The organism is Flagellimonas sp. CMM7 (assembly GCF_021390195.1).
Classification (GTDB): Bacteria; Bacteroidota; Bacteroidia; order Flavobacteriales; family Flavobacteriaceae; genus Flagellimonas.
In genome coordinates, this window is record NZ_CP090003.1 from 417,672 (window position 1) to 648,357 (window position 230,686).

The following is a 230,686-nucleotide window of genomic DNA, read 5'->3' on the forward strand; positions in this document are numbered from 1 at the left end:
CGTGGCAAGTGCCATATTTATTTTCCATATTTTTTCACTGGTAACCCTCTCTACTTTTTGCCTATATCATTTTTATGAAAATGGTTTGGGGATTATAACTGCAAACTTTGATAGGCCGATTCAGGGAGATAGCGTGGTCACCGCTTTATTTTTAGGGTTTTCCGCAGCCATGTTGGGAATAAGCGGTTTTGAGAGTTCAGCGAATTATGTGGAAGAACAGGAAAAAGGGGTCTTTAGAAAAACGCTGCGCAATATGTGGATTGTGGTAAGCGTGTTCAACCCATTGATGGCGTTTTTGGCCTTGTCCCTCATCCCCATTCCAGAGGTTGCAACACACAAGGAAACACTGTTGTCCTATATGGGCGAACTTTCAGGGGGCAATGGGCTGTCCATCCTTATTTCGGTTGATGCTGCCCTGGTATTGAGCGGTGCGGTGCTTACATCTTTTGTAGGGGTCAAAGGACTAGTGGAGCGAATGACTCTGGATCGGATTTTGCCCAAATTGCTGCTCAAGAAAAACAAGCGTGGCAGTTATTATCGGATCCCCATTTTGTTCTTTTTCATGTGCTTATCAATATTGTTGATCACCAAGGGAGATCTAAGTGCTTTGGCCGGGGTCTATACCATTGCATTTTTATCGGTCATGGCACTTTTCGGATTCGGAAATTTTTTATTGAAAATACGTCGTAAACGACTGCCCAGACCAGAAAAATCATCTTGGTCGGGGTTGTTTCTGGCCGTGATTGCCGTAATAGCGGCATTGGTTGGTAATATGGTAATGAACCCCAGCTATTTTGAGGTGTTTTTAGAGTATTTGGGACCCTCATTTCTAATAGTGTTCTTTATGCTCAATAGAAACGCTATCCTTACCTTTCTGCTGACCATCACAAAACATTGTTTTAAGCCATTGGATAGGTATATTGGCCAAATCAATAAAAAAATATATAAAACCATAATTGATATAAATTCGCAAGAGTTTGTGTTCTTTACCCATGGCGATGACATAGCAACGCTTAACAAGGTCATGCTCTATATTTCTAAAAACGAGCCAACTAAAAAGATTAAAGTTGTTACCACTTATATGGACGAGGTATATCTTTCTGAACAACTGGAAAAAGATATTGAGGTGCTGGATCGGGAATACCCCAAGATTGATATAGAATACCTTAAGCTCAAAGGTGTTTTTGGACCAGAAATGGTTCAAAAACTCTCTGCGGATTGGAATATCCCTGTCAATTTTATGTTCATTGGATCCCCTGATGATAGGTTCCCCTATAAAGTATCTGAACTTGGTGGTGTAAGACTGGTCATATAATCCAATTTTTTATGGAATAAACATATAGTCTATAAAAGTAAATCTTTCCAAAAAAAATTAAGTTCATACGGTTTTTAATGATTTACGTACTTCGCCGTTTCAAAGTGAGCATTGTTACCTTTTTTTAAGTGAGCCGCTTTTGATTGATTTCTACTTTGCTAAATTTCCTTTGCTCTAAATAAGGTCATTCACAATTGGCACATTAACAAACCAAGATAATATCATTCATAAAGTGTAATACATATTTTCCAAAATAATTGAGATTCAACTCAATGTTTATATTTGCACTTTGATTTCCTTAAGTGATACAACCCTACATGGGCTAGAAAGAACTTTTTGTTGAATTTTGTGTTGTCTTCGCTATAACCAACGAGCCAATTAAAAGAATCAAATACTATTCTTTCTATCTTGTTAAGTCACTGATTTCGATTCAAACATTAGTGAAGTATGGTGTTACCAAAAAACCTGTATTGAAGTAATATAATTCGAAGCATTCCCAATTTCCATTTAAGCTTTCAATTGATTTGCCAATACGCAATACTGACCAAGAATTCTTTCGACGCATTGAATGCCATAGAAAGTTGCAATCTCTAGACCAATACAATGGATAAGCAGCAATCAATAATAATATTAATGGCGATACCATGTGCTCTTTCAAATAATTGGAATAAGTCAATTTATTTCCAGTAGGATCTGGACCATACTATACCGGAACTAGCAAATGTGGCCTAACGTCCTGAGAACTTCGTCCATTACAGTGTAGTTATTTGGAATTACTTCAAAAAAGTTGGAAATGAGAGCATTAATGTTGTCTAATTAAAAACTCCATATAACATAAAATATATCTCAATTGAAATTATTCAATCAAATCTTATTAAATGTCGTTTTTATGACACTTTCTTGAAATTTTAAAAATTAATTTCACAACTGTAACGGTTTAATTTATGGTTCGACTTCAACCGGAAAATTGGGTAAAACTCTACTATAGTTCGCTAACCGAATATGCGAGAAGTAGAGTTCCTGGCAAAGTGGTCAAAGATTTGGTGCAAGACACATTTTATGCAGGCTTGAAATCCTCTGACACTTTTAGATCAGAATCAAAAGAGTTGACATGGTTGATCGCTATTTTGAGACACAAGATATATGACTATTACAGGAGGTTGGGGTCACAGAAAAGTTTGGTTTCTGAACGCTTAACCCTTCAATCTGACTATGATAATAAGTATGCAAATGAATTGTTCAATAAAAGGCTCAACGATAGCACTGCTGAGTCTAATTATTTGACACAAGAGTTAAATTCGATTATATGTCAAGGACTTCTTACTTTGACAATCAAAGAAAGACTCGTTTTTAAACTTAGACATAATGGCTATGAGACCTCAGAGATTTGCCAAAAACTGAGCCTCAAGGAGGCCTACTGCTGGGTACTAATGTCTAGAGCGAGAAAAAAAATGAAGAATTTCTTATACCAACATTGGTTAGATTAGCTAGACTAAAATAGATAGCTAATTCCACAAACCTTTAAATACTACTTCATTTCAAAGACAAGATATTCTTCTAGTAAATTTTACAGTTTCCAAGTTGGTACAATCAATTATATTTACTTCCGTCAACATAATTCCTTGTGGTCTAATTATCAGACCCTAACACGATGGATACTACAAATCTGTTGAAAATAAGAGCATAGAAAATTGAAATTCAAAGTTTAGCATTTGGGGAATTATAACCTCACTCAAAAACAGGGAAGCTACGATTAGATTACAGAAACAAGGAGTTCGTTAAGGGTAAGTCTCATATCAATGGAATCGAAGGGTTCTGGGATTTGTAAAGACAAGTCGTCAAGATTCAAGGGAGAGCACAAAAGTAGCTTTTACCCACATCCGAAAGAAATCGAGTTCAGGTATAATTATATAGATACGAAAATTTATATAAATTCATCATACATCATCTAAATCACAATCCCCTTATGTTGTCGTGAACCATGATTTAATAATCAGTCAAAATAACATATAAAATTGCAAAAGCTTTATCTACTTCAATCAAAGCTTTCATTTACTAGTGGATTCTTAACAGAACTGTTCTTTCTTAATCGGTTTTGAATTGTTCTTGATGTATATTCACAGATCTATAGGAATAACTGATTAAGCAAACTATCCCTAGCAAAAACACAACAATACCAATTATAGTTATATAAATCATTATCTTTTCTCTAAGATTGACCGTTAGACCAATACCACCAAGCAATCCCGAAATGACCAAAAAAGCTATGGAAACATAAAATAGCACCATTGTAGTGTTCAACAGTTTCAATTGTGCCAACTTTCTGGTTATGATCTTATCATTTATTGGTTTACTCCCCACATAGTCATTGATCTCATTGTTCAACGCCACCATAAGATTGGAAGTTGACAAGAGCATTAAGGCAATTCCAGGAAGCAATGTAATAGGCAAGTACCAATTTTCCATGTATTATGGTTTATGTCGTTTATAGCGATCAACTAAAGGCCTATTCATCATTAATTGGATAATTGAAGCCTTGTCCCTAAAATTAGTGATAACCAAACAAAATCTACAACAATCCTTTACTTTACCCTCAATTTATTATTTACATATTGCCCTTATAATTCTTGTGAAGAGAGCCTATTTGAAAAAAGGCATAGAAAAGCAATGCTAGTAATTGGTTGAAATATATTTAAAAAAGCTAGATCAAATATCAAACGGACTAAGCCAATGTCGAATAAAGATTTTTTGCTATTAAATTTTTGATCTTATCTTTTGCCAAAGTACGTTCGGGTTTGTACCTGATGCTAAACCAATTTGAATTTACATGTAATGCTTTTGCCTTTGCCTCATTATTTTCAACCAAATGGTTGAGCATGAAAGGAATCGTTATCTTTTTGTCCGTTGGTCTAACTCCTCCTAATCTGGGATTGTCCATCTTTTCATAAGCTTTAAAAAAGTGCTGGTTAAGGCAGAATATATCCGTAGTAGCCAACATTTGCTCTGACAAAGCTAGATTTTTGATTTCCGCATGGTTAATAATCCCGTTCACCTTTCTGATTTTTTCCAACTTGACTATTTTTTTTAGCCGATCGCTCCCCTTCTCTAAAATACAAATGGTCCTATCTACGCAGCCATAGGGCGAAAGCGTTTTCCCCAAAGGAAAATTTAAGATGGCAAAATCGTTGTCGTACTGATTTAAAAGTTTTATAGCCTGTCTATAAATGCTCTTACCATAAAAATAGCGTGCGTTTATGACCAAGAAAGGGGTATTGAGGTGTTTTTTTGCCTTCCATAGTGCATAAGCGTTGTTTGTAAACTTTTCATTTGGAATGCCCTTCCTCAAATTAAATATGGGGGGTTCTGTTCCAAGCCAACGCATGTTTATCAATCTTCCAAATCTATTTTTAATAGGCGGTTTGATTATTTTTTGGATATCACTCGTTGTAATAAAGACAATTTGGTCAAAACCAGCCTCAATTGCATCATAAACGGAGTACTCCAGTAACATTTCACCGGATGGGCCTATGCCCTCAAAGTATTTGTCGCAAAAAGCTTCATCTTGCTCAGTTGCAAGTACTACTAAAGACTTTTTCATAATCAAAGCATATCATAGTGAGTTTAAAACAATCTTACCACATCTGAATACCTAAAGATGTTCGATGGGTTTAATCCAAGTGTTCTTTCTTGGTAGAGTTCATTGGGTACGCTGATGTCACCCAGGTACAGTTCGCCTATCATGTTTTTTGTTTCGTGGGCAAACAATCCTATTTTGGGCATTGCCAAGGTGAGTGTGGCAGATGCTCTTATTGTTGGTTCATATAGGATACCGCTTGTCAGGTCAAGACCTGAGGGGGTATCCAAAGAGATTACAGGGGCGTGTTGGGAATTTGCCCACAGAATCATTCCTGCAGCAAATCCATTTGGGTTTCCTTTGAGGCTATAGCCAATGATTCCATCAAGAACGGCATCAACCTTTTCCAGCCCATCCAGCATGTCGGCCAATTGAATGGAAATCCCCATTCGTTTTAAAATTTTGTATTGATGTTGGGGTATTGGGGTAAACTTTTCCTCTTCTGCTGTTACGAATACTTTTACATTAGCCCCCCAATTGTGCAATCTTCTTGCCGCTACCAAAGCTCCTCCTCCATTGCCCCCTGTACCGGCCATCACAGCGATGCGCTTCCCCTCTACATCACCACTAAAAAACCTTTCCTTGGTCAGTATGGCCAAACAACGTCCGGCATTTTCCATCATTTGGATAAGATCAATGTGATATTCTTCCATCATCAATCGATCCACCTCAATCATCTGCGGAGTATCGATTTTCAAATAATCCGTATGGATAGGTTTAAGATAGTTGCCCATGCCCTTCTTTTTTGGTTTTTGTAAATATTAAAAAGGTAATCAGTGTACCGAGTACTAACGCATAAATCGTGGAGAATTGGAACAAGCTGGACAACGTATAATTTTCGTTGAGCATACCAATGATATTGGAACTAAAACCGGTACCCAATTGTATGGCAGCCACCAAACTACCTGAAATAAGGGCAGCATACTTTGGAAACCCTTCCGTTGCCGAACTGATGGAATTTGGGAAAAGAATTGAACATCCCAACCCGCCCAATGCCATACAGGCCAATAAAAAAGGTTCACTGTGCGCCGATGGTAACAAAAAAAAGACAATAGCAACCAAAAATGGCGCGATACCATAGAGCCATTCGCTGGAAAACCTTAGGGCGATAAAGGTAAAAAGAAGACGTCCTACGGTGATGCCCCCCAAAACAGGGATAGGCCAAGAGCAGCTTTAGCTGTAGAGAGTCCTCCTTCCTTTTCTAGAAATACCGCTCCAAAATTACCGAAGGTAGCCTCACAGGTACCGTACAAGAACACCACAAGAATATATAAGATAATCCGCCCTGGAATCTTTCTTTTAGTTTTATTTTCCTGTTTGTCATCTGCATCGGGTAAACTCAAGGTCAGTGGCAGGGTAAAGATCCAAATGATAAAGACCACCGCAGCTACGACCAATGGTGCCCCCCACCAGAATCCCGCTTCTAAAAAGGCATTAAGGAACAATGCCGCACTGGCCGTTCCCAACCCCAGCATAATATGCATGGCGGTGACGGCCGAAGTTTCCTTTCCTGGGAATAGGTTGTAGGCAAAAGGGTTAAGTGCCGTAATGGTAAAACCAAATCCGATGCCTAAAAACCCTGTGGCAAAAAGTATTGCCCAATAGTCCACATTACCCTCCATAAGCCAATTACTGGCCATAAGCAGTAACATGGAGAGCAGTATGGAAAATTGCCCATAGCGCATAACGGTTTTCATCCCTTTCTTTTGGGCTATCTTGGGCGCGCTTAACGAAGATACAATCGCAAACACGATTTGGGGTATAAAGATGGAACCGTATTGGGCACTGCTAAAGCCATGATACTGTGGGTCAACAAAGAGATTGCCAGCTGCAGGAAAAAGTACCAGAGCTATCCCCACAAGGAATCCGCTTACATAAATCGATATTATTTTTTTTGTTTTCACTCCTTGTATAGATTAAAGAGTTCATGTTCCGCAAATAATTTTACCATCGCAGCAACCGACCATGCCTGATTAACACAACCTCTTCCCGTCTCTGGGTTTTCCCCATCAAATATTTCGGAGATGCCATGGATACAATCAGAATGGTAAAAGTGACTTTGGAGACTCATCGTAGAAACCAGTACCTTTCTTTTTGCTGCGGCCGAAAAGTTGTTTACCTTAAGAAAAGCTTGCCAATACTCCATTAAAAGAAATGGCCATACCGTTCCCTGGTGATAGGCAGTATCCCTTTCCCATTGATCACCCCTGTAATTCCCGATAAATTGAGGGTTTTGGGTATCCAAAGTCCGGAGCCCGTAAGGGGTCAGCAATTTTTTTTCGACCAGTTTTACGATCTTCTTTTCTTTTTCTTTGCTTAAAATAGAAAAGGGAAGGCTAACTGCGTAGATTTGATTGGGTCGAAAACATTCATCACGAGATTTTTCACTCACAACATCAAGTAAGTACCCATCCTTGGTCATAAAAGATTTTTCGAAATTTTTGAGAAAAGTTTCTTTTGTGCTTTTGATTTGTTTATGGATTTTGACATCGCACCCTGAGCAAAAGTGTTCATATATGCACATGGCGTTGTACCATAGTGCATTGATTTCCACTGGGCAGCCTATTCTCGGTGTCACCACATAATCTCCTACTTTTGCATCCATCCACGTAAGTTGCCAGTTTTCCTGACCACCAGAGATAAAACCTTTATCGGTAAGATGAATGTTGTACAGCGTTCCCTTGATATGGTAAAGCAGAATTTCTTCCAGTATCTTGATGTTGTCTTGAATGAATTTGGTGTCATTGAACCGTTGTTCATATTCATAGAGCGCAACAAACAACCACAAGGTGGCATCAATGGTATTATATTCCACCTCTTGACCATCATAATCGGGAAAGCGGTTGGGCAACATCCCTTTATCGACGTACTTCAAAAAAGTGGATAGAATCGACTTTGAAGTCACTTGGTCACCAATAGCTATGGAAAGTCCGCGCATGGCTATCATGGTATCACGCCCCCAATCGGTAAACCAGTGGTAACCTGCTATTATCGATTTGGAGTTGGTGGATGCCCTATTAACCACAAACTGATTGCCCGATACCAAAAGATCATTGTAAAAATCGTTTTTGATCCTGCCCATCCTTAAAGAAGCCAGCGATTTCTCCACTTTTTTTTCCAGGTCGGAGGTTCTTTTGCCCACCATATTCTCCTCGGTAGTAAAGGTCAGCGAAACTTTTTGGCCAGCTTTCAGATTTGCCTTGACCATACCTATGCGGTAATAATCTTCTGTGGATTCTTGACCACGATAGGCCTCTTTGTAGAGTTGGATGTTGTTGTACCATGCCCTTTCTTCAATAAAATCTCCCCGGCTCCAACCTATATAAAAGGGGCTACTGTCCGGATAGGGGTAAATTTTCATTCCTCCCTTTATCGTTTCATAGTAAAAGTCAAAATTGTTTTGGTGCATGGTCCAATGGTAATCTTTATGCTCCAACAAGGGGTGAACTTCCATATCAAATACGTTTTTTCCCAAGTTTTCATAAATGACCACTGTTGTGTTGCTATGGGGTACCATGAACACTTTTTTGCTTAGTTTCCAACCCTTTCCTTTGTAAATCCAAGTTGCAATGGGTCTTCTTTCGAAAGATTGCAAATGGGCATACCCTTTAGGGTGTATGGCTTCCGGGTATTGGTTCACTGATAAATCATCAATGGTATCCCCATCACCATTAAAGATGCGTTCTTCCACTTTGGCCACCAAAACAGTACGTTCTGTGGGCGGATTCATGGATGCAACCAAAAGACCGTGATATTTTCTGGTATTGGCACCCACGATCGACGAAGAAGCATAGCTGCCAAGACCATTGGTCTCCAACCATTCCATTGAAAGCAACTCATCGATTTTCTTATCCTTTAAATTCATTTATAATAGTAATTAGTTGATTTTTATGTATGTAACTTTACACGCAACAGATAAGAATCTGCTGTGATATAGAGTTCACTATAATCATTGTTAAATGCGCAATTGGAAACCCATTCCCCTGGTTTTATTTTTCCGATGAGCTTGTATTCCGGACTAAAAATCCAAAGGCCTCCCGGACCTGCCGTGAATATGTTTCCACGATTGTCTACTTTGACCCCATCAGGAAAACCTACTTCTTTTCCTATAAGATCGGTTACATTCAATATTTCTTCCATTGTGCCCAAAGTACCATCTTCCAAAACATCAAACGCCAACCATGCGGCATTGTCACCATCTGTATTGGCAACATAAAGTGTTTTTTCATCTGGGGAAAAGGCAAGACCATTGGGTCGGCTTACTTTATCGGTCAACAAAATGAGTTTCCCCTCTTTATCCAATCGATATACCCCTTGAAAAGGGAGTTCTTTGTTGGGGTCATTCATCATCTTTTCACTTAGACCGTAAGGTGGATCCGTAAAATACAGGTCGCCTTTAGAATTGAAGACAAGATCATTGGGACTGTTCAACCGCCATCCATCATAATTACCGGACAAGACTTCAAAATCTGGTTTTGGAGATTCCAAGGAGGCCTTCATACGAGCCACTTGCCTATTCCCGTGCTGGCAAAGGACCAAGTTTCCATTTTTATCAAGAGCCAAACCATTTGACCCGCGCTCTCTACTATCTGTCTCTTTACCCGTAAAGCCTGAATGTTCAAGATAAACCTGGACCCCCTCTTCTTCAGACCATTTAAGGATACGGTTTTCTTTGACATCAGAACAAAGCACCCATTCCTTTTCTGGAATCCACAAAGGGCCTTCGGCCCAGACCAGACCTTCACCCAATACTTCTATAATTGCATTTTTAGGGATAATTGCATCTATTTCTGACGAAATACGTTCGATCTTCCCTATGGTCTTGTATACCTTTGGAACTTTTGGTACGCTTACGATACTCGCTGTTTCCTCTGGTGTGTTTCCCGGCCTGCAAGCTGAAAAAGCTATTAGATAAAGCCCAATCAGTATTCCTTTAAGGAGTATACATTTTGCAAGGTGAACTTTATATGTTATAATGAATGCTTTCATCTATTACCAACAAGATTCATCAATGAGGTGTGCCACACAGCCAGTCCATCCGGTCTGATGAGTAGCACCCACGCCACGACCGTTATCACCATGAAAGTATTCATAGAACAATATCAGATCTTTAAAATGCTCATCACGGTACACTTCTTTATGTAGGGCATGTACGGGACGGTCGCCATTTTCATCTTTTCTGAACATGTTCACCAAACGGTTGTTCAAATCATGACTCAATTCCTTTAAGTTGAATTTTTGATCAACACCTGCCGGACACGATACTTTGAAATCATCACCATAATATTTGTGGTATTCCAGCAGTGACTGTACAAAGAGGAAGTTCATAGGCATCCAAATAGGTCCCCTCCAGTTTGAATTGCCCCCAAACAAATGCGTCGATGATTCGGCAGGATCATACTTGACATCAAATATTTGCCCTTCAAGCATGATCTGATATGGGTTTTCATGTATTTTGGACAGTGCCCTGATTCCGTAAGGGCTCAAAAATTCCTTCTCATCCAGCAGTGCCTTTAAAAGTTTTTCCATCCGTTTTTTGGGCACCAAGGACAGAAGGATATCCTCGCCTTCTTTAAATTCTTCGACAACAAGGTATTTACCGTGCTTTTTGCGGTTATTTCTAAACCATTTGACCCCTGCGTAAAAATTTTTTACTTTTTTCAATTTTTCATAAGGAAGCACCAATACGGAGTTCAACGTCATCAAACCCACCAAAGACCTGACCTTGATCGGGATGTAATTATCTCCGGGCAAGACAAGGATGTCATAGAAGAACCCATCATTTTCATCCCAACTGCCGGACCAGTTGTCCCCTATCCGGTTCAATGAGGATGCGATGTACACAAAATGTTCAAAGAACTTGGTGCACATATCTTCATACGAATCATCCTCCATCGAAATTTCAAGTGCCATCTGCAGCATGTTCAAGGAGAACATGGCCATCCATGCAGTACCGTCGGCCTGCTCTAAATGCCCTCCACCGGGAATTTGACTGCTTCTGTCAAAAACACCGATGTTATCAAGCCCTAAAAAGCCACCTTGAAATACGTTGTTGTTATTTCGGTCTTTCCGGTTCACCCACCAGGTAAAATTGAGGGACAGTTTGTTGAACACCCTTTTGAGGAATTCAATATCGCCCTTACCCGTTTTTTTCTTGTCGATTTCATAGACCTTAAAGGCCGCCCATGCATGTACCGGAGGATTCACATCAGAAAAGGCCCATTCATAAGCTGGTATTTGCCCATTGGGTGCCATGTACCATTCCCGAAGAATGAGAACCAATTGGTCTTTGGCAAATTCAGGGTCGATCATTGCCAAGGGAACGGTATGAAAAGCCAAATCCCAAACGGCATACCAGGGGTACTCCCATTTATCAGGCATTGAAATGATGTCCTCATTGTTCAGGGTCATCCAATTGTTGTTGCGCCCGTATTTCCGTTGTTGTGGGGGCTCTGGTTGCCCAGGGTCGCCATTCATCCATGTTTCCATGTCAATATTGAAATATTGCTTGGACCAAAGCATGCCCGCAAATGCCTGCCGTTGGATATTGGCGGTGTCTTTACAGGATCCCTTCTCAAATTGCCCGTAAAACTCGTCCGCTTCCCTTTGCCTAGACTCAAAAATGGCATCGTACTTATCTGTCAGCGGATTGCCTGATAATTCTTCTTTGGAAAAGCGCAGCCTAAACTCAACACTTTTTCCACTAGGTACCTTTTTTTGGTACATGGGGGCAAATTTGGTACCTTCGGTCACGGCATCTGTCAGTTCAAAATCATTGTTTACAATGGCATCGTTGAACAAATCTTTTACATAGGGCGACGCATTTTCCATACCATAGAGACGCTCATGGTTTGTTTCATTGTTCGTGAACAGCCATTTGGCAGGTTTTTCAAAATATAGATTGTACTTGCCCAACTTGGGGTGTGTCAATTCAACAGCACCGTACTTTGCGGTGTTTTTCTTCTTTTTGATATTATGCACACCTTCGGCCTGCCCAAAACTCCATAGATTCCGCAACCATAAAGTAGGGGCCACCGTAATTTCTGAGGCTTTGGGACCTCTATTGTGTATCGTAACCTTTACCAAAATGTCTTCATCATCGCCTTTTGCATACTCGGTATATACATCAAAATACCTGTTCTCATTGAAAAGACCCGTATCCAACAATTCATATTCCAGATCGTATTTTCCACGGCTTCTGTTGGTATGGGACAAATCTGCATAGGGATACTCATTCTGTGGATATTTGTACAGGTGCTTCATGTAAGAATGCGTCGGCGTACTGTCTAAATAATAATACAGCTCTTTACAATCTTCACCGTGGTTTCCCTCGGGGCCGGTCAAGCCATACATTCTTTCTTTGAGTATGGGGTCTTTTCCATTCCACAAGGTGACAGCAAAACAAACGGCACAATGCCTATCGGTAATTCCCGCGATACCGTCTTCCCCCCATCTATATACCCTACTTCGTGCGTGGTCATGGGGAAAATAATCCCATGCTTCTCCATGCTCACTATAGTCTTCACGAACCGTTCCCCACTGGCGTTCGCTCAAATAGGGTCCCCATTCCAACCACTTTTTTTTGCCCGAATAGTTTTCTTTTAATCTTAACTCTTCAGCATTATTTTTCTTTGCCATATTCTTATTTTAATTCCTTTGATACATTCTATCATTTAGAGCCGTAGTAGTTACGCTAAGGCCTTGTCAAGGTTATATGCAGCGCTTATAAGGGCCAAGTGTGTAAATGCCTGGGGATAATTCCCCAAGGCCTCTCCCGTCGCTCCCGTCTCCTCCGAATAAAGTCCCAAATGGTTCGCATAACCCAACATTTGTTCAAATAAAAGTCGCGCCTCTTCCAGCCTACCGGCCCGGGTAAGTGCCTCTACCATCCAAAACGTGCAGATGTTGAACGTTCCCTCTTCGCCCACCAAACCATCCTCGGTCAGGGAAACGTCATAGCGGAATACCAATCCGTCCGATACCAACCCTCCTTTATTGGGAGGTCGGTTCATGGCGTCAAGGGTCTTGAGCATGCGTTCATCTTTTGGCGATACAAAAAACACCAAGGGCATCATCAAATTTGCCGCATCAAGGGTATCACTGCCATAACTTTGGACAAAAGCCTGTAATTCTTCGTTCCATCCTTTCTCCATGATCTCCTCATAGATATCGTCCCTTACTTTGAGCCATTTATCACGATCGGCAGGAAAGGAGCGTTTATCCGCCAGCCGAATGGCCCGATCCAATGCCACCCAACTCATCAATTTTGAATAGACAAAATGATTCTGTCCCCCTCTTACCTCCCATATACCTTCATCTTTCCGCTGCCAATTATCCGCAACCCAGTTGACGAGTTTTCTTAAATTCTTCCAGAAATCATAGGAAATGAGCTCACCATGTTTGTTGTAGAGGTACACAGCGTCCAAGAGTTCCCCATAAATATCGAGCTGTAACTGGTCATAAGCGCCATTGCCAATTCGGACGGGTGCTGATTGGCGATAGCCTTCAAGATGATCAAGATGTTCCTCAATAAGCTGATGCCTACCATCAATACCATACATGATTTGTAAGGATCCATCAGCATTCAGCTCTTCACAACGGTCTTGTATCCACTGCATAAATTCTTTTGCTTCCTGATGAAATCCTATTCGCATAAAGGCATAGACCGTAAAGGAGGCATCCCTTATCCAAGTGTAGCGGTAGTCCCAATTTCTTTCACCCCCTATCCCTTCAGGCAGCGAACAAGTTGGTGCCGCCACAATGGCACCCGTAGGGGCATAGGTGAGCAGTTTCAGCGTAAGGGCAGATCTATGCACCATCTCACGCCATCTACCCGTATAACTGCATTGTTTGAGCCAGTCCCGCCAGAAGTGCACCGTGGTCGTAAAGTCAGTATAGATATCATCTTTTGAACGACAACTTGTACAGCTTGATCCTGATTGAATTTCAGTTATGGAGAAGTTGACCGACTCTTCCTCTTCCAACATTATCTCTGCGAAGATGGCACCTTTCTTCTCCTTCAGCGGCACTTGGGTAGAAAGTGCCAAGCTCAGATCATCAGAATGAAAAGCGGCCCCAAATTCACTTAAAACGGTTTGATGCGCTTGCCGGCCATAATCAAAGGCTGGCCTACATTCAACCCGAAGCTTCACTTTACCCCTAATAACATTAACCTTTCGCACCAAATAATTGTCATCCTTTGTAGGTAAATCATGGCCCACGGGCATGTAATCCACAATTTGAAACACCGAGTCATCAGTAAGAAATCGGGTAACGAGGACATTGGTGTCCGGCCAATAAAACTGTTTGCACTTATATTCCGTTTCAATAGGCGTAATAGTGAACCACCCCCCTTTTTTGCTGTCCAAGACTTTGGCAAATACACTGGGGGAGTCAAACCTTGGAAAACAAAACCAATCGATGGAACCGTTGTTTCCGACCAATGCAACGGTCTGCATATTTCCAACAATACCATAATTTTCTATTGGCACGTAGTTCATTCTCAATTATTTATTGGACCATTCAATATTTGCCTAAACTTTTTTAACAGATGGCATCAATTTTTTCCTAACCATTAGTTGTAAAACCTGGATAGCAGGTCATGGCACCATCAACAAAAATGGTAGTACCGTTCACATAGTCAGACTCATCAGAAGCCAACCAAGCTGCCGCTGCACCTATATCAGAGGGTTTTCCTATGCGTTTGTATGGAATCAGCTCGTTCAATTTGTTGAGTGCCTCTGGGGTCTCCCAAGCTTCTCTGTTAATTGGGGTCTGTATGGCTCCAGGCGCAATGCTATTCGCCCTCACTTTTTGGGGACCATATTCTTGGGCGATCGATTTCATCAGCATAATAATGGCACCCTTCGTGGCCGCATAGTTGGCATGACCCGCCCATGGAATGACCTCGTGCACAGAACTCATGTGAATAATCTTTCCCAATGCAGCTGATATTTCAGGTCGCATACCTCTTCTAAGAAACTCTTGTATAGCAGCCCTGGAGCATAGGAATTGTCCGGTAAGATTGACATCCAACACAAATTGCCATTCCTTCAAAGGCATTTCATGAAGAGCATAATCCCGTTGGAGCCCAGCATTTGGAACGCAAATGTCAACCGTACCAAAATGATCAATGGTCTGTTTGAACATATGCTCCACCTGATCTTCTTTGCTGACATCCGCTTTTATGGCGATGGCTTCCCCACAAATGGAGTCGTTGCTAAGTTTTTGGGCAAGCTCCTCAGCTGCCTCCGGGTTTGAGATATAGTTGATGACCACATTGGCACCATCCTTTCCCAAGGCCATTGCCACAGCTTCACCAATACCTGAATTTGCCCCGGTTACAATAGCAGTCTGACCTGCCAACCTTTCATTCGGTTTTTGATACATATATTGTTTTGATTACTAATTTTTAAATCCGGGCATTTTACCCCCTATTTTTGTTCTTATTTTATACAAACTACTGTGCGCCGCTAAATAAAGGGTCTTGCCATCATCACCCCAGGCCAAATTTGCTGGTCTTTCAGGACCAATGATCTTGCCCAATAGTTTTCCTTTTGGGGAAATGATCCAAATTCCACCAGGTGCCGAAACATAAATATTTCCCTTGAGGTCAATTTTCATTCCGTCCAGAGCTTCCGCTCCATTGGTCTGGTCCATTTCATAAAATAGCTCAATTTCCCCAAGTGACCCGTCCGCCTTCACGGGGAATCGATATAACGTTTTGGAATTCATAATATCGCGAATGTCCCAATTGCTTACATAGAGGTATTTCTCGTCTGGGGAGAAAGCAATTCCGTTAGGTCCGCCAATTTTATCGGACAACAGTTCTACCTTACCATTTTTAACACGGTAAACACCCTGATAGGGGGTTTCCTTTTTAGGGTCATCATACGCTTTTTCCAAGCCATAGGGTGGATCTGTAAAATAGAGCGTCCCATCTGATTTCAATACCAGGTCATTGGGACTGTTCAAACGTTTACCCCTATGATTATCGGCAATTACGGTTATTGGGCCTTTACGCTCATGTTTAATGATCCTACGGTTACCGTGCTGTGCGACAAACAACCTGCCATTTTGATCTAGTGTCAGGCCATTGGAACCGGGCTGGTGTATTTTCCCTATATCGGTACCTGTATAACCTGATTTGGTAATATAGACCTCAACATTTTTTGTCTTTGGACTGTACCTATAAATGACATTGGCATTGGGATCACTGAACAAAAGGTATCCGCCCGGATGCCAGACAGGCCCTTCGGTAAATTGAAACCCTTCCGCCACTTTTTCAATCTTTTCGTCAAGGTCAATGACATCGGCCAGCTCAGGCTGAGAGACTACAAGTTCACCCAAACCTTTCCAGTCTTTATTGACCTTATACTCTTTATGAAAATCAACGGTTGCAGAACGAATCCAGATATAATTATCAGGAATATCCGCCAGTGGCCCGTTGATACCAAAGACCGCCAATTGAAAGGTCTCACCGGGTTTGGCATCGTCCGTTAAAATAACGCGGTTTCTGGCATTGAACCCTTTGACGATACCGTTACCGGATTGCCCAAAGGTCTTGTTCAGTTCGCCGTTGATCCAAATCTCAGAATAATCGTCAATGACAATTTCAAAGAATACGGTAGATCCCGTAGGATCAAAACCATCAATATCATTGGGAATCGTAATCTTTAGCCTGTACCAGTTGAAACACAGTCTGCCAGGGCAACGCCGTTCTTCCAGTGTGGTCGCTCCTAATTTTTCCCAAGCTGTATCATCATAATCTTTTCCACCAGCCTTGGGTTCAATGTTCCATGTGGGCATAGGTTTACCTGTTGGATAAAGGTAAAGAGGATCGTTTTTTGATGGGCCTGGGGCACCAAAGGTATCATCCACAATTTTGGCATCGCTGTACCGCCATTCCGTTTTCAACATGGCAACACCTTTATTAGTACGTAAATCAACGATAACGTCTGGATTATCGACCACAATTTCTCTGCTCTCCTGGGCTAGAAGTGCCCAGGAAAACAAAGAAAAACAACAAACTAACAAAGGGAAATTAATTAACTTCATCACTATCAATCAAATTTTGCTGCAGCACCTGCTTTTGCGATTTCAACATCTTGGTCTGCACTAGCAGCACCACTTACACCTATTGCACCTACAACTTGTCCTTTATACTTCAGGGGAATGCCACCACGCAACATATTGTGCCCAACGGTAATCAATGAGGTTCTTCCCCCTATGATGGCGTCTTCCAGCTTTTTTGATTCAAATGTGAATGTGGCCGCGGTTCTTGCCTTGCCTATAGAAACTTCTGATGCTGCGGGAAAAGTGCCTGTCAACCTTTCCAATAAGATAACATGCCCACCTTCATCTGTAATAGCTATGGCTCCACCAGGAGAATTATTCGCCTTGGCATAATCGGTAGCTGCCTTCATCACTTTTTTTGCCCCCTCCAATGTCAGGGTGTAAGACTGTTCAACTTGTGCATTTACTACTCCAGCTATGGACAGAACCGCTGCTAATGTCATTGTTTTTAAAATTTTCATTGTAATTATGTTTAAGGTTGATTGTTTACTTGATACTAGCTGGCTCGACATAGGGTTCGTTAATGTCCAATCCCAATTCTACAACAAGGCAGTTCCAGTTTTTATCAGCTCTTTTGATTATTTTTTCTGGCTTTTTCTTTACCCAAACGGCATGCGCCTTTTCATTTTTATTGAAATAGAGTTTACCATCCACCACTTGATAAATGGAATAGGTCTGTAATTCCTCAACCTTATTGAAATAAGCCGCAACAGCACAAAAACCACCATATTGTGGCAAATATCTTGTTGGGGCGTCATCGAATTTACTTTTGTTTTCAGCCGAAGAAAACAGATAATTTATTCCTTCATAATTGCTTGAAAAATCCGGACTTCCCTTTTTCGGGTCATTATCAAAAAAAGTAAGGATGTCATAACTTTCCATGGCAATGTTATTCCCTGCCTCGTCGGTGTTTACCAAATGTTTTCCAACTGGATAGGGTTGCTTGCATTTTTGGGCATGTAGCCCCAAGGTGCCCATTAGAATGGTTATGACCAGTATAGTTGTTTTTCTCATTCTCATTTTACAGTATTGTTATGTCCAATTAGTTATTCTGTGATCAAAATTGCATGGCCATCAACATCACGGACCATAAATTGTTCAGTTCCGTTTAAATTGACAATACCATTGGAAACAAATGTGGCATTGGCCTGTTGTAGTTTCAGAAAAGCATCCTTTAGATTACCCACCTTAATAATGGTATGCCAATGCCATAAATCTGTAGGCGCACTGTCCTTAGGATAAGGCCTCCCACCAGGCGGGGCTATATAATCCAAGAACTCCACACCAATACCTTTTTTTGCACGGAGGCCTGTAATCCATAATCGGGCACCAAAAACCTGATTGAGGTGTTCTTGCTCAGGCCCATAGTTTTCACTGTGACCTTTGGCCTCCAATCCCAATATGTTTTCGTAGAATTCCAAACTTGGTTCGGTCTTTTCAATACCAATGGCCGTATGGTCTATGCCCATAAAGAGCCCTTTATCGCCCTGCTGCCATTTTGGATCGCCCTTACCATTTGGGAAATAGATAATCTCAATATTATGCCTATCGGGATCCTGAAAATAGAAGGCTTTTATTCCTGCTGCCTCGGTGATATATGCCGGTAGGGTCTGTGGGGCGGTTGACACATGTGGTACCCCTGCATCCCATAGTTTTTTATAGGCCTTGTCCATATCGCTCACCGCAATGGCCATGTGCTGAAACCAATGATCATTGCTTTTAGAGTCAAATGGAACTGGTCTATCCTGCAGTTCATTGTCAAATTCCTGCAAAGCAATGGTTTCACTGCCCAACTGCAGCTCAACGATGGTTACGGACAGATTTTTATTTCGAATACCCAACAGTTGCTCCAATTCCTTTCCTTTTATGGTGAAGGACTGATTTTTTTTGAAACCCAGTACTTCTTCATAAAATGGTACGGAAACATCCAAATCGGAAACGGTAATGACCACTTTATCCACAGCAATTGCCGATTGACCCATTACAATTTGCGAGAGCAGGACAACAGTCGAAAAAATTATGCCTCGAAACATATTACAGTACATTTTTGATTAAATGATCCCCAACGCGCAATGCTTGGGCCATAATGGTCAAGCCCGGATTCACTGCAGAACTTGATGGAAAAAAGCTACCGTCAACAACATAGAGATTCTCCACTTCATGAGCCTTACAATAAGTATCTAGTGCAGAAGTCTCAGGGTCTTTACCAAAACGTACCGTACCACATTGGTGGGCCGTACCCGCCAACGGTATTTTCTTGCCCAAATACACATTATTGGGCAAGAAGTGGGTCTGGCACCCTACGTGTTCCAATATCCATTTTAGCTTCTTCTGCAACTTTTTATGACCTTCCAGGTTATTTTCTTTGTACAGCAGCTGAACATTGCCATCTTCCGTTAGTACTACCCGATTATCAGGATCTGGTAGATCTTCTGAGGTCATCCAAAAGTCAAGGGCGTGCTCGGCCATCATTTCTAGGGTAAAGTTGGGAGCAAGCTTGGGGGCATCTCCCTTGAACATCAAGGCATCCGACTTACCCAGCATTTGAATATGGCCCATAGGGCGCTTAAAGTCTTCGTCTCCTTTAAAATAGAAATCGTTTAGCGCGAATGTTTTTCCAAATTTCGTTGGATTGGGCTTCTTGGACAGTGCCACCATTGCCGAATTGTTGTGACACATATAATTTCTGCCCACAACCCCTGAACCATTGGCAAGACCATCTGGATGGGCTTTGTTCTTTGATTTCAACAATAGTGCGGCAGAGTTAATGGCACCACAGGCAACTACTACCGTGTCTGCAGTGAACTGTTCTTCAATCCCATTGACCTCGGTTACCACTTCGGTGATTTTACTTCCCTGTTCATTTGTCAAGAGCTTTTTGACCTCAGCATTGACCAATAAGGTAACATTAGGATGTTCCAATGCTTTTTTGATGCCCATTACGTGGGAATCGGCCTTGGATTCCGTGGGGTCTGGAAAACCATCAAAACGATCCAATACAAAAGGGGATTCTCCCTCACCCTTTGGTATTTTTACCCCAATGGGCAAAGGGAAAGGGTTCAAGCCCAATTCTTTGATATCATTGAACAGTTCTTGAATTCTTGGCTCATGAGGTAAAGGGGGTTCTGGGTACGGTCCATGTTCCAATGGTTCCGTGGGATCGCTACCACGCTCACCATGCACATGATACATTTTTTCTGCCTCCATATAATATGGCTGTAAGTCTTGGTAAGAAATGGGCCATGCCGGCGACACACCACCGTGGTGCAAGACTTCACGGAAATCTTTTTCCCGCATGCGCAAAAGGGCTGCGCCATAGAACTTGGTGTTTCCTCCCACACAATAATGAATACCTGGATGGAACTCCTCACCCTTGGAATCGATCCACGGTTCTTTGGCCTTGTACCTTGCTTTAACAAAAACTTCTTCGGTATCCCAATTTTCCTTTTCACGAGGCACATAATCCCCTCGCTCAAGAATCAATATTTTTTTACCCGTAGGGGCCAACTTTGCAGCCAAAGTACCGCCTCCGGCACCGGTCCCTATGATTATCACATCGTAACTATTCATGTACATTATTTAGTGGGTTCATAGCGACATTTCCATTTACCATTTATGTTACCTAAAATTTTGTTTAACTTTTTTGTTCCTTAACATCCTTGCAAAACTTCTTGTTTTACCCTTTTAGACCAGATTGCCTCCTTTTGATTTGTTAAAAAATTCCTGTGCAATTACATCTAAAAAAACCATAAATCTCTTTGCTTCCCCAAGGTGCCAAAACTCCATGAAGGACTATAAAATATATCAAAAAAAATGCTTTTACAGTTTGTGATTTCGAGGGGACCAGTAGTTGCCTTGGAATCATTTGAATAGATGTTGAATTAAATCGCAATCCAATTTACCTCATTGAAAAGACAGTCTCTGTCGCAAAAAAGACACTTTTTAAAAATTAAACAAAAATTAATGAAAAGTTAAAAACGGAAGCAAATCATGAGGACTGTCATTGATTTTTTCTGTTTTTCTACAATTTTCACAATAAAATTTTTTCAAACCTTAATTTGCTGCTCTGACCCAAAGATTTCCAAGGGAATGGCAACGCATTTTAGGGCTGTTTAAAAGAACGATTTGAGAAGTTAGTCCCCAGAAAAGCACTTTTTTCAGGTTACGATATTCCCATGCCATACCAGTTCATTGTTATTTTGTTGAACTGGGGCAAAATCCAGAGTTTTTTTGTTTTAGGATGGATTGGGATCTTTAACCATTAAGACAACAGTAATAGCAAAAATGATATGTCCCATGATACCACCAATGACCATTGGAAGCATGGAGCCTTCTGGTCCCGGCGTTTCACCACCACCAAATATGGCATCCAGGACACCAAAGCCTATCTGCGCCAAAATGAAAATAACAATCCCATAAACAACCCCTCTGAGAATTCTATTGCCTATTTTGATCTTGGGCTGAAACAAGAACATATATAGAGCGGCAAAAACCACACCGATAACAAAGTGCATGACCCATCCCACGGCAAGGGGCGCTCCAACAATGTTGGAAACCATTTTGGGCGGGCTCATTTTTGGCATCCCAAACATTGCGGTAATCATCATTACGAGGCTCATAATTATTGTTGCCGTAATTCCTACAGTAATGGATTTTTTGATTTTCGTGTTCATTTTTGTTGATTTTTGATGGTTTTAATTCACTTTTATTTACATAGGAAACCTAATATCCTTTTGGCAAGGAACCAACTGTACCAGAATTGACTTTTGGGAAAAAAGCATGATTTCTACTTACCCTTGCTTTCAGTTCTCTCCTGCTTTGATTCAATTTGACCTACGGTTTTTTGTTCTCTTCTGCATAGAGACAATTTTATTGTCAAAATAAATGCCCCCCTCTTTTTTCATTTGGTTCAATACCTTGTTGACGGTCTGCCTAGAAGTAGAGGTAAGCTTGCCGATGTCACTGTCCGATAAAAGCTTTTTTGTGATGATTGTACCATCTTTCTCTTCTCCAAACTCGTAAATATGTTCAATGATGAATTCCTTGATTCTGGTTTCAGAGTCCTTATAAAGCAACGATTCCAGTTTCCTTTCCAATTTTTTGATATGCAGACCTGCCAGCTTAAAAATATAATTGTTCAGGTTTTCATTTTCCCCCATCATATTTTGGAGAGTTGATGCATCTATGACGCATACCATTGTATCCTCTATCGCAATTGCGTAATCATCTATTTTATCGACATTCAATAACCCATGAATACCAAAAATATCCCCAGTCTTAATGATATCCTTTACGATTTCATCACCATTATCCCATAATTGCACTATTTTGATGGTACCTTTTTTTAGAAAAAAAACGTCCTTCGGTGTCTTGCGATTAAATCTAATTTGATCGCCCTTTTTATAATATTCCATAACCAAGGAGCTACACAGATGAATCATCTCTTTTTTACTTAACCTATTTGACATTTTAAATTGTAACAGATGCCAGAATTTTGTGCTTAAATCCACTGGTTTTATTAATTATTTTCAACGAATTTAACTTTTCTTCCGAACTGGATATGTCGCAAAACCGACAGCAATAGAAATTGAATATTCAATTGTTGTAACCCTATTCCAAATTACCCCCGATTACCGTAAACAAACCCATCCAAAATTCGTACTGAACATGAAGAACCCCATACATCTATAGCAAACAAAAACCTGCAGATTGGTTGATTTGGCGTTAAATCATTGACCGTACATCATATTGCCAAAAACAGTCTATACAACCTCCCTAGCCAATGCCAGCATTATATTCCTTCATGTTACGGAACACCCATTTATTATTTTTAAATCACTTTTATTTTTCGTGCCAACAGACGATACTTTTTAACATCCTGACAATTGTTTCAAAAAAATAATCATCTAGGTACAAAAGTGTTGGCCCTACCCTTATGAAACGGAAAGAGATTATGATAGCGCTTACAGGGAATGTATCAACTTAAAAAACACCATGTGATATAAGTCCCCGCAATTTGATATCAGGGATGTTTTAAGCTTTTACCTTCGTTTTTATTATGCGTTGGCCCACTCCATTAAAGAAACCCGCCACCTTCAAAATCTCTTCACAAGACTTCAAAAAGATATGGACCTATATGCCTCACATGCACTTCCAGAACACAAAGAGTATCTTCCCTTTATATGGTTGAGAAGAGAGCTGAAATAAAAATACCAGCTGTTTTTTGCCCTTCCCACATGGTGAAATTAATGCCGTACAAGACGTTTGGGCGACAGTTAAAAATCTTGGATTTCATATTTTGTAGGATGAAAACAGATGCAATAGATTTGTTACGGCAAAGATTGGATGCCGCAATAGCCCAAAGTGAGTTCAAAAGAATCAAATTGTTCATTATTGCTTTGTTTTTAGGGCTTGCGATTATATCGTTCGATTTTTTTCTGGTTTCCGGTACGACAAGCTTTTTTAACGACAAAAACACCAAGTTTTACATTGTACTTTGGTTTCTTGCTTTTTTGGCTTATGAAGTCATGGGGTATTTTATCGCCAAATCATATTTAAAAAAGAAGATTGTTGTTCCTGACATTCTGAAAATAGGCAATGTTGCATTTGAGGCTGCAATGCCAGGTCTGTTGCTTTTTTTCCTTTGCTATGTTGAAAAAAGCGATATATTCTTAGATTCCCCATTAATGTTGTTCTACTTTATTTTAATAGGGGTCTCTGCACTTAACCTTGACCTCAGGCTTAGTTTAGTGACCGGTCTAGTAGCGGCGGGAGGGTATCTCTTTGTAACCGTCTGGGCCATACAGACCTTTGATAAAAACGGTGAAGTATTGTATTTCCCCCCTATTCTTTACATGGCACGCAGTCTTTTTATGTTCATGGCCGCATTGGGGGCCGTTTTTCTGACCAGGGAAATCAAGAATACGGTCCAAGAACTCGTGGTCACCACCACCAAAAAAGAGGAAATCCAATCACTTTTTGGGCAGCAAGTCTCCAAAGAAGTAGTAGAGGCCTTAATGGCCAACAACAACACTTCTGAGAAAAGGGAAGTGTCCGTTTTGTTTATGGACATTAGAAAGTTCAGTGTGTTTGCAGAACAGAACAAACCTGCTGATGTGATCCGCTACCAAAATGATATATTTAGTCCGCTGATCGGAATTATAAATAAGCACAAAGGAGTTACAAACCAAATATTGGGAGATGGATTAATGGCCACTTTTGGGGCACCCGTAGAGAATAAGAACCATGCCAATAGAGCACTAAGGGCAGGGCTTGAGATTCTTGAGGAAGTGGAAAGGTTGTCTTCTTCTGGAGCAATCCCTGAAACCCGGATCGGCATTGGGCTTCATACCGGAAAAGTAGTCATGGGAAATATTGGCAACGATATGCGAAAACAATTTTCCATAAGCGGTACCGCCGTAATCATTGCGGCAAGACTCGAAGAATTGAACAAAAAATATGGCTCCCAGTTTCTGGTTTCCCAAGAGTTTTATAATGAATTGAATATGGACAAGTACGCTTTTGAGATGATCGACCAACTAAAGTTGAGGAACATCGATCATGAGGTCAAGGTTTATAAAGTCAGCTAAAATGCTCCCCGTTTGGAGAGCACTATAAACGGCCAGCATAAACTTGGCACAAATGCTTCCGGTCTGAAAAAAAACATCAAATTCAAATTTAACTCAAAATTTTAGGGTCGCTCCAAATTGAATCCTACTTCCGTTGGCATCGCACCATCAATATTTTCTCTTCTACCGTACAAATACTCCACTCCGTACAACATCCATGATAGTGGTTCGTAGAACAAATTCACGGAAGCATAATCGCCTGACTTGAAATCGTCCTGGGCAAAGAGGTCATTATCATCCAAACGGGTGGTCCCCACAACAATGGAGGAATTCCAGTGATCGCTCCAGTGGTGTTGATAGGCCAAAAACCCACCATAGATGTCCAAGGTCTCCAAACTGTTGGAATCCTCATCCAAAATACCATCGTATCCCAATCCCCTGACTCCTTCAATATATCGCGCTATACCACTGCCTCCTAAAATCTGGAATTTGATGTTGTCTTTGCCGAAGGTGTTTATCTTGCCCGTGAAGAGACCTCCCCATCCCAGTTTTGAGTCTATATCGCCGTTAGCGGGCGAATACCTTAACTGACGGAGCAGAGCCGCAAACTTCACAAAGTCCTTTTTGTTGTTCCAGCGCAATTTGTAAGAACTTAATATATCAGGAATATTCTGATTTTCCACAACCGCATCGCCGGTAAGGGTAATCTGTTCCGTTGGGTTTTCCACGGCAATGGAAAAGGTATCATCGCCCACAGAAAGATCATACCTGATAAGTGGTGCCCTATTTAAGGTGGAACTGTTTGCGCCCTCAAAGTCAATAATGTGGGGACGCGCCGCAATATCATAGAACGTGCTCCATGTCTGTCCTATGGTAAGTCCCTTCCATTGAAGGTATGCGTGCCTAAGGCGCGCCAAACCCAAAATCTGGTCACTTGTATCATGGAAGTCTATCTCCACTACCGCACGCACGGGACCCACTTCGGTATCTTTATTGAATTCCACTCCCAGTCTAGATTGTTTTACACTCATAAAGTATTCAGAATTGCGGGGGCTTTCCTTGGGCACCGAAATTGCGGAAGGCCTAAAAAGGTCGCTTCTCCCCAAATCCTGAAAATCATATGTGGCATTGAACCTTACAAAGCCATAGAACCTAAGCAAAGGTTCGGTATCTTCTTTGGAGTTTTGTTGGGCATTGAATTGAATACAGAAAAAAAGTGCGAATAGTAATGATAAGGGAGTTTTCATTAAGCTACATATTAAAAGGCACTTGTCCATGTTCAGCAAATGCCCCTTGGTTTGATTTTATTGTTCCAATACCTTTCGTCCGTATAGTGCCTGCACGTGCCTTGCATTGTTGCCCTCCAGTTTATTGAAGCGTTGGATCTGATCAGGGGAGGCCTCAAAAATATGCTTTGCCAACAACCATGTTACCGTTTCGGTGTAGGGTGGGGTGGTCAGTGAACCTTGATAGTTGTAGTATTCCAATGCTCCTGCCTGTGTTAAAAGGTTATTCACATTTACTGCCTTGCCATCTGGTGCGCTCTCCTCTCCTTCGGTATCAGGTATGGCGGCCATAAATTCATTTAAGAACGGATTTTCGGCACCTTCCCTAAAAAGGAGGCCTATCACAAGATATACGGGCGTATCGCCATCTTTTTGCCCTTGAAGTGTATGGACCATATGCATTTCCATTGGAAAGGTCATTCCATCGATCAAGTGTTCAGATGGTGTATGAAAGTGGAACTGCTTAAAATCAAAAATCTTATCGTCAAATGAAATAGTGTTTCCAGGATCATAATTTACCTGAACCGTATGCCCAAGGTTTTTTACCACCTCCTTGGAAGACTCATAGTTCAGTGCCACTTTGTGCGTGGATACATCGTTCACATTATTGGTGATGATGTTGACAGGGGATTGGGCGAATCCATGTTCAAGACCGTCCAAAGCGTATCCTTGTTGCTTTTCCACTACTGCATCGGGCGCGGTGGCCTCAACTGTGTTTCCGGTATCTTCTTCCTTTTCTGTCTTTGTTTTCTCCTTACAACCTGTAGTGTTCAGCAAAGCAAATGTGAAAAGGCCAAGTATAATTGATTTTTTTAAGATTTTCATTTTCTTTTAGTTTTTAGTGTTTAACAACATATATGTCCCCCAATTAGATCAGTTAAATTTTCACAGAATGCCCATCTGAATTTTTTTGGACACAATGGAAAACAGCCGTTCAATGCCTTCACGGAAAAAGTTCAAACCATTTGAACAAGCAGTAACTGTTCTGTAATTTTAAAATGCCAAGCTCAGAAGAATATTGAGCCGTCCTCCATCATCTGAATCGAAATAACCAACATTGGCCGTTGTAAACCCGGCAAGGTTGAAGTACAGTCCCGCACCTGGGGTATTGTGCCACTTGCCAGAGTTATCATCTTCTACCCAGACCCTACCATAATCAAAGGCACCGTATGCCCCAAATGAAATTGGAAATATGGAGTTCTTTATCCTGCCCAACGATAATCGTAGATCGGAGTTCTGGTAATATGATTTTTTACCGCTAAAACGTTCATGTCTAAATCCTCTTAAGCCCCCTCCCCGGCCATTTCCATCGCCCAAGGTTGCCGCCTGATAAAATTCAAATTCATCACTTAAGTTGAACTGTGCCTTGAACTTGGTCGCATAGACCAATATGCCCCTATTGTCAAGTTTTGTAGTGAACCTTAGTTCCGGAATGATGTATCCAAAACTTCTGTCTTCTTCAAAGTTGGCCTTGTACCCAGCGGTCAGGTTAAAGCCGATTCCTCCCTTGGGCAATTTGGCATTGTCAAAGTTTTCATATCCATAAGAAAACTCGGCACCATAGAAATTCTGGGCTTGAAAAACATTGGGGTTCACATTGGCCGTTTCTATAAATCTACCAGGTGTACGCTGGGCCTCTATATTCTCATAGCTCACGGAAAGTTTTACCTTGCTTCCCTGATAGCCCCTGAAGATGAGTGAAGGTGAAAAGCGTAAGGTTTGCAGACGCACCCGATTGAAGTCAAAACCCATGTCATCGTCCATATTTGTGGTCTCATTCCCAAAACCAAAGAAATTGATGGTGTAATTGGGGCTGGAATAGCCCAAATCGATACCAAGGTTCACCTTATTGAACAGGTTTGCGAACTCTCCCTGGTACGAGGCAACAACACCAGAGGTTTCAGTGATGTAGGCCACACTTAAATTATGGTTGGCCGTAAACGGATTGCGGCGCAATGAATTTTTGGTGTAGTTGTAAACTGCACCTATCAACAATCCCAAATCGGGGTTGGATGTTATGATTGGCAATGCAGTGGGCAAATCCCTCCTATTTTTCATATAATGATAGGTATTCAGATCATAATCATCTGTAAGCACCTTATTTGCAGAAGTTTCAAAGGTATTTGGCTGGGATCGCTGATCGAATATCCTTACCTTATTCTTAGTGTTGATGCGGTAAGTATCATTATTTCTACCTCCAATTATTTTTACCTTGATCATGTGATTTCCATCCCCGTTCACTTCAAAAGTATCTTCACCATCCAAACCATATATCCAAAGCTCCTTGGTCTCTGAACGATCATAATCCACATTCCAGTACTTATCCCCATTTTTTCCTTTTGAGATACTGACATTGGTAATACCACCAGGCTTTCGGGTGATTACAAAATGATCCTTTTTATCACTACCTGTGATAAGTACAGTAGAACGAATGTATTCATAAAGTTCAACAGCCAGTTTGTCCAGGTTTTCAACCCTTCCCCTCAAAGCCTTTTTTGTCCGTTCCACTTTGGACTGGTCAATTTCCTTTGGAAATTTGGAAAAGGCTTTCTCAATGGCTTCATCCGTCAGATTTTCTTTGATATACTTGGCCTCTTTAAGCCAATCTTCACGATTATGGTCTACAAGCACGGCTAAGTCAATATCATCACCGGCATCGTTGAACCATCTTACGGAGTTATATGTTTCATCATAGTGCTGCATAAAACGCAGCATAGGGTTCAGTATCCTCACCAAGCCCAATATTGCTCCGTCAAAGTCCGAATATACTTGATCCCTGTCCCTTGGTATGGGCTGATAGATTTCTTCACCTGAACTATTCTTTTTGACTCCCCATCGCCATTGATCGGCATGTCTGTCCCAATCACCTAGAACATTATCGAACAAGCGGCTTCTTATATACCTTGATTTATTGACCGCACCATGCTCTTTTTTCCTTAATTCATCCAGCATGTCCGCGGTACTGATTATTTGCTTTGCATTACCAAAACTGGCCACATCCTCATGGCCATCGGCAACACGCTCTTCAATAAGGTACGACTTGTCACCATAGTCATCATTGTAAATGCCCAATGCTTTTTGTTTGGGGATGTAATACAGCTTTGTGTTGGCATGGTAGACATTGATCGCATCTGCCAAGTCTCCTACTGTAAGCGCACCATACGGATTTTCGGTGGTCCAATAGTCTTGCAATAGCTTAACCATGAAGGTATTCTCTACGTCCGGGCCCAAATATTGCGTCTTGAAAATGAAATACTGTATAAAGCGCAAAGCACTTTTTCTGGTAGAACGCATTACATATTGACTGCCGTTTTTGTCTTCAAGCCTAAGGGAATTGGTTTGGTGCCCTCCACCTTTTCTAACAACGGAAAGCCCTCCATAAAGCGTGTCCAAAAGTGCCGTTTCCATTTTTATGGGAGTTGTATAATCATCCCTAAAATGTTCACCCCAGAGCATCCTATAGAAACCGGACCGTTTTAACTCTTCTGGTTGAAATATAGATCTTGAGACCGTTTGCGGTGTATTTTTTTCATTAAAATCTGGAACTGTTTTGACCTCGTGCGGACCAACAATTTCTGCACTGAACAAGGGTACTGTAAAGTTATCGGATACTCCGTAGAACGCCATCCACATGGAACCATCTGTGTATTCCACAATCTTGGAAAAACCATTTTCATTAAAACTGCACACACTTTTTCTACCATTCTTTGCATTCTTGATCGTACCTGCAGCACCACTTATGATTATGGGTACATTCTTATCGAGAATAAACTGCATGTTCTGTTCATGGCCCGATACAAAAACCAAATTTTTATTTTGCTGCGCAATGGTCAACAGACGGTCACTGAACTCTTTATAATATTTATTGTTGATATTTTGGGAATTGAGGCCCAGTGATAACGCGGCACCGTACTTTCCGTAGCTGTTCAACGGATGGTAAACGGCAACCAGCACGGTTTTCCCCTGACTTTTGACAACTTCATGTTCAATTTCAACATAAAAATCAACCTTGGTCTTTATATCACAACCATCGTTGATATTGGGAACTGTGTCCCAATTGGACAATGCCCATTGCGAGTCTATGACCAACAAATCAATATCTTCATTAATCTTGATTTTCTTTAGGGGGCATCCATTCTTGGGCTGAAAGACGTTTTTGTCATCGAAAATATCCCTTAAATATTTTTCTTGGCTTTTCAATGCATCAAGACCATTGCTCCAATCTCTATGTCCGGGAATAAAAACAACACGATCGGAAAAGGGTTTGAGTAGGTCCAAATATCCAATCTTGTTGGCTCCGCCTTTTTCTAAAAATAGTTTAGAGTTTGCATTGTTGCCAAGCAATAGCAGTGTTGAGTTTGCATCTTTGCCCATTTCTTTTGCTATGGCAGAGAGCACCTTACTTTCTTTATGGCTTTGCGCCGTGACCAGATTACCGGTCGCATAAAAAACATGGGATTTTTCCTTATCTGGTAGTTTTCCCGTGTTCTGTGCATAGCCATATGAGACTAAAAGTAGCAGGAATAAAAAAATGGTTGCTTTGGTCCTCATAGTCTCTTTCATTTGGTTAAGACTCGCCTTTTGAATTTTTATCGATTTTGCCATTTTCAAGGTGTTATCTAGAACTTAGAGCACAATCAAATTGCATTTGTTCAATGTTCTTTACATTTAAGTGGTGATTTGATTACTCCAATTCTTTCTTCGACACCCTGCTGTTGGCAGGGCAACTGGAGAAAAAATGTCTGCCCCTTAGGCAAGTTAGGTTTAATCTTGCCAACGAAACTAACACTTAATTTATAGTCTTTATGTCGTTAAAACGACAATAAAGAAAACCTCTCCTTTGTCCAGTAAAGAAATCTTTTAAACAAAATTGTTCTTAGTTCACCCTTGAATATTGGCCTACCTCATTCGTCCATTTAAGCCGTTTTGAGTTTTAAAATTCGGCTGAAATAGTCTAGTTAAATTGTAAGCAAACTATGATCAGGGCTTATTTTAAAGAAAAAGTGAAACCTTCTAAATTCCTTAAAAATCCTTCTATAAGACAATGATCTATCTATATCCAATATGTTCAGGAATCTTATCTGGTGCGGAACTCACTCTTGCCAAAAGGGTTACATACCATGCACAATAACTTTGCGAACAAGGATAAGGTTCACCATAGACTACTTTTCTCTGATTGTCATGACAGTATTTCTTAAAACAACTTACTCATCATTTATAAAGTAGTTCATAGGTTTTGGGTCAATGCGCATATAATCACTACCCCAGAAAGTTGCTTGCAATAGTATATAATTCATAGCTGCTTAGCGGAAGCTGTTTTACACTCGTCATTTTATCAAGGTTATTTTGTTTACTTTTTTCCAAGAAAATTACCTCTAGAAAATTCTCTTTATCCCTGGCGACAGTAATTAATTTTCAAAAAAGAGCGTTATCTTTTTATGAACAGTTACCTATCTAAAAGCTTTTGCGTAGGCCAAAGGGGTGTGCCCCGTTATTTTTTTGAACTTTCGGTTAAAGTTGGAAAGGTTTTTAAATCCAGCTTCTTCAGCGATGGTTTTTACATTGTAGATATCTTTTTTCAAAAGGCTGCATGCATAACCAACACGCATTTCGGTAATAATTTGCACAAAAGTCTTCAAGGTCCTTTTTTTTAAAAATCGACAAAATGCGGTCTCGCTCATATTTGCTACCTCAGCTGCATCGCCAAGCGAGATATCTTCCCTGAAATTTTTTACGATATAATCATAAACGACGTTCAACCTATGAAAGTCGGGAGCATGGTATTCTTTGATAAAACCTTTGCTGCTCAAAAGGCGGTAGTCCTTTGTTTTTGAAAGCTCATGTAAAATGTCCAAAATAATCAGTAGAGATGGAATTTCTGATGATTCCAATAGGGCCGTCATTTTATCGGCTATCCTTTTTTTTGTTTCACCACCGATCCACATGCCGTGTTTCCCTTTTTCCAAAAGTAAATGGAGTATGTCCATCTCCGGAAGTTGCAAAAATGCATCTCCGAACATTTCAAAATTGAATTGTAATACAATGGATGATGCCTTTTTAATTTCTTGCGAATGTTCAAATTCTGTATCACTTATAAAGGCATGGGGCAGGTTGGGGCCTATAAAGACCAAATCAAAATCATCAAGTCGTTCAACACTGTTGCCAATAAAACGTTTTCCGTGGTTGCCAACATTCAAGGTAAGCTCTAATTCTGGGTGGTAATGGAAGGGCATGGTCATAAAAGGCGCATGTTTTTCCCTTAGGTAATATGATCGGTTGGTCAATGGTCGTACCTGTTCAAAAAAAGGCTTCATTGTTTTTATAGAGATTTGCTGAATTCTGATACTATTTTAGCGAATTTTATCAAGTTTGACAACTATAGGGGTATTTTTAAGGGCCATTTTTTAAATCCAAGTATAGATGACAAATAAAAATTTACAAGCTTTTGCAGTAATGGATTATATGAAGGTGGTCAACCGCTTTCAAGATAATTATGTGAAAGCTGAAAAGGCATGGAAGCCGGTCCACCAAGCTAGGATTGATCAGAATATCATTACCGGATGGTATTTGTACAAAGTACACTTTGCTTATGACGATAACCCGTACAACTTTGCTACGATCAATACTTATGACGATTTTGTGAAATTGGAAGACCCTTATCCACGTCAAATCATTGAGAATGTGCATCCAGATTTGGGGTACGATTGTTTTGAAGACGAGACCGAGGCCTCAAGGACCAAAATGCGTTCCGAAATGAGCGTTCTGGCCTCAAGTGCCATAGGCACTGCGAGAATGGATAAGCCTTCAAAGTATTTAAAAGTGGCTTTTATTCAAGTTGATGAAAAGGACAAAGATGCCTATATTAAAATGGAATCAGAGGTTTGGAAAGACGCGCACCAGAACCTAAATGATGCCGGGGTTCAAGATTGGTGGGCATTGTACCAATTGGAGTTTCCACATGGATCAAGTGTCAACTATCAGTTTATCACCATAAGTGCGGTGTCCGAATATAAAAATTTGGAAGACCTTGATTACTTGGGCGCCTATAAAAAGGCACACCCCAACAGGGATTTTGATTCCGATATGGAAAAGACCTTACAGTTGCGGTCGGCTTACAGGGCAGAATTATGGGAACTTGTGGACCACCTTGAGAAGTAGGTGCCCTGTATGAACATTCAAGCTAAGAAGAAAATGATGAAGTACTTTTTGATGGTATTAACAGCTTTTATGAGTGCAACAACCTTTGCGAAAGGCCTTCCCGAACAAGTGGTTGTCACGGACTTTATGAAAGTAGAAGCCGTTGACGTAATCACCTTTTTGGAAAAAGAAAAGGCGTTAAAAAAAATACATCAACAAAGAATTGATCAAGGTATCATAACAGGTTGGTATCTGTATAAAGTGCGTTTTGCAGGAGATGAGTACAATTATGTAACCATTACTACCCACGCCGATTTCGATTCCATTGAACACTTATACGATAAAAATATAATTGACGAACCATCAAAGACTGTAAAATCAGAAATGTCAAAATTGATGGCTTTTACAGGGAAGAACAAACCATCCCAATATATGTTGATGGCATTTATTATTGTGGATGAGAAAAATAAAGATACTTATATAAAAGGGGAAAAAACTATATGGAAGCCTGCACATCAAGAACTGATCAAAACCAGCTCATAAGACTGGTGGGCGGTATATCAACTCCAGTTTCCGCATGGTTTGGATGTAAATTATCAGTTTATTACTATTAGTGCCGTTTCGGACTTTTCAGACATCGATAATTTGGATTATTTGGGAGCATATAGTAAAGCCCATAAAGACCATGGCGATAGGGATTTCGAAACAGATGTTGCTAATACCCTGAATATAAGAACGGCACATAGAGCGGAGCTTTGGGAACTTGTTGATTTTTTGGAAAAATAAAATATAATCTCACATGAAATATAAAAAATACACTCGGTTAAATAATGAAGCTTTGCCAGCCATTGGTTTTGGTTGCTGGTCCATAGGAGGGGAATGGAACAATATTGAGGATTCCAAGTCCATTAGGGCCATACATACTGCATTGGACCTAGGGGTGAATTTTTTTGATACCGCTCCTGTATATGGCAAGGGCCATTCTGAAACCGTGTTGGGAAAAGCACTTAAGGGTAGTGATCGGTCCAAATTGTTCATTGCCTCAAAATGTGGTTTGGTATGGGGAGAAGATCTGCATGTGGATGTGAACTTGACCAGAGAGAGCCTCTTGAAAGAAATTGACCGTAGTCTTACCCGATTGGGGGTGGATTATTTGGATGTGTGGCAATGTCATTGGCCCGATAAAGATACCGATCTAAAAGAAACCATTGAAGCGATGGAAGAAATCAAGGAGATGGGCAAGATTCGCTATATAGGCCTTTCAAACTATAGCTTGGAACAATTGAAGTATGCCGATTCTTGTGGAGAGGTAGCCTCTTTTCAAGGCTTGTACAATATGTTTGAGCATAACCCCGATACGTACCACGGCATACCGCTGACATATAAGACCAAAGACGAAATACTTCCCTACTGTCGTGAAAATGGCTTGATGTATTTGCCCTATAGCCCATTGTTTCAGGGATTGTTGACAGGGTCATTTAAAGCGGAAGGGAATTTTGATGAAAATGACAAGCGTTCAGAAAATCCAAAATTGCTCGGCGAAACCTTGCTTTCCTATTTGAAAATTGTTGATGACCTAAAAGTGTTTGCAAAAGAGATCGATAGGCCATTATCACAGATTACGATCAATTGGCTGGTGGCCCAGAAAGAGGTGGGGCCCATTATTGCGGGATTGGACCATGAAAAATACGCAAAAGACACCGTTGCCTCTTTAGAGTGGGAGCTAACGGCCGAAATGCAACAACAAATAGCGGAAATTCTGGGCAAATATGACCTAGATAAATTATAAAGCAGTTGCTTAACCAATGATAAAAATCGAAATAGACCAAGATTGGAAGTTTAAACAGGTTGATAAACAAGAATGGTTGCCAGCGACAGTACCGGGTTGCGTTCATACTGACCTACTTAACAATGGGCAGATTGAAGACCCCTTTTTTGGCGCCAATGAAAACAAATGTCAGTGGATCGAGTACAAGAACTGGGAGTATAGAACGGTCTTTACCGTAGATGCCTATGTTTTAAAAGAAGATGAGATCGAGCTTGTCTTTGAAGGTCTGGATACCTATGCCTCCATTTACCTCAACGATACTGAACTGTTGGTGACCTATAATATGTTCAGCACTTGGCGGGCTTCGGTGAAAGATATAATCAAGTTTGGTGAAAACGTATTGCATATCCGTTTTGAATCACCGACCAATAAAGTATTGCCAGAGATGGCAAAGCTGGATTTTCGCTACCATGCGCTACAAGATAATGCGGTTGAGGCTTCTGCATTGACCCGAAAAGCACCCTACCATTACGGATGGGATTGGGGACCACGATTTGTAACTTCGGGCATTTGGAAACCGATTATCCTTGAGGCAAGATCACATGCTAAAACAGATACGATCTTTATCAAGCAAGAAACATTGAACAAGCAGTTGGCACAATTGTCTTTGCAGACAGAATTTTATAGCTCGAAGAACACCAGTGGCACCTTGCGTCTGATACACAAAGGAACGGGTACGGTTTTAGTCGATACCGAAGTGGAAATCAAAAATGGCGGCAATACCACAACACATGATTTTGAATTGGCTGATCCCAAACTATGGTACCCCAATGGTTATGGGGAGCAGCATCTCTATGCCTTCAAAGTCGAATGGATTGAAGATGGTCAAGTAGTTCATGAAAAGAACTTAAAAATAGGATTGAGAAACCTTGAACTCCGCAGAGAAAAAGACGAGTGGGGCGAAAGCTTTGAGTTTGTCGTCAATGGTGTCAAAATCTTTGCCAAAGGTGCGAATTGGATTCCTGCGGATAACTTTCTTGATAGGGTCGATAAACGGCGATACGAAGAACTCATATTGGCCTCCAAAAAAGTCCATTTTAATATGTTGCGTGTTTGGGGCGGCGGCATTTATGAGAGTGATGAATTCTACGAACTATGTGATGAGCATGGTATTTTGGTCTGGCAAGATTTTATGTTCGCCTGCTCACTGTTTCCGGCCGATGACGGTTTTTTGGAGAGTGTAAAGAATGAGGTGGTTGACAATATCAAAAGACTTAGAAACCATGCTTCTTTGGCCTTGTGGTGTGGTAATAATGAAAATGAATGGATCTACGACTTTGATGGCGACGGAATGAAAAACCGCTTCGGCCTCAAAGAAGAAGAGATCAAGGTCTTCAAGCAAGACTACGAAAAACTCAACAACCAATTGCTAAAGAGCCTTGTGGCCGAACATAACCCAAATCTGGTGTATTGGCCAAGCTCGCCAAGCAGCGATTATAAAGCACCTGCAAATGATGACAACTATGGCGATATTCACCATTGGGATGTTTGGCACATGGGCTATCCCGTGGAGAACTATAAAAAATTGAAGCCCCGGTTCATTAGTGAGTTTGGTTTTCAATCTATGCCAGATCCACGAACCATAGATAGGTATTTAGAAGAAGAGCAGCGATTTTTGGGTTCCCCGGCCATGGAAACCCATCAAAAGCACCACAGGGGGTATTCCCTTATCAAAACGTATATGGAGCGGGCTTATCCGTACCCCAAAGATTTTGATGGATTTGCTTATTTAAGCCAGGTGCAGCAGGCCGATTATATGAAGTATGCCATCGAGTATTTTCGGAGCTTAATGCCCAAGTGCATGGGTATTTTGTATTGGCAATTAAACGACTGCTGGCCGGTATGTTCTTGGGCAAGTATAGATTATGATCTAAGGTGGAAAGCGTTCCATTACTATGCAAAAAAGTTTTACAATCCAGTTTTGATCTATGCCGAAAATAAAACTGAAAATGTAAAGGTAAAATTGATATCTGATAGTAAAAGGATCAACAACGGCCACCTAAAATGGCAGTTATTGAATTTTAGTGGAGCTGTTTTACATAATGAAATTATACCCGTATCTGGACAAGATGTCAATACGGTGAACACTGTGCTTGAATTGCCCAAAGAATTATTGTTGAAAAATCGTGCTTCAGATGAAACATACCTTCTTTTTGAATTGATGGAAGACAAGAAAGTGATTGCGGACAACCGCTTGTTTTTTGAAGAACCAAAAAAGTTGAAGTTACAGGAAGCCACCATTGATGCTACAATTGAAGATGCTTCGGATGTGGTTTACATCCATTTGTCGGCCAGTGCCTATGCTAAAAATGTTTTTTTAATTTTTGAAAGTGACAATGGTTTCTTTGAAGACAACTATTTTGATATGGATGCAAACCAGACCGTCACCATAAAATACCATCCCGAAAACATGGATTTCAAGCATGATATAAAAATTGTTTCAATGAAGGATATGATAGAACAGTTTTAAAAAGACATCATACATGAAAAAGCAACTTTTAATTTTGGTACTTTCAATAGTATTGGCCAATTGTAACGACAAACAGCATCATATAGCAGAACATGGCGATGCGGAGAAGATTGCGGTGAGCAAAAAAACCAAAACAGGCTTGCTCCCTTTGCACCAAGCCATAGTTGAAGGCGATGAAGTAAAAGTGATAAGGTTGATCGAAAATGGTGCAGATGTAAATCAATTGGACGCACTTATGGGAAACAGTCCTTTGCATATAGCCTGCGAGCAAGACAATGCTAAAATTGTTGAAATTTTGTTGCAAAACGGCGCTTTCGTAAACCTTATTACACCAAGGTCGGGCTTTACACCGCTCATGGTAGCCGTTTGGCATAACCAACCGGGGAACGTAAAGGCACTGTTAAAACAAGAGGACATCAATATCTATATCAAATCCCCTACCGGGGGCTCTACGGTAAGGGACATCGTAGGCGGATGGCATAAAAATCCAAATGAAAATGATGCAAAACGCTACCAAGAACTATCCGATATTCTCGATGCCTATGAAACAGCATTGGAAAAGAAGGTTGCTGAACAAAAGATTTTTCAGGCCATTGTGGACCGAAATCTAACAGAATCCGAAAGGGAAAAAAAGGTTAAAGCCCTAATAGCTTCCGGTGAACCTGTAAATACCGAATCCTATGTAATGGGGAAAGGATATCCGCGTCATTCGCCTCTTTTGTTGGCCGCTAGGGACAATAAAATTGGCATTGTCAAATTGCTTTTGGATGCCGGGGCGGATATTGGGCAAAAAGGTTATCAGATGAATGCGATCGCCTTTCATAAAAGTGCGTATAGCGGCAATACCGAAATCGTGAAACTACTGTTAAGTCATAAAGATGCCCAAAAATACATCAATGACCAAGGACCGAACAATGGCTACACCCCACTGCATGATGCCATTTGGCATGGGCATACAGAAGCTGCAAAATTATTGATCGAAGCCGGTGCACGTTTGGACCTGACCGCTTATGATGGATTCACATCATTGGAATTTGCGAAACGGTACCAGTATAATGATATCGTAGCCTTAATTGAGAAAAGAGTAAACAATTAGTTATGGGTACACTGCAAGATTTTCAGAAGTTGGTGATTGCAAATGCCAAGGATGCAAAAGGGTTAAAAGTTGGGGAAAAAGCCCCTGATTTTGTTTTGCCGAACGCATTGGGCGATTCAATTTCCTTGTCCGAAAGCTTAAAATCGGGTCCTGTTATCCTAAAATTTTACAGGGGCGAATGGTGCCCCTTGTGCAATCTCGATCTGCGGGAAGTCCAACAGTATATGGGCCAGATTAAGAAATTCAATGCAACGGTAATGGCTATAAGTCCACAAAAACCGGATGATGCCCTGAGTATGACGCAAAAAAACGAACTTGAATTTGAAGTGTTGAGCGATAGCGACCAAAAGGTGATCCAAGCGTATCATTTACAATTCGATCCCGGTGAGGATTACCATCAAAGACGAGATTTATTACTTCTTAATGGAGATGGCTCCAAAACACTTCCGGTACCGGCTACGTTTATAATAGGCCAAAATCGTACCATAATTGCAGCCCATGTCGAGGCCAATTATACGGAGCGAATGTCACCGGAGGACATAATTACCTTTTTGGAACGAACGATATGAATGTGAAAAATTTAAAACATCCCTTTTAAAAAACGATGAAGGCATATATACTAAGAGATAAAAACATAGCATTGGAAGACGTTGCTGTCCCCGAGATAGGAGATAACGACGTTTTGATAAAAACCAAGGCATTTAGCCTAAACCCGGTGGACTATAAAGTGACCCAAGGTGCATTTGGTCTGGAAACCCCAAGGATAATCGGTCATGATATAGCGGGCGAAGTGGCCGCAATTGGTAAAAACGTGTCCCATATCGCTGTGGGCGACCGTATATTTGGCATGGTCAATATTTTTAAGACAGGCGCTTTTGCAGAGTATGTTGTAATGCACAGTGCCATTGTGAGCCGCATCCCAGAAGGATTAAGCTATAAAGATGCCGCGGCCATATCCTGTGCCGGTTTGACCGCCTGGCAAGCCATTGACCAAAAAATCAACCTGCAACCGGGACAAACGGTCTTTATTACTGCAGGTGGTGGTGGAGTTGGTGGGTATGCCATTCAATTTGCCAAATTAAAGGGTGCAAACGTCATCACTACGGCAAGTAAGGATTTTGAAAGGATACGTAATCTTGGTGCCGATTTTATCATCAACTATAAAGAAAATGCCATTGCCAATGAGGTGATGCGTATCACCAAAGATGGCGGTGTCGATTATATCATCAATTGTATTTCTGGAAAGGATATAGAACAATACGCTTCATTACTGCGCTATAATGGAATTATAGTTGGTATTGCCGGCATCCCAAAAACATATCCATATGCGCCATTTACAAAAGCTGCCGGAATCATTGAAGTGGCACTGGGTGCCGTGTATACCTCAGGGGATACGCAGCAGTTTCAGGAAATTGCACGAACAGGAGAGCACATTGCAAACCTTATCAAAGAAGGAAAGATAAAGACCAATAGTACCCAGGAAATCACGTTTGAAGAAATCAAGGAAGGCTTGCAATGGTTTTCTGAAGGAAAATCAAGCGGTAAAATTGTGGTCACCAAATAGGTCATAAAGAAAATTATTGTCAATACTATAAAAATCAATACAATGAAAGCATCAAAATATCCAAGATCGTTCTCTCACATCGGAATCACTGTTCCAGATATAGAAAAAGCTGTAAGCTTTTATACAGAAGTTATGGGTTGGTACCATATTATGGGACCTGCAAAAGTGGCCAAAGAAAAAGGCACCGCCATAGGGCAAATGTGCATAGATGTTCTGGGCGAAGATTGGGAAAGCTTTGAGATCGTGCACCTATCCACATCAGATGGCATTGGTGTTGAGCTGTTCTCGTTTCCGCATGGTAAAAAAGAAGCGCCAGAATTCAACCCTTTTAACACGGGCCTGTTCCACTTTTGTGTTCAAGATCCGGACATAGAAGGGCTGACCCAGAAAATTGTGGAACACGGAGGGAAACAGCGCATGCCCATCCGGGAATATTACCCAGGTGAAAAGCCCTATAAAATGGTGTATGTTGAAGACCCGTTCGGCATTGTTTTCGAAATATACACCCATAGTTATGAATTGACCTATTCTTCTGGGGCGTATCAAAACGAAGAATAATTGAAAGCACCGCAAAAATGAAATTCAACCTCTTGAAATCCATTGGTTTTTATATCAATATTTTGTTGTAAAGAAAATGGTAAAAAGAATGAAGTAGCAAACGATGGAGCTGAACCTATCAACGGTCAGTTCAAATGAACAGTCAATAATGAAAATCAAATAATTATGGAGGCACTAGGTGTTTCGTTAAGCTGGGTCGATCTATTGGTAATGGCGGTTTATGTCATTGGCATCATTTGGTGGGGGCTCAAAAAAGGATCCAGCAAGACCAGTGAAGGGTATTTTTTGGCAGGTCGTTCCATGACCTGGCCAATTATTGGTATTTCACTTTTTGCGGCCAATGTCTCCAGTTCTTCGCTATTGAGCTGGTCCGGTGATGCCTACAGTAGCGGAATAGCCGTTTTTAACTATGGATGGGTCGCAGTAATCCCCTTATTGTTCTTCTTGGTGTTCATATTGCCCGTTTATTTAAAGAAGAATGTATTTACAATGCCCGAGTGGTTGGGAAAACGTTTTGACAGTCGTTCAAGATATTACTTGGCATCGATGAACATGGTAGGGTACGTGTTTTTGGACATTGCACAAGCGTTGTACGCAGGGGCATTGGTAGTCAAATTGATATTTCCACAGTTGGAAATTTGGCAGATTGTTTGGATTTTGGCCATTGCAGTGGCCACTTACACCATACCTGGGGGGTTGTCTTCAGTAATTCATACCGAAGTTTTACAGGCGATAATTTTGCTATTGGGTTCCACATTGGTGACCGTTTTCGCATTGAACGAAGCGGGCGGCTGGGCTGAGGTGGTAAAACAGACCGACCCAGAGATGCTAAGTTTGATAAGGCCCATTGATGATGAATCCGTGCCTTGGCTCGGCATTGTGCTGGGCATTCCATTGTTGGGCTTTTATTATTGGTGTACCAATCAATCCATTGTACAAAGAACCTTATCGGCAAAGTCCATCAACGAAGGAAGAAAAGGGGCCTTATTGGCATCGTTATTGAATTTTCCCATTCTTTTTATCATGGTATTGCCGGGCATATTTGGTCTGCTGATCTATCCAGAGATCGAACGCCCTGATTTGATACTTCCGCACTTGATATTTGGTTTGCTGCCCATAGGCATAAAGGGGTTGATGGTGACCGCATTATTGGCTGCCATGGCCTCAACACTGAGTGCTGTATTGAATTCGGCATCAACGGTGTTTTCTTATGATTTCATGCCCTTGGTCAAGTCAAACCTATCTAACAAAGCCATGGTGCGCAGTGGCAAGATTTCGGCCCTGGTGATGATTATAATAGCATCTTTTTGGGCACCTTATATTGGACAGTTTGATTCCATCGTAAAATATTTTCAAAGCGTGTTGGCCTATATGGCCCCGCCAATAGTAGCCGTTTTTCTTTTTGGTATGTTCTGGAAACGGGTCAAAGGTACGGCAGCTTTTGCCGGTTTGATGGCAGGGTTGGTCGGGGCCGTATTTTTGGTGTTCTTTAAAGATGACACCATCATGGCCGACTGGCACTTTTTGTTGGTAGCCCCCGTAATTTTTACACTATCCTGCATTACAATTGTACTTTTTACCTTGGCACTTACCAAACCTGATAACCGAATTGAAGAATGGATGTGGAATAAATCCTATTTGGAGGATGATGTTTTGGATGGGGTGGCATGGTACAAAAATTATCGGGTACTGTCCGTACTATTACTTATTTTCACTTTATTCTTTGTGTACTTATGGCGTTAAAAAATAAATGTTGTCTAGTCGCAATAAGCATGGTTTTATTGGGATGTAAATTTGAAGAAAAAAAGAAAATGGATACAGATGATTTGCATGAAGCTCCCCTAGAGTTCGATCTGGTAGAGAATTCCATCCAGTTCTTTGATAAAAATGCTTTTGACCAAGCGCATGGCGTTTATTTTTCAGAAGTTGATTCTAAAGGTAAAGTAACCTCGGATAAAGTGCATTTGGTGGCCTTGAGCCGATTGCTGTATGCCTTGGAGTACGCCTCAAGATTTGATTCAAAATACGAAAAACAAGCATTGGAAGCCAGTGATTTTTTTATTAAAAATTTTATGTCTAAAGATACTTTGGGTACCTATTTTTTTGAAACAGTTGAAATCAATGGCGAGCCAACTATGCCAGATAACTTAGGGATATGGCAACAGTCTTATGGATTGGGTGGGCTGGCGGTCATCCACCGTTTGAAAAAAGATAAAGCGACCCTGAAATTGCTCCATGATGCCTTTGAAGGGTATCGGGCCCATTTTCATGATGCAAGGTCAAAAGGTTTTGTAGGATCTTATGCTATGGATGAAGGTATTCAACATGATGATAAGACCCTGCAGTCCATTTTATATCCCATGTCAGCAGCACTATTTTATATGTGGGAGCAAGATTTGGAAAACAGGGCGAAATATGAACCTTTTTTAAAAGAGAACATTGCCTTGCTTTTGGAATATGGCTGGAATGCCAAGTTGGGCTGGGTAAATTTAAAGTTTGATAGGGAATGGAGGTTGTGTGGAAAAGAGAACAATGTTGAACCCTGTTTTAATGTGGTGCCAGGCCATAATTTTCAATTGGGATGGGTGTTGTTGCAATCATCAACTTTTCCGTTTTTAAATCCTGATGTACAAATGCAATGCAAGAAACTAGGCACAGCTGTTATTGAAAACACCATGAAAAAACCCATTTGGGACGGTTCGGTTTCCAATGGCTTTTATAGTGAAGTAAATCCTGCTACCGGTAAGATCCTTTCAAAGAGAAAAACTTGGTGGCAGCATACGGAAGCCATCACTGCGCTATCCTTTATGAAAGTATCTTTCCCTAATGAATTCAAGAGTCTGTTGAACTTCTTCAGGGACAACTTCGTAGATTTTAAGGGAGGGAATGAATTTTTTTTCCTAACAGAAGACAATAGCCCTATCTTAACCGAGCCTAAGGGAAGTATGGGCAAATCATCATACCATGTGACCGAAATGGTGCTGTATATCAATCAGAATAAGTGATGAGGTTCATTCATGTACGGGTTGATTTTAACATCTTATAAGTGGTAAAAATTCCAATCTATGGCACATCTATTTTCTAAATATTCCTTTTTGATCAGTGCATTGGTTGCATTGGCGGTCATTGTGATGCTGCTCATGGGAAAAGGAGGTGAAACAGGGTTTTTGGTCATTTCTTTTTTCTTGTCCTTAGCCCTTGCTTTTCAAACCTCAACAAAACTAAAGGGTCTGGCCTTTACCATCTTGATTTTGGCGGCCATAGCGGCCTCTTTGTTCTATCCAGGTTTTTTTGTGGAGTTGGGCGGGTTTCTACTCAAGCGATTGATCGTTCCGCTTTTGATCATTATTATGTTCGGTATGGGAACCTCTATGAGCATAAATGATTTTGTAGGGGTTTTAAAGATGCCCAAAGGGGTCTTGATTGGGCTTTTGGCACAATTTACCATTATGCCGTTCATTGGTTTTGGGTTGACGTATGTGTCAGGTTTGCCGCCAGAAATCGCTGCAGGCGTGATTTTGGTGGGCTGCTCCCCAAGTGGTCTGGCCTCAAATGTAATGGCCTATATCTCAGGGGCCAATTTGGCCTTGTCCCTGACCCTAACAGCTTGTGCCACCTTATTGGCACCATTGATGACCCCTTTTCTTATGAAATTATTGGCCGATCAATTGGTGCCCATAGATTTTTTGGGAATGCTATGGAGCATTATGAAAATTGTAATCTTCCCTATAATTGCCGGTTTGCTGTTCCATAAACTGGCGCACGGGCGTTTTAAGTGGTTGGATCGCGCCATGCCCATAGTATCCATGATGGGCATCGCTATTATTATCACCATCATCACTGCTGCGGGCAGGGATTCTTTATTGGCCATGGGCATGGTACTTATTGCAGTGGTCGTGGCACATAATTGCTGTGGGTATCTTTTGGGATATGCAGGCGGACGTCTATTCGGGCTCGATAAAAAATCCGCTCGGACCATTGCATTTGAAGTTGGCATGCAAAATGCAGGTCTGGCCTCAGGCATTGCCCTTGAAATGGGAAAATTGGCGACCATGGGACTGGCTCCCGCCGTATTTGGGCCTTGGATGAATATTTCAGGATCCTCATTGGCTTCTTTTTGGAAAGGGAGAAATCCCCATTAACAAATTTTAATCTTTCAAAGATGGTATTAAATTGCGATAGCGCTTTAAAAGCATTAACTTAATAGGTTATGGAGATTAAGAAATATGACCTTATATGTGTGGGCGGCGGAATTATGAGCGCTACCCTGTCCGTTTTATTGAAAACACTCGACCCTAGCCTAAAAGTCCTGGTATTGGAGCGTTTAGATAACGTGGCCCAAGAGAGTTCCGCCGCTTGGAACAATGCAGGTACTGGGCATTCGGCTTTGTGCGAATTAAACTACACCCCAAAAGATAAAAACGGAAACGTTGATATAAGCAAGGCCATCAAGATTTGTGAGCAATTTGAAATATCAAAGCAGTTTTGGTCTTTTCTCGTCAATGAAAACCTGGTCAAAGACCCTTCTTCCTTCATCACAAAAGTGCCCCACCATAGTTGGGTCTATGGTAAGGAAAATGCCGATTATCTTGAAAAAAGGTACGAGGTGATGAAAGAACATTACATGTTCGATACCATAGAGTTCACCAAGGATATCAAAAAAATGAAGGAGTGGTTTCCTTTGATTATGGAGAAAAGGGATGGGAACGAGCCTATGGCCGCATCCAGGATTGAAAGGGGTACCGAGGTGAATTTTGAGGCATTGACCAAACACTTTTTCAATATCTTGAAAACGCAGTATAATACCAAAGTACAGTTCGGAAAAGAAGTGGTCGATGTAGATGTGAACAGTAGTGCCGACTGGTGCGTAAAAGTAAAAAATGTAAGTACCGAAGCGATAAGTCGCTTGCAAGCGGAACATGTTTTTATCGGAGCGGGAGGCGGAAGTCTATTGTTGTTGGAAAAGATTGAAATTCCCGAAAAAGATGGCTATGGTGGCTTTCCAATCAGCGGCGAATGGTTGGTCTGCAAAAATGAAGAAGTCATACAACAGCACAATGCCAAGGTATACAGTCTTGCCGGTGTAGGAGACCCACCCATGTCCGTGCCACATCTAGATACGCGTTATATTAACGGAAAACGGGAATTGTTGTTTGGGCCTTTTGCAGGGTTTACAACAAAATTCCTGAAGCAGGGCAGCAGTTTAGACTTGATACATTCAATCAAACGCAAAAATTTACGTTCAATGTGGGGGGTGTTTTGGCATAATTTACCGCTTACACGATACCTTATTGAACAGGTGGCCATGTCTTTTGAAGACCGGATGAATGCCTTACGCATATTTGTGAAGGATGCCAGAAATGAAGATTGGGAGATTTTGGTGGCCGGAAAAAGGGTACAGACGATTAAAAAGGATGAATTTGAAGGGGGGCAGTTGGAATTTGGAACAGAAATTGTCAGTAGCACATGCGGCAAGATAACCTGTTTATTGGGTGCGTCTCCCGGTGCATCAACCTCCGTCCCAATAATGATGAAGGTTATTGAGAAGGCCTTCCCAAGAGTTTTAGCTTCAGAAAAAGGACAGGAAGTTATGGGACGTATGATACCTTCCTGGGGCAAGCCTCTTTCCAAAGAATCTTTTAACACTCATCTGAAAAACTCAGAAAAGGTATTACAGCTTTAAACGTTCAGTGGTGTTCCAATTTCTGGCAATACTATTTTGAGTCGACGGGACCTGCAAGCATATTATGTTTCTATTTGGTTAACATAGGATGAAGAAATTTTAGGGCTGCCCAATATCCAGACGATAGAGATTTCCCCCTTGGTGATTGGACCGCTCATCGGAGAGCAGTAAGGTGGAACCGTCCAAAAAGCAGACAGATTCGAGTTGGCTATGTATCCCCAGGTCAATTTTTTGGATATTCCCCTTGAAAAATCATCGAACTCAAAATCGGTGATCAACCAAAGAAGTCCATAGCCCAATACGGCAATGGTCTTGCCGTCCGAAGAAATATCCGCAGAGGTAATCGAACATGTGTCCCCATCGCTGCAAGTAAACCATTCCGATATCAGCTCGGCCTTGTATTTCCCCTTTTTGTCCGGTACTTTATAAATCATGGCCTTGCCATCATAAGGTCGGGTCCGGTTTTTTGTTATGATGTACAGGGAGTTTCCCCAGTGAAAAAAGGCCTCGGTGTCATAGTACCGTTTTGATTTTTTGGGAGGGAATTTTTTTTGCTGCGGATATTCAAACTCAATTTTGGCAGAAGTTATTTTATCACCTTTTTCAACTTCGGGATTGGGTAATTTAAAAATGACCAGGTTCTTGCGGCCATTGAGATTGTTGCCAAAATCACCTATATAGAGATTTTCCTTCTTGTCCTTTGCCAAATCCTCCCAGTCATGGTTTTTGGCATCTTTCACCGTAAGCTCCTTGACAATCTTTCCTTTGAAGTCGACTTTGTAGATTTTGTTGTGGTTGCCACTGTCCTCGACCATCCAGGCTGATTTTTGGTCAAAGATTGTTATGCCGGAGCTTTCTTTCAAACTGGAGGGGATATCGGTGACCACCCGCAACTTTCCGAAATTTTGGGAATGGGCGTATAGACCCATAAATATTACCACCAAAAAACAAATCACCTGTTTTGACATACGCTGAAATTTATCCTAATAGTTAAGAAAATAGCATGAAATGCCTCTATTTTAAAACATAATCCAATATAGTCAACAGTTCTGTCAGTTCAGCCATAGGGTGTTGATTATTTTTTCTTTTTTGCGATGGTTGACATTATTTGTTAATCGGTCGGCAGTAAAACTGATAAAAACCAAGAAGGTTACCTTTTAGAGGTAAAGGTGCTTAGGTTTAGGTTGGTAAACTACCTCGGGGCAAGCCAACGAGCCATTCGTTGGAAACAAATTTTCAATTTCGAGGCAAGCCTCAGGGTATTATTCCCTTTGACGGTGCCAATCAAAATAATGGAAGGTTTCGAAATGACATCCAACTCAAAAACAATTTCACTCTTTTGAGAAAACTATAGGTTTGAAATTCATGTTGGTTTTTTTATCAATTGCTATTAATATAAGACAAATCTAAACTTAACTAATCGCTATAACTTCTATCTCTATCAAACATCCAAAATGCAACTCTCGGGTTGGAACAATGGAGCGTACGGCTTGTGTGCACCGAAAAAGGCACTGTACTTTTGGTTTACCTTATCCCATAAATCAATATTGGAGATGTAGATACGGGCTTGCAATACGTCATTTTTGGTACTGCCCGCCGCGTTTAAAATAGTCTCAACATGGTTTAAGGCCAAATCGGTCTGTGCTTCTATGGTGTCAGGGATTTCTCGGGTCTTGGGGTCAATGGGCAATTGGCCCGATAGGTACAGCAACCCATTATGTTCGATGCATTGGCTGTAGTGTCCGTTACTTTTGAGAAGGTCTTTATGGGCAATGATATGCATACCGTTTAGAGCTTTTTTTGTGTTTTTAGTTGTTGGAATCTTGCGTTTAGGGCTTCGTGCCGTTCAAAAGCATCTTTTCCCAACTTTTGGGGTACGCTTACAATCATTCTATATAAATATGCAATATGGTTTTCCAATTTTGGTTGGTCGTAGCGTTCCTTGCCCTTAATCAAAAACGCCAATTTCTTTTTCAGTTGTTCTTTTTTTCGTTTGGAAGTTTCGGTCTTCAGTGCCTCTTCCAATTGCATGCGCTCGGTCTGTACTGCAATGAGCAATTGTGCGGTTTTTACCGATAGGGATTCTTGCTCCTTCAGGTCGGCAATTGTAGTTCCAATTTCCTGTAATTCGGGATGCAACAGTACTTCAATCTGTTTTTTAAATGTACTGCCACCTATGGTTATTTCTGCGGTGTAGTTGCCAGGCGCAACCCGTGGGCCCTTAAAATCTTTTTCACCTTTTCTTTTGAGGTAGTGTCTTAAATCCCAAGTGGTTTTTTGAACTCCCCAAGTATTCGTCTTGAAATTTTTCAGGGTATCTATTTTTTGATGGATAAGGGTGTTTTCATCATTCTTAAAAATAAATTCAATAGTGGTATTTTTAGTTGTTTTTCCCGATGTAAAATACAGATTGACGTTCTCTCCAATGGTTTTTGAAGGTTGAAAAACATGGAGTTTTGTGGTATCGGCAGGTTGAAATTCCCGCAATACGGACATATCTTCCATTATCCAAAAGGAACGCCCCAAAGTAGATAGGTTAAGGTTGTCCCTAAAAATCGCCATATCGGTAATAGGTACTATGGGAAGGTTTTCTTGAAAGGGTTGCCATGAGGCTCCATCATCAAAGGATAAGAACATGCCAAATTCGGTACCGGCAAACAAGAGGCCTTCGCGTTCGCTGTCTTCCCTGACCACACGCACGGGATAATCATCCGGGATGCCTTTGGTGGCCAGCACCCAGTTCTCCCCATAATCGGATGTGGTATAGAGATACGGGGCATCGTCCCCCAGATAATCCCTATACACGACGAGGTAGGCTTTACCTGCATTGTGGTTGGAGGCGTGTATTTTAGAAACCCGGCCATCTTCGGGAAGGTTTTTGGGCGTTACGTTTTTCCAGATTTGGCCACCATCTTGTGTGATATGTACCAAGCCGTCATTGGAACCGGCCCATATCGTATGTTCTTCTAAGGGCGATGGTGCAATGGCATAGAGTACATTATAATATTCCTCGCCCGAAATATCTTCGTCTATGGGGCCACCACTGCGCATGCGGTATGCCGGTTTGTTGGCCGTAAGGTCTGGCGAAATGGTCTGCCACGTTACCCCGCCATCGCTGGTTTTATGCACAAATTGCGACCCATAATACACGGTGTTGGGGTCAAAGGGTGAGACTGCCATGGGCACCACGCGTTGAAACCTGTAAGTGATATCATCGGGATGGTTGCCATACAGGCTCTCTGCGCCCACGTAATAGTTTTGCTGAAATCCGGTAAGGTGGTGATACACCCCAAATTGCCCTTTGCAATTGGCATAAACGGTATTGGGGTCTCCGGGTTTGGGTATCACGGGCCCTGTTTCGCAACCGCCCACCGATTCCCAATACTGCAATTGAGATAGCCCATGGCCATCGTTGGAAGACAGCACATCACCACGGGGCTGGCGACTGGGCACCCGAATGGTAGAATTATCTTGTTGCCCTGAATACAGATAGTAAGGGTATTGGTCATCCACATAACAGGAATAGAGTTCTGCCGTGCTTTGGTTGAACAGGTTTGTCCAATTCTTACCGCCATCCATACTTACCGAAGCACCGCCATCATTACCGGCCACCATTAATTGGGGGTTGTTAGGATTTATCCACATATCATGATGGTCTGCATGCGAATAGGCGGGTAATTTATTCCAAGTCTTGCCCCCATCTTTGGTGGTCCAGAACAGTTTGGTGCCGGACCAGAGTTGGTTGGCATCTTTAGGGTTGGCATCCAGATTGGTAAAGTAAAAGGGACGGTACATGATGGATTCCTGTACTTTTTCCGGCATAGTAATGTGTTGCCAAGTTTCGCCATAATCCTCACTTTTATAGAGCCCTTCCTTTTCGGTTGGTGCTTGTACCAATGCCCAGACCCACGAGGGTTGGGCCTCGCTTACGGCAAAATCTATTTTACCGATAAGCCCTTGTGGTAGCCCTTTGCTGATTCTTTTCCAGCTTTCACCGCCATCTTTCGATTTAAAAATACCGCCCGTAGTGTCACCACTAATGATGGTCCATGGTTTGCGCTCACCACGCCAGATGGCCGCATATACGATGTTTGGGTTTTTAGGGGCGAATTCAATATCCACAGCACCCACACTATCGGATAGGAAGAGTTTTTGCTCCCAGGTTTTTCCACCATCGATGGATTTATAAACGCCCCTTTCTTTCGATGTTCTAAAAGGTTGCCCAATAACAGCCGAAAGTAGGGTTTGGTTGTTGGACGGGTCTATCTCGATGGCACCTATTTGTCCTGCATTTTCCAATCCTGAAAATTGCCATGTTTTTCCGGCATCGATGGATTTATAAATGCCCTTGCCCACAATAACGTTGCTACGTAGGCCATCGGACCCAGTACCTGCATAAACGGTATTGGGGTCGCTTTGGTCCACGGCAATGGCCCCAATGGAAGGACTCTTGAAATAACCGTCCGAAATATTTTTCCAATGGTGGCCGGCATCGGTGGTTTTCCAAAGTCCGCCGCCCGTAGCTCCCATATAATACACCTGTGTGCTATCGGTAACGCCACAGACCGCAGTTACCCTGCCGCCTCTTGAAGGACCTATGTTTTTGTATTGCAAGGGCTTTTGTTGTGCCAATGATAAAAGGCTTGTACAGGTGAACAGGAGGAGGAAATGGTATCGCATAGCATAAAGTATTCAAGACCTGTCAGGTTTCAGAAACCTGACAGGTCTGATTATTAGTTAGGCTTCTTTTTAAGATGGGCTTCTGCTTTTTGCAACAATTGGGCTTTGTACTCCAAATAATTGTCACAGGTCACGGGAATGTACTCATCTACCATGGCGGGATTTCCCTCGGCAATTTGTCCGTTGGGGCGAATGGTATGCCCCATATCCCACATAAAACTGGTGACGGGTTTTCCCGTGGTTGGAAACTTCAATACCTCTGTCCATTCCCAAGTATTGCTGTACCCACCATCGGGCATGCCCATGGTATGGCCCAAATTGTTATCGTGTATCATGGCGGCAAACTGGGTTAAATGCGAACCGCCCCAAGGCCCAAAAAACACCACCATATTGCCCGTAAAATGTTTTTCGGCGGGCTGCATTATCCAATCGGAATAATAGGGCAAGTGCGCACATTTAAAAGGGGTGTTGTTGCTGTAGGCTTGGTTGGCCGCCAGTCCTTTTAAAACGGGACCGTTCAACCATTCGATGACCCAAGTGCCATCGTCTTCAGTTTCCCGGCTGTCATGGTCCATCAAGGCTTTTCTGCTCAAATACCGGTTGGTGTAGCCTGAAACAAACTGATAGGTGATATCGCTCAGTTTTAAGTTACCTCCCGTGGTTTTAAACGGTTTTGGACTTAATCTTGCCAAGGCATAAGCGCCTTGACTTCCGCCACGACTGTCTATGGCATCGATAATCAAATCATAATCCAAGGCATTGTTTTTCTCTGCCCAGGCAATAAGGGCATCGGTGGCTTCGGGCAAATCGCCCCGAAATCCGTACCACCACAGTACCAAGGTCTTGTTGCCGGCATTGGTAGGTTTGTAGAGTTTAAAGCTTTCGTATTCAAAATCGGTTACCTGTTCGTATCCCGCATAGGTATCGAACACCCTACCGTACTGCCATGAGACATCTTCCAGATAGGGCAAGATAAGGGTGTAGGTTCTTCCTCTTTTTGGTTTTAGGGTAAGTGTCAGGTCTTCTTTAAAAAAAGATGGGGGCAGATTATTGTTTTTACGGGTAAGGTCATACCCTGCCCTGATGATGAAATTTTCGTTGGTGGAATATCTGGAATACTGCCTTACCCGTTTTAGGTAATCGGCAATAGCTTCTCCATTTACCGAGATAAGCTGGTCGCCAATCTTTGGTGTTCTTTTTGCGTGTTCACCAATGGTTTTTCCCAAATCGGAAACAAATAAAAAGGGCTTGTTCTTATCACTAAAATCCGGAAAGAAGCGCACGGGTGCCGTGCCCCTGTTTATCTCAGGCAATACCAGTCCATCATCAACAGGTCTTACACCAAGGTGTTTGTCCCTTCTGGCGGCACTTATTTTTTGTATGGCATAAAATAGTTTTTCATCGGTATCGGCATTGATGAATTCCTCTTTTAAGGCCAGCATATCCGCTAGAGGGTCAAAATTCAGTTTTTCATTTTTTATGGGCGACCATGCTTCCCTGATTTTTGTTTTTTCAATGATGTAATCAAAAAGAGCCTCACGGTCTTCCTTGGTGCCCGCATTATTGGTTTCTTGTGCCAAAAGCAAGGTTGGGATCAGTAATAATAGGACTACGATGTATTTCATGACAGTTATTTTTTAATTTGATGTTTCAGGTTTCCAGTTGGTTTCAAATTTGGATACGATGGTGGTGGCCACCATATCGCCCATACAGTTCACAGTGGTGTTGCCCATATCTATCAAGCGATAGATGCCGCCAACAATGGCCACAATTTCCAACGGTAGGTTAAAGGCCTTGGCAAAAAGCATGGCCGTGACCAGACCGCCACCGGGGATGCCCGATGAGCCTTCGACCACCAACAGGCCAATGAGTACTACTTGTACCAATTCTGCAAAGCTAAAATTTAGGCCTGCTGCCTGTGCAGTAAAAATCAGTATTCCTGCTAGCATTATGGAGGTGCCGTCCTTATTGAACTGTGCACCCATGGGCAGCGTAAAGGAATAGACTTTTTTGGGCAGTTGCATTCTGGTTTCGGCAATATCAAGTGCAACGGCCAAGCTTGCCAGACTGCTACAGGTGGCCACGGTAGTGGCATAAAGCTCCTTTGTTTTTTTCAAAAACCATGTTATGGACACTCTGCCAATGGTTTTGAGCAATACCATATAAATAATGACCATCAGCACTTGGGCCACGTAAATGGTGGCGATAAATTTACTAAGCGCCCCAATGATTTGGGCTCCAAATTCGCCAAAGGTGGCCGCCATTAATGCCCCGAGACAAAGTGGGGAAAGCAATAAAATGTACTCCACCAGTTTTCGCATGAGGTTGGCCAGAGTATCATAACCTTTGGCAATGGGCTGTTTTTGGGCAATGGGCAGTTTTAGGGTGACAATGCCCAACAATACGGCAAAGACCACAATTTGAATAAGGTTGCCCTCGGCAAAGGATTTAAAGATGTTGGTGGGGACCATGCTCAACAGTAAATCACCAATATTAGGGATTTCACCAATGTTGTTGTTCACCTCGCTCGTTAGGGTCATGCCTTCACCCGCTTTTGAAATTTTCATGGCCATTATACCGATGACTATCGCCATCAGGGTAGAAAAAGCGTACCATATCAAGACCTTGCCACCAATCTTTCCGAAGGATTTGACATCGCCCAATGCTGTGATTCCTGATAGAAGATTGAAAAATACCAGTGGAATGGCCGCCATGATGAGCAGGTTCAAAAAACCAATGCCCAAGGGTTTTATAAATAGGATGCTTTCGCCCAAAAAAAGACCCAGTATAGATCCAGCGAGCATCCAAATCAAGACCCTGGTGGCAAACGGAATTTTAAAATATCTTTTTATCATAGGATCAAGGTAATGATTCTACGAAATTGGTAAGTCCTTTTAAGCCACCTTCAATTTCTTCCCAAGATTTTACGCAATTGATGCGGACATAGTTTTCACCCATTTGTCCAAAGGATGCCCCTGGGATAATGGCCACTTGTTGTTCTTCCAGCAGTCTGTCGCAGAACTCATCTGATGAAATGCCGGTAGCAGAAATATCTACCCAAGCATAAAAACCACCCTCCGGAGTATAGCAACTAAGGCCTTCAATTTTATCGATTTCTTCTGTGAAATAGACCACCTTTTTTTCCCATTCAAGCCAATAGTCCAATACTTCATCTTTTGGAGGTTGCGAATAGGCGGCTATGCCACCGGCCTGCGCAAAAGAATTCACACAGGTTATCAGGTGTTGCTGTAATTTGGACATCTGTCTTATCTTTTCAGGATTGGCATAGGCAAAACCCAATCGCCAACCGCCCATGGAGAAGCTTTTGGTGAGGCTCATCAAGGTGATGGTGTGTTTGTCCATACCTTGAAGGGTGGCAAGGTTGAGGTGTTTTTTACCTCCCCATACGGTCCTTTCATAGGGTTCGTCGGTAATGACCACCAAATTGTGTTTTTTGGCGACATACGCTATTTCTTCCAAATCTTCCAAGGTATGTACCACCCCTGTCGGATTGTGAGGAGTGCAGAAAATAATGGCCTTGGTTTTGGACGTGATGGCCTTTTCAAGCTGTTCGCGCTTCCATCGAAACTTGTTTTCAGGCAAGAGCGGTACGGCGACCGGTACACCACCCAGATAGTTGATGGTCTGTTGGTAACTTACAAAACAGGGGTCTTCCACAATGACCTCGTCACCTGGATTGAGAATAGTCAACAATGAGACCGTAAGACCTTGTTTGCAGCCCATAGTCGCCACAATCTCTGTTTCCGGGTTGGCCTCAATGGCGTTTTCCCTTTTTAACTTTATAGCACAGGCTGCCCGATAAGCGGTCGTGCCCTTGGCCATAGTTTGGTGGGTTTCTCCATTTCGCATTGCCTCAATGGCAGCATCGAGCACATATTTTGGGGTGTGCTCAAAGGCCCTTCCTGCTGAAAAATCAAAAACTTTATCACCATTTTCTCGAATAGACTGGGCTTTGTCCGCTATGCGAACTGTAGCTGACGTTGCTGAATTTAAAACTCTTTTTGATAAGACCATATTCTTCTTTTAAAGACAAACGGTGGATGATGGCCACCGTTTGTCCTCTTAAAATAACTAACTCAAATAATTGCTAATCGTTCTATTTTATTCCTATTTCTATGGCATCTATAAATGCTAATTCGGAACCACTATTTGTCCCGATTTGAATGACAAGACTACCAGTTTTAATATTGGAAACAAAAGCATCAAAAGTAAACCAGTCATCAATAATGATATTGCCCGTGCCATCAGGTGCGTCTGTCATTAACTCATCAACTTCATTAGATCTGAAGGACAGAAGGAGCTCGTCACCATCCGCTGTTCTCCAGAACACATCGAACTCATCACTTGTTTCCCAACTGGCATCAACAAAGTATGTTGAAAGTCTTATTTTTAAAAACTCGACCCCAGCAGGAATGGTAACTTCGTCAAATACAATTTCTGCAAGCCCATCGGCATCAGAGGTTACATACGCTTGTGCGCTATCTTTAAAAAATCCAATATTCCATTCATCAGGTTCATTCACGACATTGGTCACACCAAAAAACAGACCATCGTCTTCACCACCCTCTTCTCCAGGTATATAAGACATGTCAAAACCCATTTCTCCGCCTACTGAAACATAATCTACTGCGTTTAATCTATTCCCTTCACCATCATCCAATACATTTATTTGTTCAACACCGTCTTGTGCAGCGTAATTATTGATGGTTCCTGCTAAGGGTTCTTCAAAACTTGTGTATGCGATGGTTTCCAGATTTAAGGTTTGGTCTGCTATGGTAAGCGTGTAGGGAACTGTTTCTGTGCCCAACAATAACCCACCAGAAGCTTCTGTTAAATTGAGCGTAACGGTTTTGGTATCGACAGCTTCTGTCTTTAATGGAATGATCTGTAACGAGACCGTGTTTTGGCCGGTACTGACCGATACTTCGATGGAACCTGAGGAACCATCTGGCACTGTGGTATAATCTTGTCCATATACGGCACCAGAGGATATTTCGAATGTTAATGTACCTGATTCCGTTAGTGTGTTTCCAATGGATACGGGGACAAAGACCCCATCGGATTCATCTTCAAAAATCTCGACAGTACTTGCACTCAAAGGTATGGCCGCAAAAAATTGGTTTTTAGGAAATACCTCGTTTACATCGTCATTATCACATGATATAAATACTACCAAAAAGAGTAGAACGGCTACAAGCAACCCAAGATGGTCATATTTTGATTTGGCTATTTTAATAGTGTCCATTGTAGTAAATTTTAAATACGTTGTTTTAATATCCCTCATTTTGATTCAGATTAGGATTGCCATTGAGTTCTGCTTGCGGTATGGGCCACGCATATAGGTCTGAAGGATAGGTGATGGTACAGATTTCTGCAGAACAATCGTTTCTGGTAAAACCTCTTTGCAATCTTTTAAGGTCAAATAATCTATTGCCTTCATAAGCAAGCTCTTTTCTTCTTTCGGTTATGATATCTTCTATCAATTGATCTCCCGAAGAAACTATGGCAGAGGCATTTGCCCTTGCCGTAATTTGATTGACCAGGTTGCGTGCCAATGTTTCCTGCCCGTTTCTTGCCTCGATTTCGGCTTTCATCAAAACCAATTCGGTAAGCCGTATGACGGAGAAAGGAGTGTCGTCGGGTGCGGCACCAAACTCTCCGGGATACTTAAAGACATGTTGGTCGGTATTTTCAATTTTATACCAGTTAAGCCTGATATCCCCTGCTTCATATAGATTAAAAAGATCGTTCGGAATGGCATGGGCAGCATTACCGTTGTTAGAAGTGTAGATGTCAATGATGGATCTGTTCGTAGTGGTAGCCGCACCAGCTTCATTGACATAAACCTGAAAAATACTCTCTTGCTGAACTATTGCCGGACCTGCCCATTCATTGATGAACTCCAATTGCCCAAGTCCTGCAGATTCGTAAAAGCCGGTGGTATAATTTTCAATAAGGCTATAACCTCCTTGGTTGATAACGGTATTGGCATCTGAGAGGGCAGCAGCGTAATCGGTGACATAGAAATGCATTTTGGCACGTAGGCTCAAGCTCGAAAAATAATCCAAAAAATAAAAGCGTTCGCCTTCTCTGGAAATTACGTTTCCATTTTGCAAGATAGCTATGGCCTCATCCATTTCAGAAAAAATGAAATCGAATACTTCACCTACTGAATTACGGGTCGGTTTGTTATCGATACCTGTTTCTGTCACTATTGGAACGCCAGGGTGCGACTGATCACTGGTTGCATTAAAATCTTGTGCAAACAGCTGAACCAGACAGAAATGGGCATACGCCCTTATAACTTTGGCCTCTGCCATTACTTGTGCTTTTACATCATCGGTGATATCAGAAGGCTTGTCTATATTTTCTAAAATGGCGTTCACATTATTGATCAAAATATAGGCGTCTTGCCAAAGCAGCGTAGTGGTACTTGCGTTGAGGTTCAATAAATAGGCATGTGGAAGCCTATCTGAATTTGCCCCTGCCGATTCCCTATCCGATGGAATCTTTCCATTATCAGAAGCGGCATCACCTATTACTGCAAAATCAGTTCCATAGATCCCTTTTAGTTTTAGGAAAGTGTATGCGCCGTTCAATGCTATGAGAATACCTTCTTGGGTCTCAAAAACACTTGATGAGGCTACGGCGGTTTCTGGCTCTACATCTAAATAGTCATCACAGCCCAATAGTACTAGAGCTGATATTAAGAATATAGCTTTGTATTTAAATATCGTTTTCATTGTTCTGCAATTTAAAATGATAGGTTAGCACTAAAAGTTATGGTACGAGGTACAGGATATTGTACGGAATCCGAGTCTGTAAACCTTGGATCAAAACCTGGGAAATCACTATGTGTCCACAAATTTTGTCCAGTAAGTCTAAATGAGATATTGCTCATGCCCAAGTTAGCGACCACTTTTTGGGGTAAAGTATAACCCAAACTTATGTTTTGTAATCGTATATATGAATTGTCATATAGGTATCGGGTGCTTTGAAATCCTCCGTTGGGATTGTTAATGATGGCTCTAGGTACATCGGTAATGTCACCTGGCTGCTGCCACCGGTTCAGGGCAATGGCCCATTGGTTTGCCGAAAAATTGGCACCGTCGGTGTTCAGTTCTTCACCAAGGTCAAAATACCCATCGGAGCCATAACTGTAAAAGAACATAAACGATAGTAAAATGCCGTTATAGTCGAAAGTATTGGTGATACTGCCATAGGTGTCAGGAGTTCTCTGCCCAACAACAACCCTGCTTTCATCACTATCATAGTCGGGAGTGGAATTGCCGTCTGCATCCAAATAAAGGGCATCACCCGTTGCGGGGTCCACACCATTATAGCGCTGTAGGTACCAGTTGTCAGACCTACCGCCCTCTTGCCAAATACTTGTATTAAATATTACCTCGTCAGGAATACTTGTGATTTCTTGATCATAAAAAGCGACATTGGCATCTGTCCTCCAATAAAAATCATCGTTCCTTAAAATGTAGGCATTCAACGAAACTTCGTAACCGGTATTCAATAGTTCTGCATCTGAATTTACCGTTTGTGAACCAAATCCGGAAGTCAATGAAAGGGGGATATTAAAGAGAAGGTCCAAGGAGTTTCTTCGAAAATAATCTACGCTACCGCTCAACCTATTGTTGAATAGGCCAAAGTCAAGACCTACATCTAATTGTTCGTTCTTTTCCCATTGCAATAAGGGGTTTGCAGGGCTTCTTACAGCGGCACCACCCAGTACATCGGACGGGCCAATGGCATTATCGACTCCCAATCGGTATAGATCTCTCCAAAGAAAATTATCGATATTTCCGTCATCATTAAGAAGCGTATAGTTGCCTGAGGTGCCATAACTGGCTCTAAGCTTTAGGTTGTTTACGATTTCTGAATTTTTGAAAAGATCATCCGTTAAAACGTAACTGAGCCCTACGGCACCAAATGTCCCCCATCTATTGGCCTCACCAAAATTTGAAGCCCCATCGGTACGTAACGAGCCTTCAATAAACAGTTTGTCTTTGTATGCATATTTTAACCTTCCAAAAAAGCCAGCTAGATTAAGACCATCAAAGCCCGAATTTATGTCGTCAGGAGTAATGTCTCCTATGGCAAGTCCTACATCATTCAAATTGGCAAAAACAAAGTCACGTGTTGCTATGGATAGGGAACTAAATCGTTCTCGAGTAGTTTCAAATCCGGATTTCAGTTCAAATTCGTGGTCATCGCCAATAGTGGTGTTGTATGCCAAAGACCCGATAAAATTGAATGTGTTACCACTAGCTCTATTCTCAAAAGCATTGCCTCCTTCGGTCTCTGCCAAATACAGTTTTCCAATTTTATCTTTGTTGATAGTTGAGAAATAGTAATAGTTGGCCAATATTTCTCCCCTAAGTTTGGGGGTGAAGTTGTAACCCAAATCTAAGTTGGTGTTGAAGCTCCATATTTCTGAAGAGTTTTCATTTAAAACCGCAGTTGCTACGGAATTGTGCTGTGCATTACTGGGAATATCAAAATTGTAACCGGCACCTACAAGGGCTGGATTGGTGTCTTCTGTTGCAAAAATAGGCTCTATGGGCGCAGTATTATATGCTCCTGATAATTGACCGCTTCTACCAGTATCTGAAATCAGATCATTTGAATTTCTGTAGTTGACCTGTATTTTTCCACCAAAGTCAAATTTTTCGTTGGCCTTGTGTTTTAAGTTAAGGGTACCCGTGATTCGTTCAAAATCGGTTCCGACGATACTCCCCGTTTGATCGGTATAACCCAAGGATGAAAAGAACGATGTTTTTTCATTGCCACCACGAACGGAAAAGTCATATTTTTTGTAGGATCCGGCTCTAAAAGCTTCATTGACCCAATCGGTATCAAAAGTCTGGTCAATGGGTAGATAAAATCCTGTTGTTGGGTCATCGGGGTCTATACCGCTGTTGATCATAGCTTCTCGATAATACTCTACATATTCGGTAGCGTTCATGACCCTAAAATCATTTGGGTTGGTATTTTGGGTAAAACCTACCTCAGTATTTATTGTATAGACGGTTTTCTGATTTTTCCCAGTTTTAGTGGTGATCAAAACCACCCCATTGGCAGCCCTTGATCCATAAATGGAGGCTGAACTGGCATCTTTTAACACATTTACACTTTCAATATCACTTGGGTTGAGTTGGGACAGTCCTCCGTTGAACACAGCTCCGTCCACCACAATGAGCGGTTGAACACCGGCCGAAAGCGAACCAATGCCCCTAATCAATAAACCAGCCCCCTCGCCTGGTTGGCCAGAACCTTGCAAAACCTGAAGCCCAGGAGCCAAACCCTGAAGCGAATTGGTCAAATTTGCCTGAGGCTGTTCAGTAATTTTCTCACTTTTTACGGAGACCAATGCTCCGGTCAGTGCTTTTTTGGTAGAAGTACCGTAGGCGACTACGACCACTTCGTCAAGTTCGTTCAAATCTTCTTGTAATGTTACGTTTAGAACACTGGCATTGACCACAATGGTACGGGTGGTGTATCCTAGGTAGCTAAAGGTCAGGGTGTCTCCTTGATTTGCGCTGATGGAATATTTGCCATCAAAATCTGTAGTGGTGCCTGCAGTAGAACCCTCTAGTAATACTGTTACACCAAATAAAGGTATTTGATCTTCGTCGGTAACTGTGCCTTGCACTAATTGGGCTTGCACAGCCAACGAAAACAAACCCAATAATAACAGGGATAGTTTTAATTTCATGATTGATTTTAAGTTGTTGTTAGAGTTGATGGCAAATATTTGAAAATCTGTACGATATCAATCTTAAATTTTGAAAAAAGAAAATTATTTCAGAAATTTTCAGAAAAATGTAAAATGGATTATACCAATAAACAAGCGGCAGATCTTATAGCACAGAGCATTCTGCTTTTAAAATCCCTTAAAATCACACAGCAAGAAATAGAGTTGCGCTTAAATTACACTTCGCTGAGTAAGGCTAAAAACTTTGACCGATATCCTCAAGTAATTATTGAAAAGAAAACAAGGGTTGAATTGCTCCAGAATCTTTTTGCAGAGTTTGGTTTACAATTTAACGAGGAGTTCAACAGGGTTGAGGTGATCAATGGCGAACCTGCGGAGACCACCCTTTCCGATGTCCAATACTACATCATGCACTATTATGCTTTTGCAAGGGGTATAGTTGATAGGGCATTGGTCCAAATAGTAAATCGCAGAAAAGTAATTATGGATTATAGAATTCCAGAACATTGGGAGGGTACTTATAATGTCATCGAGAACTATACCTTTATTGAAATGACAAAAATGGGATATACCACACCAGTAAAAAAATTATTGTCATTATTCTCAGGGACGATGAAGTATGGCCACAAATATTTGCTTGGCACATATTCTACGGTAAAAAAAGATGGTTTCCCTGCTGCAGGTCGTGTGATTTTAGAAAAAGTTAGTGATGAAGGTCAAGCCAATAAAGCATTGGCTCAAGATAGCGATTATAGAATTGTAAGTTATCTCAAAGACAACGTATATATTACAAAGCTGTTCACTCCTAACAATCTTAATGAAATTGTGTCCACACATCACAATCATTACCTAAAACTTGTGGGGAGCTATAAGTTTATCATGCCAGCAAAGAATGACACATGGAATATCAATGACCTTATCATAAGCCGCGATTTCACCGCTCAATTTGAATTTAACGATGTGATATTCAATGGGTATGTGAATTTTATCAACATCAATGTATTAAACATCATATTTACGAGAAAGAATCAAGACAGTGCATCTATTCGAAAACAAGTATTGACATTGGATGTCAACGTACGTAAAACATCTACTAAGCATATCTTCACCTGTACTGCCTCTAGCCCAATAATACATGGGGTGCCCAGTTCTTTTTCAGCATATATTATACTGTCCGAAAATTTCAAGAAAAGCTATGTAAATAGCTTAGAACGGAATCTGTTCTTGGGGGAACCGCTTGATTAATCTCATCATAAACTGCAAAATGGTAAGATTTTAAAATAGTCTTCTAAAGTGTTTTGTCAATTTATTTCACAATCAATCTATTAACGTATCATTTTTTTACTTTCTATAAAGTGATTTAAACCTTCCCTTTTTTGTTTTTCAACCTTTTTGATTCCTATCACAATGAAAGAGAAGCAATGGTAACACTTAAAAATGCTTTACCAGTGTTAATATCAATCCTCCTTGGTGAATCAAAAGACAATATCATGGACCTAAATCAGCTTCCTATAGTATTCATTTGCGCTTTCAGCCCCTTATTCATAGGACCTCAAAGATTCATTATATGTTTAAAAAGATATTTAACTATGTAAAGGAGGGAAGAATAGACAAAATGATTTAAAGTTACAGCAAAAAATGTTTGACCACCCCTTAAAAAGGGATTAAGTAACCCAATACTGTTTTAATTTGAAAGCTAATCTAAAGGTGTTTGAGACCTACAATTCGAAACATTATTTCCTTCACTTTTGGTAAAATTAATATCAAAGAATCCAAATTTGTTACTGCATCCAGCTGCTTTTTGTCATAAATAAAAACAGTCTATTAAGGGATCGATTACACAAAACACTTAAAAAGACCAGAAATTGGACTCTTAAAAAGTTAAATATGTATTGTTATCAGTTAGAGCTTAAAACACCTCTTTCACAGAACTCCTTGCACTTTTTCACCTTAAGAAACTTATAATTTTCTAATTCATTCAGTTTAATACATATATGTAAACGAGAGTTATGATTACAATTTTACCACTTATTATATAACTAAAAGGTTATTCACCAAATATTTTGCACATCCCAATTTCTAGTTTGACATAATGCCCCACTCTGCATCTGTGGTGAGATAATGGATGTCAACCGCCAGCCGATAGTTCTGGTCATAATTGGGTACAGTAAAATGGCCGAAACAAATCCTTATAATACCCTTGAACAAAAGTCAATTGTACAATTTTAATAATATCCCGATGACTGAAACCAATCGATATCGTAAGTCCTGTAAACGGTTTGTTATGATTTAAAATGTTAAAAATCTAGAAAAGTCAACCTAAGTTTATTGTTTAATCCAGGTTTTTTGACCCTTAGCGGAACCATATTGTGAATTGCTTATCGGATTTCAATAAATTGAAGATAATCAGAGTTTTTGGATACCACAATATACTCTTTGTCAACAATTTTAATCCTGGACATATCTTTTACATCTCCCGAAGCATAAAAACCACTGTTTATTGCTAATACGGGAAGAAAATCACCTTTGCCATCTCCTTTTAACAAAAGGCCGTTGCTAGCATCATTTCTGGGTGTTTCCACTTCAGAATTGTACAGATTGCCAACTATAAGGGCGTCCAAATTATCATCTTGGTCAAAATCATCAATAAGAATCTGGTTAATAGAAGAAATTTGCGCAAGATTTGGCAATTTATTTTTTACAAATTTTCCTTTTTTGTTTTCCAAATAAATGCTTGAAAATGATTTTACTTGGTAATGTAATGAGTTTTCCAAAACTTCCTCGGTGTAAATATCCTCCAAGGTTGCTTGTGAATAGGATTCATAATTCTTGAACTTTTTCTTTATTGCTGGTATCTGTTGGGATGAACATTCTCTTCCGCGAACTGGAAATTGCTCCCCCTCACTGAAATAACTCAGCACTATATCATTGGTATTGTTATTGTCAAAATCATTGAAGTAAATGTCAAAGGTTTCTTCTTCATTAGCTTTATACTTAAAGTTTTTGCCTAAGTTTCCGATAATATAATCCATATCGCCATCCCTGTCAAAATCACCATCTTTAATACTGAACCACCATCCATTTGTATCATCTAACCCCAATGCTGGGGAAATATTTGAGAAATAACCCCCATTATTTTTAAGAATGGTTATCGGCATCCATTCCCCAACAACAATAAGGTCCGTCCATCCATCATTGTCAAAATCTGTCCAAAGACCATCTGTGACCATCCCTAACTTTTTAAGTTCAGGAGCCAGTTTTTCCGTTGCATCGACAAATTGAATCTTATCACCTTTACTTATGTTCTCCAATAGATAACTATTTGCAGGAGATGGATAATTTCCAGGAATAAGACGACCACCAACAAAAAGGTCTAAATCTCCATCCTTGTCAAAGTCAAAACTATGAACTCTTGAACTGCTTGTGGTCATTTCTGGAAGCGCAAAAACTTCCTTTTGAAAATTACCACTGCCATCGTTAATGTAAAGCCTATCCTGAAGTTGTTTGGAGTTTGGTAAAAATTCATTCCCCCCACTAGAGATATAGATATCCTTATCACCATCATTTTCAACATCAAAAATATGGATTCCAATATCTTCCGAACCACTATCCAAAGCAAAAACTTCTGTGTCAGATTTAACGAAACCACCATCTTTGTTTTGGAAAAACAGAACTGTGGTATTTTGTGCCGCAGCTGCTATTACTAAATCATCTGTACCATCATTATTTAAATCACCAATGCCAATGCCAGGTCCCAATTTTGAAGTTTGATGTGGTAAAAGGATTTCTTTATTAAAATCATCATAATAATTTTCAACATGTTTGTGGAGTATTGAAATGCTTGAATCTTGTACAGTAGAAAAAATCCTATTTGATTTTTCATTTTCTCTTTTGTTCAATGCAATTGCCTCATTGTATCTAACTTCCTTGAAAGAATTGATTCTGGGTGCTATAATGGATTGTATTTTTTCATCGGGCCAAACTATTCTTATCGAATCTATCTTTTCTTTCTTGCCCAATCCAAAATGCAATCTTGGAGCTATGGAAGATTGAAATCCCCTTGTTAATGTCATCTCTTCCAACTGCGTTGACCCATCAGTATATACATACGCTTTCACCCCAATACCAAAGTGGTTATCAGTTATGCCTCTAAAATGCAATGTAATGTGGTTATTGGTTTCCGAGCTCTTATTTTCAAAAATCGAGGCATAATCATCAATATTGTTGGTCACAATTTCTAAATCACCATCGTTATCCAAATCTACATAGACGCTACCATTGGAGAAGCCTTTGTATTGAATGCCCCAATCTTTGTTTTTTCTTTCAAATGTGAGATCGCCATTATTTTTGAAAACAAAATTGTCAATTTTTTCAGAAGGAAAGGCGAGGTTCCACTTTAGCAAACTATCATTGTTATTAATCTTTTTTTCGAGCGTTTTCAAGTAGTCTTTATTGTTGATTTCCCTTCGTGTGCCATTGGTGATAAAAACGTCTTTAAAACCGTCATTGTCTAAATCTGCCAACAACGGTCCCCAACTCCAATCTGTGGAAGAAATGCCTGCCAACCTCGAGACATTGCTAAAATCAGGAGTATTCCCATTGATCACCCCATTGTTCAACTGTAGGGTATTGTGCATGTATTGATATTGGAAACCTGCGTTCACGTTCACCCAAAACAAGTTTGGGTTCATACTTGCCATATTAGCCTTTGCACGCCTATTATCAGCAGCATCCATATCGACTTGAAGAATGTCCAAAAAACCATCATTGTTGAAATCAGCAATATCGACCCCCATACCAAAATGTGATGTGTGTTTTGTGGCTTTTTTGATGATGTTTGAAAATGTTCCGTCCTTATTGTTTTGATATAGAAAGTCGGGAGAACTAAAATCGTTGGAAACATATAGGTCGGGCCAACCATCATTGTTCAAGTCACCAACTGTGGCACTGAGTGATAAGCCAAAAGATTTCAGACCTGCCTCTTTGGTAACATCTGAAAAAGTGTTGTCCCCATTGTTTCGAAGTAGTTTATCCGTTTCAATGTTTTTTGGAGCGTTCATCTTGAACAAATAGTAATTGGTAGGGGCATTGAACGATGTTGAAGGATAATTGGCTATATAGACATCTAAATCACCATCTTTATCATAATCAAAAAAAGTACTTTGAATACTATTTCCATTTTCCGCCAAACCAAATTCTTTGGCACTTTCAATAAACGTATTATCGCCTTTATTGATAAAAAGTTGGTTTTCTTTGGGCTCGAATTTGCCCGCAACGGAACAATAAATATCTAAATAACCGTCATTATTTACATCTGCCATGGTGCTGCCAGTGTACCATCGCGAGTCTCCAGTGACATGGGCTGAAATGGTAATATCCTCAAACCGTAAATTACCTTTGTTAAGGTAGAGTTTGTTTTCCACCATATTGCCAGTAAAATACAAATCAATCAAACCATCATTGTTGATATCACCTGCGGAAACCCCTCCACCCAAGTAGAGATATGGATAGGTAAAGTAATTAAGGGAATCATTTTCAACGAGAGAATTGGAAAACTTGATATTGGTATGTCTTTCACTTAAAGGTTCAAATATTTTTTTTGACCAGTCAGTTTTGGTACAAGCATAAAAACATACAACTAGTATAATGCACAAAAGGCTTTTTATCAATCTTTCCATCCTTAATTTGTTTTACATAAAAGTAAAAAACAGGGATGAAAATCCCTGTTTTTATCAACTCAAACTAGAACTAAACTTAAAAAAACTAATATGTGTTTTGCGTTAAAGCACCAAATGACAAATCTATCGCTTCTTGCGGTAACGGGTAGATTCCTCTAGTTGCTGGAAAAGTAACGCCGTTTAGGTATGATCTAAACTGTGGACGTGATGTGTAACCATCTAAAACTTCTTTGGCAATACCTCTTCGCACTAAATCAAAAAATCGACGTCCTTCCATGGCAGTTTCCAAGCGATATTCCATTATTACAGCATTCATGGCGAACGTTGCATCTGGGAAGCCTCCGTTGTCTGCATATAGACCTATGGCATAATTAGCAGCATTGGTAACTCCATCATTTTCCTTTACCCAGGTATCAGGATCCATGTTTCTTTGCCTTACTTGGTCAACCAATGTAACGGCTGTGTTTAAATCACTTTCTGAAACGGCTATTTCAGCTCTCCATAACAATATTTCGGAATAACGGATAAGGTTTGTCTGAATAACACTGATATTCTGTCCCCACGCACCGGCTACTCTTGCCAAACCATCTTCTGATTCTGCCCATAACAATTTTTTACTGTAGTATGGGCCCCCAGCAGCTGGGTCGCGTGACCAAGCCAGCATGAAATCTCCACGATCAAACAATGGAATACCTGGTCTGGCTACCGTCCAATCCAATCTAGGATCGAGATTTCTGGTTTCTTCAGCAAAAACGGATGTACCGGCATCCCCATCTTCAACAGGTGTTTCGCTATTTGGATTGCTAGGATCAACATTGGCCACATAATTCGCTGGGTCCGATGGGGGTATAGTCAATGGCAAGCCATTGGCATCCGTTAAATATGCATTGACGAGATCATGCGTTGGCTGATAGAAGCCACAACACCCGAAAGGGCTCTGGTCATGGGGGTAGTTCAATTCGTCACCTTGGTTTCCATTATCTTGACTGGCACCTGAACCATCATTCACTGCATATTGTACTGCAAAAACAGTCTCACTATTGTTATTGAATGCAAAGTTAAAATTTTGATGGAAACTGGGCATTAAACTATAAGGTCCGTTGTCAATGATATCTTGTAAAAGTGGTTTTGCGGCGGCATAATCCAATTGGTACATATGCACTTTTGCTAAATATGCTTTGGCATTCCATTGATTCGCGCCACCAAAACGTGTACTTTCCACATCAAGGTTGTCTATGGCAAATTGAAAGTCAGCCTCAATATTTGGATAGATGTCCGTATTATTAGTAGGAGTTTCGGTTATGGTTTCGTCAATGTAAGGTACATTGCCAAAAGTCATTCTTAATTGAAAATGATAGAACCCCCTTAAAAACCGTAACTCTGCCAAAAATGCATTGGCAGCCATTGGAGTAAGAGCTTCAGATTCCAATCCTTCAGCTACTACCCCTATAGCAGCATTGGAACGCGCTATTCCTTCATAAAGACCTCTCCATCTTAGTCTTACATATTCATTATTAGCAGCGACATCATAAATTTCCATTTGGGTAATTTCTGACTGGTCTCCTGGGGTACTTCCTTTAAAAGCGTCATCCGAGCCACAACCTCCAAATGTCCAGTTAGAAGCTGCCGATTCTCTTCTCATTTCAAGTCCTGCATAAGCGCCCACTGTCAATTGTTCCGCCAATGCTGCAGTAGCAACAATTTCGTCTGCAGAAGTTGCCGAAAGGGGAACGTCAAGTTCATCTTTACATGATCCTATGCTTAATACTAAAGCAAAGAACAATAATTGTTTCAATAGATTTTTCATAATTTTTTTTTTAAAATGAAGCGTTAATTCCAAAAATAATTGACCTGTTTATTGGGTAGACACCAGTATCTACACCTAAGGTTAAGTTGGTCCCTGGATTTGTTCTGTCTGGAGCGCTAAGCTCTGGAGCACCAACTGATCCTTCAAAATTCCTTAAACTTATCTCTGGATCTAAACCTGTGTAGTCGGTCAATGTAATTAGGTTCTTACCTTGTAAGTATAACCTGAACTTACTAAGCCCTAGTTTTTCAGCCACAGCTTCTGGCAATGAATAACCCACAACAATATTCTTCATTCTCAAATAAGAACCATCTTCTACATAATAAGTTGAGGCCTGGGCCTCACGGTTAATTATTGCAGCATCAGAAGTGACAGCAGGCAACCCTATTTCGTTTACATAGTTTACACTACGTCCTCCAGCAAATTTGTTGAAATCCGTAAAGAACTTATTAAAGTTATAGATATCATTACCCTGCGACCCTTGTAACAGCATTGAAAAATCAAAATCCTTGAACGTGCCGTTGAAGGTAAGTCCATAAGTGAAATCTGGATGAGGGTTACCTATAACTCCTCTAGCAGGGTCTCCATTTTCATCTTCAAGAAAAGTGACCCTTCCGTTTTCAATACCAGTCCAAGTAACCCCAAAAAAGGATGATAAGGGATGCCCTGCTAATGTTCTTGTAGGGTTTTGATCTCTTATACGGTCTCCATCAATGAAACTGTCTGGGTTTTCAGGATCCAAAAATGACACTTCATTTTTATAGGCCGAAACATTAAGCCCAATATTAAACTGGAACGGATTATCTGATCGGTAGTTATCATAAGCTACAGAAGCATCAAACCCATTATTGGTCATTTCACCTAAATTTGCAGGCACTGAATTTATTTCACCAAGCACAGTCGGATCTCCAGGCACATTTAATAGCATATCTTTTGTCGTAGCACTGTAATAATCAAAATTGAAATTAACAGCATTCGCCAATCGTGATGTTATACCAATATTCAAACTTTCGGTAGTTTCCCAAGTAATATCTGGATTTCCCCTTAGAGAGATTCCTAAACCGGTAGCTGATGATGTGGTTCCTGTGGCATAATTATAATTGCCAACATCAGGGCCTAATGTAGTTGATCTGGCATCCGTTCTAATGTTACCATTATTAGCTACCTCACCATAACCCACTTTCAACAACAAATCTGTAAAAACACCTGAGTCTTGCAGAAAATCTTCATTGCTGATTCTCCACCCAACACTTCCTGAGGGAAAAACACCACTGTTAACACCATCATTAAACAAAGAAGTTTCATCTCGTCTTACGGTAGCTGTCAATAAATACTTGTCCTTTATCTTGACATCTGCTTTTCCGAACACAGAAAAATAAGTTGCCGTACCACCAATACCAAATCCACCAAAATTTCCACTTGCATTATCTAAAAATCTTAATTCTGGAGCAAATGCTGCAAAATCGGTTCTATTGACAGTGGCACTTCTGAAAATATTCTTGTTAAATTCCGTTCCGGCCAATACATTCAATTCAATGTCATCACTGATAGATTTAGAATAGTTCAGTGTATTGAACCATGTATAGGTGTTGGAAGAATCATTGCGTTCTGATAAGAAAGTGGAAGTATCAAATATTTCTCCTTCAAGCTGTGGTGGTTGAAAATAAATTTGATTAAAGGATAATATGTCAAAACCTAGGTTGCTCTTAAAAGTCAGTCCCTCAATTATGTCAAATTCCCCATACACGTTACCAAGTGCTCTAAAACTTTGATTGTTATTATCTTTATTTCTATCTGCAATAGCTATTGGATTATTACCATTCCCCAATCCACCGACTCCAGACCCAGCAAAATTGCCTCCAACGTCCCTTACCGGAATTAATGGATTCATTCTAAATAAACTGACAATAGTACCATTGTTCACATCTGATCCTGGAGGTGTAATCTGATCTGAAAAAGAAACGGTAATATTTTCGCCCATTCTAAACCTATCAGTAACATCAAAAGTTGAATTTGCACGTAATGTATATCTGGTGAAACGCGATTCAATCCCAACACCATCTTGATCTAATACACTCATTGATGCAAAAAAGTTGGAATTTTCCGTTCCTGCAGAAGCACTTATATTATAGCTCTGCGTAATGGCGGCATCAAAATATTCATCAAACCAATCGGTACCCTGTGGGTTAGCTCTGGTAAAAGAGGTTGATCTTGAGCTAGCATCATACAAGCTTTCATCAACTGAAGCTGCTGCTTGAGGAATTAAAAAGTTTGGCAAAACAGGAGAAGTCCCCGCACCAAACTGAGGGTTACTGGGCGCCCCACCCGAATTTGTAAATTCTCTAAAAACACTTTCTGCCACCTGTTGCGGACTTGCCAATTCAGGAAATGCAGAGCTGGGAATAAAATCCACCCCTACATATGCATTAGAGCTAAATGTCAATTTTGAATTCTTCCTTCCGCCTTTGGTAGTAACAATGATAACCCCGTTTGCCGCTCTGTTTCCGTAAATCGCAGCTGAGGAGGCATCCTTTAGAATCTGAATGGATTTAATGTCATTAGGGTTAATGTCGTTAAGTCCAGCACCAGTAGGTGTACCATCTATAATATATAAAGGATCATTACCGTTTATGGTACCAAACCCTCTAATTCTTACGGCAGCAGATCCACCAGGACCACCCTGACTTCCAACTACAACACCTGACGCTTGACCTTGCAAGGCTTGTTCTAAACCAGTAGGTGCCGTTGCTTCCAAGTTTTCAGATTGGATTGTGGAAACCGAACCAGTAATATCCCGAGTACTTTGTGCGGAATAACCGGTAATTACGACTTCATCCAATTGATTGGCATCCTCTTGAAGGACAACATTAATTATGCTACTGTTGCCAACTGCTATTTCTTGAGAGAGAAAACCCACATAGCTTATTACAAGTGTAGCATTAGAGCTTACATTTATAGAATAATTTCCATCAAAGTCCGATTGAGTCCCATTTGAAGTTCCTTTTTCAACAATACTTGCACCAGGAAGGACTGCTCCCGAGGCATCTGAAACAGTTCCACTAACCGTCGCTTGAAACACTGTTTTCAAAATTGACATTTTTGCTGTTTTGTGATTACCCCAAGATGTCTGAGCAAACAAGACCATAGCAATCGTTAAAAAAACCACATTTAGGGATATCCTAAGAATTTGAGGTTTTTTCAACGATTTACTCGTGAATTTTCGATTCATAATTTAAATATTAGTTAGTTAATAGTTTTCAATGCAGATTACACAATTGGAATTTTGATAAGTTGTAATCTTTAATTGTTAAACAAATATATTGGAATGTCATCCATAAGGATTATCTTATTTTATCATATAGTGATCAAATTTATAATTTAATGTTAAAAAATAATTGATCTCTTAAAATTGCATATCAATAAATATTGATTTCTAACTTTTGGCCGTATTGAGTGCTGAGATAAATCCAATATTATAAGAAGTGACCCGGTCAAGATAATTAATTCACAAAGCAATGATTTAATTTTGTCGCAGTATTTGTAGTATTTCTATAAGCGCCCTGCTATTATGGTATGGACATTTCCATGGGCCAATTTTATTTTCCTCTAGGTAAGGTTTCCCATTTCGATCTATTCTAAAAAACCATTCACCATGTTCTTGGTCAATGATATGCTGCGATATGAATGTCCAAATTTGTTTGCATATATTTAAACAACTTGGGTCATTGGTAATTCTCCAATTATATAGTAACCCCACCATTGCTTCTGCTTGTGGCCACCAATGCCTATCCGTATCTATTTCTAGCGTTTCAGGATCTTTTGAGTTAATGACACCAAATTCAGCATCAAGAGCTTCGTTAATAAAAGTTTTGGTGACTTTTACCATCAACTCCTTAGTTTGTTCTACAAGTTCCGTATTCTCCAGTATTTTTGACCCATGCAGCATTAGCCAAACAGCCTCAATATCATGACCAAAGGATATTTCCATTGACAGTTTTTTCCACTCTCTTGTAAAAAATAATTTCATGTGGTTGTTGTGCTCAAAAATTCTTCCATGAAAAAGTTTTAGCAAATTGATGAGAGCGTTTTCCACTTCTAAATTCCCTGTCATTTCAAACAGAACAGTATATGCTTCAAGGATGTGTAAATGTGTATTTGTTGTTTTGGGTGCATTTAAATCCTTTTCACTTAACCTCATATCTGCGACAGAGCCCCATTGACGGTCAAAAGCTTCGATATATCCGCCGTTAACCTTGTCATATGCCTTGTCTTCTATAAGTCTAAACAATTCCAGAGCCCAAAGTAGGGCTTTAGGGTTTTTAGAGTATCTATAATATTCGGAAAGAGCGTAAATACAGAATGCCTGTGCATAAACCTGCTTCCTAGTTTCTATTGGGCTCCCTAAATGATCTAACTCCCAAAATACCCCCCCAAATTCATAATCTTTAAAATTATTAAGTAAATAATCAAATGCACGTTCACATTCACCATCATAGCGTGAATCTTTGTAAAAGTTGCAAGCTCTTGAAAAGGTCCAAAGTATTCTTGTGTTTAGAATGACACTTTTGGGAGCTTTGCTTACCCTATTGTTGAAACTATCGACTTTCCCTATAAAACCACCGTAAAGGTCATCTTTAGAATGTTTTTGCCAATAGTTCAAAATAGATCGAAGCTCTTCACTTATTTCGTTTTGAAACAAAAGCAATTCTTTGTTTTGAACTATTTCATCCATTTATGATCGTTGATAATACCCTTGGTTCCTGTCAATTAGATTCAGAATGTTTTGGACAGAACCAGCAGAGGTCTCACCATCAGGAGGTGTGTTTTTGCAATAATCCAAAAGGGTGTCCAAACTTGTTTTAGCGACATGGGTTCGCGTATCTGAAGACGCATAGTATATAAAAATATCTTCATTCTCATCCATTACCCATCCATTGGCGAAAAGTACATTTCCTACATCACCAATTATTTCATCATCGCTTGGCGCCATGAGATAGCCTCCAGGTTGAAATGTAATTTTCGAAATATCGTTTAAATCTGTGACGAACATATACAATACATACCGTAGTCCAGCTGCTGTGTTACGGACACCATGTGCCAAATGCAGCCATCCTTCAGAAGTTTTTAAAGGAGATGGGCCTTGACCGTTTTTTAATTCATATACGGTATGATACTTTTTAGGGTTTAAAATCAACTCGTCTTTGACAACAGGATTTGTAATATCATCAATATACCCAAGGCCTATTCCACCACCAGATCCAGTGTCAATAAAACCGTCTTGAGGTCTGGTATAAACAACATATCTTCCGTTTACCAATTCAGGGTGAATGGTTACGTTGCGTTGTTGACTGGAACTGGAAATTAAGTCTGGAAGTCTTTCCCAGGTAATTAAGTCTTTACTCCTAATGATTCCGGCATTGGCAACTGCAGCCGAAGTATCTCCATCGGGTGCATTTAGGTCTTTTCTTTCGGTGCAGAAAAACCCATAAACATAACCATCTTCATGCAGGGTTAGACGCATGTCGTAGACATTTGTATCCGGCTTTCTGTTTTGTGGAAGTACCATAGGCCTATCCCAAAATTTGAAGTTATCAATTCCTGTATCGCTTTCAGCGAATGCGAAAAAAGATTTTCTATCTTTTCCCTCCACTCTTACGCACAAAACATATTTGTTGTTCCATTTTATGGCACCAGCATTAAAAGCGGCATTTATTCCAATACGTTCCATTACTTTTGGGTTGGTATGGGAGGATAAATCATAACGCCAATGCAGAGGGGTATGATCCGCGGTAATTATAGGATGTTTAAATTTTGTATATATTCCATTAGAATCGGTATCTGGAAGATTCTTTCTGGATATCAATCTATCGTATTTTTCAAATAGTTTTGAAAATAGGTCTGATTTTTTGGAAATGGTGTTGGTTTTCATTTTCTATGATATACTGTTACTGTTATTTTTCCTTGTTGTCAAATCTCTATTGATATCCAGCATGAGTTTGTCATCTAGTCGATAAAAAATTAAAAAAAATGCGGATAGCAACGCTCCTGCTGCGGGCAAGAAGCTCATCATTAATCGAATCCCTGTTTTTGTGGCCTCAGTTTGGATCGTATTTGCCTCAAAGCCATAAAATGCAAGTATCCAACCGGTAAGAGCTCCCCCGAGCGTCCAACCCATTTTTTGGGACATAGACGACGATGAGAAAATCAATCCGGTTGCCCTTCTACCAGTTTCCCATTCAGAAAAGTCAGCGATATCAGCATACATGGACCAAAGCAACGGGAAGATAATCCCCGCGCAGATACTTATCAAAATTTGAAAAGCAAAGATTAAAATCGTATCCGATTCCCCCAAAAAGAAAAAAATACAGCTAAGAAAAGACGCAAGTAGCATCGCACCAATAAAAGTATTTTTCTTTCCGATTTTATCTGAAACGGGTTTTGCCAAAATAACCCCTAAAATATTAGCCGCCTGTCCCAACACAAGATATAAAGTGCTAAATGTTATTGCTATTTCTAAAACCGGGAGCAGGAACGCATCCTGATTTTCAAAATAATATTTGAAATAATAAATAGCCGACCCGTCTCGGATAGAATTAAAAATCAAAGAACAGACACCAGCTGCTAATAAGACAAACCAAGGTTTGTTTTTTGCGAGGTTTTTCAAATCTTTTTTTATCGCCGTTTTTTGATCTCTTGGAGGTCGAATTCTCTCTTTTGTAAGATAAAAAGTACCTAAAAAGAACCCCGTTGCGATAAGAGCATAAACAATCATGGTGTATTGCCATGCTTGCTGTTTATCATTGGAATCACTTATAGTGGTAAAATAATCTATCAATGGTTCTGCAGTGGCCAAAACTAAGATGCTACCAGCAAAAGCAAAGATGAACCGGTATGATGCCAAAGAGGTTCTGTCCTTTAAATTAGAGGTCATAACACCCATTAACGAAGCGTAAGGGACGTTGATTGCGGTATAAACAATCATCATTAAACAATAGGTGACGTATGCATAAATGATCTTGCCAGAGGTTGAAAATTGAGGAGTAGTGAATGTAAGTACCCCAAAAATTCCAAAAGGTATAGCAACCCATAGTAAGTATGGTCTAAATTTTCCCCAAACTGTATTTGTTTTATCCGCTATGATTCCCATTATGGGGTCATTGATTCCGTCAAAAATTCTAGTGACCAAAAACATAGTCCCCACTGCAGCTGCGGATATGCCAAAAATATCGGTATAAAAGAAAAGAAGGTATACTCCGAACATCTTCCAAAACATGGAAGATGCAAAATCGCCAAATCCATATCCAATTTTTTCCTTAAGCTTCAGTTTTTCCATTCTCTCTAAATATCGGTTATCTTATTTTATTCATTTCCTGTAAAAAAAAGACGTGGGGCAACCTTTTAAATTTTACAAAATCCTCACTGCTTAATTGCCCGATAAAAGGAGCAAAATAATGATCCACTGAAGCATTCCTCCATACCAAAACCCATGACAGACCCTTATTTGAAACATTTTTATCCAAAACCTCTGTCCACCAATCTGCAATGTTTACGCCCTCCAAGCCACTTTCTGTAAGCGCAAAAGGCATTTTTTTTTCTTTCGCAATCACCCCAAGCATCCCTAGATTATCATTTAGAAGTTCAATATAATCCTCAGTTGCTTTCTTGTGGTATAAGTCTATCCCAAGCATATCAACATAGTCATCTCCAGGATAGTACTTCAAGTATTCGGATTTGTTCTCCACGGCATCGGTAGAATAACAATAAATAAGATTATGCACACCATAATTTTTAGTAAGAATATCAAATGTTTCTCTCCACAGTTGTCTAAACTCATTGGGAGTGCAACTCTTGCTGCCCCACCAAAACCAGGTGCCGTTCATTTCATGATACGGCCTAAACACAAGGGGTATGGGCTTTCCTGATTTTGTTTTTAAGGAGTTTAAGAAACTAGCAAGTTTATTTAGCCAACCTTTGTATTTTGGGCTTAATATCCCTTCTTCTAAGATATTGTGAACTGTGGTTGTGGGATCCCAAGCACTGTCCAGAGTTGTTGGATTATTAGGGTGCCAACTGATTGTTACTATTCCGCCTTTTTCATATGAAACCCTTATTAAATTAGCCATTAACTCGAAATTGACCGTGTCAAGATTTTGAGTGTGCCCTAACTCAAGATGCCCTAGTTCAAAACCATAAACACCAGGAAAATCTCCTGCAACTTCATTAACATCGCTTTTTTCTTGAGCACCATCATTTTTCCATCCAATTCCGTAAGCTGTTGCATCTTGATGACCAAAAGCATATCCGGTTTTGGAAACTTCCTTAATTCGCGCCATAAGATATCCCACCTCCTTATCCGCATTTTTATCAGAAAGTTCAATATGTTCGGAAGATGACCTAAGCGCACTTTTACATGACATAAAAGTATACAGTAGTAATACTATATAAACATATGATTGAAAAATAGATGCTTTAAGCTGATAGTTCTTAAGGCCAATTTTATTCATAAATGTATATAATTGATAAAATAATTGATTAAATATTACTTTTTATTAAAAAATTTGCTTCTCTTATTAAAAATAAAGAATGTTCAAAAATAGATTACATTTACATTTATTCTCAATACTATTTTATCATTTAATCATATGATTGCTACTATGTCACATGTCTTTCAAAAACCGCATCGAGAAATAATTCAAATGTCCCCCAAAGACAGTTTTCTAGTTTTTGATCGTACCAAGGAACTCTTTGACTATCCCATGCACTATCACCCAGAATATGAGTTAAACTTTATTAGTGATGCACCTGGTGTAAGAAGAGCGGTTGGGGACAGCCTAGAAGAGATAACCGATAAAGATCTAGTATTGATAGGGCCTAATCTTTACCATGTATGGGAGCAACACAAATGCAAGAGCAAAAAAATACGTGAAATTACCATTCAATTTCACAATCACCTATTTCAAACAGAATTTTTGAATAGAGGAATTATGAAACCCCTAAAGGAAATGTTTGAAAGAGCCAACCACGGCATCATATTTTCTAGAAATACTTCTTTGGCCTTGGAGTCCAGAATAAAAAAAGTATCAAAACTGGATAGTATGGATTATTTTTTGGAAATTTTTTCCATTTTATATGATCTTTCTATTTCTAGGAACCAACGTATGCTATCTACTACGTCGGTAGAGCCAGAAAATTATGAACATAGTGAAAAACTAAAACGATTGCACCAATTTATAGAAAATAATTATGCATCTAAAATTTCACTTTCTGGTATATCTGACTTATTGAATATGAGCACAGTTTCATTTAATAGATTTATTAAAAAGAGAACTGGAAAAACTTTTGTGGAATATCTAAATGATATAAGAATTGGTCACGCCTCGCGACAACTCATAGAAAAAGATAAAAGTATATCTGAGATAGCCTATAGCTGCGGGTTTAACAGTATTGCTAATTTCAATCGAATTTTTAAAAAAAATAAGGGATGTACGCCAACCAAGTATCGTGAGGATTTTCTTGGAATTCAACGGGTCTTATAAAACTTTAGTATTATCATTTAATTTCAATTTCAGGTCGCTTTTTGTCAAAATCTTAGCGTTTCCCCAAGGGGGTTTCCAAATTTTATATTTTTATGGAAGTATTTCAAAACTATAATCAAAATGATTTTTTTTCAAACGAATACTAAATATAGGTTTTCAATCTTATTATTGTTGCTTTCAACAATGGGTACCACCCAAAGTAGAGCTCAAGAAATTGGAGTTCAGCTCTATAGCCTAAGAAATCAGTTCGCAGAAAGTGTTCCTCAAACGCTGAAATTAATTAAAAAGTGGGGAATAACCACTATTGAAGGTGGTGAAAACACGTATGGGCTAGAACAGCAGTATTTCATTGAATTGCTTAAAAAAAACAATTTAAAGACCATTAGCGTGGGCACCAATCAAGAAGAGCTAGATGATAACCCTCATGCTGTAGTCCTTAGAGCCAAAGCTTTTGGTGCAAAATATGCGATGTGCCCTTGGATTAAGCACAAAAGAAATGACTTTACCATTAAGGATGTAAAAAAAGCTGTAGCTATTTTTAACATTGCTGGAAAATTGTTAAAAGAGAATGGCATCAACTTGGTTTACCATATTCACGGTTACGAGTTTCAACCATATAATAATGGAACCTTATTTGATTATATGGTAGAAAACTCCAAAAATTTCGATTTCGAAATGGATGTTTTTTGGGTACAACATGGAGGTGAAAATCCATTGAAATTATTGCGGAAATATCCTACAAAATTTAAATTAATACATTTAAAGGATATGAAAAAAGGCACCGTTGGCGACAATACGGGTGGTGCACCTGATCACACCAACGTCGCTCTGGGGACTGGTTTAATTGACATAAAGGCCATAGTCTTGAAAGCACAGGAATTGGGTATTAAGCACATGTTCATTGAAGATGAATCTAAAAATGTAAAAAAACAGATTCCAGAAAGTCTGGAATACGTAAAAGCAATTCTAAAATAATTTTTAGATAGCTGGCTCAAATACTTTAAACTACCCGTATTAACCGGCAATACTGCAGAGATTGTCAATTTCATGGTCACTATCGGCAATGTGAGTAACCGCGGTTTAAGAACAAAAACATCATCAAAGGTTTTGGAGAAGGTCCAGTGGCGGAAAATACTTCCATAACTTTTTCGTTAATGGTATACATATCTGGTGAAAACCTGGAAAGAAAATGAATATCAAGACTCCTGGAAATTTGGTCGTAAGGTGGTTGAATTCCGTTACGCCATTTATACCATAGGCGGCTGTTGAATACCCCACACTTTTGAATACCTCGGCTATTGTGGCAATCTCCAGATTAATTTTCTCGCCACCTGCTGAAATAGGAAAGACCCCTAATCTAGGATGATATTGTCGTGGTGGCTTAAATTGGTTCACAATATTAAATTACCTCAGCTTATTTTTTAAAACCATTAGGTCAACATTTGTTTCTGACCAGTGTTTTAACAAATCTTCTGGTGTTGGTGAAAAAGTATACGTTAGTGAACTTAAGACAATATCCTCATCTCCATCATCATCGATATCCTCAGCATCCATCAAAAACCATCGTCCCGCATCCGGATTTTTTAAGATCTTGGTTTTAAAATCAAATTTTTTAGAGTTTATGTTTTCAAGGTATACAAAGGATGCTTGTGGAGCTCTTTCATAATCTGGAAAGGAGCCGATCAATCCAAAATCCATATCCCCATCTTGATCAAAGTCGGCCGCTGCCAGACGCGTTGCTCCGTTCAGGGCATAGAAATAAGATTCCTCGTAATTACCCTTTCCATCATTAAGATGAATTCGCATACCATGATACGGTTTTTGCACATATGATTTGTCTGCATTGTCCCCATTTACCGTTACAATATCTATAAAACCATCATTGTTGTAATCAATAAGTTCAAACCAGCTACTCCCATATACAGGGCTAAATTTCAATATATTTTTTGCCTCAAACTCAAATCCTCTCTTTTGGTATAAAATCGTAATTCCTTCTCTACCTTGTGAGGTTAGAACAACCAAATCAAGCATACCATCATGATTCATATCCTTAGCGACAGTTCTAATACAGCCCGATTGATTTAAAAGTACAGTTTTTTCAAAATTGGACTTATCATTCTCCACTAACATAGATAATCTCCCTGTTTCATTTCCAAATTCACTGATCACCAACTCATTTTTTCCATCATTGTTTAAGTCTTGAACAAGGGTATGTACAGGGCGATGGAATTTTTCGAATATTTTTTGAGTATTCTTTTTTCTTATTTTACTAATGACTCCCTGTTCTAATTCTGAAGGGGCAAACAACCCAATTTCCGTTACGTAGCTGATGGTGTCCCCTTGGTTAAACCATGTAATTGGTGTTTCTCCCTGAAATTCAATGTTTACTTCCTTACTCTCGAAATCATAAGTACCCAACTCTCCTGAAACAGTTCCAAAATATAGTTTCGAAATATCACGGCTATAATCCAAATATGTAATGGCAGAACCATTTTTGTAATCGAGCGCTATGGGAATCTGCTCAAAACTCTCCAATTGCTCCATTTTTGGAATTTGGTTTACTTCCAGCTTATCTGGTGCCGTAGAAAGAATAAATTGTTCAAGTAATAAAACGTCGTTTACACTGATCTTAGGTTTAAAATCAGTTGTTTCGGATTTAAATGGCCCCTGATACTTATCCTTATTTATATTCTCAATTTCCATACGAGAAAACATATCTGGAAGAATTGAATTTTTCCAAATAGTCTTCGGTAATTCATTAATTTTTGGGGCAACATGACAAGTTGCACAATGTTTGTTATACACTGCTATTTCTTTTTCATGTTTTTCTGTCTTACAAGAACTTAAAACCAATAAGAACAACCAAGCAAGAATAACATACAAGAATGAACTCGGGATGGTTTCATATTTTAATATTGTCATGTTGAGAAGTAAAATGTATAATTCCAAATATAGTTATTTGGCCTTATACAGTTTAACCGTAGAAGTTATTTACAGTTAATCTGAAAATTTACAAGTAGATAATGATAAAATAGGAGAAGAATAAAGTAGAAGATTTAGTATCCGGCATAGAAGCCTGGAAGTACTAAACCAATATTCTCCACTCTTCATATTAACACACACTCTAAATTGTAACAAAATGCCAAATTTACTTTTGTGCTTTTTAATAAATGATTTTTGCATTTATGTAATCAATTGAGCCAAATCCAATACATTAAATACAAATAATCAGCCTGAGCAGACAAATCCTCAACGTTATCACCATGCTGCTTAAATACATGCATACTCCGAGACTCAACCAGCACTTTATTCTTACCTTTCAAAACCCGAAAGCGATATTTTGAATTCAAAACTGTATGATAGATAGGCTATATACATAATTCTTAGGCTTTCCGTGTTTTTGGGATACGCCAAAATTATAAAACGTTGTCAAGCTATGGAGGGCAGACATTCATCTGAGGTGGAAGTTTTACAGTATCGCAATACACTGTCAGCACAAAATAGTTATGTAAGTGGGGGGCTCCTAAATGGAAAGCACCGATAGCTATTTGATAAGATCTACAACAAAAATAAAAAATTACTCAGTGATTCTGAAGTTTGGTTTTAGTACCGAATTCAAGCAACATAAAGACCTCTAACCTTACATTTTTACTTCTTAAAAATTTCATAATTGTTATCCCTGAATTGTTATCCCTGAATTGTTATCACTTTGTGAATATTTCATGATAGCTAAAAGCTTGCTTTGTCAAATAATCTAAAAATAAAAAAATGAGGAAATTAAATTTATTATTTATGGCTGTCTTGTCGCTAACTGTGTTTCTCACAAGTTGTGAAGACGGTGAAGACGGAATTGATGGCATTAATGGTGCCGATGGTGCCGATGGTGTTAGTCCAATGATGGTAGATGCAGCAGCGTTATTATTGGGTAGTATAGAGACTGATGGAGGAATCCCTTATGATGCAAATAATCCTGTGCTTACTTTTACAACTGAGCAGAATGTATTTATCCCAAGCGTTTTGGGTATCGATTATCGTACGGATAGATCGGTAGTTCCAGCCGGTCCTACAGCAAGATTTCCAATGTTTCAAGGTTGGGAAATAGTGAATGGAGCACCAAGAGAACTTTACTATGTAATTACTGAAGCTTCAGACAGAGGCTTGGCAAGACTGTTAGGAGTTATTTATGCACCTAGAATGGCAGACGCAATAGGATCTGGAGGTGAGTCAAACTCGCAATGGTCAGACGATGGCAGACTTGTTTTTGAAGGTACTATTGATTTTTCTCCTACAAGGGATTTGACTGCAGGTGGAGCTGATGGTCAATTATTGGGATTCCCTCCTGCAGCAGTTACTCCTGGTGCCAAGGCAGATGAAAATTGGTCATCTTATGTTGTATTGCCAGGTACAGATGTTGTAATTAATGCACAACCTGTGGCAAACAGTACAGGTATCCATGATAGAATTCCTAATCCAAATGGGAATACACAGGCTGATGAAGATGATTTAAATAATCCAAATTTAGCTATTGATCAAGCTTCTGTTGTAATGCAGCTTTTAGACGGGTGGCAAGATGGTAAACCATACTATTTTCATATTGTAACTGATACTTCTGATCCAGGACCAGCTACAATTGAGTTAGGAGTATATGCACCAAAATTAGCAAAACTACCAACATTTGGTCTATTCCCAGGAGGTTCAATGTTGCCTTTTAGCCCTACGGCTAATGGTAGAACTTTTGATAATGGCGATGGTTTTGGAGTACAAGGCTTAAATTCAGCATCTTTAAGTGAAAGACAAGTGCAAGATCCAACAAACACCTTCCCAATAGATCCTAGAGATCCTGATTATGCACCAATGTGGGATGCACATATTACAGAATTTACTGTACCTGAGGCAGACCGACCTATCCTAACAAGTTTTGATCAAATAAATGAGCTTTTGGCGGATGGAACCTTGATTCCTTTTAGAGGAAATGCAAATACAAGCCCTTTAGCTAACTCATTATCTGATTTGTTAACTGCCACCGGAGCAATCATTAACTGTCCTGTCATTACACAACCAGAAGCCAGTGTAATAGGAACACAAATTGGAATACCGCGTAATTAATACCGCTACCGGTAGTGTATAAAGTTTAAGTCGTTTGTTTTTTTGTAAAGGGTCAGTTTAGATAAATCGTTGACTGGCCCTTTTTTAAAATACAACTTTTAATTTTTCAATGCGAATGAGACATAAAATTGCATACTCATTGAATATTTTAATTTGTTATGAACTGATCTTGAGTTTATATTTTCGCCTACCAATTTCTAGTTTTACATCCTTATTTTTGTTTTATGGGCAAAGACAATTTCTCAACCTTGCCCTACCAAGTCCCTTTAGCTCCATGCAGTGATACCAAAACCCATTCGCCCGTTAAAATATTATAGCGTATCTGAGTTTTCGTTTAGCAATCTCTTCATTATCTTAGTCGCTGGTAATGTAGAGTCTGTTGCTGGACAATATTTCAAAGGAATCTAGTTCGATGTTAAGTTTTTTATGTTTTTTTTGAAACCAGTTCAACATAATTCGACATTCCATCCTTTATACATAAAGTTTATGCACAACCAACGAATCCACCACCCATCATTCTGGATTGGATGACCGTTTCTTTATCTCTTGAATAGTCCACAGAAAATTAAGCTCTTCTCAACTCACCTGTTAATCAGAGGGTCCTTGGTTCGAGCTCAAGAGGGGGAGCAAAATGGAAGGCCTTTCGAAAAATCGAGAGGCTTTTCTTTTTTGGCAGGAGTGAAATAAGGATGAAACAAAAATTCTTTGCATATATCTTCTTATCTTCATAATCGGCTCTCATGCGGTCATGAAATCGTTCTTTAAAAATACGATTATTTTGCTTTTCCAACGAATCGATAAAGTGGTTTTCGATTTACATCGAACAGGCAGGTCATAGAAAATCAGAAAAGTGCCATATTGGCTTGTTTTAGTCTTGGAACTTGGAAATGCCCATATCACAATGGAAGGGATTTAATGGAGGTTCTAGGCATAATGAGTTTCAATAATGTCATGGCTGCTAATTAGAAGATTGCAGTAGCTAATAAATAACAAAAGAAAGAAAGTCAAAGAGTTCAAAATACCATTGGTTTAGTTCATGAATGCTGAGGGTAAACAAATTGTTGATGCCGCTTCCGCAAGGATTTGACAGCAAAGTGATACAAACATTAAAGTATTGATGGTTTAGATGAAGAATTGTCCATTTCTTACGAAAATGTATTGTTTTAATCCAAGCCAATGTTGAACATCAATTGTGAATAAGGCAACAAAAAAGCATGAAACTATATCCGTTCAAATTTCCACCTCTATTCCTGTATAGAATTTGGGGAGGTGAAAAACTAAAAACAGTCCTTAACAAAGATTATGTTGAAAATAGCATTGGTGAGTCCTGGGAGTTATCTACAATACCAAATAATGAAACTCAAGTTGTACATGGAAATTTAAAGGGGAAGACAATAAATGAATTAATCGGAAAATACAAACGTGAAGGTACTATAGCAGATGTAAGTTGTGGTAGTTGGTGGACAGGGCCGTATGATGATGAAGGTATTCCTGTGGCAACCAGCATGGACGGTGCGCCAAAAGGGTGTTTTGTTTTTGAATTTTCGGGAGCAGATTACAAATACGTGTTTATACCAGAAAAGCATCCTGAAGATTATCAGATTAGAATTAATTTGACTTCAAAAAGAAGAGGTACAGTATATTATAGCAAACTGATTTATTGGAAAACCTCACGAAAATGTAATGATGTTCATTGATAATGAACCATCTATTCTTATGGAAAATTATGCAGGGTTTGACCCCTTTATGGCACGTTCCTTAAAAGATAGCAAGAATAAAGACGATTGGACTCCAAGACTATCTGAAACCAATCATTTATGGAGAATTCAGTTGCCTAAAGATATGGCCAAAGGCATGCATAAAATTGAAATTACCGCTGAAACAGATTCAGGGAAACAATATAAAGGCTATAAAATATTTGAAATTGAATAAATACAACAACATACCACTAAAAAATACTATTACAATGAAACGAACAAAGATGGTTTTTACGCTAACGTTATTATTCATCGCAAACTTGATGAATGCGCAAGGTTTTGAAAACTTTGTGAGTGTTGATGGCAATAAACTAATGGACGGTAAAAATGAATACCGTTTCATCTCTTTTAACGTGCCCACACTTAATTTTCAAGAAGATGAAATGAACTATAAGGAAACCAATCCTTATGGGTTGCCCACAGAATTTGAAATGCGAGATGTGTTTGCTACCGTAAAGGAAATGGGCGGACAGGTGATTCGTATTTACACCATTCCGGTAAGAAATACGGGGTTTCCTAAAAATGCACCAACCTATGTGGAAGGTCCAGGGCAGTTTAATGAAGAGGCTTTTAAGGTTACAGATAAAATGTTGCAATTGGCAAACGAGTATAATGTACGCATCATTTTTTCATTGTTGAACAACAGACAGTGGATGGGTGGTCGCCCAAACTATGCAGCCTTTAGAGGAAAGACTGCTGATGATTTTTGGACAGACCCACAACTTATTGAAGATTTTAAGGCGACTTTGGATTTTGTCATCAACAGAAAAAACACCTACACAGGTGTAAAGTACAAAGATGATAAATCTATTTTATGTTGGGAAACAGGTAACGAATTAACAAGCCCGATAGACTGGACAGTCAATATCACCAGATACATAAAAAGTTTGGATAAAAACCATTTGGTTATGGACGGTTGGTATAGTGACGATTTAGACTTTCCGTTTGTGCGAGAAGCTTCGTTAAACGAGTGGTCAATAGATATGGTGTCTTCGCATCATTATGAACGCAATGCGATAGACGTTCCAAAAAACATCAAGAAGAATATAGAACTGATCAATAAAAGAAAGCCTTATTTGGTAGGCGAATTTGGATTTATAAGCACCTCAGGAACCCAATCGGTTTTGGACTATGTGATCAATAATAAAAATGTTTCTGGTGCCTTGATTTGGAGTTTACGTCATCATAGAAAAGATGGTGGTTTCTATTGGCACTCCGAGCCATTGGGAGCAGGGGTGTTTAAAGCCTACCATTGGCCCGGTTTTGCTTCAGGAGAAAAATATGATGAAAGTAATTTGATGACCATGTACAGAAACAAGGCTTTTGAAATTCAAGGTAAAGAAACACCTGCTGTTTCTGCTCCATTGGCTCCAGAGTTGTTACCTATTAAAAATGTACATTCCATAAGTTGGCAAGGGGCTATGGGAGCAACGGGTTATAATGTATATCGTTCAACATCCAAAGATGGACCTTGGAAAATTGTAGGTTATAATATTTCTGATGCCGATGTGCCTTATTTTGCATTATTTCATGATAAAACCGCTGAATTGGGTAAATCTTACTATTACAGTGTTGCCGCTATGAATGGCTCTGGAACGTCTGAAAAATCGAATGTAGTAGGTCCTGTTGAAGTAAACGAACTGGCCAAAATCGATACCATGAAAAACCTTGGCTTTGTGGAAGATAGCAAAGCTGTAGTGCCTGTTGTTGGTGATGATAGGAATTTTAAGGAAATACGCAACCGACTATATGGTGATTATGGTTCAGAATTGACCTATAGCGTTCCTGGAAAGTTAGAGGAATTTAAATTATTTGCATTTGAGAAAAAACGTTTTAGATATTTAGCCATTCATGGCTCAAATGATGGTGAAACCTGGGTGGATCTAGATATTTTTCCAGACAGCTTCACGAATAGGGATTCAAGCTATGGCTATTGGAAACCAAAGATTTATAGCTATTCAGGCGATAAAGATTACAAGTACATCAAGATAGTGTTTAAAGGTGGTATAGCACAATTGGCAAGAGTGGAAATTACTTATAAATAGAGTTTCAACGAGTTACTTAATACACTGATCTAAAAAGTTAAAAGAAACCAAAAAAGTTAACCAATGAACATTAACATTCTTACATATAGCCTAATCATTCTAATACTGATTTCTGTATTAACATCGTGTTCAACCTATAAAAAACAATTTGTTACAGTTGAAGAAGGGGCATTTTCCTTAAAAAAGAAAGAGTATGTATTTGTAGGCTCAAATTATTGGCAAGGTATGAATTTAGGTGCGCCAAAATCTGGAGACCGCCAACGCTTGGTGCGGGAGCTAGATGAATTAAAGGCAATGGGAGTAACAAATTTACGAATCTTAGCTGCAAGTGAAGCCGATGAAAACATGAAATACTGTGTGCATCCGGCCCTCCAAACGGCACCAGGTGTATATAATGAAGATCTTTGGCTTGGCCTGGATTTTTTGCTTTCAGAAATGCAAAAGAGGGATATGAAAGCAGTTTTGGTTTTAGGAAATTTTTGGACCTGGAGCGGTGGTTTCCCCCAGTATTTAAAATGGGCTGGAGCAGGAGATATTCCCTATCCTCAAGAAGACGCCCATTCTTGGGATGATTTCACAAGCTATTCCAAACAGTTTTATTTAAATGAGGATGCCAAAAAAGCTATGCTCGACCATGTAAAAAAAGTAATCCAAAGAAAAAACACTATTACACGAAAAGCTTATAAAAAAGACCCAACAATAATGGCCTGGCAGTTGGCAAATGAACCAAGGGGTTATGATTTACCCGATCAGTTCATGAGTTGGATAAAAGAAACTTCTTCTTTGATTAAAAAAAAGGACAAACATCATTTAGTGTGTTTGGGGACCGAAGGAAATACTTATAAAGAAGGGAACGGAACCCGTGTTTTGGACAATAATGATTACAAAAACATCGACTACATAACAATGCACATCTGGGCACAAAATTGGAGTTGGTTTGACCCCACCCAAGATGAACAGGCATATCAAGAGGCTATTAAAAAAGTGGATGATTATTGGTCAACCCATGTAGAAGCAGCCAACTTGTTGAATAAACCCATAGTTTTGGAAGAATTCGGTATTGCCCGGGATAACTCGTCGTACCTACCAACGGAAACAACTTCTTGGAGGGATCGGTTTTATTCGTATTTATTTTCAAAAGTTACGAATTCAATTAAAAATGGAGATAAAGTCAAAGGATTAAACTTTTGGACATACTCCGGTGAAGGCAGACCAGTTAGACCCGGAGAATTTTGGAGAAAAGGTGATTCTTTTTTAAGTGATCCCGCCCATGAATTGCAGGGATGGTATGGCGTTTATAATACTGATACATCCACAATTGAAGTGGTAAAGAGTTTTAGCGAAAAAATCAAGGAAAATTAGATCGTTCCAATCGAATGAAAACGCTTTGCTCCTATAGATGAATTATTTTTTGAAATTCGTTAAGAGCAAATAATATTCAATATTGCCTCTAAATACTGTAGATTTTTAATTACATTTTATAACAAGTAACCTAATATCATATTAAATAATGACCATACTATCAGTTGTTTTTTGTGTACTCGTTCTTATCCTTTTAATTACCTGGGGTAAGATTAATCCTTTTTTAGCATTTCTTATTGTATCCATTTTGGCAGGAATTCTTTTAGGTATTCCGTTAGGAAATATTTCCAAATCGCTTGAAGTAGGCATCGGTGGCATGTTAGGTTCGTTAGCCGTTATTATCTGTTTAGGAGCCATGTTCGGCAAATTAATATCAGATAGTGGTGCCGCTAAAAAAATCACCGAAGTTTTAATGAATGCCTTTGGCGAAAAATACATTCAATGGGCGTTGCTTATTACTGGTTTTATTGTAGGAATCCCACTATTTTATAATGTTGGCTTTGTGCTTTTGGTACCGCTGATTTTTTCAGTAGTGTATCAAAATAAATTACCAGCGGTTTATATCGGTATTCCAATGTTAGCGGCCTTATCTGTAACCCATGGGTTTTTACCACCTCATCCCTCGCCCACAGCTTTGGTTAATCTTTTTGATGCCAATTTAAGTACAACTCTTATCTACGGATTTATAGTTTCTATTCCCTGTATGGTAATTGCGGGACCGCTTTTTGCAAAAACGTTGAAAAAAATTGAAGCAAAGCCTTTAGATATTTTCATTCCTAAGGATGACCCAAATAGAGAATTACCGAGTGGTATCAATTGTTTCTTAACAGCCTTATTGCCTGTTTTTTTATTGGCAGGTTCGTCACTAGCACCTTATTTATCGTTTGGAAACCCTTTCCTTGAAGGCCTTTTTGCATTTTTGGCAGACCCTGTTGTTGTAATGATTATTTCATTATTGATTGCTACATACACCCTTGGTCTCAGACAAAAAATGAAAATAAAAACCATTATGGATGGTTACGGTGATGCTGTAAAAGACATCGCCATGATTCTTTTAATTGTAGCAGGAGCCGGTGCTCTTAAACAAGTATTTATTGATAGTGGCGTGAGTAACGATATCGCCAATTTATTGGGTGGCTGGGACGTAAACCCGTTACTGTTAGGGTTTATAATGGCAACTATTATTAGGGTGTGCTTAGGCTCTGCAACCGTTGCAGGCTTAACCACAGCAGGTATTATTGCCCCATTAATTGCCGTTACAGGTGCTAACTCAAACTTGATGGTGCTTGCCATTGGAGCAGGAAGTTTAATGTTTTCGCACGTAAACGATTCTGGTTTTTGGATGTACAAAGAGTATTTTAACTTAAGTTTAAAAGACACTTTTAAATCGTGGACCGTTATGGAAACCATCGTTGGTGTGGTAGGTATCATGATGGTTTTATTATTAGACGTATTTATCTAAAAACAGTTTACAATGCATCATAAACCTTATTTAATGGAACAAACCATGAGATGGTATGGATCAAACGACCCTGTAAGTTTAAAAGACATCAAACAAGCAGGTTGTACGGGTATTGTAACCGCTTTGCACCACATACCTAATGGTGACATTTGGACAAAAGAAGCCATTTTAGAAAGAAAACAGGTTATAGAAGCAGTTGGTATAACTTGGTCTGTAGTAGAAAGTGTTCCTGTGCATGAAAATATAAAAACGCAAACGGGTAATTATAAAACCTATATAGAAAACTATAAACAATCGTTACAGAATTTAGCAGATTCTGGCGTTTTTAATGTTACTTATAATTTTATGCCTGTTTTAGATTGGACGCGAACAGATTTAAAATTTGAATTTCGTGATGGGTCTTTAGCATTGCGCTTCGACCTCATAGCTTTAATCACTTTTGATGTTTATATTTTGAAACGCCCAAATGCTGAAAAAGACTATTCTGAAAAACAACTAAGTATTGCCAAAACATATTTTGATGGTTTATCAGATGATGAAAAGCTTACGTTACAAAAAAACATCATTGCAGGATTGCCAGGTAGTGAAGAAAGTTTTACACTTCAGCAATTCCAAAAACATTTAGACACATACCAAGATATTGATGCCAATACCTTACGAAAAAATCTTATTTTCTTTTTAAATGAAATATGCCCTGTAGCAGATAAAGCAGGATTAATACTATCAATTCATCCAGATGACCCACCATTTGGTATTTTAGGATTACCACGTGTGGTAAGCACCCAAAGTGATTTTGATGCTATATTTACAGCAGTTCCGAATACATCCAATGGACTGTGTTTTTGTACAGGTTCGTTGGGGGCCAGAGCAGATAATGAACTACTTTCCATTTTAAGTGCTTTTTCCGAGAGAGTGAATTTTTTACACCTAAGAAATGTAAAACGGGATACTGAAACCAGTTTTTACGAATCTGACCATTTAGATGGCGATATACCTATGGTTGAAGTCGTTCGTAAAATCGCTGAAATTTCAAAAGAAAGACAAGTAAGCATTCCTGTACGTCCAGACCACGGACATCAAATGCTAGACGATTTAAGCAAAACCACCAACCCAGGCTATTCAGCTATTGGAAGGCTAAGAGGAATTGCTGAACTGCGAGGTTTGGAATTGGGTATTGCAAGCACACTTTAAAAATCTACAAACGATATGTGTAAAACAAATTGTATAAAACTGGCGATTTTAGCATTACTTATCTATTTTATTAGCTGTAAAAATGCTTCCGAAGAAAAGTCACTACAACCCAACGTGCTCATCATTCAAGTAGATGACATGGGATACGATGATTTATCCTTACATGGAAATCCTCATTTAGAAACACCAAACCTTGATATGCTAGGAAATGAATCCGTTCAATTTGAACAATTCCACTTGCAAAATGTTTGTGCACCTTCAAGAGCAGCTTTATTAACAGGGCGAAACTATTTAAGAACAGGTGTAACATCGGTACATGCAGGTCGTGATTTTATGAATTTAGACGAAACCACCATAGCTGAAATATTTCAAAATAATGGCTATAATACAGGTATGTGGGGCAAATGGCGTTCTGGAAAAACAGATGGCTATTTTCCTTGGGACAGAGGTTTTGATGAAGCTTATTACGCCTGTCTTTACAATTACTGGAACAACACAGGTTTATTAAACGGAAAGCACACACGAACTGAAGGGTTTACAACTGATGCGCTTACAGATATGGCTATCGATTTTGTAACAAGAGAAAGAAACAAGCCTTTCTTTGCTTATATGTCTCATTTGGCGCCACATAATCCATGGCGTGCTCCAGAATCTTACATTAAAAAATATGAAGACAAAGGATTATCAAAACCCATGGCAACACTTTATGGCATGATTGATAACCTAGACCATAATATTGGTAGATTATTAAATACTTTGGATAAAAAAGGGTTAACAGATAACACCATTATAGTCTTTATGAGCGATAATGGCCCTTGGATAAGAAGTTACCGATTTGGATTGACCGATAAGGAATGGCAACTACGAAACCCATCAGGATTTCGAGGAAATAAAGGCGAAAATTGGCAAAATGGGATAAAATCGACGCTTTTTATAAAGTGGAAAAACCAATTGAATCCACAAAAAATGAATCACCTCACAAAGATTGAAGATATCTTGCCTTCATTGGCAGGTATGTGCTAATTAGAATTACCCGAATCATTGGCACTAGATGGTACTAATATTTCACCCATATTTGATGGTGAAGACGTTACTGAAAATCTGATATTTTTTGCAAATCATAGCCCCAAAGGCACTTCAACAGAAAACATCTCAGATGCTATGGTAACCGCAAGTACGCCATTGACAAAAGATTTTAAAGCGACCTTCCATTTTAAAGACCAAGGTTTGGCTATCCGCAAAGGCGATTTCAAATACATTCAAAACCAAGGACGTGTTAGACAAGGGCTTTACAATGTTATTAACGACCCAAAAGAACTACATAATTTAATCGACAGTTTACCTGAAAAAACAACAAATTTACAAAATGAATTAAAGGCATGGTATCAAGGTATTCTTCAAGCTAATTCGTTTAACATGCCAGAACTTCAAATAGGGTTTAAGGGTAGAACATTTACTCAAATTTATGGGGCATCACCCAGTTCTATTTCAAACAGTTTAGTCAACAAAAACCATAACTTACAAGGGTGGAATAAAGCATCAGATAGTGCTGTTTATAAAATTAAAGTACACACTCCAGGAAAATACAAGGTGTTTTTAGTCAATAAAATACCCGACCATAACGAAGTACAATTTTCGGTTTCAACAGAAAAAAACAGTATTTCTAATGCATTAACAGATAGTGGCAATAGAAACTTTGAAACGCTTTTAGAAGGCGAAAGTGCATATTGGCAAGACTTTGACAAGCCTGAAACTTTTAAAAAGGACATCATTAAATCTGAAATTGGCGTGCTACAATTGACTGAATCTGATAGTCTTTTATATGTAAGTCCGAAACAAATTCAACAGAATACACATCAAGAACGACAGCTTATTGCGATACAGCTTTATAGGATGGAATAAGTTTACTTGAACAAAAAACTTTATAGAGGTCAGTAGCTAGTTACTTATAATTTGGTTCTGATATATTTTGTCTTCATTGACCATTTTTGTGATAAGGTTGTTGCCAAGACCGTACGGACACGACAGGCTCATTTTACCGCGTCGATGATAGCCTTTGCCAAACTCGTGCTGTTGAAAATAAGGAACAACAAAAACCATTACGCCAGGAAAAGTCAAATTTGGCTGGCCACCACTAAAAACAGCATGGGAAGAATTAGATAGGTTATCAACACCTAAAATCAATTTCAACATAATTGCTGCGCAACATCAGTTAGGTATTTATATACTGACCTCTAAAAAGTTTTATAAATTGATATATTTCGTCAAGTAAATTATTCAATTAAAAATTTATAGATGCATACCGAATAATATTCCTCACCGGGATCTAGCCGTGTGGAAGGAAAGTCAGGTTTGTTTGGACTATCAGGGAAGTGCTGGGTTTCTAAGCAGAAAGCCGAACGATAATTGTAAGTTTTGTTTTTTTTACCTATGATAGAGCCATCCAAAAAGTTGCCTCCGTAAAACTGCAAGCCGGGTTCGTTGGTAAACACCTCCATTGTGCGACCAGAAACCGGTTCCTTAACTCTTGCGGCCAATGTAAGTTCTTCATTACTTTGATCTAGTACAAAATTGTGGTCATAACCATAACCGTATGTCATTTGTTCATTTTCCTCATTGACCAGTGCTCCAATGGCAATGGCTTTTCTAAAATCAAAAGGTGTGCCTTCAACACTCGCAAGCTCTCCTGTAGGTATTAAGCCATCATCAATTGGAGTATAGCGGGAAGCATTGATTTGAAGTAGGTGGTCATTAATTGTGCCATTTCCTGCTCCATGAAAGTTAAAAAAAGAATGATGTGTTAGGTTAACGACTGTAGGTGCATCGGTAGTGGCCCAGTATTCTATTTTAAGCTCATTTTTATTAGTAAGTTGATACTGTACTTTTATCTGCAAATTTCCTGGATAACCTTCTTCCATATCTTTAGATAGGTAATATAATTCAAGGTTTTGATCATCAATTTGATTGGCATCCCAAATTATGGCATCATAGCCGATATTACCGCCATGTAAATGATTAATTCCGTTATTGGTTGCAAGTTTATATTCTAAGCTATCGAGCGTAAATTTTCCTGCCCCAATTCTATTACCATAACGACCTATTAAGGCTCCGAAATACTTTTCTTTAGCAGTTAAAAAACCATCAATATCAGGATAGCCCAAAACTATGTCATCATAATTTCCTACCTTATCAGCTACCCAAAGAGACACTACCTTACCACCAAAATTAGTTATTTCTGTTATGGTTCCTTTACTGTTTTTCAAAGTGAAAAGGTTAATTTCTTTACCCTTAAGCGTTTTGGAGAAGTTTGTTTTATCCAACAAGGTAGGTTGCCTAAGATCTGTTTTTTGTTTACAACACATAATCCCGGTTAAGATTACGATACTTATTAAAATTCTTAACATAATTTTTATTATTAGAATCGGTTAAAGAAAAATTTATCGGATTATTTTGCTTTATACAAGCTAAAAACTCTTTAAGCATAATAAATACTTTAAGAATGATTGATTCCATAAATTACTATTGCACTTTTGTTTGTTTTCAAAACCATTTTTCGAATCAATAGTTATTTAAAAGGCAACCGTTAAGGGGTTCTAGTGTTATACTAAGCACGTTTCCCTGCTCCTTGCTAGTTTTATTTGCTCCGTTCATTGCTTTAATGATAAACTTTATTTTTTCTAAAGTTCCTTTCTGGTAGTGCCCTTAATCTTTCGGCGGCTTGTTCTGCGGTAATATCCCTTTGAGGGTTTGCGAACATTTCATAACCAACCATAAATTTCTTTATTGTGGCAGATCTTAATAAAGGAGGATAAAAAGACATATGAAAATGCCACTCATGATGTGCGGAGCCATTTGTCGGCTGCTGATGAATACCCATTGAATATGGAAATGAGGTCTCAAAAAGATTATCGAGTTTTGTAGTCACAAATTTTATCATCTTGGCAAAACTGGTTTTTTCATGAGCGTTGATCTTACCAATGTGCTGTAAATGTCTTTTTGGAGCTATCATTACTTCATAGGGCCATATGGCCCAATATGGGACCAAAGCAACAAAATATTCATCTTCAAATATGATACGCTCTCCATTTTTTATTTCTTGTTTCAAATAATCCCCAATAAGGCTTTGTTTGTTCTTGTTCCAATAGTTCAATTGTTGTGATGATTTTTTTTGAACTTCCTTAGGAACTGAGTGCTGTGCCCAAATTTGACCATGCGGATGTGGGTTGCTGCAACCCATTATAGCTCCTTTATTTTCGAATATTTGTACATGATTAATTTCTTTTCTGTCACCTAATTCTTGATATTCGTTCTGCCAAATAGAAATTAATTGCGCTATCTTATCTATCTGCATTAATGGTAGGGTTAACGAATGGTTAGGAGAAAAACAAACCACTCTACAAATACCGCTTTCGCCTTTGGCTTTTAAAAGACCATCAACAACCTCAGTATTGGGTGTATCTTCAAGTAGCGCGGAATAGTCGTTGACAAAAGTGTATACCGAATCGTATTTTGGATTTGTAACACCACTGGCCCTTGTATTGCCAGGGCACAAATAACATTTAGCATCATAAGTAGGTTGGTTTTCTAAAGCAATCTTCTCTTGCTTTCCTTGCCATGGTCTTTTGGTTCGATGTGGAGATACCAATACCCACTCCCCTGTCAAAATATTATATCTTTTATGCGGATGCTCGTTTAGATTCATTATTCCATTTTCATAATTGATGTTCCTTTACTTGGTACTGTTTGAAAGTAGGATAGTTTAATGTTGAACTCCTCCTCATAAGCAACGGACAGTTGCCTTACAAAGGCATCTATTTTATCATTATGAATAATGTTTATTGTGCATCCTCCAAATCCTCCGCCCATCATACGTGCTCCCAAAACATCATTTTCATCTTTCGAAAAATTCACTAAAAAGTCTAGTTCCGGACAACTTACATCGTACTTTGTACTAAGTCCTTCATGAGTTTGGTACATTAATCTTCCTAACTGGGTCAAATCATTTTTGTTCAATGCTTCAACCGCCTGTAGAACCCTTGCGTTCTCCTCGACCACATATGAACACCTATTGTATAAAGTTTTTCCAAGAAGTTTTTTAGAAGCATCAAGCATGTCCATGGTCACATTTCTAAATGATTTTTCGATGCCCAACTTCTTATGAACAATGGCTAGTCCATCTTCACATTGTTTTCTTCTTACATTGTATTCTCCCGTAGCTAGGTTATGCGATACATTAGTGTTGATTAAGAGTAATCTATACGGTTCAATTTGGACAGGAATATATTTAAAACCCAATGACGTACAATCTAAAAACATCAAATGACGCTCTTTTCCCATAACTGATGCAAATTGATCCATAATACCGCATTTGGTACCTACAAAATTGTGCTCGGCGCGTTGGCTTAGTTTAATCAATTGCCACTTATCCAATCCTAAATTGAATAGTTCATTAAGTCCAAAAGCCAATCCACACTCCAAAGCGGCAGAAGAGCTCACCCCAGAACCAACAGGAACTTTACTTTCAATCTCACAGTCAAACCCCTTTAAATTATCACTTATCTGACTAATTTCACTAAGAACGCCCAGTACATAATTATGCCAACCTTCAGTACCTTGACCCAAGGCATTAAGATTAGCTACTAAAATACTATCGAAACCACGACTTTTAATTGTGCAACGATTATTTGAGCCATTTGCCTTTAAAGAGAGGTAAATACATTTATCTATTGCAGCGGGCAAAACAAAACCGTCATTATAATCAACATGTTCTCCCAGCAAATTTATCCTACCTGGTGAAGCAACTTTTATTTCTTTTTCCATTTTCATTTTATAAATCTTCATGCTGCTCAATCACAACAAAATCATAATAACAAATCATCTTCTTGAAAATCAGTAACTAAAAACAGTTTTATTCTTAGCTAATTTTTGAAGCCTGCTATTGCCTTATGCGCATTGATTACTTATGATTAGCCTTATTACTGTAATGTTATATTCTACGGTAGAGGATGGAACCTACCACTTTTGGGCTGTTTCCCATGAATGGATAACTTTATCATACAATTTATCCATTCATTTATTGAGGCTTAGGAAACACTTGAATACGATTAAATTCAACAAGCATTTTCGCTTTTAATTCTTCTACTTTTTCTGGATAATTTTCACTTAAGTCTTTGGTTTCCGAGCGGTCTGTCACCACATTGTACAGTTCAAATTTTGCCTCTTCATTGAAGCCATTTTCATCTATGGAATCGTCTTGTTTAGACACCAATTTCCAATCACCCACGCGTATGGCAGGGTGACGTTCATGTTCAAAAGTCAACAAGCGCTCTGGGTCTGTTTCTTTTGCCAGAGTTTTAAGCAGACTCACCCCTTCCATAAGAGTGATGTCATTACCATTATAAACTTTTGGATATTCTGCTTCGGCTACATCTACACAGGTCGCCATGATATCTACAAAATGGGTGTACCTGTCTGTAAACAATTGCTTTTCTTTTATCCTTTCCGGCCAGTGCATGATGAGCGGAGAGCTTATACCTGCTTCATGGGTAAACATTTTGTACATGGAAAAGGGAGTGTTGCCCACATTGGCCCAACCCGACCCGTAACTGAATAGGGGACCATCGGGTCCTCCCAATAATTCCAAACTATCTCCGGTGTGCAATACATTGGGGAATCCTGGGGTATAGCCCCCTACCCTGGCATCATAGTCTGGATATTCAAACCCAAAAGAGTCCCATTCACCACAAGAACCATTGTCGCTCATAAAAAGAATCAGGGTATTATCCAATTCACCATCTTTTCGAAGCTGTTCTATAACCCTACCGATGTTTTGGTCCATATTATCTATCATGCCAGCATAAACGGCCATTCTTCTGGCCAGGTCTTCCTGTCGGTCTTCGTCCAACTCGATCCAAGCAGGGTTGTGAAGGCCATCTCCCGGAACACCATGTTTTTGTCCTTCTTCAGGGATTATCATTGGGCTTCTAGGTGATAGCTCAGTATCTGCACTTATCACTCCCAGTTTCTTCATACGTTCCAATCGCTGCGTCCGAATGGAATCCCAACCTATTTTGTAGACTTCCTTATATTTTTCAATGTCCGCCGTAGGGGCCTGTAAGGGGAAGTGTGGTGCCTGATAAGCCAGATACATAAACCAGGGCTTTTCAGGAGTTTCTTTTCCAAGGTTCAAAAAATCCAGTGCATGGTCAGTAATGGCATTTGTAGCGAAAAACTCACCTTCCTTGTATTCACGTTTTTCCCTGCCTTCGGGCAAGCGCTCCATCCATTTTTCTTCCCAACTGTCCACGCCGTAGCTTTCCGTAAAACCATAAAATTCTTCAAATCCACGTTCGGTAGGTCCGGGCTTGCCAACATGCCATTTACCTGCGCTAAAGGTTCGGTAACCTGCTGGTTTCAATACTTCTGCCAAGGTCACGGTATTCGATTTTAATCTCCCCGCATAACCCGGCAATCCCTTATCCGCCCCCACAAAATCACCAATTCCTGATTGATGTGGAAAAAGACCCGTAAGCAAAGAAGCCCTACTAGGGCAACACCTTGCCGAATTATAGAGCTGCGTAAATTGAACTCCGTTATTGGCTAAACCATCTAAGTTGGGGGTCTGGATTTCTCCGCCATAGCTCCCTAAATCAGAGTAGCCTAAGTCGTCAGCGAGTATTATTAGAATGTTGGGTCTTTCCTTAACTACTGGTTTATGTTTTTTTTCAACGCACGAAAAACAAGATGTAAATAGCAAACAACTGATTACAAGATTTTTTTTATGGTTATACGATTGGGTTATTGATCTCATTGAGTAGTACTGTTGAATTGATTGGTGCTGTTTTTTAAGCTATAACCTTAAGGCAGCTTTTTTTTAGAATAGGCGCAAGTATTTAATTAAATGCGCCTATTTCCAAACTAAAAACTAAACTAATTATCATCTATAACCCGTCAAAGATCTAATCAAATCTATCTCTTTTGGGTCATAAGGGGTCCCATCTTTTCTCAAGATATCATGGTGCCATACTTTAGGCTCTTCGGTGAACTTTTCTTGCCATGATTTCCAAGGGTATATCGTATTGGTCTTACCCGCGACAAAGCCCCAGTTTATCGCTCCGATATTTTCTTCTTTAAGAATGGTCATCACCGTCTCGAAAGTATTGTTTTCTCCCCTGGCCATATATTCGGTACAAATAATAGGCCTTCCATATTTTTTTAGCTCTGTAATTTTCTTTCGAACCACATCCATATCCTTGTCATAGGTGTGAAAAGTAATGATGTCAGAGTTTTCGACCATAACCCTGTCAACGACAGGCAGTTTTTCTGGCGTGCCCCAATTGTTGATATCTCCCCACCATATTCCTATGGTTAGGGGCTGAGACGGATTCACTTCCCTGGCCCATTTAAAAGCATTTTTCACCAGCCTTAAACTGTACATTGGCTTAACATCTACTGGTAATTCCGTTTTGTTAACGGATCCACTACCATACCAATTGGTATTCTCTTGGGTTGGTTCATTATATAGATCCCATGCCACAATTCTATTATCGTTTTTGAAAGCTTTTAGCAAACCTTTTACATAGCCTTCCAACAAGGAATCCTTTGATGGGTCTTGAAGGTATTCTTTTCCCGGTGCCTGCAACCATCCAGAATTGTGCCTATGGGGCACTGGCTCCGGCTGTTTGCCAAGTTTTGGCTCAGGGTTCCATACATCGTCGAAGAGTACGAACATAATTTTAATATCATATTTGTCAGCAACTTCAAGAAATTGGTCTATCCTATCTATGAAATCACATGAATTTTGTTGCCATAAAAGATTATGAAGGTATACCCTATGAAGATTGAAACCCAAGTCTGCAGACCATTCCATTTCTCTATCAATAGTCTCTAAATCGAAGGTATCGGCCTGCCACATTTCTAACTGGTTAATTGCCGTACTAGGGTTAAAGTTAGCACCGGCAAACCAATCATGGCCATTATACCATTTGTTGGCCTTTTCCGCACTCCATTTGCCTTCATATATCTCTTGAGCAAAAGTGGTTTGAACTGCGAAAAAGACTATGATCAGTAAGTTAATTTTTATTTTAATATTCATGCTCCGGTAAAATTTATTTATTATTTGATTGCTAAAAATGACACCTAACGATAATCGTTCCTAGTATTCAAAATAGCTTAGCTTAAAAAAGAGGTGTCTCAAGATTCTATGGATATATTTGAAAGCCAAAAACTCCTACTCATAGTCTTATATGCAATCAATGGTTTCTTAATCAAATTTTATTATTTGACTCTATTTTTCATTCAAATCAAAACAGTCATCGCTTTTTTCCATAATGCATGTGATAGCCTCATAAACAAAAATGGCATTTTATAGAAAGGAGACATAACCAGTTTCAATTAAGTACCCGTACGGTGATTAATTGCAGCATTACTTTCTTAGAAAAGAGCAGCTCGCCGAAGGACTGCTCTTTTCTTTAAAATTGAAAGTTTGTGCTATTTTAGGTCTACTGCATTGGTGGTTGAGGAGCAGGACCGTCTGTGAGTGAAATTAAATCAACACGTAATGCATAGTCTTGTGCGGGCAACCTTGTTATAAAATCATCTGGACCTAAAGCAGAATCAACCGTGGCACCAATATCTTTTGGAATCACAAAGAATTTAATCTGGTTATGCGTTGCATCTAAATTGGGCACTCCAGTTGGCTGATCTGGTATGAAAGGACAACAAACTAGCTGTGAGTCATCTGCAATCATTTCAGCAATGCTAAGCGAGTAAAGTTTCCATTCATTATCGGTTGAAGGAAAATCAATTATGTGCTCATATATCCACTGATCATTTCTATCGTCGTTTATCGTTTGGAACATAATACCCAATCCTGCCTGTGCAGTCCCAGTATTTACCCAAAAGTTTAGGTGTGGATCTGTTAAATCAGTAAAATCAATAGTTGCATCAGTATTATTATCAGGATCATCATCCCATGATGATGGCCAATACTTAAAATCATGGAAATTTCGTGCATCAGTTGTCTCATTTCCATCAGCATCTAATACAGACTCAGAAGCAGGACTGATCAATCTCAAATAGTTATTCCCCTCAAAAGCCGGTATATCTGTGGCATCGTTACGTCCCATTCTTCCAGAAGGGCTGAAAAAGTCCTCTGTAAAAACTTTAGCTATTTCACCATCTACATCTTCAAAATCTATGATTACCCCTAAACCATTGAGGTCCATCGGATCAAAAGGTTCTGGTTCTGGTTCTGGTTCTGGCGTTTGACAATTAGCGTCATTAGGATTTTCTGCACAAAAACAATCGGCATTTGCTACAGTAAAAACTGGGCATGTGCTTGCAACTGGATCCGGGTCGGCAGGGGAATCATCATCCCCGCTGCAAGAATTTAGCGTTAACATAGCTCCTATAGCTAGCACGCAAATTGATAAAAACAAATTTTTAATGTTCATAATTTTAATCATTTAAAAAAGTTAATAAAAGGTTTAGTTATTATATTCAAATCACATTTAATTAATGTTCCTTTTGAGGGCTAGTATCCTCTATTTTGTTCAATTCCCCATCCGATGGCATCTTGTGAAGGAATCGGAAATACAGGTACCGGGTTGACATATACTTCGTCATCCGCAAGGGTATGGGCCTCTATATTAGCCCCTGTTTGATATAAGTTGTCCATTACACTGATGTACCTACCTGTTCTAACCAAATCCCAAAACCTAAGTTGTTCCATGGCCAATTCCCTTCTTCTTTCATCATAAATAAAATTAAGTAGTGGTTGCCCTGACGCGGGAATATCACTTTCTAAAAGAGGAGCAAATCCTGTAGCAGAAGTTTGGTCGGGTGTAGATGGATCGAAACCAATAGGAAATGTGCTTGCACTCGCACGTGCTCTAATCTCAATCAGCCTTTCTCTAGCTTGTGCAAATTGTGATTCATGATAAGCAGCCTCGGCATTCATAAGCAATATATCTGCATATCTAAACTTCATAATGTTACCTGGGGAAGCTTTATCATCTCCTCCACTCCAAATGGCCGGATCCATTATTTCTTTTCTAGGATAGTACCCTGTGTTATTCCTTACACTTTCTTCCATCTGTACACCATACGCATATTCTCCAATAGCTAATGCCACAGAAGGTCTTCTAGGGTCGTTAGAAGTATAGGCATCTACCAGATTTTGATTTGGTATATTGAAACCCCAACCTCCCATAAATTGTGGGCTCTGAGTTAATGTCCATTGACTTCCTGTATACGGACCTCTCTGTCTCCAATCACTTCCAGCGATTGCTTGAACTTCAAAAATTGATTCTATACCATTTTCATGGTCTACTTCATGAATAAGTGCATAATTAGGTTCTAAGCCATAAGAACCATACTCCTGAGCAATAAAGCTATCAGTAACATCCAATAGGTCTTGCCAAGTATACGATTGTGCATTAACAGTGCCCAATTGATACAAAATAGACCTTGCTAAATATGCTGCTGCGGATCCTTTATTGGCTCTCCCCAATTCTCTTACGCCTTTTAAAGGAAGGTTTTCTATTGCAAATCTTAAATCAGAATCAATTAGGGTATAAACATCACCTAGTTTTGCCTTTGTAAAATTACGTTCCGTTATTAAGTCTTGATTTAATGGCTCTTGAAACAAAGGAACGGGTCCAAAGATTTTAACAAGTGTAGAATAGCTGTAAGCTCTAAGAAAATGAGCCTCTCCCTGTAATTCTAAATTTAGCTCTTCAGAAATAGTAGCTTCTGGGCCTGTAAGCAGTTCAAGTGCTTCATTTGCTCGTGAGATAACAACCCAATGCTTAGCCCACAAGGCTCCTATATTGGCATTACCACCATTTGAAGTAAAATCTTTTAAAAAGGTAACGCCTGGCTGATCTCCACTTGTTGATCCTTTTTCTGCATCATCCGTCGCCGTGTCCCCAAACCAAAACTCATAAGCATGACTGGTAACCCTAAAGGAAGATTCTCCCCAGCCAATAGGATCATAAACACCATTTACCACTTCTCTTGCCGTAGTCTCATCTTTAACCAAAACAACACCTGAGACCTCAGTTTCCGGAAGTTCCTCCAAGACGTCTTCACACCCACATAGAGGTCCAATGACCAGAAGCAAAACAAATCCTTTAGTCAAATTAAACATTTTTGATACGGTTATCAATACCTTCATTTTATGTAATATTTTCATTGCAATTAAGATTTTAAAACCCAATATTCAACCCAACACTGAATGTCCTTGCCTGAGGGTAGTTTCCAAAATCAACTCCAACAGAGAAGGGATCGGGACCTTGGCCAATTTCCGGATCAAGTCCATTATAACCTGTTATTGTCAATAGATTATCTACTGAAACATAAAACCTCACATCTAATTCTCTATCTTTATTAATCTTCCATTCCGGGCTGTAGCCCAACTGTACATTTCTAACCCTTAAATAAGAACCATCTTTGATGTACAAATCACTGTACCAATCATTTTGTGTGACCTGAGAGGTAAGACGAGGTTGTGAATTGGATGGATTATCAGGTGTCCATCTTCTTAGCCTATCTGTTGTTAAATTGTTAAATTGCGCAGACGAACCATTGATGTAATAATCAAAAACATTTGCTATTTCATTCCCGTGAACTCCCGCTAAAGAAAATGAAAAGTCAAAAGCTTTATAATAAGCGGAAAAACTTAGTCCGTACGTAAAATCTGGAATGGCACTGCCAAGGTTAACAGCATCGTCTGTAGTTATAGAACCATTACTATCCGCATCAAGGTATTTTACATCACCTGGACGGGCTCTTTTTTGAATTTTAGCTTGTTCTGAAGATTGTCCGTTCAATGCTGGATCATCAGAGACTATTGTACCCACATAGTCACCTCCCACGTTGCCAAGAACATTTCCGTCTTCATCAATTGGCATATTTGCACTATTAACAGCACGATAGGAATCAATTTCTTCTTGTGTTTGAAAAATACCTAAACTCTGTAATCCGAAGAATGAAGCAAACTCTTCGCCCACAACGGTCCTTGTTGCTGGAATTTGTGTTTTACCATCGCCTATTGCTCCATCAATGCGCTCACCACCTCCTATATCTGTTACTTCATTATTTATAAAAGATATATTGCCATTAATGCTGAAACTAAAATCTCCAAAAGTATGACGATACCCTACAGAAAATTCTGTTCCCCAGTTTCTCATGGACGCTGCATTTGTAGTAGCTCCTTGAACACCTGAAAATATTGGAACAGGTGCAAACTGTGTATCTACCAAAAGATCGTCCGTAACCTTGTTAAAATACTCCGCTGTTAGTGTTAATCTGTTACTGAACATTGTGGCATCGATACCAAAATTGGTGCTTTTAGATGATTCCCACGATATATCCCTAGCGGGTAGAAAAACCGCAGAAAAACCGTTTGATGCGGTTTGATTGTCCAAGGCATAAAAGGCCTCATTGGTCAGTATGGAAAGAAAAGTGTAAGGTTGTATAGGAGCTTGATTACCAATAATACCATAGCCCCCTCTTAGCTTAAGGCGTGTAATGACATCTGTTTCAGGAAAAAACGATTCTTTATCTACATTCCAGCCAAGTGAGACGGCACCAAAATCACCCCCTCTAGATCCTTTTGGGAATTTACTGGAATAATCCCTCCTGTATGATCCCGTAATAAGGTATTTATTATCGTAAGAATATACCACTCTCCCTAAAAAGGAAAGCAAGTTGTAATCTCTAACCTGTGGAGCCCGGGCATCAAAAGGTGCGTCTGGATCAGTTAAATCCGTCCATGTTGCCGTAGTATTCGATTGAAAAGTTTCAAACCCCAATACCGTATTGAAAGAATGCTTCCCAAAACCTTTATTGTATGATATTGTATTCGTGTTTTGAATATTATTAATATCCAACACTCCAGATATCAAACGAGACTCCGTAGATGACTCATTGGGCGAAATCTGCGGCAATCCTGTCATAGGATCAATAATCTTGCTGGTAACTACAGTTACAGGTTCTGTTTTATCAAGATTTGTAGATTTGTTATCATCGAAAACTACCGAAGATTTAACCGTTAAGCCCTTGATCAATTCATAAGACAACTCTATTATTGGCTGTACACGTATAGATGAAATTGTATTATTATCCTGTAATTGCACTGCTAAAGCTGGATTACCTAAATCAGTTAATCCTGTTCTATCAAAGTTTCCAGTAATAGGATCTCTAACAGGATTAATAGGGTCTTTTCTTAGCCCAGCACCTATGGGACTGGTGTAAGGGTCTGCTTGAAAATTCACAAAATCATTCTTTGTATATTTTACACCCGCTTTTATTTTCAACCCTTCCACGGGAGACACTTGAAGCTCGGCGTTTGCCTGCTTACGCTGTTGATTTGTATTTTTAATAATCCCTTCTTGATTAAAGAACGTGCCTCCTAGTTTGTAGTTAAATGCCCCTGAATTACCTCGAATCGAGGTATTTACACTATAAACACTGGCCCATCTGAATATTTCATCTTGCCAATCCGTACCTCTTGCCACACCGCTCTCGGCCTCACTGAGCCAAGCTTCCAAATCACTTGTGGGCTGAACTACGATGGATTCCCTGTACAACTCTGCATACTGCGACGCATTTAACATGTCCAGTCTATTCCATGCTTGCTGAACACCTCCATAAGCATTTACCTCAACCTCAAACGCATCTTTTACGGTAACCCCTTTAGTGGTAACGAGGATAACACCGTTAGAACCTCTAGATCCATATATAGCAGTGGCCGAAGCATCTTTGAGTACTTCAATTGACAGGATATCATTAGGGGAAATATTGTCTATATTGTCAGTAAGAACCCCATCAACCACATATAACGGGTCCGAGTTGTTAAAAGAACCAACCCCCCTAATCCTAACTGAGGAATTTTGTCCCGGGGCACCACTTGCGGAAGTAACCTGAACACCAGCCGCCGCTCCTTGCAAGCTTTGTTTAACATCTACAGACGCATACTTTTGTATCTGTTTCGTATCTACCGATATCACAGAACCAGTAAGGTCACTCTTATTGACCGTTCCATAACCGATTATCACAACTTCATCCAGTGCCTGAGTATCTTCTTGCATGGTAACGTTCAAAACCGTGCTTCCATTGATCGGCAGTTCTTGGGGCCTATAACCCAAATAACTAAAGACCAATACACCTTGAGGGGGAACATTGTTCAAGGTATAATTGCCATCAAAATCAGTTAGGGTTCCTATGGAAGTTCCTTTAACGATAATCGCAACTCCCGGAAAAGACATTCCATCAGCTTCTATGGTAACAGTTCCACCAACAGTTATTTCCTGGGCATTTGTGGAAACCATTATCAACAAAAAAAACATAAGGCCTACAAGCCCATATCCTTTCAAATACTTCCTTTTATCGTTTTTCATATAGCCTATTAATACCTGTACATTCTATTTATATGGACTCTTAATCCGTAACTGAGGGAATCCCTATAAAAACATGAAAGAGCATACCACACAGGTGCTGGTATTTTTCAGATTTTGAGCAGTGAATATGCAAATTTGATTCCTCAATGAACATCTAGAATGTGTCAATTATGCATCAATACATATCAATGCTCGTTTTCTATTCTCAACAGGGTTTTTTTGACACATTTTGATGTGAAATGAGACAAAAACGCTATTGCGTTAATTATCTTTAGAAGTAACTTTATAAAAGTGGAAAAAAACTATGTAGGTGTTCTATTGTTGGTCTGTATGTGCAAATTGGGTTTTGCGCAGAACTATTATTTTAAGAATTATGGTGTAGAACAAGGACTATCGCACAACACCGTTTATTGTTCGCTTCAAGACCAACAAGGGTTTCTATGGTTTGGTACAAAAAATGGGTTGAGCCGTTTTGATGGAAAGACCTTTAAGGTGTTTGGGAACAACCTTGATAGTGGGCATGGTTTAAAAGGCAATTACATTACTTCAATACATGAATTTGACAATTTAATATGGACAGGTACGGACAAGGGTCTGTTCTCTTATAACTTTAAAAATGAAAGGTTCAATCAGGTCGAGGGAACCGAAAAATTGCTCATTCAAAAAATTGTAAGTGATGCCAACGGAGACCTTTGGTTCATTGCCAACGAAGCCGTGTACAGCTATGACGCCTCAGAACGTAATCTCGAAAAAATTTCACAAGATTTTTTTAGAAATCCAAATGACATTGTTTTTGATAGCACAGGTGATTTATGGGTTTCTTCAAACGGGGCACTTTTTAAAAAAAATCAAAATGAAGCATCTTTTATAAAGTACCCCATTACCTTTTCACCAATAACCACAGGTTCCATAAAAATACAGGATATGATCCTGTTGGATGACCATACCATAGCCATAGGTACGGTTCGAAATGGCGTACTGCTGTTCGACATCAATAGCAAGATCATTACCCGAGCCTTAAAAGACACTAATAAACTTTTTGTAATCCACGATCTTATGCTAAAGGATGGTGAGCTATGGATTGCTTCAGAAACCGGGGTTTTGATGTATAATTTAGAAAATGACCTCAGCACTCATTTGACCAAAGACATTAACAACCCATATTCAATTGCCGACAACGCCATTTATTCATTGACCCTCGACAGAGAGGGAGGGGTTTGGGTAGGATCCTATTTTGGCGGTGTTGATTATTACTCAAAAGCACATAACTATTTTGAAAAACACTTTCCAAATGCCTCTAAAAACTCCATAAGCGGTTTGGCGGTCAGAGAGATCCGTTCCGATAAATACAACCATCTTTGGATTGGCACAGAGGACAATGGCCTGAATAGATATGACAAAAATACGGGAATATTCATCCCGTATGCATCTGATGTACTGTCCCATTATAATATTCATGCACTGCTCATTAGGGGGCGAGAACTTTGGATAGGAAGCTATGAAAATGGAATTGATATTATGGATATTCCGTCCGGAAAAATCAAAAAACATTATGACCTGGTCCAAGAAAGCGAACTTGACGGAAATTTCACCCAAACACTATATGAAACAAAATCAAAACAATTATTTGCCGCAAGCACATACGGGGTGCAACGCTTTAACAATAAGATGGACATCTTTGAAAAGTCGGATTATTTTCCAGAAAAGTACAATTACAGCTCTTTGATTGAAGATACTAAAGGCAATTTATGGGCAGGGTCCAGGAATGGGCTGTACTATTATAATCAGATTACCGATGAAAAAGGATACTTCAAAAATGATGAAAACGATTCCTCAAGTTTGAGTTGTAATATGGTCAACGGCCTTTTTCGCGATAGTAAAGACAATATTTGGATCACTACAGAAAATGGCCTAAACGTATTTGACTACAAAACACATACTTTTAAGGTTCTTAATACGTCTGATGGCTTTCCTAGCAATGTTTTTTATGCCATCGTTGAAGATGATGAACAATCGCTGTGGATAACCACCGCCAACGGCTTGGTGAAATTTAACCCCATTGACAAAGGCATCATTACATATACCAAAGCAAATGGTCTTTTGAGCAATCAATTCAACTATAACTCTGTATACAAAGATCCGGACGGAAGCATTTACATCGGTAGTATCAACGGAATGATAAGCTTTGAACCGAAAGCCTTCGTCAAAAATAATTTTAGCCCTCCGGCAATTATTACATCTCTAAAAATTGAAAACAAAGAGGCTGAAATCGGGGCGAAAAACTCCCCTTTAACCGAATCTATCACCAGCATCGACGAGCTTGAACTCGATTATACGCAATCTACCTTTAGTTTAGACTTTGCCACACTTGGGTATGCCTCACCAGAGACGACCGAATACTGGTACAAAATGGACGGTTTAAGTAACAATTGGATTCCTTTAAAAAATGAAAACCGTGCTTTTTTTACCGAGTTGCCCATTGGCAACTATACTTTCAATGTAAAATCAAAAAACGGTAGTGGTGTGTGGAGCTCAAGTATCACAAGCCTGAAGATAGAAGTGTTGCCCCCTATATGGCTGTCAACCACAGCTTATGTCCTGTATGCCATAATTGGTTTTTCCTCACTGTTCTTTGTCCTTCGCTATTACCATAACCATAACGAACTAAAGAACCAGAGTAGACTACACCAAGTGGAAAACGAAAAAGAAAAAGAGTTGTACGAGGCTAAAATTGATTTTTTTACCAATGTTTCGCATGAAATACGCACACCTTTATCACTGATCAAAAGTCCTTTGGAAAAGATTTTAAAAAAAAATTATCCGGACCCAGAGCTCACGGACAACCTTTCCATTATCAAAAAAAATACCTCAAGGCTCCTAAACCTTGTCAACGAGCTCTTGGATTTTAGAAAAACCGAGATGGAGGTCATGAGCCTTTCTTTTATTCTGGTCAATGTTTCTGGATTAATCAGACGTATTCATGAAAGGTTCAAAAAAGAAATCGAGAACAAGAACATTGATTTTGTTTTTGAAATGGGTACTGAGGACATCTACGCTTATTTGGACGAAGAGGCGGTAAGAAAAATATTGAGCAACCTTATAGGTAATGCCATAAAATATTCTGACAAAAAAATTATTGTGAGTCTTAAAGCAGCAGAGAAGCATTTAGAATTTCGCATACAGAACGATGGTCCCTTGGTGCCAGAAGATTTAAAAGATAAAATTTTCGACCCCTTTTATAGATTGGAAGCGGCCAAGAAGACAAAAGGTACGGGTATAGGTCTATCGCTAGCACTGTCTCTATCAGAAATGCATAATGGAAGTTTGAGCCTGGACACTACTTCAAAGACCATGAATGTTTTTGTGCTAAAATTACCTTTGCACCAAGAAAAGCAAATTCATCTTTATGAAGAAGTGGCAGATCGACAAATCAACATGCCCCTTCAACATAGTTCTGAATCAGACGAAGTGAATGAATCAAAACCTGTGTTACTTCTTGTAGAAGACAATCTTGACCTTTTGGACTTTATGGCAAAAGAACTGGAAACCGTCTACCATATCATAAAATGTGACAACGCTGAAGACGCACTTGCGCAGTTGGATGACCGCAATGTTCATTTAATCGTAAGTGATATAAACATGCCCGGTATGGACGGGTTTTTATTTTGCAACCTCATTAAGACCTCAATAGCCTACAGCCATATTCCCATTATATTGTTAACAGCCAAAACAAATATAGCATCTAAGGTCGAAGGTCTGGAATCAGGAGCCGATGCCTATATTGAAAAACCCTTTTCGATGGATTTTTTAAGGGTGCGTATCCAAAATCTTTTAGAGAACAGAAGGCACATCGTAGAGCATTATACTAGTTCTCCCTTGGCCCACATTCGCAGTATTGCAAGTACAAAAACAGATAAAACATTCATTGAAAAACTTGACAGGATAATTGAAGAGAATATAGAAAATCCTGATTTGAACGTTGAAACTTTGTCTGAAATTATGCACATGAGTCGTTCTACCCTCTATAGAAAAATTGACAGTATATCAAGTTTAAGCCCCAATGAGCTCATTAATATCTCTAGGCTCAAAAAAGCCGCAATATTGTTGACAGAAGATGATTATAGAATTTATGAAGTTGCAGAAATGGTGGGGTATAACTCCGCCACAAGATTTGGGAGAAACTTTCACAAACAGTTCAACATGACACCGAGTGAATATAAATCTAACCAAAACTCCAACCTATAATTTGATTTAGGATTGCTTAAGTTTAATGTACTTTTCAATTAAGAAGCCACACCACTCTAATAAAAGTTACTTTTTTTAGGTTCTTATAGTCCTCAATTATTGATATGCTATTTATCAGAAAGCTGCTAAGCATATGTCATAGTATTAAAAGTAAGACCAATATCATAAAGCTTCAAGTCACTTCCACCCTTGTCTGTCAACACAGTTGCTCGACCATTCAGCTGTTCCGGGTTTATTTGCTAGGCGTTTTCTAGCGATTATCATATCTCCCATTCTTTTAAGGTTATTTCATTTCAGCTCGGGATTTCAATTCGTATTTTGGATTATAATCCCATTTGGCCCCGATGAATTCCTCAAGTTGAGATACATTGATCTTTTTGATACTTCGTCCAAGCTATCTGAGTACTTTTTTGGTAATGTAAAGCTTATCTTCCAAGGCTGTCGTCTGGAGGCCAGGTATTATATTCCATAATGACACAATAATAACTCACTTAACAAAGTCTTCGTAATAGGCTATATTAGATTTCATAACAATATCAATTGGTAAGTAGGTTGATGTATTTATAGGAGTCTTTTTGATTAAAAGGTCATAGAACATCTGAATACCATAATAGGCTTGGGTATAGGGTCTTTGGGAGATTAAAAAATCGATAAGATCTTCTTTTAAATGGATGACATTTTGATCTATTAAATCGTAACCAATCAAAATAGGTTTATCCATTTCACTAAAAACAGGAGCAATTTTATGGATGGCATTGGTGACAAAAACCCCTTGTATATCATGGTTATTTTGCATTATTCTTTTTAATTCGGATGTCATCAAATCTTTGTTCTTGTCAATTGCGTCATATTTGTAAAGGGTTATTCCTTTATCTACAAAAAATTCCCTAAAACCCTCTTCACGTAAATCAAAATGTATGTGGTTGTCATGCGCGCTTACAATTGATACAATAAGAATTGAAGCGTCAAAAGAAATACACTTGCTCACCAATTCAGCTGCCATATAACCACTATCCTTTGAATTTTGTCCAATAAAAGGGAGTTCACGGAGCTCAGGAATTTGAGTGTCGAACAAAACGACAGGCACTTCCCGCCCTTCCATGTGAGATACAAATTCTATGGCCTCATCTTTGAAAACAGGAACCATGAGCACACCATCATGATCTTTTTCTAGAACGCTATTGGATTGATCAATAAACGATTGCTGGCTATTCTGTTGAAAATGATAAAGATCAACGTTAAAACCATAGGGTGTCATATCTTCCATCACATCTTTAAAACCCTTTTCATGCTCCAACCAAAAGGGTATTTCTTCAGAACCTTTCGGAAATAAAACTGCTATATTGAACTCCTTCTTCGATTTCAACCTACTTGCAAGAATATTTGGCTTATACCCCAGTTCCTTGATTGCTTGGAGTATACGTTCACGGGTAGCCTCCGAAACACCGCCTCTATTATTGAGCACCTTGTCTACAGGGCCTGTTGAAACTCCTGCATATTTTGCTATATCCTTAATTCCAATATGATTTTTCTTCTTTTTTAACATTAAATCAATCTGTTTTTTGCAAAAAAATTGTTTTTGAATTCAAATATACATATGTTTGTTTTAAAATAGTGAACGTTCACTATTTTATTTTTACACAAATAGTGAACGTTCACTATTTTAATAGCTGATTATGAAAGTAGGAATAGATAGTTATTGTTACCATCGTTTTTTTGGTGAAGTCTATCCAGGACAAGATGCTCCGGAAAAAACAATTTCACTTGAGGAATTCCTTGATAAGGCCATCGCTCTTAATATTGACGGCTTGTCACTGGAATCTTGCTTTATACCACAATTTGATGATGGTTATTTGGCAAATATTAAAAGAATATTGGACAATGCTGGTTTGGATCGCGTATATGCTTGGGGGCATCCTGATGGATTGGAAGGAGGTACCAATTTAGAGGCTTATGACGAAATGATAGCACATATCGATTATGCAACCAAAATAGGTGCCGATGTTATGCGAGTGGTAGGCAGCAGCCATCTTTTTAGGTTTGAAGCTCATGATCAACGGCTAGACAAGCTAACGGAAATGTTCCGAAGTGCCGTTCAGATAGCAAAAAGAAAAGGAGTTCGCCTTGCTATAGAAAACCATATTGATTTTGATTCTGACGAAGTTTTAAAATTGATAAAAGCTGTTGATTCAGAATATTTTGGCGTCAACTTTGATACAGGGAATTTTCTTCGTGTTTTGGATGATCCCATTCAAGGAATGAAAAAATTGGCGCCATATGTTTTTGCAACACATATAAAAGATTTATTGCCCGTAAAAGAAATTGCCGTAAATGAATGGAACTTTTTCTCTTGCGTACCAACCGGATTAGGAATAATAGACAACTCAAAACTCATTCGACTCCTTAAAGATGCCGATTACAAAGGTTTTCTAGCAGTTGAGATTGATAACTTACATCCTGACTACTCCAACAAAGAAGAAAAAGTTATTGCCGCAAGCATAAAAGAGCTTAAAAAACTAGCCACATTGGTTTCTAAATAATGAATAAAAAAAAGCTAAATATTGGCATCATAGGTTATAACTTTATGGGGAAGGCCCATAGCAACGCATGGAAAAAAGTTTCCAAATTCTTTGACACTTCAGCTGAGCCCGTTTTAAAAGTGGCCTGTGGGCAAAACTTAGAAAATTTAACCAATTTTGCTGATAAATGGGGATGGGAAGAGGTAGAGACAGATTGGAAAAAGCTTATCAAGAGGCCAGATATAGAGATTATAGATATTGCACTACCACCACACCTACATTATGAAATTGCTGTAGCCGCAGCAAAAGCTGGAAAACATATCTTTTGCGAAAAGCCTATTGCCATGAATTTGGAACAGGCCATGGATATGTACGAAAAAAGTGAAGCATGTAATGTAGTGCATTATCTGAACCATAACTATAGAAGGGTGCCTGCAATAGCCCTTGCCAAGCAGATGATAAATAATGGCACGATAGGCAACATATATCATTGGCGATGTGCTTATCAACAAGATTGGATTACCAGCCCTGATTTTCCGCTAACTTGGCAGTTGCAAGCTCAATATGCCAAGGCCGGGCCTCACTGGGATCTTAACTCACACTGTGTGGACCTAGCACATTTTCTAGTGGGTGATATTACGGATGTTACATGCATTACCAAAAACTTTATAGCAGAAAGACCCCTTGCTAAAAAAGGAGGCACACGCAATCTCAAAGCTGAGGTCGGTAGTACTGAAATGGGCAAGGTCACTGTAGAAGATGCCGTATTGATGATGGTCAATTTTAAGAACGGTGCCATCGGCTCATTTGAGGCCACACGATTCGCCAATGGTCGCAAGAACAAATTGTCTTTTGAGATTTACGGCAGTAAGGGGAGCCTAACATTTAATCTAGAGCGGTTAAATGAGTTGCATTACTATTCCCAAGAAGACAAGGATGGCCTAAAGGGGTTCAGAACAATTTCCGTAACCGAAGATAGCCACCCTTATGTAAGCCATTGGTGGCCAGCTGGCCATATAATTGGATACGAACACACTTTTGTACATGCGGCTTCCGATTTCATAGAAGCAGTGGCAAACAATGCCAACATAGAGCCCAATTTCAAAGATGGTGTGGCAATCATTAAGGTGTTAGAAGCAGGATTACGATCATCAATTGAAAAAAGAACGATAGCAATAGACTAGATATTTTTAAGCAAAGGAATCTAAAGCATAGAAAAAATGGAGAATGATTTAAAAGAACAATTTCTAAAAAACGGGTATGTGATTATCGATGCACTCTCAGAAGAAGAGATCAATGATTTCAGAATGGTTATAGACAAGTTGTTGAGTACAAAAGCAGTGAGTGATGATGATACCCCCAAAAGTTCGTCTTTCCAGCATTTAGGGGATGCTTTGGCCGATTTTGGAAAAGAGGCGAGACAATACTATTTTCACCTACTTACCAAACCTGGAACGGAACCAATACACCATGCCTTTTATAACCCTAAAATCTTAAAAGTCGTTGAGCAAATAATAGGCCCTGACCTAATCGTTAACAATGCCTCCATATTGGCAGCCAATGTGGGAACCTCATACACATTGGGTTGGCACAGGGATATCATTCAAATACCGCAAGATGAAATTGATGATTGGTTATTTTCTGCTGAAAGATTTCACAATAGCGTTCAAATCAACTTACCACTTGTGGATGAAAATTCACTCTGGATAGTACCAAAAAGTCATAACAGACCTAATACAGAAGAAGAAAATACAGCTTTTCAAGGGTCTAAACACTATGCGCCAGTTGGTGTGGAAATGCCGGGAGGCGTACCTGTTAAGTTAAAAGCCGGACAGGCCGTGCTTTACAACAACAATTTAATACATAGGGGGTACACGGAAACCATGAAAATCCCTAGAAGGACATTACATATGGGTTACCACAGTAACGCTTTTCCACCTACATGGCATTTTTATTTGCTGAACAGGGATTTGCTCACAGAAGATTATCTAAAAACACTGGATCCGATTATGAAAGCTATGATGGAAAAGTATATCGAATGTCGTGATAGATATCCAAAAATGGAAGATACTTGGAGGGCAAAATATGTTTCGAGCTAAATATTCAATACGATTACAAATTTAATTTAACCGATAACTAACAAAACAATTATGAATCAAAAACGAGAACACAATTGGTTAAAGTCCAAAAAAAATAAATACGTACTGCGTTTTGGACTTCTCACGATACTGATTTGCCTTGGAACACAATCTGTTCAGGCAAATGCAAATTTTTATAATGACAATTTCGAAACAGTACCCCAGTTAACAATCACTGGTACTATTGTTGATAGTAATGGAACTCCACTTCCAGGAGCAGTGGTACTGATTAAAGGTACGACCAACGGTGCTCAAGCTGATTTTGATGGTAATTATACCATTGATGCCAATACCGGGGATACCCTAGTTTTTTCCTATATAGGATATTTAAAAAACGAAGTTGTTGTCGGCAGTGATTCAGTTATTAATATCGCTATGACGGAAGATGCACAGGCACTAGATGAGGTAGTAGTGGTTGCCTATGGCACATCGACCAAAAAGGATTTGACTGGTGCTGTAGCAGTGGTAGGTGCGGAAGAGTTAAATAGTTTTCCTGCAACAAATGTTGATCAGGCCCTACAGGGTAAAACGGCAGGGGTTCAAATTGTTTCAAATTCAGGTGCCCCAGGGTCTTCGGTAACGGTAAACATTCGAGGGGTTGGATCTTTTGCCAATACAACACCTTTGTATATTGTAGATGGTTACCCTACGCAAGATATCTCTTTTTTAAACCCTAACAGTATAGCATCCATATCGGTTTTAAAAGATGCTTCCGCTGGAGCTATTTACGGTGTTCGAGCTAGCAACGGAGTTGTAATCATTGAAACAAAAAAAGGCACAAAGGGTAAAGTCAGTGTAGAATTGAACACATTTGTAGGATACCGCTTTCAGCCGAAAACCCTTGATGTTTTGGATATTGAAACGTTTGCACCTTTCGCTTCAGAAATTGGTAATTCTACTGACTTCACAAGTGTAGATGCAGTACCATTTCCAGGTTGGGCAAGTCCAGGACAACTGACCAATATTGATTGGCAAGATTTTGCCTATAATTCTGCCGCAAGGTTTTCTACGAATTTGAGTGTTCGGGGAGGTGGAGAAAATTCAAGAATTGCATTTACTGCTGGTATTTATGACGAAGACGGTGTTGTGCTGACCTCTGAATATAAAAGATATAATATGGGCTTGAATGTGCAATTTGATGTTACTGAAAAGTTACGGATAAACATAAATACTAATTATGCGTACTCTTCAAGTTTGGCGCAGTTAAATCAGGGGTATTTCAACATTGCAAGAATGATTGATAACATCCCACATTTAGCCGGTGAAGAGGAACTAAATGCCAGAGGGTTTAGCAACGGTACCAACTTACCATTTGATGGAAACGGTAATTTTGGAGGTTTTCCTGATATTCCTGAAAACACATTTAGAACTAGCGCGAACGTTTTAGCAAGTGCCTTACAACGTGATGGCAATAATGGCAACAACAATTTTTATGGAAATTTAGATATTTCTTATGATTTTTTTGACGGTTTGACAGCAAGTGCAAAAATGGGAGTGAATACAAATAGTTCATTTTTTACAACTTTTAACCCAACATTTTATAGAAGTAATTCTAATAATGATGTAAACGATGTGTCAACCTATGATTTTGGACAAAGAACCAATACAGAGTGGTTGTTTGAAGGTTTACTTAAATACAAGAAAACATTTGCTGATAAACATAACATTGATGTCTTGCTAGGGGTCTCTGCACAAAGGGACAATAGAAAATTTCTTAGAACAACAGGTAGTGGGTTTTTGAACAATGAAATCAGAGATCTTTCACAGGCAAATGAGATTTCCATATCTGAGGGAAATGAGCAGAGAACCACTTTAGCTAGTACGTTTGCCAGATTTAATTATAATTTCAATAGCAAGTACTATATAACGGGTACTATAAGACGTGATGGGGTTGGAGATCGATTTGGTCAAAATCAACAGTTTGGTATATTTCCTTCTTTTGCAGGAGGTTGGAATATAGATGAGGAACCCTTTATGGATGATAGTATATTTGATATATTAAAAATTCGTGGTAGTTGGGGTGAAACCGGCAGTTTTATAGGTATAAACCCTTTTAGTTTTGCTGCTATATTTGGGAATGGTTCACCAAGGGATGACGCCGGAACAAATGGTCTTGGTCAGGGATTGTTTGCAAACAACTTAGCCAATCCGGATTTAAGGTGGGAAACGCAAAGACAAACTGATATAGGTTTAGAAGCAGAATTGTTGAACAGAAATGTATACTTGACCCTAGATTATTATAATAAAGAATCATCGGACTTTTTATTCAATGAGACCATTCCAATTCAAAATGGTTTTACAAGTAGAGCTGTGAACGCAGGTAATGTGGTAAACAAAGGTTTTGAAATTTTGGTGGGCCATAGAAAGACCAGCGGAGATTTTACTTGGGATATTTCGGCCAATATTACTACAGTGGACAATGAAATTACGGCCTTGACATCAACGCAAGATTTTACTGTTTTACCTACGCAATTTGTTCCACAATTCAATACGAGATCCTTCTGGGCAGATTTAACAAGATCTGAAGTAGGTGGAGAGGTAGGTTCTTATTTTGCTTTCAGATCTGATGGTATTTTTAATGACCAGGCAGAACTGGATGCCCTGAATGCAACGGCCGTAGCAAATGGAAATCCTGCATATCAAGACGTGAACACTTCTTTAGGTGATAGAAAGTTTAAAGATATATCTGGTCCTGATGGTACTCCGGACGGGGTTATTAATGAGTTTGACCGCGAAATTATTGGAAGTCCTATTCCAGATTTTTATGGTGGTCTAAACATGAACTTTAAATATAAAGGTTTTGATTTAGGAGTGGAGTTCTATGGTTCATATGGTGGTGATATTCTAAACTTTGTAAGATTGGAATTGGAATCTCTAGGAGGTTTTGGACTTAATGATGGGTTTAGCAATGTAAGTAGAGAATATTACAATAATAGATGGACACCTGAGAACCAGTCAAACACATATGCCAGAGCAATAGTAAATGATGCTCAAATTCAGAATGGTAGGGCTTCAGATTACTTCTTGGAAGATGGTTCATTTTTAAGGTTGAGAAATGTGCGTTTTGGTTATTCCCTTCCAACCGATTTCTCCAATAGTATTGGTATGGAGAACATAAATATATATGTAAGTGGGCAAAATCTAATCACATGGACCAATTACTCGGGTTATGATCCAGAAATTGGACAAAACTCTGATATAGATGGCGTATCATCGGTAGGAACCAGAGGAATTGACGCAGGTGCTTATCCTATTACCAAATCAATGACGGTAGGTGTTAATATGAAATTTTAAAAAAAAGATTATGAAAAAAATTAAATTTTATGCAGTTGCATTGCTTGCAATGTCTTATGGCTGCTCAGACGAATTTGTTGCAGACACCAAAACGGATGGTCTAAGTGATGAAACCGTATTTAGTTCAGAAAGTACGGCTGTCGCATCGGTAACAGGAATTTATGATGCATTTCAAGGAGAATTTGGAGGGCAAGCGGGCCTACCCAACGAATACAACACAAAGTCAATTTTTACATTGAATAAGTTTACCCAAGATTTTATAGGTAATGGAAATCAAGATGAACTGACCAGCTTTATCATTAATGCCAATGATGAGGTTATGGGCAAAATGTGGCCCATACATTATAATGGTATCGGTAGGGCAAACAGCGTATTGGCCAATCTTCAGCCAGCAATAGATGAAGGAAATATAGGAGAAGAACTGGGCAGTAGATTGATAGGTGAAAGTTTAGTGTTACGGGCCTTCTTTTATTATTACCTGTCATCAACAATGGGAGCTGTTCCTTTGATAACGAAACCAACTGGACCTTCAGATGATTTCTTCGCGCCAAGAAATACACAAGACAACATATTCAGACAAATTGTTATTGATATGACGGATGCCGTAAATCGTCTTCCATGGAGTTATGATGAGGAAAGAGGTAGGGTCAGCAAAGGAACGGCATATGCCATGTTGGGAAATGCGCATATGTGGCTAAGAGAATATGAGGAGGCCGTGGCTGCTTTTGAAGCCTTAGAGGGTAATTTCTCTTTAGAAGAGAACTTTTTTGATATCCATGCACTATTCAACAAAAATGGTAAGGAATCCCTTTTCGAATTACAATTTGATACGGAAAGTGATTTAAGTTGGAACAGAAATGATGAAACCACCTTCTTAACATCCTTTACCATGCCAAATGAAATTGGAGGTGGAGGTTTTGGAGGTTTGCCAACAGAGGCTTTTTTCAATTCATTTGAAGATGGAGATCTTAGAAGAATAGCTTCCGTAATAGGACCTGGAGAAGAACACCCAGATGAGAATATTGATATAAGCTCGTATGAGCGAGGCAGTAATTCTCAGCTAGAAACACCCCTTAATACTGCAGGGACAGAAATAGAACCATGGACCAATGGTGGTAGAACAGGTTATTTTGGCATCAAGCAATGGCGTGATCCAGCACCAACTGGCTGGGGCGGCCCTAGAATTTTTGGTGGATCTAACCATATTTGGCTACGTTATGGTGAAGTGCTGTTAAGTCTTGCTGAAGCGGCTCACAAAAGTGGTGATGACACTAAGGCAATGAATGCCATAATGAGAGTAAGAAATAGAGCTTGGGGAGGTAGTGCTCCAGCACCGACAGGAAGTATGATGGATATCATTTTCGATGAATACAGACACGAGTTGGGTGGTGAGTTTTCTTTATGGCCGGTATTGAGAAGAACAGGTGATGTATCTGGCTATTTATCTAGAAAGTTTGGAATAACCACAACAGAAGAGGGTGCTATATTGCCCATACCAAGAAATCAGGTAGATATCAATCCAAGATTATTGGAACCAGCTGTAGATCTAGGAATTTAATTATATTGAGTTAGTTTAGTTGTTTAAAGAGTCTTAGTTATTTCTAAGGCTCTTTTTTCCTTAAATTTTAAACAATCCCTGATATGTCATACAGTTGTTAAGCTTGGTCATATGAAGCATATTAATTTAGTATATATAGCTATAAAATTCGCGGGGCTTGCTTTGTGCATACTGATATGTTCGTGCAAAAAAAAAGAGGTTCCGCAAAAACAATTTACTTTACTTGATACGGAAAGTACTGGAATTTTATTTTCCAATGATATTAAAGAAACGGATAGTTTAAACTATTTCAATTATCCCTACCTATATATGGGAGGTGGTGTTTCGGCTGGTGATTTTGACAACGATGGATTGACAGACCTCTTCTTTACCTCTAACATGAAATCCAATAAACTATATCACAACCAAGGTGATTTTAAGTTTATTGATATTACCAAAAAAGCAAAAGTAAGCGCTGATAAGCGGTGGTTTACAGGTACGACCGCGGTTGATATCAATAATGATGGCTTTCTTGATATTTATGCCAGCGTATCTGGAAAAGAAGACAATAGGGAAAACTTGCTGTACATAAACAACGGTGATCTAACCTTTAGGGAGCGGGCAAAAGAATTTGGCATCAATGACAACGGGCATACCACTCAAGCTACTTTTTTTGATTACAACAATGACGGTTATTTAGATTTATATCTGGCAAATTATACCCCTACTCCATTCAAAAGTCCATCAGATCTGTATGCGTACAGAAAGAACAATCCAAGACTGGAGGCATCGGATAAATTATATAAAAACAATGGGGACGACACGTTCTTGGATGTTACAGAGGCATCGGGAATCCTAAATTTTGGATTGTCCTTAAGTGCTACTTCGGGCGATTTTAACAATGATGGCTGGCAAGATATCTATATCTCCAACGATTTTGATTCTCCCGATTTTTTTTACATCAACAACGGCGATGGTACCTTTAAAGAAGTTTCACAAGAGGTATTGGGCCATACAGCGCAGTATGGTATGGGAGTAGATGTCGCTGACTATAATAATGACCTTCTTTTAGATTTTGGACAGGTGGATATGACACCTGAGGATAATAGAAGATCAAAAGAGAATATGGCTAGTATGAATCCCCTATCGTTCAAAAGAATGGTAGATCAAGGGCTGTTCTACCAGTACATGCAAAATAATTTACAGCTCAACAGAGGGGTCGATGCCAATGGCAACCTTAAATTTAGCGAAGTCTCAAGACTTGCAGGAATTGCCACAACAGACTGGAGCTGGGCCATCCTTTTTTCAGACTTGGACAATGACGGTTGGAAAGATATCATCATATCGAACGGAACCAGAAGGGACATTAACAATAGGGATTACTTTAAAAAACTAAGCTCAAAATTAAAATTCAATAAAACCGCCGTACTGACATCCGAAGAAATACAAAATATACCTTCTGAAAAAATCAGTAATTACGTATTTAAGAACAAAAAAGATCTCTCTTTTGAGAATGTGACCAAAGACTGGGGTTGGGAAGAAAAAACATTTTCCAATGGCATGACCTATGCCGACTTGGACAATGACGGAGATTTAGATGTTGTCATCAATAATATAGACCAGCCAGCATCAGTGTACAGAAACAATAATAGTGCGGACAACAATACGATTACCGTAAAACTGAACGGACCAAAGAACAATAGACAAGGCATAGGGGCCAAAGTATATGTAACTGCAAAAGATTTGAGCCAACTGCAACAACTGACCCTTACCAGAGGGTTTCAGTCCTCAATAGCCCCAAAGATCCATTTTGGTCTAGGCAAACACACTCTCGTTGATGAATTAAAAGTCGTCTGGCCAGATGGCACTATAACTTGCAGAACCAACCTAGACCCAAACCAACAGATCATACTTGATCATAAAGACGCAGTTTCGGTCAAATCGGATTCAATAACAAAAAATTCACGTTTCAAGACGGTGGACAACGCTTTATTTGCAATAGACTATACACATACTGAAAATGAATACGATGATTATTTAACAGAGCCTTTATTGCCCTATAAAACCTCTGCCCTAGGGCCTAGCGTAACCGTTGGGGATATTAACAATGATGGATTGGATGATTTCTTTATCGGTGGTGCCGCATATCAAATTGGAAAACTGTTTGTTCAAGAAAAAATCGGAAAATTTATCGAAACTAATACCGATGTTTTAAGCTACGATAGGCATTATGAAGATATGGATGCCTTATTCTTTGATTTCGATAATGATGGCGACAATGATCTTTATGTGGTAAGTGGGGGAAATGAATATGAGACCGATTCGGAGCATTTTCAAGATAGAATCTATATCAATGATGGCGCTGGCAATTTCAAAAAAGGAGTGGGTATACTTCCACAATTAACTTCTAGTGGCTCTAGACTAGCTGCTGCTGACTATGATAAGGATGGAGATATTGACCTATTTGTAGCAGGTAGGCTAGTTTCTGGTAAATACCCTTGGCCCGCTTCCAGCTATGTTTTGAACAACGAAAATGGAGTTTTTAAAGACGTTACAAGTACCGTAGCTCCCGATTTTAATAACCTGGGGATGGTTACCGATGCCATTTGGACGGATTTTAACAACGACACCCAACCGGATCTGGTAATTGTTGGCGAATGGATGTCCATTGGTTTTTATGCAAATGAAAATGGCAGGTTTAAAAATGTAACTGGCAACAGTAGCATAGAAAACACCGCAGGGTGGTGGTCCAGTATAGCGCAAGCAGATTTTGATAATGATGGTGACATGGATTTTGTTGCAGGTAATTTAGGTCTAAATTATAAGTACCAAGCAACCCCAGAAGAGCCTTTTGAAGTTTTTGCGGATGATTTTGACCATAATGGGAGAAAAGATATTGTCTTGAGCTATTATAATTTTGGAAAGCTATTCCCTTTGAGGGGGCGTTCGTGTTCATCCCAACAAATTCCTGCCCTTTCTGAAAAATTTAAAGACTATGGATCCTTTGCAGGTGCTGATGTAAGTGAAGTTTACGGGAAGGAAGCCCTAGAGGACGCCGAAATACATTACAAAGTCCAAACATTTGCTAGCAGTTACATTGAAAATTTAGGAGACGGCCGTTTTCGTATAAAAAATCTGCCTAACAAAGCTCAATTTTCCTCAGTAAATCAAATGCTTATCAAGGATATTGACTATGATGGTTTTAAGGATATACTTTTAGCAGGAAACCTATACGCTTCAGAAGTGGAGACACCAAGAAACGATTCTGGTCTTGGCCTGTACCTAAAGGGCAATGGAAAAGGCCAGTTCACCCCTGTCCCAAATACTTCAAGTGGCCTATATATCAACGGCGACGTCAAAGATTTTTCACAAATAACGATTGCCGAAGAGAACTTCCTCATCATAGCAAAAAACAACGATGAGATTCAACTGGTAAAAATCACTTCGGACATCAACTAAAAAAGAGCATATGAAAACGGATGGAATTCCTAACATGGACAGAAGAAAATTTATGCAAACCACCGCTATTTTATCGGTTCCATTACTATTTGGGTGTAATCTTCCAACGTCTAAAAAACAAAGACTTGCCCTTTCGCAGTGGGCTTTGCACAGGGCTATTTTTGGCAACAGTAAAGAAGATTATGCCCAATGGGAAAAATGGCTCACAACAGATCCAGACCAAGTTTTAAAAGGCACTTTAGACCCATTGGATTTTCCTTCAATTGCAAAAAACACCTATGGTTTTGATGCCGTAGAATATGTAAACACCTTCTTCTATCGTAAAGACGAGGCTTATTTTAAAGAATTGAAAAATAGAAGTGATGATGTAGGGGTTACCAACCTTCTGATCATGGTAGATCAAGAGGGTATGTTGGGAGATCCAGACCCTAAAAAAAGAAAAGAATCGGTTCAAAGACACAAAAGATGGCTTTCTAACGCTGCTATCCTTGGGTGCCATTCCATTCGTGTAAACGCACATAGTTCTGGAACAAAAGAAGAACAACAAAGTTATGTGATAGAAAGCTTGACCAAATTGTGCAATTTGGCCAAACCCTTGAATTTGGATATCCTCATAGAGAACCATGGCGGAATGTCGAGTGAACCAAATTGGCTTTTAGACACCATAAAGAAAACCAATAAGCCAAATCTTGGTACCATGGTAGATTTTGATAATTTTAAATATTCAGAAACCAAAATCTGGAATGGCGAATTAACCTATGACAGGTATGAAGGTGTAGCTCTATTGCTCCCTTATGCAAAATCCGTAAGTGCAAAATCGTATGCTTTTGATGATTCCGGTCTAGAAAAGACCATTGATTTTAAAAGAATGGTACAATTGATCAAAGACTCAGGGTTCAAAAATTATATTAGTGTGGAATATGAGGGAGAAGGTGAAGATAGTCTGAGTGAAAAAGATGGCATACTAGCTACAAAAAAGTTATTGGAACAGTATATTTAATACCATAGGCTTCTAAAATGTGAAACCAAAAAAAAACATAGTTTATGCACTAACAATGCTATTGACCGCTGTAGTTGTTTTTTGGCTGGTCACTTTTTTCAATGCTCCCATTGAAAGTGATTATCAACCGATAATACCGATAGCAGAACATTCAAATGGGCAAAGTTTTGCAGGATCGACAGCTTGTGCCCAATGCCATAGTGATATCTATTCGTCCCACATCAAAACGGCACACTTTAACTCATCCGCAGTAGCGAACGAACTCAACATTAAAGGTAGTTTTAAGGAAAATGGAAATGTACTTCATTTCAATGAAAACACCGGATTTATGATGACCGTAAAAGAAGGTGGTTTTTATCAAGAGGCTCTCCATGTTACGGACAGCACATACCAACTTTCAAATAAAATTGATATGGCCATAGGGTCAGGCACTAGGGGGCAAACCTATCTAAGCTGGAAAAATAATGACCTGTTCCAATTACAAGTATCCTACTTTGCCCCCACCGATAGTTGGGTCAACAGTCCCGGATATCCTAAAGTTCAGCTTGCGGACAACAGACCGATCGGCAGTAGATGCCTGGAATGCCATGTTACCTATGCCGAACGTATTCCAGCATTTAATAAAAAAAATGTCTACAATAAATCGAACATGGTTTTTGGTATTGACTGTGAACGTTGCCATGGACCTGGGGCAGAACACGTGAACATGCAGCTAGAAAACCCAAAAGAAACAAAACCTTTGGGCTTAACCTCCTACAAAGATTTAACACAACAACAACGATTGGATGCGTGTGCCTTATGCCATTCGGGGGTACGAAAACAAATGGTCAAAAATCCATTTTCATTTGTCGTGGGAGATACCTTAATAAATTACTCGCTTCCCGATTATGATATTGCGGATTCAAAAGAACTGGATGTTCACGGCAATCAATATGGCCTGCTACTGGCAAGTACGTGTTTTAAGGGAAGCGAAAATATGGATTGTGCCACATGCCATGATCCACATAAAAAAGAACGGGGCAACCACGCCCTGTTCAATTCAAAATGTATGAACTGCCACAATGCGAAAAATAACGTGGATTGTGCCATGAATTTTAATGCCAGCGAAATTTCTGCAAGCAATTGTATCGCCTGCCATATGCCATTGACCCCCTCAAAATCTATGTCAGTTGGTATTGGTGTGGATACAGCAAACACGCTAGTAGAAGTAAGGACCCATTTAATTGCTGTGTATGCAGATAGATTGCTTTTTGAGAATTGAAGACAAAATTATGTTCAGCGCCATAGCTGTATATAGATTATGAGAAAATTAAAACTTTTGGTAATGGCCATATTGTTATTTTCCTGTTCTAAGGATTCCATAAATGAAGAGGAGTTTTTTAACAGTAATAAATCGCTTTTATCCTTTTCCGTCCAAGAGATGCCCGATCATGTGTTTTCAAGTGTGGGGCAGAACCAATTGGAAACCTTTTTGGAACATCCCACGGATTTGATAGCACTGACCGCCGTTTTTTCAGTATCACAAGGAGCTACAGTCTATGTAGATAGTTTGGCGCAACAATCAGGTGTTACTAAAAATGATTTTACAGATAAAGTAACCTATACCATTAAGGCAGAAGACGGGAGCAAGTCTCATTTTACGGTGCAAATTAATTTGAAGATCAATAGCGCTCAAATACCTGTAGATCCAGATGCATCCGCAGAAATACAAAATTTATTGAAAAATCTTAACACTTTAACAGCGAGCAACCAATTTGCTTTTGGGCAAGAGTTTCCATTGTCATTTCAATTGAACAGCTTGAACTTTGATTTGAACACCTCAGATTGTAAAGATGTTTCTGGAGACCATCCAGGAGTTTTTGGCATAGATCCACATTATATGTTGTACAAAAGTGCGGCTGAGCGCCAATTACATATTGATGAGGCAAGGTCGGCTTATGAAAATGGTTCAATTGTTACTTTTGATTTTCATCAAAGAAGTAGAGTGGATGGTCAGATTTATTACAATCAAATTACCACAGACACAGACAAGAGCTTAATATATGATATTGTCAATGACCAAAACGCAGCGAGATTATGGTATTTTAGCGAAATTGATGAGATTTTAGGTATTATCAACAATGATTTAGGCTTTCCCATTATCTTTAGGTTGTTCCATGAAATGAACGGCAATTGGTTTTGGTGGGGTACACAAACTGCTAACCACACTCCAACCCTATATATTGATTTTTATCGGTTGACTGTTGATTATATCAAAGATAGGACCAATAACGTACTTTTCGCTTGGTCCCCTAATTGGGAAGCGGACGAATCATACTATCCGGGTGATAATTATGTTGATGTCGTAGGTATAGATTATTATGAAGCGACAAAAACGAATCTTTCCCAAAGTTTAAAAGACCTCACGATTTTTTCAACACAACACAATAAAGTAACCGCACTTACGGAGACAGGTGATCAAGGTTATATTCGTTCAAACGCAGATTTTTGGACGGAAAATATATTATCGGTTATAGAATATAGTGGAAATGAGATTAAAATTGCATGGGTCCTAGGTTGGTTCAATGCTCCGTGGGACAGCAGTCAAGACAACTTGTTCATTCCTAATACAAGTAGCCCTCAAAATGCCAAGGACGATTTTATGAATTTTAAAAATAATGAAAAGGTGCTCTTTCAACAAGATGTAAAGGCTTTGAAAATTTATCAATCGGGTGGAGATTAGTTTTTTAAGGTAAAATTTAGATTGCCAACTGATTCAACCGCTTTCTTTGAATAAGAATATAAGTTATCATCCAGTTACCAAAAGATTTACATTATCCAATACCTCATTATCAAAATCCCTTAAATATTTTTCGGTGACTTTAACAGAGGAATGGCCGAAAGCCTCACTTATCAATTCTGTAGATATCCCCATATATTTAGCAATCGTAGCCCACGAATGCCGAATGGAATATGTTGTGAATGTTCCCTCTATTCCGGCATCTTTAGCAATTATTCTAAGTCTTTCATTCATTCTACGTCGCTGGCTTTTATACTTTTGAAAATGCTTTGTTGATCCATCGTAATTGGTAGGGAAGAGGTAATCATTGCTCCTTTTGCTTAATAAGTAATAGTTTAATATTTTTTGAAGCCCATCAACGATTTTAATGCTGAATTTATTTCCGGTTTTACTACGACCGTAATTCAACCTCCCATTTTCAATATCACTAACTCTGATTTTCATTAGGTCGATAAAATTCATTCCTCTACTATAGAACATTACTAATGCATAGTTTTTGGCATGCCATAATGGTGACTCAAAAGGATATTCCAAGATTTTTATGTTTCCAATTTTTTCTTTACTGATTGCTCTTTTTTTGGTTCTTATGGTGGGAGGCATCCTATATTTACTAAAGGAGTTCGTTATTGGGGCAAATCTGTCTTCGGCGATAGCGGCATTGTACAATGACCTAATTGTGTTTAATTAAATACACGGTATTCGGTGAATTGCCCTTTCCAATCTGATAGGCCTCAAAGCTTCTTAAAAAAGTCAAATCAATATCGTAAAGCTTCAAGTCCTTACCGTTGTTGTAATCCATAATTCTGTTCACACAATTACTTAGCGATTCGGCCGTTTCAGGTTTGTTTGCCAGTCTTTTGCGAGCGATTATAACCGCTGCCCATTCTTTTAATGTAATCTGACTTTCTGCTCTACATTTTAATTCAGATTTTGGATTGTAGTTCCATTTATCTTCAATAATTTCGGTCAGCTGGCTTACATTGATTTTGTCTATATTGTTACCTCACTCTCTCAGCACTTTTTTTGCGATATAGAGTTTATCCTCTAAATCTGAATTGACATCCTCAAAGTCCATTCTTTTATTATTGGATTGGGATTTTTTAAGGCAATAATTCTTACTATCCCAACCAATTGTCGAAGTATAATGGCCTACTTTTAATAAGCGTGTCTTTCGATTATAAACTCGCAAAGAAATTGGAAAGGTTCCGTCGATTCTTTTAGAACTTTCCCTAGTATCCAATACAAGTTTTATGCGGGCCATTTCTCATCTAATTTGAACTAAAAGTTACGAGAAAAACTGCACACTTTCTGCACACTATTTTAACATATCATATGATTTTAAAAAAAGGTAAAAATGTTAAATAACTGATATATAGTTATTTATATAATATTTTCTTAACATTTGAACATGAAATTTGGGCCTAATAGAAGGGGGCGAAATAAAAATCCAAATTACCCGCCAAATAAATGATTTAAACATTTCAATTTGTGATTCTGGTAAGGGTATTGACGGAAAAAGAAAAAAGGAGATTCTTACCAAAGGTGTTGGCCTTTCCAATACCAATGAAAGACTTATAAAAATGCACGGAACGGGAATAAAGCTAATAGAGAATGAGCTAAAAGGTCTTTGTGTACACTTTTCCATTCCATTGGATAAAACTGAAATACAAAAATGAAGAAGGTAATTATTGTAGATGATGAAGAACCAGCTAGAAAGCTGATTAAAGAATTCTTACAACCATATAAAGATTTGGTCATTATCGAAGAATGTAACAATGGTGTGGATGCCGTTAAAGCTATCAATACCTTTAAACCGGATTTAGTCTTTCTAGACATTCAAACGCCAGGGTTTACGGGCTTTGAGGTTCTACAAAGACTGCAAGAAATGCCACAAATCATATTCTCTACGGCCTATGACCAATATGCCTTTAAGGCTTTTGAGGTTCACGCAGTAGATTACTTGCTCAAACCCTTTAAACAGGAACGTTTTGATGAAGCTATTGAAAAGATAATGACCAATGACAAAGGCTATCTCAATCAAATTCAGACTTTGGTTAATGGACTTAACGAACAGGAAACGCATCTTACGAATATTTTGGTTTCTGTTCGTAATAAGCTTATCAACATTCCTATTGCCAATATCATTTACATTCAGGCAGACGGCAACTATGCCAAACTCATTTTGGAAAAGAGCTCACATTTGACCAGTTATGGATTGTCAAAGCTGGAAGAAAAGCTCAATCCGCAACAGTTTATCAGGGTACATCGCTCCACAGTGATTAATATCAATGCGGTAAAGGAAGCCTACAGTTATCCTTCGAGTTACGAACTTATAATGACCAATGGCGATATTGTAAAGGTAAGCCGGAGTTATTTAGATAATATCAGGAAGTTAATCGTATAAAACTTCTACCAAATTCATCAAATCATCAATTTGTGTCGAGCATAGCCGAAGCATCAAAAAACCAACGATTCAAGAGACTTTCTTCATTTTTCAAAACATTCCAATTTTCTGTTCTTTTAATCGGCCTATTAATCATACTGAAAAAATTCTCAAAATAGCCTTTCACGAACAAATCTCGTTTAATCCTTTTATAGTTATTGAGGACAATGACTCCATAATTCATATGTGGAATGACTGTAGGAACAATTCAAAATAAGTTTTGTAAAAATGTAATTCTTGATCCATTTCTGTAACTTATTAGTCATACATCATAATCAACCTAGAAAATGATTCAGTTCTTTCGAAAGATTAGGCAAGAATATTTTACCCAAAATAGGTTTGGCAAATACTTCGTTTACGCCATTGGAGAAATCCTTCTGGTGGTCATCGGAATACTTATTGCCGTCGCCATAAACAATAGAAACGAGCAGAAAAAACTCGATGCGCAATTAGAAACCTATCGAACAAGCCTCACCGAAGAATTAGGACAGGATATCGTTAATCTCAACAAATCCAAAGATGACCTTTTGCGAAAGCGGGAATCCATATTCAACTATGTGGATTATTACAATACGAAAAACCCAGAAGCCAACGTATTGCTTCAAAAAATGGAAGTCATCAATTGGTCCAAAAGCGCTTTCTATACCAATACCTACACCATTGAAGATTTAATAACTACGGGGAATCTTTCCCTTTTTCCCAAGCAGGAAAAACAAGCTATTTTGAAATTAAAGAACATTCAAGAACGGTACTTCACCTATGAAACACAAACCATAGAAAATAGTGCCCTCTACGATTTGGAACTGAAAAAAAATATCGACCTCTTGTTTTTTAAAGGGTACTCAGCAAAACAACACCCAACTGTTCTTAAGTGGAAAGACGACCTTGATTCCAAACAATTTAGGACATTGAACAACACCTTTGCTGAGAGTTTAACGCTTTACGATTTCCAAGAAGATTTATATATACGATTAATAGAGGATACCCAGCTCTTACTTGAATTGATAAAACAGCACTAAAACCAGCAAACCTATTGAGCCGAGAGCAACTTAAAATAGAGTTTTCCAAACGTGTCAAGGAATCACAAGGTATCATCCATAAGGTGAGCAAGATGTATTGTGATAATGAAGAACATCGTAAAGACCTGTTCCAAGAAATATTGATACAGCTCTGGAAATCCTATACTTCATTTCGTAGCGATTCTAAATTCTCTACTTGGATGTACCGAGTGGCCATTAACTGCAAAAAACGGGCATAGTATACCACCCCGGGCGGGTTAAAGTGAGCCACACCGGGCGGACGAAAGTGAACCACTAAAAAATCGATTCTATTTGTGGGTTACCATCGGTTCTTTTGTAAAAAAGACGATGGCAAACAAACAGATAGATATGCGCAAGGCAAAACAGATTTTCAAATTGTACGGCGAGGGCGCGAGCAAACGGGGCATCAGCAAGCAGCTGGGCCTCTCCCGCAATACCGTAACCAAGTACATCGACTTCTTCAAGCGGTACAAGCTGACCTCCTATGAGGTGTCCGCAATGACCCTGGAGGAGATCCACAGGCTTTTCCGGTCGGACCAAAAGCCCAAGAGCGAACAATTGAAGACCCTCGAGAAGTACTTTCCCTATTTTGACAGGGAATTACGCAGGACGGGTGTTACCAAGCAATTGTTATGGGAGGAATATTACGAGAAGCACCCGGACGGCTTCAAGCTCTCACAGTTCAGGTACTGGTATCGGGAATGGACAAAGGAAGTCTCCCCCGTAATGCACTTTACCCACAAAGCGGGCGACAAGCTATTCATAGATTTTACGGGGAAAAAGCTTGTTATCGTAGATAGACATACGGGGGAGCTACAAGAACTGGAAGTCTACGTATGCGTATTGGGAAGTAGCCAATATACCTATGTCGAGGCCTGTACAAGCCAAAAACTGGAAGACTTCATGCGCTGTACCGAGAACGCCCTTTGGTTTTACGGCGGGGTTCCCCGAGCAATGGTTACGGACAACCTAAAATCGGCAGTTACCAAGAGCAGTCGTTACGAGCCCAAGGTCAACGAGACATTTGCCGATTTCGCCGAACACTACGAAACGGCCGTACTTCCCACAAGGGCTTACAGGCCAAGGGACAAGGCCATCGTAGAGAATGCCGTCCGGATCATCTACACCAGGGTCTTTGCGCCGTTGCGCAACCAGGCCTTCCATTCCGTAACCGAAATCAACAAGGCCATATCGGAACTACTGAAAACACACAATGACAGGTCGTTCAGGGGAAGGGAGTACTCCCGGTACTCGTTGTTCAAGGAAGTGGAACGGCAAGAACTCAAGCCCCTTCCATTGAAGCGGTACGAGATAAGATTCTACGCAAAGGGCACCGTACACAAGAACAGCCACATCTACCTTGGCAAGGACAAGCATTATTACAGCGTACCCTATCGGCACATCGGCAAGCAGATCAAGATCGTCTACACCCATAGCTTCGTCGAGATATACCACAGGCACGAACGCCTTGCCGCCCATACAAGGAAAAGGCAGAAGTACGGGTATACCACCATGGCGGAGCATATGCCATCGCACCATCGGTTCGTCAGCGAATGGAGCAGCGAGAAGTTCATCGCTTGGGCAGGGCATATCGGCGACCATTGCAAGGGATACATCATCGGGATACTCGACAAGAAACAACATCCCGAACAGTCCTATAAGTCCTGTCTGGGCATACTCCACTTGGCCAAGAAAGTAGGAAACCGGCGCTTGGACAATGCCTGCAGGCGCGCATCCGACTATGGGGCATACAATTACAAAATGGTAGAGCGTATCCTGAAAAAGGGGTGGGACGTCCTTGAAGACGACCCACTGGACAACACCGAGGTGCCCGACCATGAAAACATCAGGGGAGGGAACTATTACAAATAATAATCGCTTAACAATAATTAAAAACAAGCATCATGAACGAACAGACATTGGAACAAATGAAACAGTTAAGGCTCCACGGAATGATTAGGGCCTTCAACACCAGCCTCTCGTCCCAGAGCATCGATTACACCAACGATGAACTACTGGCCTACCTTATGCAGTCCGAATGGGACGATAGGCAGAACCGCAAGATAGAACGCCTGACCAAGGCGGCCAGGTTCAGGTACAGTGCCGTAATGGAAGCGATCAACTACACTCCCGAAAGGAACATCGACAAGAACCAGGTGCAACGTTTTGCGTCCTGCGAGTTCATCGGCAGAAAAGAGAACATCCTCATTACGGGGAGCACGGGCGTGGGCAAAAGCTATATGGCCTCCGCCATAGGCCATCAGGCCTGCTCGATGGGCAGCAAGGTCATGTACTTCAATACCGCAAAGCTCTTTACCACGCTAAAGACATCAAAGGCCGACGGTTCATATCTAAAACTGATAGGCAAGCTCGAAAAACAGGACCTGCTGATACTGGACGACTTTGGCCTGAAACCCTTGGACAATATAAACAGGCACTCCTTTATGGAAATAATAGAGGACAGGCACGGAAAACGATCGACGATAATAGCTTCCCAACTGCCCGTAGAGGCATGGCATGAGATAATTGGGGAAAAGACCATTGCGGACGCAATCCTCGATCGCTTGGTGCATACCGCACATAGGATAGGCATAAAAGGGGAATCAATGAGAAAAAAACTAAGGAATAATCATTAATTTTAACACACGAATGAATCGATTTTAAGTACTTCGTTTACACTGCTCACTTTCATCCGCTGTGGGCGGTATACTTTGGCCGCCCTATCCAATGATAGCCCCACTTTTGCATAAAGACCAATTTCATCATCGGAATTTAGAAAATCGGACCATTTCAATTTAGTTGCTTTAGTCCAAACAATTTTATCCCTTAAAGTCCAATACTCTAAAAAATCATAGTAGCTTCCCATTAGAAATAGTCTAAAAAAAACGAATAGAGCCAGAAGTATAAATACTGCAATTATAATTTTTCTAATCCTACTCATCGTTTTATTGAACTTTGATTCAGTACCGGCATAACTTAAAAGTGTTGCAGTGGGTGTTAATTTTTAATCTTTATCAGTATCCGTCTGTTCTTTATTTCCTGAAGTAATTGGTTTATTTTCTTCAAGTGCCCGTATTCATCTTTAGGAATCATTTCCTTATTGATCTTATAATTGGATTGAAGTGTAACTTCGTTTCCTCCCACCAATTTTAATTTAAATAGATATTCCCCATAATCATTTTTAAAATCAACGTCATACCCATCAATATCAAGAATTTCCACATCATTCGGAAACTTAAATATTGCCATCAAATATTCTATTGTAACATCGGTTGTAACACCGCCCAAACATTATCCATTGCAATTTGGTGTCCCTCCGGGTTAGGATGTATGCCATCTTCCAAATTCAGCTCCGGAATACCTGCGACCCCTTCCAATAAAAAAGGAATCAAAGCGATTTGATTTTCTTTGGCCAAATCGGGAAAGATTTTACGAAACTCCGAAGTATATTCTGGGCCCATATTAGGGGGAATTTGCATGCCCGCCAGTACAATTTGTGTGTCGACATTCTTTTTTCTTACTAAGTCAATCATTGCTTGCAAATTCTTGTACGTTTCAGATATGGGAATACCACGAAGTCCATCGTTCGCTCCTAGTTCCAATACAAAAACATCTACCTTTTGGTTCAATACCCAATTCAAACGGTTACGCCCGCCAGAGGTGGTCTCCCCACTAAGCCCCGAATTGATAACGGTATAATCGAGGCCCAACGAATCCAAACGGTTTTGAATAAGTGCTGGGAAGGCCTCTTCCAGTTCCAATCCATAGCCCGCGGTAAGGCTATCCCCAAAGAACAAAATCACTTTTTCGGAGGTTTCTTCGGCAACTACGCTTTCAGTATTACCATTGACATCTGATACATCTGAGGCTTTTTTAGGGGCATCGCGACAGGAAAATAGAAAGAAAAGCAGAAAAAAATAACGAAACTTTAAGAGGTCATGCATGCGTATAGGGCCTTAAAATCAAAATCATTTGCCTATTTTTCTTGTTTTAGAAAAAAGGAAGCTAAAGTGCTATGCCAAAGATATTAAACGTTGAGCACCTAGGGAAGACCTATACGAGTGGCTCAAAACAATTAACAGTATTGGATGACATCAATTTCAACATCGAAGCGGGGGAGACCTTTGCAATCGTAGGGCCTTCGGGAAGTGGAAAGACAACCTTATTGGGTCTCTGTGCTGGACTTGACTATCCCGATACCGGAGTCGTGGAACTAAGCGGTGCCCATTTGGGAAGTTTGAACGAGGATGAGCGTGCCCGATTGCGCAACGAAAAGGTGGGTTTTATCTTTCAGAATTTTCAGCTGCTACCAACCCTGACGGCCCTTGAAAATGTAGTTGTCCCTTTGGAACTTCAGGGGGCAAAAAATCCAGCGAAAATTGGCAGGGAACTATTGGGAAAGGTTGGTCTGGGTGACCGTCTCCAGCATTATCCCTCCCAACTTTCTGGTGGAGAGCAGCAACGCGTGGCACTGGCCCGTGCTTTTTCAAATAGCCCATCTATTTTGTTTGCTGATGAACCTACGGGCAATCTCGACCAAGATACCGGCGACCGCGTGGTCCAACTATTGTTCGAACTCAATAAGGAGGCGGGCACCACTTTGGTCATTGTCACCCACGATTTGGAATTGGCACAAAAATGCAATCATCTATTGCAATTACGAGGCGGGAAAATGGTATCGAACGAAGTTTTGATTGAATCGTGATAAATTCTTCAATAAAGCGATCCAGAGCCGGATGGAAATGGCTTTTAAAAATGGCTTGGCGCGACAGCAAGGCTAGTGGCAGTCGTCTCCTGCTGTTTATGGCTTCCATTATTTTAGGTATCGCTGCGGTGGTTTCCATTCAGTCCTTTAGTGAGAACTTGGAAGAAAATATCGCCATTCAATCCAAGTCCTTGATGGGTGCTGATTTTGTCATTGATAGCAACCAACCTCCTAATGAAAGGGTATTGGCCATTATCGATTCTCTTGGAGGGGCTGATGGACGTTCCGTTGGTTTTCCTTCGATGGCGGTTTTTCCAAAAAGCGGAGACGCCAAATTGGTTGGCGTACGAGGTATTGAAGGTGGATATCCGTTTTACGGCGAACTGGAAACCAAACCTGAAGCTGCAGCACAAACCTACCAAGATTCAGGTGGTGCTCTTGTAGATGCAACGCTCATGATGCAATATGGAGTACAAATAGGTGATTCTATCAAATTGGGCAATACAGTGTTTCCCATTATGGGCACTTTGATTTCGGCTCCTGGAACCTCTGGCATAGGGGCTTCGGTGGCTCCCCCTGTTATAATTCCTTATAAAACTGTAGATGGAACAGGACTTATACAAGTAGGAAGCCGAATCGGATATGACTATTATTTTGTTGCTGAACCTGAACAAGATTTGGTAGTGTTGGACAAGGTGGTCGATCCCCAACTCGATGTCGAAAATGCAGATTTGGATACACACATCAGTACCGCTGAACAGCTCGGGAGAAGCTATGACAATTTCGGGAAATTTCTCAACCTTATTGCTTTTATAGCGCTGCTTTTGGGTTGTGTAGGTGTTGCCAGTTCGGTACATATCTATATAAAGGAAAAATTAAGTTCAGTAGCAGTATTGAAATGTATCGGGGCAACCCGAAGGCAAACTTTTTTGATTTATATGTTACAAATTGCAGGTATGGGTCTACTCGGAGGCATTCTTGGGGTTCTGGGTGGATTGCTCCTACAGCAATCCTTTCCTTTGTTGTTGGAAGGATTCTTGCCGTTTGAAGTCCAGATTTCCCTTGTACCCGACGCAATTTGGTCGGGACTGGTATTGGGTGTATTGTTATCTGTATTATTTGCCTTAATGCCTTTGTTGAACACATGGTTTGTTTCGCCCTTACAGGTATTGCGGGTCGAGGAGAACGGATATCAAAAATCGAGAAAGGCCCAGTTTTTGGTCTTATCCGGTATTATTCTGTTTATTTTTTCCTTCTCCTTTTGGTTATTGGGCAGTGTTCGATATGCGCTCTATTTCGTTCTTGGTATCTTGGTGGTCTTTGCTCTTTTGGGAGGGGTCGCAACACTTTTTATGCGAATCATCAAAAAATATTTTCCAACGTCTTGGGGGTTTACTTCGAGACAGAGCCTTTTGAACCTATACCGTCCCAACAACCAGACCACCGTGCTGATTTTGGCCATTGGCGTGGGCACCTTTTTGATAAGTACGCTCTATTTCACCAAAGATATTTTATTGGCCCAAGTTTCCTTGGAAGCTTCGGAGGACACTCCAAATCTCATTTTAATGGACGTGCAAACTGACGAAAAACTTGCTGCGGCCAATAGCATCGAAGCCTCCGGACTTGATGTATTGAACAATATTCCCATCATTACCATGCGGATGCATCAAATCAAAGACCGCCCTGTACGTGAACTTATTCTTGATTCCACCGCCACCCAAAATCGATGGGTTTTGTTTCATGAATTTAGGGTTACCTATCGCGATTCGTTGGTGGCCTCAGAACGAACAGTAGAAGGTACTTGGCCACTTGAACGGGAAGGCAGCGGTATTATTCCCATTTCGATGTCCGATAATGTAGCAGCCGATGCCCAGGTCAAGGTAGGGGATACCCTTGTGTTTAATGTGCAGGGTGTATTAATGGAAACCCAAGTGGCCCATCTTCGTGAGGTGGATTGGGCCCGAATGCAGATTAACTTTTCGATTCTGTTCCCTTCGGGAGTATTGGAGGAAGCGCCTCAGTTTCATGTGTTGACAACCAAAGCCCCAGATGCGGCTAAATCGGCCGCATTGCAACGTGACCTCGTTCGAAAATTTCCAACGGTATCTATTATCGATTTACGACAAATACTTCTGGTTATAGAAGATATTTTGAACAAAATAGCTTGGGTAATCAACTTTATGGCTTTCTTCAGTATTCTTACTGGGATTATTGTGCTTATTGGATCGGTACGAACAAGCAAATATCAAAGGATAAAAGAAAATGTGCTTTTGCGAACTTTAGGTGCCAAAAGCAAGCAAATACTTGGTATTACAGCACTTGAATATCTTTATTTAGGGTTATTGGGCGGAGGTATCGGTATTGTCTTGTCATTATTGGGGAGTCTCTTGTTGGCACAATTTGTTTTTGAGGTTAGTTTTGTGCCTTCCGCAGTTCCTTTTCTAGTGGTTCTACCGAGTATTATGGCCTTGGTACTTTTGATAGGTTTGTTGAACAGCAAAAGTGTGCTGCAAAGTCCTCCATTGGAAGTGCTTCGAAAAGAAGGGGCTAATTAGGGAAACAATGGAGTAAGGCCCGTTTCTTGCCTGAGAATTTTGTGGTAAGAAATCTCGTGAAGCACATAAGTTTTATTATGGAATTACTTTTCCTTCCTTTATTTGAACTTTGATTTAAAAAGTGTATTTCTAGTAGTTCCATAAAACGAGCTTTTATATGACATATAATACTGTGTCGTGTTTTGTAATTGTAAACTTAAATAAGTGCTTGATAATGTGTATTTAGGCAAATAAAGATTGGTCGTTTTTAGGTTTTTAACCATTACAATAGAAAGAGCTTTTCAAGTTACAGTTAATAGGATTTTTTACGCCATGTTACGCTAGTAGATAATCATTCCATAAATCGTTATTTTTAAAGGATAATTATTAATATGGCCATATATTCTATAGCTGAAGTTCTTAATGTTCTCACTACGTTTTTAAGCCTATTTTTCGCGTTCTATTTAATTTTCTCCATATCCAAGAGCAGATTATCAAACCTTCTTATTTCGTTTTTTTTAATTGTTAGCGCCATAGATTCGGGATCTGTTTTAAGTCGTCAATTTGTTTATCCATATTATCCCGGATTTGGAATGCTTCTAAGTACATTACTTTTTTTAAGTCCACCACTACTATATCTTTATATCCGTTCTGTGACCTGTGAAGATTTTAAATTAAAATGGAACCACCTTTGGCATTCGCTCCCATTTGTGATGGCCACCCTCTTATTAGTTCCAAGCTTTTATTTGGTAGATTTTGACAGAAAAATACAAATGTTAATAGCAAGTGACGGTTTAATTATCGAATTGAAATTAATCTATCTTATGCTTCATGTTCAGATCACTGCATACATTATCGCATGCTACATTTTAGTTCTAAAATCGAAAAAATTACTCTTAGAAAATTATTCAAATGGGAACGTCAATTATTACAATTGGTTGATTACGCTCATAACATTAATTGCAATTGAAATAGTTGTTTCCACATTCAAAAATATTTTTTTGCTAAATGATTTGGATGTACAATATGAATTGGCAATGACCATTACAGGACTGTCAGCCATGCTATTCATTTGCTGGCTTGTTATTAAGGCCTTGAAAACACCCGAACTTTACGGAAGGGTAGATTCAAAACAACTTTTGGTCAAACAACTGATTGCAGGAAGTCCTAGCAAAGCAAATCTGGCAATGACGGACAAAAAAAGTATTGAAACTCTTAGCAGATTAAAAAGTTATATGAAAACTGAAGCGCCCTATCTTGAATCTTCGTTAAGCATATATGATCTTTCGCAACAATTGAATGTGCCATCAAAAGAACTTTCGGTTCTAATCAATCATAACCTGAATCAGCATTTTTTTGATTTTGTGAACGAATATCGCATCAAAAAAGCAATTGAAATATTAGCAGATGCCTCTAAAAACGATCTCACTATACTTGAAATACTATATGAAGTTGGATTTAACTCAAAATCTTCTTTCAATACAGCTTTTAAAAAATATACCAAACTAACCCCTACCCAATATCGAAGACAGTATACTAAATAGAGTTTGAGACAAAAGTTATATCTCTAAAAATTCAAAAGTCGAACCAATTAATTGGTTCGACTTTTTTTATTCGGTCGATTTTGACATAGATATAAGTCACCTTTATCCAATCACTGATAAGCCATCCATAGAGAAAAAAATACATAAAATGACAGCTAGTAAAAAAAAGCCAATTCTTTACAAATACTTCGCTCTTACTTTTATAATTTCTTGGAGTCTTTGGTCTCCCTTTTATTTCTCACAAGAAATTAGCGAATTTTGGGTATTGCCAGGGGCCTGGGGTCCAACTATTGCGGCTCTAATCCTAACCTACCTTAATCGCGGTAAAGCAGGTATTGCAGAACTATTAAGAAAACTTCTTAAATGGAAAGCATCTTTTAAATACTATATTTTTTCCATTTTTGGTGTCTTACTGATTGGTATTATTACAGTATTAATCCATAAAACAACTGGCGGAGAATTCCCTGATTCCAAGATTGTTTTAGAGGGTATGGGCTTATCAGAAGGACAAATAGGTTTGGCTATAATGTTGTCACCCATTTTCTTTTTAATTAACACCCTTTTAGGTGGGCCAATAGCCGAAGAATTGGGATGGAGAGGTTATGCACAGGAAATGATGCAGAGAAAATTCACTCCCAATATTTCCGGTCTACTTATTGGTTTTTTGTGGAGTATTTGGCATCTGCCATTGATAGTATTCCTTCCCAAGGCAGTTGGCCATATGCCAGTTTTGGCCTATATACCATTAATGACCGCTATGGGAGTGATTTTTTCGTGGCTATACAACAGGACTAAGGGAAGTGTTCTATTCGCAATATTACTTCATGGCGGGATGAACTTTACCCATGGTTTTCTTGGATCGAATGCTTTAAGTGACAGTAATTTTCTCATGATTCAAGTGACGCTTATAGTTGTTGTGGCAATACTATTATCTCAATGGAATAAAACAAAGTTCAGTAGTGGTCAAAAAAAAACTATCACAGGAAGTATTGCTGAGATTTAATTGTTTTCATGATAGGAAATCCATAGTTTGTGAAATAATTGAAAGGCATATGTGATCCGTCAGCGTCGGCAAGACTCTTTAGTCTATCGTGTTTAGAAGTATTTTTTGATACTTGTTTTTCAAGTTTTTGGTTATGATAAACCATTGGTTTAGTTAATTTTAGTTGTAATTACTGATCACACAATTTTGTGGTCAGCAATTACTGTTTTTAAAAAATTATAGCCAAAGAATGACTTGTTTACACAAAACATTTCCAACTAAAAAAATAGAAAAAGACATTTTTATCTTAATTCTGATAATTATCATGTTTTCCCAATAGCAGTGACGTTATTTTTGAACTGTGAAAAATATCGCAATCATACTGTTCTCACTGTCTATATTGGCCAAACCCCTATACCCTATTGCCGAGTACATTGTAAACTATGATTACATTGTAAACAATCTTTGTGAAAACAAAGATAAACCTGTGCTGAATTGCGATGGGAAATGTTATCTCTCCAAATTGATTGCCAAAGAATCCAAGGAAAGTGAAAAAAACCCTTTCGGAGAAAAACAATCCCAAACCGAAGTTCAACATATTTTCTACTACAAATTGTCTTCCCAAATTGATTTTGTAGGAGATTTGTCCCAAAGCTCAAAAGACAATTTCAAAATTGTACCATTATTGATTTCAACTCCATTTGTTTCAGAGATTTCTGAACCGCCAGAAGTGTCTTAATTCAACTTTTTGTACTTGCTTTTTCTATTTGGATGATTTTCTCATCCGAGGAGCGCTAGTACCCTTCACCTTTTGAATTAGTTTAAAATACAATCTTATGAAAACCGAATATAGCATTGGGTTTCGCCATTCTATTATTGGTACCGTAAAAAACAAAAGCTTGGCCATTGCAGTTCTTTTGACCATGATGTTTCATGGACAAAGTACCGCCCAAGAACCAAAAGCAGACTTACTTATAGATTCCATACTGCCTGTACACCTAGAGGAGGTCATTGTAATTTCTTCTTACAACAAGACATTGGAACACAAGTCTCACCACAAGCCCTTATCAACTTTAGATGAGTATCTGGAATCCTCAAAAAAAGTGAACATGATTAAAAGAGGAGCATACGCATGGGAGCCGGTCCTCAATGATATGAGCTCAGAGCGCCTATCCGTAACTATTGATGGCATGCGCATTTTTGGGGCATGTACGGACAAAATGGACCCCATAACCTCTTATGTAGATGTTTCTAACCTTTCCGATGTCCATGTGGCATCTGGTCAACAGGGCGCGGAACAAGGAGCGACTATAGGGGGTGCTATTGATTTAAGGTTAGAGAAAAGCAACTTTACTCCCAAAGGATGGGTGGGTTCTATTGAGACCGGTGGCGAAACCAATAACGAAGCTCAAATTATAGGCGGCGAACTGAATTACTCCGATGAAGCCTTTTATGTTGACACTGATATTATTTATAGAAAGGCTGAAAATTATACAGCAGGCGGTGGTGAAGAGGTTGCATTCTCTCAATTTGAGAAATACAATATATCCGCAAATGCAGGCTACAAAGTCTCGGATGACCAACAAATATTGGCCAGTTTTATTTATGATGAAGCTAGGGATGTAGGCTACCCTGCCCTACCAATGGACGTCTCATTGGCAAGAGCATTTATTGGTTCCATAAGCTGGAAACAATCCAGCTTCATAGGTGATTTAAAAAACTGGGAAACCAAATTATATGCAAATTCCATAACGCATATTATGGATGATAGCCAAAGGCCAGATGTACCTATACGAATGGATATGCCTGGATGGAGTGATACGTACGGCTACTATTCCCAAGCAGAACTTACACTGAACCGCCATAAGTTTTTAATGAAAGTGGATGGTTTCTATAATCGTTCCTTAGCGGAAATGACCATGTATCCCAACAACCCCAATGAACGAGAAATGTTCATGTTAACTTGGCCAGACGTACGCACCATAAATTCTGGTTTTTATGCTGAGGACGAAATAAGCCTAAAAGAAAGTTCTTTAAAACTTTCAACAAGATTGGCAGTACAAGGTTTTAATGTGGCAGACGAATTTGGGCTTAATAGTCTTAGGATTTTTTATCCTGAGATGCGTCAAAGACAGACTCGCTTTCTAAAAAGTGTTTCTGCAGCTTATCATAAAAAATTCAAAACACTCCATATAAACGGTGGACTATCCTATGGTGATCGCGCACCTTCTGTTTCTGAAGGTTTTGGGTTTTATCTGTTCAACAGCTTTGACAATCATGATTATATAGGTGACCCAGACCTAAAAAATGAGAAGGCCATCGAAACCAATGTGAAGGTATCATTGCCCCTTAAAAAAATCAATATAGGACTTGAGGCCAATTACTTTCATACCATGGATTTTATCATTGGAGAGGTAAATCCAGATTTGAGTGTCATGACCATTGGCGCCCAGGGGGTCAAAGTTTATAGGAACTTGGAGTATGCTAACCTATACAACATTTCTTTGGACACCAAATATGAAGTTACCCCAGAATTCCTTTGGACAGGACTAATATCCTACCATAGAGGAACTGACCAAGATGGGCGAAATCTGCCCTTTATAAGTCCAATTGCCTATAACTCGATGGTGCAATACACTACTGGAAGTTTTTCTGGTTCTCTGACGATGCGCGGAGCAGCAGACCAAGTAAATTTCAATCCAATTTTTGGGGAAGATCGCAGCAATGCCTACACGGTTTTTTCAATGGCATTGGGCAAATCGTTCCCTGTAAATAATGATACTGTTTATGTAAAGGCAGGAGTTGAAAATATTTTTGACGAATTCTATTCCACCTATACAGATTGGAACAATATACCGCGTATGGGGCGCAATTTTTTTATGACCGTTTCTTATGCAATCAATTAAAATCAAAAACAATAATCATACTTTAAATTATAATAGAAATGAAAACAATTAAATATTTCTTTGTCGCACTAATGCTTTCAATGGCTTTTAGCTCATGTTCAGATAATAATAATGATGATTCAATTATAATATCAGAAAATCCGTTGGAAGATTTTAACATGTTAACCAGTTTTAAGGCCAACAATCATAGTGTTGAGATTTATTCTGAACAACAACAGTTTTCCGTAGGGTATAACGAACTCTTCTTCCGAATTAAGGACGATGTTTCTGATAGCTATATCACAAATGCCGATGTTTCTTGGAAACCCATAATGCACATGACCTCAATGATGCACTCTTGTCCAAATTCCGCAGTATCAAAAACCAAAGATGGCTCAGTTTATACAGGTTATACTGTATTTCAGATGCCTGGAAATGCTGATGAGTATTGGGAGCTTACCATAGAATATACAGTTGAAGGACAAACTTACAATGCAACAGAACGTATAGAAGTCAATGCCCCCGCAGATGGTAAAAAGACAGTAAACGTATTCATGGGAAGTGATGATACAAGATATGTTTTGGCCATGATGCCCATGACTCCAGAAGTTGCGGTCAATGATTTTTCGGCCATGCTCTTCAAAATGGAAAACATGATGTCATTCCCAGCTGTGGAAAATTACAAAGTGCATATTGATCCAAGAATGCCTGGCATGGGCAACCATAGTTCACCAAATAATGAAGACCTCACCTTTGACACATCTTCAAATACATACATGGGAAAATTGTCATTAACCATGACTGGGTACTGGAAAATAAACCTGAAAGTAGAAAATGAAACTGAAGAGATTTTAAAAGGTGAAGATATTACAGAAGAAAATGAAAGCAGTAGTCTGTTTTTTGAGATAGAGTTTTAAAATATAGTTCCGTTTTATTGTTTGTTTTAAAAAGGCCATCCCACAAAGGATGGTCTTTTTGCATGCAAAATCAAAGTGGTAGAAAAGACTTTCCCATCTTGATATCCTTTACTAAATCTCCAACAGTATTTTGCTCTAAATTCTTTACAAAATTAACTTTGGTATTGCCAACAAGATCATGCATTGGACATGGGTGTTCTGCATCACAGTCCTGCAAACTAAGCATACAAGAGGTGAGTCTATTGTCACCATCTATCACTTGTATAATCTTCATTAAAGGGGTATTAATGTTCTCATCTGAAAGATAAAATCCACCTCCTGGCCCTTTAACAGAAGAAACTATGTTGTGTCTTGAAAGCTCTTGAAGCACTTTGGATAGATAGGCTTTTGGAATATTGGTCGGTCCACTGATATCCTTTGCCAAAATTTTCTGATGCCCAGAAGAATTTACTGCTAGATACAAGACTGCCTTTAAAGCGTATTTAGAAGAATTGGATATCATTTTTAATGCTTTTAAAATAAATATAAAGATTAAAAGACATTTTTATCCTTTGTATGATAATTATCATGTTATAAGGAATCTACCCTATCTATTTTTGAACATTTAATAAAAATACCTTGTATGAAAATCAATATCTTATTATCAGCACTAATGTTTTTACTACTTGTTGGATGTGGCGGCAAAGAAGAAAAAAAGAAAGAGGGTTTTAGCGTAGATCGCACAAAAACCACGGAAAAACCAGTGGAAACATCTGCTGCAACAGATGAAGTTCCAGCGTCACAACGCATCACTTTAGATGAAAAAGGAGTGGGACAAATAAAATCCATCACCCTAGACCCAGAGATTGATATGGAAATGGCAAGTGCTGGAGAAACCATCTACAATACAAACTGTACTGCCTGCCACAAATTGGACAAAAGATTTATTGGGCCATCTCCAAGAGGTATTATGGAAAGAAGAAGCCCAGAGTGGATCATGAATATGATTCTTGACCCTAAACTGATGACTGAACAAGATCGCTGTGCTAAAGATTTATTGATTGAATTTAATGGTGCCGCTATGGCCAATCAAAATTTGACCGTAGAGGAAACCCGCTCCATACTAGAATACTTTAGAACCTTATAAACTGATTCATATGAAAGCAATTTTCCAACTTAAATTTTTGATTTATCCACTACTCTTAATATTCTTTGTAGTTGGATGTAAAAACGAGCCAAAAACAGATAACTCCTCAGTTTCAGAGACAACAAACGATACTGAAGCGAACAAAGAAAAAGGTCAAGCCTTTATTGAAGACGATGGGTCAACACCCAATGTATTGCAAATAGCCATTGGTTCACCAGACCACACTACCCTGGTAGCCGCTGTACAGGCTGCAAATCTAGAAAATGCACTTGTAAATGCAGGACCACTTATGGTTTTTGCTCCAACCAATGCTGCATTTGATGCTTTGCCAGCAGGCACAGTTGAAAATTTATTAAAACCAGAAAACAAAGATGCTTTGGCCAATATCCTTAAACATCATGTTACTGCCGGCAATTACTCCAAGGATTTTCTTAAAAGGTTTAAAAAATTAGGCCAAGCCAATGATCAGAACACCATTGTAGAAGTAAAAGGTGAAGATGTGTACGTAGGAGGTGCCAAAATTATAGCCAGTGTCCTCGCAGGAAACGGAATCGTGCATGTAGTGGACAAGGTGATTCTTCCTCCATCAGAATAAGTCAAAACCAAAATAAAAACAAACAATAAATAGTAAAAAATGAAAAAGTACAAACATTATGTATTCGCACTTCTGGGAGTGAGTTTATTGCTAGCCGGATGCGGCAACCAGAATGGTGAAAGCTCTTCAAATGGGGCGCTATCTTCCAGTGCGGCAGAAAAAGTATATGTGGCTCCAGGAGAGCAAGATGAATATTATGCATTCTTATCTGGGGGTTATAGTGGAAACCTTACCGTGTATGGACTACCTTCTGGCAGAATGTTCAAGGAAATCCCTGTCTTTTCTCAATTTCCAACCTCCGGGTATGGGTATTCTGAAGAAACCAAGCCCATGTTGAATACTTCCTTCGGATTTGTACCTTGGGACGATGCTCACCACCCGGATATTTCTCAAACAAATGGGGAATTGGATGGTAGATGGGTTTTTATCAATGGTAACAATACTCCTCGAATTGCTCGAATAAGTCTTAGCACTTTTGAAACGGAAGAAATTATTGAAGTTCCAAATAGTGCTGGTAACCATAGTTCTTCCTTTATCACAGAAAACACAGAATATGTAGTTGCCGGAACACGTTTTTCAGTACCAGTTCCACAACGGGATATGCCTATTAATGAGTATAAGGGCAACTTTAAAGGCGCCCTATCATTTATCAGTGTTGCACCAGATAACGGAAGATTAAATCTTGAGTTCCAGCTATTGATGCCTGGATTCAACTATGATCTTTCACACCCTGGTAGAGGAAAATCACACGGATGGTTCTTCTTTACTACATACAACACGGAAGAGGCGAATTCATTAATGGAGGTTAATTCTTCTCAAAACGATAAAGATTTTATCGCTGCCATCAATTGGAAAAAAATAGAAGAATATGTAAAGAATGGCGGAGGAACCAAAATACCTGCCAATTATGCGCATAATGTATATGACGATCATAATCATACCGGCACTTCTACCATGAAAAAAGAAGTGTTGACTGTAGACCCAACCAAAGTACCCGGTGCCGTTTTCTTTTTACCCACTCCAAAATCACCTCATGGATGTGATGTGGATCCTACAGGTCAATACATAATTGGAAATGGAAAACTGTCTGCAGATTTAACAGTGCATTCTTTTGATAAAATGATAGCCGCTATTGAAGGTGAGAAATTTGATGGTGAAGCTTATGGTATTCCAATTCTTAAGTTTGAAGATGTATTGGCGGGAACGGTAAAAAGTGGTGGCTTAGGCCCCCTACATACTGAATTTGATGGTAAAGGAAATGCATATACCACCTTCTTCATTTCATCAGAAGTTGTGAAGTGGAAATTGGATACTTGGGAAGTTATAGACCGTAAACCTACCTTCTATTCTGTTGGTCATATCATGATTCCGGGAGGAAATTCAAGAAAACCATTTGGAAAGTATGCAGTAGCGATGAATAAAATCACCAAGGATCGTTATTTACCTACCGGACCAGAAATGGAGCACTCCGCGCAGATTTATGATATCTCTGGAGAAAAAATGGAATTGATCTATGATTTCCCAACACATGGTGAGCCTCATTATGCTGCCGGTTGTCCTGCAGAACTATTGGCTCCAAAATCTAAGAAAATCTATAGATTGACTGATAATAAGCATGAATTTGCTACTATTAGTCCTAATGATGCACGTGTAGAACGGAATGGCAAAGAGGTTCATATCTACATGTCCACTATTCGTAGTCACTTTACTCCAGATAATATTGAAGGTATAAAGGTTGGTGATAAGGTATATTTCCATATTACTAACCATGAACAAGATTTTGATGTACCGCACGGTTTCTCCATAATAGGTCAGAATACATCGGAACTACTGGTTATGCCAGGTCAAACTAAGACATCTATTTGGGAACCTAAAAAAGTGGGTGTATGGCCATTTTACTGTACAGATTTCTGTTCAGCGCTACACCAAGAAATGCAAGGTTATGTAAGGGTATCCCCTGCTAACTCTGATATTGAGCTCTCATGGTCTTTAGGTGAGTAAGCAATTATAGATTTATTTTTTTCAAGCTTGAAGCGGGCAGTGCTATAAAGTCTGCCCGCTTTTTTACAAATGAGAACAATCAATCAAAACTAAATTCTATTTGTAAATGATTTAAAGTTTTAAAAGATGAAAAAAGCAAGTATCCTTATGATAATAGGCCCTTTGTTTCTTTTAGGGTTGTACGCTTTTCCTTTGTGGAACATTATGTTGGGTGCCCCTCAATATCCAGAACCCTTAGGAATGAATATCCATATTGATGGGATTCGTGATGTAAATGAGTTCGATTTACAAAACATAGATGGTCTTAACCACTACATAGGCATGCGAAAATTGCCAAAACCAGAAGAAATGTGGGAGTTTAGTGCCTTTCCCATTGTCATTGGAGGAATGGTGATTTTAGGTTTGGTCATTGGTATACTGGGATTTTTTAAGAAAGTTGGCTATCAGTGGTTCATGGGCTGGTTTGTGCTGATGTCCATTTTGGGAGTTCTAGGCATGTATGATTTTAATGCATGGATGGTGGATTACGGAACCAATCTAGACCCCAATGCCATTATGAAACTTTCTAACCCAGATGGTACACCAATGAGCTACAAACCACCTTTATTTGGACATGCAAAAATGTTGAATTTTGATGTTACCTCCTTACCATCAACAGGGGCATGGATGATGTTTACAGGCATGATGCTCATTCTGGCTGCCTTCTTTTTGGGTTGGAAAACTCGCAAATCCAAAGAAATAGAAAAACCTTAAATCACAGCAAACCAATGAAACAGTATTTTATCGTTTTCGGTTTTACATTAATGCTTTTAGCATCTTCCTGTACTATTGGACCAAAACCCATAAACTATGGTAGTGATGGGTGCCATTTTTGTAAAATGACCATTGTGGATAAACAACATGCCGCAGAATTTGTAACAAAAAAAGGGAAGGTATTTAAGTTTGATGCTGCTGAATGCATGATGAACCATTTAAGCGAAATTGATGAAACAACTGTTTCTCTGTTTCTGGTCAATGATTATAATACCCCTGGTGAGCTTATTGATGCTACTAAAGCCACTTATCTAATAAGTAAAAATATACCCAGCCCAATGGGCGAGTATTTAACGGCATTTGAAATCAAAGAAATAGCGGAGAAAGCACAAGCCGATAATGAAGGTGAACTTTTTACTTGGGAGGAATTAGGCAATAGGTTTAAAATTAAAACGGGTAAATAAATAGTTTTAGAATGAAAGAGGTTATCAAAAATTTACAAATGAACGATTGCCTTGAACTACTTGGTGAAAACTATATAGGACGTTTAGGCTTTATAGCACGTTCAAGTCCTTATATAACACCTATAACTTATTTTCATGATGCGGAAGAGAAAAGCATACTGAGCTATTCAACAGAGGGACATAAAATAGATGCAATGCGGAAATTTCCGTCCGTCTCTTTACAAGTTGATGAAATTAGTACAATACAAAACTGGAAGTCTGTGATAATACATGGAAAATTTGAAGAGTTACATGGAAGCACTGCAAAAAAATACCTTCGTAAGTTCTCTCTTGGGGTTCAAGAAACAATAGCCAACAAAGTCCATGAAAGTCCTAAATTTATTAGTGATTTTTCAAGCAGGTTAAGTGAACGAAAGTTGCCGATAGTTTACAGAATAAATATAAATGATATATCAGGAAAGTATAGAGCGTAGTTAAGAAGATGACTTTTGTCCGCCAACTATTCTTACTTAATCCAAAAACATAGAAATGTACACCGTTAAAGACACTATAAGAAACCAAGAATTTAACAAGCTTAAAGTTGAGAAACTTGCAAAAACAAATACGTTGGAAATATTAAGTATTAGTTTGGAAAAAGATGTAATCTTCCCAGAACACATCTCCCCTACTGATGCGCAATTAATAGTATTGGAGGGGAACATAGATTTTCATATCCAAGGTGAAACTTTTCAAATAACAGAACAGCAGGATTTTAGTTTTCCAAAAGAAATAGCACATTGGGTCAAAGCAAATGAAAATTCAAAATTTTTGATTATCAGATAATGAAATACCTAAACGGATTGTTGGTTATCATATTTCTATTTTCGGGGCATTGTCTTTCCGCAAAAACCATTTCCATTTGCTCCTCTTGTAAAATAAAATCCATTAAAGAGGGAATTAAAATTGCTGATGAATTCGATACCCTTTTGATCAAAAAAGGAACATACAAAGAATTCAATATTCTTATAGACAAACCCTTGACATTGCTAGGTGAAAAATTTCCGGTAATTGATGGAGAAGATCAAGGTGAAATCATTAGAATTGTTTCTGACAATGTCACAATTGATGGACTCTTTATCATAAACGTGGGAACAAGCTACACTTCTGATTATGCTGCTATTCGGGTTGTGAAGAGTGAAAACTTCCTAATTCAAAATGTAGTGCTGGAAAAACTGTTTTTTGGTATCTACTTGGAAAAATCGAACAATGGAAAAGTATACCATAACAAAATAATTGGTGATGCCATTGATGAGTATAATTCAGGCAACGGAATTCAGCTTTGGTATTCAAAAAATGTAGAGGTAGATCGCAATATTGTTCAAGGAGTGCGTGACGGTATTTATTTGGAGTTTTCAGACAACATTACCATCAATAACAATATTAGCACCAACAATCTTAGGTATGGGCTTCATTTTATGTTCTCAGATGATGACACCTACACCAACAACACCTTTGAGAATAACGGCGCCGGAGTCGCAGTCATGTTTTCAAAAAGAATAAAAATGATTGGCAATACCTTTAGGAAAAATTGGGGCACTGCCGCTTTTGGAATGTTGTTGAAAGAGATTAACGATGCAGAAATATACGGGAATACCTTTGAGGAAAACACTATAGGCATTAATATAGAAGGTTCCAATAGAATCAATTATAAAAACAACAATTTTATTAAAAACGGCTGGGCGATCAAAGTATTGGGAGCTTGCTATACCAATACTTTTGCTAAAAATAATTTTTTATACAACTCTTTTGATATTTCATATAATAGCAAACTCAACGATAATGTATTTAATCAAAATTACTGGAGCAACTATACCGGTTATGACTTAGATAAAAATGGAATCGGGGATGTACCTTACAGACCTGTAAAGTTGTTCTCTTATATTGTTAATAGAACACCGGAAACTATTGTACTACTACGTAGTCTGTTCATGGATATTATTGATTTCTCTGAAAAAGTTTCACCTGTTTTTACTCCGGATAACCTTCTGGATGCAAATCCGCTAATGAAAAGAATAAAATGATTCAAGTAGAAAACTTACATAAAAAGTTTAGTAAGAATCAAGTCCTAACAGGGTTGGATTTAAATATTCAAAAGGGAGGCATTTTTGCTATTCTAGGGCCCAATGGCTCTGGAAAGACAACACTAATAAAGATTATTTTGGGTATGGTCATAGCCGATAAAGGAACTGTTTCAGTCTTTGAAAAATCCGTTAAAAACAAATGGAAATATCGTCAAGAAATAGAATACCTACCTCAGATTGCAAACTTCCCCGGTAATCTAAGAGTTAAGGAACTTATTAGAATGATAAAGGATCTGCGCCAACAAACCAGTGAAGAAAAGCTGCTAATTGAACTGTTTGGCATAGAACCTTTTCTTGATAAAAAATTGGCCACACTTTCAGGTGGTACAAAACAAAAGGTAAACATTGTCTTAGCTTTTATGTTTGATAGTCCTTTAATAATTCTTGATGAGCCTACCACAGGTTTAGACCCTGCTGCTTTAATTAGTTTGAAAGAACTCATTCAGAAAGAAAAACAAAAAGGTAAAACCATTCTTGTTACCAGCCATATTATGCAATTTGTAGAAGAGATTGCGGATGAAATTGTTTACCTACTGGAAGGTAAGATTTATTTTAAGGGAAGAATTTCGGAACTTATGGAAAAGACATCTCAAACTGATTTTGAACATGCCATAGCGGCCATAGCAACTAAGATGACCAATGCTTAAAATTCTAAAATATAGTTTTTACGATTTAATGCGGAGCCGCTGGAGCTATGTATATTTCCTATTTTACCTAGCGCTAGGTTTTGTGCTTCTGTTCTTAAACAATGATGTTTCCAAGGCTGTGATAACACTCATGAATGTAATTATCGTACTAGTACCTTTAATTGGGACCATCTTTGGAGTCATGTACTATTACGATTCCAAAGAATTTACAGAACTCTTATTGGCTCAACCTATTAAGCGTTCATCTATTTTTCTTGGACAATATCTTGGTGTTGCAGGTTCTCTGACCCTAAGTCTTGTCTTAGGGTTAGGTATTCCTTTTCTTCTTTACGGCCTCTTTAGGAGTAACGTTATTTTCGATTTTTCACTCTTACTGATTACCGGAGCATTCTTAACGCTCATATTTACAGCCTTAGCTTTTAATATTGCCTTGTCAAACGAAAACAAAATAAAAGGTTTTGGGTACGCTGTATTGGCATGGTTGTTTTTAGCCGTAGTTTATGATGGCTTGTTTTTAATGTCACTTATTATATTTGAAGAATACCCACTTGATTCATTTTCATTGGCGGCTACTATGCTTAATCCCATTGACCTTTCAAGAACATTAATTCTCTTAAAATTGGACATATCTGCACTGTTAGGCTATACAGGTGCCGTCTTCAAACAATTTTTTGGTACAAATACCGGTTTGATCATTTCTATTCTCATGCTTTTATTGTGGACAGTACTACCTATTAGTAGGTTAGCATACAAAGCAAAAAGAAAGGATTTCTAATATCACATTTTGGTCTAACGGCCTCCTCTATGTGTTAATACGGAGAGTTAAAGATTTAACACTATAAAATCTTCAAAAGGAATAGTTGAAAAGTACATTAGTTTGACGAATTCCTCTCTTTTCTTGTCATTTGTTTATGTTTTATCACCAAATAGCTAAAAAACAATAAACGCTCTTACAATATTTCATATTTTGCTAGTATAATTAGATAACCAATGCAAATAATTGAATCTTCCCAAGTCTACGATGTCATTATAGTAGGTTCAGGGGCTGGTGGGGGAATGGCCACCAAAATATTGTCAGAAGCAGGCTTAAAGGTTGCTGTTGTAGAAGCTGGACCATTTTTTGATCCAGCAGACCCAGAGCAAATGACCCAAATGAAATGGCCCTATGAGTCACCTAGACGAGGTGCAAACACGGTTAGACCGTTTGGTGATTTTGATTCTGCCTATGGTGGTTGGGAGATTGAAGGAGAACCATACACCAATGAGGAGGGCAGTGATTTTAGTTGGTTTCGCTCAAGAATGCTCGGTGGAAGAACCAATCATTGGGGAAGAATTTCGCTTCGTTTTGGTCCCAAAGATTTTAAACGAAAAGACCAAGATGGCCTAGGTGATAATTGGCCAATTGGTTATGAAGATGTAAAACCATATTACGATAAAGTGGATAAACTAATTGGTGTATTTGGCACCAATGAAGGTTTACCCAATGATCCTGACGGCTTTTTTCTACCCCCTCCAAAACCAAGGCTTCATGAACTTTTTTATATAAAGGGAGCTAGAAAATCCAATATTCCGGTCTTTCCGTCAAGAATGTCCATGCTCACTAAAAAAATTAATAACGATAGGGGTGTATGCTTTTATTGTGGTCAATGCTCAAGGGCTTGCCAGGTATATGCAGATTTTTCTGCGGGGACTTGCTTAATATTTCCAGCCCAAAAAAATGGAGGTCAAATAGACCTTTTTGTAAATTGTATGGTAAGGGAAGTAACCACGGATGAAGAAGGAAAAGCTACTGGAGTCTCCTACATCAACAAAGAAGATAGAAAAGAATATAAACTAAAAGGTAAAGTAGTGGTTTTGGCAGCTTCTGCCTGTAGTTCTGCCAGAATATTGCTTAACTCAAAAAGTAAGCAACATCCTAATGGTCTTGGTAATAGCAGCGATGTTGTGGGTAAATATCTTCATGATTCTACGGGAGCTGGTAGAGCGGCATTTGTTCCTGATTTAATGAATAGAGAAATCTACAACGAAGATGGCGTTGGTGGTATGCACGTTTATACCCCCTGGTGGTTAGACAACAAAAAACTGGATTTCCCAAGAGGATATCATATTGAAATTTGGGGCGGCATGGGAATGCCGAGTTATGGTTTTGGTTTCAATCCTAATCTCTTCAACCAATTCTTTAATCTAAAAGTTGGAGGATATGGAAATAGCTTGCGTAAGGACGTAAAAAAATATTATGGCTCCGTACTTGGTTTTTCAGGTAGAGGGGAATCTATCCCTCAGGAAAACAATTATTGTGAAATTGATAACACCACGGTGGATGAATTTGGGATTCCGGTACTAAAGTTCAATTATCAATGGACAGATCACGAAGTGAAGCAGGTAAAACATATGCATGATACTTTTGAAGAAATTTTCCATAATATAGGTGCCACACCATTGGACGATAAACCTGGAAAGGAACAAGACTATGGTATACTAGCTCCAGGAAAGATTATTCATGAGGTGGGAACAACCCGTATGGGAGACAACAACAAGACTTCGGTTGTAAACAAATATCAACAACTACATGATGCTAAAAATGTTTTTATAGTGGATGCAGGTCCCTTTGTCTCACAAGCGGACAAAAACCCAACTTGGACAATTTTGGCGCTCTCATGGCGAACTTCGGACTATATTGTAGAACAACTCAAACAGCAAAACATCTAGGCAATGGATAGAAGAAAAAGTTTAAAATCAATTTTACTTGGTGGAGTGGCCAGCGGATTGGCTGTTCATGGTTGTAATCCAAAGCCCACAGAGACTGTGGATGAACTTGTATCTGCGGAAAAACATATTTATGGCAGAACTCCAAAGGAGAAAAAGTTAGATGAAGAATTACATGCAAAGGATTTTTTCAATGAACATGAAATGAGTACTATAAGTGTTCTTTGTAATTTAATCTTGCCTCCTAATGAAGATTATGGCAGCACAACGGATGCAGAAGTTCCGGATCTTATTGAATTCATGGCCAAAGATATTCCAGAGCTGCAAACTCCCTTACGCGGTGGTCTTATGTGGCTTGATCATAAATGCAATACAGATTTCAACCAAATGTTTAAATCCGCATCTGAAGAACAGCAAAAATCTATTCTAGATACAATTGCCTATCCAGATGTAGCCATACCTGAAGAAGAACATCCACTAGAAATCCAGTTTTTTTCCTTGATGCGCAATTTGACCTTAACCGGATATTACACCTCAAAAATGGGTATTGAAGAGCTAGGTTATAAAGGAAACATGCCCAATGTTTGGAATGGTGTTCCAGAAGAGGTACTGGCACAGCACAATGTAGCTTATGACGATGATTGGCTAGCAAAATGTGTAGACCAAAGCAAGAGAGGCACAATAGCGGAATGGGATGAAAAAGGAAATTTATTGACTTAGTTATGCCCTATTAAAATCGAGAAGATTGAATGACACTAATTTCTCAAGTTCGAAAAAGCAATCTAGCTTGGTTTGGAACATAAATTTTACCGATATTTGTTTTAGAATTTACCATCCTTTTTTAGGTACTAAAAGTTAAGTCCAAGACTTAACTTTATTTATTTTCAATCCTAAAACTTGCCCACGTGGTGGAATTGGTAGACACGCTACCTTGAGGGGGTAGTGTTCGAAAGGACGTGCTGGTTCGACTCCAGTCGTGGGCACAAAACCGCATTTAATTGCGGTTTTTTTGTTTGACCTTGTTTTTACAAAAACTTATGGACCAACCAATCAAAGTCATCAACATTACATAAACTCTTCTAAATTTTATAGGTATAAATTAGGCTAGCTACATTAAAATTGTAAATTTGTTTAACGTTTATATTCAAAAGATGAACAATGTAAAGAAGTCCTTCAGTATTCGCGATATGGAAAACCTTTCTGGTATTAAGGCTCATACCATTAGAATTTGGGAAAAAAGATATAATTTGTTTACACCTGAAAGGACTACCACGAACATAAGGACTTACAGTTTGGGCAGTTTGCAAAAGTTACTAAACATCACTTTACTCTACAACAGTGGTTATAAGATTTCCAAAATAGCCAAGCTAGAGGACTCCAACATACCTGTAATGGTTAGGGAAATTGTTTCTAACAACAGTGAAAAAAGTCATGCCATCAATGCTTTTAAGCTAGCTATGATCAATTTTGATCAAACATTGTTTCTAAACACATACAATAGTCTGTTATCAGAAAGGTCATTTAGAGATATCTTCAACGAGGTACTTATCCCATTACTGAATGAGCTTGGACTTCTGTGGCAGACAGACACTATAAGCCCTGCTCATGAACATTTTATCACCCACCTGATCAAGCAAAAAATATATATCAATACGGAGAAGCTTCAAATGGTTGAGCCTACCCAAAAAGATAAGGTATTTACGCTCTTTTTACCAGAAAACGAAATACATGAAATTGGGCTACTCTATCTTAACTATGAAATCACTTTAAGAGGATATAAATCTATTTACCTAGGCCAAACTATGCCTATAGAAAGTTTAGTAGATCTGCTCAAATACTATGATAACGTGCACTTTGTATCTTACTTTACGGTTTCACCAACAAAAGATGATTTGACTGCATATTTTGACAAATTTTCCAAGACTTTAAACATATCTGGTAATTCTAGACTTTTTGTCTTAGGACATCAAATACAATATGTTGCCAAAGAAGAACTTCCAACCTATGTAAAAACCTTTAATTCGATTGAACAACTCATGAACTCCCTCTAATCCACTTCTAACCTACTAAAATGAAAAATGCTATTATAATCGGTTCTGGTTTTTCCTCGCTCTCAGCCTCTTGCTACTTAGCTAAGGCGGGGTTCAATGTTACCGTTTTTGAAAAAAATGGTACTGTTGGAGGTAGAGCAAGACAATTCATTAAAGACGGATTTACTTTTGATATTGGCCCAAGCTGGTATTGGATGCCCGATATTTTTGATAAATTCTTTTCAGATTTTGGTAAGAAAACCTCAGATTACTATCAATTGGATAAATTGAGTCCTGCGTACAAGATTTTTTTTGATGATGACGTGATTACGATTGGAGATTGTATGGACAAAATATGTGAAGAATTTGAAAGGATTGAACCAGGAAGCGGAAAACATCTCAAGAACTTCATTGCTAAGGCACAGAAAAACTATGACATTGCCATTAACAAAGTGGTTTTACGTCCTGGCCTATCACCTTTAGAATTAGTTACCAAAGAAACGGTACTTAGAGTTGATCAATTCTTTAAGACAATAAGTCAAGAAGTTCGTAGGCGTTTTAAAAACCCAAAACTAATTTCAACACTAGAGTTTCCAGTGCTTTTTTTAGGTGCTAAACCCAGTAAAACTCCTTCCTTTTATAGCTTTATGAATTTTGCTGATTTTGGATTAGGGACTTGGCACCCAAAAGGAGGCATGTACGAAATCATAAAAGCCATGAAGAACCTGGCGGAAGAATTGGGAGTAAAGTTCTGCACAAATAGCACTGTGGATAAAATTCTTGTTTCTGATGGAAAAGCATCAGGAATAAGCACCAATGGTAAAAACTTTGAGGCAGACGTAGTAATTAGCGGTGCAGATTACCATCATTCCGAAACACTTTTGGATAACAACTATAGACAATACTCTGAGGCGTATTGGGATAAAAAGACTTATGCACCCTCTTCTCTCCTCTTCTACATAGGTTTTTCCAAAAAGCTAAAAAACATTGAGCACCACAATCTGTTTTTTGATACAGATTTTGAAAAACACGCTCAGGAAATCTATGATGACCCGCAATGGCCCAGCAATCCATTGTTCTATGCAAATTTTCCTTCAGTAACTGATTCTTCTATGGCTCCAGAAGGTTATGAAACTGGTTTTTTTCTGGTTCCAATAGCTCCAGACCTAGAAGATACACCACAATTAAGATCTCAATATTTTGATATTATTATAGATAGATTCGAAAAGCGTACAGGACAGGATGTGAAAAATTTCATTATCTTCAAAGAGAGTTTCTGTGTGAACGACTTTATTGAGCAATATAATTCTTATAAAGGCAACGCTTATGGCATGGCAAATACACTGCAGCAAACTGCTTTTTTAAGACCCAACCTCAAAAGTAGCAAAGTAAAAAATTTGTTTTTTACAGGTCAGTTGACTGTTCCAGGTCCCGGTGTTCCACCATCCTTAATCTCAGGAAAATTAGTATCTGACTTGATAACCAAAAAAAACTTAGCCAGATGAAAACTATTTTTGATAGCGTATCCTATAGCTGCAGTAAAATTGTAACGGAAACTTACAGTACTTCGTTCTCTTTGGCCACAAAAATGTTATCCACCTCTATACGAGCAGATATTTATAACATTTACGGGTTTGTGCGCTTTGCAGACGAGATTGTAGATACTTTCCATGATTACAACAAAAAAGAGCTCTTTAAGAATTTTGAAAAAGCAATGGAAGATGCCATTGCAAATAAAATCAGCTTAAACCCCATTCTCAATTCCTTTCAAAATACGTATCACAAATATGATATTCCGCATCATTTGATTGAAGCTTTTATGAAAAGTATGCGAATGGACCTCTCCAAGAAAAAGTATAACACTTTTGAAGAGTATCAAGAATACATTTATGGTTCTGCCGATGTGGTTGGCTTAATGTGTCTTTGCGTTTTCGTTAATGGGGATAAAGAAAAATATGAAGAGTTAAAAGTACCTGCAATGGCACTAGGTTCAGCTTTTCAAAAAGTGAATTTTCTACGTGATTTAAAAGCTGATTATGAAGTGCTTGAGCGTACCTATTTCCCCAATACAAATTTGATGGAGTTGGATGAAACCTCTAAAGAAAGAATTGTAGACGAAATAAAGGCTGATTTTTCTGTAGGTTATACTGGTATAGTAAAATTACCTGATGAAGCCAAATTTGGGGTCTACACTGCCTATAAATACTATAATAAGCTTCTTAAAAAGTTACAAAGCACACCACCCCTTGAAATAAAAAATACGCGAATTCGTGTTCCAAACTATCAAAAGTTCGGACTTTTGGCACAGTCTTATGTTAATTACAAACTACAACTCGTATAAATGAAAGTGGCACTTTGGATTCTTATCTTTTTCGGAACTTTTTCCATAATGGAGTTTATGGCCTGGTTTACCCATAAATATGTAATGCACGGTTTTTTATGGAGTCTTCACAAAGATCATCATAAAAAAGACCATGATTCATGGTTTGAAAGAAACGATGCATTCTTCATTTTTTATGCAATTGTAAGTATGATATGCTTTTACCTAGGAGCGGAAACCAATTTTTGGTATGGTTGGCCTCTCGGTTTTGGTATTTTAGCCTATGGTATTGCCTATTTCTTTGTTCATGACATTTTTATACATCAACGCTTTAAAATGTTTAGAAATGCCAATAACTGGTATGCAAGAGGAGTAAGAAGGGCGCATAAAATACACCATAAACATATAGGTAAGGAAAAAGGAGAATGTTTTGGGATGCTGTTTGTTCCTTTCAAATACTTTAAAAAGACCTAGAGAGTACTTTGTTCCAGTAAAAGCTCATCCAACACATTTCTTATGTTTGCAGAATTCCAGTCTGCCACACCTTTCTCAGCAACCACCAGTTGCCCAGATTTACTTAAAATATAAGTAGCAGGTATACTCTTGGACACCAGTAACTTGGGTGTTTTGGATGCTTCAAAATAGACGGGCAATTGATAGTTTTTCTTTTCAAGGAAAGAGGTCACTTTATTTTTTTTGTCATTGGCAACAAAAGCAAAAACCACCTTGTCTTTATAATCTTCATGCAATGCCACTAAGCTAGGAAGTTCAGCAACACATGGCGGGCACCAAGTAGCCCAAAGGTTTACAACAACTACTTTTCCTCTACTTGATTCAAAATCAAATCTATTTCCATTCAAATCAACAAGGTCCCAATCATAATTTTTGAGCGTTTTCCTTTCCTCAACACTAACAACAGAAGCGCTGGTAGAGAAGAGTTTACCCACAAAAACACGAAGATGAAAACCTACCGGAGTAAATAAAATGAGGATAATGGCCAATATCCAAATACCGTTAGCTATCTGATTTTTAGAAATTTTCATTTCTTATTTAGCAATTAGTTTATCCAACAGGTTATATACTTTTGAGGAATCCCAGTCGGCTATTTTTTGTTTATAAATTACAATATTTCCAGACTTATCTATTAAATATGAAGAAGGAACCTCATCTGGATTAATGGGTGTTTTTTCGCCAATTATTAAATAGGTTACTGGGAATGTAAACCCATGTTTCTTCATAAACTCTTCTACCGGCGGCCTATTTTCATTAGTAATAATGTAGAAATCCATTTTGCCTTTGTACCTATCATACATGCTTTGGATACTTGCCAATTCCGCCTCACAAGGTAATCGCCATGAAGCCCAAAGATTTATAAAAACTACATTGCCTTTAGATTTTTCAAAGTTGAAAAAATTCCAGTCTGCATCTTTTAACTTCCAGTCATAGTCCGTTATTTTTTCCCTGTTTGCCTCTTCTATAACCGGAGGAGAGAATGAAAACAATCGATTTAATAAAATCTTACCATAATGTCCCATAGGAGTGACAAAGAAAGAAAGTATAAAAAGCATCACTGCAATGTTGAATATGGTCTTTTTATTAATCTTCATTTATTATGGTTTTATTAAAACTAAAAACTCCTGACGCAATATCAGGAGTTTTTTTAACTATATCTATAAATAGATTTATGCATTTTCTTTTTTAATAACATTTAAAGCAGAACCTTCATTGAACCATTCAATTTGTGATTGGTTATAGGTATGATTCGCCATAATGTTATCAATACTACCATCTGCATGCACAACTTCCAATGTTAACTGCTTGCCAGGAGCAAAATCCTTAATATCTATAAAGTTGAATGTATCGTCCTCCTGAACTAGATCATAATCATTCTCATTAGCAAAGGTCAAACCTAACATTCCTTGTTTCTTAAGGTTAGTCTCATGGATTCTAGCAAAAGACTTCACCAATACAGCAGCAACTCCTAAATGTCTAGGTTGCATAGCTGCATGTTCTCTGGAAGAGCCCTCACCATAGTTGTGATCTCCAACAACAATGGTCTTAATGCCTGCTTTTTTATATGCTCGTTGCGCATCTGGAACAGCAACATATTCGCCTGTTAATTGGTTTTTGACAAAATTGGTCTGCTTGTTAAATGCATTAACCGCGCCTATCAAAGTGTTGTTGGCTATATTATCCAAATGTCCTCTATAACGTAACCAAGGTCCAGCCATAGAAATATGATCCGTGGTACACTTACCAAAAGGTTTGATCAACAATTTTACACCTTGAAGACTTTCTTCAGTTATAGGAACAAAAGGTTCCAAAAGTTGTAAACGTTCAGATGTTGGTGAAACAACAACTTGTACACCACTGCCATCTTCCATAGGAGCAATAAAACCAGCATCTTCCACTGCAAAACCTTCTGGTGGCAATTCATATCCACGTGGTTCTGCCAACATCACTTCTTCCCCATCTTCATTGATCAGTTTATCTGTAATTGGATTAAAATCCAACCTTCCCGCTATAGCAATAGCAGTTACTAATTCCGGAGAACCTACAAAAGCAAGCGTGTTGGGGTTTCCATCTGCACGCTTGGCAAAGTTTCTATTGAATGAGTGAACAATTGTATTTCTTGGTCCATCTGCCGCTTTGTCTCCATAACGGTCCCACATTCCAATACAAGGGCCGCACGCGTTCGCAAAAACAGTAGCTCCCACTGTATTAAATGTATCAATAAACCCATCACGTTCAATGGTATAGCGTACTTGCTCAGAACCTGGAGTTATGGTAAACTCAGACTTCATCTTCAGGTTTTTGTCAGAAACTTGTTTTGCCAAAGATGCAGCTCTAGAAATATCTTCGTAAGAAGAGTTGGTACAAGACCCTATTAGACCAACTTCCACATTTAAAGGCCAGTCATTTGCTTTGGCAGCTTCATTCATTTTAGAAATTGGCGTTGCTAAGTCTGGTGTAAAAGGTCCATTCAAATGTGGCTCCAAAGTATCCAAATTGATTTCTATCAACTGATCAAAATATTTTTCTGGATCCGCATATACTTCTGCATCTGCAGTTAGGTGCTCTTTTACTTCCAAAGCAGCATCAGCAACATCAGCACGATCCGTTGCTCTTAAATATCTATCCATGGACTCGTCATAACCAAATGTAGACGTAGTGGCACCTACTTCGGCCCCCATATTGCAAATGGTACCTTTTCCTGTGCAGGACATTGATGTAGCGCCTTCGCCAAAATATTCAACAATGGCTCCTGTTCCCCCCTTAGCGGTAAGGATATCTGCCACTTTTAAGATTACATCTTTAGGGGCAGTCCATCCAGATAGCTTCCCCGTTAACTTTACGCCAATCAGTTTTGGAAATTTTAGTTCCCATGCCATCCCTGCCATTACATCCACAGCATCAGCTCCACCAACACCAATAGCAACCATTCCCAATCCGCCGGCATTTACTGTATGAGAATCAGTTCCTATCATCATTCCACCAGGGAACGCATAATTTTCCAATACTACTTGGTGAATTATTCCAGCTCCTGGTTTCCAAAAGCCAATACCGTATTTATTTGAAACGGATTCTAGAAAGTCAAAAACCTCGTTACTAGTCTCGTTTGCTCGTTTTAAATCTGTTTTTGCATCAACCTTAGCTTGTATCAAGTGATCACAATGTACAGTAGTCGGCACTGCTACTTTAGGTTTGCCAGCATGCATAAATTGCAACAAAGCCATTTGTGCAGTAGCATCTTGGCAGGCCACTCTATCTGGGGCAAAATCTACATAATCCTTACCTCTTGAATATTGTTTACTGGGTGTTCCTTCCCACAAATGAGAGTATAATATTTTCTCTGAAAGGGTTAAAGGTCTTCCTACTAGTTCGCGGGCTTTTTCAATACGCTCCCCCATTGAAGCGTAAACACCCTTAATCATGTCAATGTCAAATGCCATTCTACAATTGGATTTTAAGATTTCAGTAATTCGGTAAATTTAGTGAAATACCTACGATTTAGGAATTAGAATTACCCTAAATAAGTCGGAATGATTTGATATTTATAACAATTCTGAAATAATATTTTCTTCAGAAATGCCTTCCGCTTCTGCTTTGTAGTTTTTTAGAATCCTATGTCGAAGAATTCCCATTGATACTGCTTTCACATCTTCAATGTCCGGAGAGAACTTTCCATTGATTGCCGCATGGGCTTTCGCCCCTAAAACTAAATTTTGAGATGCTCTTGGACCAGCTCCCCAATCTACATAGTTATTTATAAAGTCTGACGAATTTTCCGTACCTGGCCGCGTCTTGTTGACCAATCTAACCGCGTAGTCTATTACGTTATCTGGCACTGGTATTCTACGAATTAAGTGCTGTACCGCAATAATTTCATCAGCATTAAAAAGAGTATTTATCTCCACTGTTTCATCCGTGGTAGTTGATTTTACCACTTGCACTTCTTCAGCAATTGAAGGGTACGTTAATTCTATAGCGAACATGAAACGATCTAATTGTGCTTCTGGTAATGGGTATGTACCTTCTTGTTCAATAGGATTTTGAGTGGCGAGCACAAAATAAGGCATGTCCAGTTTATATTGCTGTCCTGCAATGGTCACAGCCCTTTCCTGCATCGCCTCTAAAAGTGCCGCCTGAGTCTTGGGCGGGGTTCTATTAATCTCATCAGCTAGGATGATATTACCAAAAACTGGGCCTTTTATAAACTTAAAATTTCTGTTTTGGTCCAACACTTCACTACCTAGTATATCACTGGGCATTAAATCTGGAGTAAACTGTATTCTTTTAAAGTCGAGTCCTAAGGTTTGGGCAATGGTATTTACCATTAAGGTTTTTGCCAGCCCTGGAACCCCAATTAGAAGTGAATGTCCACCAGTGTAAATTGACAATAAGATTTGTTCGACCACCTTTTCTTGTCCAACAATGATCTTGGCAATTTCTTTCTTTAAAGCTTGGTGTTTTTTTACAAGGTTTTCAACAGCAACTACGTCTGACATGCAATTATTCCTTTACCCATTTGTTTGCAAAATCGCAACCTCTGCTATCTGTGTTTACGTGGATATAGGTATCATCTATATGATCATCCATCCAATCCTTAATGGCTTTAAATTGTTTTTCTCTAAGTGCCAACTCTTGAATCTTTAAATAATCCTTTGCAAAATCAGCCTTGTGCTCATCATAACGATTGGAAATCTTCATTATCTTAAACTTAGGAGGTCCTCCTCTTTGGTCGTCTTCCTTCAAAGGTTTAGAAATCTCTTCGTCCTTTAAATTTCTAACTTGATTATATAATGCAGGATCCATTTTGGTAAGCTCAAAACGTGAATCAAAATTAATTGGATTACGCAACAGACCACCATCAAATTTGGTCTCTTTTTCATCTGAAAAATTCAAAGCGGCATCAGCAAAAGTGTATTTATCATCTAAAATCTGCTGACGTATACTATCCAATTCTTTTACAGCGGTGTCCAATGCTAGTTGGGGTATTTCAGGAATCAATAAAATATGGCGCAAATCCAACTCTTGACCTCTTATCTTTTCAATGTAAATAATATGATATCCAAAATCAGTTTCAAAAGGTTCAGAAATTTCTCCTTGTTGTAGACTAAAAGCAACATCTTTAAACTCTTTTACAAAGGGAGTTTCCCTAGTCATACTATAAAACCCGCCTTTTGACTTTGAACCTGGGTCTTGCGAATAGAGAATGGCCTTAACGTTAAAACTGGCATCGTTTTCCAGCACATCCTGTCTTATTTGATTTAATCTATCTACTACCTTTTGCTTTTCCTCATCTGGAGCCGTTGGCTGTTTTACAATTTGTGCAATCTCTAGCTCTGCACCAAAAACTGGCCTTTCATCTTCGGGAATCTTACTAAAGAACTGACGTACTTCTTCAGGGGTAACTTCTATCTCCTCAACAATACTACTCTGCATTTTTTCTGAAAGCATACGAAGCTTGTTTATTTCAAAAAGTTCTGTTCTAAAACTTTCAATATCAGTCTTTTTATAAAACTTTAATACCTTTTCTATGGATCCCACCTGCGATACCAACTGCTGAATCTGTCTATCACTTTGGGCATTCACCTGATCATCTGAAACCAACAAACTATCCTGTACTGCCTGATGTGCGTACAACCGATCTTCCATTAATTTCCCCAAAAGACTACATCTTGTAATATCTTGGGTAGAAGCACCTTGACTTTTTAAGTCTATCAGTGTTTTTTCAATATCAGAATCAAGAATTACATAATCCCCAATTACAGCGGCTATTCCATCTAATTTTACTTTGTTAACGGAACTCGTAGTGTCACTTTTTGCCAAAATTGCCTCGTCTGCTTCTTGTGCTTGCAAAAATCCAAATGCAGCAAAAAATGTCAATATCAATAACTTTTTATTCATCTTTTTCATAAACCTCAAATTCATTCTTCTTTATCGCTTCATCAATAATTTCAGTTTCCAACTTTCTAACGTAATCAAGTCTTCTTCTGTTCAATATCAGTTGTCTAATATCCGGTGAGATATATTCAAAAGGAGCTGTATCGTTGATTTCCAATACATCTGTCACCTTTCCCAAATATACCCCTAAGGAATCCTGTATTTCAAAAAATTGTGATTTTTTTAAGTACTTCTCCTCATTCATTGGTGTCATGGGTGGTATTACTTCTATAGCTCTGGATGCTCCAACCCAAATGGAATCGTTAAAGTGTATTTTTTTAAACTGTACTGCCACAGAATCCAAATAGCGTTTATCTGCCTCACCCCAATCTTTCATTCTAGCAATTACCTCATCCTTGTCCAAAAACTGAGTTGGTAGGCCAACAAACCTAAGCTGCACCAACTTTTCGTTTAGTTTAAAGTTTTCCTTTTCTTTCTCATAATATTGCCTGAGCTGAGAAACAGTAACAGCAGTATCTTGTGCTTGCAATACAAGCGCTTCTATGTATGCCCTGGTGTACAAATCTGCACGATAATCAGCAACTAAACGGTCAAATTCATCAAGTTTTTCTTCTGAAAGATTAATCCTTGATTTTGAAAGTAACAACTGTTTTGAAGCCCAATTATTAATATAATTCGTTACAAATAACGCACTGTCCTGCGCAGACATATCATCTCTAATAAAAGAAGTTAAATCCTCTTTGTACAAAAAAGAATCTCCAACTCTGGCCAAAGGTTCTTTTTCAACCTTCTTTTTAAAAAGGGAATCACATGAGGTGAAAACCAAAAGGCCAATTGATATAAAGAGAAAAACTCTATTTTTTTGTAGAAAGGACATTCCGCAAAAATAACAATTACTTAAAGCCTTGCAAGAAGGTTTTGTTCTCATTAACAGATTTTTAGTAGGTTATTCAAATCATATAATTTATTACATTAGTGCAAAACCAACCAAAATGAAGTATACCACAGAAATAACTGTTGATCTACCTCTTGAAGAGTTCATAAAAAAACTGGATAATCCAGAACATATGAAACATTGGCAGCAGGGTCTTTTGGGGTATGAACTCCTATCTGATAATCCACGAGCTGAAGGAGCTCGCATGAGTTTAAAATACAAAATGGGTAAACGTGAGTTTGAAATGGTGGAAACGATTATTAAAAGTAATCTCCCATACGAATTACACACTACATATGACTCCAAAGGTGTGCATAACATGCAAAAAAATCATTTTAAAGAAATAGAAGGGAAAACACTATGGGTTTCTGAATGTGAATTCCAGTTTTCTGGCTTTGGAATGAAATTGATGGGGTTTATAATGCCTGGCGCTTTTAAAAAACAATCAATGAAATATTTGAAGGATTTTAAGGCATTTGCTGAAAATGGCACTTCTGTGCTTAACACTTAATTATTATGGAAAAAGTATTGGACAGAAAAATAAAACTGATTTGGGATTTTCGTGGACCAGGTGCCGCCAGAACTGCTGAACATTATGAAAAACACTTAGCGGAGTTCGTAATAATTGAAGAATTAAAATTTGATATTACCGGCTTTCAGCATATCACAGATATGCACAGCATTGCGTACTTGGTTGTTGCTGAATTTGAAATGAAAGAAGTTAGAGATGTTTTAAAGCCTCAAAGGGGACAGGTATATCTAGAGAAGTAATCTTTCAATAAAAAATTAATTAAACATCCAATTATCTTGAGACGTTATAACATTCTTTTCTTACTGTTGATTTTACTCAGTTCTTCTTGTGAAAAGAAGCAGACCAGCGACCCTTTAAAAATTGCTCTTTCCTCCAAAAACCCTTTGATAAAAAGAGTTATGGATAGTCTAGACCAATATGAGATACAAATACGATATACTCAAATAGATCGCGGGAATGACAGTCTTTTATTTACTGATTTTGATTTTCAGGTTGATAAGAACAATTACTACTACCCAGCAAGTACGGTTAAATTTCCTGCAGCAGTTGCTGCACTGGAGAAAATAAATGAAACTGATTCGTTAACCGTAGATACAAAGTTTTATATAGAAGGAGATTCCATTGAGACTACTTTCTCCAAAGCTGTTTCTGAAATTTTTGCTGTTTCCGACAATGCAGCTAATAACAGATTAATTGAGTTTTTAGGGCAAGATGATTTAAACAAACGTATACAGCGCAAAGGTATTGGGCCAATAAGAATTGCACACAGATTATCTACAACAAATGCAGATGATGTTACCACCAAACCCTTGGTCATTTATCTTAATGATTCCACAACCGCATCTAGCAGGTCTATCATAAATACATATCCTAAACCCCTAGTATTGGAAAAAATTAAAAAAGGGCGAGGTTTTTATGCTGATGATATTTTACAAGATGAAGAATTTGATTTCTCCCTAAAAAATTATTACCCCATTGAAACACAACATAACCTTTTAAAACACATTATTTTTCCAGAAGCTTTCCCTGTTGAAGAACGCCTCAATCTTAGCAAACCTCAACACGAACTGCTCCTGAACTCTATGCATACGCTTCCAAAAGATTTGGGCTATGATGATGAGGAATACTACGATAGCTACGTAAAGTTCCTAATGTTCGGCGATTCTACAGACCCAATTCCAGAACATATTAAGATTTACAATAAAGTAGGTTATGCCTATGGAACGTTAACAGATTGTGCTTATATAAAGGATGTAAAAAACAATATTGATTTCATGGTAACCGCCACTATTCTCGTAAATAAAGATGGCATCTTTAATGATAATATCTATGAATATGATGAAGTTGGCATTCCTTTTTTAGCACAATTGGGAAGGGAAATCTACAATTTGGAGTTAAAACGGCATAGATAGGAAGCAAAAAAATAATAATTCATTTAATTTGTAGTTATTATCTTACAAATAGACATTGGATGAAGTGCGTTCTATATATCAGCAAAGCCCTTAAACCATTTAACACAAATGATTTATCCAAGCTTTCAACAACTTCCACTATCAACAATCAAACAAAAGGGATTACCGGCTATCTTTATTTTGACAACAATCGCTTTTTGCAATACATGGAAGGTGATGAAACCACAATAAATGAAATGGTTGACAAAATATCCCACGACAAAAGACACGAACTTCTATCCCTTATTGAAAAACAGAATTTAACCGATAGACGTTTCCCAGATTGGGGCATGAAAAATATTGCCGAGTTGATGTTCAGCAACAGTACCATTGAAACTACCATAATACAGACCATGTCAATTTTTGGGGAAAATCATTTGAACATTTCCCAGAGTACCCAAAATGACCTTTTTAAGCTAATGGACGATTTGTCTGAGACTTCCCAAAAAGTTTAGTCCACTTTTTTATTCTAAACATCTCATTAGATGACCATCCCTTAAAGGAATAGTGCATTGCCTATGTGACTTTACTGCACTTGTTGTTTCTAAAAAAGTATACTAACTAATTTGAGAAGATCATGAAAAATTTAATTGCCGAATTTATCGGCACCCTTTGGCTTGTATTGGGAGGATGCGGAAGTGCAGTTCTTGCCGCCGCTTATCCTGAATTAGGAATTGGATTTGCAGGTGTGGCACTTGCCTTTGGCTTAACCGTTGTTACAATGGCCTATGCAATTGGCCATATTTCTGGTTGTCATTTAAACCCTGCGGTATCCATTGGTTTGGTAATAGGAGGTAGATTTGACAAAAAAGACCTTCTACCCTATATTATTGCTCAAATACTTGGGGGCATAATGGGCGCAAGCATTCTTTATCTTATTGTAAGTGGCAAACCCGGTTTTGAAATTGGAGGGTTTGCGGCAAATGGCTTTGGAGAAAACTCTCCGGGCGGGTATTCTATGATTTCTGCCTTTGTTACAGAGGTGGTAATGACGTTCATGTTCTTGATAATCATTTTGGGAGCAACACATTCAAAAGCTCCAAAAGGCATGGCTGGTCTAGCCATTGGTTTGGGATTGACACTCATTCATTTAATAAGCATTCCGGTTACCAATACTTCTGTTAATCCTGCTAGAAGCACAAGTCAGGCTTTGTTTGCAGAAGGAAATTGGGCGATTCCACAATTGTGGCTGTTCTGGCTAGCCCCAATATTGGGAGCTATTATCGCAGGTGTCGTCTACAAATATCTATCACCAGAACAAAACAACTAGAACTAAAACATAAATCCCAATCTAAAGATTGGGGTTTATTTTATTGGTTTTCCGTACAAATCAAAATCTGAAGCTTCCGTAATTTCAATGTTTACAAAGTCCCCAATTTTTACGTAATGCTGAGTGGCATCTATCAGTACTTCGTTATCCACATCCGGTGAATCAAATTCAGTACGACCAACAAAATGGTTTCCTTCTTTTCGGTCAATAATACATTTGAAGGTCTTACCAATTCTTTCTTGGTTCAGTTCCCAGGAAATTTGTGATTGCACCTCCATAATTTCGTTGGCGCGCTGCTGTTTTATATCTTCTGGAACATTATCTTCCAACGAATAGGCATGCGTGTTTTCTTCATGGCTGTAAGTAAAACAACCTAAACGTTCAAAACGCATTTCTGCAACCCAATTCTTTAACGTTTGAAAGTCTTCTTCCGTTTCTCCAGGATATCCAACAATCAAAGTAGTCCTTATGGTCATTTCTGGGACAGCTGTTCTAAAATCTTGCAACAATTTTGTTGTTTTCGCCTTGGTCGTCCCTCGACGCATACTTTTTAAAATAGGGTCGGCAATATGCTGTAATGGAATGTCAATGTAATTACAGACTTTGGATTCCTGCTTCATTACAGCCAATACATCCATTGGAAAACCCGTTGGAAATGCGTAATGTAATCGAATCCATTCTATTCCTTCAACTTTTACCAATGCTTGAAGCAGTTCCGCTAAATTTCGTTTTTTATACAGGTCAAGACCATAATAGGTTAAATCCTGAGCTATTAAAATAAGTTCCTTAACTCCTTTGGCTGCCAACTTTTCAGATTCCGAAACCAATTCTTCAATAGGCTTACTTCTGTGTTTTCCGCGCATTATTGGAATAGCACAAAAAGAACACGGCCTATCACAACCTTCAGCAATTTTCAAATAGGCATAATTTTTTGGAGTTGTAGTCAACCGTTCCCCAATCAATTCATGTTTATAATCAGCTCCCAAAGCCTTCAGCAAATTGGGTAAATCACTAGTTCCAAAATATTCATCCACATTTGGAATTTCCTTTTCCAAATCTGGTTTGTAGCGTTCACTTAAACACCCTGTCACAAAAACCTTATCTACATCTCCTGATTCTTTCTTCTGAACATACTCCAAAATCGTGTTTACGCTTTCCTCTTTGGCATTGGCAATAAATCCGCAGGTGTTAATGACCACCACATTGCCTTCCTCTTCATGAACCACCTCCTTGTTATTGGCACGAAGCTGCCCCATCAGTACTTCAGAATCGTAAACATTTTTACTGCACCCTAAGGTTACTACATTGATTTTGTTCTTCTTAAGCGATTTTGTGCGCATACTTTCTTTAAATGGAGTGCAAAAATACAACAAGACAGCGCATTACATCGATTTGCCTGAATAATTTTCCATAACAAACGTTAAACCTTTATGGGCCTTGATTGTCCAAGCTAAAATCCCACATCATGAAAAACCCGTTTTTCATATCATTTTTTACTTTACTGTTGTTTTGGAGTTGTTCCGATTCCTCTGATACAGATGATGGAATCATTGATGAACAGGTCACTGCCAACTTATATTTTCCACCAGCACAATCCGTAGAATGGGAAACCGTTTCTATCGCTGAATTGGGTTGGAATGAATCTGCAGAACAAGCTATTTTTGATTTTTTGGATGAGAAGGATACCAAGGCTTTTATTATTTTGAAAGATGGTAAGATTGCAATCGAATGGTATTTTGGTGATCATACGCAGAATACAAGCTGGTATTGGGCATCCGTAGGAAAAACATTGACCGCTTTTACTGTTGGACTTGCACAAGAAGAAGGTCTTTTGAGCATCAATGACAAAACTTCCAACTATTTGGGTGAAGCATGGACAGGTCTGCCTTTGGAAAAAGAAAACCTTATCACTATTTGGCATCAATTGACAATGACAAGCGGTATGGATGATGTGCAATTTGATTGTGTAACATCGGATTGTCTGACTTATTTGGCGGACGCAGGTACCAGATGGGCCTACCACAATGGACCATACACGTTACTACAAAGTGTTGTTGCCAATGCTTCTGAAATGGAATGGGCAGATTATTTCAATTCTAAGTTAAGAGATAAAATTGGAATGGATGGGTTTTGGTTCTCCACAAATGACTCAAACAATGTATTCTTCAGTACCGCGCGGAGCATGGCACGTTTTGGGCTCTTAAACCTAAATAATGGGACTTGGGATGGCGAAACTGTTCTTGGTGATTCAACATATAGAACTGCTATGAAAAACACCTCCCAGAACTTGAACAAAGCCTATGGATACCTTTGGTGGCTGAATGGGAAGCAAAGTTACAGAGCTCCTGCGCTCCAAACAGAGTTTCAAGGGGAATTGATTCCCAACGCCCCGGCTGACACCTATGCAGGGCTAGGAAAAAACGACCAAAAACTATATGTAATCCCTAGTCAAGGTCTCGTAATTGTTCGCTTAGGTGAAGATTCTGGCGAGGATTTGTTGGGGCCCTCAAGTTTTGACAATGAACTCTGGGAAAAGTTGAGTGCCTATTTTAATTAGCATAATCAACTGGGATTTTTCTCATTTTGGCCAAATTTTCAAAAGCTGCCCCTAAACTGTACAATTTACCCTCCTGAAATTGTTTCCCAATAAAGGTTAAATTAACAGGTTCTCCCGATTGCTTATACCCCATAGGAATTGTTAAAGCGGGATACTCAGCTGCAGCTGCAACACCTGCATCATAATTATTAATGGACAGAACAGCATCCAATTGATGTTGGTTCATTGGGATATTAAAATACTCACGTCCATTGGCTCTTAACTTTTGTTTGATTTGTTTAAGTGTTCCTGCTTTAGTAGAGTCTGCCAAAATACCTTCAAAGCGACCCTGTCCATAAGGAATTCTGATCAATGAATCTTGCAAGTTAAACCGAACAACATCTTCAACATTTTTTACCTTAACCGCGTTTGTATCTTTTACCTGCGTAGCTAGATAGTTTGGTAAGTCATTTTTCATGTCAATGTTCAAAATAGACAGAAAACCATTAAACTCTATTTCAGGTGGGTCAAATTCAATAACAGTTGCACCTGCGGCTTTCATCTTCTCTAGAGTGGCTTTGTAAATGGAATCACTTTCTATGTAATTTTTAAATGCGCCAAAACGTTTTCCTTTAAGTGATGGATTTTCTACAACATACCATTTTTCGTCCCAATCCGCTCGCACTGATTTCTCGTCTTCATTATCAAAACCACGCATAGCGTCTAACAGAATACCATTATCGATTACATTTTTGGTCATGGGACCAGGTGTATCCAAAGTGCTGGAAATAGGAACAATTCCTGTTCGGCTCAGAAGTCCAATAGTAGGTTTCATCCCTACAACGGAATTTTGACCGGAGGGCGATAAAATAGAGCCAGACGTTTCTGTCCCTACTGCTGCAACAGCGTAATTGGCGGCGACCGAAGTTCCACTCCCAGCACTGGAGCCACCTGTGTCAAAAACACGTCTCCCATATGGGTTTAAGGTTTGTCCGCCAACAGCGCTTTGCCCGTTAGGACAACCTTCACAAATAAAATTAGCCCATTCACTTAAGTTCACCTTTCCTAGAATTAATGCTCCTTTTTCTTTTAAACGTTCAACAATAAAAGCATCACCCGTATGATTTTCCATTAGTGCTACGGCCCCAGCAGTAGTCTTCATATCTTGAACGCCAATATTATCTTTTAACAATATAGGCATACCATAAATGGAGTGTTCTCCTTTGGAATCTGAGTTCAATTTCCGTGCTTCTTCCAAAACATTTGGGTTTAACGCAATGACGGTATTTAGGGTCGTTCCGTTATTCAATTCATATTTATAAATGCGATGTAAGTAAAAAAGAACTAATTGCTCATAAGTTAATTTGCCATTTGTTATATGTTTTTGAATAGTGGGAATATCTTGTTCTAAAATCAAGGGTTTTAAAGATTCATAAACGGTAATATCAAACGTCGAAACCTCATCATAAAGTGGTAAAAACACTTTGTTTTTATCCAATACTTTAGATTGAATGAACTTGTACCGCATGCGTTCTGCTACATGGTCCATATTGGCGGCCACTTCCAAAGAATCATTGTAGGGTTTCCACAATACAACATCCCCCTTTTTTATTTGGTCACTAGACTGTTGTTTACAACCAATAAATATGATTAGAGGAATAAAAAAGAAAAGATGTTTTAATTGCTTTAGTCCTGAAGTAAGATTTTCCATTTCTCAATGTTCTTTTGATTCATACGAACAAACTTGCCCGTGTGATGCTTACCAGTTAAAGCTAAGGATTTTTAAGCAGGGATACCGACAACAAAGTGGGGGATTATTTGAGTTCGTCTTATCTCAAAATAATCTGGAAAAAACCAAATAACTTTATTCAACACCTATTAAACAGTTTGCTTTAGAGTCTTTAACTTTCTTCGTAATCTTATAGCAATAACTGTAGGTATCATTGCAATTATCAATCCTAAAATCAACCCTTTAATAGTAAATTTTAAAGTTTGCGGTGTATCAATATCATGGCGATGATTCCATAATTCCACAATCTTACCATTTTTAATTCTAAAAACATTGATGATACTAATAGGGTCATCTGTTTCAATACCGATTTTTCCTAAAAACGTTTTTCCCTTAAAACTTGCAGTCCATCGGGTAGCTACCAAATCACCTTCTGCAATTTGAAAATCAATATCCCCTTCAAACTTTCCATTTTTCCAGAAAAAATCGGCGATATTCTTTTGTTCTATTGCAGGCTCTGTTACTCCCTTTCTATCTCCAATATCATGAACAACATAAGTATCGTCAACATAATCATTATACTTTTCCGTATTGTTGTTAAACCAGAGGTCTTGATAAAATTTTTGTGCAATTTCTTTGTTTATTTCCTCTTCAGAAGGTTCTGTTTGTTTAAAATCTTGGGCAGTTCCTTTAAGAAAAAACAACGCCACCACTACTATTACAATTATTGACCTCATACTTAATGGTTTTATGAATTAAAGAAATAACGTAATTGTTGTTTTACATTATTGCATTTGGTCAAAATAATATTGCTAAACGTCAAAAAATCAGTAATATGCAGAAGGTAGTTCGCCAAAATACTTTTTAAAAGCAGTAGTGAAATTGGAAGGATGGGAGTAGCCAAATTCATGGCTTAACTCTGTTGGAGTTCTTCGTTTGGTCATTAGCTCATTCCTTGCGTACTCCATACGGATTTTATGATGAAATTGAATAGGTGAAGTTCCAAAGAGTTGCTTAAAAAGTAGTTTAAATTTACTGGTACTCATTCCAGCACTATCCGCTAATTCTTTTACTGTCGGTAATTTTTTCTCAATCGGGTTTCTTAACCGTGAAGATGCCATGAAAAGTTGTTGCATATCTTCTTTATGAATATCCAACTTTTGAGAAGATTTATCTCTTCTGCTAAGTTTAACTATCAACAGTTTCATAAATTCCAAAACATATTGATGACAAGAGATTCGGTCGTTTAAATGATTTAATGCCATGCGAAGACATTCCTCCATTTCATGGTCCAAATCCTCATAGGACATGCCCTCTTGAATTTTAATTGAATCATCAAAATAGAACTTAAAAAAATCCTTGTGGACCTGAAAAGAAGTTACTTCAACATTAACGTTAGATGCAAAGTGAGTTTCAATATCCATACCTGGACCGTAAACTAACACGCCTATGGGCATATGCTTTTGAAATTGGATAATCTGCCCTCCAACTTCTTTTTCTTGTTTTACTTTTGAGAGGTTAATATGAAATAGAAAGCTATTCGTGTCTTTAGGGTTAACAGACCTCATACAGATTGGAACATGAAAAACTCCGCTTTTAAAGTGATAAAAATCCACTTTTGAAGGAAATTCAATAAACTGCATCCCGCCATTGCCGAAACGAGTATCCATCTTTAACTCATCATTTTGAGGCTCCATCTCAAAATGATCAATAAATTGATTTGAAAGTTTTTCGTTGATATTGATATGGACCTTCTTCAAGGCAAATAATGCTTAAGTTGATTACTTACAAGGTAGCGTTTTAAATTAATCTTCCTTTGATTCTAATTTAATCTTCCAATTGGCGATATTCTTCTCATTCATTCTCACAAACTCATCTTTTTCAAGAGATTTGGAAATTTCCAAAGATTTCTCTGCTGATTGTACAGCAGATTTATAATCGCCAAGGGCAGCCTCTACCAAAGACTTCACCCTATGAAAATAGTAGGTGTCTCCACCCAACTCCAATGCTTTGTTTAAGTAATCCAACGCACGTTTATAATCCTTTTCTTGTTCCTGTAAATAACGGGCAGCTTCGTAATATGTTTGAGCTTTTGGGTCTTCAGCAATTTGTTTTGCAATCTCAATCTCCATTTGAGCATGGGTATCCACAGAGAAGGGGATGCTTACTTGGGTGTTGGCCCAAGTCAAAGTCATGTTCGCTGAGTTATGGGTGATGGAATCAAAGGCCATTAAAAAGTTTTCTTGATGTTGGGCAACACTTTTTGGTTTGACGTTTACACGAAACAAGTCTTCTTTTGGGTCATAATTTTTGCGACCATCACCCCAATGAGAAGTATTCTTATGGAACACCATTTGCCATCCTGAAGGTTTCGGAAAAGCGTACATTGCATAAGTACCTTTAGGCAAAGTGTTTCCCATAACGTTCATATCTGTATCCACAGTAATCTTTGTGGACTCATTTGCACCAACACGCCATATGCGCCCATAAGGTACCAATCCACCAAAAATCTCCCGTCCTTTGGTTGCAGGACGTGAATACTTCACCGAAATTTTGGAAAGTCCTACCTCCTGCTCCACTATTGCAAATGGACTTGCTTTTGGATGGGTGATTTGGGCATTGCCCTGAATACATACTATCAAAAGGAAAGCTATTAAAATTCGTGAAGTCATATTAATTCTTTTTTGTTGCCAATAAATATAAAATAACCCCTGGACCTGATTTTACCCTATCTATTTCCCAGTTATATGCATCATGATTTTCCAAGCTGTTGACCAATGCTTTCATTTCTTTAACGGAATAGGTACGCAAAGATGAAACCACTCCATCCCACAGCACAAATAGAGGGACTACAGGAATCAGATATGTAAAAATCAGTCGTCCAATTTTAAAAGGTCTTATGAACGGTGTTGTAAACAAAACACTTATGGGAGAGAAAAGCATGGCCAAAATACTGGGAATACTTCGCTCTTGCGCTTCAAATACGCCAATTGCACTATTGGAATCCACAGCATTTTGTAAAATCCGTTTGGCATCATCCGGCTTAAAATGATGTAAGGATAAAAACTGTGTTCGCAACCCTTTTAAACTCTCAGGTACTTTTCTAGCATCAATAGCTGTTGCTATAAACTCAAAATTATCCGCTTGTTTTTTAGTGTATTCAAAAGCATTAAGATTTGGGTAATAATCGGTTAGCACTATTTTTAAATCTGGATGACTTTTTAACAATTCAGAGTTCAACCAAAGTAAACCACCGCCACCGCCAGAACCTAAATCTATTATGGTATTGGAACCATCTGCTTTTAGACCTTTTTCAAGAATTGAAACTGCTGGCCTATAAAGTTTGGTTTTGTTAGATAGGAATTGCAAAAAATCGGTACCATAATCTCTTAAAAACTTGGGAAACCATTTTTGGTCCTCAAATTCAAATAGGTGAACTCTCCCCATTTTCACATGTACTTATGTTCTAAAATTAAGAAATAAAGTTGGTTTACTAATTGTTAAAAACTATCGATTCGTTTGTCGAAAGCCTACGATTAAGAAGTGTTTTTTGACCACTTGTGATTTTCAAACGTATTTTTTTTGATTCCCTTGTAAGCAATACATCCATTGGGGAACCAGATATAAATACATTTTTGAACTCCAGGGAATTCCATTCTGGAGGAAGATGTGGTGTTAATTGGGTCCTATAAAATCCTTTTGGCTCCATTCCCAATAACCCTTCTGTAAAAATTCTACAGTAAAGTGCGCTTTCAGCAGACAGGTGTCTCATGTTATTTTCAGGAAATGCTTCTATAACATAAGGGACATGGTCACCCAATAATCTTTTCTGAGAAAAATATTTCAATTTGTCGTAAGCAATCCCTAAACCATCTGTTTTTATTGCACCTCTCAATGCATATAGTGTAGCCCTGTCCCAAAAAACAACATTGTCGTTTCCTTTTTCCTTGTTCAATTCCACTAGAACACCATTATTGGTCCATAATTTTTCAAACAACGCTTTTATGGTTCCTTTCTGACGGGTAGTAATCCCCATTGTTAAAGGCAGGCAAATCCAATGCCTAAAGTTCTTGTTACCATCAAAATATCTATAGGTATCAAGTCCATCTATTGTTGCTCCAAAGTATTCTTCTATTACCTTCTCCATATTAGTGAGACGGGCTTCATATTTTTTAACCTTTTCCAATAAACCGAGTTCCTTTGCCACACCAATGCCATACTTTAATCCGCCATAATACAATGTTGAAGTTGAAAGATTGGCATCACCCGTTTCTATTCTTCCCTCCATCTCATCAGATTCGGAAACCACAGCACCAAATTCATTCCTATTTTTATGACAATAATCCAAACTCCACTCTACCAAGGGCCACAACTCTTGCGCTCTTTTCAAATTTCCAAATGATAATAAATAATGTGAAGTTCCATATGCAATCATCGCTGCGTCACCCCTATCCAAATGCTTCATGGGAAAATTACCATCTACTTCAAAAGCATATGGAATATGGCCATCACCCTCAGGAATATTTTCCAAGAATTTTTTATATGTGTTAAAGGCAGCAGTGTTTCCTGTTTCATAACCAAGGTAAGGGAAGAACGGACCACTATATTCCACTTGATCATTTGCCCATATTCCTACATAGTAATTACCTCCACCCGGAGAATGCACCAAACCCATAGCAGAATTATAGATACTTTCGGAAGCTCTTATTTTAGAAAAATAAAAGAGGGTATTAATAGTGTCATTAGGTGTTTTCAAAGCCAAATTATCATACATCGTATTCAAAAATTGGTTTCTTTGCCCTAATGCTATTTGAGCATTAAAATTAGCCGTGCCTTCATCATTTAATGTTGCCCCATAATATACCGGAAAACTATACGATGCACCACCAGCTAGGGAAATGCGCTCTTTTGCATCACTAAATGCCTCAATAGCATAGGTGCCCTTGTAACCTAATTCTGTCTGCTTAGTATTAGAATTAGTTATGGAAATTTTCTTTTCGCCAGCATCTATATTTTGCACCTCCCATTGTTCCACGATAAAGCGGTCTTCCATTGAAGGATAGATAGTTCTTGTGATCTTTAATCCTTCTACAGGGCTGGAATAAAAAGTAATCATTCCTCCTATTTCAACGGAATCTATTTGCGAAGGAACTATCGTCTTTTCATTAAAACTGATTAAAGGAGTTGTTTCACTTTCAAAAGTCCTTCTAAAATAAGCTCGATACTTTTTCCATTCAGGTTCATTTGACTTATTGTATGTACGCAATTGCGGAAATATGACATCCTTACTTAGGCTAAGGTTCCTGTCTTCATCAATTTCATAAGATATAATTGCAGCGACGTTTTTCCCTGCCATCTCTATGTTATCCTTGTGAGGCAAGCGCTTTTCATTTGCTACATCCCAAAGAATGCTTTTTTGGTCTTTAATTTTCCAATACGTATTGTTGTCATTTTCCTGGGCTTTTAGATTGAAGGAGATAAGGTATAGAACAAAAAGTATTGGCAAAGGGAGTTTCATATCAAGAATCTTTAGGACAAAAGGTACTTGGAAAAGTAATGATTTTGAAAAGGTTTTTAAAGCTATATCTTAAAAAAAGAATCGACAAATTCATACTTATTAAAGACCTGAAGATCTTCAATACCTTCTCCAACGCCAATGTATTTTACTGGTATTTGAAATTGGTCGGAGATACCAATGACCACTCCGCCCTTTGCAGTGCCATCTAATTTGGTAACAGCTAAACTGCTTACTTCCGTGGCTTTGGTAAATTGTTTTGCTTGTTCAAAAGCGTTTTGTCCTGTGGAGCCATCCAATACCAATAACACTTCATGTGGGGCATCTGCAACTACTTTTTGCATTACCCTTTTCACTTTGGAGAGCTCATTCATTAGATTGACCTTGTTGTGCAATCTACCTGCTGTATCAATCAAAACTATATCGGCATTATCAGCTACTGCGGAATTCAACGTATCAAAAGCCACGGACGCGGGGTCACTTCCCATTTTTTGTTTTATGATAGGTACATCTACTCGTTTTGCCCAAACTTCCAATTGGTCTATAGCAGCTGCTCTAAATGTGTCACCTGCTCCCAGGAATACCTTTAATCCTTGGTTCTTAAATTGATGGGCCAGTTTCCCAATTGTCGTTGTTTTTCCAACTCCGTTTACACCAACAACCATGATGACATAGGGTTTTTTATCAGTAGGAATTACAAACTCAGTATCTTCTCCTACATGAGTTTCTGACAGGAGGCCCGCAATCTCTTCACGAAGAATGGTATTGAGTTCATCTGCACCCATATATTTGTCTCTGGAAACCCTTTCTTCAATACGGTCAATAATCTTCAAAGTGGTGTCAACGCCAACATCAGAAGACACCAAAACTTCCTCAAGGTTATCCAAGACCTCATCATCCACTTTGGATTTACCGGCCACGGCTTTGCTCAACTTACCAAAAAAACTGCTTTTTGACTTTTCGAGACCTTTATCCAGCGTCTCTTTTTTGTCCGAAGAAAATATTTTTTTAAATAGGCTCATATGCGTTCGTCATCAATCTTCAAAGATAGGAAAGTAAGAGGAGTTTTGTTAAATGCATTTTGGGTTTCCACTTTTAAAACAAAAGATTCATAAAATAAAAAAGCCGCTAAATAGCGGCTTTCAATTTTATACTAAGAAAGAATTGATTATTATTTGTTTAACCAATCATTTACTCTTTCTGGAGCCATTACTGATTCAACAAAAGTATATGCTCCGGTTTTTGGAGATTTTACCATTTTAATGGCTTTTGTTAATCTTTTTGAACTACTCTGTAGTGATGCTACCGTCTTCTTTGCCATGACTTAACTTATTTAATTTCTTTATGAACAGTCATACGCTTAAGAATAGGATTGAATTTCTTAATCTCCATTCTATCTGGCGTGTTCTTTTTATTCTTAGTTGTAATGTACCTTGAAGTACCTGGCATACCAGACTCCTTATGCTCTGTACACTCTAAAATAACTTGAATTCTATTTCCTTTCTTTGCCATTGTATCTCGTACTTAAAATCTTATGCCACTTATTTTTTGGAATTGATATCCTTTAAAACAGCAGAGATTCCTTTTTTGTTGATAATCTTTAACCCACGTGTAGACACGTTTAAGGTTACCCAACGATCTTCTTCTGGTATGAAAAATTTCTGCTTAGAAATATTCACATCGAATCTTCTCTTGGTTTTATTGATAGAAAAGGAAACGTTGTTTCCAAACATCACCTTTTTTCCTGTTACTTCACAAATCTTAGACATCTCCCTAACTTTTGAGTGATTTTATTGAGGGTGCAAATTTATAGCATTTTAATGGGACGGGCAAAATTCTTTTTTAGAAATTTAGAATTTCTTTTAGCAATAGTTCAAATGCCTTGTTTAAGGACTTCTGAACAATACGCTCTCGGTGATTACCCATGGTGAATTTTTGGGCGAAAGTACGTTGGGGAGTGCTTACAGCAATAAAGACAGTCCCAACTTCCGCATCAGAATCTCCTTTGGTAGGACCTGCATTACCTGTAGTTGCTATTGAGAAGTCCGTACCCAAAATATTTTTGACATTCTTAGCCATAGTTACCGCCACTTCTTCACTAACCACCGAATACTTTTTAATTACATCTTCAGGTACATGTAACAACTTAATTTTAGTCTCTGTGGCATAACTCACCACACTACCCTTAAAATAAGATGAAGCCCCTGGCATTGAAGTAAGTTGCTGAGCAATCTTGCCCCCGGTGAAACTTTCAGCAGTACCCAAAGTCATTTGTTTTTCAGTAAGCAACTTTGCGATTTGATATTCTATGGATTCTTCTTCCTCTTCACCATAAATAATATCTCCGATTAACGGATATAGTTTTTTTACTTCTGACTCAACTGCGGTCACTATTTCTTCTTTATCAGTGCCTTTTGCACTGAGGCGTAGGCGTACACGTCCTAGATTGGGTAAATACGCAAGTTTTATAAATTGAGGAAGGTTATCTTCCCATTCTTCAATTTTATTGGCGATGGCACTTTCACCCAAACCATAGGTCATTATGGTTTTATGAAATATATGAGGGCGTTTGTATTCTTGTATAATTTTAGGAAGCACCTCATTCTTAATTAAATTTCTCATCTCAAAAGGTACCCCTGGCAATGAAATAAAAGCAGTATCACCCTTTTTCATCCAAAGTCCTGGAGCTGTACCATGTGCATTGTGCAATATTGTTGCCTTTGAAGGCACCAATGCTTGCTTTCTGTTTAAATCTGAGATTGGAGTGGATATGTATTTTTTGAACAGTTCTTCTATATAATTCAAAACCTCATTATCTTCAACAAGCTCATCATTAAAAAACTGACATAGGGTATGTTTGGTGATATCATCTTTTGTTGGACCTAGGCCTCCTGTCATGATAACTACAGATGATCTATCTCCTGCAATTTTCAAAGCTTCTAAAATGTGGTCACGCTCATCTTGTACCGAGGTAATTTGGTACACCGAGACGCCTATCTTATTTAATTCTTTGGAAATGAATGCAGAATTGGAGTCCACAATCTGTCCAATGAGGATTTCGTCCCCAATGGTAATGATTTCTGCCTGCATTTATAGGTTAAAATCTTTTTTGAGTTCTGAAACTACTTGATGCACATCTTTTTTAAGTAAAGGGAACTTACTTTCTATTTCTTGCAGGTTAGTCTCACTTTTACCCAAGGTTTCAATTTCAAGTGCAGTTGCCCTTGTTTGTTCCATGCCCAGTAAATCTACATTGGGTTTTATTTTATGGGCAAGCTTGTATACATTTTCAAAATCCCTTTCGGTTATGGCTTTTTCCAAAGCTTCTAAATCAACAGGAACTTCTTCCAAAAAAACAGAAATTACAGAGGTTATAAAATCATGGTCCCCTTCTGCCATTTCATTAATTTTGTTAAGGTTGTAAATCATTATCTCACATTAATTTCAAACATCTCCTCACCTTCGAGTCTTCCTGAAAGGTAATCATTTGGACTTACTTTACCAACACCCGCTGGCGTACCTGTAAACAAAATATCGCCCTTTTTAAGCATAAAATAGGTAGAAACATAAGCTATTAACTCGTCTATCTTCCACAGCATCAAGGAGGTATTACCATTCTGCACTTTCTCCCCGTTTTTCAATAAGGAAAAATTTAGATTGCCAACATTTTCGTACACGTTTTTAGGCATCCACTTACCAATAACAGCTGAGCCATCAAATCCTTTTGCTTTTTCCCATGGCAAACCTTTCTCCTTAAGTTTAGCTTGAAGGTCCCTAGCCGTTAAATCTATTCCCAAACCAATTTCATCATAATACTTATGTGCAAATTGTTCAGAAATATGTTTGCCTACTTTATTGATCTTGACCAAAACCTCAACTTCATAATGTATATCATTTGAAAATTCAGGAATATAAAAATCCTGTTCTTTAGGTAAAATGGACGAATCTGGCTTTATAAAAACAACTGGTTCAACGGGTCGTTCATTTTTCAACTCTTCAATATGGGCAGCGTAATTTCTGCCGATACAAATCAGTTTCATAAAGTGCTATTTATATTGTTTTTTAAGACAGCTTGTTATTCAGCTTACTCAATTTGATTTGGGTCAATACTTTTTTGGTATATAGCGGAAAATCAGCATTCAAAATCCATCCAAAATAACCTGGTTCGGTTTCCATAACCTCATCTACTGTTTTCCCTTTGTGTTTGCCAAAAGAAAAAATGGGTTGTTCGTCTTCGTTAACACCTATAAAACCAGCAAAATCCAAGGATTGTTTTCTGGTTGTGAACTCAGACAGCTTCTTTACGTTGTTCTCCAATTCTGGGTATCTATCCAATTGCGACAATAGCACCTCATAGGTAGCCATAGTATCTGCTTCTGCACTATGCGCATCTTCTAAACTTTTATCACAATAAAATTTATAGGCAGCTCCCAAAGTGCGTTTTTCCATTTTATGGAAGATTGTTTGCACATCTACAGAAACCATATGTTTCATATCAAAATCAACATCTGCCCTAAGCATTTCTTCTGCAAGAAGCGGAATATCGAACCTATCCGAATTAAAGCCAGCCAAATCACTGTCTTTTATCATCTTGTAGATTTCTTTTGATAATTGTTTGAATGTGGGCTCATTGGCCACTTTCTCATTGGAAATACCATGTATCAACACCACCTCTTGGGGAATGGTCATCTCTGGGTTTACCAACCAAGTTTTGCTCTCCTTGTTGCCATTGGGAAAAACCTTTAGTATTGAGATTTCTACAATTCTATCTTTGGCCACATTTGTACCGGTGGTTTCTAAATCAAAAAAGCAAATGGGTTTGGTTAATTGTAACTCCATAAAAATAATTTTATCGTGATTTAGAAAATAACCATGGTAACAGTTCTGGTTCTGCAAAGGCATTGTCCCAGCTATTATGACCTACTCCCGGATATAACGAATACTTTATATTAATACCAATGTTCTCCATGGCTTTTACCATCTCTGCAGAGTACTTTTCTGGTACTACCGTATCGGCAGCTCCATGAAATACCCACCAATCCGGTTTGCTTAGTTTTTTACTGATTTTTGGGTTAGCGCCTCCACATATGGGAAAAGCCGCAGCAAATACGTTTGGGTTTCTACGAACCAATTCAAAGGTACCCATGCCTCCCATGGAAAGTCCACCCACGTAGATTCTATTTTTATCAATTTTATACGTTTTCTTTATATGTTTCAACAGTCCCTCCAACAACAACATATCTTTTGTGGGTTCTGCATCTTCATAAAAAACAAATTCCCTATTTGGGATATCTCCTTCTACCTTGATCCTTGCCCAAGAACTGTTGGCTGCGCATTGTGGTAGAACCACAATAGCGCGATGGTTATCCCTAATTTCTTTTTTTAGGAACAAGCCAGATCCATGAATCAATTGTGACTCGTTATCATTTCCTCTTTCTCCAGAACCATGCAGAACGAGTATTAATGGGTATTTTTCTGATGGACTATAATCTTTGGGAAATAATATGCGATATGGCATACTGCTCCCATCCTTTTCAAAAACCATTTTCTTGTAAGGGGAAAGGTCTTGTGCCATCATATCATTCGAGAATAAAAAAAGTGATGCCAAACTTAAAGAGATTAAAAACTTCATTGATTGATGAATTTGTTTAAACCTCTAAATTAATAATAGTGTAAAGAATAAAAGGGCTTTAAGGCTAGATTTCTCTATTTATATCCCAAGCTTCAAGATAATCCGCCACTGTTTTAACAAACATTCCTCCTAGCGCACCGTTGACCACTCTATGATCATAGCTGTGAGAAAGGAACATTTTACTGCGAATACCTATAAATTCTCCTTGATTGGTCTCTATAACCGAAGGCATCTTTCTTATGGCACCAAGGGCCAAAATACCAACCTGAGGCTGATTAATAATAGGCGTTCCAAAAATACTTCCAAACGAACCAACGTTGGTAACGGTATACGTGCCGTCCTTGATTTCATCTGGCTTAAGCTGATTGTTCCTAGATCTATTGGCAAGGTCATTCACAGTTTTAGCCATTCCTACCAAATTAAGCTGATCGGCATTTTTAATTACGGGAACAATTAAGTTGCCGTCTGGCAGTGCTGCTGCCATACCAATGTTTATGTTTTTCTTTTTAATGACTTTATCTCCATCAAGGGAAATGTTGACCATTGGGTATTTTTTTAAGGCTACCGCAACAGCTTCCATAAATATTGGGGTAAATGTTAATTTTTCTCCTTCTCTTTCTTCAAAAGCCTTTTTAAATTTATTCCTCCAATTAACAACATTGGTAACATCTACTTCCACAAAACTTTGAACATGTGCAGATGTGGATATGCTATCCACCATATGTTGAGCAATTAACTTGCCCATGCGAGTTAATGGGATTATTTCATCACCATCCGCAACGGACACTGGAGTTGTTTTTGGTTTTTCTGCGGTTACTTTTGCTGTTTCTGTTTGAATTACCGGTTTGCTTACCTCTTTAGTAATTGGAGTCGAAACAGCTGTAGCATTTCCGTTTGAGGAACGGTTTTCCAAAAATGATTTTACATCGTTCTTGGTTACCCTACCTTCTTTTCCGGTACCTATTATTGCTTCCAGTTCTTCCATGGAAATTCCCTCTTCCTTGGCTATATTCTTCACCAATGGCGAATAAAACCTTTCGGAACTTGAAAAATCTTGTGCCGGTGCAGCAACGGACTCTTTTATTTGAGCCATTTCGTTTTCTATGGCCACTACAGGAGTTTCTGCTATATCATCAGTTTCCTCAACAGTATCTGTACCATTCGAAGTAACCTCAACAACATCTCCATCAGTTTGCACTACCGCTACCACTTCACCCACTTTTATGATGTCATCAACATCAAATCGTTTTTCCAATAACACGCCTTCAACTTCACTTGGCACTTCTGAGTCTACCTTGTCCGTAGCAATTTCAAATATTGCTTCATCCATTTCAATGGTATCTCCTACTTCCTTCAACCAAGTAGTCAATGTTGCCTCTGCAACACTCTCTCCCATTTGCGGTAATTTCAATTCAAATTTTGACATATTCTTATTTAACGAAGTAATATCGACTTATATTTTGCAAAAATACTAAAGAAAACTCCTTATCCTTAATTTATGTGCATTTTTTAATCACTATTTAATTTGTTTTGATGGAGCTTTCAAAAGGAACTCTGTTTAAGATACTCCTACCCAATGTAACCTCATCTGTGTACTCCAATTCATCCCCAACGGATATTCCACGTGCAATTGTTGAAGTAGTAACATCCAATTCTTCTAATTGTCTATAGATATAAAAGTTGGTGGTATCGCCTTCCATTGTAGAGCTTAAAGCAAAAATTAGTTCTTTAACCGTACCTTCTTTTACCCTATTAACCAGAGAAGCAATGTTCAGGTCTTGAGGCCCAACACCTTCCATCGGCGATATTTTGCCCCCCAGCACATGATACAGTCCCTGATATTGGGATGTATTCTCAATGGCCATGACATCCCTAATATCCTCAACCACGCACACCAAAGTTTCGTCCCTCTTTGGGTTACCGCAAATCTCACACAGTATTGTATCGGAAATGTTATGGCAGCTGCTACAGAAATTGACCTCTCCTCTAAGCTTTGTTAATGCATCGGACAAAAAATTTGTTCGCTCTTCTGGTTGTTTTAGAAGGTGCAATACCAATCTTAATGCCGTGCGTTTTCCAATGCCCGGTAGTTGAGACATTTCATAAACTGCATTCTCCAAAAGCTTTGACGAAAATTCCATACCTACAATTATCAAACAAAATTACAATTTTACCGTTACCAATTTACTTTTGTACTTTGCAAATCAAATTCCAAATATGTCCTCAATACAAATTCTATTGCTCATTGGTGCTTATTTTCTAGTATTAATGACCATCTCCTACTTCACGGGAAAAAACGATTCTAATTCAGATTTTTTTAAAGCAGGTAAACAATCACCATGGTATTTAGTTGCATTTGGTATGGTAGGTGCCTCACTTTCAGGAGTTACCTTTATTTCGGTCCCCGGATGGATAGAAGATTCTCAATTTGGTTATATACAAGTAGTTTTTGGCTTCTTGTTTGGATATTTTGTTGTTGCTTATGTTCTACTGCCGTTATATTATAAGTACAATCTTACCTCAATTTATGAGTATTTATTAGACCGTTTTGGCACTGTTAGTCATAAAACAGGTGCTTTTTTCTTTTTTATCTCTAGGGTTTTGGGTGCCGCCTTTAGATTATATCTAGTAGCTATAGTATTGCAACAATTTGTTTTTGATGATTTAGGTATTCGTTTTGAGTTTACCGTGATTATTTCCATTCTGTTAATTTGGATTTATACGAACAGGGGAGGCATAAAAACCATCGTTTGGACAGATACCTTACAGACCTTATTTATGATTCTGGCCGTGGTATTATCCGTAATATTTATTCTTGATGAATTGAATTGGACTTTTAGTGAATTTTTGAGTTCTGAGGAATTAAAACCTTACAGTCAATTTCTTTATACCGATAGTCTATTGGAACGCAATCATTTTATCAAATCTTTTGTTGGCGGTATGTTCATAACTATTTGTATGACCGGATTAGATCAGGATATGATGCAAAAAAATCTTACCTGCAAATCTTTAAAGGATGCGCAAAAAAATATGGTTTCATTTAGTTTGGTTCTCGTAGGGGTAACATTTTTATTTATGTTGCTCGGAGCTTTGTTGTTCATTTATTCAGGTAAAAATGGCATCTCCATCCCGCTAATGGACGGTTCGCCAAAATCAGATTTGTTGTTTCCTGAAATTGCATTGAACAGTGGTTTGGGGCTAACCTTGGCCATTACTTTTATGTTAGGATTGATTGCTGCTGCCTACAGCAGTGCAGATAGTGCGCTAACATCCCTTACCACTTCTTTTTGCGTAGATTTTTTAAATGTTGAAAAAAGAAAGGAAGAAGAACAAAAAAAAGTCAGAAAACGCACCCATATTGCGATGAGCATTATGCTCATATTGGTCATTATTTCCTTTAAGTACATTTTGAGCAGTAACGTGATTGATAGTTTGTTAACGGTATCCGGATATACATATGGACCATTATTGGGCCTATTTGCTTTCGGCATTTTAACCAAACATCAAATAAAGGACAAATATGTTTGGGTTGTTTCAATATTGTCTGTGGTTGTCATAGCCCTAGTAGCCAATATTCCTTCTTCGTTTCTAGGTGGCTATATAGTTGGTTATGAGTTGTTGCCGTTGAATGGTTTATTAACCTTTTTTGGACTTTGGTTAATTAGGACACGAAAGCCTATCTCTAGTATTGACCAGTAGCCAATAAAACCAGAGTGCAGGCTACCTCAACTTTTATTCCTGCCGCTTCTAGGATTTTATAAAACTCAGGGTTTTCAGTACCAGGATTAAAAATTACCCTTCGGGGCTTTAGTTGAACAATATCATTGTAGTATTGTTCTTGCCTTTTGGGGTTTAGATATAAAGTTATAGTATCAATATTTTGGAAATCATTTAGGTTGGTTTTAATTTGTACCCCAGAAACAGCTCCCTCCATTACTCCAAACGCTTCTGTTTCAATTTTGCTTTCAATCAAACGATGGATTGCCAAATTACTATATCTACTGGGGTTTAAAGATGCTCCCAAAACTAGTGTCTTAACCATTTGTTAATTTATATGTTAAACTAAATTAAAGATTGTAACTAATCAAAAAAAAACTCGTCTATTGTACGTGTAAAAGAAATCATTGGTAAGACTGTATTTTTTTATAGTTAATGGTTAGTGTTTAGTATAGCTTATCAATGTAAAGAACCCTGGTGTTTCGATTGTTATCGTAAGCCAGGGTTTATCTTTAAAAAGCAATCACTTTTCATAGTTGTTCAACTACCCCTTCTGTTAAAAAATGTTAAACACATTTTTATTTGTAACATCTTTCGTTTAACGTCGTCTTGTAGGCAACATCAATCTAATCAAAAAACGATCAAACTCATGAAAAGAGTAATTTTACTTTTCACACTGCTTTTGTGCAGTATGCACTCAACATCTTTAACTGCCAACAATGATACGGACACTGCAATAGGTTCAATATCTGGTACAGTAATAGATAATACCTTAAAACAACCTGTTGCTTACGCGGCCATTGTAATTAAATCTGAAGATGGCAGCAAAACCATTACTGGGGGGATCACGACAGAGGAAGGGAATTTTGAAATAAAAAAATTACCTGAAGGCTCTTTTATTATGGAAGTTCAATTCATTGGGTACAAAACGCATTCCCAAAAATTGGTTATTACCAAAAAGAACCGAAAAGTTGAAGTTGGAACCATAACCTTAATGGAAGACACGGAAGAACTATCTGAAGTTGAAGTTGTTGCGGAACGCACCACCATTGAACAACGCGTGGACAGAAAGGTTATAAACGTTGGAAAGGACTTAACCACTGCAGGAGCAACGGCATCAGATATTATGAACAATATTCCTTCTGTAAATGTAGACTCGCAAACCGGCGATATTTCCATGAGGGGCAACTCAAATGTACGCGTGATGGTGGATGGAAAATTGTCCAATGTACCTGTTGCTCAACTGTTGCGTCAAATACCATCAACTTCCATTAAATCAATAGAATTAATTACAAACCCATCAGCTAAGTACAATCCTGAAGGCATGAGCGGTATTATCAACATCATACTGCACAAAAATGCCAATATTGGGTTTAACGGAAACATTACCACTGGACTCACCAAAGGCATCGAGGCCAAATTCAATAGTTCCATTGACATGAACTATAGACAAAGGAAATTCAATTTTTATGGCAACTACGGCAACAACATTGGTAAATATGTCAATGACGGTACCATTACAAGAATTGATGAAAACTCGTTACAAGCATTCGATTTCTTCAATAACAATAAATCACATCTTTATAAAGTAGGGGTTGATTTTTACTTGAATGACAACAATACCATTTCTGTTTTCACCAATCAAAACATTTTTGATGGAACGGGAGAAGGAATAACCGCTGTAACATACAACAATGATCTATCCAGAAATGTTACTCAGTTCTTCAATGATATCAGTGATAATCTTAGCGAGCAATACAATTTTGATTATAAGCACGATTTCAAAAAGGAAGGTCATAATATAGAGTTGGAAATAGATCATAATCGATTCAATAGCGACCAAGATGCAAACTTCAGAACAACAGGAACATCCTTATTCCCAGACTACATGGATTTTGTTGATACCGAACGTACACAGACTTTCATCAACTTGGATTATGTTAACCCGTTGGACAGTATTTCTAAATTAGAAGTTGGTTTGGAATCCAGAACTTTTGAAACTGACGTGGATTACTCATCAACAGGCTTGTCTTTCAATTCCAACGGAAACCTGATTCCAACACCAAGTACTGATTTTGTATATAGTATGGATATTTATTCCGCATATGCCACTTTCAGTCAAACCAGAGGAAAGTTCTCGTATCAGGCAGGTGTTCGTGTTGAAGATGTTGAAGTTAAGGCAGACACCAACAGATTACGGGCATTTACAGATAAATACACTGAAGTTTATCCTTCTGCATTTGTGACTTATAATCCAAATGAAAAAAATCAATTTCAAGTAAGTTATAGCAGACGTGTGGATAGACCTGGTCTTCAACAGGTAAACCCTATTAGAGAATGGGCAACGCCACTGATATCTTCTTTTGGAAACCCAAGTTTGGTACCGCAGTTCACAAATTCTTATGAAACCAATTATACCAGACGTATAAAAGGAGGGAGTGTAACCGCTGGTATTTTCTATAGAACAATTTCTGATGAGATCAACAGAGCAGTATATGTAGACCGACTTGATTTTAACAAACTTATTTTAACCTTTGATAATTTTGACAATACATCTGCTTACGGTTTTGAGCTTTCCACTAACTATAAGCTTACTCAATGGTGGAGTGTTAATGGAAGTTTTGACTTCTATTCCCAAACACAACGAGGCATTACGGAAAGTTTGAGCGGAAATAGCCCTGACCCAACAGAAAATGACATTGTTGTGGAGGATGTGGAAGTAGACAACACGGCTTGGAATATGAGATTGAACAATAGTTTTAAAGTAAACAAAGAATTGACCTTTCAGTTATTTGGATTTTACCGAGGTCAAAACCGAACTATACAGTTTACCGCCGAGCCCATGTATTTTGTAAACTTAGGAGCGCGGTATAGCTTTGCGCAAGGCAAAGGCACAATAAGCCTTAACTACAATGACATTTTTAATACGATGCGTTTTGCTTTTGATGGTGACCGTCCATATGATCAGGTTGGAGGGTTTAATTGGGAAAGCAACAATGTATATGCTGGTCTCTCTTACCGCTTTGGTAGCGGAAAAAACAGAGCAAAACAGCGTAAAAGAAGAGATGACAACACCAAACAATCTGGAGGAGGCATTTTATAAAAACATTTGATATTCCTGAGAGAGTGTTGGTTGGTTAATCTTTCAGGGGATATCAATAAAAACCCCGGTTCCTTTTGGAATCGGGGTTTTGTTTTTTAATCTGTAATATCGGTAGGGTACCCATCAAGACTGGTGGAATTTTTCTTTTTCCAGTATTTTTTTAAACCTTCATTGCCCTGGTTTTCTGCCCAATTCACTAAAGATTGTCGCTGATGCTTATACTCCATTATTGGTACGCCCATACCGCATGAAACTTGTATCAAATCAATTTTTACATCTACTAATTGTCTGCCTCCTTCCATTTTAGGAAACAAGTCTATGTTTTGCTTCCAAAACTCGGTATTGTTTCTATATGCTTGTGCAGTTCCATATAGTCTCAAAATAATAGGGTCTCCATCAAAAGCACAAAACATTATGGTGATGCGGTTTTTGTTCATTAAATGGGTGGATGTCTCATTGCCGCTACCGGTCAAATCCAACCAGACCACTCTATTTTCATCCAAAACCCGTAGTGAGTCCAATCCTTTGGGAGAAAGGTTTATGGAACCTTCTTCCATTGCTGTTGCGACAAAAAAGAGTTTTTGATTTTTAATAAAATCGATAAGGGCCGGGGTCAATTTGTCCAGCTGTCTACCCATGCAGAATTACCACTTAATAATTACACTGCCCCAAGTAAATCCACTACCAAAAGCAGCTAAAACCACTAAATCTCCTGACTTGATTTTACCAGCTTCCCATGCTTCGGTCAAAGCAATTGGTATTGAGGCAGCTGTGGTATTGCCATATTTCATGATGTTATTGAATACTTGGTCATTGGAAAGACCAAATTTCTTTTGAATAAACTGTGCAATACGCAGGTTTGCCTGATGCGGAATGAGCATATCTATATCCTGTGGACCTAAATTATTAGTCTGTAGCCCTTCCATAATTACTTCACTAAAACGAACTACGGCATTCTTAAAAACAAACTGTCCGTTCATATATGGATAATATGAAGTGTCCTCTGGGTCTTCATCTTCAATAATATCGGTAACCCATCTTTTGCCCATACCAGGAGCTATCAAAGAAAGTTCTTCTGCATGTTGCCCTTCAGAATGTAAATGGGACGAAAGAATTCCTTTAGAAGTATCCTCCTCTCTGGTCAATATTGCAGCACCGGCACCGTCACCAAAAATAACTGATACTCCCCTACCCCTGGTGGTCATGTCCAAACCATGGGAATGAAGCTCTGAACCTATTACCAATACATTTTTGTACATACCACTTTTAATGTATTGGTCCGCGACAGAAATTCCATAGACAAAACCAGAACATTGATTTCGCACATCCAATGCCCCCACTGTTTTAATACCAAGATCACGTTGCACTAAAACACCCGGTCCTGGAAAATAGTAATCTGGACTAAGCGTTGCAAAAACAATAAAGTCAATATCATCCTTGTCGATACCGGCCCGCTCAATGGCCACCTTGGCGGCTTTTACACCCATAGACGTAGTAGTATCTGTTCCTTTGACCACATGTCTTCTTTCCTTAATGCCTGTCCGTTCCTGAATCCATTCATCATTGGTCTCCATCACTTTGGACAAATCATCATTCGTCACTACATTTTCGGGTACGTAAAATCCGAGTCCAGATATTTTTGAATTGTACATAGAGTATTGTTAAATAAAAATTATTGAAAAAGCCAGTGGTTATTTGATGGAAAAGTAAAAAATATATTCAAAGAACTGGGAATATATCAGAAAAATTAGTCCATGTACTTTTTAAAATCGTTCACTTCTACCTTGGCCTTAAGGTCATGAAGCAAGTTGTAAAGTCCAAAAAAAGTACGATTCATATATAAAAAATGTTTAGAACCGCGGTTACCGTTCATCTTTTTAATCTGATCATCTTTTGAGTAGCGCTCACTTAAATCTGCAATTTTGTTCCAGAATGTGTCCGCTCCAAAATCAAACTCATTTTGATGAAAGGGAGATGTAAACAGTGTAAGCATTTCCTTAAAAAGAGCCTTAAAAAATTCAAGTTCTTCATCAGAATCTGTGGGTGTTAAAATTTCCAACTCATACAGTTTTTCCATGAAGACCTCATCATTATTGATGTTATCTTCTTGAGCCAATTCAAAATAAGGAATGTAGAATTCGTCTGGAATTTCTTTGATACAACCAAAATCTATGGCGATCAGTGTTTCATTTGCACTTACCAAAAAGTTTCCTGGGTGCGGATCCGCGTGTACCTTGCGCAAACTATGTATTTGAAACATATAAAAGTCCCATAATGCTTGGCCTAGTTTATTTCCAAGATCCTGATCAAAATCGACTTTTGTAAATTCACTAAGGTGTTTTCCTTTCATCCAGTCCATGGTAAGGATACGTTCACTGGATAGGTTCTGGTAATAGTTGGGAAACTCCATATTGGAAATAGCTGAACATGCTTGGGTAATCTCTTCACTCTGTTTAAGCTCCAAAATGTAATTGGTCTCTTCTACCAGTTTATTTTCTACCTCTTTAAAGTATTTTTCAGAATCTTTGCCCTTCAGGTTAAACATTCTTATAGCAATAGGCTTTACTATAGCTAAATCACTACTAATACTCTCTGCTACACCTGGATATTGAATTTTAACCGCCAGTTCCTTTCCATCTTTTTTGGCCTTGTGCACTTGCCCAATACTGGCCGCGTTAACGGAATCTTTCTCAAAGGTGTCAAAAATATCCTCAGGGTATTTATTCAAGTATTTTTTAAAAGTCTTTCTAACCAAAGGTGCTGAAAGTGGTGGTACGGAAAATTGGGAAAGTGAAAATTTGTCCACATAGGCTCTAGGAAGAAGGTTTTTCTCCATACTAAGCATTTGAGCCACCTTGAGTGCACTTCCTTTAAGGCTTTTTAAGCCATCATAAATATCTTCTGCATTATCTTGGTCAAGTTCTTCTTTTGCAGTCTCAGAATTGACCAGTTTTTTTCCATAGTACTTTACATAGTTCCCTCCTATTTTCACGCCGGTCTTTACAAGTTTTCCTGCTCTTTCAATCTTTCCTGTGGGAATACTGTCCAATGTCTTCATACACTATTAAGCAAAGTTTTCTTTATAAAGGAATTTTCCGAAGTCGATAATTTTTTCCAATGGAGCGCTTTCAAAAACTTGGAAAATTGTAGTGACCGATTTTTCTATGGCAATGTCTGTCTTTTCAAAATCTGGAGAATTATCATCCATCCAAAATTTTAAGAGGAATAAAAACTGCAACCAAGCGCCTTCTGAAAACAATTGGGGGCTGTGTTTAAGGATTTTTAGATTCTTTTCGCTATTCCGTTCCTCAATAAGTTCTGAAGCAAAATCCTTTATATGGTTTCTAAGGCCTTTTAACTGCCCTATTTTCTCCATTTTGTTTTTGTGCTCTTTTAACATGAAAAGAACATAACTCCTGTTCAAAGTCAATGACTCAAAAAAGGTATAGAAAAATGTAAGCATTTTCTCTTCATTGGTCATACCATCATATGCCTCATTTTTTAGCATAACAGCTAGGGTATTCTCAAAAAACTTATCCCAAATAGCATGTTGCAAACCATCAAAAGATCCAAAGAATTTATAGAACTCCTCTTCTTTAATTTTGTTTTCCTTGCAAAACTTATAAATAGATTTTGGTATCATTTCATGTTCCAAAACAGTATCCATGAACCAACCGATAATTTTTTCTTCTGTAACCTTTGAATTTGAAGTATTTGCCATTGCACTTTGTGTTTAATCAAAAATACGATTTACCGAACAAAATAATAGTTAAGATTTCTTAAGAAAGAAAAGGAAAACGCACTTTCGGGTGAAAGTGCGTTTTCAACAACCTAACCAATAAATAAACAAACTTGTTATAGCATGATACTATTTCATAGCAATTTTTCCATAACACTACAAATATATGTATTTTGTTTATCTTTTTCAATAAAAGAATAAACAAAACTGTGTTAAAATTTGTTAGGCACTGTTAAATGTGCAATACAGTGTCAGTTTGTCACTTTTATAATTATGGTATTTTTTTTGTCATACATAGAAACTAAAGAAAAGTATTAAACAATGGCTAAAGGTAAAATCAATGTTTCAGTAGAAAACATATTCCCTCTAATAAAAAAATTCCTCTACAGCGATCACGAAATTTTCTTGAGAGAGCTTATTTCCAACGCCACGGATGCAACGCTAAAACTTAGACACCTAACTTCTATTGGTGAGGCCAAGGTTGAGTATGGTAATCCTATGATTGAAATTAAGGTCGATAAGGATAAAAAACAAATCCGTATTACTGACCAAGGTATTGGGATGACAGAAGATGAGGTTAAAAAGTATATTAACGAAGTTGCTTTTTCTGGTGCAGAAGAGTTTTTGGACAAATACAAAGATGCTGGCAAAGACTCCGGTATTATTGGACATTTTGGTCTTGGGTTCTATTCTGCGTTTATGGTAGCGGAAAAAGTGGAAATCATTACAAAGAGTTTTAAAGATGAACCTGCTGTTCACTGGGTTTGTGATGGATCTCCTGAATTCACTTTAAAAGAAGCAAAGAAAAAAGATAGAGGAACAGAAATTGTTCTTCATGTTGCGGAAGATTCGACAGAGTTTTTAGAAGACTCAAAGATTCGTGAACTGTTGACTAAGTATAACAAGTTCATGCCTATTCCAATAAAATTTGGAACAAAAACAGAAACACTTCCAAAACCGGAAGGTGTTAAAGAAGAGGATCCAGCACCTACACAAGAGGTAGATGACATTATCAACAATCCCTCACCAGCATGGACAAAGAAGCCTGCAGATTTAAAAGATGAAGATTACAAGAGCTTCTACAGAGAATTGTATCCAATGCAGTTTGAAGAGCCTTTGTTCCATATTCACTTGAATGTGGATTATCCCTTCAACTTAACAGGTATTCTTTACTTTCCAAAGTTGACCAATGATCTAAACATCCAAAAAGATAGGATTCAGTTATACCAAAACCAGGTTTTTGTGACCGATAATGTTGAAGGTATTGTTCCTGAGTTTTTAACCATGCTTCGTGGTGTTATAGATTCTCCAGATATCCCCCTTAACGTTTCACGTTCCTACCTGCAAGCAGATGGTGCCGTTAAAAAGATTTCTTCTTATATCACAAAAAAGGTTGCAGACAAATTAAGCTCGCTCTTTAAAAGTAATCGTGAAGATTTTGAGCAAAAATGGAACGATATTAAAGTCGTTATCGAGTATGGAATGCTTTCTGAAGATAAATTCTTTGAAAAAGCGGACAAATTTGCATTATACCCTACAGTAGATGGCAAGTTCTTCACTTTTGAAGAATTACAGAATAAAATAAAGGACAACCAAACGGACAAGGATGAAAAGTTGGTTGTACTATATGCATCTGATAAAGAAGCGCAACACAGCTATATTGAAGCTGCTAAAGCAAAAGGCTTTGAAGTACTATTGATGGATTCTCCAATCATATCGCATTTAATGCAAAAATTAGAAACTTCTAAAGAGAATTTATCTTTTGCAAGGGTAGATGCTGACCATTTAGACAACCTTATTAAAAAGGAGGAAACTGCTATTTCTAAACTTTCTGATGAAGAAAAGGACAGCCTAAAAGCTGACTTGGAAAAAGTAGTAACGGATAAGGGATATACCATTCAAATGGAAGCAATGGACAGTTCTGCGTCACCATTTATTATTACAGAGCCTGAGTTTATGAGAAGGATGAAGGAGATGCAACAAACCGGTGACGGTGGCGGAATGTTTGGAATGGGCAATATGCCAGAAATGTACAATCTTATTGTAAACACCAATCATGAATTGGTTGGTGAAATATTAAATACCAAAACCGCCAAAAAACGTGAGCGATTGATCAATCAATCCCTAGATTTGGCGCGCTTGTCCAAAGGGTTGTTAAAAGGAGAAGAACTTACCAATTTCATTTCGCGCAGTTATGAGATGATAAAATAAGTTCAAACCCATAAATTTTAATTAAAGGCAGGTCATATGACCTGCCTTTCTTATTTTTATCTAAATGGAGAACCTTTGGCATCTTTATGTAATGGCCGGTATGTATATAATTGCAGGCATTGCTCATTTTATTTATCCAATGGCCTATCTGCGCATAATGCCCAGATATCTGCCAAACCACAGACTTTTAGTGCTGTTAAGTGGCGGTATTGAAATTGTTTTGGGCATTGCACTTTGTTTTGAGCAAACAAAGAACATGAGTATTTATGCTATCATAGCAATGCTTCTTGTTTTCTTACTGGTTCACTTTTACATGTTATCCGGTGAAAAAGAAAGCGCTGGAATACCCAAATGGATTCTTATACTTAGAATTCCTCTGCAATTTGGATTGATGTATTGGGCATACTTCTACCTGTCATCTTAACATCCAACTATTGTCAAAGTATCTTTTTAACCAAGGAATTTGAATCAGAAACAATAACCCAAAAAGCAACACCGCATATACGGTCGTTTTTGAAGATGAACGCATCCGAGGCCAATCTAAAATTCTTTCAAAAAACGAATCAATTTGTCCATTTCCAAACCATGCTCTATTGTCCATGGTATATTCAGCAGCTAAATACCATGTCATTCCAACCAATCCAATACATAAGAAAATTAAAACGCCCTTTGGTATCAATGGCTTATAATCAGTAATATCATTTAGCACTGGTTCGGTAATTTGAGACATAATGTTATCAGTGAAATTGGATGAAGGAGATTCCAAAATTGCCTCATCCATGATTTTGTCAACAAACTCCATTAACTCCTTTTCTTCATTCTTATCCATAATTCTGAAGTATTTCTTGTTCCAAATTTTCCTTTAATATTTTAGCTAACTTTTTTCTTGCCCTAAATAACTGCACCTTTATTGTACTCGCAGGAGTATTTAAAGTTTTTTCCATTTCTATTAGGCTTTGCTCTTCAAAATAGAACAACGTGAGAAGGCCTGCATCCGTTCCTGGTAACAAATTCAAGCTTTTTTTGATTAATGCTCTTCTTTCTTCCTTTACTATTTTGTCCAAGGCGTTGTTCATGGTTGCAAGTGAAACATCTTTGACATGTTCTATATCTACAAATGTCTTATTCCTATTATTTTGTTTGATTCTATCCAAACAGGTGTTATAGGTAACCCTATAAACCCATGTGGAAAACTTGGAATCACCCTTAAAATGGGACAACGACTTAAAAACCTTGATAAAGGTATCCTGAGATACTTCTTCCGCCTCTTCCCTATTTCCCAACATTCTACTTGCCAACGTAAATACCAAGTTCTTATATGCATCAACCAACTCAGAAAATGCATGGGTATTACCCGCCTGTATTTCTTTGATTAGATCAGTTTCTTTATTGGTTGTCATCCCTCATTGGACGCCAAAACATATGTTGTGGTTACAGAATACTTATTTTTTATCGAAAAAATGTAACCTCAATTAAAAAAGGGTCGTCATAGACAATGAACGAATAAAATAATAATCATTTAAAACGAACAATCATGGGATCTGAATTAATCATCATACCAATACTATTTGGGGTTGTCTTTGGCATAGCTTACCTCTATTTTTCAACCAGAAACAAAGAACGTCTGGCATTAATTGAAAAAGGAGCGGACGCTTCAATCTTTGTTAAAGGAAGAAGAGCCGTCGCTGCTCCTTTTTGGAAAATCATTATTCTAAACATCTCCCTTCTTTTAATAGGTATTGGAACTGCAATTTTTCTAGCCTCTATTTTAGTATACAGTTTTGGAGTGCATGACGACGTTGCGTACCCAGGTACAATCTTTACTTTGGCCGGGGCAGGTCTCTTGGTAGGCTTCAACATGACCAAACGTTTGGAGAAAGAAGATTAAATTCAAACAAAATCATTTGATAAAACCACCTTTATTTATGGTGGTTTTTTTATCTTAACCCTATGCAAATTATTTCAACGAACATAGGTAAACCTACCCCGATAAACTGGAATGGGCAACAAACCACTACCGGGATTTTTAAATACCCTGTTAATACATCTCTTCTTCTTGAAGGTGAAAGTGTTGCCGGTGACACCATTAGCGATAGAAAAGTCCATGGTGGCATTTTTAAAGCTTGTTACCTGTTTTCCGCCGACCACTACTCCTATTGGAAGGAAAAATACCCAGAACTGGATTGGAATTGGGGAATGTTTGGTGAAAATCTAACTATTGAAGGCCTTGATGAATCTAAAATTCGAATAGGCAATGTCTATAAAATTGGAAATGCTTTGGTACAAGTTACCCAACCTAGGGAGCCTTGTTTTAAGCTAGGCATAAGGTTTGAAACACAAGAAATTCTTAAACAATTCATTGATCATGGGTTTCCTGGGACCTATGTTAGAGTTTTAGAGGTTGGAGAAGTCAAAACAGGTGATACACTGGAATTGGTAAAAGAATCCGAAAGTACCTTGACGGTTCAACAATTTTATACATTGTTATTTTCAAAAACGAAAGATATTGACCTCCTAAAATTGGCGGTTGTCAATGAAGCCTTACCTGCATCAAAAAGGGAGCGGCTAAAAAGATATCTATGAAAAAAGGCCCATAAATGGGCCTCCTTGCACTGAAATTAACTAAACAAACTTATTTTACCGTTATAGTTTCTGTGTAAGTACCCAACTTATCAACCACAACTAAGGTATATTCATCTTCAAAAGCTCTTTCAAAGTTAAAGGCCTTTTCTATAACCATCTCCCCGTCAATAGATTCATTGTATACAAGTCTATCTTGGCTATCATATACTTTAAGAACTACCTTTCCTTGTGTAAGGTTCAATAGATTTAAGAATAATTTTTCTCCTTTCTTTACAAAAACCGGGTCTAATTCAACTTCAATTAATTTCTTTTCTACTTCACTCTTCGCAATTCCTTTCTTACCAAAAGTGTTCTCTGATCCGTTTGCAAACCCTATTGAAGAACTTAATAGGAATGCTGCTACTGTAACATAATTTAAAACTGATTTCATAACGTTTCGTTTTTAAAGATTACAGGACAAAACTACTATGGGATATTACTTTAAAACACTAGCATTTTTTCCAATTTATATGGAATATTAACACTGGTCATATGTTAAATTAATATTAAGGGTAAAATAGAACATATTTTAGGTAATTTTGCATATTAAGTATGTTTAAACCCGTAATAACTTTACATAAGGAAACTGAAATGGCTATGATGATTCAAAAACCTACTTTTGAAGCGATTGCACCAAGTTTTGGGCACTCTTTTACCTACCAAAAGTTTAATGAGAACAAGGAAAATAAGAACAATGGGTGGCATTATCATCCAGAGTTGGAGTTGGTCTATATAAAAGGAGGATCAGGTAAAAGGCAGATAGGCAGTCATGTTTCGTACTTTAGAAATGGAGATCTTATTCTTATAGGTTCCAACTTACCGCATTGCGGCTTTACAGATAGGCTTACAGGAAACAAGAGTGAGACCTTAGTACAGATGAAAGCCGATTTTTTGGGCAATGATTTCTTCAATATTCCAGAAATGAAGAACATTCAAAAGCTTTTTGAAGTTGCAAAAGGCGGAATTGCATTCTTTGGCAATACCAAAACCAAAGTTGGTGAAAAAATGGAAATACTGGAATACCAAACAGATTTTCAAAGGTTGCTATCTATTCTTAACATACTAAACCAGCTTGCCACATCCGAAGAAATAAAAGTGTTGAATGGTGAAGGTTTTTCTATGGAAACGGAAGTCAAGGATAATGATAGAATCAATGTTGTCTTTAATCACGTTAAAACCAATTTTAAGGAAGACATAAGTCTAGATGAAATTGCCAATATAGTAAGTATGACCGTTCCTTCATTTTGTAGGTATTTTAAAAAAATAACCAATAAGACCTTTACACAGTTTGTAAATGAGTATCGTCTGGTCCATGCTTCCAAACTATTGGCAGAACAACCAATGAGCATCACCCAAGTCTGTTATGATAGTGGGTTCAACAATTTTTCGCATTTCAATAAGTCCTTCAAAACATTCACAGGTCAAAACCCATCAGAATATAGAAATCAATTAAAGGCTGTACTTAAATAGCATGGGATTGTTTTCAGAAAAAATGATTTTAGAGTTGCCCGATAGTGATATTGTCTATTATCCAAATTTTTTGAAGGAAGAAGCCAGTTCGTATTTCAAAGGGTTACGGGATGACATTCCATGGCGACAAGATGAGATTACTATTTTTGGAAAAACATACCCCCAGCCAAGATTGACCGCATTATATGGAAATAATGGAAAGACCTATTCCTACTCCAATATTACCATGACACCTCTGGAATTTACGCCAGAACTGCTAAAAATAAAATCCACAATTGAAAAAGAAGCTGGTATAGAATTTTCAACTTGTTTACTTAATTATTATAGAGACGGAAAGGATAGTAATGGTTGGCATTCCGATGATGAAAAAGAACTTGGCCAAAACCCGGTAATAGCATCACTATCATTAGGAGCAGAACGCTTTTTTCATTTGAGGCACAAACAAGATAAAAGCATCAAACACAAGGTCTTACTAGAACATGGAAGTTTATTGTTGATGCAAGGGCAAACCCAACACCATTGGCATCATCAAATTGCAAAAACTGCAAGAAAGATTGGAGAACGGATAAACCTCACTTTCAGGGTAATTAAATAATTATTTGAACAAATCGTTCAATACTTTGGCAAGTCTTAGGCCTCCTTTTTGCAACTGCTCAAACAGTACATCGTTGTATTTATAACCATATTTATACCCTAACTTTTCGCCCACTTCTGCAGAAGTATAGATTTCTGCGCACAACTGATGAGACTCTTCTACCCAATCATACACTGTACCTTCTTGAATTTTTTTTCTTTCTTTTTTTGACACTTGCTTAAGTTCATCAGCAAGCTCGGTATATGTCATGCCATAAGATAAAATTAGGTTTTTATCCCAAACTCTGTGTAGATTGGTTCCTTCGCCAAACCACTGCAACTGAATATCGTTACCTCCTTTATCCTCTGCCCTACTAGCATGCATGGGCTGGTGCAAATCACCAACCAAATGGACTAACATTTTAAGATAAAAAACCCTGTCAGCTCTAGAACTATTTTCATTTTTCACTATTCTTGTACACTCCCCAATGGCCTGTACTACATCACCATATTTACTCTTAGGTGAATCTTCATAGCGCATATTTAGAGGATAGTTAACATAATGCCATGCAGAAAACTTAGAATATGCACGGTCAGCTTTTATCTCATCTGCAAAAGTGGAAACAAAAGCCAAGCTGTGTCCGTCCAACAAATCTTTCAACGCTCGTTTTGCCTTTCCCGTTAAATGGTTTTCCGCAATATGTCCGGTAACCCTATGTCCCGTTTTTCCCCAATAATTACTATAACCTAATAAAGGTACCAGTAAAAAGAGTAAAATGGTTTTGTTCATGATTGATGATTTTTTCAAATGTAGAAAACTGTGATTAATAAAAACATATCATAAAGAGGCATTTTCATTAGATTATTAACATCATTTGTGAAAGTGAATTTAATATGATATATTTATGATATCAATTTAATATCATTAAATCAATAATTATGACAGATGAGAAAATAATCTCCCCTTTAAACGGATACTTTATGTTATTCGTTTCCTTAGTGCTTTTTTTTGGAGGAATCGCCGCCATTATTTCTACCAAATCCGGTTGGTTCGGTATTTGTGTTTTTATTGGGTTGATAATGGCCTTTGGGTTGGTTTTGGTAAATCCGAATAATTCACGGGTTTTAGTGCTTTTTGGAAAATATGTAGGAACCATAAAGAAGAATGGGCTTCATTGGGTAAACCCTTTATACTCCAAACGAAAAGTTTCTTTACGAGCTAGTAATTTTGATAGTGAACGACTTAAAGTTAATGATAAACTGGGAAATCCAGTTATGATAAGTACCATTTTGGTTTGGAGGGTAACGGATACTTATAAAGCTGCTTTTGATGTTGATGATTACAAAAATTTTGTTCGGGTTCAAACAGATGCTGCAGTTAGGAAATTAGCAAGTATGTATCCATATGATAATTTTGCCGACGAGGGTATAGAAGAAGATATTACCTTGCGTTCCAGTTTAAATGAAGTAAGTGAAGCTCTTGAAAAAGAAGTCCAAGAAAGACTTGGAATGGCCGGAATTGAAGTATTGGAAGCAAGAATCGGTTATTTGGCCTACGCACAGGAAATCGCCAATGCCATGCTAAAACGCCAACAAGCTACGGCAATCGTTGCTGCAAGACATAAAATTGTTGAAGGTGCAGTAAGCATGGTAGAAATGGCACTGGAAGAATTAAACAAAAAGCAAATCGTAGATTTGGATGAAGAACGAAAAGCTGCCATGGTTAGTAATTTAATGGTTGTACTATGTTCAGATAAAGATGCTTCACCTATTGTAAATACAGGAACTCTTAATCATTGATAAGTATTTGTATTTAATACGATTACATCAAAAGGTAATTAAGGTATTAGTTAGAATAAATGAGTAAAAAAAAGGCGTTCGCTCTAAGACTCAACGAAGACATGCTCAAAGCAATTGAAAAATGGGCTGCTGATGAATTTCGCAGTACTAATGGTCAGATAGAATGGATGTTGATGAAAAGTCTTAAAGAGGCAAAAAGAGAGCCAAAAAAAAAGAGCAATGAGGATAATTAATTTTTGGGATTTTTTTAACTAAGCTTACCCGTAAATTTGACGGACTAACTTAAATTATCCAATGTTGAAATTCCGTTTTGTACTCGCTGCAACGCTCTTCCCTATTGTATTTTTTGCTCAGACCAATCCAAAACAATTTACCGTAAAGTATATTTCCGAACCCATCAAAATAGATGGGGTATTGGACGAATCTATTTGGAAAACCGCTGAGAGCGCTCATGATTTCCAACAATATTTTCCTTCGGATTCTATTTTGGCAGTTCAGCCAACCGATATAAAAATGCTCTACAGTGAGACGACATTATATGTTGGCATCAAAGTAAATACAGAAGGTGACGATTATGTAATTCCATCATTACAAAGAGATTATAGAGCTGGTGGCAATGATAACATTAGTTTACTTTTTGACACTTTTAATGATGGCACAAATGCTTTTCTGTTTGGCATGAACCCTTATGGAGTAAGAAGAGAAGCTCTAATTTCCAATGGAGGTACTGACCTTAGAGGTTTTACCACTTCTTGGGATGTAAAATGGCGAGGGGAATCCAAAATGTATGATGGCTATTACATCTGCGAAATGGCTATTCCCTTAACCTCGTTTAAATTTAAGCAGGGAGAGACCAAATGGCGCTTTAATAGCTATCGTTTTGATATGCAGACCAATGAAACCAGTACATGGATAGAGATTCCCCAGAATCAGTTTATTTTTGGTTTAGCATTTATGGGCGATATGGTTTTTGAAAAACCATTGGGAAAATCAAGGACACCGTTAGCAATTATTCCATACGTCAATGGAATTTCTTCAAAAGATTTTGAAACGAACGATACCAATAATGACCTGAATTTTGGTGGGGATGCCAAAGTGGCCATTGGTAACGGAATGAATTTGGATATTACCGTTAATCCCGATTTTTCCAATGTAGAGGTGGACAATGTTTTCACCAACCTTACCAGATTCGAGATATCACTCCCAGAAAGAAGGCAGTTTTTTGTTGATAATAGTGATCTTTTTGGAACGTTTGGTAATTCACGTGATTCCAACCCATTTTTTTCAAGAAGAATAGGAATTGCCGAAAATTTGGATGAAGAAACCATTGAAAATGGTATTATTGGGGGAATCCGCCTCAGCGGAAAACTTAATGAAGATTGGCGTTTAGGGCTGTTGAATATTCAGACCGAGGAAGATACTGAAAACGAAATCCCTAGCAATAACAATACTGTTTTTGCACTTCAAAAAAAGATGTTCTCCCGATCTAATCTCAGTTTTATTTTTGTTAACCGTGAAACTTTCAAGGATTATGATTTTTTAGAGGAAACAGAAAGGTATAACCGTGTGGTTGGATTAGATTATAATCTTGCATCTGCAGATAACACCTGGGTTGGTAAATTTTTCTTTCATAAATCCTTTGCACATGACATTGGTGATGATGACAGCTCTGGGGGAATTGACCTTCAATATAATTCAAGGACTATTAATTTTGGTTTGCGTGGTAACTATGTTGGCAATGACTTTAGATCAGATTTAGGGTTTGTAAGAAGACAAGATATAATCGCGGCAAGACCTTTTATAGAATTTAATTTTTGGCCTAAGAAAGGAAAAATCAATTCTCATGGCTTCCGTTTTAGTCCAAACGCTATATGGAGACCAACTCTGGACTATCAAAATACCGATTATACTATTTTTACCAGCTGGCAAGCTCAATTCAAAACCCAAGAAGAAATATCAGCTAGAATGTTCAATAGATTCACTTTTTTAACCGATTCTTTTGATCCAACAGATACAGATGGTGCACTTGAACTTCCTGCGGACCAGGGGTACTATTACACTAGTTATGAAGTTGAATTTCAAAGTGATAGACGAAAAATCTTTTCTTATTCTTTAGAACCAGGATATGGGGATTTCTTTAATGGTAACCGATTTTCTTTTGAGGGTGACATTAGTCTAAGACTTCAACCAAAAGTTTCTCTTTCCCTGGATTTAAACTATGACAGCATAAATCTCCCTGATCCTTTTCCGAGCGCTGACCTATGGCTGGTGAGTCCCAGAGTCAACATTACTTTTAATAAATCTGTATTTTGGTCAACCTTGGTACAATATAGCAATCAACGAGACAATTTAGGTTTTAATTCACGCTTGCAGTGGAGATTTGCCCCGCTATCAGATTTGTTCATAGTGTATAACGACAATTACTTTGTAAATTCATTCATGCCAAGAAACAGGTCCATTAACCTTAAGCTTACCTATTGGTTAAACATTTAGAATGAATTTCAAGGTACTTTGTTCAGATTTAGATGGCACCCTGCTATCTACAAAAAATGATGTTTCTGAATTTACCATTTCAGAGATAAATCGAATAAAGGAAAACCTTAGGATCATTCTAGTTTCGGCAAGAATGCCAAAATCCATGACCTATCTTCAAAAAAGGATGGGAATACAGGAAAACCCAATTATCTGTTACAACGGCGCCTTGATTCTTGAGGGTGATGTAGAAATAAGCTCCACCATCGTTTCTTCCGAAAATACAAACCAGTTAAATACTCTTTGTCAACCCTACGGAATAAAACTTGGACTATATTACAAGGATGAATGGTGTGTAAATGAAACCTCTGAACGAGTTGAAAAAGAGATTTTAAACACAAAAGCCGAGCCCATTTTTGAGTCCACTGTGCAAACTTTGGAGAGATGGAAAAAAGAAAACGTAGGCCCACATAAAATCATGCTTATGGGAACTAAGACAAGCATGGATCAAGTTACCCAGAAGTTGACGGATAGTTTTTCCAATATCATGAATTGTTATCGCTCCAACGATACGTTAATTGAAATAGCTCCCAAATCAGTTTCAAAACTTTCAGCAATAAAGACCTTATTAAAACCGAATGAATCCTTGAATGAAGTTATTGCTTTTGGTGATAATTACAATGATATAAAAATGTTGAAAAATGTTGGCCTTGGAGTTGCTGTGGAAAATGCAAGGAAAGAAGTAAAGGAGATTGCCAAAAAAGTGACTTTAAGCAACAAAGAAAATGGTGTGGCGCAATTTATTAAAGACCATCTTTGATTTTCCTATATTTGAAAACATCACTATAAAAATTATATGAACCAACTCCCTTTTACTGAAGATACTGTCATCTTTGGTCTTCTCTGTCTCTGTCTAGGTTTTGTCTTTTATACGTCTTCCATTAAAACCGGATTTTGGAAAAAATTCTATGGTATTGTCCCAACGGTTCTCATGTGCTATTTGCTGCCCGGAATTCTGGCTAGCACGGGAATTGTAAGTGAAGAACAATCTCAGACATATTATGTAGCTAGCAGGTATTTATTACCCGCTGCACTTATTTTAATGACGTTGAGCATAGATTTAAAGGCAATCATGAATTTGGGTTCCAAAGCATTGATCATGTTTTTAACAGGTAGTGCGGGAATAATAATAGGCGGGCCCTTGGCTATTTTAATTGTTTCCATCTTTTCGCCGGAAACGGTTGGTGGCAATGATTTTGATGCTGTCTGGAGAGGTCTGGCTACTATTGCGGGAAGTTGGATTGGTGGCAGTGCCAATCAAGCGGCCATGCTTGAGGTATTTCAATATAATCCAAAAGGATATACCAAAATGGTCATTGTTGACATTGTAATTGCAAATTTATGGATGGCCATACTTTTATTGGGTGTTGGTAAAACAAAAAAAATTGACAAATGGCTAAAAGCAGATTCCTCTTCTATTGAAAAATTAAAAGAAAAAGTATCTACCCATACAGCAAAAATTGCCCGGGTAACCAGTTTGCATGATTTTATGATGATGCTTTTATATGCATTTGCCGGAGTTGGAATTGCTCATTTTCTGGGGCACCATTTTGCCGAACTACTAGAGAACAATTTTGAGGTTATCCGAAATAAAGAAAAAATACTTTCTTCATTAAGCTCAAAATTCCTTTGGATGGTAGTTTTTGCCACAGCAATTGGCATAGGGCTTTCCTTTACCAAAGCCAAAAATTATGAAGGGGCGGGCGCCAGTAAGATTGGGAGCATTTTCATCTATATCTTAGTAGCCACAATCGGTATGAAAATGGATTTGAGCAGAGCATTGGAGAATCCGGGATTAATTGTAATCGGCTTGGTTTGGATTTCCATACATGCGGGCCTCTTGATTTTGGTGGCTAAACTAATTAAAGCACCTTACTTTTTCTTGGCCGTGGGTAGTCAAGCCAATGTTGGCGGGGCCGCTTCTGCTCCAGTAGTGGCAGCAGAATTTCACCCTTCATTGACATCTGTGGGTATTCTTCTAGCTGTTTTTGGTTATGTAGTGGGCACAGCAGGTGCCTATTTATGTGCTTTATTGATGGAAGTAGCTTCTAAAGTTTAATTATTCCATAAGTTTATTGATATTTGCCCCGCTAAATTTCAACAATGAAGAGGATTTTGTTTGCACTGGTACTTGGTTTGATCATTGTTTCTTGTCAAAAGAATACAGAAAACACCATGGCCGTTTCAGGAAATATTAAAGGGTTAAAAAAAGGAACCTTGTTCCTGCAACACTTCAATGATTCGTCATTAGTGGTATTGGATTCGCTTGAAATTCAAGGAGATGGAAGTTTTTCTTTTTCCCATGAAGTAGAAAGTCCAGAAATTTTTTATCTCTACTTAGATAAAGCCGATAATAATGATGTTAACGATCGTATTACTTTTTTTGGTGAACCTGGGCAAATCACTATAAATACTTCTTGGAATACTTTTGAAACCAACGCAGAAGTCTCTGGTTCTAAAAGTCATGAAAAGCTTGCAGAATTCAATGGAATGCTTTCTAATTTCAATATTAAAGAGCTTGAGCTTTCACAGCAAAGTTTTTTACCCGAGATTCAGGCGGATTCGTTGGCATTGGATTCAGTACAAAACCTAATATCTCAAAATATCTTGAAACGATACAGGTATACCTTAAATTTTGGTTTGAACAATAGTGATTCTTACGTTACCCCTTACGCAATGCTGATTGGAGCAAATGAAGCTAACCCAAAATATTTGGATTCGATATACAATTCCTTAACACCTGAAGTAGCTGCTTCCAAATACGGAAAAGCTTTCAAAGAATATTTGAAAAAATAAGGGATTAACCAGCTAATTTGTTTAACTCTTCAACTAGTTCAGTAGCTTTTTCTTCTAGCTGCGACCGGATGTCTTTAAAGTGCGCTTTACTGTTATCAACTTCTTTTTGATGAATCTTGTCCATAAGCTCATCAAATATCGCAATAGCTCTATCAATAAGCACAGAACCTTCTTCTGAGTCTTTGTTATTTGAGCCCGCCTCCCATATGTAGACCGCTTCTATGATATCTCCTAAAACAAAATTGACATCCTTCTTTAAATCACGAATACTTGCCATACTACTGTTTTTTCAAATGTACTATTAAATGGTAACTTCTAAAAGTTTAACCCCTTCTGTCTTTATATCTATCCAACTACTCGAGGCAGCAATTAAAATGGTCTCACCCTTCTTAATCAAAGAACTGCCAAAATCATTAACAATTTCAGCCTCTCCTCCCACACACATATAAATCGTAAAAGAATCCCGAGATGAAACATCTTGACGCATTCCTTTGCTTAATTCTAAAAAATTGGTTTTAAAATAAGGGCAATCAACCATTGTGTTGATCGAATCCATTTTATCTAGATAATTAACCTTAAAATCATCTTTTTTGGAATAATCCATAGCGTCAAGAGCCAACTCTGTATGCAATTCTCTAAGGTTTCCGTTTTTGTCTTTTCTGTTGAAATCAAAAACCCTGTAAGTCACGTCTGAGGTCTGTTGGATCTCTGCCAATAACACCCCAGCACCAATGGCATGGATTTTCCCTGTATTTATAAAGAAAGTATCACCTTCTGAAACTTCCTCATAGTTCATCAGATTCAAAAGGGTGTTTTCTTCTAGACTTTTAATGTATTCTTCTTTTTCAACACTCTTGTCGAACCCTACAATTAGTTTGGCCCCAGGGTCTGCATCCATAACGTACCACATCTCCGTTTTTCCAAAAGAGTTATGTCTTTTTTTGGCCAATTCATCATTGGGATGAAGCTGGATGGACAAATCTTGTTTGGCATCTATAAATTTTATAAGAATTGGGAAATCATTTCCAAACCTTTCCACAACACTTTTACCTAACAAGTTTTTTCCTTCTTTCTGAATTAATTCCTGCAAAGAAGTTCCAACTAATTCTCCATTGGAAATTTCAGAAATATCCCCAGCTACTCCGGAAAGCTCCCAACTTTCTCCTGTGATTTCGCTTTCAATAGGCTTTCCGAGTACATCTTTAAGTTTTGTTCCTCCCCAAAGACGTTCTTTTAGAATTGGGTTGAATTTTAACGGGTATAAGGTCATTTATCCAGAATAAGTTACAAAGTTACGAGGTGTTTCATAAAGTACTACCTCCAATTCTTTGGTTTTTTCAATATGAGGTCTAATCTTATTCCATATTACAACAGCGATATTTTCCGCTGTAGGGTTTATGTCCTCAAACTCAGGAACATCTTTGTTTAAGTTTTTATGGTCCAAGGCTTCTTCAACATGTTCCTTAATTAAATCCTTAAGCACTTTAAGATCCATGACAAAACCTGTCCGTTGATCAATTTCTCCTGTAACACTTACAATAAGATCATAATTGTGGCCATGGTAATTTGGATTGTTGCATTTACCAAAAACGGCATCGTTTTTTTCAAAACTCCAATCTGGTCTATACAGCCTATGTGCCGCGTTAAAATTGGCTTTTCTGCTAACCTTTACCTTCATCCTTTATTACTATTATCAGAAATATGGTTATAAAACCGTTCAAAAATAATTTTGAACCAAGCTGTATAATCATCCGGATTCTTAGAAATATCCATCTTGATATCCGAAGGGGACATCCATTTCCAATCTTCTACCTCGGAAGGGTTTACTATCGGATTCTCATCATAGTAACCAATCATTACATGATCTAACTCATGTTCCGTAAGACCATTATCAAATGGTGCTTTGTAGATAAAAGAGAGTAATTCTTTCAGTTCTGTTTTAAAACCCATTTCCTCTTGGAGACGTCTTTTCCCTGCTTCAATATTGGTTTCTCCTTCTCTCTGATGACTACAGCAGGTGTTTGTCCATAGTAAAGGTGAATGGTATTTATCCTTAGCGCGCTGTTGCAGCATCGTCTCACCTTTGTTATTCATAATAAAAACTGAAAAAGCTCTATGAAGAACAGCTTTCTCATGGGCTTCCATTTTAGGCATTAGGCCAATAGGTTCATCATCCTCATTGACCAATATCACATTTTCCCCTTTCATAAGGTAAAAATATGACGTTTGTCAGGAAATACATGAATGCAGGTTCTAAAATGTTTCTAAAACCTTTAATTTTAAAAGAAACGTGGAGATTTTAAGTTACTCAAATTCTTTACAAAATCATATCTAAGGATAACCTCAAAAGATCCATCATTGAAGGTAGCTGCTCCTAAATCCGTGGTTTCGCGATCGTAGGCAAGGCCAATGAACATCTCGTCAGATATTCTAAAACCAAAGAGACCACTGAATGCAGCATCCCAACGATAGGCAACACCACCTATAAATTTTTCATTGAACATAAAATTTGCAGATACATCAACTTGAAAGGGGGCACCTTGAACCGCCTTAGTTAAAAGTGTCGGTTTAAATTTGAGAAAGGGATTTAAATCCCATACATACCCAGTGATAAAGTATAAGTTTATCTGCTCCGTTGCAGTTGAAATTGATGATTCATCAAAATGAGTGGTTTCTAACAACCTTGGTACTGAAAGACCTGTATAAAAACGTTCAGTATGATAATAAATTCCAGCACCAATATTGGGTGAAAATTTATTTTGAATATCCTGCTGTGATTGCAATTGAGGGTCAATTTCAAATTCATCCAATTCTGAATATCGAATATCTAACATGTGGGCGCTTGCCTTTAGCCCAAAACTTAACTTGGCGTCAAATGATGTTTGAATGGTATATGAAAAATCTATATCAAAGTATGTTTCAGATGTAGGTCCTATTTTATCATTGACAATGGATATTCCCAAACCTACTCCTCTATATCCCATAGGAGTATGAAGATTAAGGGTTTGCGTCTCAGGAGCACCATCCAAACCTAGCCATTGATTACGGTATAAGGCCGCGATACTTAAATGACCTCTGGAACCTGCATAAGCTGGATTAACACTTACTGTATTGTACATGTATTGTGTGTATTGTGCATCTTGTTGAGCATGAACAACACTTGTAAAGCACAATAGCAGTGTAATTATTTGTAAGAGTGTATTTTTCTTTATTGAATTCTTATCCACAGTAATCTTCACTTTATCTATTAATGTATAGGTAACCTGAGAGCTGTTTCATATTCCCATTGAGATCTTCATAATCTATAATATAGAAATACGTACCTACAGGAAGTTTGTTGTCCTGATCAACAGTCACCCGTCCTTCAGAAGTACCATCAAAGACATTTCCGGTTGTGTTGTATGCTTTGGTTACGTATACCAGCACACCCCATCTGTTGTAAATTTTTACTGTATTGTTTGGATAATCTTCTAAATTATTAATAGTTAATACATCATGTATTCCATCTCCATTTGGAGTAATAACGTTAATTACGTCAACTTCGTCTACTTGGCTTTGATCTAAATCCGAATCCAAGTAGTTTGGAAACCCATCTTCATCTGAATCATCATCAGCATAGTTTCCATCCAAATCCAAATCTTCATCTATAGTTTCAATGCCATCATCATCATCATCAGTATCTCGGTAATTCGGAACATCATCAGAATCCGTATCGATCAAATCAATGGCTGGATCATTTATTTCATCATTGACATCTAAGTCAATTACCGTGCTTCCTTCAAAACCATCGTCAAGACCATCATTATCTTTATCAGAACCAATAAATGTTACATCTGCAATACCATCTTGATCTTGATCATTACCTTCTATACTATCTGGTACATTGTCATTATCACTATCATCATCTACATAATCTGGAATTGCATCACCATCTGTATCAACGGGAATCAATCCTACATTCCCACCATTTTCATAAGCATCATCTAAACCATTATCATTGGCATCCAATAAACTAGGAGCTATATAGCCTATTGTTATCTGTGCTTCAATATTATCAGGAATTCCATCATCATCGCTATCAATATCTAGGTAGTCTGGAATAGTATCTCCATCTGTATCAGTTGGGTTTGTTGATGGATCATTATCGTTATCAGAATTTAAATCTTCAAAACTGTCTACAATTCCATCATTATCGCTATCTAAGTTAATTCCGGGAGGATTCACCAATATGGTAACTGTTGCAGTGCTACAATTTCCAGATCCGTCGCATATTGTATAATCAAAAGCATCAGGGCCCAGATAACCAGGGTTAGGGGTATAGGTTATAAAATCATCTGATGGATTACCCAAAGTAGTATTTTCATTTATGAAAATGGTTCCGTTGGAAGGTGTTGTAGCTATTAAGGTACCTGTAGTAGGCAAATCATTATCATTCGCCAAAATATCAATATCAACAGCAATATCTTGCTCCGTTGTAACGGAATCATCAAATGCATCTACAATAGGAAGTACATCTACAGTAACAGTCGCTGTACTGCAAGCTCCAGTAGTGTTACATACAGTATAATCAAATGCATCGGTCCCGTTGAAATTGGGGTCTGGCGTATAGGTTACAATATCATCAGTTGGGTCATTCGGTGTTCCATTGCTGTTTATGGTAACAGCACCATTTGCCGGATTCGTAGTTGTAAGATTTCCGGTTGTGGTTACATCCGAATCATTGGCAAACACTGGAACAGCAACAGAATCATCTTCATCTACAGTTACTAAATCATCAACTAAAGTTCCAGCTTGACTCATACACACCACAGTAAAACGAGGTAGTTCACTGGTATTTCCTGCCTTGGTAATAGTGGCAGTATACCTCTCTACACTTAATGTACTTGTTACCGTTGGTTGTGTTTGATCTCCACTTAATGCAGGATTCCAACTTACAGTAGCTCCGGTAGGAATGCTTGCGGTTATATCTAAAGTAACTTGATTATTTGGAGCTGTGCAATCGGTCAAAATGAAATATCCTGTTGCATTGGAACCACATAACGTACCGTCATATGTTGCAAAATATACTCCTGGTTGTGTGGCCTCATAAAAGGAAACCGTACTTAAAACAGTTCCAACATCTGAAGCTTCAAACCACTGAAAATTGGTCTCATCTCCGGTATTGGGTGCTTGAAGTAAAAACTGTGCATTTAGAAAACTCATCCCAGAAATAAAGACGAACAATCCAATGAATAAAGACTTATTTAATTTTATTGATTTCAAACTCTTTACAGTCTTTATTGTTATTATTTAACCACAAATACTACATTGATTAATGTATTGTAGTCTGTTGGTATATTTTCAACCTCTATCGTCAAATTACCATTCGCGTCTATAACCATTGCATCGGGAGCAGGTATCACTGATGCAGTATCAAAAACAGTAGGGTCTGCATAAGTCACATAATAATATAAATCTGTTCTCCCATAAGTTGGAACTGCAGCTGGTGCGCCTGTACTACCAACAGTTGGCGTTCCAAATTGGTCTATATATTCCTGATAAAGATCAATGGATTTTATACCCGTAGTAGAAGCGTCAATAGATATTGATGGCGGATAGAATATATTTGGTCTGGTATTGTTTATGACATAAGGAGTTCCCGAAGACCCATCACCAGTAACACTAATATCCGTACCAGCTGTTACTATGGTTTGTGTACCGTCCACTGCGTCAAGTTCCGTCTGGATCTCCTCGATAGCGGCCTGTACGTCCGTACTGGTCGTATTACCAGTGGCTGTAAATGGTACCCCTCCCGCGTTCTGGTTATCCGTATTGTCCAAGTATCCGCTTAGGTCCACGTCCGTGTTTGGGTCACCACTGATCGCCAAGGTGTTTCCTGTTAAGGTCAGATCTTGTGCATCTGTGTTATCTAAGTAACCGCTTAGGTCCACATCCGTGTTTGGGTCACCACTGATCGCCAAGGTGTTTCCTGTTAAGGTCAGATCTTGGTCATCTGTACCGTCCACTGCGTCAAGTTCCGTCTGGATCTCCTCGATAGCGGCCTGTACGTCCGTACTGGTCGTATTACCAGTGGCTGTAAATGGTACCCCTCCCGCGTTCTGGTTATCCGTATTGTCCAAGTATCCGCTTAGGTCCACGTCCGTGTTTGGGTCACCACTGATCGCCAAGGTGTTTCCTGTTAAGGTCAGATCTTGGTCATCTGTCCCATCTACACCATCAAGTTCCGTCTGGATCTCCTCGATAGCGGCCTGTACGTCCGTACTGGTCGTATTACCGGTTGCCGTGAAAGGTACCCCTCCCGCGTTCTGGTTATCCGTATTGTCCAAGTATCCGCTTAGGTCCACGTCCGTGTTTGGATCTCCACTGATCGCCAAGGTGTTTCCTGTTAAGGTCAGATCTTGGTCATCTGTCCCATCTACACCATCAAGTTCCGTCTGGATCTCCTCGATAGCGGCCTGTACGTCCGTACTGGTCGTATTACCGGTTGCCGTGAAAGGTACCCCTCCCGCGTTCTGGTTATCCGTATTGTCCAAGTATCCGCTTAGGTCCACGTCCGTGTTTGGGTCACCACTGATCGCCAAGGTGTTTCCTGTTAAGGTCAGATCTTGGTCATCTGTACCATCTACACCATCTAACTCTGTTTGTATCTCTTCTAATGCGGCTTGTACGTCCGTACTGGTCGTATTACCAGTGGCTGTAAATGGTACCCCTCCCGCGTTCTGGTTATCCGTATTGTCCAAGTATCCGCTTAGGTCCACGTCCGTGTTTGGATCCCCACTGATCGCCAAGGTGTTCCCTGTTAAGGTCAGATCTTGTGCATCTGTGTTATCTAAGTAACCGCTTAGGTCCACGTCCGTGTTTGGATCCCCACTGATCGCCAAGGTGTTCCCTGTTAAGGTCAGATCTTGGTCATCTGTACCGTCCACTGCGTCAAGTTCCGTCTGGATCTCCTCGATAGCGGCCTGTACGTCCGTACTGGTCGTATTACCGGTTGCCGTGAAAGGTACTGCTCCCGCGTTCTGGTTATCCGTATTGTCCAAGTATCCGCTTAGGTCCACGTCCGTGTTTGGGTCACCACTGATCGCCAAGGTGTTTCCTGTTAAGGTCAGATCTTGGTCATCTGTACCGTCCACTGCGTCAAGTTCCGTCTGGATCTCCTCGATAGCGGCCTGTACGTCCGTACTGGTCGTATTACCGGTTGCCGTGAAAGGTACCCCTCCCGCGTTCTGGTTATCCGTATTGTCCAAGTAACCGCTTAGGTCCACGTCCGTGTTTGGGTCACCACTGATCGCCAAGGTGTTTCCTGTTAAGGTCAGATCTTGGTCATCTGTACCGTCCACTGCGTCAAGTTCCGTCTGGATCTCCTCGATAGCGGCCTGTACGTCCGTACTGGTCGTATTACCGGTTGCCGTGAAAGGTACCCCTCCCGCATTCTGGTTATCCGTATTGTCCAAGTATCCGCTTAGGTCCACGTCCGTGTTTGGGTCACCACTGATCGCCAAGGTGTTCCCGGTTAAGGTCAGATCCTGGTCATCTGTCCCATCTACACCATCTAACTCTGTTTGTATCTCTTCTAATGCGGCTTGTACATCGGTACTGGTTAGGTTACCTGCTGGGGTAACTGTTACCTGACCTCCATTAATAACTAAATTTCCGTCTATAATGTCTATGTCAATCTCATCATTTGCAGCATCATTAGTAATAGAAATCTTATTTGACCCTGCATTAATATTTTTAAATTCTAAATCTGCACCTGTCTTTCTTGCAAAAGGTCCAACTCCACCAGCACCGACATTAGATGCAGTGTTTGTTTGACCTGCAGTTGCGGCAAAACCATCTATATCCACTTGCAATTCCTCCAATGCGGTCTGTACATCGGTACTACCAAGATTACCTGCCGGGGTAACAGCTACCTGACCTGCATTCTGGTTATCCGTATTGTCCAAGTATCCGCTTAGGTCCACGTCCGTGTTTGGATCCCCACTGATCGCCAAGGTGTTCCCTGTTAAGGTCAGATCTTGGTCATCTGTCCCATCTACACCATCAAGTTCCGTCTGGATCTCCTCGATAGCGGCCTGTACGTCCGTACTGGTCGTATTACCGGTTGCCGTGAAAGGTACCCCTCCCGCGTTCTGGTTATCCGTATTGTCCAAGTATCCGCTTAGGTCCACGTCCGTGTTTGGATCTCCACTGATCGCCAAGGTGTTTCCTGTTAAGGTCAGATCTTGTGCATCTGTGTTATCTAAGTAACCGCTTAGGTCCACATCCGTGTTTGGGTCACCACTGATCGCCAAGGTGTTTCCTGTTAAGGTCAGATCTTGGTCATCTGTACCGTCCACTGCGTCAAGTTCCGTCTGGATCTCCTCGATAGCGGCCTGTACGTCCGTACTGGTCGTATTACCGGTTGCCGTGAAAGGTACCCCTCCCGCGTTCTGGTTATCCGTATTGTCCAAGTAACCGCTTAGGTCCACGTCCGTGTTTGGGTCACCACTGATCGCCAAGGTGTTTCCTGTTAAGGTCAGATCTTGGTCATCTGTACCGTCCACTGCGTCAAGTTCCGTCTGGATCTCCTCGATAGCGGCCTGTACGTCCGTACTGGTCGTATTACCGGTTGCCGTGAAAGGTACCCCTCCCGCATTCTGGTTATCCGTATTGTCCAAGTATCCGCTTAGGTCCACGTCCGTGTTTGGGTCACCACTGATCGCCAAGGTGTTCCCGGTTAAGGTCAGATCCTGGTCATCTGTCCCATCTACACCATCTAACTCTGTTTGTATCTCTTCTAATGCGGCTTGTACATCGGTACTGGTTAGGTTACCTGCTGGGGTAACTGTTACCTGACCTCCATTAATAACTAAATTTCCGTCTATAATGTCTATGTCAATCTCATCATTTGCAGCATCATTAGTAATAGAAATCTTATTTGACCCTGCATTAATATTTTTAAATTCTAAATCTGCACCTGTCTTTCTTGCAAAAGGTCCAACTCCACCAGCACCGACATTAGATGCAGTGTTTGTTTGACCTGCAGTTGCGGCAAAACCATCTATATCCACTTGCAATTCCTCCAATGCGGTCTGTACATCGGTACTACCAAGATTACCTGCCGGGGTAACAGCTACCTGACCTGCATTCTGGTTATCCGTATTGTCCAAGTAACCGCTTAGGTCCACGTCCGTGTTTGGATCTCCACTGATCGCCAAGGTGTTCCCTGTTAAGGTCAGATCTTGGTCATCTGTCCCATCTACACCATCAAGTTCCGTCTGGATCTCCTCGATAGCGGCCTGTACGTCCGTACTGGTCGTATTACCGGTTGCCGTGAAAGGTACTGCTCCCGCGTTCTGGTTATCCGTATTGTCCAAGTATCCGCTTAGGTCCACGTCCGTGTTTGGGTCACCACTGATCGCCAAGGTGTTTCCTGTTAAGGTCAGATCTTGTGCATCTGTGTTATCTAAGTAACCGCTTAGGTCCACATCCGTGTTTGGGTCACCACTGATCGCCAAGGTGTTTCCTGTTAAGGTCAGATCTTGGTCATCTGTACCGTCCACTGCGTCAAGTTCCGTCTGGATCTCCTCGATAGCGGCCTGTACGTCCGTACTGGTCGTATTACCGGTTGCCGTGAAAGGTACCCCTCCCGCATTCTGGTTATCCGTATTGTCCAAGTATCCGCTTAGGTCCACGTCCGTGTTTGGGTCACCACTGATCGCCAAGGTGTTCCCGGTTAAGGTCAGATCCTGGTCATCTGTCCCATCTACACCATCTAACTCTGTTTGTATCTCTTCTAATGCGGCTTGTACATCGGTACTGGTTAGGTTACCTGCTGGGGTAACTGTTACCTGACCTCCATTAATAACTAAATTTCCGTCTATAATGTCTATGTCAATCTCATCATTTGCAGCATCATTAGTAATAGAAATCTTATTTGACCCTGCATTAATATTTTTAAATTCTAAATCTGCACCTGTCTTTCTTGCAAAAGGTCCAACTCCACCAGCACCGACATTAGATGCAGTGTTTGTTTGACCTGCAGTTGCGGCAAAACCATCTATATCCACTTGCAATTCCTCCAATGCGGTCTGTACATCGGTACTACCAAGATTACCTGCCGGGGTAACAGCTACCTGACCTGCATTCTGGTTATCCGTATTGTCCAAGTAACCGCTTAGGTCCACGTCCGTGTTTGGATCTCCACTGATCGCCAAGGTGTTTCCTGTTAAGGTCAGATCTTGGTCATCTGTACCGTCCACTGCGTCAAGTTCCGTCTGGATCTCCTCGATAGCGGCCTGTACGTCCGTACTGGTCGTATTACCGGTTGCCGTGAAAGGTACCCCTCCCGCGTTCTGGTTATCCGTATTGTCCAAGTATCCGCTTAGGTCCACGTCCGTGTTTGGGTCACCACTGATCGCCAAGGTGTTCCCGGTTAAGGTCAGATCCTGGTCATCTGTACCATCTACACCATCTAACTCTGTTTGTATCTCTTCTAATGCGGCTTGTACATCGGTACTGGTTAGGTTACCTGCTGGGGTAACTGTTACCTGACCTCCATTAATAACTAAATTTCCGTCTATAATGTCTATGTCAATCTCATCATTTGCAGCATCATTAGTAATAGAAATCTTATTTGACCCTGCATTAATATTTTTAAATTCTAAATCTGCACCTGTCTTTCTTGCAAAAGGTCCAACTCCACCAGCACCGACATTAGATGCAGTGTTTGTTTGACCTGCAGTTGCGGCAAAACCATCTATATCCACTTGCAATTCCTCCAATGCGGTCTGTACATCGGTACTACCAAGATTACCTGCCGGGGTAACAGCTACCTGACCTGCATTCTGGTTATCCGTATTGTCCAAGTAACCGCTTAGGTCCACGTCCGTGTTTGGATCTCCACTGATCGCCAAGGTGTTTCCTGTTAAGGTCAGATCTTGGTCATCTGTACCGTCCACTGCGTCAAGTTCCGTCTGGATCTCCTCGATAGCGGCCTGTACGTCCGTACTGGTCGTATTACCAGTGGCTGTAAATGGTACCCCTCCCGCGTTCTGGTTATCCGTATTGTCCAAGTATCCGCTTAGGTCCACGTCCGTGTTTGGATCCCCACTGATCGCCAAGGTGTTCCCTGTTAAGGTCAGATCTTGGTCATCTGTACCGTCCACTGCGTCAAGTTCCGTCTGGATCTCCTCGATAGCGGCCTGTACGTCCGTACTGGTCGTATTACCGGTTGCCGTGAAAGGTACTGCTCCCGCGTTCTGGTTATCCGTATTGTCCAAGTATCCGCTTAGGTCCACGTCCGTGTTTGGGTCACCACTGATCGCCAAGGTGTTTCCTGTTAAGGTCAGATCTTGGTCATCTGTACCGTCCACTGCGTCAAGTTCCGTCTGGATCTCCTCGATAGCGGCCTGTACGTCCGTACTGGTCGTATTACCGGTTGCCGTGAAAGGTACCCCTCCCGCGTTCTGGTTATCCGTATTGTCCAAGTATCCGCTTAGGTCCACGTCCGTGTTTGGGTCACCACTGATCGCCAAGGTGTTCCCGGTTAAGGTCAGATCCTGGTCATCTGTCCCATCTACACCATCTAACTCTGTTTGTATCTCTTCTAATGCGGCTTGTACATCGGTACTGGTTAGGTTACCTGCTGGGGTAACTGTTACCTGACCTCCATTAATAACTAAATTTCCGTCTATAATGTCTATGTCAATCTCATCATTTGCAGCATCATTAGTAATAGAAATCTTATTTGACCCTGCATTAATATTTTTAAATTCTAAATCTGCACCTGTCTTTCTTGCAAAAGGTCCAACTCCACCAGCACCGACATTAGATGCAGTGTTTGTTTGACCTGCAGTTGCGGCAAAACCATCTATATCCACTTGCAATTCCTCCAATGCGGTCTGTACATCGGTACTACCAAGATTACCTGCCGGGGTAACAGCTACCTGACCTGCATTCTGGTTATCCGTATTGTCCAAGTAACCGCTTAGGTCCACGTCCGTGTTTGGATCTCCACTGATCGCCAAGGTGTTTCCTGTTAAGGTCAGATCTTGGTCATCTGTCCCATCTACACCATCAAGTTCCGTCTGGATCTCCTCGATAGCGGCCTGTACGTCCGTACTGGTCGTATTACCGGTTGCCGTGAAAGGTACCCCTCCCGCGTTCTGGTTATCCGTATTGTCCAAGTATCCGCTTAGGTCCACGTCCGTGTTTGGATCTCCACTGATCGCCAAGGTGTTTCCTGTTAAGGTCAGATCTTGTGCATCTGTGTTATCTAAGTAACCGCTTAGGTCCACATCCGTGTTTGGGTCACCACTGATCGCCAAGGTGTTTCCTGTTAAGGTCAGATCTTGGTCATCTGTGTTATCTAAGTATCCGCTTAGGTCCACATCCGTGTTTGGGTCCCCACTGATCGCCAAGGTGTTTCCTGTTAAGGTCAGATCTTGGTCATCTGTACCGTCCACTGCGTCAAGTTCCGTCTGGATCTCCTCGATAGCGGCCTGTACGTCCGTACTGGTCGTATTACCAGTGGCTGTAAATGGTACCCCTCCCGCGTTCTGGTTATCCGTATTGTCCAAGTAACCGCTTAGGTCCACGTCCGTGTTTGGGTCACCACTGATCGCCAAGGTGTTTCCTGTTAAGGTCAGATCTTGGTCATCTGTTGCTGTCAATTCCCATGAATCTCCATCCCAAAAATAGATGGTACCAGTTGTAGTATTTACATATATATCTCCTGTATCTGCTCCGCTTGGTGTTATTGCTCCAGGACTGGATACAGCTATACCTTTTAATACTTCGCAGTTACACTGATCCTGTAAGGTTACCGTAGTCTGGGAAAAGGCAAATCCTGTGAAGAAAAGGAAAACTATGATTATGATGTTCTTTTTCATGGGGTTATTGTTAATTGACATCGTATGTACTATCTTTTTTGTAATCTATTTTGCGAGTTTTGCACTTCAATACTTTGAATACTACTACACTTTACAAAATTACCTTTATCTCTAGGGGATGAAAATATTTGTTGTGTACTACTAAAAACCGATTGTATAGCTGTTAAATTTTGAAGTTATCACATTCAATTATTAAGATTTTTTTAAGGTTGTTTATCGATTAAACCAGTATTATCAATAGTTATAGTTATTGTATTAAAGCATAACTAAGCTTAATAAAACATAAACTATGTGAAAGATTTTACGTACTAAATCAATGCTTTTCTTGCTATCGAAATTCCTTTATTCGCTATTATTTTAATAATCTTAGGCATGTGATTATCATCTCAATATGCAGATATGTAAAGAGTATTACAAGTGGGTATTTGACTAAAAAACAAGTATTTTTTGTAGAATTCTAGTTTCTTTTAACTCTGTATGTAATTCTACGGTTTGTAATTACACCTGACACTCTTATTGTTAGGGTTACTGTGTTTGAAGTTTCAAAACTACAGATGTATGCCGAATTGGAAACCAAAGCTTGATATTGTTCCCCATCATTTGCAGCCGTTGGATTAGTAACCGTCAATGTACTTGTTGTTGCTCCACTATAGATTCCAGTATCATTTACGTTGTCCCATGTTAAACCATTAAAACGCTGCCATTGAAATGTATCAGCATTTGTTCCTGTAACATTAAATGTTGTGCCACAACCTGGGCATGTAGTTGAGTCTATGGGTTGAACTGTAATTGCAGGAGCTACACCTGCTTCTTGAAAGTCAAATATAGTATTGGTGTCCTCATCTGCTGGGACCGTGTACGCAGCTGTTTGGACGGTTCCATCAAGGTTTATAGCAGGTATACCCGATCCGTAAGTTCCATTATCATCTGAATCCGCATTTATATCTGCATATGCCTCATCTGCATCTCCACAACCATCTGCATCGCTATCTGCCTCCAAATAGTCATTGTTTCCGGATGAATCCGAGTTAGCAATAGTATAATTAGTGGTTCCGCTATTTTCTTGTCCACTGGCTTGTACGCTATTTGGTACTCCATCTGTGCCAACTGCCCCAGTAAGGCGTCCACTAGAATAGGCTTGATCATGACCCGCTTCAACAGCGTCATAAACTCCATCATTATCACTATCTAAATCCAAATCATCATAAACTCCATCATTATCCGTGTCAATTGCTGCTGTCCAGATGATAGCATTCACCAGTAAATCTTCTCCTGCAGAGTTAAATCCACCATTTCCATTTGCATGAGGTACTATTGCTCTTTTACCTGGTGCGGTCCCCACCTCCATGGCGTCTCCTTGTTCCCATATTACAATGGATGCTTCACTGTTATTGGGATCTCGACCCAAAACTGTTCCAGTAGTCAACCCATTTCCATGATATAGAGCATCCCCAATATTGTAATTCCCTAATGACAGTCCAGAGGTTATTGGATGTGTATTATTTATAATATTGACCGAGGTCAAACCACTACTTCCCCCTGTTGCTGCACCCAAAATATCATCATGTAATGCCGGTTCACTGGTTATCACACCTCTTTCCGTGGTGGATAGGTTGGCTACATTTGCCAAAGCATCTCCACTGAAAACGTCTTCATAAACAAAGGTCACACCATAACTATTCGCATCTCCGCCCACGTTATCGTCAACTACAGTAACCGTATAGCCCAAAGCCGTTAATTTATCTATTGTATTCTGCTCTTCTGTCCCAGCTGTACCATTGGTTACCCACAATACCGTTTTTGGAGATTCTACCGCATCCAAAATACCATCGTTATCATCGTCCAAATCAACATTGTCAAAGATTCCGTCTCCATCAGTATCAATAGCAATTGTTAAGGTTGCTTCTGAAGATGTGATCGATGTACATGAGCCTCCTGAATTAGAGACTATTATTCTATAGATGTATCCATTTTTAGCTATACCGGGAGTCAATACAGTCAACACCTCTGTTGTTGTACCTGAATACTCCACTCCATTTGTTATATTGGAAAAACTTCCTCCTCCATTAGTGCTTACCTGCCATTGATATGTGTCTGCGTTACTTGTGCTCGATACAAAAGTACCATTGCTTCCTAAGTTTACCGTTTGGTCAGTTGGTTGTATATCTATTGAAATAGGGTCAACTGTTATAGTTTGGGTTACATCTATGAAGTTGCCAGCATCATCCGTAATACGATATGTTCTTGTAATAATTTCAGGATTTGTTCCTCCATCACTGACATCACTAATATGGGTTACTGCTGGACTAGCGGTACAATTATCCGCCTCGTCTGTTACATCTGTAATTGCAACTGCCGGAACATCTGCGGAGCAATTCACTGTAACAGGTAATGGATTAGTCGCAGTTGGGTTTACATTATCTATTGTTATCGTTGTTACACCTGTAATACTTAAGACAGGGTCTCCTGTGGTTCCTCCGTACTCCACTACATATCCCTGTGCTTGATATGGTCCAGAAGTAGAGGTTGTATTTGGTAAATCATTCCAGGATCCAGGTGATGAAGTCACTGAAACATCTGTAATGTGTGCATAATCTTCATTTCCTGATTGGTTGGGTTCTCCTGCATTCCAAAAAGCAAAAAAATCTGGTGCAGTAGTTGTACCTCCTGCAGTTCCGGACCAAAAAGGAGTTCCTGCACCTGCATTGGCAAGGCCTTCTGGACCCGTAACCCATCTCCAATCTCCTTCGGTTGCAGCATCACTACCACCAATCCAGCCTACACCTAAAGCTTGTGAACCCGAAAAGTCTGCTTCCGCTTGGGAAGTTAGGGTCGCTAAATACCCTTGTAAACCAAAATATGTTCTTAAAGCAGCAGCATCTCTTGCCGCTGTCCATGTGATGTTAGGGCTGGAAATAAATTCATAATAGTGACCTGTGGGGGGTAAAAAGTTTGCGCTACCAGGAGTAATGGAAAATTGTCTAGTCCCTGTTGGACTTACAGCACTGCTAGAATATTCAACCGCCAAAACAGCTGCTTCAAATTCTGTAAAAGTAGTTGGTCCTTGCAAGGTAAGTTCTCCTTCAACGGCATCCCATGTTGCTGTGATATTTGGATGTGTTCCAGTAAGGGTCAGTAAATCTTCTCCATTTATATACCCTGAAGATATTTGAATAAAAATGGCATCTGTTGTGGTGTCATCCGGATCTGTTAAACTAAATGTTTCGGCTATGGCCAATGATGTTCCCGGACAGTACACTTGATTCCCTGTTACTGTTAATACTGGAGGTTGATCAACTGTAGGTACGATCGATTCGCTTAAATCGTCAACGGTTGCATTGCTATCCGTTTGGTCTGCAGTTACTGAAGTAATTGTATTTGTAATGGTTGAACCACTTGTACCACCGTCCACGCTAGCAGTAATATTTAAAGTAGCTGTATTTCCATTATTTAACGTACCTATGGTCCATACACCTGTTCCAGAATTATAAGAACCATCATCACTTACATAAGATACTCCGGCGGGTAAAACATCTGTTAGACTTACATTTGTGGCATCTACAGGGCCATTATTTACAATACTTAACGTATAAACAATATTGGATCCTTCTCCCGGAGTACTGTCATCAACAGTTTTTGAAACTGCTAAATCTGGTGATCCTGCTGCGGTGCATACTTCAACGGAAAAGCTATTTAAGGTCCCTACATCTGAACCAGCATTATCAGATACTGTTAAAGTCCAATTACCGATAGGGTTCTCACCGTTAAAATCTGAAAGATTACCTTCTGGGCTAAATGTTCCTGTAAATGGTGCCGAACCTGATGTAATAGGTGTTCCACCAGCATCGTCAAAAACTGTATTTGTATAATCATCCCCGTTACCTCCATTCCCCGAGGACAACAACACTGTTGTACCTAAAGGACTGGTTATATTGATGGTTAAATCAGAATCCCATGGATGTGTTATGTCCACCGTAACATTTACATCTGTTACAGTACTGGTTGTAGAAAAATTAACTGTTCTTGAAACCCCGGTAGCGTTGTTGTCCGGTATTGTAACATTAGGTGAAGTAGATTGTGTAGTGCATGACGTTCCTACGGGTGTTCCTTGTATAGTTACATCATCTATAAAATAGTATTCCGTATCACTGTTTTGATTTGTGACAAATTGCACTCGTATCTCCAATGTACTACCAGAAAGACCTGTAACAGAATACGATGCCAAAACTCCAGTCGTTGTGGTGTTTTGAAAATTCATCCATGTTCCGCTATCAATCCTGTAAGAGCCTGTAAAACTATCGCCTGATTCTACTCCAGCAAGACCGGCATCCATACTAAAGGAAATATTAGTATAGCCCGATATATCTACAATTGCTGTTGCCCAGGTTTCAGTTTGATCTGTGTTCCTAGCTCGCATTACTTGACTTCCACCCACACTTGCAACATCAAGCCTTCTATTAGTATTATTGTGAGTATCTCCAGTTGCTGCCCATGAAGTAGCTTCGGGGCCTGTTGCAGTTCCTGTTAAATCATTAACTGCTGTTGGGCTTTCAAAATCTTCAAACCAAATGGTAGTTTGTCCAGAAACTGCAAACGTTCCCAAAAAAAGAATTATTACTAAAAGATTTTTAGCATTGAGGTTTTTCATGTAATGACGCTAATTTGGAAATTGACGTATCATTCCTATATTATCAAAATCTCAATAAAAATAGAATGGAAGTCCTTGAGTCCCCAAAAAATGTTGTCTAGACCTTCTTTACGCTAGTTAAGACAGTAAATAATGGTGTATGCCTTTTCTGTAATCCCTAAAAATTGTTAAAATTTGGGCACTTTATCGATTAGGGCTTTAAAACAGAAATCTGCCAGAGGGGTAGAAACCCATTTTTTTGCAATTTTACTAGGTCAATTCTTGAGGTAAGTAGTTCAAGAATTATTCAAAAATGATAAACTCAGATCGTCTATTTAATTGATGTTTTTCCTTGGAACAAGGAGTTCCATTTGCACAGTCATTTACCAATCTAGTTTCTCCATAACCTTCTCCTTGAAGACGATCGGCAGAAATTCCCTTGGAAATCATATAAGCCACTGTGGATGCTGCTCTCTTTTGAGATAACCATAGGTTATAAGCATCATTGCCCCTGCTATCCGTATGAGAATTTACTTTTATTTTTAAACTTGGATACTTCTCCATAGCCACGATTACCTTTTGAATTTCAATCTCGGCATCTGAACGAATATTGAACTTGTTTAAATCAAAATAAATAGTACTTAATTGAAGTAATTTGGCCAAATCGTCACCAAAACCACCTGTTACCAAATCACGCTCCAAATAAAAATCTACGATTCTTGGTTTCCCATAGGATTTGTTCAAATATTCTTCTGCAGGTACGTAGCCATCTCTTGAAGCCCTAACAAAGTTTCCTTTTGCACAATCCAGTCCTAGTACATAATTACCCTTAGAATCAGTAATAGTGGAAGATACTTCATTGTTTTCTTCATCAATAATTTTAACTGTTGCCCCAACCAAAATTTCATTGGATATTCTATCCCTTACCGTTCCTGTAACGTCCTGCAAACAGTCAAGAACCAAAGGTTCTGTTTCTTTAAACTGATATATATCATCCTCTCCTAAACCACCTGTTCTATTAGAAGAAAAATAGCCTTCTTTAGACTCATTTTTTAGGATAAATGCAAAATCATCATAGTTACTATTAACGGGTTTTCCTACATTAACCACAGGTTCTTCAAAATTGCCGAAAGCAATTTTTGTAGCAAAAACATCTAATCCTCCAAGACCTTGATGTCCATCAGAAGAAAAATAAAGTACTCCATCTTGCGTAATAAATGGGAAGGTTTCTCGTGAACTTGTATTTATATTCTTTCCTAAATTAATGATGGGACCATATGTGCCATCACCAATTATTTCTGTCATAAAAATATCTGATTCCCCTACTGTTCCCGGCATATCGGAAACAAAGTACAGCCTTTTCTCATCTGGACTCAATACAGGGTGTGCCACAGAATAGGAATCATTATTGAATGGGAGTTCCAATACATTGGTCCACTCTCCATCTACCAATTCTGCTTGGTAAATCTTTAATCGAATTACTCCGTTTTGGTCTTTGTACTTTTTACCATCCAAGAAATTGTTTCTTGTAAAGTACATGGTATATCCATCTTTGGTTACTGCAGAAGTAGACTCATGAAGCCTTGTGTTTACATCACCTTCCAATTTAACCACTATGTTATTGGAAATACTATCCGCATTTACCTTATATAAATCAAGAAAATCTTTTGAGTTCCATGTATGTCTGTACCGTGCTAAATTCCCCGTATCCCTATCAGAAGAAAAAATAAGCCCTTGCTCATAAAAGGATGCTGCAAAGTCCGAATACTTGCTGTTATAGTCAAAAGGCTCAATATCATATCGTCCAGAATTCGCTTCGATTTTAGCGAGGTAATCCTCATCATAAAAATCATTAGCATCGCTTGTCGAGGTCATTTCTTTAAACTTGGCCATCACTTTTGCAGATTCTTCATAATCTCCCAAAGTCTTTAAACTTTGGGCATATCTAAAGATATAATCGGGCTCGGTTCCGTCAGGAAACGACTCTACCAATTTTTTATACACATTGGACGCTTCTTCATATTTGGCATTAAAGTAATAGGAATTACCAAGGCGCTTCAACAAATCTGAAGACACGTAACCTTTATCCAGTACTTTTTTGTAAATATCTATTGCAGGGCTAAAAGAATATTCATCATAGCGCTCATCTGCCTTTGCCTTTACTTTTGCCTGTTGTTTCTCATTCACCTTCTCTTGTGCCAAGATACTGGTCGTATATCCTGAAAAAACAATTATGAGTATAAGTATTCTTTTTAGCATTTTAAACTGTATTAAAAGAATCTAGGTGATACTGTTTTTTGAAACGCTTTTAGCAACTCTAGCCTTAAAAAGACTTCAAAAGAACCATCATTGAACTGGGTTCCTCCTAATTCCGTTGTTTCCCTATCATAAGCCAGACCAAGCATAATTTGATCTGTTATCTGAAACCCAGCCAAAGCACTCACCGCTGCATCCAATCTATATGCTGCGCCAAAACTGAATTTATCCGCAAAAAGAAAGTTTGCAGAAATATCAACTTGCAGTGGCGCCCCGCCAACGGCCTTGGTCAATAAAGCCGGCTTAAATTTAAGGTCTGCATTCAAGTCAAAAACATAACCCGTTATTAGATAGAAATTTATCCGTTCTGTTGCTAAAAAATTTACTGATTCAGGGTCATTTGAGCCACTATCAAAATACTCGGTTTCCAAGATACTTGGAGCGGAAACTCCTGCATAAAATTTATCCGTATGATAATAGATTCCTAGTCCAAAATTTGGTGAAAATTGGTTATCAATATTATCTTGATTTACTACTTCTTGGTCAAAATTCCGAAGTCCATTGAAGTCCAAGTTGAGCATATTTCCGCCTGCTTTTAACCCAAATGAAAGCTTTGCATCCCTAGAAACATCTATGGTATAAGAAAGTACTGCGTCCAAATAGGTTTCTTGCACAACGCCATCGCCTATATTATCATTTACTATGGAAACACCGTACCCTAATCTACTATTACGAATAGGTGAATGTAGGTTTAGTGTAAAGGTTTCAGGTGCTCCATCCAACCCAACCCATTGGGATCGATATAATCCTGCAAAACTCAATTGTCCTCTTGACCCTGCATAGGCAGGATTAACACTCAATGTATTAAACATATATTGTGTGTATTGAGCGTCTTGCTGAGCAACAAGACCCTGAAATATCATTCCAATAAATAAAAACGGAATTAAAAAATGCTTTTTAATCATTCTGTTTCAATATGTTACCTACTTATGTATATGTATTCGGAGTCTGTAAAACTTCCTTCATCCGTTTCGTAGTCAAATATATAAAAATATACTCCGGCCGGAAGATAATCGTTCGCACTCAAAGTAGATCTTCCTCTAGACCTACCATCAAAGACATTGTTAACATTGTTGTAGTCTTTTCCTTCGTATACCGCGACACCCCATCTGTTAAAAATTCTAAGTGTACTTGTTTTAATATTCCTAACTCCTCTTATAAAAAGGAAATCATTTTTTAAATCTCCATTAGGCGTCAACATTTGGTTAACTAAAATATTCTCTAAAGACACTGTAACAGTAACAGTGGCAGTATCACAGTTATCCGAATTAGCAGCTTCACAGATAGTGTATTCAATGGTATAAATGCCATCACGGGTACCTGGAATTACATTTACAATACCATCATCATTGATGAACAGTTCACCTGTGGGAGTGGAAGTCAGAATCACATCTGATAAGGTAATTGATTCACCATTAAGGGTGTCGTTAGAAAGTACATCACTATCTAAAATAACTCCTCCTGAACTATTAGAACTGTAAGCATCATCCACTGCATCGATAATATTTAACATGTCAGGGTCTAG

At 38.8% G+C, this 230,686-nt stretch carries 186 protein-coding genes and 1 tRNA gene (2 of these 187 only partly in view); 88 read left to right on the top strand and 99 right to left on the bottom strand.

Features of this window, described 5'->3' with window-relative positions; genetic code table 11:
* Together LV704_RS02075 and LV704_RS02080 are read left to right on the top strand one after the other, a co-directional pair.
* Nucleotides 1–1,315, top strand: partial view of an amino acid permease gene (locus tag LV704_RS02075; RefSeq protein ID WP_163423748.1) — the 3' portion only. The gene continues 419 nt to the left of window position 1, outside the view; only the last 1,315 of its 1,734 coding nucleotides appear in the window; the start codon falls outside the window, past its left edge; it ends in the stop codon at nucleotides 1,313–1,315.
* A 944-nt stretch (nucleotides 1,316–2,259) separates the two neighbouring features.
* Nucleotides 2,260–2,802, top strand: a complete 543-nt coding sequence (locus LV704_RS02080) for an RNA polymerase sigma factor (protein ID WP_163423747.1) — start codon at nucleotides 2,260–2,262, stop codon at nucleotides 2,800–2,802.
* Nucleotides 2,803–3,400: 598 nt separating this feature from the next.
* Here LV704_RS02080 and LV704_RS02085 read toward each other — a convergent pair.
* The 17 genes from LV704_RS02085 to LV704_RS02165 all read right to left on the bottom strand — a co-directional run bounded on the left by LV704_RS02085 (nucleotide 3,401) and on the right by LV704_RS02165 (nucleotide 22,492).
* Nucleotides 3,401–3,781 (bottom strand): DUF2721 domain-containing protein, encoded by a 381-nt coding sequence (locus tag LV704_RS02085; protein ID WP_163423746.1) that lies wholly within the window; start codon nucleotides 3,779–3,781, stop codon nucleotides 3,401–3,403.
* Between the two features lie 256 nt (nucleotides 3,782–4,037).
* Complete coding sequence (locus LV704_RS02090; protein ID WP_163423745.1) at nucleotides 4,038–4,913, bottom strand: hypothetical protein; 876 nt, start codon at nucleotides 4,911–4,913, stop codon at nucleotides 4,038–4,040.
* Between the two features lie 23 nt (nucleotides 4,914–4,936).
* Entirely contained in the window at nucleotides 4,937–5,683 is a 747-nt protein-coding gene (locus LV704_RS02095; protein ID WP_163423744.1) for an NAD(P)H-hydrate epimerase, read from the bottom strand.
* Nucleotides 5,667–6,098, bottom strand: coding sequence for an MFS transporter (locus tag LV704_RS02100; RefSeq protein WP_233782120.1), 432 nt, complete (start codon nucleotides 6,096–6,098; stop codon nucleotides 5,667–5,669). Before LV704_RS02100 ends, LV704_RS02095 begins: the two co-directional genes overlap by 17 nt.
* Entirely contained in the window at nucleotides 6,080–6,853 is a 774-nt protein-coding gene (locus tag LV704_RS02105) for a sugar MFS transporter (protein WP_233782121.1), read from the bottom strand. Before LV704_RS02105 ends, LV704_RS02100 begins: the two co-directional genes overlap by 19 nt.
* Nucleotides 6,850–8,814, bottom strand: coding sequence for an amylo-alpha-1,6-glucosidase (locus LV704_RS02110; RefSeq protein ID WP_163423742.1), 1,965 nt, complete (start codon nucleotides 8,812–8,814; stop codon nucleotides 6,850–6,852). The genes LV704_RS02105 and LV704_RS02110 overlap by 4 nt, the downstream gene beginning before the upstream one ends.
* Before the next feature lie 23 nt (nucleotides 8,815–8,837).
* Nucleotides 8,838–9,938 (bottom strand): SMP-30/gluconolactonase/LRE family protein, encoded by a 1,101-nt coding sequence (locus LV704_RS02115; protein WP_163423741.1) that lies wholly within the window; start codon nucleotides 9,936–9,938, stop codon nucleotides 8,838–8,840.
* A gap of 3 nt (nucleotides 9,939–9,941) precedes the next feature.
* Nucleotides 9,942–12,587, bottom strand: a complete 2,646-nt coding sequence (locus LV704_RS02120; protein WP_163423740.1) for a glucosidase — start codon at nucleotides 12,585–12,587, stop codon at nucleotides 9,942–9,944.
* A gap of 50 nt (nucleotides 12,588–12,637) precedes the next feature.
* Entirely contained in the window at nucleotides 12,638–14,449 is a 1,812-nt protein-coding gene (locus LV704_RS02125; protein ID WP_163423739.1) for a glycoside hydrolase family 15 protein, read from the bottom strand.
* Between the two features lie 67 nt (nucleotides 14,450–14,516).
* Nucleotides 14,517–15,338: an SDR family oxidoreductase gene (locus LV704_RS02130; protein ID WP_163423738.1), complete on the bottom strand. Its 822-nt coding sequence runs from the start codon at nucleotides 15,336–15,338 to the stop codon at nucleotides 14,517–14,519.
* 15 nt (nucleotides 15,339–15,353) lie between these two features.
* A complete protein-coding gene (locus LV704_RS02135) occupies nucleotides 15,354–17,006 on the bottom strand; it encodes an SMP-30/gluconolactonase/LRE family protein (protein WP_163423771.1) in 1,653 nt (550 codons plus the stop codon).
* Between the two features lie 5 nt (nucleotides 17,007–17,011).
* The gene (locus tag LV704_RS02140) at nucleotides 17,012–17,485 is read right to left on the bottom strand and encodes a heme-binding protein (protein ID WP_163423737.1); all 474 of its coding nucleotides are present in this window, start codon (nucleotides 17,483–17,485) and stop codon (nucleotides 17,012–17,014) included.
* A 25-nt stretch (nucleotides 17,486–17,510) separates the two neighbouring features.
* Nucleotides 17,511–18,038 carry a YHS domain-containing (seleno)protein gene (locus tag LV704_RS02145; protein ID WP_163423736.1) on the bottom strand — a complete coding sequence of 176 codons (528 nt, stop codon included), beginning with the start codon at nucleotides 18,036–18,038 and terminating at the stop codon, nucleotides 17,511–17,513.
* Nucleotides 18,039–18,070: 32 nt separating this feature from the next.
* Entirely contained in the window at nucleotides 18,071–19,057 is a 987-nt protein-coding gene (locus LV704_RS02150) for a VOC family protein (RefSeq protein ID WP_163423735.1), read from the bottom strand.
* A gap of 1 nt (nucleotide 19,058) precedes the next feature.
* Nucleotides 19,059–20,594: a GMC oxidoreductase gene (locus LV704_RS02155; protein ID WP_163423734.1), complete on the bottom strand. Its 1,536-nt coding sequence runs from the start codon at nucleotides 20,592–20,594 to the stop codon at nucleotides 19,059–19,061.
* A gap of 665 nt (nucleotides 20,595–21,259) precedes the next feature.
* Nucleotides 21,260–21,697 (bottom strand): DUF6789 family protein, encoded by a 438-nt coding sequence (locus LV704_RS02160; protein ID WP_163423733.1) that lies wholly within the window; start codon nucleotides 21,695–21,697, stop codon nucleotides 21,260–21,262.
* A gap of 150 nt (nucleotides 21,698–21,847) precedes the next feature.
* Entirely contained in the window at nucleotides 21,848–22,492 is a 645-nt protein-coding gene (locus tag LV704_RS02165; protein ID WP_163423732.1) for a Crp/Fnr family transcriptional regulator, read from the bottom strand.
* 837 nt (nucleotides 22,493–23,329) lie between these two features.
* Between LV704_RS02165 and LV704_RS02170 the strand changes: the two genes are divergently transcribed.
* Nucleotides 23,330–24,613, top strand: coding sequence for an adenylate/guanylate cyclase domain-containing protein (locus LV704_RS02170; RefSeq protein ID WP_163423731.1), 1,284 nt, complete (start codon nucleotides 23,330–23,332; stop codon nucleotides 24,611–24,613).
* 101 nt (nucleotides 24,614–24,714) lie between these two features.
* On the opposite strand, the gene LV704_RS02175 is transcribed toward LV704_RS02170, so the two are convergent.
* The 4 genes from LV704_RS02175 to LV704_RS02190 all read right to left on the bottom strand — a co-directional run bounded on the left by LV704_RS02175 (nucleotide 24,715) and on the right by LV704_RS02190 (nucleotide 32,192).
* Nucleotides 24,715–25,839 (bottom strand): DcaP family trimeric outer membrane transporter, encoded by a 1,125-nt coding sequence (locus LV704_RS02175; protein WP_163423730.1) that lies wholly within the window; start codon nucleotides 25,837–25,839, stop codon nucleotides 24,715–24,717.
* A 57-nt stretch (nucleotides 25,840–25,896) separates the two neighbouring features.
* The gene (locus LV704_RS02180) at nucleotides 25,897–26,703 is read right to left on the bottom strand and encodes a carbonic anhydrase (protein ID WP_163423729.1); all 807 of its coding nucleotides are present in this window, start codon (nucleotides 26,701–26,703) and stop codon (nucleotides 25,897–25,899) included.
* Between the two features lie 168 nt (nucleotides 26,704–26,871).
* Entirely contained in the window at nucleotides 26,872–30,429 is a 3,558-nt protein-coding gene (locus LV704_RS02185) for a phosphoesterase (RefSeq protein WP_205597911.1), read from the bottom strand.
* An 899-nt stretch (nucleotides 30,430–31,328) separates the two neighbouring features.
* Entirely contained in the window at nucleotides 31,329–32,192 is an 864-nt protein-coding gene (locus tag LV704_RS02190; RefSeq protein ID WP_163423727.1) for an AraC family transcriptional regulator, read from the bottom strand.
* Between the two features lie 106 nt (nucleotides 32,193–32,298).
* Here LV704_RS02190 and LV704_RS02195 point away from each other — a divergent pair, with 106 nt between their 5' ends.
* The 13 genes from LV704_RS02195 (at nucleotide 32,299) to mqo (ending at nucleotide 46,214) form a co-directional block, all read left to right on the top strand.
* The gene (locus LV704_RS02195) at nucleotides 32,299–33,036 is read left to right on the top strand and encodes a hypothetical protein (RefSeq protein WP_163423726.1); all 738 of its coding nucleotides are present in this window, start codon (nucleotides 32,299–32,301) and stop codon (nucleotides 33,034–33,036) included.
* Nucleotides 33,037–33,069: 33 nt separating this feature from the next.
* A complete protein-coding gene (locus LV704_RS02200) occupies nucleotides 33,070–33,558 on the top strand; it encodes a hypothetical protein (RefSeq protein WP_163423725.1) in 489 nt (162 codons plus the stop codon).
* A gap of 39 nt (nucleotides 33,559–33,597) precedes the next feature.
* Entirely contained in the window at nucleotides 33,598–33,801 is a 204-nt protein-coding gene (locus LV704_RS02205; RefSeq protein ID WP_163423724.1) for a hypothetical protein, read from the top strand.
* 13 nt (nucleotides 33,802–33,814) lie between these two features.
* Nucleotides 33,815–34,804 carry an aldo/keto reductase gene (locus LV704_RS02210; protein WP_163423723.1) on the top strand — a complete coding sequence of 330 codons (990 nt, stop codon included), beginning with the start codon at nucleotides 33,815–33,817 and terminating at the stop codon, nucleotides 34,802–34,804.
* 16 nt (nucleotides 34,805–34,820) lie between these two features.
* A complete protein-coding gene (locus LV704_RS02215; RefSeq protein ID WP_163423722.1) occupies nucleotides 34,821–37,313 on the top strand; it encodes a glycoside hydrolase family 2 protein in 2,493 nt (830 codons plus the stop codon).
* A 13-nt stretch (nucleotides 37,314–37,326) separates the two neighbouring features.
* Nucleotides 37,327–38,409 (top strand): ankyrin repeat domain-containing protein, encoded by a 1,083-nt coding sequence (locus tag LV704_RS02220; RefSeq protein WP_163423721.1) that lies wholly within the window; start codon nucleotides 37,327–37,329, stop codon nucleotides 38,407–38,409.
* A gap of 2 nt (nucleotides 38,410–38,411) precedes the next feature.
* Nucleotides 38,412–38,978, top strand: a complete 567-nt coding sequence (locus LV704_RS02225) for a peroxiredoxin-like family protein (RefSeq protein ID WP_163423720.1) — start codon at nucleotides 38,412–38,414, stop codon at nucleotides 38,976–38,978.
* A 35-nt stretch (nucleotides 38,979–39,013) separates the two neighbouring features.
* On the top strand, nucleotides 39,014–39,973 hold the full coding sequence (locus tag LV704_RS02230; RefSeq protein ID WP_163423719.1) for a zinc-binding dehydrogenase: 960 nt from the start codon (nucleotides 39,014–39,016) through the stop codon (nucleotides 39,971–39,973).
* A 42-nt stretch (nucleotides 39,974–40,015) separates the two neighbouring features.
* On the top strand, nucleotides 40,016–40,531 hold the full coding sequence (locus LV704_RS02235) for a lactoylglutathione lyase family protein (protein ID WP_163423718.1): 516 nt from the start codon (nucleotides 40,016–40,018) through the stop codon (nucleotides 40,529–40,531).
* Nucleotides 40,532–40,696: 165 nt separating this feature from the next.
* Nucleotides 40,697–42,274: a sodium/solute symporter gene (locus LV704_RS02240; protein ID WP_163423717.1), complete on the top strand. Its 1,578-nt coding sequence runs from the start codon at nucleotides 40,697–40,699 to the stop codon at nucleotides 42,272–42,274.
* 68 nt (nucleotides 42,275–42,342) lie between these two features.
* Nucleotides 42,343–43,536 (top strand): AGE family epimerase/isomerase, encoded by a 1,194-nt coding sequence (locus LV704_RS02245; RefSeq protein ID WP_233782122.1) that lies wholly within the window; start codon nucleotides 42,343–42,345, stop codon nucleotides 43,534–43,536.
* Between the two features lie 60 nt (nucleotides 43,537–43,596).
* Nucleotides 43,597–44,673, top strand: coding sequence for a bile acid:sodium symporter family protein (locus LV704_RS02250; protein ID WP_163423715.1), 1,077 nt, complete (start codon nucleotides 43,597–43,599; stop codon nucleotides 44,671–44,673).
* Nucleotides 44,674–44,741: 68 nt separating this feature from the next.
* The gene (gene mqo / locus LV704_RS02255) at nucleotides 44,742–46,214 is read left to right on the top strand and encodes a malate dehydrogenase (quinone) (protein ID WP_163423714.1); all 1,473 of its coding nucleotides are present in this window, start codon (nucleotides 44,742–44,744) and stop codon (nucleotides 46,212–46,214) included.
* 62 nt (nucleotides 46,215–46,276) lie between these two features.
* Here mqo and LV704_RS02260 read toward each other — a convergent pair whose 3' ends face one another.
* The 9 genes from LV704_RS02260 to LV704_RS02300 all read right to left on the bottom strand — a co-directional run bounded on the left by LV704_RS02260 (nucleotide 46,277) and on the right by LV704_RS02300 (nucleotide 60,642).
* Complete coding sequence (locus LV704_RS02260; protein WP_233782123.1) at nucleotides 46,277–47,182, bottom strand: hypothetical protein; 906 nt, start codon at nucleotides 47,180–47,182, stop codon at nucleotides 46,277–46,279.
* Nucleotides 47,183–47,655: 473 nt separating this feature from the next.
* Nucleotides 47,656–47,997, bottom strand: coding sequence for a RidA family protein (locus LV704_RS02265; protein WP_205597910.1), 342 nt, complete (start codon nucleotides 47,995–47,997; stop codon nucleotides 47,656–47,658).
* 5 nt (nucleotides 47,998–48,002) lie between these two features.
* Nucleotides 48,003–50,894: a sialidase family protein gene (locus tag LV704_RS02270; protein WP_163423713.1), complete on the bottom strand. Its 2,892-nt coding sequence runs from the start codon at nucleotides 50,892–50,894 to the stop codon at nucleotides 48,003–48,005.
* A 53-nt stretch (nucleotides 50,895–50,947) separates the two neighbouring features.
* Nucleotides 50,948–52,519 carry a hypothetical protein gene (locus LV704_RS02275; RefSeq protein ID WP_163423712.1) on the bottom strand — a complete coding sequence of 524 codons (1,572 nt, stop codon included), beginning with the start codon at nucleotides 52,517–52,519 and terminating at the stop codon, nucleotides 50,948–50,950.
* A gap of 12 nt (nucleotides 52,520–52,531) precedes the next feature.
* Complete coding sequence (locus LV704_RS02280; RefSeq protein WP_163423711.1) at nucleotides 52,532–53,749, bottom strand: dicarboxylate/amino acid:cation symporter; 1,218 nt, start codon at nucleotides 53,747–53,749, stop codon at nucleotides 52,532–52,534.
* 4 nt (nucleotides 53,750–53,753) lie between these two features.
* Nucleotides 53,754–54,929: a pyridoxal phosphate-dependent aminotransferase gene (locus LV704_RS02285; RefSeq protein ID WP_163423710.1), complete on the bottom strand. Its 1,176-nt coding sequence runs from the start codon at nucleotides 54,927–54,929 to the stop codon at nucleotides 53,754–53,756.
* A gap of 82 nt (nucleotides 54,930–55,011) precedes the next feature.
* Complete coding sequence (locus tag LV704_RS02290) at nucleotides 55,012–56,160, bottom strand: hypothetical protein (protein WP_163423709.1); 1,149 nt, start codon at nucleotides 56,158–56,160, stop codon at nucleotides 55,012–55,014.
* A 25-nt stretch (nucleotides 56,161–56,185) separates the two neighbouring features.
* The gene (locus tag LV704_RS02295) at nucleotides 56,186–57,658 is read right to left on the bottom strand and encodes a RagB/SusD family nutrient uptake outer membrane protein (RefSeq protein ID WP_163423708.1); all 1,473 of its coding nucleotides are present in this window, start codon (nucleotides 57,656–57,658) and stop codon (nucleotides 56,186–56,188) included.
* 11 nt (nucleotides 57,659–57,669) lie between these two features.
* Nucleotides 57,670–60,642 carry a TonB-dependent receptor gene (locus tag LV704_RS02300; RefSeq protein WP_163423707.1) on the bottom strand — a complete coding sequence of 991 codons (2,973 nt, stop codon included), beginning with the start codon at nucleotides 60,640–60,642 and terminating at the stop codon, nucleotides 57,670–57,672.
* 114 nt (nucleotides 60,643–60,756) lie between these two features.
* On the opposite strand from LV704_RS02300, the gene LV704_RS02305 reads away from it, so the two are divergent.
* A complete protein-coding gene (locus LV704_RS02305; protein WP_163423706.1) occupies nucleotides 60,757–61,887 on the top strand; it encodes a hypothetical protein in 1,131 nt (376 codons plus the stop codon).
* A gap of 1,133 nt (nucleotides 61,888–63,020) precedes the next feature.
* Here the strand turns inward: LV704_RS02305 and LV704_RS02310 are convergent.
* The 7 genes from LV704_RS02310 to LV704_RS02340 all read right to left on the bottom strand — a co-directional run bounded on the left by LV704_RS02310 (nucleotide 63,021) and on the right by LV704_RS02340 (nucleotide 76,631).
* Complete coding sequence (locus LV704_RS02310) at nucleotides 63,021–66,320, bottom strand: VCBS repeat-containing protein (RefSeq protein WP_163423705.1); 3,300 nt, start codon at nucleotides 66,318–66,320, stop codon at nucleotides 63,021–63,023.
* An 85-nt stretch (nucleotides 66,321–66,405) separates the two neighbouring features.
* On the bottom strand, nucleotides 66,406–68,127 hold the full coding sequence (locus LV704_RS02315; RefSeq protein WP_163423704.1) for a RagB/SusD family nutrient uptake outer membrane protein: 1,722 nt from the start codon (nucleotides 68,125–68,127) through the stop codon (nucleotides 66,406–66,408).
* Between the two features lie 10 nt (nucleotides 68,128–68,137).
* The gene (locus LV704_RS02320) at nucleotides 68,138–71,224 is read right to left on the bottom strand and encodes a SusC/RagA family TonB-linked outer membrane protein (protein WP_163423703.1); all 3,087 of its coding nucleotides are present in this window, start codon (nucleotides 71,222–71,224) and stop codon (nucleotides 68,138–68,140) included.
* Nucleotides 71,225–71,647: 423 nt separating this feature from the next.
* On the bottom strand, nucleotides 71,648–72,859 hold the full coding sequence (locus LV704_RS02325; RefSeq protein ID WP_163423702.1) for an AGE family epimerase/isomerase: 1,212 nt from the start codon (nucleotides 72,857–72,859) through the stop codon (nucleotides 71,648–71,650).
* Nucleotides 72,860–74,056: a glycosidase gene (locus tag LV704_RS02330; RefSeq protein WP_163423701.1), complete on the bottom strand. Its 1,197-nt coding sequence runs from the start codon at nucleotides 74,054–74,056 to the stop codon at nucleotides 72,860–72,862.
* Nucleotides 74,057–74,059: 3 nt separating this feature from the next.
* Complete coding sequence (locus LV704_RS02335) at nucleotides 74,060–75,460, bottom strand: MFS transporter (RefSeq protein WP_163423700.1); 1,401 nt, start codon at nucleotides 75,458–75,460, stop codon at nucleotides 74,060–74,062.
* A 16-nt stretch (nucleotides 75,461–75,476) separates the two neighbouring features.
* Entirely contained in the window at nucleotides 75,477–76,631 is a 1,155-nt protein-coding gene (locus LV704_RS02340; protein ID WP_163423699.1) for a glycoside hydrolase family 26 protein, read from the bottom strand.
* Between the two features lie 192 nt (nucleotides 76,632–76,823).
* On the opposite strand from LV704_RS02340, the gene LV704_RS02345 reads away from it, so the two are divergent.
* Both LV704_RS02345 and LV704_RS02350 read left to right on the top strand, forming a co-directional pair.
* Entirely contained in the window at nucleotides 76,824–77,663 is an 840-nt protein-coding gene (locus LV704_RS02345) for an AraC family transcriptional regulator (protein WP_163423698.1), read from the top strand.
* A gap of 183 nt (nucleotides 77,664–77,846) precedes the next feature.
* Complete coding sequence (locus tag LV704_RS02350; RefSeq protein WP_233782124.1) at nucleotides 77,847–78,638, top strand: sugar phosphate isomerase/epimerase; 792 nt, start codon at nucleotides 77,847–77,849, stop codon at nucleotides 78,636–78,638.
* A 123-nt stretch (nucleotides 78,639–78,761) separates the two neighbouring features.
* Here the strand turns inward: LV704_RS02350 and LV704_RS02355 are convergent, their stop codons facing one another.
* Together LV704_RS02355 and LV704_RS02360 are read right to left on the bottom strand one after the other, a co-directional pair.
* The gene (locus LV704_RS02355; protein WP_163423696.1) at nucleotides 78,762–79,058 is read right to left on the bottom strand and encodes a hypothetical protein; all 297 of its coding nucleotides are present in this window, start codon (nucleotides 79,056–79,058) and stop codon (nucleotides 78,762–78,764) included.
* Nucleotides 79,059–79,067: 9 nt separating this feature from the next.
* A complete protein-coding gene (locus LV704_RS02360) occupies nucleotides 79,068–80,585 on the bottom strand; it encodes a VCBS repeat-containing protein (protein WP_163423695.1) in 1,518 nt (505 codons plus the stop codon).
* 846 nt (nucleotides 80,586–81,431) lie between these two features.
* On the opposite strand from LV704_RS02360, the gene LV704_RS02365 reads away from it, so the two are divergent.
* The 9 genes from LV704_RS02365 to LV704_RS02405 all read left to right on the top strand — a co-directional run bounded on the left by LV704_RS02365 (nucleotide 81,432) and on the right by LV704_RS02405 (nucleotide 92,488).
* Nucleotides 81,432–82,769: a hypothetical protein gene (locus tag LV704_RS02365; RefSeq protein WP_163423694.1), complete on the top strand. Its 1,338-nt coding sequence runs from the start codon at nucleotides 81,432–81,434 to the stop codon at nucleotides 82,767–82,769.
* A 1,214-nt stretch (nucleotides 82,770–83,983) separates the two neighbouring features.
* Entirely contained in the window at nucleotides 83,984–84,466 is a 483-nt protein-coding gene (locus LV704_RS02370) for a calcineurin-like phosphoesterase C-terminal domain-containing protein (protein ID WP_163423693.1), read from the top strand.
* Nucleotides 84,453–84,701: a hypothetical protein gene (locus LV704_RS02375; protein ID WP_163423692.1), complete on the top strand. Its 249-nt coding sequence runs from the start codon at nucleotides 84,453–84,455 to the stop codon at nucleotides 84,699–84,701. Before LV704_RS02370 ends, LV704_RS02375 begins: the two co-directional genes overlap by 14 nt.
* A 34-nt stretch (nucleotides 84,702–84,735) precedes the next feature.
* Nucleotides 84,736–86,571, top strand: coding sequence for a cellulase family glycosylhydrolase (locus LV704_RS02380; RefSeq protein WP_163423691.1), 1,836 nt, complete (start codon nucleotides 84,736–84,738; stop codon nucleotides 86,569–86,571).
* 63 nt (nucleotides 86,572–86,634) lie between these two features.
* Nucleotides 86,635–87,933 carry a cellulase family glycosylhydrolase gene (locus tag LV704_RS02385; protein WP_163423690.1) on the top strand — a complete coding sequence of 433 codons (1,299 nt, stop codon included), beginning with the start codon at nucleotides 86,635–86,637 and terminating at the stop codon, nucleotides 87,931–87,933.
* A gap of 148 nt (nucleotides 87,934–88,081) precedes the next feature.
* Entirely contained in the window at nucleotides 88,082–89,395 is a 1,314-nt protein-coding gene (locus LV704_RS02390) for a gluconate:H+ symporter (protein WP_163423689.1), read from the top strand.
* Between the two features lie 33 nt (nucleotides 89,396–89,428).
* Nucleotides 89,429–90,586 carry a mannonate dehydratase gene (uxuA, locus tag LV704_RS02395; RefSeq protein ID WP_205597909.1) on the top strand — a complete coding sequence of 386 codons (1,158 nt, stop codon included), beginning with the start codon at nucleotides 89,429–89,431 and terminating at the stop codon, nucleotides 90,584–90,586.
* A 15-nt stretch (nucleotides 90,587–90,601) separates the two neighbouring features.
* The gene (locus LV704_RS02400) at nucleotides 90,602–91,609 is read left to right on the top strand and encodes a sulfatase-like hydrolase/transferase (RefSeq protein WP_163423687.1); all 1,008 of its coding nucleotides are present in this window, start codon (nucleotides 90,602–90,604) and stop codon (nucleotides 91,607–91,609) included.
* An 18-nt stretch (nucleotides 91,610–91,627) separates the two neighbouring features.
* Nucleotides 91,628–92,488, top strand: coding sequence for a hypothetical protein (locus LV704_RS02405; RefSeq protein ID WP_163423686.1), 861 nt, complete (start codon nucleotides 91,628–91,630; stop codon nucleotides 92,486–92,488).
* Nucleotides 92,489–92,859: 371 nt separating this feature from the next.
* Here LV704_RS02405 and LV704_RS02410 read toward each other — a convergent pair whose 3' ends face one another.
* The 8 genes from LV704_RS02410 to LV704_RS02445 form a co-directional block, all read right to left on the bottom strand.
* Entirely contained in the window at nucleotides 92,860–93,990 is a 1,131-nt protein-coding gene (locus LV704_RS02410) for an aldose epimerase family protein (protein ID WP_163423684.1), read from the bottom strand.
* Between the two features lie 251 nt (nucleotides 93,991–94,241).
* Nucleotides 94,242–95,288, bottom strand: coding sequence for a UDP-glucose--hexose-1-phosphate uridylyltransferase (locus LV704_RS02415; RefSeq protein ID WP_163423683.1), 1,047 nt, complete (start codon nucleotides 95,286–95,288; stop codon nucleotides 94,242–94,244).
* The gene (galK, locus tag LV704_RS02420) at nucleotides 95,288–96,406 is read right to left on the bottom strand and encodes a galactokinase (RefSeq protein ID WP_233782125.1); all 1,119 of its coding nucleotides are present in this window, start codon (nucleotides 96,404–96,406) and stop codon (nucleotides 95,288–95,290) included. The genes LV704_RS02415 and galK overlap by 1 nt, the downstream gene beginning before the upstream one ends.
* Nucleotides 96,407–96,659: 253 nt before the next feature.
* On the bottom strand, nucleotides 96,660–98,396 hold the full coding sequence (locus LV704_RS02425) for an arylsulfatase (protein ID WP_163423681.1): 1,737 nt from the start codon (nucleotides 98,394–98,396) through the stop codon (nucleotides 96,660–96,662).
* A gap of 126 nt (nucleotides 98,397–98,522) precedes the next feature.
* Entirely contained in the window at nucleotides 98,523–99,680 is a 1,158-nt protein-coding gene (locus LV704_RS02430) for a cellulase family glycosylhydrolase (protein ID WP_163423680.1), read from the bottom strand.
* A 406-nt stretch (nucleotides 99,681–100,086) separates the two neighbouring features.
* Complete coding sequence (locus LV704_RS02435) at nucleotides 100,087–101,040, bottom strand: hypothetical protein (protein WP_163423679.1); 954 nt, start codon at nucleotides 101,038–101,040, stop codon at nucleotides 100,087–100,089.
* A gap of 80 nt (nucleotides 101,041–101,120) precedes the next feature.
* On the bottom strand, nucleotides 101,121–102,782 hold the full coding sequence (locus tag LV704_RS02440) for a RagB/SusD family nutrient uptake outer membrane protein (protein WP_163423678.1): 1,662 nt from the start codon (nucleotides 102,780–102,782) through the stop codon (nucleotides 101,121–101,123).
* Nucleotides 102,783–102,795: 13 nt separating this feature from the next.
* The gene (locus LV704_RS02445) at nucleotides 102,796–105,990 is read right to left on the bottom strand and encodes a TonB-dependent receptor (protein ID WP_163423677.1); all 3,195 of its coding nucleotides are present in this window, start codon (nucleotides 105,988–105,990) and stop codon (nucleotides 102,796–102,798) included.
* Between the two features lie 291 nt (nucleotides 105,991–106,281).
* Between LV704_RS02445 and LV704_RS02450 the strand changes: the two genes are divergently transcribed.
* Nucleotides 106,282–110,235: a two-component regulator propeller domain-containing protein gene (locus tag LV704_RS02450; protein WP_163423676.1), complete on the top strand. Its 3,954-nt coding sequence runs from the start codon at nucleotides 106,282–106,284 to the stop codon at nucleotides 110,233–110,235.
* Between the two features lie 487 nt (nucleotides 110,236–110,722).
* Here LV704_RS02450 and LV704_RS02455 read toward each other — a convergent pair whose 3' ends face one another.
* The gene (locus tag LV704_RS02455; protein ID WP_163423675.1) at nucleotides 110,723–111,781 is read right to left on the bottom strand and encodes a LacI family DNA-binding transcriptional regulator; all 1,059 of its coding nucleotides are present in this window, start codon (nucleotides 111,779–111,781) and stop codon (nucleotides 110,723–110,725) included.
* A 130-nt stretch (nucleotides 111,782–111,911) separates the two neighbouring features.
* Here LV704_RS02455 and LV704_RS02460 point away from each other — a divergent pair, with 130 nt between their 5' ends.
* The 9 genes from LV704_RS02460 (at nucleotide 111,912) to LV704_RS02500 (ending at nucleotide 126,904) form a co-directional block, all read left to right on the top strand.
* The gene (locus LV704_RS02460) at nucleotides 111,912–112,775 is read left to right on the top strand and encodes a sugar phosphate isomerase/epimerase (protein WP_163423674.1); all 864 of its coding nucleotides are present in this window, start codon (nucleotides 111,912–111,914) and stop codon (nucleotides 112,773–112,775) included.
* Nucleotides 112,775–113,938: a Gfo/Idh/MocA family protein gene (locus LV704_RS02465; RefSeq protein WP_163423673.1), complete on the top strand. Its 1,164-nt coding sequence runs from the start codon at nucleotides 112,775–112,777 to the stop codon at nucleotides 113,936–113,938. The genes LV704_RS02460 and LV704_RS02465 overlap by 1 nt, the downstream gene beginning before the upstream one ends.
* 36 nt (nucleotides 113,939–113,974) lie before the next feature.
* Entirely contained in the window at nucleotides 113,975–114,853 is an 879-nt protein-coding gene (locus LV704_RS02470) for a phytanoyl-CoA dioxygenase family protein (RefSeq protein ID WP_163423672.1), read from the top strand.
* Nucleotides 114,854–114,904: 51 nt separating this feature from the next.
* Complete coding sequence (locus LV704_RS02475) at nucleotides 114,905–118,186, top strand: TonB-dependent receptor (protein ID WP_163423671.1); 3,282 nt, start codon at nucleotides 114,905–114,907, stop codon at nucleotides 118,184–118,186.
* Between the two features lie 10 nt (nucleotides 118,187–118,196).
* A complete protein-coding gene (locus LV704_RS02480) occupies nucleotides 118,197–119,744 on the top strand; it encodes a RagB/SusD family nutrient uptake outer membrane protein (protein WP_163423670.1) in 1,548 nt (515 codons plus the stop codon).
* A gap of 111 nt (nucleotides 119,745–119,855) precedes the next feature.
* A complete protein-coding gene (locus tag LV704_RS02485; RefSeq protein ID WP_163423669.1) occupies nucleotides 119,856–123,182 on the top strand; it encodes a VCBS repeat-containing protein in 3,327 nt (1,108 codons plus the stop codon).
* Nucleotides 123,183–123,192: 10 nt separating this feature from the next.
* Nucleotides 123,193–124,182 carry a sugar phosphate isomerase/epimerase gene (locus tag LV704_RS02490; RefSeq protein WP_163423668.1) on the top strand — a complete coding sequence of 330 codons (990 nt, stop codon included), beginning with the start codon at nucleotides 123,193–123,195 and terminating at the stop codon, nucleotides 124,180–124,182.
* A gap of 19 nt (nucleotides 124,183–124,201) precedes the next feature.
* The gene (locus tag LV704_RS02495; protein ID WP_163423667.1) at nucleotides 124,202–125,443 is read left to right on the top strand and encodes a multiheme c-type cytochrome; all 1,242 of its coding nucleotides are present in this window, start codon (nucleotides 124,202–124,204) and stop codon (nucleotides 125,441–125,443) included.
* Between the two features lie 39 nt (nucleotides 125,444–125,482).
* The gene (locus LV704_RS02500; protein ID WP_163423666.1) at nucleotides 125,483–126,904 is read left to right on the top strand and encodes a glycosyl hydrolase; all 1,422 of its coding nucleotides are present in this window, start codon (nucleotides 125,483–125,485) and stop codon (nucleotides 126,902–126,904) included.
* A 66-nt stretch (nucleotides 126,905–126,970) separates the two neighbouring features.
* Here the strand turns inward: LV704_RS02500 and LV704_RS02505 are convergent, their stop codons facing one another.
* From LV704_RS02505 to LV704_RS02510, 3 genes are all read right to left on the bottom strand, one after another.
* Nucleotides 126,971–127,561: a tyrosine-type recombinase/integrase gene (locus LV704_RS02505; protein ID WP_163423665.1), complete on the bottom strand. Its 591-nt coding sequence runs from the start codon at nucleotides 127,559–127,561 to the stop codon at nucleotides 126,971–126,973.
* 70 nt (nucleotides 127,562–127,631) lie between these two features.
* Entirely contained in the window at nucleotides 127,632–127,955 is a 324-nt protein-coding gene (locus LV704_RS20010) for a phage integrase SAM-like domain-containing protein (protein WP_163423769.1), read from the bottom strand.
* Nucleotides 127,956–127,964: 9 nt separating this feature from the next.
* Nucleotides 127,965–128,222 carry an Arm DNA-binding domain-containing protein gene (locus tag LV704_RS02510; RefSeq protein ID WP_163423664.1) on the bottom strand — a complete coding sequence of 86 codons (258 nt, stop codon included), beginning with the start codon at nucleotides 128,220–128,222 and terminating at the stop codon, nucleotides 127,965–127,967.
* A gap of 154 nt (nucleotides 128,223–128,376) precedes the next feature.
* Between LV704_RS02510 and LV704_RS02515 the strand changes: the two genes are divergently transcribed.
* The 6 genes from LV704_RS02515 (at nucleotide 128,377) to istB (ending at nucleotide 133,080) form a co-directional block, all read left to right on the top strand.
* Nucleotides 128,377–128,637, top strand: a complete 261-nt coding sequence (locus LV704_RS02515) for an ATP-binding protein (protein WP_163423663.1) — start codon at nucleotides 128,377–128,379, stop codon at nucleotides 128,635–128,637.
* Complete coding sequence (locus LV704_RS02520) at nucleotides 128,634–129,365, top strand: LytTR family DNA-binding domain-containing protein (RefSeq protein ID WP_163423662.1); 732 nt, start codon at nucleotides 128,634–128,636, stop codon at nucleotides 129,363–129,365. Before LV704_RS02515 ends, LV704_RS02520 begins: the two co-directional genes overlap by 4 nt.
* A gap of 326 nt (nucleotides 129,366–129,691) precedes the next feature.
* On the top strand, nucleotides 129,692–130,423 hold the full coding sequence (locus tag LV704_RS02525; protein WP_163423661.1) for a DUF6090 family protein: 732 nt from the start codon (nucleotides 129,692–129,694) through the stop codon (nucleotides 130,421–130,423).
* A 14-nt stretch (nucleotides 130,424–130,437) separates the two neighbouring features.
* Nucleotides 130,438–130,662, top strand: coding sequence for an RNA polymerase sigma factor (locus tag LV704_RS02530; protein ID WP_163423660.1), 225 nt, complete (start codon nucleotides 130,438–130,440; stop codon nucleotides 130,660–130,662).
* A 109-nt stretch (nucleotides 130,663–130,771) separates the two neighbouring features.
* Nucleotides 130,772–132,316 (top strand): IS21 family transposase, encoded by a 1,545-nt coding sequence (gene istA, locus LV704_RS02535; protein ID WP_163424037.1) that lies wholly within the window; start codon nucleotides 130,772–130,774, stop codon nucleotides 132,314–132,316.
* A 32-nt stretch (nucleotides 132,317–132,348) separates the two neighbouring features.
* Nucleotides 132,349–133,080, top strand: a complete 732-nt coding sequence (gene istB, locus LV704_RS02540; RefSeq protein ID WP_163424036.1) for an IS21-like element helper ATPase IstB — start codon at nucleotides 132,349–132,351, stop codon at nucleotides 133,078–133,080.
* Between the two features lie 2 nt (nucleotides 133,081–133,082).
* Here the strand turns inward: istB and LV704_RS02545 are convergent, their stop codons facing one another.
* The 3 genes from LV704_RS02545 to LV704_RS02555 form a co-directional block, all read right to left on the bottom strand.
* On the bottom strand, nucleotides 133,083–133,310 hold the full coding sequence (locus LV704_RS02545; RefSeq protein ID WP_163423975.1) for a hypothetical protein: 228 nt from the start codon (nucleotides 133,308–133,310) through the stop codon (nucleotides 133,083–133,085).
* Nucleotides 133,311–133,441: 131 nt separating this feature from the next.
* Nucleotides 133,442–133,693 carry a hypothetical protein gene (locus LV704_RS02550; protein ID WP_163423974.1) on the bottom strand — a complete coding sequence of 84 codons (252 nt, stop codon included), beginning with the start codon at nucleotides 133,691–133,693 and terminating at the stop codon, nucleotides 133,442–133,444.
* Between the two features lie 8 nt (nucleotides 133,694–133,701).
* Complete coding sequence (locus LV704_RS02555) at nucleotides 133,702–134,388, bottom strand: arylesterase (RefSeq protein ID WP_163423973.1); 687 nt, start codon at nucleotides 134,386–134,388, stop codon at nucleotides 133,702–133,704.
* Between the two features lie 71 nt (nucleotides 134,389–134,459).
* On the opposite strand from LV704_RS02555, the gene LV704_RS02560 reads away from it, so the two are divergent.
* The 7 genes from LV704_RS02560 (at nucleotide 134,460) to LV704_RS02590 (ending at nucleotide 144,011) form a co-directional block, all read left to right on the top strand.
* Nucleotides 134,460–135,149, top strand: coding sequence for an ABC transporter ATP-binding protein (locus LV704_RS02560; protein WP_163423972.1), 690 nt, complete (start codon nucleotides 134,460–134,462; stop codon nucleotides 135,147–135,149).
* A gap of 50 nt (nucleotides 135,150–135,199) precedes the next feature.
* Nucleotides 135,200–137,704, top strand: a complete 2,505-nt coding sequence (locus LV704_RS02565; protein ID WP_163423971.1) for an ABC transporter permease — start codon at nucleotides 135,200–135,202, stop codon at nucleotides 137,702–137,704.
* 752 nt (nucleotides 137,705–138,456) lie between these two features.
* Nucleotides 138,457–139,227 carry an AraC family transcriptional regulator gene (locus LV704_RS02570; protein ID WP_163423970.1) on the top strand — a complete coding sequence of 257 codons (771 nt, stop codon included), beginning with the start codon at nucleotides 138,457–138,459 and terminating at the stop codon, nucleotides 139,225–139,227.
* Between the two features lie 148 nt (nucleotides 139,228–139,375).
* On the top strand, nucleotides 139,376–140,230 hold the full coding sequence (locus tag LV704_RS02575; RefSeq protein ID WP_163423969.1) for a CPBP family intramembrane glutamic endopeptidase: 855 nt from the start codon (nucleotides 139,376–139,378) through the stop codon (nucleotides 140,228–140,230).
* 340 nt (nucleotides 140,231–140,570) lie between these two features.
* Nucleotides 140,571–140,948, top strand: coding sequence for a hypothetical protein (locus LV704_RS02580; protein WP_163423968.1), 378 nt, complete (start codon nucleotides 140,571–140,573; stop codon nucleotides 140,946–140,948).
* A gap of 97 nt (nucleotides 140,949–141,045) precedes the next feature.
* Entirely contained in the window at nucleotides 141,046–143,115 is a 2,070-nt protein-coding gene (locus LV704_RS02585; RefSeq protein ID WP_233782126.1) for a TonB-dependent receptor plug domain-containing protein, read from the top strand.
* 38 nt (nucleotides 143,116–143,153) lie between these two features.
* Complete coding sequence (locus tag LV704_RS02590; protein WP_163423967.1) at nucleotides 143,154–144,011, top strand: hypothetical protein; 858 nt, start codon at nucleotides 143,154–143,156, stop codon at nucleotides 144,009–144,011.
* A gap of 70 nt (nucleotides 144,012–144,081) precedes the next feature.
* On the opposite strand, the gene LV704_RS02595 is transcribed toward LV704_RS02590, so the two are convergent.
* Nucleotides 144,082–144,513, bottom strand: coding sequence for an Rrf2 family transcriptional regulator (locus LV704_RS02595; RefSeq protein WP_163423966.1), 432 nt, complete (start codon nucleotides 144,511–144,513; stop codon nucleotides 144,082–144,084).
* Nucleotides 144,514–144,633: 120 nt separating this feature from the next.
* On the opposite strand from LV704_RS02595, the gene LV704_RS02600 reads away from it, so the two are divergent.
* The 17 genes from LV704_RS02600 to LV704_RS02680 all read left to right on the top strand — a co-directional run bounded on the left by LV704_RS02600 (nucleotide 144,634) and on the right by LV704_RS02680 (nucleotide 159,247).
* Complete coding sequence (locus LV704_RS02600) at nucleotides 144,634–145,137, top strand: cytochrome c (RefSeq protein WP_163423965.1); 504 nt, start codon at nucleotides 144,634–144,636, stop codon at nucleotides 145,135–145,137.
* A 10-nt stretch (nucleotides 145,138–145,147) separates the two neighbouring features.
* Complete coding sequence (locus LV704_RS02605; RefSeq protein WP_163423964.1) at nucleotides 145,148–145,732, top strand: fasciclin domain-containing protein; 585 nt, start codon at nucleotides 145,148–145,150, stop codon at nucleotides 145,730–145,732.
* 39 nt (nucleotides 145,733–145,771) lie between these two features.
* On the top strand, nucleotides 145,772–147,733 hold the full coding sequence (nosZ, locus tag LV704_RS02610; protein WP_163423963.1) for a Sec-dependent nitrous-oxide reductase: 1,962 nt from the start codon (nucleotides 145,772–145,774) through the stop codon (nucleotides 147,731–147,733).
* 126 nt (nucleotides 147,734–147,859) lie between these two features.
* Nucleotides 147,860–148,486, top strand: a complete 627-nt coding sequence (locus LV704_RS02615; protein WP_163423962.1) for an LPXTG cell wall anchor domain-containing protein — start codon at nucleotides 147,860–147,862, stop codon at nucleotides 148,484–148,486.
* 14 nt (nucleotides 148,487–148,500) lie between these two features.
* A complete protein-coding gene (locus tag LV704_RS02620) occupies nucleotides 148,501–148,950 on the top strand; it encodes a nitrous oxide reductase accessory protein NosL (RefSeq protein WP_163423961.1) in 450 nt (149 codons plus the stop codon).
* 11 nt (nucleotides 148,951–148,961) lie between these two features.
* The gene (locus LV704_RS02625) at nucleotides 148,962–149,423 is read left to right on the top strand and encodes a pyridoxamine 5'-phosphate oxidase family protein (protein WP_163423960.1); all 462 of its coding nucleotides are present in this window, start codon (nucleotides 148,962–148,964) and stop codon (nucleotides 149,421–149,423) included.
* A gap of 55 nt (nucleotides 149,424–149,478) precedes the next feature.
* Nucleotides 149,479–149,772, top strand: coding sequence for a hypothetical protein (locus tag LV704_RS02630; RefSeq protein WP_163423959.1), 294 nt, complete (start codon nucleotides 149,479–149,481; stop codon nucleotides 149,770–149,772).
* Nucleotides 149,772–151,010 (top strand): nitrous oxide reductase family maturation protein NosD, encoded by a 1,239-nt coding sequence (locus LV704_RS02635; protein WP_163423958.1) that lies wholly within the window; start codon nucleotides 149,772–149,774, stop codon nucleotides 151,008–151,010. The genes LV704_RS02630 and LV704_RS02635 overlap by 1 nt, the downstream gene beginning before the upstream one ends.
* A complete protein-coding gene (locus tag LV704_RS02640; protein ID WP_163423957.1) occupies nucleotides 151,007–151,717 on the top strand; it encodes an ABC transporter ATP-binding protein in 711 nt (236 codons plus the stop codon). The genes LV704_RS02635 and LV704_RS02640 overlap by 4 nt, the downstream gene beginning before the upstream one ends.
* Nucleotides 151,710–152,492, top strand: coding sequence for an ABC transporter permease (locus LV704_RS02645; protein WP_163423956.1), 783 nt, complete (start codon nucleotides 151,710–151,712; stop codon nucleotides 152,490–152,492). The genes LV704_RS02640 and LV704_RS02645 overlap by 8 nt, the downstream gene beginning before the upstream one ends.
* 215 nt (nucleotides 152,493–152,707) lie before the next feature.
* Nucleotides 152,708–154,426, top strand: coding sequence for a GMC family oxidoreductase (locus LV704_RS02650; protein WP_163423955.1), 1,719 nt, complete (start codon nucleotides 152,708–152,710; stop codon nucleotides 154,424–154,426).
* Nucleotides 154,427–154,429: 3 nt separating this feature from the next.
* On the top strand, nucleotides 154,430–155,143 hold the full coding sequence (locus LV704_RS02655) for a gluconate 2-dehydrogenase subunit 3 family protein (RefSeq protein ID WP_163423954.1): 714 nt from the start codon (nucleotides 154,430–154,432) through the stop codon (nucleotides 155,141–155,143).
* 179 nt (nucleotides 155,144–155,322) lie between these two features.
* Nucleotides 155,323–155,406: transfer RNA gene (locus LV704_RS02660), tRNA-Leu, on the top strand.
* 168 nt (nucleotides 155,407–155,574) lie between these two features.
* Nucleotides 155,575–156,474, top strand: a complete 900-nt coding sequence (locus LV704_RS02665) for a B12-binding domain-containing protein (RefSeq protein ID WP_163423953.1) — start codon at nucleotides 155,575–155,577, stop codon at nucleotides 156,472–156,474.
* A gap of 20 nt (nucleotides 156,475–156,494) precedes the next feature.
* Complete coding sequence (locus LV704_RS02670; RefSeq protein ID WP_163423952.1) at nucleotides 156,495–157,958, top strand: NAD(P)/FAD-dependent oxidoreductase; 1,464 nt, start codon at nucleotides 156,495–156,497, stop codon at nucleotides 157,956–157,958.
* Nucleotides 157,955–158,794: a phytoene/squalene synthase family protein gene (locus tag LV704_RS02675; protein ID WP_163423951.1), complete on the top strand. Its 840-nt coding sequence runs from the start codon at nucleotides 157,955–157,957 to the stop codon at nucleotides 158,792–158,794. Before LV704_RS02670 ends, LV704_RS02675 begins: the two co-directional genes overlap by 4 nt.
* On the top strand, nucleotides 158,795–159,247 hold the full coding sequence (locus LV704_RS02680) for a sterol desaturase family protein (RefSeq protein WP_163423950.1): 453 nt from the start codon (nucleotides 158,795–158,797) through the stop codon (nucleotides 159,245–159,247).
* Here the strand turns inward: LV704_RS02680 and LV704_RS02685 are convergent.
* From LV704_RS02685 to LV704_RS02710, 6 genes are all read right to left on the bottom strand, one after another.
* Entirely contained in the window at nucleotides 159,244–159,816 is a 573-nt protein-coding gene (locus LV704_RS02685; RefSeq protein WP_163423949.1) for a TlpA disulfide reductase family protein, read from the bottom strand. The two genes, LV704_RS02680 and LV704_RS02685, sit on opposite strands and share 4 nt — an antisense overlap.
* A 3-nt stretch (nucleotides 159,817–159,819) precedes the next feature.
* Nucleotides 159,820–160,380, bottom strand: coding sequence for a TlpA disulfide reductase family protein (locus LV704_RS02690; protein WP_163423948.1), 561 nt, complete (start codon nucleotides 160,378–160,380; stop codon nucleotides 159,820–159,822).
* Between the two features lie 75 nt (nucleotides 160,381–160,455).
* Nucleotides 160,456–162,726, bottom strand: a complete 2,271-nt coding sequence (locus LV704_RS02695; RefSeq protein WP_163423947.1) for an aconitate hydratase — start codon at nucleotides 162,724–162,726, stop codon at nucleotides 160,456–160,458.
* A 102-nt stretch (nucleotides 162,727–162,828) separates the two neighbouring features.
* Nucleotides 162,829–163,782 (bottom strand): MoxR family ATPase, encoded by a 954-nt coding sequence (locus tag LV704_RS02700; protein ID WP_163423946.1) that lies wholly within the window; start codon nucleotides 163,780–163,782, stop codon nucleotides 162,829–162,831.
* A gap of 4 nt (nucleotides 163,783–163,786) precedes the next feature.
* Nucleotides 163,787–165,184: a peptidylprolyl isomerase gene (locus tag LV704_RS02705; RefSeq protein WP_233782127.1), complete on the bottom strand. Its 1,398-nt coding sequence runs from the start codon at nucleotides 165,182–165,184 to the stop codon at nucleotides 163,787–163,789.
* On the bottom strand, nucleotides 165,177–166,109 hold the full coding sequence (locus LV704_RS02710) for a peptidyl-prolyl cis-trans isomerase (RefSeq protein ID WP_233782128.1): 933 nt from the start codon (nucleotides 166,107–166,109) through the stop codon (nucleotides 165,177–165,179). Before LV704_RS02710 ends, LV704_RS02705 begins: the two co-directional genes overlap by 8 nt.
* Before the next feature lie 64 nt (nucleotides 166,110–166,173).
* On the opposite strand from LV704_RS02710, the gene LV704_RS02715 reads away from it, so the two are divergent.
* From LV704_RS02715 to aqpZ, 5 genes are all read left to right on the top strand, one after another.
* A complete protein-coding gene (locus LV704_RS02715; RefSeq protein ID WP_163423944.1) occupies nucleotides 166,174–166,626 on the top strand; it encodes an SRPBCC family protein in 453 nt (150 codons plus the stop codon).
* Nucleotides 166,627–166,631: 5 nt separating this feature from the next.
* Entirely contained in the window at nucleotides 166,632–166,886 is a 255-nt protein-coding gene (locus tag LV704_RS02720; protein WP_233782129.1) for a hypothetical protein, read from the top strand.
* A 36-nt stretch (nucleotides 166,887–166,922) separates the two neighbouring features.
* Entirely contained in the window at nucleotides 166,923–168,059 is a 1,137-nt protein-coding gene (locus tag LV704_RS02725) for a serine hydrolase (RefSeq protein WP_163423943.1), read from the top strand.
* Between the two features lie 59 nt (nucleotides 168,060–168,118).
* Nucleotides 168,119–168,553: a BLUF domain-containing protein gene (locus LV704_RS02730; RefSeq protein ID WP_163423942.1), complete on the top strand. Its 435-nt coding sequence runs from the start codon at nucleotides 168,119–168,121 to the stop codon at nucleotides 168,551–168,553.
* 122 nt (nucleotides 168,554–168,675) lie between these two features.
* Nucleotides 168,676–169,368 carry an aquaporin Z gene (gene aqpZ, locus LV704_RS02735; RefSeq protein ID WP_163423941.1) on the top strand — a complete coding sequence of 231 codons (693 nt, stop codon included), beginning with the start codon at nucleotides 168,676–168,678 and terminating at the stop codon, nucleotides 169,366–169,368.
* A 35-nt stretch (nucleotides 169,369–169,403) separates the two neighbouring features.
* Here the strand turns inward: aqpZ and rimO are convergent, their stop codons facing one another.
* Nucleotides 169,404–170,708, bottom strand: coding sequence for a 30S ribosomal protein S12 methylthiotransferase RimO (gene rimO / locus LV704_RS02740; protein WP_163423940.1), 1,305 nt, complete (start codon nucleotides 170,706–170,708; stop codon nucleotides 169,404–169,406).
* Between the two features lie 125 nt (nucleotides 170,709–170,833).
* Between rimO and LV704_RS02745 the strand changes: the two genes are divergently transcribed.
* Entirely contained in the window at nucleotides 170,834–171,925 is a 1,092-nt protein-coding gene (locus LV704_RS02745; protein WP_163423939.1) for a serine hydrolase, read from the top strand.
* Here LV704_RS02745 and LV704_RS02750 read toward each other — a convergent pair.
* From LV704_RS02750 to recR, 17 genes are all read right to left on the bottom strand, one after another.
* The gene (locus LV704_RS02750) at nucleotides 171,918–173,615 is read right to left on the bottom strand and encodes an amidase family protein (RefSeq protein WP_163423938.1); all 1,698 of its coding nucleotides are present in this window, start codon (nucleotides 173,613–173,615) and stop codon (nucleotides 171,918–171,920) included. The two genes, LV704_RS02745 and LV704_RS02750, sit on opposite strands and share 8 nt — an antisense overlap.
* Before the next feature lie 167 nt (nucleotides 173,616–173,782).
* Entirely contained in the window at nucleotides 173,783–174,370 is a 588-nt protein-coding gene (locus LV704_RS02755; RefSeq protein WP_163423937.1) for an ester cyclase, read from the bottom strand.
* 90 nt (nucleotides 174,371–174,460) lie between these two features.
* On the bottom strand, nucleotides 174,461–175,393 hold the full coding sequence (locus LV704_RS02760; RefSeq protein ID WP_163423936.1) for a helix-turn-helix transcriptional regulator: 933 nt from the start codon (nucleotides 175,391–175,393) through the stop codon (nucleotides 174,461–174,463).
* A gap of 45 nt (nucleotides 175,394–175,438) precedes the next feature.
* Nucleotides 175,439–176,305 (bottom strand): DUF2911 domain-containing protein, encoded by an 867-nt coding sequence (locus LV704_RS02765; RefSeq protein ID WP_163423935.1) that lies wholly within the window; start codon nucleotides 176,303–176,305, stop codon nucleotides 175,439–175,441.
* A 1-nt stretch (nucleotide 176,306) separates the two neighbouring features.
* Complete coding sequence (locus LV704_RS02770; protein WP_163423934.1) at nucleotides 176,307–177,080, bottom strand: hypothetical protein; 774 nt, start codon at nucleotides 177,078–177,080, stop codon at nucleotides 176,307–176,309.
* Nucleotides 177,081–177,126: 46 nt separating this feature from the next.
* On the bottom strand, nucleotides 177,127–179,151 hold the full coding sequence (locus tag LV704_RS02775; RefSeq protein WP_163423933.1) for a six-hairpin glycosidase-like protein: 2,025 nt from the start codon (nucleotides 179,149–179,151) through the stop codon (nucleotides 177,127–177,129).
* Between the two features lie 62 nt (nucleotides 179,152–179,213).
* The gene (gene ftsY, locus LV704_RS02780; protein WP_163423932.1) at nucleotides 179,214–180,170 is read right to left on the bottom strand and encodes a signal recognition particle-docking protein FtsY; all 957 of its coding nucleotides are present in this window, start codon (nucleotides 180,168–180,170) and stop codon (nucleotides 179,214–179,216) included.
* A 149-nt stretch (nucleotides 180,171–180,319) separates the two neighbouring features.
* Nucleotides 180,320–180,469 carry a DUF4295 domain-containing protein gene (locus tag LV704_RS02785; RefSeq protein WP_163423931.1) on the bottom strand — a complete coding sequence of 50 codons (150 nt, stop codon included), beginning with the start codon at nucleotides 180,467–180,469 and terminating at the stop codon, nucleotides 180,320–180,322.
* An 8-nt stretch (nucleotides 180,470–180,477) separates the two neighbouring features.
* Nucleotides 180,478–180,660 carry a 50S ribosomal protein L33 gene (rpmG, locus tag LV704_RS02790; RefSeq protein ID WP_031444791.1) on the bottom strand — a complete coding sequence of 61 codons (183 nt, stop codon included), beginning with the start codon at nucleotides 180,658–180,660 and terminating at the stop codon, nucleotides 180,478–180,480.
* A 29-nt stretch (nucleotides 180,661–180,689) separates the two neighbouring features.
* Nucleotides 180,690–180,917 carry a 50S ribosomal protein L28 gene (gene rpmB, locus LV704_RS02795; RefSeq protein WP_163423930.1) on the bottom strand — a complete coding sequence of 76 codons (228 nt, stop codon included), beginning with the start codon at nucleotides 180,915–180,917 and terminating at the stop codon, nucleotides 180,690–180,692.
* A gap of 73 nt (nucleotides 180,918–180,990) precedes the next feature.
* Nucleotides 180,991–182,238 carry a competence/damage-inducible protein A gene (locus LV704_RS02800; RefSeq protein ID WP_163423929.1) on the bottom strand — a complete coding sequence of 416 codons (1,248 nt, stop codon included), beginning with the start codon at nucleotides 182,236–182,238 and terminating at the stop codon, nucleotides 180,991–180,993.
* Complete coding sequence (locus LV704_RS02805; RefSeq protein WP_163423928.1) at nucleotides 182,239–182,577, bottom strand: Hpt domain-containing protein; 339 nt, start codon at nucleotides 182,575–182,577, stop codon at nucleotides 182,239–182,241.
* Nucleotides 182,577–183,188, bottom strand: coding sequence for a fumarylacetoacetate hydrolase family protein (locus LV704_RS02810; protein WP_163423927.1), 612 nt, complete (start codon nucleotides 183,186–183,188; stop codon nucleotides 182,577–182,579). Before LV704_RS02810 ends, LV704_RS02805 begins: the two co-directional genes overlap by 1 nt.
* Nucleotides 183,189–183,210: 22 nt before the next feature.
* The gene (locus LV704_RS02815) at nucleotides 183,211–183,987 is read right to left on the bottom strand and encodes a 3'-5' exonuclease (RefSeq protein ID WP_163423926.1); all 777 of its coding nucleotides are present in this window, start codon (nucleotides 183,985–183,987) and stop codon (nucleotides 183,211–183,213) included.
* Nucleotides 183,988–183,997: 10 nt separating this feature from the next.
* Nucleotides 183,998–184,780: an alpha/beta hydrolase-fold protein gene (locus tag LV704_RS02820; protein ID WP_205597919.1), complete on the bottom strand. Its 783-nt coding sequence runs from the start codon at nucleotides 184,778–184,780 to the stop codon at nucleotides 183,998–184,000.
* A gap of 64 nt (nucleotides 184,781–184,844) precedes the next feature.
* The gene (locus tag LV704_RS02825; RefSeq protein ID WP_163423925.1) at nucleotides 184,845–186,206 is read right to left on the bottom strand and encodes a dihydrolipoamide acetyltransferase family protein; all 1,362 of its coding nucleotides are present in this window, start codon (nucleotides 186,204–186,206) and stop codon (nucleotides 184,845–184,847) included.
* Between the two features lie 94 nt (nucleotides 186,207–186,300).
* A complete protein-coding gene (gene recR, locus LV704_RS02830; protein WP_163423924.1) occupies nucleotides 186,301–186,921 on the bottom strand; it encodes a recombination mediator RecR in 621 nt (206 codons plus the stop codon).
* 76 nt (nucleotides 186,922–186,997) lie between these two features.
* Between recR and LV704_RS02835 the strand changes: the two genes are divergently transcribed.
* A complete protein-coding gene (locus tag LV704_RS02835) occupies nucleotides 186,998–188,479 on the top strand; it encodes a sodium:solute symporter (protein WP_163423923.1) in 1,482 nt (493 codons plus the stop codon).
* On the opposite strand, the gene LV704_RS02840 is transcribed toward LV704_RS02835, so the two are convergent.
* The gene (locus LV704_RS02840) at nucleotides 188,463–188,822 is read right to left on the bottom strand and encodes a CoA-binding protein (RefSeq protein WP_163423922.1); all 360 of its coding nucleotides are present in this window, start codon (nucleotides 188,820–188,822) and stop codon (nucleotides 188,463–188,465) included. The genes LV704_RS02835 and LV704_RS02840 overlap by 17 nt on opposite strands.
* Before the next feature lie 324 nt (nucleotides 188,823–189,146).
* On the opposite strand from LV704_RS02840, the gene LV704_RS02845 reads away from it, so the two are divergent.
* Nucleotides 189,147–191,600, top strand: coding sequence for a TonB-dependent receptor domain-containing protein (locus LV704_RS02845; RefSeq protein ID WP_163423921.1), 2,454 nt, complete (start codon nucleotides 189,147–189,149; stop codon nucleotides 191,598–191,600).
* Between the two features lie 95 nt (nucleotides 191,601–191,695).
* On the opposite strand, the gene LV704_RS02850 is transcribed toward LV704_RS02845, so the two are convergent.
* The 4 genes from LV704_RS02850 to LV704_RS02865 all read right to left on the bottom strand — a co-directional run bounded on the left by LV704_RS02850 (nucleotide 191,696) and on the right by LV704_RS02865 (nucleotide 195,321).
* The gene (locus LV704_RS02850) at nucleotides 191,696–192,238 is read right to left on the bottom strand and encodes a pyridoxamine 5'-phosphate oxidase family protein (protein ID WP_163423920.1); all 543 of its coding nucleotides are present in this window, start codon (nucleotides 192,236–192,238) and stop codon (nucleotides 191,696–191,698) included.
* A gap of 6 nt (nucleotides 192,239–192,244) precedes the next feature.
* Nucleotides 192,245–193,252, bottom strand: a complete 1,008-nt coding sequence (locus LV704_RS02855; protein ID WP_163423919.1) for a 3-oxoacyl-ACP synthase III family protein — start codon at nucleotides 193,250–193,252, stop codon at nucleotides 192,245–192,247.
* Between the two features lie 95 nt (nucleotides 193,253–193,347).
* Entirely contained in the window at nucleotides 193,348–194,658 is a 1,311-nt protein-coding gene (locus LV704_RS02860; protein ID WP_163423918.1) for an AarF/ABC1/UbiB kinase family protein, read from the bottom strand.
* 6 nt (nucleotides 194,659–194,664) lie between these two features.
* On the bottom strand, nucleotides 194,665–195,321 hold the full coding sequence (locus LV704_RS02865) for a TetR family transcriptional regulator C-terminal domain-containing protein (RefSeq protein WP_163423917.1): 657 nt from the start codon (nucleotides 195,319–195,321) through the stop codon (nucleotides 194,665–194,667).
* Nucleotides 195,322–195,660: 339 nt separating this feature from the next.
* Here LV704_RS02865 and htpG point away from each other — a divergent pair, with 339 nt between their 5' ends.
* Both htpG and LV704_RS02875 read left to right on the top strand, forming a co-directional pair.
* On the top strand, nucleotides 195,661–197,550 hold the full coding sequence (gene htpG / locus LV704_RS02870) for a molecular chaperone HtpG (protein WP_163423916.1): 1,890 nt from the start codon (nucleotides 195,661–195,663) through the stop codon (nucleotides 197,548–197,550).
* A 64-nt stretch (nucleotides 197,551–197,614) separates the two neighbouring features.
* Entirely contained in the window at nucleotides 197,615–197,974 is a 360-nt protein-coding gene (locus tag LV704_RS02875; protein ID WP_163423915.1) for a MauE/DoxX family redox-associated membrane protein, read from the top strand.
* Here the strand turns inward: LV704_RS02875 and LV704_RS02880 are convergent.
* Together LV704_RS02880 and LV704_RS02885 are read right to left on the bottom strand one after the other, a co-directional pair.
* On the bottom strand, nucleotides 197,966–198,379 hold the full coding sequence (locus tag LV704_RS02880) for a hypothetical protein (protein ID WP_163423914.1): 414 nt from the start codon (nucleotides 198,377–198,379) through the stop codon (nucleotides 197,966–197,968). The genes LV704_RS02875 and LV704_RS02880 overlap by 9 nt on opposite strands.
* Nucleotides 198,372–198,950: an RNA polymerase sigma factor gene (locus LV704_RS02885; protein ID WP_163423913.1), complete on the bottom strand. Its 579-nt coding sequence runs from the start codon at nucleotides 198,948–198,950 to the stop codon at nucleotides 198,372–198,374. Before LV704_RS02885 ends, LV704_RS02880 begins: the two co-directional genes overlap by 8 nt.
* A gap of 134 nt (nucleotides 198,951–199,084) precedes the next feature.
* Between LV704_RS02885 and LV704_RS02890 the strand changes: the two genes are divergently transcribed.
* Together LV704_RS02890 and LV704_RS02895 are read left to right on the top strand one after the other, a co-directional pair.
* Nucleotides 199,085–199,438: a DUF6249 domain-containing protein gene (locus LV704_RS02890; protein WP_163423912.1), complete on the top strand. Its 354-nt coding sequence runs from the start codon at nucleotides 199,085–199,087 to the stop codon at nucleotides 199,436–199,438.
* A gap of 62 nt (nucleotides 199,439–199,500) precedes the next feature.
* Entirely contained in the window at nucleotides 199,501–200,133 is a 633-nt protein-coding gene (locus LV704_RS02895; protein WP_163423911.1) for an MOSC domain-containing protein, read from the top strand.
* 49 nt (nucleotides 200,134–200,182) lie between these two features.
* Here LV704_RS02895 and LV704_RS02900 read toward each other — a convergent pair whose 3' ends face one another.
* Nucleotides 200,183–200,563 carry a hypothetical protein gene (locus LV704_RS02900; protein ID WP_163423910.1) on the bottom strand — a complete coding sequence of 127 codons (381 nt, stop codon included), beginning with the start codon at nucleotides 200,561–200,563 and terminating at the stop codon, nucleotides 200,183–200,185.
* A 206-nt stretch (nucleotides 200,564–200,769) separates the two neighbouring features.
* Between LV704_RS02900 and LV704_RS02905 the strand changes: the two genes are divergently transcribed.
* Nucleotides 200,770–201,642, top strand: a complete 873-nt coding sequence (locus tag LV704_RS02905) for an AraC family transcriptional regulator (protein WP_163423909.1) — start codon at nucleotides 200,770–200,772, stop codon at nucleotides 201,640–201,642.
* A gap of 1 nt (nucleotide 201,643) precedes the next feature.
* The gene (locus LV704_RS02910) at nucleotides 201,644–202,237 is read left to right on the top strand and encodes an alpha-ketoglutarate-dependent dioxygenase AlkB (protein ID WP_163423908.1); all 594 of its coding nucleotides are present in this window, start codon (nucleotides 201,644–201,646) and stop codon (nucleotides 202,235–202,237) included.
* On the opposite strand, the gene LV704_RS02915 is transcribed toward LV704_RS02910, so the two are convergent.
* Nucleotides 202,238–203,005 carry a S1/P1 nuclease gene (locus LV704_RS02915; protein ID WP_163423907.1) on the bottom strand — a complete coding sequence of 256 codons (768 nt, stop codon included), beginning with the start codon at nucleotides 203,003–203,005 and terminating at the stop codon, nucleotides 202,238–202,240.
* Between the two features lie 149 nt (nucleotides 203,006–203,154).
* On the opposite strand from LV704_RS02915, the gene LV704_RS02920 reads away from it, so the two are divergent.
* From LV704_RS02920 to LV704_RS02945, 6 genes are all read left to right on the top strand, one after another.
* A complete protein-coding gene (locus LV704_RS02920; RefSeq protein ID WP_163423906.1) occupies nucleotides 203,155–204,015 on the top strand; it encodes an SPFH domain-containing protein in 861 nt (286 codons plus the stop codon).
* A 59-nt stretch (nucleotides 204,016–204,074) separates the two neighbouring features.
* A complete protein-coding gene (locus LV704_RS02925) occupies nucleotides 204,075–204,248 on the top strand; it encodes an Arc family DNA-binding protein (protein WP_163423905.1) in 174 nt (57 codons plus the stop codon).
* Nucleotides 204,249–204,309: 61 nt separating this feature from the next.
* Nucleotides 204,310–206,508 carry a DUF5916 domain-containing protein gene (locus LV704_RS02930; RefSeq protein WP_163423904.1) on the top strand — a complete coding sequence of 733 codons (2,199 nt, stop codon included), beginning with the start codon at nucleotides 204,310–204,312 and terminating at the stop codon, nucleotides 206,506–206,508.
* Between the two features lies 1 nt (nucleotide 206,509).
* Nucleotides 206,510–207,307: an HAD family hydrolase gene (locus LV704_RS02935; RefSeq protein ID WP_163423903.1), complete on the top strand. Its 798-nt coding sequence runs from the start codon at nucleotides 206,510–206,512 to the stop codon at nucleotides 207,305–207,307.
* Between the two features lie 36 nt (nucleotides 207,308–207,343).
* On the top strand, nucleotides 207,344–208,606 hold the full coding sequence (locus LV704_RS02940) for a DUF819 domain-containing protein (protein ID WP_163423902.1): 1,263 nt from the start codon (nucleotides 207,344–207,346) through the stop codon (nucleotides 208,604–208,606).
* A 44-nt stretch (nucleotides 208,607–208,650) separates the two neighbouring features.
* Nucleotides 208,651–209,343 (top strand): DUF4369 domain-containing protein, encoded by a 693-nt coding sequence (locus tag LV704_RS02945; RefSeq protein ID WP_163423901.1) that lies wholly within the window; start codon nucleotides 208,651–208,653, stop codon nucleotides 209,341–209,343.
* Nucleotides 209,344–209,347: 4 nt separating this feature from the next.
* On the opposite strand, the gene LV704_RS02950 is transcribed toward LV704_RS02945, so the two are convergent.
* From LV704_RS02950 to LV704_RS03000, 11 genes are all read right to left on the bottom strand, one after another.
* Nucleotides 209,348–209,620 carry a hypothetical protein gene (locus tag LV704_RS02950; protein ID WP_163423900.1) on the bottom strand — a complete coding sequence of 91 codons (273 nt, stop codon included), beginning with the start codon at nucleotides 209,618–209,620 and terminating at the stop codon, nucleotides 209,348–209,350.
* Nucleotides 209,621–209,644: 24 nt separating this feature from the next.
* The gene (locus tag LV704_RS02955; RefSeq protein ID WP_163423899.1) at nucleotides 209,645–210,613 is read right to left on the bottom strand and encodes a type I phosphomannose isomerase catalytic subunit; all 969 of its coding nucleotides are present in this window, start codon (nucleotides 210,611–210,613) and stop codon (nucleotides 209,645–209,647) included.
* Complete coding sequence (locus LV704_RS02960; protein WP_163423898.1) at nucleotides 210,614–211,021, bottom strand: 6-carboxytetrahydropterin synthase; 408 nt, start codon at nucleotides 211,019–211,021, stop codon at nucleotides 210,614–210,616.
* Nucleotides 211,018–211,551 (bottom strand): isopentenyl-diphosphate Delta-isomerase, encoded by a 534-nt coding sequence (gene idi, locus LV704_RS02965; protein ID WP_163423897.1) that lies wholly within the window; start codon nucleotides 211,549–211,551, stop codon nucleotides 211,018–211,020. The genes LV704_RS02960 and idi overlap by 4 nt, the downstream gene beginning before the upstream one ends.
* A 71-nt stretch (nucleotides 211,552–211,622) precedes the next feature.
* Complete coding sequence (locus tag LV704_RS02970) at nucleotides 211,623–212,570, bottom strand: type IX secretion system membrane protein PorP/SprF (protein WP_163423896.1); 948 nt, start codon at nucleotides 212,568–212,570, stop codon at nucleotides 211,623–211,625.
* A gap of 13 nt (nucleotides 212,571–212,583) precedes the next feature.
* Complete coding sequence (locus tag LV704_RS02975; RefSeq protein ID WP_163423976.1) at nucleotides 212,584–214,545, bottom strand: gliding motility-associated C-terminal domain-containing protein; 1,962 nt, start codon at nucleotides 214,543–214,545, stop codon at nucleotides 212,584–212,586.
* Between the two features lie 83 nt (nucleotides 214,546–214,628).
* The gene (locus LV704_RS02980) at nucleotides 214,629–222,218 is read right to left on the bottom strand and encodes a hypothetical protein (RefSeq protein WP_233782130.1); all 7,590 of its coding nucleotides are present in this window, start codon (nucleotides 222,216–222,218) and stop codon (nucleotides 214,629–214,631) included.
* A gap of 457 nt (nucleotides 222,219–222,675) precedes the next feature.
* Nucleotides 222,676–226,866, bottom strand: coding sequence for a proprotein convertase P-domain-containing protein (locus LV704_RS02985; protein ID WP_163421809.1), 4,191 nt, complete (start codon nucleotides 226,864–226,866; stop codon nucleotides 222,676–222,678).
* Between the two features lie 282 nt (nucleotides 226,867–227,148).
* The gene (locus LV704_RS02990; RefSeq protein WP_163421808.1) at nucleotides 227,149–229,104 is read right to left on the bottom strand and encodes an OmpA family protein; all 1,956 of its coding nucleotides are present in this window, start codon (nucleotides 229,102–229,104) and stop codon (nucleotides 227,149–227,151) included.
* A gap of 11 nt (nucleotides 229,105–229,115) precedes the next feature.
* Nucleotides 229,116–230,066 carry a type IX secretion system membrane protein PorP/SprF gene (locus tag LV704_RS02995; protein WP_163421807.1) on the bottom strand — a complete coding sequence of 317 codons (951 nt, stop codon included), beginning with the start codon at nucleotides 230,064–230,066 and terminating at the stop codon, nucleotides 229,116–229,118.
* 14 nt (nucleotides 230,067–230,080) lie between these two features.
* Nucleotides 230,081–230,686 carry the final stretch of a gliding motility-associated C-terminal domain-containing protein gene (locus LV704_RS03000; protein WP_163421806.1) on the bottom strand. 4,104 nt of this gene lie beyond the right edge of the window, so only the last 606 of its 4,710 coding nucleotides appear in the window; its start codon lies beyond the right edge, outside the window; its stop codon occupies nucleotides 230,081–230,083.

Excerpts from the sequence above, each read along its gene's own strand:
- LV704_RS02810 (WP_163423927.1), bottom strand. The coding sequence starts at position 183,188 with ATGAAACTGATTTGTATCGGCAGAAATTACGCTGCCCATATTGAAGAG.
- rpmB (WP_163423930.1), bottom strand. The coding sequence starts at position 180,917 with ATGTCTAAGATTTGTGAAGTAACAGGAAAAAAGGTGATGTTTGGAAAC.
- LV704_RS02315 (WP_163423704.1), bottom strand. The coding sequence starts at position 68,127 with ATGAAAAATCTATTGAAACAATTATTGTTCTTTGCTTTAGTATTAAGC.
- LV704_RS02260 (WP_233782123.1), bottom strand. The coding sequence starts at position 47,182 with ATGTCAAAACAGGTGATTTGTTTTTTGGTGGTAATATTTATGGGTCTA.
- LV704_RS02240 (WP_163423717.1), top strand. The coding sequence starts at position 40,697 with ATGGAGGCACTAGGTGTTTCGTTAAGCTGGGTCGATCTATTGGTAATG.
- LV704_RS02460 (WP_163423674.1), top strand. The coding sequence starts at position 111,912 with ATGAAAGTAGGAATAGATAGTTATTGTTACCATCGTTTTTTTGGTGAA.
- LV704_RS02180 (WP_163423729.1), bottom strand. The coding sequence starts at position 26,703 with ATGAAAATCTTAAAAAAATCAATTATACTTGGCCTTTTCACATTTGCT.
- LV704_RS02575 (WP_163423969.1), top strand. The coding sequence starts at position 139,376 with ATGACAGCTAGTAAAAAAAAGCCAATTCTTTACAAATACTTCGCTCTT.
- LV704_RS02390 (WP_163423689.1), top strand. The coding sequence starts at position 88,082 with ATGACCATACTATCAGTTGTTTTTTGTGTACTCGTTCTTATCCTTTTA.
- LV704_RS02985 (WP_163421809.1), bottom strand. The coding sequence starts at position 226,866 with ATGAAAAACCTCAATGCTAAAAATCTTTTAGTAATAATTCTTTTTTTG.
- LV704_RS02905 (WP_163423909.1), top strand. The coding sequence starts at position 200,770 with ATGATGATTCAAAAACCTACTTTTGAAGCGATTGCACCAAGTTTTGGG.
- LV704_RS02230 (WP_163423719.1), top strand. The coding sequence starts at position 39,014 with ATGAAGGCATATATACTAAGAGATAAAAACATAGCATTGGAAGACGTT.
- LV704_RS02745 (WP_163423939.1), top strand. The coding sequence starts at position 170,834 with ATGAAAAACCCGTTTTTCATATCATTTTTTACTTTACTGTTGTTTTGG.
- LV704_RS02825 (WP_163423925.1), bottom strand. The coding sequence starts at position 186,206 with ATGTCAAAATTTGAATTGAAATTACCGCAAATGGGAGAGAGTGTTGCA.
- LV704_RS02270 (WP_163423713.1), bottom strand. The coding sequence starts at position 50,894 with ATGCGATACCATTTCCTCCTCCTGTTCACCTGTACAAGCCTTTTATCA.
- LV704_RS02720 (WP_233782129.1), top strand. The coding sequence starts at position 166,632 with ATGGAAAAAGTATTGGACAGAAAAATAAAACTGATTTGGGATTTTCGT.
- LV704_RS02375 (WP_163423692.1), top strand. The coding sequence starts at position 84,453 with ATGATGTTCATTGATAATGAACCATCTATTCTTATGGAAAATTATGCA.
- galK (WP_233782125.1), bottom strand. The coding sequence starts at position 96,406 with ATGGAAAAAGAAATAAAAGTTGCTTCACCAGGTAGGATAAATTTGCTG.
- LV704_RS02280 (WP_163423711.1), bottom strand. The coding sequence starts at position 53,749 with ATGATAAAAAGATATTTTAAAATTCCGTTTGCCACCAGGGTCTTGATT.
- LV704_RS02890 (WP_163423912.1), top strand. The coding sequence starts at position 199,085 with ATGGGATCTGAATTAATCATCATACCAATACTATTTGGGGTTGTCTTT.
- LV704_RS02235 (WP_163423718.1), top strand. The coding sequence starts at position 40,016 with ATGAAAGCATCAAAATATCCAAGATCGTTCTCTCACATCGGAATCACT.
- ftsY (WP_163423932.1), bottom strand. The coding sequence starts at position 180,170 with ATGAGCCTATTTAAAAAAATATTTTCTTCGGACAAAAAAGAGACGCTG.
- LV704_RS02685 (WP_163423949.1), bottom strand. The coding sequence starts at position 159,816 with ATGAAAATTTCTAAAAATCAGATAGCTAACGGTATTTGGATATTGGCC.
- LV704_RS02310 (WP_163423705.1), bottom strand. The coding sequence starts at position 66,320 with ATGGAAAGATTGATAAAAAGCCTTTTGTGCATTATACTAGTTGTATGT.
- LV704_RS02150 (WP_163423735.1), bottom strand. The coding sequence starts at position 19,057 with ATGTTTCGAGGCATAATTTTTTCGACTGTTGTCCTGCTCTCGCAAATT.
- LV704_RS02110 (WP_163423742.1), bottom strand. The coding sequence starts at position 8,814 with ATGAATTTAAAGGATAAGAAAATCGATGAGTTGCTTTCAATGGAATGG.
- LV704_RS02625 (WP_163423960.1), top strand. The coding sequence starts at position 148,962 with ATGAAAGAGGTTATCAAAAATTTACAAATGAACGATTGCCTTGAACTA.
- LV704_RS02800 (WP_163423929.1), bottom strand. The coding sequence starts at position 182,238 with ATGCAGGCAGAAATCATTACCATTGGGGACGAAATCCTCATTGGACAG.
- LV704_RS02295 (WP_163423708.1), bottom strand. The coding sequence starts at position 57,658 with ATGAAAACGATATTTAAATACAAAGCTATATTCTTAATATCAGCTCTA.
- LV704_RS02525 (WP_163423661.1), top strand. The coding sequence starts at position 129,692 with ATGATTCAGTTCTTTCGAAAGATTAGGCAAGAATATTTTACCCAAAAT.
- LV704_RS02975 (WP_163423976.1), bottom strand. The coding sequence starts at position 214,545 with ATGAGTTTTCTAAATGCACAGTTTTTACTTCAAGCACCCAATACCGGA.
- istB (WP_163424036.1), top strand. The coding sequence starts at position 132,349 with ATGAACGAACAGACATTGGAACAAATGAAACAGTTAAGGCTCCACGGA.
- rimO (WP_163423940.1), bottom strand. The coding sequence starts at position 170,708 with ATGCGCACAAAATCGCTTAAGAAGAACAAAATCAATGTAGTAACCTTA.
- LV704_RS02455 (WP_163423675.1), bottom strand. The coding sequence starts at position 111,781 with ATGTTAAAAAAGAAGAAAAATCATATTGGAATTAAGGATATAGCAAAA.
- recR (WP_163423924.1), bottom strand. The coding sequence starts at position 186,921 with ATGGAATTTTCGTCAAAGCTTTTGGAGAATGCAGTTTATGAAATGTCT.
- LV704_RS02300 (WP_163423707.1), bottom strand. The coding sequence starts at position 60,642 with ATGAAATTAAAACTATCCCTGTTATTATTGGGTTTGTTTTCGTTGGCT.
- LV704_RS02520 (WP_163423662.1), top strand. The coding sequence starts at position 128,634 with ATGAAGAAGGTAATTATTGTAGATGATGAAGAACCAGCTAGAAAGCTG.
- LV704_RS02430 (WP_163423680.1), bottom strand. The coding sequence starts at position 99,680 with ATGAATATTAAAATAAAAATTAACTTACTGATCATAGTCTTTTTCGCA.
- idi (WP_163423897.1), bottom strand. The coding sequence starts at position 211,551 with ATGAAAGGGGAAAATGTGATATTGGTCAATGAGGATGATGAACCTATT.
- LV704_RS02640 (WP_163423957.1), top strand. The coding sequence starts at position 151,007 with ATGATTCAAGTAGAAAACTTACATAAAAAGTTTAGTAAGAATCAAGTC.
- LV704_RS02785 (WP_163423931.1), bottom strand. The coding sequence starts at position 180,469 with ATGGCAAAGAAGACGGTAGCATCACTACAGAGTAGTTCAAAAAGATTA.
- LV704_RS02090 (WP_163423745.1), bottom strand. The coding sequence starts at position 4,913 with ATGAAAAAGTCTTTAGTAGTACTTGCAACTGAGCAAGATGAAGCTTTT.
- mqo (WP_163423714.1), top strand. The coding sequence starts at position 44,742 with ATGGAGATTAAGAAATATGACCTTATATGTGTGGGCGGCGGAATTATG.
- LV704_RS02645 (WP_163423956.1), top strand. The coding sequence starts at position 151,710 with ATGCTTAAAATTCTAAAATATAGTTTTTACGATTTAATGCGGAGCCGC.
- LV704_RS02620 (WP_163423961.1), top strand. The coding sequence starts at position 148,501 with ATGAAACAGTATTTTATCGTTTTCGGTTTTACATTAATGCTTTTAGCA.
- LV704_RS02815 (WP_163423926.1), bottom strand. The coding sequence starts at position 183,987 with ATGGAGTTACAATTAACCAAACCCATTTGCTTTTTTGATTTAGAAACC.
- LV704_RS02755 (WP_163423937.1), bottom strand. The coding sequence starts at position 174,370 with ATGAGGTCAATAATTGTAATAGTAGTGGTGGCGTTGTTTTTTCTTAAA.
- LV704_RS02480 (WP_163423670.1), top strand. The coding sequence starts at position 118,197 with ATGAAAAAAATTAAATTTTATGCAGTTGCATTGCTTGCAATGTCTTAT.
- LV704_RS02425 (WP_163423681.1), bottom strand. The coding sequence starts at position 98,396 with ATGAGATCAATAACCCAATCGTATAACCATAAAAAAAATCTTGTAATC.
- LV704_RS02955 (WP_163423899.1), bottom strand. The coding sequence starts at position 210,613 with ATGACCTTATACCCGTTAAAATTCAACCCAATTCTAAAAGAACGTCTT.
- LV704_RS02370 (WP_163423693.1), top strand. The coding sequence starts at position 83,984 with ATGAAACTATATCCGTTCAAATTTCCACCTCTATTCCTGTATAGAATT.
- LV704_RS02555 (WP_163423973.1), bottom strand. The coding sequence starts at position 134,388 with ATGCATGACCTCTTAAAGTTTCGTTATTTTTTTCTGCTTTTCTTTCTA.
- LV704_RS02690 (WP_163423948.1), bottom strand. The coding sequence starts at position 160,380 with ATGAAGATTAATAAAAAGACCATATTCAACATTGCAGTGATGCTTTTT.
- LV704_RS02900 (WP_163423910.1), bottom strand. The coding sequence starts at position 200,563 with ATGAAATCAGTTTTAAATTATGTTACAGTAGCAGCATTCCTATTAAGT.
- LV704_RS02125 (WP_163423739.1), bottom strand. The coding sequence starts at position 14,449 with ATGAACTACGTGCCAATAGAAAATTATGGTATTGTTGGAAATATGCAG.
- LV704_RS02995 (WP_163421807.1), bottom strand. The coding sequence starts at position 230,066 with ATGATTAAAAAGCATTTTTTAATTCCGTTTTTATTTATTGGAATGATA.
- LV704_RS02380 (WP_163423691.1), top strand. The coding sequence starts at position 84,736 with ATGAAACGAACAAAGATGGTTTTTACGCTAACGTTATTATTCATCGCA.
- LV704_RS02885 (WP_163423913.1), bottom strand. The coding sequence starts at position 198,950 with ATGACAACCAATAAAGAAACTGATCTAATCAAAGAAATACAGGCGGGT.
- LV704_RS02665 (WP_163423953.1), top strand. The coding sequence starts at position 155,575 with ATGAACAATGTAAAGAAGTCCTTCAGTATTCGCGATATGGAAAACCTT.
- LV704_RS02245 (WP_233782122.1), top strand. The coding sequence starts at position 42,343 with ATGGATACAGATGATTTGCATGAAGCTCCCCTAGAGTTCGATCTGGTA.
- htpG (WP_163423916.1), top strand. The coding sequence starts at position 195,661 with ATGGCTAAAGGTAAAATCAATGTTTCAGTAGAAAACATATTCCCTCTA.
- LV704_RS02930 (WP_163423904.1), top strand. The coding sequence starts at position 204,310 with ATGTTGAAATTCCGTTTTGTACTCGCTGCAACGCTCTTCCCTATTGTA.
- LV704_RS02750 (WP_163423938.1), bottom strand. The coding sequence starts at position 173,615 with ATGGAAAATCTTACTTCAGGACTAAAGCAATTAAAACATCTTTTCTTT.
- LV704_RS02145 (WP_163423736.1), bottom strand. The coding sequence starts at position 18,038 with ATGAGAAAAACAACTATACTGGTCATAACCATTCTAATGGGCACCTTG.
- LV704_RS02650 (WP_163423955.1), top strand. The coding sequence starts at position 152,708 with ATGCAAATAATTGAATCTTCCCAAGTCTACGATGTCATTATAGTAGGT.
- uxuA (WP_205597909.1), top strand. The coding sequence starts at position 89,429 with ATGGAACAAACCATGAGATGGTATGGATCAAACGACCCTGTAAGTTTA.
- LV704_RS02570 (WP_163423970.1), top strand. The coding sequence starts at position 138,457 with ATGTTAATAGCAAGTGACGGTTTAATTATCGAATTGAAATTAATCTAT.
- LV704_RS02190 (WP_163423727.1), bottom strand. The coding sequence starts at position 32,192 with ATGAAGCCTTTTTTTGAACAGGTACGACCATTGACCAACCGATCATAT.
- LV704_RS02865 (WP_163423917.1), bottom strand. The coding sequence starts at position 195,321 with ATGGCAAATACTTCAAATTCAAAGGTTACAGAAGAAAAAATTATCGGT.
- LV704_RS02880 (WP_163423914.1), bottom strand. The coding sequence starts at position 198,379 with ATGGATAAGAATGAAGAAAAGGAGTTAATGGAGTTTGTTGACAAAATC.
- LV704_RS02220 (WP_163423721.1), top strand. The coding sequence starts at position 37,327 with ATGAAAAAGCAACTTTTAATTTTGGTACTTTCAATAGTATTGGCCAAT.
- LV704_RS02250 (WP_163423715.1), top strand. The coding sequence starts at position 43,597 with ATGGCACATCTATTTTCTAAATATTCCTTTTTGATCAGTGCATTGGTT.
- LV704_RS02655 (WP_163423954.1), top strand. The coding sequence starts at position 154,430 with ATGGATAGAAGAAAAAGTTTAAAATCAATTTTACTTGGTGGAGTGGCC.
- LV704_RS02445 (WP_163423677.1), bottom strand. The coding sequence starts at position 105,990 with ATGAAAAACGATAAAAGGAAGTATTTGAAAGGATATGGGCTTGTAGGC.
- LV704_RS02120 (WP_163423740.1), bottom strand. The coding sequence starts at position 12,587 with ATGGCAAAGAAAAATAATGCTGAAGAGTTAAGATTAAAAGAAAACTAT.
- LV704_RS02705 (WP_233782127.1), bottom strand. The coding sequence starts at position 165,184 with ATGAATAAAAAGTTATTGATATTGACATTTTTTGCTGCATTTGGATTT.
- LV704_RS02630 (WP_163423959.1), top strand. The coding sequence starts at position 149,479 with ATGTACACCGTTAAAGACACTATAAGAAACCAAGAATTTAACAAGCTT.
- LV704_RS02325 (WP_163423702.1), bottom strand. The coding sequence starts at position 72,859 with ATGGATGAAATAGTTCAAAACAAAGAATTGCTTTTGTTTCAAAACGAA.
- LV704_RS02635 (WP_163423958.1), top strand. The coding sequence starts at position 149,772 with ATGAAATACCTAAACGGATTGTTGGTTATCATATTTCTATTTTCGGGG.
- LV704_RS02330 (WP_163423701.1), bottom strand. The coding sequence starts at position 74,056 with ATGAAAACCAACACCATTTCCAAAAAATCAGACCTATTTTCAAAACTA.
- LV704_RS02435 (WP_163423679.1), bottom strand. The coding sequence starts at position 101,040 with ATGAACATTAAAAATTTGTTTTTATCAATTTGCGTGCTAGCTATAGGA.
- LV704_RS02845 (WP_163423921.1), top strand. The coding sequence starts at position 189,147 with ATGAAAAGAGTAATTTTACTTTTCACACTGCTTTTGTGCAGTATGCAC.
- LV704_RS02940 (WP_163423902.1), top strand. The coding sequence starts at position 207,344 with ATGAACCAACTCCCTTTTACTGAAGATACTGTCATCTTTGGTCTTCTC.
- LV704_RS02365 (WP_163423694.1), top strand. The coding sequence starts at position 81,432 with ATGAGGAAATTAAATTTATTATTTATGGCTGTCTTGTCGCTAACTGTG.
- LV704_RS02345 (WP_163423698.1), top strand. The coding sequence starts at position 76,824 with ATGTCCCCCAAAGACAGTTTTCTAGTTTTTGATCGTACCAAGGAACTC.
- LV704_RS02135 (WP_163423771.1), bottom strand. The coding sequence starts at position 17,006 with ATGAAGTTAATTAATTTCCCTTTGTTAGTTTGTTGTTTTTCTTTGTTT.
- LV704_RS02675 (WP_163423951.1), top strand. The coding sequence starts at position 157,955 with ATGAAAACTATTTTTGATAGCGTATCCTATAGCTGCAGTAAAATTGTA.
- LV704_RS02210 (WP_163423723.1), top strand. The coding sequence starts at position 33,815 with ATGAAATATAAAAAATACACTCGGTTAAATAATGAAGCTTTGCCAGCC.
- LV704_RS02910 (WP_163423908.1), top strand. The coding sequence starts at position 201,644 with ATGGGATTGTTTTCAGAAAAAATGATTTTAGAGTTGCCCGATAGTGAT.
- istA (WP_163424037.1), top strand. The coding sequence starts at position 130,772 with ATGGCAAACAAACAGATAGATATGCGCAAGGCAAAACAGATTTTCAAA.
- LV704_RS02945 (WP_163423901.1), top strand. The coding sequence starts at position 208,651 with ATGAAGAGGATTTTGTTTGCACTGGTACTTGGTTTGATCATTGTTTCT.
- LV704_RS02170 (WP_163423731.1), top strand. The coding sequence starts at position 23,330 with ATGAAAACAGATGCAATAGATTTGTTACGGCAAAGATTGGATGCCGCA.
- LV704_RS02350 (WP_233782124.1), top strand. The coding sequence starts at position 77,847 with ATGGGTACCACCCAAAGTAGAGCTCAAGAAATTGGAGTTCAGCTCTAT.
- LV704_RS02320 (WP_163423703.1), bottom strand. The coding sequence starts at position 71,224 with ATGTCAATTTTGAAAACAGTGTTTCAAGCGACGGTTAGTGGAACTGTT.
- LV704_RS02585 (WP_233782126.1), top strand. The coding sequence starts at position 141,046 with ATGAAAACCGAATATAGCATTGGGTTTCGCCATTCTATTATTGGTACC.
- LV704_RS02820 (WP_205597919.1), bottom strand. The coding sequence starts at position 184,780 with ATGAAGTTTTTAATCTCTTTAAGTTTGGCATCACTTTTTTTATTCTCG.
- LV704_RS02285 (WP_163423710.1), bottom strand. The coding sequence starts at position 54,929 with ATGGTCTTATCAAAAAGAGTTTTAAATTCAGCAACGTCAGCTACAGTT.
- LV704_RS02700 (WP_163423946.1), bottom strand. The coding sequence starts at position 163,782 with ATGTCAGACGTAGTTGCTGTTGAAAACCTTGTAAAAAAACACCAAGCT.
- LV704_RS02840 (WP_163423922.1), bottom strand. The coding sequence starts at position 188,822 with ATGGTTAAGACACTAGTTTTGGGAGCATCTTTAAACCCCAGTAGATAT.
- LV704_RS02855 (WP_163423919.1), bottom strand. The coding sequence starts at position 193,252 with ATGTACAATTCAAAAATATCTGGACTCGGATTTTACGTACCCGAAAAT.
- LV704_RS02095 (WP_163423744.1), bottom strand. The coding sequence starts at position 5,683 with ATGGGCAACTATCTTAAACCTATCCATACGGATTATTTGAAAATCGAT.
- LV704_RS02275 (WP_163423712.1), bottom strand. The coding sequence starts at position 52,519 with ATGAAATACATCGTAGTCCTATTATTACTGATCCCAACCTTGCTTTTG.
- LV704_RS02920 (WP_163423906.1), top strand. The coding sequence starts at position 203,155 with ATGACAGATGAGAAAATAATCTCCCCTTTAAACGGATACTTTATGTTA.
- LV704_RS02500 (WP_163423666.1), top strand. The coding sequence starts at position 125,483 with ATGAGAAAATTAAAACTTTTGGTAATGGCCATATTGTTATTTTCCTGT.
- LV704_RS02770 (WP_163423934.1), bottom strand. The coding sequence starts at position 177,080 with ATGGGGAGAGTTCACCTATTTGAATTTGAGGACCAAAAATGGTTTCCC.
- LV704_RS02130 (WP_163423738.1), bottom strand. The coding sequence starts at position 15,338 with ATGTATCAAAAACCGAATGAAAGGTTGGCAGGTCAGACTGCTATTGTA.
- LV704_RS02360 (WP_163423695.1), bottom strand. The coding sequence starts at position 80,585 with ATGACAATATTAAAATATGAAACCATCCCGAGTTCATTCTTGTATGTT.
- LV704_RS02490 (WP_163423668.1), top strand. The coding sequence starts at position 123,193 with ATGAAAACGGATGGAATTCCTAACATGGACAGAAGAAAATTTATGCAA.
- LV704_RS02565 (WP_163423971.1), top strand. The coding sequence starts at position 135,200 with ATGGCTTGGCGCGACAGCAAGGCTAGTGGCAGTCGTCTCCTGCTGTTT.
- LV704_RS02875 (WP_163423915.1), top strand. The coding sequence starts at position 197,615 with ATGGAGAACCTTTGGCATCTTTATGTAATGGCCGGTATGTATATAATT.
- LV704_RS02980 (WP_233782130.1), bottom strand. The coding sequence starts at position 222,218 with ATGAAAAAGAACATCATAATCATAGTTTTCCTTTTCTTCACAGGATTT.
- LV704_RS02860 (WP_163423918.1), bottom strand. The coding sequence starts at position 194,658 with ATGAAGACATTGGACAGTATTCCCACAGGAAAGATTGAAAGAGCAGGA.
- LV704_RS02305 (WP_163423706.1), top strand. The coding sequence starts at position 60,757 with ATGGATTATACCAATAAACAAGCGGCAGATCTTATAGCACAGAGCATT.
- LV704_RS02925 (WP_163423905.1), top strand. The coding sequence starts at position 204,075 with ATGAGTAAAAAAAAGGCGTTCGCTCTAAGACTCAACGAAGACATGCTC.
- LV704_RS02680 (WP_163423950.1), top strand. The coding sequence starts at position 158,795 with ATGAAAGTGGCACTTTGGATTCTTATCTTTTTCGGAACTTTTTCCATA.
- LV704_RS02895 (WP_163423911.1), top strand. The coding sequence starts at position 199,501 with ATGCAAATTATTTCAACGAACATAGGTAAACCTACCCCGATAAACTGG.
- LV704_RS02155 (WP_163423734.1), bottom strand. The coding sequence starts at position 20,594 with ATGAATAGTTACGATGTGATAATCATAGGGACCGGTGCCGGAGGCGGT.
- LV704_RS02265 (WP_205597910.1), bottom strand. The coding sequence starts at position 47,997 with ATGCATATCATTGCCCATAAAGACCTTCTCAAAAGTAACGGACACTAC.
- LV704_RS02670 (WP_163423952.1), top strand. The coding sequence starts at position 156,495 with ATGAAAAATGCTATTATAATCGGTTCTGGTTTTTCCTCGCTCTCAGCC.
- LV704_RS02195 (WP_163423726.1), top strand. The coding sequence starts at position 32,299 with ATGACAAATAAAAATTTACAAGCTTTTGCAGTAATGGATTATATGAAG.
- LV704_RS02605 (WP_163423964.1), top strand. The coding sequence starts at position 145,148 with ATGAAAGCAATTTTCCAACTTAAATTTTTGATTTATCCACTACTCTTA.
- LV704_RS02225 (WP_163423720.1), top strand. The coding sequence starts at position 38,412 with ATGGGTACACTGCAAGATTTTCAGAAGTTGGTGATTGCAAATGCCAAG.
- LV704_RS02080 (WP_163423747.1), top strand. The coding sequence starts at position 2,260 with ATGGTTCGACTTCAACCGGAAAATTGGGTAAAACTCTACTATAGTTCG.
- LV704_RS02695 (WP_163423947.1), bottom strand. The coding sequence starts at position 162,726 with ATGGCATTTGACATTGACATGATTAAGGGTGTTTACGCTTCAATGGGG.
- LV704_RS02475 (WP_163423671.1), top strand. The coding sequence starts at position 114,905 with ATGAATCAAAAACGAGAACACAATTGGTTAAAGTCCAAAAAAAATAAA.
- LV704_RS02335 (WP_163423700.1), bottom strand. The coding sequence starts at position 75,460 with ATGGAAAAACTGAAGCTTAAGGAAAAAATTGGATATGGATTTGGCGAT.
- LV704_RS02590 (WP_163423967.1), top strand. The coding sequence starts at position 143,154 with ATGAAAACAATTAAATATTTCTTTGTCGCACTAATGCTTTCAATGGCT.
- LV704_RS02715 (WP_163423944.1), top strand. The coding sequence starts at position 166,174 with ATGAAGTATACCACAGAAATAACTGTTGATCTACCTCTTGAAGAGTTC.
- nosZ (WP_163423963.1), top strand. The coding sequence starts at position 145,772 with ATGAAAAAGTACAAACATTATGTATTCGCACTTCTGGGAGTGAGTTTA.
- LV704_RS02185 (WP_205597911.1), bottom strand. The coding sequence starts at position 30,429 with ATGAGGACCAAAGCAACCATTTTTTTATTCCTGCTACTTTTAGTCTCA.
- LV704_RS02400 (WP_163423687.1), top strand. The coding sequence starts at position 90,602 with ATGTGTAAAACAAATTGTATAAAACTGGCGATTTTAGCATTACTTATC.
- LV704_RS02805 (WP_163423928.1), bottom strand. The coding sequence starts at position 182,577 with ATGATTTACAACCTTAACAAAATTAATGAAATGGCAGAAGGGGACCAT.
- LV704_RS02775 (WP_163423933.1), bottom strand. The coding sequence starts at position 179,151 with ATGAAACTCCCTTTGCCAATACTTTTTGTTCTATACCTTATCTCCTTC.
- LV704_RS02085 (WP_163423746.1), bottom strand. The coding sequence starts at position 3,781 with ATGGAAAATTGGTACTTGCCTATTACATTGCTTCCTGGAATTGCCTTA.
- LV704_RS02550 (WP_163423974.1), bottom strand. The coding sequence starts at position 133,693 with ATGGCAATATTTAAGTTTCCGAATGATGTGGAAATTCTTGATATTGAT.
- LV704_RS02835 (WP_163423923.1), top strand. The coding sequence starts at position 186,998 with ATGTCCTCAATACAAATTCTATTGCTCATTGGTGCTTATTTTCTAGTA.
- LV704_RS02505 (WP_163423665.1), bottom strand. The coding sequence starts at position 127,561 with ATGCCTCCCACCATAAGAACCAAAAAAAGAGCAATCAGTAAAGAAAAA.
- LV704_RS02140 (WP_163423737.1), bottom strand. The coding sequence starts at position 17,485 with ATGAAAATTTTAAAAACAATGACATTAGCAGCGGTTCTGTCCATAGCT.
- LV704_RS02850 (WP_163423920.1), bottom strand. The coding sequence starts at position 192,238 with ATGGGTAGACAGCTGGACAAATTGACCCCGGCCCTTATCGATTTTATT.
- LV704_RS02115 (WP_163423741.1), bottom strand. The coding sequence starts at position 9,938 with ATGAAAGCATTCATTATAACATATAAAGTTCACCTTGCAAAATGTATA.
- LV704_RS02415 (WP_163423683.1), bottom strand. The coding sequence starts at position 95,288 with ATGAATCTAAACGAGCATCCGCATAAAAGATATAATATTTTGACAGGG.
- LV704_RS02710 (WP_233782128.1), bottom strand. The coding sequence starts at position 166,109 with ATGAGAACAAAACCTTCTTGCAAGGCTTTAAGTAATTGTTATTTTTGC.
- LV704_RS02160 (WP_163423733.1), bottom strand. The coding sequence starts at position 21,697 with ATGAACACGAAAATCAAAAAATCCATTACTGTAGGAATTACGGCAACA.
- LV704_RS02730 (WP_163423942.1), top strand. The coding sequence starts at position 168,119 with ATGAAGTGCGTTCTATATATCAGCAAAGCCCTTAAACCATTTAACACA.
- LV704_RS02290 (WP_163423709.1), bottom strand. The coding sequence starts at position 56,160 with ATGGACACTATTAAAATAGCCAAATCAAAATATGACCATCTTGGGTTG.
- LV704_RS02935 (WP_163423903.1), top strand. The coding sequence starts at position 206,510 with ATGAATTTCAAGGTACTTTGTTCAGATTTAGATGGCACCCTGCTATCT.
- LV704_RS02470 (WP_163423672.1), top strand. The coding sequence starts at position 113,975 with ATGGAGAATGATTTAAAAGAACAATTTCTAAAAAACGGGTATGTGATT.
- LV704_RS02385 (WP_163423690.1), top strand. The coding sequence starts at position 86,635 with ATGAACATTAACATTCTTACATATAGCCTAATCATTCTAATACTGATT.
- LV704_RS02915 (WP_163423907.1), bottom strand. The coding sequence starts at position 203,005 with ATGAACAAAACCATTTTACTCTTTTTACTGGTACCTTTATTAGGTTAT.
- LV704_RS02765 (WP_163423935.1), bottom strand. The coding sequence starts at position 176,305 with ATGACTTCACGAATTTTAATAGCTTTCCTTTTGATAGTATGTATTCAG.
- LV704_RS02595 (WP_163423966.1), bottom strand. The coding sequence starts at position 144,513 with ATGATATCCAATTCTTCTAAATACGCTTTAAAGGCAGTCTTGTATCTA.
- LV704_RS02215 (WP_163423722.1), top strand. The coding sequence starts at position 34,821 with ATGATAAAAATCGAAATAGACCAAGATTGGAAGTTTAAACAGGTTGAT.
- LV704_RS02545 (WP_163423975.1), bottom strand. The coding sequence starts at position 133,310 with ATGGGAAGCTACTATGATTTTTTAGAGTATTGGACTTTAAGGGATAAA.
- LV704_RS02510 (WP_163423664.1), bottom strand. The coding sequence starts at position 128,222 with ATGGCCCGCATAAAACTTGTATTGGATACTAGGGAAAGTTCTAAAAGA.
- LV704_RS02465 (WP_163423673.1), top strand. The coding sequence starts at position 112,775 with ATGAATAAAAAAAAGCTAAATATTGGCATCATAGGTTATAACTTTATG.
- LV704_RS02175 (WP_163423730.1), bottom strand. The coding sequence starts at position 25,839 with ATGAAAACTCCCTTATCATTACTATTCGCACTTTTTTTCTGTATTCAA.
- LV704_RS02960 (WP_163423898.1), bottom strand. The coding sequence starts at position 211,021 with ATGAAGGTAAAGGTTAGCAGAAAAGCCAATTTTAACGCGGCACATAGG.
- rpmG (WP_031444791.1), bottom strand. The coding sequence starts at position 180,660 with ATGGCAAAGAAAGGAAATAGAATTCAAGTTATTTTAGAGTGTACAGAG.
- LV704_RS02950 (WP_163423900.1), bottom strand. The coding sequence starts at position 209,620 with ATGGCAAGTATTCGTGATTTAAAGAAGGATGTCAATTTTGTTTTAGGA.
- LV704_RS02340 (WP_163423699.1), bottom strand. The coding sequence starts at position 76,631 with ATGAATAAAATTGGCCTTAAGAACTATCAGCTTAAAGCATCTATTTTT.
- LV704_RS02200 (WP_163423725.1), top strand. The coding sequence starts at position 33,070 with ATGATGAAGTACTTTTTGATGGTATTAACAGCTTTTATGAGTGCAACA.
- LV704_RS02600 (WP_163423965.1), top strand. The coding sequence starts at position 144,634 with ATGAAAATCAATATCTTATTATCAGCACTAATGTTTTTACTACTTGTT.
- LV704_RS02440 (WP_163423678.1), bottom strand. The coding sequence starts at position 102,782 with ATGAAAATATTACATAAAATGAAGGTATTGATAACCGTATCAAAAATG.
- LV704_RS02165 (WP_163423732.1), bottom strand. The coding sequence starts at position 22,492 with ATGTCAAATAGGTTAAGTAAAAAAGAGATGATTCATCTGTGTAGCTCC.
- LV704_RS02560 (WP_163423972.1), top strand. The coding sequence starts at position 134,460 with ATGCCAAAGATATTAAACGTTGAGCACCTAGGGAAGACCTATACGAGT.
- LV704_RS02410 (WP_163423684.1), bottom strand. The coding sequence starts at position 93,990 with ATGTTAAGAATTTTAATAAGTATCGTAATCTTAACCGGGATTATGTGT.
- LV704_RS02990 (WP_163421808.1), bottom strand. The coding sequence starts at position 229,104 with ATGCTAAAAAGAATACTTATACTCATAATTGTTTTTTCAGGATATACG.
- aqpZ (WP_163423941.1), top strand. The coding sequence starts at position 168,676 with ATGAAAAATTTAATTGCCGAATTTATCGGCACCCTTTGGCTTGTATTG.
- LV704_RS02485 (WP_163423669.1), top strand. The coding sequence starts at position 119,856 with ATGAAGCATATTAATTTAGTATATATAGCTATAAAATTCGCGGGGCTT.
- LV704_RS02615 (WP_163423962.1), top strand. The coding sequence starts at position 147,860 with ATGAAAAAAGCAAGTATCCTTATGATAATAGGCCCTTTGTTTCTTTTA.